Origin of the sequence: Methanothrix soehngenii GP6 (genome assembly GCF_000204415.1) — an archaeon.
Taxonomy (GTDB): domain Archaea; phylum Halobacteriota; class Methanosarcinia; order Methanotrichales; family Methanotrichaceae; genus Methanothrix; species Methanothrix soehngenii.
Genome location: NC_015416.1, coordinates 340,339 through 571,024, shown reverse-complemented (window position 1 = coordinate 571,024; position 230,686 = coordinate 340,339). Strand labels below are relative to the sequence as shown.

Annotated in this window: 215 protein-coding genes, 2 tRNA genes and 8 pseudogenes (2 of these 225 running past the window's edge); 107 read left to right on the top strand and 118 right to left on the bottom strand. The window is 51.2% G+C overall.

From position 1 onward, the window contains the following. The 3 genes from MCON_RS15955 to MCON_RS02795 all read left to right on the top strand — a co-directional run. On the top strand, positions 1 to 63 hold the final stretch of the coding sequence (locus MCON_RS15955) for a hypothetical protein (protein WP_013718532.1). 993 nt of this gene lie to the left of the window's left edge; 63 of the gene's 1,056 nt are visible here — the last part of the coding sequence; the start codon falls outside the window, past its left edge; its stop codon occupies positions 61 to 63. A 36-nt stretch (positions 64 to 99) separates the two neighbouring features. Further along, entirely contained in the window at positions 100 to 480 is a 381-nt protein-coding gene (locus MCON_RS15950; RefSeq protein WP_048131737.1) for a hypothetical protein, read from the top strand. 159 nt (positions 481 to 639) lie between these two features. Then, positions 640 to 1,557 (top strand): IS481 family transposase, encoded by a 918-nt coding sequence (locus MCON_RS02795; protein WP_013718530.1) that lies wholly within the window; start codon positions 640 to 642, stop codon positions 1,555 to 1,557. Between the two features lie 2 nt (positions 1,558 to 1,559). Here MCON_RS02795 and MCON_RS02790 read toward each other — a convergent pair whose 3' ends face one another. The 9 genes from MCON_RS02790 to MCON_RS02750 form a co-directional block, all read right to left on the bottom strand. Beyond that, complete coding sequence (locus tag MCON_RS02790; protein ID WP_013718529.1) at positions 1,560 to 2,312, bottom strand: IS21 family transposase; 753 nt, start codon at positions 2,310 to 2,312, stop codon at positions 1,560 to 1,562. 68 nt (positions 2,313 to 2,380) lie between these two features. Further along, complete coding sequence (locus MCON_RS02785; protein WP_013718528.1) at positions 2,381 to 2,689, bottom strand: sigma factor-like helix-turn-helix DNA-binding protein; 309 nt, start codon at positions 2,687 to 2,689, stop codon at positions 2,381 to 2,383. A 462-nt stretch (positions 2,690 to 3,151) separates the two neighbouring features. Beyond that, the gene (locus tag MCON_RS02780) at positions 3,152 to 3,736 is read right to left on the bottom strand and encodes a hypothetical protein (protein ID WP_013718527.1); all 585 of its coding nucleotides are present in this window, start codon (positions 3,734 to 3,736) and stop codon (positions 3,152 to 3,154) included. Between the two features lie 194 nt (positions 3,737 to 3,930). After that, positions 3,931 to 4,015 (bottom strand) — tRNA-Leu (locus MCON_RS02775). Positions 4,016 to 4,060: 45 nt separating this feature from the next. After that, positions 4,061 to 4,855 carry a DNA-directed RNA polymerase subunit D gene (locus MCON_RS02770; RefSeq protein ID WP_013718526.1) on the bottom strand — a complete coding sequence of 265 codons (795 nt, stop codon included), beginning with the start codon at positions 4,853 to 4,855 and terminating at the stop codon, positions 4,061 to 4,063. Positions 4,856 to 4,858: 3 nt separating this feature from the next. Further along, complete coding sequence (locus MCON_RS02765) at positions 4,859 to 5,248, bottom strand: 30S ribosomal protein S11 (RefSeq protein WP_013718525.1); 390 nt, start codon at positions 5,246 to 5,248, stop codon at positions 4,859 to 4,861. Further along, positions 5,249 to 5,785, bottom strand: coding sequence for a 30S ribosomal protein S4 (locus MCON_RS02760; protein ID WP_013718524.1), 537 nt, complete (start codon positions 5,783 to 5,785; stop codon positions 5,249 to 5,251). Positions 5,786 to 5,806: 21 nt separating this feature from the next. Beyond that, entirely contained in the window at positions 5,807 to 6,352 is a 546-nt protein-coding gene (locus MCON_RS02755; RefSeq protein WP_013718523.1) for a 30S ribosomal protein S13, read from the bottom strand. A 130-nt stretch (positions 6,353 to 6,482) separates the two neighbouring features. Then, on the bottom strand, positions 6,483 to 6,914 hold the full coding sequence (locus MCON_RS02750) for a UPF0158 family protein (RefSeq protein ID WP_013718522.1): 432 nt from the start codon (positions 6,912 to 6,914) through the stop codon (positions 6,483 to 6,485). A 312-nt stretch (positions 6,915 to 7,226) separates the two neighbouring features. Between MCON_RS02750 and MCON_RS02745 the strand changes: the two are divergent. Beyond that, positions 7,227 to 8,363 (top strand): annotated as a pseudogene (locus MCON_RS02745) (IS256 family transposase). A 295-nt stretch (positions 8,364 to 8,658) separates the two neighbouring features. On the opposite strand, the pseudogene MCON_RS15485 reads toward MCON_RS02745, so the two are convergent. Next, a pseudogene (locus MCON_RS15485) lies at positions 8,659 to 8,775 on the bottom strand (universal stress protein); the annotation flags it as partial. A gap of 65 nt (positions 8,776 to 8,840) precedes the next feature. Between MCON_RS15485 and MCON_RS02730 the strand changes: the two are divergent. Then, positions 8,841 to 9,877: pseudogene (locus MCON_RS02730) on the top strand (IS3 family transposase); the annotation flags it as partial. Positions 9,878 to 10,088: 211 nt separating this feature from the next. Here MCON_RS02730 and MCON_RS02725 read toward each other — a convergent pair. Next, positions 10,089 to 11,399 (bottom strand): transposase, encoded by a 1,311-nt coding sequence (locus tag MCON_RS02725; RefSeq protein WP_013718220.1) that lies wholly within the window; start codon positions 11,397 to 11,399, stop codon positions 10,089 to 10,091. 92 nt (positions 11,400 to 11,491) lie between these two features. On the opposite strand from MCON_RS02725, the pseudogene MCON_RS02720 reads away from it, so the two are divergent. Both MCON_RS02720 and MCON_RS02715 read left to right on the top strand, forming a co-directional pair. After that, positions 11,492 to 11,668, top strand: a pseudogene (locus MCON_RS02720) (IS3 family transposase); the annotation flags it as partial. Between the two features lie 272 nt (positions 11,669 to 11,940). After that, the gene (locus MCON_RS02715) at positions 11,941 to 12,366 is read left to right on the top strand and encodes an MFS transporter (protein WP_157863642.1); all 426 of its coding nucleotides are present in this window, start codon (positions 11,941 to 11,943) and stop codon (positions 12,364 to 12,366) included. 54 nt (positions 12,367 to 12,420) lie between these two features. Here MCON_RS02715 and MCON_RS02710 read toward each other — a convergent pair whose 3' ends face one another. From MCON_RS02710 to MCON_RS02685, 6 genes are all read right to left on the bottom strand, one after another. After that, positions 12,421 to 12,723: a hypothetical protein gene (locus MCON_RS02710; protein ID WP_013718514.1), complete on the bottom strand. Its 303-nt coding sequence runs from the start codon at positions 12,721 to 12,723 to the stop codon at positions 12,421 to 12,423. 314 nt (positions 12,724 to 13,037) lie between these two features. Further along, complete coding sequence (locus tag MCON_RS02705) at positions 13,038 to 13,376, bottom strand: P-II family nitrogen regulator (RefSeq protein WP_013718513.1); 339 nt, start codon at positions 13,374 to 13,376, stop codon at positions 13,038 to 13,040. Beyond that, positions 13,373 to 14,317 (bottom strand): ammonium transporter, encoded by a 945-nt coding sequence (locus tag MCON_RS02700; protein WP_269798861.1) that lies wholly within the window; start codon positions 14,315 to 14,317, stop codon positions 13,373 to 13,375. The genes MCON_RS02705 and MCON_RS02700 overlap by 4 nt, the downstream gene beginning before the upstream one ends. A gap of 144 nt (positions 14,318 to 14,461) precedes the next feature. Next, entirely contained in the window at positions 14,462 to 15,406 is a 945-nt protein-coding gene (locus tag MCON_RS02695; protein ID WP_013718511.1) for an IS5 family transposase, read from the bottom strand. A gap of 39 nt (positions 15,407 to 15,445) precedes the next feature. Next, positions 15,446 to 15,979 (bottom strand): ammonium transporter, encoded by a 534-nt coding sequence (locus MCON_RS02690; protein WP_013718510.1) that lies wholly within the window; start codon positions 15,977 to 15,979, stop codon positions 15,446 to 15,448. A 387-nt stretch (positions 15,980 to 16,366) separates the two neighbouring features. Beyond that, on the bottom strand, positions 16,367 to 17,491 hold the full coding sequence (locus tag MCON_RS02685) for an RNA-guided endonuclease InsQ/TnpB family protein (RefSeq protein ID WP_013718509.1): 1,125 nt from the start codon (positions 17,489 to 17,491) through the stop codon (positions 16,367 to 16,369). A gap of 672 nt (positions 17,492 to 18,163) precedes the next feature. Here MCON_RS02685 and hisF point away from each other — a divergent pair. Then, on the top strand, positions 18,164 to 18,982 hold the full coding sequence (hisF, locus tag MCON_RS02680) for an imidazole glycerol phosphate synthase subunit HisF (protein WP_013718508.1): 819 nt from the start codon (positions 18,164 to 18,166) through the stop codon (positions 18,980 to 18,982). Positions 18,983 to 19,068: 86 nt separating this feature from the next. Here the strand turns inward: hisF and MCON_RS02675 are convergent, their stop codons facing one another. From MCON_RS02675 to MCON_RS02615, 13 genes are all read right to left on the bottom strand, one after another. After that, a complete protein-coding gene (locus MCON_RS02675) occupies positions 19,069 to 20,940 on the bottom strand; it encodes an S-layer protein domain-containing protein (protein ID WP_269798860.1) in 1,872 nt (623 codons plus the stop codon). A gap of 212 nt (positions 20,941 to 21,152) precedes the next feature. Then, the gene (locus MCON_RS02670) at positions 21,153 to 21,812 is read right to left on the bottom strand and encodes an ABC transporter ATP-binding protein (RefSeq protein WP_202795820.1); all 660 of its coding nucleotides are present in this window, start codon (positions 21,810 to 21,812) and stop codon (positions 21,153 to 21,155) included. 40 nt (positions 21,813 to 21,852) lie between these two features. Continuing rightward, positions 21,853 to 22,746, bottom strand: a complete 894-nt coding sequence (locus MCON_RS02665; protein WP_013718505.1) for an ABC transporter permease — start codon at positions 22,744 to 22,746, stop codon at positions 21,853 to 21,855. Positions 22,747 to 22,820: 74 nt separating this feature from the next. Beyond that, a complete protein-coding gene (gene modA / locus MCON_RS02660; RefSeq protein WP_202795819.1) occupies positions 22,821 to 23,612 on the bottom strand; it encodes a molybdate ABC transporter substrate-binding protein in 792 nt (263 codons plus the stop codon). Between the two features lie 318 nt (positions 23,613 to 23,930). Then, positions 23,931 to 25,235 (bottom strand): nitrogenase component 1, encoded by a 1,305-nt coding sequence (locus MCON_RS02655; protein WP_013718503.1) that lies wholly within the window; start codon positions 25,233 to 25,235, stop codon positions 23,931 to 23,933. Then, positions 25,228 to 26,655, bottom strand: a complete 1,428-nt coding sequence (gene nifE / locus MCON_RS02650; RefSeq protein ID WP_013718502.1) for a nitrogenase iron-molybdenum cofactor biosynthesis protein NifE — start codon at positions 26,653 to 26,655, stop codon at positions 25,228 to 25,230. The genes MCON_RS02655 and nifE overlap by 8 nt, the downstream gene beginning before the upstream one ends. A gap of 12 nt (positions 26,656 to 26,667) precedes the next feature. Further along, on the bottom strand, positions 26,668 to 28,026 hold the full coding sequence (gene nifK / locus MCON_RS02645) for a nitrogenase molybdenum-iron protein subunit beta (RefSeq protein ID WP_013718501.1): 1,359 nt from the start codon (positions 28,024 to 28,026) through the stop codon (positions 26,668 to 26,670). Then, positions 28,019 to 29,629, bottom strand: a complete 1,611-nt coding sequence (nifD, locus tag MCON_RS02640; RefSeq protein ID WP_048131724.1) for a nitrogenase molybdenum-iron protein alpha chain — start codon at positions 29,627 to 29,629, stop codon at positions 28,019 to 28,021. The genes nifK and nifD overlap by 8 nt, the downstream gene beginning before the upstream one ends. Continuing rightward, complete coding sequence (locus MCON_RS02635) at positions 29,626 to 30,000, bottom strand: P-II family nitrogen regulator (protein WP_013718499.1); 375 nt, start codon at positions 29,998 to 30,000, stop codon at positions 29,626 to 29,628. Before MCON_RS02635 ends, nifD begins: the two co-directional genes overlap by 4 nt. Before the next feature lie 3 nt (positions 30,001 to 30,003). Beyond that, complete coding sequence (locus MCON_RS02630) at positions 30,004 to 30,321, bottom strand: P-II family nitrogen regulator (protein ID WP_013718498.1); 318 nt, start codon at positions 30,319 to 30,321, stop codon at positions 30,004 to 30,006. Further along, entirely contained in the window at positions 30,318 to 31,133 is an 816-nt protein-coding gene (gene cfbC, locus MCON_RS02625) for a Ni-sirohydrochlorin a,c-diamide reductive cyclase ATP-dependent reductase subunit (protein WP_013718497.1), read from the bottom strand. The genes MCON_RS02630 and cfbC (MCON_RS02625) overlap by 4 nt, the downstream gene beginning before the upstream one ends. Positions 31,134 to 31,689: 556 nt before the next feature. Further along, positions 31,690 to 32,142 (bottom strand): IS200/IS605-like element ISMco2 family transposase, encoded by a 453-nt coding sequence (gene tnpA, locus MCON_RS02620; RefSeq protein WP_013718496.1) that lies wholly within the window; start codon positions 32,140 to 32,142, stop codon positions 31,690 to 31,692. A gap of 411 nt (positions 32,143 to 32,553) precedes the next feature. Further along, positions 32,554 to 33,789, bottom strand: a complete 1,236-nt coding sequence (locus MCON_RS02615; protein ID WP_013718495.1) for an IS701-like element ISMco3 family transposase — start codon at positions 33,787 to 33,789, stop codon at positions 32,554 to 32,556. Positions 33,790 to 33,886: 97 nt separating this feature from the next. Between MCON_RS02615 and MCON_RS02610 the strand changes: the two genes are divergently transcribed. The 4 genes from MCON_RS02610 to MCON_RS02595 all read left to right on the top strand — a co-directional run bounded on the left by MCON_RS02610 (position 33,887) and on the right by MCON_RS02595 (position 40,121). Continuing rightward, a complete protein-coding gene (locus tag MCON_RS02610) occupies positions 33,887 to 35,197 on the top strand; it encodes a transposase (protein WP_013718220.1) in 1,311 nt (436 codons plus the stop codon). Between the two features lie 526 nt (positions 35,198 to 35,723). Then, a complete protein-coding gene (locus MCON_RS02605; protein WP_013718494.1) occupies positions 35,724 to 37,289 on the top strand; it encodes an IS1634 family transposase in 1,566 nt (521 codons plus the stop codon). Between the two features lie 152 nt (positions 37,290 to 37,441). Then, a complete protein-coding gene (locus MCON_RS02600) occupies positions 37,442 to 38,656 on the top strand; it encodes an ISAzo13-like element ISMco6 family transposase (RefSeq protein ID WP_013718493.1) in 1,215 nt (404 codons plus the stop codon). Positions 38,657 to 39,026: 370 nt separating this feature from the next. Then, a complete protein-coding gene (locus MCON_RS02595; RefSeq protein ID WP_013718492.1) occupies positions 39,027 to 40,121 on the top strand; it encodes an IS256-like element ISMco5 family transposase in 1,095 nt (364 codons plus the stop codon). An 82-nt stretch (positions 40,122 to 40,203) separates the two neighbouring features. Here the strand turns inward: MCON_RS02595 and MCON_RS02590 are convergent. Continuing rightward, positions 40,204 to 41,007 (bottom strand): annotated as a pseudogene (locus MCON_RS02590) (methyltransferase domain-containing protein). 265 nt (positions 41,008 to 41,272) lie between these two features. Here MCON_RS02590 and MCON_RS02585 point away from each other — a divergent pair. The 4 genes and pseudogenes from MCON_RS02585 to MCON_RS02575 form a co-directional block, all read left to right on the top strand. Continuing rightward, positions 41,273 to 42,679, top strand: coding sequence for an FAD-dependent oxidoreductase (locus tag MCON_RS02585; RefSeq protein WP_013718491.1), 1,407 nt, complete (start codon positions 41,273 to 41,275; stop codon positions 42,677 to 42,679). A 227-nt stretch (positions 42,680 to 42,906) separates the two neighbouring features. Continuing rightward, entirely contained in the window at positions 42,907 to 44,184 is a 1,278-nt protein-coding gene (locus MCON_RS02580) for an HlyC/CorC family transporter (RefSeq protein WP_013718490.1), read from the top strand. Positions 44,185 to 44,191: 7 nt separating this feature from the next. Next, positions 44,192 to 44,362 (top strand): annotated as a pseudogene (locus tag MCON_RS15480) (zinc ribbon domain-containing protein); the annotation flags it as partial. A gap of 116 nt (positions 44,363 to 44,478) precedes the next feature. Then, positions 44,479 to 44,787 (top strand): annotated as a pseudogene (locus tag MCON_RS02575) (transposase); the annotation flags it as partial. A gap of 161 nt (positions 44,788 to 44,948) precedes the next feature. Here MCON_RS02575 and MCON_RS02570 read toward each other — a convergent pair. Continuing rightward, complete coding sequence (locus MCON_RS02570) at positions 44,949 to 46,007, bottom strand: IS5 family transposase (RefSeq protein ID WP_013718487.1); 1,059 nt, start codon at positions 46,005 to 46,007, stop codon at positions 44,949 to 44,951. Positions 46,008 to 46,111: 104 nt separating this feature from the next. Between MCON_RS02570 and MCON_RS02565 the strand changes: the two genes are divergently transcribed. Together MCON_RS02565 and MCON_RS02560 are read left to right on the top strand one after the other, a co-directional pair. Further along, complete coding sequence (locus MCON_RS02565) at positions 46,112 to 46,939, top strand: RNA-guided endonuclease InsQ/TnpB family protein (protein WP_232844322.1); 828 nt, start codon at positions 46,112 to 46,114, stop codon at positions 46,937 to 46,939. 9 nt (positions 46,940 to 46,948) lie between these two features. Beyond that, a complete protein-coding gene (locus MCON_RS02560; RefSeq protein WP_013718485.1) occupies positions 46,949 to 47,173 on the top strand; it encodes a hypothetical protein in 225 nt (74 codons plus the stop codon). Between the two features lie 197 nt (positions 47,174 to 47,370). Here the strand turns inward: MCON_RS02560 and MCON_RS02555 are convergent, their stop codons facing one another. The 3 genes from MCON_RS02555 to MCON_RS02545 all read right to left on the bottom strand — a co-directional run bounded on the left by MCON_RS02555 (position 47,371) and on the right by MCON_RS02545 (position 49,540). Next, positions 47,371 to 47,655, bottom strand: coding sequence for a hypothetical protein (locus MCON_RS02555; RefSeq protein ID WP_048131722.1), 285 nt, complete (start codon positions 47,653 to 47,655; stop codon positions 47,371 to 47,373). Positions 47,656 to 47,775: 120 nt separating this feature from the next. Beyond that, on the bottom strand, positions 47,776 to 48,252 hold the full coding sequence (locus MCON_RS02550) for a hypothetical protein (RefSeq protein WP_013718483.1): 477 nt from the start codon (positions 48,250 to 48,252) through the stop codon (positions 47,776 to 47,778). A gap of 52 nt (positions 48,253 to 48,304) precedes the next feature. Next, positions 48,305 to 49,540, bottom strand: a complete 1,236-nt coding sequence (locus tag MCON_RS02545) for a proteasome-activating nucleotidase (protein WP_013718482.1) — start codon at positions 49,538 to 49,540, stop codon at positions 48,305 to 48,307. A gap of 45 nt (positions 49,541 to 49,585) precedes the next feature. Between MCON_RS02545 and MCON_RS02540 the strand changes: the two genes are divergently transcribed. The 6 genes from MCON_RS02540 to MCON_RS02515 are packed head-to-tail and all read left to right on the top strand — an operon-like array spanning position 49,586 to position 54,819. After that, positions 49,586 to 50,074, top strand: coding sequence for a multiprotein bridging factor aMBF1 (locus tag MCON_RS02540; protein WP_013718481.1), 489 nt, complete (start codon positions 49,586 to 49,588; stop codon positions 50,072 to 50,074). Positions 50,075 to 50,077: 3 nt separating this feature from the next. Beyond that, positions 50,078 to 50,650 carry an L-threonylcarbamoyladenylate synthase gene (locus tag MCON_RS02535; RefSeq protein ID WP_013718480.1) on the top strand — a complete coding sequence of 191 codons (573 nt, stop codon included), beginning with the start codon at positions 50,078 to 50,080 and terminating at the stop codon, positions 50,648 to 50,650. Then, positions 50,650 to 51,585, top strand: a complete 936-nt coding sequence (locus MCON_RS02530; RefSeq protein WP_013718479.1) for a nucleotidyltransferase domain-containing protein — start codon at positions 50,650 to 50,652, stop codon at positions 51,583 to 51,585. The genes MCON_RS02535 and MCON_RS02530 overlap by 1 nt, the downstream gene beginning before the upstream one ends. A gap of 2 nt (positions 51,586 to 51,587) precedes the next feature. Beyond that, on the top strand, positions 51,588 to 53,102 hold the full coding sequence (locus MCON_RS02525; RefSeq protein WP_013718478.1) for an AMP phosphorylase: 1,515 nt from the start codon (positions 51,588 to 51,590) through the stop codon (positions 53,100 to 53,102). Between the two features lie 17 nt (positions 53,103 to 53,119). Beyond that, positions 53,120 to 53,965, top strand: coding sequence for an arginase family protein (locus MCON_RS02520; RefSeq protein ID WP_013718477.1), 846 nt, complete (start codon positions 53,120 to 53,122; stop codon positions 53,963 to 53,965). After that, positions 53,953 to 54,819 carry a damage-control phosphatase ARMT1 family protein gene (locus tag MCON_RS02515; protein ID WP_232844321.1) on the top strand — a complete coding sequence of 289 codons (867 nt, stop codon included), beginning with the start codon at positions 53,953 to 53,955 and terminating at the stop codon, positions 54,817 to 54,819. Before MCON_RS02520 ends, MCON_RS02515 begins: the two co-directional genes overlap by 13 nt. Here MCON_RS02515 and MCON_RS02510 read toward each other — a convergent pair. From MCON_RS02510 to MCON_RS02500, 3 genes are all read right to left on the bottom strand, one after another. Continuing rightward, the gene (locus MCON_RS02510) at positions 54,816 to 55,478 is read right to left on the bottom strand and encodes a PAC2 family protein (protein WP_013718475.1); all 663 of its coding nucleotides are present in this window, start codon (positions 55,476 to 55,478) and stop codon (positions 54,816 to 54,818) included. The genes MCON_RS02515 and MCON_RS02510 overlap by 4 nt on opposite strands. 91 nt (positions 55,479 to 55,569) lie before the next feature. Continuing rightward, positions 55,570 to 56,139, bottom strand: a complete 570-nt coding sequence (locus MCON_RS02505) for a hypothetical protein (RefSeq protein WP_162144988.1) — start codon at positions 56,137 to 56,139, stop codon at positions 55,570 to 55,572. Positions 56,140 to 56,296: 157 nt separating this feature from the next. Continuing rightward, positions 56,297 to 56,908: a hypothetical protein gene (locus MCON_RS02500; protein WP_013718473.1), complete on the bottom strand. Its 612-nt coding sequence runs from the start codon at positions 56,906 to 56,908 to the stop codon at positions 56,297 to 56,299. 212 nt (positions 56,909 to 57,120) lie between these two features. Here MCON_RS02500 and MCON_RS02495 point away from each other — a divergent pair, with 212 nt between their 5' ends. After that, positions 57,121 to 57,474, top strand: coding sequence for a nascent polypeptide-associated complex protein (locus tag MCON_RS02495; RefSeq protein WP_269798832.1), 354 nt, complete (start codon positions 57,121 to 57,123; stop codon positions 57,472 to 57,474). After that, complete coding sequence (locus MCON_RS02490) at positions 57,471 to 59,294, top strand: HD domain-containing protein (RefSeq protein WP_013718471.1); 1,824 nt, start codon at positions 57,471 to 57,473, stop codon at positions 59,292 to 59,294. The genes MCON_RS02495 and MCON_RS02490 overlap by 4 nt, the downstream gene beginning before the upstream one ends. A gap of 277 nt (positions 59,295 to 59,571) precedes the next feature. Here MCON_RS02490 and MCON_RS02485 read toward each other — a convergent pair whose 3' ends face one another. Together MCON_RS02485 and MCON_RS02480 are read right to left on the bottom strand one after the other, a co-directional pair. Next, positions 59,572 to 59,997, bottom strand: a complete 426-nt coding sequence (locus MCON_RS02485) for a hypothetical protein (protein WP_157863639.1) — start codon at positions 59,995 to 59,997, stop codon at positions 59,572 to 59,574. Between the two features lie 106 nt (positions 59,998 to 60,103). Further along, positions 60,104 to 61,018 carry a glycerophosphodiester phosphodiesterase family protein gene (locus MCON_RS02480; RefSeq protein ID WP_013718469.1) on the bottom strand — a complete coding sequence of 305 codons (915 nt, stop codon included), beginning with the start codon at positions 61,016 to 61,018 and terminating at the stop codon, positions 60,104 to 60,106. Between the two features lie 85 nt (positions 61,019 to 61,103). Here MCON_RS02480 and pscS point away from each other — a divergent pair, with 85 nt between their 5' ends. Continuing rightward, positions 61,104 to 62,288 (top strand): O-phospho-L-seryl-tRNA:Cys-tRNA synthase, encoded by a 1,185-nt coding sequence (gene pscS, locus MCON_RS02475; RefSeq protein ID WP_269798831.1) that lies wholly within the window; start codon positions 61,104 to 61,106, stop codon positions 62,286 to 62,288. On the opposite strand, the gene MCON_RS02470 is transcribed toward pscS, so the two are convergent. After that, the gene (locus tag MCON_RS02470; RefSeq protein ID WP_157863638.1) at positions 62,285 to 63,103 is read right to left on the bottom strand and encodes a hypothetical protein; all 819 of its coding nucleotides are present in this window, start codon (positions 63,101 to 63,103) and stop codon (positions 62,285 to 62,287) included. The genes pscS and MCON_RS02470 overlap by 4 nt on opposite strands. 184 nt (positions 63,104 to 63,287) lie before the next feature. Then, a complete protein-coding gene (locus MCON_RS02460) occupies positions 63,288 to 64,040 on the bottom strand; it encodes a hypothetical protein (RefSeq protein ID WP_157863637.1) in 753 nt (250 codons plus the stop codon). A 457-nt stretch (positions 64,041 to 64,497) separates the two neighbouring features. Between MCON_RS02460 and cobT the strand changes: the two genes are divergently transcribed. The 11 genes from cobT (at position 64,498) to MCON_RS02405 (ending at position 83,248) form a co-directional block, all read left to right on the top strand. Continuing rightward, positions 64,498 to 65,538 carry a nicotinate mononucleotide-dependent phosphoribosyltransferase CobT gene (gene cobT, locus MCON_RS02455; RefSeq protein ID WP_013718465.1) on the top strand — a complete coding sequence of 347 codons (1,041 nt, stop codon included), beginning with the start codon at positions 64,498 to 64,500 and terminating at the stop codon, positions 65,536 to 65,538. 16 nt (positions 65,539 to 65,554) lie between these two features. Further along, a complete protein-coding gene (locus MCON_RS02450) occupies positions 65,555 to 66,658 on the top strand; it encodes an alcohol dehydrogenase catalytic domain-containing protein (protein ID WP_013718464.1) in 1,104 nt (367 codons plus the stop codon). A gap of 86 nt (positions 66,659 to 66,744) precedes the next feature. After that, on the top strand, positions 66,745 to 67,884 hold the full coding sequence (trpD, locus tag MCON_RS02445) for an anthranilate phosphoribosyltransferase (RefSeq protein WP_013718463.1): 1,140 nt from the start codon (positions 66,745 to 66,747) through the stop codon (positions 67,882 to 67,884). 769 nt (positions 67,885 to 68,653) lie between these two features. Beyond that, a complete protein-coding gene (locus MCON_RS02440) occupies positions 68,654 to 69,694 on the top strand; it encodes an AI-2E family transporter (protein ID WP_013718462.1) in 1,041 nt (346 codons plus the stop codon). Further along, a complete protein-coding gene (locus tag MCON_RS02435) occupies positions 69,691 to 71,004 on the top strand; it encodes a tRNA (N(6)-L-threonylcarbamoyladenosine(37)-C(2))-methylthiotransferase (protein WP_013718461.1) in 1,314 nt (437 codons plus the stop codon). Before MCON_RS02440 ends, MCON_RS02435 begins: the two co-directional genes overlap by 4 nt. 376 nt (positions 71,005 to 71,380) lie before the next feature. Next, entirely contained in the window at positions 71,381 to 73,399 is a 2,019-nt protein-coding gene (gene acs, locus MCON_RS02430) for an acetate--CoA ligase (RefSeq protein ID WP_013718460.1), read from the top strand. A 370-nt stretch (positions 73,400 to 73,769) separates the two neighbouring features. Beyond that, the gene (gene acs, locus MCON_RS02425; RefSeq protein ID WP_013718459.1) at positions 73,770 to 75,758 is read left to right on the top strand and encodes an acetate--CoA ligase; all 1,989 of its coding nucleotides are present in this window, start codon (positions 73,770 to 73,772) and stop codon (positions 75,756 to 75,758) included. A 350-nt stretch (positions 75,759 to 76,108) separates the two neighbouring features. Further along, the gene (gene acs / locus MCON_RS02420; RefSeq protein ID WP_048131716.1) at positions 76,109 to 78,100 is read left to right on the top strand and encodes an acetate--CoA ligase; all 1,992 of its coding nucleotides are present in this window, start codon (positions 76,109 to 76,111) and stop codon (positions 78,098 to 78,100) included. Between the two features lie 535 nt (positions 78,101 to 78,635). Further along, the gene (gene acs / locus MCON_RS02415) at positions 78,636 to 80,606 is read left to right on the top strand and encodes an acetate--CoA ligase (RefSeq protein ID WP_013718457.1); all 1,971 of its coding nucleotides are present in this window, start codon (positions 78,636 to 78,638) and stop codon (positions 80,604 to 80,606) included. Between the two features lie 419 nt (positions 80,607 to 81,025). Further along, positions 81,026 to 81,925: a tetrahydromethanopterin:alpha-L-glutamate ligase gene (mptN, locus tag MCON_RS02410; RefSeq protein WP_013718456.1), complete on the top strand. Its 900-nt coding sequence runs from the start codon at positions 81,026 to 81,028 to the stop codon at positions 81,923 to 81,925. Between the two features lie 45 nt (positions 81,926 to 81,970). Further along, entirely contained in the window at positions 81,971 to 83,248 is a 1,278-nt protein-coding gene (locus MCON_RS02405) for an adenylosuccinate synthase (protein WP_013718455.1), read from the top strand. 39 nt (positions 83,249 to 83,287) lie between these two features. Here MCON_RS02405 and polX read toward each other — a convergent pair whose 3' ends face one another. Together polX and MCON_RS02395 are read right to left on the bottom strand one after the other, a co-directional pair. Next, positions 83,288 to 85,021: a DNA polymerase/3'-5' exonuclease PolX gene (gene polX / locus MCON_RS02400; protein ID WP_013718454.1), complete on the bottom strand. Its 1,734-nt coding sequence runs from the start codon at positions 85,019 to 85,021 to the stop codon at positions 83,288 to 83,290. A 40-nt stretch (positions 85,022 to 85,061) separates the two neighbouring features. Then, positions 85,062 to 85,787, bottom strand: coding sequence for a DUF128 domain-containing protein (locus tag MCON_RS02395; RefSeq protein WP_157863636.1), 726 nt, complete (start codon positions 85,785 to 85,787; stop codon positions 85,062 to 85,064). A gap of 101 nt (positions 85,788 to 85,888) precedes the next feature. On the opposite strand from MCON_RS02395, the gene MCON_RS02390 reads away from it, so the two are divergent. Next, positions 85,889 to 86,602, top strand: coding sequence for an RNA ligase partner protein (locus MCON_RS02390; RefSeq protein WP_013718452.1), 714 nt, complete (start codon positions 85,889 to 85,891; stop codon positions 86,600 to 86,602). Between the two features lie 31 nt (positions 86,603 to 86,633). Here the strand turns inward: MCON_RS02390 and MCON_RS15040 are convergent, their stop codons facing one another. Next, complete coding sequence (locus MCON_RS15040; protein WP_013718451.1) at positions 86,634 to 89,945, bottom strand: hybrid sensor histidine kinase/response regulator; 3,312 nt, start codon at positions 89,943 to 89,945, stop codon at positions 86,634 to 86,636. Between the two features lie 512 nt (positions 89,946 to 90,457). Here MCON_RS15040 and MCON_RS02380 point away from each other — a divergent pair. After that, the gene (locus MCON_RS02380) at positions 90,458 to 90,802 is read left to right on the top strand and encodes a DUF555 domain-containing protein (RefSeq protein WP_013718450.1); all 345 of its coding nucleotides are present in this window, start codon (positions 90,458 to 90,460) and stop codon (positions 90,800 to 90,802) included. Between the two features lie 42 nt (positions 90,803 to 90,844). Here the strand turns inward: MCON_RS02380 and MCON_RS02375 are convergent, their stop codons facing one another. Further along, entirely contained in the window at positions 90,845 to 93,178 is a 2,334-nt protein-coding gene (locus tag MCON_RS02375; protein WP_013718449.1) for an ATP-dependent DNA helicase, read from the bottom strand. 146 nt (positions 93,179 to 93,324) lie between these two features. Between MCON_RS02375 and MCON_RS02370 the strand changes: the two genes are divergently transcribed. From MCON_RS02370 to MCON_RS02335, 8 genes are all read left to right on the top strand, one after another. Further along, positions 93,325 to 93,960 (top strand): hypothetical protein, encoded by a 636-nt coding sequence (locus MCON_RS02370; protein ID WP_013718448.1) that lies wholly within the window; start codon positions 93,325 to 93,327, stop codon positions 93,958 to 93,960. 16 nt (positions 93,961 to 93,976) lie between these two features. Then, on the top strand, positions 93,977 to 95,290 hold the full coding sequence (locus tag MCON_RS02365; protein ID WP_013718447.1) for a hypothetical protein: 1,314 nt from the start codon (positions 93,977 to 93,979) through the stop codon (positions 95,288 to 95,290). Positions 95,291 to 95,482: 192 nt separating this feature from the next. Further along, a complete protein-coding gene (locus MCON_RS02360; protein ID WP_013718446.1) occupies positions 95,483 to 96,211 on the top strand; it encodes a hypothetical protein in 729 nt (242 codons plus the stop codon). Continuing rightward, entirely contained in the window at positions 96,208 to 97,728 is a 1,521-nt protein-coding gene (locus tag MCON_RS02355; RefSeq protein WP_013718445.1) for a LysM peptidoglycan-binding domain-containing protein, read from the top strand. The genes MCON_RS02360 and MCON_RS02355 overlap by 4 nt, the downstream gene beginning before the upstream one ends. Positions 97,729 to 97,801: 73 nt before the next feature. Continuing rightward, a complete protein-coding gene (locus MCON_RS02350) occupies positions 97,802 to 98,518 on the top strand; it encodes a CRISPR-associated protein Cas4 (protein WP_013718444.1) in 717 nt (238 codons plus the stop codon). A 125-nt stretch (positions 98,519 to 98,643) separates the two neighbouring features. Further along, positions 98,644 to 99,747 (top strand): OBG GTPase family GTP-binding protein, encoded by a 1,104-nt coding sequence (locus MCON_RS02345; protein ID WP_048132806.1) that lies wholly within the window; start codon positions 98,644 to 98,646, stop codon positions 99,745 to 99,747. A 187-nt stretch (positions 99,748 to 99,934) separates the two neighbouring features. Next, positions 99,935 to 100,141 carry a CxxC-x17-CxxC domain-containing protein gene (locus MCON_RS17010; RefSeq protein ID WP_013718442.1) on the top strand — a complete coding sequence of 69 codons (207 nt, stop codon included), beginning with the start codon at positions 99,935 to 99,937 and terminating at the stop codon, positions 100,139 to 100,141. A 186-nt stretch (positions 100,142 to 100,327) separates the two neighbouring features. Continuing rightward, complete coding sequence (locus tag MCON_RS02335; RefSeq protein ID WP_157863634.1) at positions 100,328 to 100,633, top strand: hypothetical protein; 306 nt, start codon at positions 100,328 to 100,330, stop codon at positions 100,631 to 100,633. 60 nt (positions 100,634 to 100,693) lie between these two features. On the opposite strand, the gene MCON_RS02330 is transcribed toward MCON_RS02335, so the two are convergent. The 9 genes from MCON_RS02330 to mscL all read right to left on the bottom strand — a co-directional run bounded on the left by MCON_RS02330 (position 100,694) and on the right by mscL (position 109,622). Continuing rightward, positions 100,694 to 101,527, bottom strand: a complete 834-nt coding sequence (locus MCON_RS02330; protein ID WP_232844364.1) for a phosphate ABC transporter substrate-binding protein — start codon at positions 101,525 to 101,527, stop codon at positions 100,694 to 100,696. 41 nt (positions 101,528 to 101,568) lie between these two features. Continuing rightward, positions 101,569 to 103,272, bottom strand: coding sequence for a leucine-rich repeat domain-containing protein (locus MCON_RS02325; RefSeq protein WP_013718439.1), 1,704 nt, complete (start codon positions 103,270 to 103,272; stop codon positions 101,569 to 101,571). A gap of 234 nt (positions 103,273 to 103,506) precedes the next feature. Then, on the bottom strand, positions 103,507 to 104,478 hold the full coding sequence (locus MCON_RS02320; RefSeq protein WP_013718438.1) for a radical SAM protein: 972 nt from the start codon (positions 104,476 to 104,478) through the stop codon (positions 103,507 to 103,509). Next, the gene (locus MCON_RS02315) at positions 104,475 to 105,890 is read right to left on the bottom strand and encodes a dihydrolipoyl dehydrogenase (protein WP_013718437.1); all 1,416 of its coding nucleotides are present in this window, start codon (positions 105,888 to 105,890) and stop codon (positions 104,475 to 104,477) included. Before MCON_RS02315 ends, MCON_RS02320 begins: the two co-directional genes overlap by 4 nt. A 94-nt stretch (positions 105,891 to 105,984) precedes the next feature. Further along, a complete protein-coding gene (locus MCON_RS02310) occupies positions 105,985 to 106,485 on the bottom strand; it encodes a hypothetical protein (protein ID WP_013718436.1) in 501 nt (166 codons plus the stop codon). A gap of 87 nt (positions 106,486 to 106,572) precedes the next feature. After that, entirely contained in the window at positions 106,573 to 106,875 is a 303-nt protein-coding gene (locus MCON_RS02305) for a DUF357 domain-containing protein (protein ID WP_013718435.1), read from the bottom strand. Between the two features lie 56 nt (positions 106,876 to 106,931). Then, positions 106,932 to 107,594, bottom strand: a complete 663-nt coding sequence (gene queC, locus MCON_RS02300; RefSeq protein ID WP_013718434.1) for a 7-cyano-7-deazaguanine synthase QueC — start codon at positions 107,592 to 107,594, stop codon at positions 106,932 to 106,934. A 52-nt stretch (positions 107,595 to 107,646) separates the two neighbouring features. Then, positions 107,647 to 108,954, bottom strand: coding sequence for a hemolysin family protein (locus MCON_RS02295; protein ID WP_013718433.1), 1,308 nt, complete (start codon positions 108,952 to 108,954; stop codon positions 107,647 to 107,649). 230 nt (positions 108,955 to 109,184) lie between these two features. Next, entirely contained in the window at positions 109,185 to 109,622 is a 438-nt protein-coding gene (gene mscL, locus MCON_RS02290; RefSeq protein ID WP_013718432.1) for a large-conductance mechanosensitive channel protein MscL, read from the bottom strand. Positions 109,623 to 109,817: 195 nt separating this feature from the next. Between mscL and MCON_RS02285 the strand changes: the two genes are divergently transcribed. After that, positions 109,818 to 110,240: a (4Fe-4S)-binding protein gene (locus MCON_RS02285; RefSeq protein ID WP_013718431.1), complete on the top strand. Its 423-nt coding sequence runs from the start codon at positions 109,818 to 109,820 to the stop codon at positions 110,238 to 110,240. A gap of 61 nt (positions 110,241 to 110,301) precedes the next feature. Here MCON_RS02285 and MCON_RS02280 read toward each other — a convergent pair whose 3' ends face one another. The 4 genes from MCON_RS02280 to MCON_RS02265 all read right to left on the bottom strand — a co-directional run bounded on the left by MCON_RS02280 (position 110,302) and on the right by MCON_RS02265 (position 114,070). Continuing rightward, positions 110,302 to 110,805 carry a DUF6125 family protein gene (locus tag MCON_RS02280; protein ID WP_013718430.1) on the bottom strand — a complete coding sequence of 168 codons (504 nt, stop codon included), beginning with the start codon at positions 110,803 to 110,805 and terminating at the stop codon, positions 110,302 to 110,304. Between the two features lie 2 nt (positions 110,806 to 110,807). Beyond that, the gene (locus MCON_RS02275) at positions 110,808 to 112,745 is read right to left on the bottom strand and encodes a tetratricopeptide repeat protein (protein ID WP_013718429.1); all 1,938 of its coding nucleotides are present in this window, start codon (positions 112,743 to 112,745) and stop codon (positions 110,808 to 110,810) included. A gap of 656 nt (positions 112,746 to 113,401) precedes the next feature. Then, on the bottom strand, positions 113,402 to 113,662 hold the full coding sequence (locus MCON_RS02270) for a hypothetical protein (protein ID WP_048131708.1): 261 nt from the start codon (positions 113,660 to 113,662) through the stop codon (positions 113,402 to 113,404). Between the two features lie 177 nt (positions 113,663 to 113,839). Continuing rightward, positions 113,840 to 114,070, bottom strand: coding sequence for a DUF1328 family protein (locus MCON_RS02265; protein WP_013718427.1), 231 nt, complete (start codon positions 114,068 to 114,070; stop codon positions 113,840 to 113,842). A gap of 397 nt (positions 114,071 to 114,467) precedes the next feature. Between MCON_RS02265 and MCON_RS15945 the strand changes: the two genes are divergently transcribed. Beyond that, positions 114,468 to 114,623: a hypothetical protein gene (locus MCON_RS15945; protein ID WP_157863633.1), complete on the top strand. Its 156-nt coding sequence runs from the start codon at positions 114,468 to 114,470 to the stop codon at positions 114,621 to 114,623. Between the two features lie 339 nt (positions 114,624 to 114,962). On the opposite strand, the gene MCON_RS02260 is transcribed toward MCON_RS15945, so the two are convergent. The 4 genes from MCON_RS02260 to MCON_RS02245 are packed head-to-tail and all read right to left on the bottom strand — an operon-like array spanning position 114,963 to position 116,994. Beyond that, complete coding sequence (locus tag MCON_RS02260) at positions 114,963 to 115,946, bottom strand: bifunctional methionine sulfoxide reductase B/A protein (protein WP_013718426.1); 984 nt, start codon at positions 115,944 to 115,946, stop codon at positions 114,963 to 114,965. A gap of 6 nt (positions 115,947 to 115,952) precedes the next feature. Further along, entirely contained in the window at positions 115,953 to 116,195 is a 243-nt protein-coding gene (locus tag MCON_RS02255; RefSeq protein ID WP_013718425.1) for a hypothetical protein, read from the bottom strand. Beyond that, the gene (locus MCON_RS02250; RefSeq protein ID WP_013718424.1) at positions 116,195 to 116,713 is read right to left on the bottom strand and encodes a hypothetical protein; all 519 of its coding nucleotides are present in this window, start codon (positions 116,711 to 116,713) and stop codon (positions 116,195 to 116,197) included. The genes MCON_RS02255 and MCON_RS02250 overlap by 1 nt, the downstream gene beginning before the upstream one ends. 59 nt (positions 116,714 to 116,772) lie before the next feature. After that, on the bottom strand, positions 116,773 to 116,994 hold the full coding sequence (locus MCON_RS02245; protein ID WP_013718423.1) for a hypothetical protein: 222 nt from the start codon (positions 116,992 to 116,994) through the stop codon (positions 116,773 to 116,775). Between the two features lie 63 nt (positions 116,995 to 117,057). Here MCON_RS02245 and MCON_RS02240 point away from each other — a divergent pair, with 63 nt between their 5' ends. From MCON_RS02240 to MCON_RS02215, 6 genes are all read left to right on the top strand, one after another. Continuing rightward, positions 117,058 to 117,807, top strand: a complete 750-nt coding sequence (locus MCON_RS02240; RefSeq protein WP_013718422.1) for an SDR family NAD(P)-dependent oxidoreductase — start codon at positions 117,058 to 117,060, stop codon at positions 117,805 to 117,807. A gap of 419 nt (positions 117,808 to 118,226) precedes the next feature. Then, positions 118,227 to 119,429 carry a M28 family peptidase gene (locus MCON_RS02235; RefSeq protein WP_013718421.1) on the top strand — a complete coding sequence of 401 codons (1,203 nt, stop codon included), beginning with the start codon at positions 118,227 to 118,229 and terminating at the stop codon, positions 119,427 to 119,429. Between the two features lie 24 nt (positions 119,430 to 119,453). Then, positions 119,454 to 120,233: an alpha/beta fold hydrolase gene (locus MCON_RS02230; RefSeq protein ID WP_013718420.1), complete on the top strand. Its 780-nt coding sequence runs from the start codon at positions 119,454 to 119,456 to the stop codon at positions 120,231 to 120,233. A 160-nt stretch (positions 120,234 to 120,393) separates the two neighbouring features. Further along, positions 120,394 to 121,032 carry a class I SAM-dependent DNA methyltransferase gene (locus MCON_RS02225; RefSeq protein ID WP_013718419.1) on the top strand — a complete coding sequence of 213 codons (639 nt, stop codon included), beginning with the start codon at positions 120,394 to 120,396 and terminating at the stop codon, positions 121,030 to 121,032. 30 nt (positions 121,033 to 121,062) lie between these two features. Next, a complete protein-coding gene (locus MCON_RS02220) occupies positions 121,063 to 121,395 on the top strand; it encodes a DMT family transporter (RefSeq protein WP_013718418.1) in 333 nt (110 codons plus the stop codon). A 36-nt stretch (positions 121,396 to 121,431) separates the two neighbouring features. Continuing rightward, a complete protein-coding gene (locus tag MCON_RS02215; protein ID WP_013718417.1) occupies positions 121,432 to 121,815 on the top strand; it encodes a DJ-1/PfpI family protein in 384 nt (127 codons plus the stop codon). Between the two features lie 44 nt (positions 121,816 to 121,859). Here MCON_RS02215 and MCON_RS15940 read toward each other — a convergent pair whose 3' ends face one another. Further along, on the bottom strand, positions 121,860 to 122,210 hold the full coding sequence (locus tag MCON_RS15940) for a hypothetical protein (protein ID WP_157863632.1): 351 nt from the start codon (positions 122,208 to 122,210) through the stop codon (positions 121,860 to 121,862). A 52-nt stretch (positions 122,211 to 122,262) separates the two neighbouring features. Between MCON_RS15940 and MCON_RS15035 the strand changes: the two genes are divergently transcribed. From MCON_RS15035 to MCON_RS02195, 3 genes are read left to right on the top strand one after another with little or no spacing between them, the layout of a single operon-like run. Beyond that, positions 122,263 to 122,601 carry a methyltransferase family protein gene (locus MCON_RS15035; protein ID WP_157863631.1) on the top strand — a complete coding sequence of 113 codons (339 nt, stop codon included), beginning with the start codon at positions 122,263 to 122,265 and terminating at the stop codon, positions 122,599 to 122,601. Between the two features lie 49 nt (positions 122,602 to 122,650). Next, complete coding sequence (locus MCON_RS02200) at positions 122,651 to 123,262, top strand: GNAT family N-acetyltransferase (RefSeq protein ID WP_269798828.1); 612 nt, start codon at positions 122,651 to 122,653, stop codon at positions 123,260 to 123,262. Continuing rightward, entirely contained in the window at positions 123,250 to 123,762 is a 513-nt protein-coding gene (locus tag MCON_RS02195; RefSeq protein WP_013718414.1) for a GNAT family N-acetyltransferase, read from the top strand. Before MCON_RS02200 ends, MCON_RS02195 begins: the two co-directional genes overlap by 13 nt. Positions 123,763 to 123,791: 29 nt before the next feature. Here the strand turns inward: MCON_RS02195 and MCON_RS02190 are convergent, their stop codons facing one another. Beyond that, positions 123,792 to 124,343: a GNAT family N-acetyltransferase gene (locus tag MCON_RS02190; RefSeq protein ID WP_013718413.1), complete on the bottom strand. Its 552-nt coding sequence runs from the start codon at positions 124,341 to 124,343 to the stop codon at positions 123,792 to 123,794. A gap of 156 nt (positions 124,344 to 124,499) precedes the next feature. Here MCON_RS02190 and MCON_RS02185 point away from each other — a divergent pair, with 156 nt between their 5' ends. Beyond that, positions 124,500 to 125,027 carry an imidazoleglycerol-phosphate dehydratase gene (locus MCON_RS02185; protein ID WP_013718412.1) on the top strand — a complete coding sequence of 176 codons (528 nt, stop codon included), beginning with the start codon at positions 124,500 to 124,502 and terminating at the stop codon, positions 125,025 to 125,027. Between the two features lie 51 nt (positions 125,028 to 125,078). Here MCON_RS02185 and MCON_RS02180 read toward each other — a convergent pair whose 3' ends face one another. Continuing rightward, a complete protein-coding gene (locus MCON_RS02180; RefSeq protein WP_162144987.1) occupies positions 125,079 to 128,003 on the bottom strand; it encodes an S-layer protein domain-containing protein in 2,925 nt (974 codons plus the stop codon). Positions 128,004 to 128,069: 66 nt separating this feature from the next. On the opposite strand from MCON_RS02180, the gene cfbC (MCON_RS02175) reads away from it, so the two are divergent. The 3 genes from cfbC (MCON_RS02175) to MCON_RS02165 all read left to right on the top strand — a co-directional run bounded on the left by cfbC (MCON_RS02175) (position 128,070) and on the right by MCON_RS02165 (position 130,835). Continuing rightward, on the top strand, positions 128,070 to 128,885 hold the full coding sequence (gene cfbC, locus MCON_RS02175; RefSeq protein ID WP_013718410.1) for a Ni-sirohydrochlorin a,c-diamide reductive cyclase ATP-dependent reductase subunit: 816 nt from the start codon (positions 128,070 to 128,072) through the stop codon (positions 128,883 to 128,885). Positions 128,886 to 128,937: 52 nt separating this feature from the next. Continuing rightward, positions 128,938 to 130,338, top strand: a complete 1,401-nt coding sequence (cfbB, locus tag MCON_RS02170) for a Ni-sirohydrochlorin a,c-diamide synthase (protein WP_013718409.1) — start codon at positions 128,938 to 128,940, stop codon at positions 130,336 to 130,338. Positions 130,339 to 130,430: 92 nt separating this feature from the next. Continuing rightward, the gene (locus MCON_RS02165; RefSeq protein ID WP_048131704.1) at positions 130,431 to 130,835 is read left to right on the top strand and encodes a pyridoxamine 5'-phosphate oxidase family protein; all 405 of its coding nucleotides are present in this window, start codon (positions 130,431 to 130,433) and stop codon (positions 130,833 to 130,835) included. Positions 130,836 to 130,872: 37 nt separating this feature from the next. On the opposite strand, the gene MCON_RS02160 is transcribed toward MCON_RS02165, so the two are convergent. Further along, positions 130,873 to 131,754, bottom strand: a complete 882-nt coding sequence (locus MCON_RS02160; RefSeq protein ID WP_013718407.1) for an SDH family Clp fold serine proteinase — start codon at positions 131,752 to 131,754, stop codon at positions 130,873 to 130,875. A 9-nt stretch (positions 131,755 to 131,763) separates the two neighbouring features. Continuing rightward, positions 131,764 to 131,907 carry a hypothetical protein gene (locus MCON_RS15935; RefSeq protein WP_157863630.1) on the bottom strand — a complete coding sequence of 48 codons (144 nt, stop codon included), beginning with the start codon at positions 131,905 to 131,907 and terminating at the stop codon, positions 131,764 to 131,766. A 388-nt stretch (positions 131,908 to 132,295) separates the two neighbouring features. Between MCON_RS15935 and MCON_RS02155 the strand changes: the two genes are divergently transcribed. From MCON_RS02155 to MCON_RS02145, 3 genes are all read left to right on the top strand, one after another. Then, on the top strand, positions 132,296 to 132,631 hold the full coding sequence (locus MCON_RS02155) for a hypothetical protein (protein ID WP_048131702.1): 336 nt from the start codon (positions 132,296 to 132,298) through the stop codon (positions 132,629 to 132,631). Between the two features lie 122 nt (positions 132,632 to 132,753). Continuing rightward, the gene (locus MCON_RS02150; RefSeq protein WP_013718405.1) at positions 132,754 to 133,221 is read left to right on the top strand and encodes a hypothetical protein; all 468 of its coding nucleotides are present in this window, start codon (positions 132,754 to 132,756) and stop codon (positions 133,219 to 133,221) included. A gap of 204 nt (positions 133,222 to 133,425) precedes the next feature. Then, positions 133,426 to 133,764 carry a ferritin family protein gene (locus MCON_RS02145; protein ID WP_013718404.1) on the top strand — a complete coding sequence of 113 codons (339 nt, stop codon included), beginning with the start codon at positions 133,426 to 133,428 and terminating at the stop codon, positions 133,762 to 133,764. A 1-nt stretch (position 133,765) separates the two neighbouring features. Here the strand turns inward: MCON_RS02145 and MCON_RS02140 are convergent, their stop codons facing one another. The 7 genes from MCON_RS02140 to MCON_RS02110 form a co-directional block, all read right to left on the bottom strand. Continuing rightward, positions 133,766 to 134,938 carry an RNA-guided endonuclease InsQ/TnpB family protein gene (locus MCON_RS02140; RefSeq protein WP_013718403.1) on the bottom strand — a complete coding sequence of 391 codons (1,173 nt, stop codon included), beginning with the start codon at positions 134,936 to 134,938 and terminating at the stop codon, positions 133,766 to 133,768. A 95-nt stretch (positions 134,939 to 135,033) separates the two neighbouring features. Then, positions 135,034 to 135,261, bottom strand: a complete 228-nt coding sequence (locus tag MCON_RS02135; RefSeq protein ID WP_052297511.1) for an acylphosphatase — start codon at positions 135,259 to 135,261, stop codon at positions 135,034 to 135,036. 140 nt (positions 135,262 to 135,401) lie between these two features. After that, positions 135,402 to 136,307, bottom strand: a complete 906-nt coding sequence (locus MCON_RS02130; RefSeq protein ID WP_013718401.1) for an EamA family transporter — start codon at positions 136,305 to 136,307, stop codon at positions 135,402 to 135,404. Positions 136,308 to 136,363: 56 nt separating this feature from the next. Further along, positions 136,364 to 137,347: a ketopantoate reductase family protein gene (locus MCON_RS02125; RefSeq protein ID WP_013718400.1), complete on the bottom strand. Its 984-nt coding sequence runs from the start codon at positions 137,345 to 137,347 to the stop codon at positions 136,364 to 136,366. 44 nt (positions 137,348 to 137,391) lie between these two features. Beyond that, the gene (locus MCON_RS02120) at positions 137,392 to 137,925 is read right to left on the bottom strand and encodes an ABC transporter permease (protein WP_013718399.1); all 534 of its coding nucleotides are present in this window, start codon (positions 137,923 to 137,925) and stop codon (positions 137,392 to 137,394) included. A gap of 47 nt (positions 137,926 to 137,972) precedes the next feature. Further along, positions 137,973 to 138,626 (bottom strand): ABC transporter permease, encoded by a 654-nt coding sequence (locus MCON_RS16590; protein WP_013718398.1) that lies wholly within the window; start codon positions 138,624 to 138,626, stop codon positions 137,973 to 137,975. Positions 138,627 to 138,631: 5 nt separating this feature from the next. Continuing rightward, positions 138,632 to 139,615 (bottom strand): ABC transporter ATP-binding protein, encoded by a 984-nt coding sequence (locus MCON_RS02110; RefSeq protein ID WP_013718397.1) that lies wholly within the window; start codon positions 139,613 to 139,615, stop codon positions 138,632 to 138,634. A gap of 334 nt (positions 139,616 to 139,949) precedes the next feature. On the opposite strand from MCON_RS02110, the gene MCON_RS02105 reads away from it, so the two are divergent. The 6 genes from MCON_RS02105 (at position 139,950) to MCON_RS02075 (ending at position 147,230) form a co-directional block, all read left to right on the top strand. Continuing rightward, positions 139,950 to 141,017, top strand: coding sequence for an FmdE family protein (locus MCON_RS02105; RefSeq protein WP_013718396.1), 1,068 nt, complete (start codon positions 139,950 to 139,952; stop codon positions 141,015 to 141,017). Positions 141,018 to 141,218: 201 nt separating this feature from the next. Then, positions 141,219 to 143,159: a heavy metal translocating P-type ATPase gene (locus tag MCON_RS02100; protein WP_013718395.1), complete on the top strand. Its 1,941-nt coding sequence runs from the start codon at positions 141,219 to 141,221 to the stop codon at positions 143,157 to 143,159. Positions 143,160 to 143,577: 418 nt separating this feature from the next. Next, positions 143,578 to 144,123 carry a dTDP-4-dehydrorhamnose 3,5-epimerase family protein gene (locus tag MCON_RS02090; protein ID WP_013718394.1) on the top strand — a complete coding sequence of 182 codons (546 nt, stop codon included), beginning with the start codon at positions 143,578 to 143,580 and terminating at the stop codon, positions 144,121 to 144,123. 44 nt (positions 144,124 to 144,167) lie between these two features. Further along, positions 144,168 to 145,778: an ABC transporter substrate-binding protein gene (locus MCON_RS02085; RefSeq protein ID WP_013718393.1), complete on the top strand. Its 1,611-nt coding sequence runs from the start codon at positions 144,168 to 144,170 to the stop codon at positions 145,776 to 145,778. Between the two features lie 78 nt (positions 145,779 to 145,856). Further along, complete coding sequence (locus MCON_RS02080) at positions 145,857 to 146,606, top strand: ATP-binding protein (protein WP_013718392.1); 750 nt, start codon at positions 145,857 to 145,859, stop codon at positions 146,604 to 146,606. Positions 146,607 to 146,633: 27 nt separating this feature from the next. Beyond that, the gene (locus MCON_RS02075; RefSeq protein ID WP_013718391.1) at positions 146,634 to 147,230 is read left to right on the top strand and encodes a flavin reductase family protein; all 597 of its coding nucleotides are present in this window, start codon (positions 146,634 to 146,636) and stop codon (positions 147,228 to 147,230) included. Positions 147,231 to 147,281: 51 nt separating this feature from the next. Here MCON_RS02075 and MCON_RS02070 read toward each other — a convergent pair whose 3' ends face one another. The 5 genes from MCON_RS02070 to MCON_RS02050 are packed head-to-tail and all read right to left on the bottom strand — an operon-like array spanning position 147,282 to position 151,990. Further along, the gene (locus MCON_RS02070) at positions 147,282 to 148,070 is read right to left on the bottom strand and encodes an ABC transporter ATP-binding protein (RefSeq protein WP_013718390.1); all 789 of its coding nucleotides are present in this window, start codon (positions 148,068 to 148,070) and stop codon (positions 147,282 to 147,284) included. Next, complete coding sequence (locus MCON_RS02065) at positions 148,067 to 149,197, bottom strand: FecCD family ABC transporter permease (RefSeq protein ID WP_013718389.1); 1,131 nt, start codon at positions 149,195 to 149,197, stop codon at positions 148,067 to 148,069. The genes MCON_RS02070 and MCON_RS02065 overlap by 4 nt, the downstream gene beginning before the upstream one ends. Beyond that, positions 149,194 to 149,976, bottom strand: coding sequence for a slipin family protein (locus MCON_RS02060; RefSeq protein WP_013718388.1), 783 nt, complete (start codon positions 149,974 to 149,976; stop codon positions 149,194 to 149,196). Before MCON_RS02060 ends, MCON_RS02065 begins: the two co-directional genes overlap by 4 nt. Positions 149,977 to 149,996: 20 nt before the next feature. Then, on the bottom strand, positions 149,997 to 150,842 hold the full coding sequence (locus tag MCON_RS02055) for a class I SAM-dependent methyltransferase (RefSeq protein ID WP_013718387.1): 846 nt from the start codon (positions 150,840 to 150,842) through the stop codon (positions 149,997 to 149,999). Positions 150,843 to 150,850: 8 nt separating this feature from the next. Beyond that, positions 150,851 to 151,990 (bottom strand): ABC transporter substrate-binding protein, encoded by a 1,140-nt coding sequence (locus MCON_RS02050; protein ID WP_013718386.1) that lies wholly within the window; start codon positions 151,988 to 151,990, stop codon positions 150,851 to 150,853. A gap of 799 nt (positions 151,991 to 152,789) precedes the next feature. On the opposite strand from MCON_RS02050, the gene MCON_RS02045 reads away from it, so the two are divergent. From MCON_RS02045 to MCON_RS02030, 4 genes are all read left to right on the top strand, one after another. Further along, positions 152,790 to 153,431, top strand: coding sequence for a hypothetical protein (locus MCON_RS02045; protein ID WP_013718385.1), 642 nt, complete (start codon positions 152,790 to 152,792; stop codon positions 153,429 to 153,431). 16 nt (positions 153,432 to 153,447) lie between these two features. After that, positions 153,448 to 156,396: an excinuclease ABC subunit UvrA gene (uvrA, locus tag MCON_RS02040; RefSeq protein ID WP_013718384.1), complete on the top strand. Its 2,949-nt coding sequence runs from the start codon at positions 153,448 to 153,450 to the stop codon at positions 156,394 to 156,396. 368 nt (positions 156,397 to 156,764) lie between these two features. Continuing rightward, entirely contained in the window at positions 156,765 to 157,097 is a 333-nt protein-coding gene (locus tag MCON_RS02035; RefSeq protein WP_013718383.1) for a carboxymuconolactone decarboxylase family protein, read from the top strand. A gap of 80 nt (positions 157,098 to 157,177) precedes the next feature. Then, positions 157,178 to 158,269, top strand: coding sequence for a DUF1646 family protein (locus MCON_RS02030; protein WP_013718382.1), 1,092 nt, complete (start codon positions 157,178 to 157,180; stop codon positions 158,267 to 158,269). Positions 158,270 to 158,855: 586 nt separating this feature from the next. On the opposite strand, the gene MCON_RS02020 is transcribed toward MCON_RS02030, so the two are convergent. Then, positions 158,856 to 159,155, bottom strand: coding sequence for a hypothetical protein (locus tag MCON_RS02020; RefSeq protein WP_013718381.1), 300 nt, complete (start codon positions 159,153 to 159,155; stop codon positions 158,856 to 158,858). Positions 159,156 to 159,486: 331 nt separating this feature from the next. On the opposite strand from MCON_RS02020, the gene MCON_RS02015 reads away from it, so the two are divergent. Then, positions 159,487 to 160,275, top strand: coding sequence for a hypothetical protein (locus tag MCON_RS02015; RefSeq protein ID WP_013718380.1), 789 nt, complete (start codon positions 159,487 to 159,489; stop codon positions 160,273 to 160,275). 24 nt (positions 160,276 to 160,299) lie between these two features. Here the strand turns inward: MCON_RS02015 and MCON_RS02010 are convergent, their stop codons facing one another. Next, on the bottom strand, positions 160,300 to 161,475 hold the full coding sequence (locus MCON_RS02010) for an ABC transporter permease (RefSeq protein ID WP_232844318.1): 1,176 nt from the start codon (positions 161,473 to 161,475) through the stop codon (positions 160,300 to 160,302). A 7-nt stretch (positions 161,476 to 161,482) separates the two neighbouring features. After that, positions 161,483 to 162,667, bottom strand: coding sequence for an ABC transporter permease (locus MCON_RS02005; RefSeq protein WP_013718378.1), 1,185 nt, complete (start codon positions 162,665 to 162,667; stop codon positions 161,483 to 161,485). Between the two features lie 109 nt (positions 162,668 to 162,776). Between MCON_RS02005 and MCON_RS02000 the strand changes: the two genes are divergently transcribed. Continuing rightward, complete coding sequence (locus MCON_RS02000; RefSeq protein ID WP_013718377.1) at positions 162,777 to 163,442, top strand: HD domain-containing protein; 666 nt, start codon at positions 162,777 to 162,779, stop codon at positions 163,440 to 163,442. 38 nt (positions 163,443 to 163,480) lie between these two features. On the opposite strand, the gene MCON_RS01995 is transcribed toward MCON_RS02000, so the two are convergent. After that, positions 163,481 to 164,461: a radical SAM protein gene (locus MCON_RS01995; RefSeq protein WP_202795817.1), complete on the bottom strand. Its 981-nt coding sequence runs from the start codon at positions 164,459 to 164,461 to the stop codon at positions 163,481 to 163,483. Positions 164,462 to 164,484: 23 nt separating this feature from the next. Next, a complete protein-coding gene (locus MCON_RS01990; RefSeq protein ID WP_157863628.1) occupies positions 164,485 to 168,153 on the bottom strand; it encodes a S8 family serine peptidase in 3,669 nt (1,222 codons plus the stop codon). A 143-nt stretch (positions 168,154 to 168,296) separates the two neighbouring features. Between MCON_RS01990 and artA the strand changes: the two genes are divergently transcribed. Genes artA through MCON_RS01970 form a run of 4 tightly spaced genes read left to right on the top strand, consistent with a single transcriptional unit; the run spans position 168,297 to position 170,711 of the window. Next, entirely contained in the window at positions 168,297 to 169,076 is a 780-nt protein-coding gene (gene artA / locus MCON_RS01985) for an archaeosortase A (protein ID WP_232844317.1), read from the top strand. Further along, positions 169,073 to 169,738 (top strand): phosphatidylserine decarboxylase, encoded by a 666-nt coding sequence (locus tag MCON_RS01980; RefSeq protein WP_013718373.1) that lies wholly within the window; start codon positions 169,073 to 169,075, stop codon positions 169,736 to 169,738. Before artA ends, MCON_RS01980 begins: the two co-directional genes overlap by 4 nt. Further along, complete coding sequence (pssA, locus tag MCON_RS01975; RefSeq protein ID WP_013718372.1) at positions 169,735 to 170,406, top strand: CDP-diacylglycerol--serine O-phosphatidyltransferase; 672 nt, start codon at positions 169,735 to 169,737, stop codon at positions 170,404 to 170,406. Before MCON_RS01980 ends, pssA begins: the two co-directional genes overlap by 4 nt. Beyond that, complete coding sequence (locus MCON_RS01970) at positions 170,292 to 170,711, top strand: dihydroneopterin aldolase family protein (RefSeq protein WP_083804641.1); 420 nt, start codon at positions 170,292 to 170,294, stop codon at positions 170,709 to 170,711. Before pssA ends, MCON_RS01970 begins: the two co-directional genes overlap by 115 nt. A 19-nt stretch (positions 170,712 to 170,730) precedes the next feature. Here MCON_RS01970 and guaA read toward each other — a convergent pair whose 3' ends face one another. Continuing rightward, on the bottom strand, positions 170,731 to 171,639 hold the full coding sequence (gene guaA / locus MCON_RS01965) for a glutamine-hydrolyzing GMP synthase (RefSeq protein ID WP_013718370.1): 909 nt from the start codon (positions 171,637 to 171,639) through the stop codon (positions 170,731 to 170,733). 314 nt (positions 171,640 to 171,953) lie between these two features. On the opposite strand from guaA, the gene MCON_RS01960 reads away from it, so the two are divergent. Beyond that, a complete protein-coding gene (locus tag MCON_RS01960; RefSeq protein WP_013718369.1) occupies positions 171,954 to 173,219 on the top strand; it encodes a methanogenesis marker 16 metalloprotein in 1,266 nt (421 codons plus the stop codon). Between the two features lie 90 nt (positions 173,220 to 173,309). Here MCON_RS01960 and MCON_RS01955 read toward each other — a convergent pair whose 3' ends face one another. Together MCON_RS01955 and MCON_RS01950 are read right to left on the bottom strand one after the other, a co-directional pair. Next, positions 173,310 to 173,954, bottom strand: coding sequence for an acylphosphatase (locus MCON_RS01955; RefSeq protein ID WP_013718368.1), 645 nt, complete (start codon positions 173,952 to 173,954; stop codon positions 173,310 to 173,312). A 90-nt stretch (positions 173,955 to 174,044) separates the two neighbouring features. Further along, positions 174,045 to 174,323, bottom strand: a pseudogene (locus tag MCON_RS01950) (ABC transporter permease); the annotation flags it as partial. Between MCON_RS01950 and MCON_RS01945 the strand changes: the two are divergent. After that, positions 174,309 to 174,506, top strand: coding sequence for a hypothetical protein (locus MCON_RS01945; protein ID WP_048131688.1), 198 nt, complete (start codon positions 174,309 to 174,311; stop codon positions 174,504 to 174,506). The pseudogene MCON_RS01950 and the gene MCON_RS01945 overlap by 15 nt on opposite strands. Before the next feature lie 173 nt (positions 174,507 to 174,679). Beyond that, on the top strand, positions 174,680 to 175,192 hold the full coding sequence (locus MCON_RS01940) for a DNA polymerase ligase N-terminal domain-containing protein (protein ID WP_013718366.1): 513 nt from the start codon (positions 174,680 to 174,682) through the stop codon (positions 175,190 to 175,192). 62 nt (positions 175,193 to 175,254) lie between these two features. Here the strand turns inward: MCON_RS01940 and MCON_RS01935 are convergent, their stop codons facing one another. The 3 genes from MCON_RS01935 to MCON_RS01925 form a co-directional block, all read right to left on the bottom strand. After that, entirely contained in the window at positions 175,255 to 175,446 is a 192-nt protein-coding gene (locus tag MCON_RS01935) for a hypothetical protein (protein WP_013718365.1), read from the bottom strand. A 453-nt stretch (positions 175,447 to 175,899) separates the two neighbouring features. Further along, positions 175,900 to 177,099 carry a tRNA uracil 4-sulfurtransferase ThiI gene (gene thiI, locus MCON_RS01930; protein ID WP_013718364.1) on the bottom strand — a complete coding sequence of 400 codons (1,200 nt, stop codon included), beginning with the start codon at positions 177,097 to 177,099 and terminating at the stop codon, positions 175,900 to 175,902. Beyond that, positions 177,096 to 177,275: a DUF5350 domain-containing protein gene (locus MCON_RS01925; RefSeq protein ID WP_013718363.1), complete on the bottom strand. Its 180-nt coding sequence runs from the start codon at positions 177,273 to 177,275 to the stop codon at positions 177,096 to 177,098. The genes thiI and MCON_RS01925 overlap by 4 nt, the downstream gene beginning before the upstream one ends. 105 nt (positions 177,276 to 177,380) lie before the next feature. Between MCON_RS01925 and MCON_RS01920 the strand changes: the two genes are divergently transcribed. Both MCON_RS01920 and MCON_RS01915 read left to right on the top strand, forming a co-directional pair. Next, positions 177,381 to 178,454, top strand: coding sequence for a lysylphosphatidylglycerol synthase transmembrane domain-containing protein (locus MCON_RS01920; protein WP_013718362.1), 1,074 nt, complete (start codon positions 177,381 to 177,383; stop codon positions 178,452 to 178,454). A gap of 31 nt (positions 178,455 to 178,485) precedes the next feature. Then, positions 178,486 to 178,560, top strand: a tRNA-Pro gene (locus MCON_RS01915). A 5-nt stretch (positions 178,561 to 178,565) separates the two neighbouring features. On the opposite strand, the gene MCON_RS01910 is transcribed toward MCON_RS01915, so the two are convergent. After that, positions 178,566 to 179,564 carry a methyltransferase gene (locus MCON_RS01910; RefSeq protein ID WP_157863627.1) on the bottom strand — a complete coding sequence of 333 codons (999 nt, stop codon included), beginning with the start codon at positions 179,562 to 179,564 and terminating at the stop codon, positions 178,566 to 178,568. 111 nt (positions 179,565 to 179,675) lie between these two features. Between MCON_RS01910 and MCON_RS01905 the strand changes: the two genes are divergently transcribed. From MCON_RS01905 to MCON_RS01880, 6 genes are all read left to right on the top strand, one after another. Beyond that, positions 179,676 to 180,941: an ATP citrate lyase citrate-binding domain-containing protein gene (locus MCON_RS01905; RefSeq protein ID WP_048131686.1), complete on the top strand. Its 1,266-nt coding sequence runs from the start codon at positions 179,676 to 179,678 to the stop codon at positions 180,939 to 180,941. Then, complete coding sequence (locus MCON_RS01900) at positions 180,938 to 182,806, top strand: citrate/2-methylcitrate synthase (RefSeq protein ID WP_048131683.1); 1,869 nt, start codon at positions 180,938 to 180,940, stop codon at positions 182,804 to 182,806. Before MCON_RS01905 ends, MCON_RS01900 begins: the two co-directional genes overlap by 4 nt. A gap of 67 nt (positions 182,807 to 182,873) precedes the next feature. Next, a complete protein-coding gene (locus tag MCON_RS01895; RefSeq protein WP_013718360.1) occupies positions 182,874 to 184,121 on the top strand; it encodes a 3-isopropylmalate dehydratase large subunit in 1,248 nt (415 codons plus the stop codon). Then, positions 184,118 to 184,783: a PHP domain-containing protein gene (locus MCON_RS01890; protein ID WP_013718359.1), complete on the top strand. Its 666-nt coding sequence runs from the start codon at positions 184,118 to 184,120 to the stop codon at positions 184,781 to 184,783. Before MCON_RS01895 ends, MCON_RS01890 begins: the two co-directional genes overlap by 4 nt. Before the next feature lie 28 nt (positions 184,784 to 184,811). Further along, the gene (locus MCON_RS01885) at positions 184,812 to 185,174 is read left to right on the top strand and encodes a DUF120 domain-containing protein (protein ID WP_013718358.1); all 363 of its coding nucleotides are present in this window, start codon (positions 184,812 to 184,814) and stop codon (positions 185,172 to 185,174) included. A gap of 70 nt (positions 185,175 to 185,244) precedes the next feature. Then, entirely contained in the window at positions 185,245 to 187,353 is a 2,109-nt protein-coding gene (locus tag MCON_RS01880; RefSeq protein ID WP_162144986.1) for a tetratricopeptide repeat protein, read from the top strand. Between the two features lie 79 nt (positions 187,354 to 187,432). Here the strand turns inward: MCON_RS01880 and MCON_RS01875 are convergent, their stop codons facing one another. The 3 genes from MCON_RS01875 to MCON_RS01865 all read right to left on the bottom strand — a co-directional run bounded on the left by MCON_RS01875 (position 187,433) and on the right by MCON_RS01865 (position 190,226). Beyond that, positions 187,433 to 187,900 carry a hypothetical protein gene (locus MCON_RS01875; RefSeq protein WP_013718356.1) on the bottom strand — a complete coding sequence of 156 codons (468 nt, stop codon included), beginning with the start codon at positions 187,898 to 187,900 and terminating at the stop codon, positions 187,433 to 187,435. A 1,345-nt stretch (positions 187,901 to 189,245) separates the two neighbouring features. Then, positions 189,246 to 189,368, bottom strand: a complete 123-nt coding sequence (locus tag MCON_RS16815; RefSeq protein WP_269798825.1) for a hypothetical protein — start codon at positions 189,366 to 189,368, stop codon at positions 189,246 to 189,248. A 9-nt stretch (positions 189,369 to 189,377) separates the two neighbouring features. Further along, positions 189,378 to 190,226, bottom strand: a complete 849-nt coding sequence (locus tag MCON_RS01865; RefSeq protein ID WP_013718353.1) for an alkaline phosphatase family protein — start codon at positions 190,224 to 190,226, stop codon at positions 189,378 to 189,380. Between the two features lie 111 nt (positions 190,227 to 190,337). Here MCON_RS01865 and MCON_RS01860 point away from each other — a divergent pair, with 111 nt between their 5' ends. Continuing rightward, on the top strand, positions 190,338 to 190,763 hold the full coding sequence (locus MCON_RS01860) for a hypothetical protein (protein ID WP_048131680.1): 426 nt from the start codon (positions 190,338 to 190,340) through the stop codon (positions 190,761 to 190,763). A gap of 7 nt (positions 190,764 to 190,770) precedes the next feature. Next, entirely contained in the window at positions 190,771 to 192,216 is a 1,446-nt protein-coding gene (locus tag MCON_RS01855) for a DHHA1 domain-containing protein (RefSeq protein WP_013718351.1), read from the top strand. Positions 192,217 to 192,247: 31 nt separating this feature from the next. Here MCON_RS01855 and MCON_RS01850 read toward each other — a convergent pair whose 3' ends face one another. Both MCON_RS01850 and dapF read right to left on the bottom strand, forming a co-directional pair. Then, positions 192,248 to 192,688 carry a hypothetical protein gene (locus MCON_RS01850; RefSeq protein WP_013718350.1) on the bottom strand — a complete coding sequence of 147 codons (441 nt, stop codon included), beginning with the start codon at positions 192,686 to 192,688 and terminating at the stop codon, positions 192,248 to 192,250. Positions 192,689 to 192,716: 28 nt separating this feature from the next. Next, a complete protein-coding gene (gene dapF, locus MCON_RS01845; RefSeq protein WP_013718349.1) occupies positions 192,717 to 193,616 on the bottom strand; it encodes a diaminopimelate epimerase in 900 nt (299 codons plus the stop codon). A gap of 80 nt (positions 193,617 to 193,696) precedes the next feature. On the opposite strand from dapF, the gene MCON_RS01840 reads away from it, so the two are divergent. From MCON_RS01840 to MCON_RS01830, 3 genes are all read left to right on the top strand, one after another. After that, positions 193,697 to 194,956: an orotidine 5'-phosphate decarboxylase / HUMPS family protein gene (locus MCON_RS01840; RefSeq protein ID WP_013718348.1), complete on the top strand. Its 1,260-nt coding sequence runs from the start codon at positions 193,697 to 193,699 to the stop codon at positions 194,954 to 194,956. A gap of 149 nt (positions 194,957 to 195,105) precedes the next feature. Next, on the top strand, positions 195,106 to 195,999 hold the full coding sequence (locus MCON_RS01835; protein ID WP_013718347.1) for a protein translocase subunit SecF: 894 nt from the start codon (positions 195,106 to 195,108) through the stop codon (positions 195,997 to 195,999). Continuing rightward, positions 195,996 to 197,675 carry a preprotein translocase subunit SecD gene (locus MCON_RS01830; protein WP_013718346.1) on the top strand — a complete coding sequence of 560 codons (1,680 nt, stop codon included), beginning with the start codon at positions 195,996 to 195,998 and terminating at the stop codon, positions 197,673 to 197,675. Before MCON_RS01835 ends, MCON_RS01830 begins: the two co-directional genes overlap by 4 nt. 76 nt (positions 197,676 to 197,751) lie before the next feature. Here the strand turns inward: MCON_RS01830 and MCON_RS01825 are convergent, their stop codons facing one another. From MCON_RS01825 to MCON_RS01810, 4 genes are all read right to left on the bottom strand, one after another. Next, entirely contained in the window at positions 197,752 to 198,729 is a 978-nt protein-coding gene (locus MCON_RS01825; protein WP_013718345.1) for a lysylphosphatidylglycerol synthase transmembrane domain-containing protein, read from the bottom strand. 83 nt (positions 198,730 to 198,812) lie between these two features. Then, positions 198,813 to 199,865, bottom strand: coding sequence for a glycosyltransferase family 4 protein (locus MCON_RS01820; protein ID WP_013718344.1), 1,053 nt, complete (start codon positions 199,863 to 199,865; stop codon positions 198,813 to 198,815). A gap of 52 nt (positions 199,866 to 199,917) precedes the next feature. After that, positions 199,918 to 202,863, bottom strand: a complete 2,946-nt coding sequence (locus MCON_RS01815) for a DUF1616 domain-containing protein (protein ID WP_013718343.1) — start codon at positions 202,861 to 202,863, stop codon at positions 199,918 to 199,920. Between the two features lie 74 nt (positions 202,864 to 202,937). Continuing rightward, the gene (locus MCON_RS01810) at positions 202,938 to 203,711 is read right to left on the bottom strand and encodes an exodeoxyribonuclease III (RefSeq protein WP_013718342.1); all 774 of its coding nucleotides are present in this window, start codon (positions 203,709 to 203,711) and stop codon (positions 202,938 to 202,940) included. Positions 203,712 to 204,071: 360 nt separating this feature from the next. Here MCON_RS01810 and MCON_RS01805 point away from each other — a divergent pair, with 360 nt between their 5' ends. Both MCON_RS01805 and MCON_RS01800 read left to right on the top strand, forming a co-directional pair. After that, entirely contained in the window at positions 204,072 to 204,509 is a 438-nt protein-coding gene (locus MCON_RS01805) for an acylphosphatase (RefSeq protein WP_013718341.1), read from the top strand. Between the two features lie 84 nt (positions 204,510 to 204,593). Continuing rightward, positions 204,594 to 205,010 carry a response regulator gene (locus tag MCON_RS01800; protein WP_013718340.1) on the top strand — a complete coding sequence of 139 codons (417 nt, stop codon included), beginning with the start codon at positions 204,594 to 204,596 and terminating at the stop codon, positions 205,008 to 205,010. A gap of 16 nt (positions 205,011 to 205,026) precedes the next feature. Here MCON_RS01800 and MCON_RS01795 read toward each other — a convergent pair whose 3' ends face one another. Together MCON_RS01795 and MCON_RS01790 are read right to left on the bottom strand one after the other, a co-directional pair. Next, positions 205,027 to 207,048, bottom strand: coding sequence for a type B DNA-directed DNA polymerase (locus MCON_RS01795; RefSeq protein WP_013718339.1), 2,022 nt, complete (start codon positions 207,046 to 207,048; stop codon positions 205,027 to 205,029). A 63-nt stretch (positions 207,049 to 207,111) separates the two neighbouring features. Beyond that, a complete protein-coding gene (locus tag MCON_RS01790; RefSeq protein ID WP_013718338.1) occupies positions 207,112 to 207,531 on the bottom strand; it encodes a pyridoxamine 5'-phosphate oxidase family protein in 420 nt (139 codons plus the stop codon). A 223-nt stretch (positions 207,532 to 207,754) separates the two neighbouring features. Here MCON_RS01790 and MCON_RS15925 point away from each other — a divergent pair, with 223 nt between their 5' ends. Both MCON_RS15925 and MCON_RS01785 read left to right on the top strand, forming a co-directional pair. Then, positions 207,755 to 207,922 (top strand): hypothetical protein, encoded by a 168-nt coding sequence (locus tag MCON_RS15925; RefSeq protein ID WP_157863625.1) that lies wholly within the window; start codon positions 207,755 to 207,757, stop codon positions 207,920 to 207,922. Positions 207,923 to 208,157: 235 nt separating this feature from the next. Continuing rightward, positions 208,158 to 212,423, top strand: a complete 4,266-nt coding sequence (locus MCON_RS01785) for an NACHT domain-containing protein (RefSeq protein ID WP_013718337.1) — start codon at positions 208,158 to 208,160, stop codon at positions 212,421 to 212,423. Positions 212,424 to 212,525: 102 nt separating this feature from the next. Here MCON_RS01785 and MCON_RS01780 read toward each other — a convergent pair whose 3' ends face one another. Further along, on the bottom strand, positions 212,526 to 213,080 hold the full coding sequence (locus tag MCON_RS01780; protein ID WP_013718336.1) for a hypothetical protein: 555 nt from the start codon (positions 213,078 to 213,080) through the stop codon (positions 212,526 to 212,528). A 271-nt stretch (positions 213,081 to 213,351) separates the two neighbouring features. Between MCON_RS01780 and MCON_RS01775 the strand changes: the two genes are divergently transcribed. Together MCON_RS01775 and MCON_RS01770 are read left to right on the top strand one after the other, a co-directional pair. Beyond that, positions 213,352 to 214,236 (top strand): tetratricopeptide repeat protein, encoded by an 885-nt coding sequence (locus tag MCON_RS01775; protein ID WP_157863624.1) that lies wholly within the window; start codon positions 213,352 to 213,354, stop codon positions 214,234 to 214,236. A gap of 271 nt (positions 214,237 to 214,507) precedes the next feature. Beyond that, positions 214,508 to 214,882, top strand: coding sequence for a DUF1829 domain-containing protein (locus tag MCON_RS01770; protein WP_157863623.1), 375 nt, complete (start codon positions 214,508 to 214,510; stop codon positions 214,880 to 214,882). Positions 214,883 to 215,153: 271 nt separating this feature from the next. Here MCON_RS01770 and ilvC read toward each other — a convergent pair whose 3' ends face one another. From ilvC to MCON_RS01750, 4 genes are read right to left on the bottom strand one after another with little or no spacing between them, the layout of a single operon-like run. Then, positions 215,154 to 216,149 carry a ketol-acid reductoisomerase gene (gene ilvC, locus MCON_RS01765; protein WP_013718333.1) on the bottom strand — a complete coding sequence of 332 codons (996 nt, stop codon included), beginning with the start codon at positions 216,147 to 216,149 and terminating at the stop codon, positions 215,154 to 215,156. Positions 216,150 to 216,173: 24 nt separating this feature from the next. Beyond that, complete coding sequence (ilvN, locus tag MCON_RS01760; RefSeq protein WP_013718332.1) at positions 216,174 to 216,665, bottom strand: acetolactate synthase small subunit; 492 nt, start codon at positions 216,663 to 216,665, stop codon at positions 216,174 to 216,176. Beyond that, complete coding sequence (locus tag MCON_RS01755) at positions 216,666 to 218,465, bottom strand: acetolactate synthase large subunit (protein ID WP_013718331.1); 1,800 nt, start codon at positions 218,463 to 218,465, stop codon at positions 216,666 to 216,668. Further along, on the bottom strand, positions 218,450 to 219,973 hold the full coding sequence (locus tag MCON_RS01750; RefSeq protein WP_048131675.1) for a (R)-citramalate synthase: 1,524 nt from the start codon (positions 219,971 to 219,973) through the stop codon (positions 218,450 to 218,452). The genes MCON_RS01755 and MCON_RS01750 overlap by 16 nt, the downstream gene beginning before the upstream one ends. A gap of 185 nt (positions 219,974 to 220,158) precedes the next feature. Between MCON_RS01750 and MCON_RS01745 the strand changes: the two genes are divergently transcribed. From MCON_RS01745 to MCON_RS01735, 3 genes are all read left to right on the top strand, one after another. Beyond that, entirely contained in the window at positions 220,159 to 221,346 is a 1,188-nt protein-coding gene (locus tag MCON_RS01745; RefSeq protein WP_013718329.1) for a hypothetical protein, read from the top strand. Between the two features lie 74 nt (positions 221,347 to 221,420). Then, positions 221,421 to 222,056, top strand: a complete 636-nt coding sequence (locus MCON_RS01740) for a lipoprotein (RefSeq protein ID WP_013718328.1) — start codon at positions 221,421 to 221,423, stop codon at positions 222,054 to 222,056. A 77-nt stretch (positions 222,057 to 222,133) separates the two neighbouring features. Beyond that, positions 222,134 to 222,790: a hypothetical protein gene (locus MCON_RS01735; RefSeq protein WP_013718327.1), complete on the top strand. Its 657-nt coding sequence runs from the start codon at positions 222,134 to 222,136 to the stop codon at positions 222,788 to 222,790. A 48-nt stretch (positions 222,791 to 222,838) separates the two neighbouring features. Here MCON_RS01735 and MCON_RS01730 read toward each other — a convergent pair whose 3' ends face one another. The 10 genes from MCON_RS01730 to MCON_RS01685 all read right to left on the bottom strand — a co-directional run. Continuing rightward, complete coding sequence (locus MCON_RS01730; protein WP_013718326.1) at positions 222,839 to 223,318, bottom strand: 23S rRNA (pseudouridine(1915)-N(3))-methyltransferase RlmH; 480 nt, start codon at positions 223,316 to 223,318, stop codon at positions 222,839 to 222,841. Positions 223,319 to 223,327: 9 nt separating this feature from the next. Then, positions 223,328 to 224,455, bottom strand: coding sequence for a toxic anion resistance protein (locus MCON_RS01725; RefSeq protein ID WP_013718325.1), 1,128 nt, complete (start codon positions 224,453 to 224,455; stop codon positions 223,328 to 223,330). 23 nt (positions 224,456 to 224,478) lie between these two features. Further along, entirely contained in the window at positions 224,479 to 226,134 is a 1,656-nt protein-coding gene (locus tag MCON_RS01720; protein WP_013718324.1) for a vWA domain-containing protein, read from the bottom strand. Between the two features lie 23 nt (positions 226,135 to 226,157). Continuing rightward, positions 226,158 to 226,898 carry a hypothetical protein gene (locus tag MCON_RS01715; protein WP_013718323.1) on the bottom strand — a complete coding sequence of 247 codons (741 nt, stop codon included), beginning with the start codon at positions 226,896 to 226,898 and terminating at the stop codon, positions 226,158 to 226,160. A gap of 243 nt (positions 226,899 to 227,141) precedes the next feature. Then, entirely contained in the window at positions 227,142 to 227,462 is a 321-nt protein-coding gene (locus tag MCON_RS01710) for a winged helix-turn-helix domain-containing protein (protein ID WP_052297509.1), read from the bottom strand. Then, positions 227,459 to 227,680 carry a hypothetical protein gene (locus MCON_RS01705; RefSeq protein WP_157863622.1) on the bottom strand — a complete coding sequence of 74 codons (222 nt, stop codon included), beginning with the start codon at positions 227,678 to 227,680 and terminating at the stop codon, positions 227,459 to 227,461. Before MCON_RS01705 ends, MCON_RS01710 begins: the two co-directional genes overlap by 4 nt. Before the next feature lie 75 nt (positions 227,681 to 227,755). After that, positions 227,756 to 228,208 carry a carboxymuconolactone decarboxylase family protein gene (locus tag MCON_RS01700; RefSeq protein WP_048131671.1) on the bottom strand — a complete coding sequence of 151 codons (453 nt, stop codon included), beginning with the start codon at positions 228,206 to 228,208 and terminating at the stop codon, positions 227,756 to 227,758. 50 nt (positions 228,209 to 228,258) lie between these two features. Then, positions 228,259 to 229,182, bottom strand: a complete 924-nt coding sequence (locus MCON_RS01695; RefSeq protein ID WP_013718321.1) for a methanogenesis marker 7 protein — start codon at positions 229,180 to 229,182, stop codon at positions 228,259 to 228,261. Then, positions 229,175 to 229,747: a methanogenesis marker 17 protein gene (locus MCON_RS01690; RefSeq protein ID WP_013718320.1), complete on the bottom strand. Its 573-nt coding sequence runs from the start codon at positions 229,745 to 229,747 to the stop codon at positions 229,175 to 229,177. The genes MCON_RS01695 and MCON_RS01690 overlap by 8 nt, the downstream gene beginning before the upstream one ends. 1 nt (position 229,748) lies before the next feature. Further along, positions 229,749 to 230,686 carry the 3' portion of a methanogenesis marker 15 protein gene (locus tag MCON_RS01685; RefSeq protein WP_013718319.1) on the bottom strand. The gene runs 289 nt beyond the window's last position, so 938 of the gene's 1,227 nt are visible here — the last part of the coding sequence; its start codon lies off the right edge, out of view — the gene reads right to left on this strand; the stop codon is at positions 229,749 to 229,751.

Here is a 230,686-nt window from a genome sequence, read left to right as displayed (position 1 = left end):
AAAGATCCCGGGAATAATGCGGGTCAATATGTGGCCAAAGTGTGTTGGGGAGATGATCAATGAGATAGAATTCCAAAACTTTTTTTTACTTGTGGGATTGTGAAGGGCGGAGCGGGAAGTCCCCATCTTCATTATGATTATCGCTTTGGCATTCTCAACCATAGTAATGCTCTGAGCTTTGTGCCTGCCTGTCTTCACAATCACCTGCGGGCCATCTATCTTTCTGGCTTCGGCATAGATCTTCGAGGCATGAAGAGCATCGCCTATCTCATGACAGTCCAGCTCAAGATCACTTGCCGCCTCATCTGGACATGCTTCCCCTCTGCTCTTGTAGTAGCCCAAAATCTCTTTCTTAGCCATCTGAAAATCGACGTCCCTGCATTTGATGACCTTGATTTCAAACAGTCTGGGCCGATGGCGTCTCTGACAAGATCGGACTCGCCAAGGCACAACCCCGCCTCGATCAGCTCCCGGATCTGAGCTGCTTCAGCGGGGGCGATCTTAGCACCTATAGATGCCGATAAAGGTTGAAGCGTCCCTTTATTCGAAGCGCTCATATGTTTTACTATGGTAAACTATGGGTGTAGAGTCCCGAAATTATTTCGCCTATCATCTAAGCTTGGACGCATAGTCCAAGATATGAAATTGAACAAGACGAAGGTTCGTTATATCCTTCGTCAAAACCGCAAGGGGGTAGCCACAAAAGAGATTGCGCGGGACGTCAAGGTCTCACAAAGGAGAGTCCAACAGATCATTAAAGAATACAAGGAGACCGGGCAAGAACCTGTATTAGGCGAAAAAGTTGGTCGCCCCCGCAAACCCTTCACTGAGAAAGAGACAGAGGCCATCAGAGCAGCCCATGCTCGCTACCGCTTTGGAGCGCGCATGCTGGAGACTGTGATCCGGAAACAATTTAAGATCTGCATATCACATAATCGCATACACATGTACCTGAAGGCAGCAGGCCTGGCCCAGGAAGATCTAAAGAAACAGAAGCGCCGGAAGTGGGTTCGTTATGAACGAAAGCACAGCATGTCAGCGGGGCATATTGACTGGCATGAATGGGATGGGACTGATGTCAAGGTTTGCGTAATTCTGGATGATGCATCCAGGATGGTGCTGGCCGGAGGGGAGTTCACCGAGATCAATACAGAGAACAGCATGCTGATAATCGACCAATTAGTGGACAAATTCTGGTGGCTCTGTCCCTTGAGGGAGCTGATACTCGATCATGGCAGCGAGTTTGGAGCCCACAGAATCCATGACGACGGAAGCTGGAACAGCGAATTCAAAGATCACCTCAAAAAATATGGCATCAAGCCTATATTAGCCAGAGCGAAGCATCCTCAGACAAACGGAAAGCTGGAACGGTTTTTCGGAGAATACGTCAAGCACAGGCCTGCGTTTCATTCATTCGAAGAGTTTATCACTTGGTATAACGATAGACCTCATGGAAGCTTGAATTTCCAAAGCTTGGAGACTCCAGAAAGGGCTTTCAGGCGAAAAATGCCATTGGAAGCTTATTTCGCAATTGGCCATAGACTGTTTGGGTTGTGAAATTATATGAATAATTTAAACACTATAAAACTAGGTCGGACGCGAAATAATTTCAGGACTACACAATCAAGAAACTCGATTCTATCCATTAATATCTTCAGTGTAATATATCTAGGGCGGTATGTATCCGGAATTGAGTAGAAGTTCCCGTCAAATTTTACCAATGAATACCGCGAAATAGTTGCACGTTTCAGTTCGTAGTTTTCAAATTCAAGTGTTGGCAATGGATGCATCAAGGCTCGCTCTTGATCAAGTCCCTGGACCGGCACATTGGATCGACGATAGACAGGATGGCCATTTATCTCGACAAGGCGCATTTTTAGCCATTCCGTAGCCTCATTTATGGATGCAAACGAACTCATTTCGCCAAAGGTGGCACGCCGAACATAGCCTACACTTTCTTCGTCTGTCCCTTTCTCGTTAGGTGAAGCTGGATTGCAAACACAGGGCTGAAAACCGAAATGCATAGAAAATTCCAGAAATTTATCATTGAACTGCTGCTTTCGAGAATCGTATGCTGCAGCCATTCTGTCATAGAATATTGCATCGGGAACTGAGCCGATTTCGCGGAAGAATTCGATATGGGCCTGGATCACTTCCAGACGGGCTGATCTGTGGTAGAGGCGAGCAAATCGATAAAGTGAAAAGGGTAAAACAAAAACCGCAAGGTAGAATTTCTGCCATACTTCGGCGATGTTGAGCGTGACTTCGCCCCAGTCGAATTCAGCACGCTGACCAACACGCGGCTCCTGCAAGATAAACACCTCTCGGGGTCCATTAGTGCGTTTCTAGCGAACGACTTCGTCTTTGACGCTGGTATAACCTATTTTGTGACCATCCTGGATGAGAAGCTCCCAGATTCTTTTGGCCGTGAGTCGTTGTTTTTTGGGCGTCCTAAGTTTGACTCAAGATACTGGTGGATCTTCTGCCGGACAAGATCTGTGAGAACGCGAGAGGGCTGAACGATCTTTCGGTTTTTGGGAATGATCTCCTCCGCCAATCCTTCTTGCACATCTTTGACCTGATGAAGATACTTTTTCACAGTGTTCCGGGATATGTTCAGTTCGCTGGCTACTTTTTTGTAGGACTTATGGAGTTCGTACAGGTCTACGATTCTACGTACATCTGCCATCGTTTTCACCTTACCGCCCACCTCTCAGAATACTTGGAGAGGGAAGGCTTTCCTTCTTGGGGGGGTCAAAAACGAATTGGCGTTTCCTTAAATAGAGGGGTCAAAATTGAGTCGGCGAAAACACTCTTATGCCGCCCAGGTAGAATCAGGATACGGGGCCGCTGAGATTTTACAGAAAATTCGGCACACTTCTCCGTGTTGACCTAGATCCTTTAACCAATAGGCTCCTCATAGCTGAATCAATCAAAAGAGTAATTGAAGCCCAAAGTCCTTTTGACCAAATTGACTAGAAGAAGCCACTAGCTCTGAGGCCAAAGCCCTGGTAGTATAGTAGGGGCGGCAAGTAGTCCCGGCTGACGGCCAAAAAAGGGGCCTATCCGAGAATGAGGCCCCCTTGCAAAGGCCCGAAAAATGAAAACTGAAGATCTCGATTAGAGTTATTTTATATAGATTGGAGTCATTTTAAGTAAGCCTCTCTTTCTCTTCGTCCAATCTCTCATGAAGGTTTTTATATAATTTATCTACTGCTTCTGGATCAACCCAGTCACATCCCCAATCAAAATTCTTTCGCTTTAATGATACAGGATATTTGCTCATCCATATGACGCACTTTGAGAGTGCATCCAAAATATTCTCATAATCGGTAAATCCATAAATATTGTTACTATTTAATAACCAAATTGTATTATGTGTACCCATGCGCTCTTTAATTAATTCAGTGTTGTTCCTTAAATATTCTGGGTGTCTGATCATTATAATACCTTTAACTAGATTTTCGATAGACAAACCCATTAATAAATAATAAGTATATATTAAATGTACGTCACGTTCAAACCATTCCTCTTCGGGCACATCCATTCTTCCGCCCTCTTGAGAACTTAATTCTTTGATTGCGGGTTTATATCTCTCCAATATAACATCTGCTGCATATTTTAAGTATTTGGCATATCCTTCCCAACCCATAGGACCCATACCTTTGGCTCTTTCTATAAAATCATCGTCGATCATTTTTTCAAGTTCTTCAGGAGTCAGAGGCCATTCTGTCATGTTATCAATTAAGGGCTTTAGTAGAAGAATAAACCTGTTGAGGTGGCCCTACGATCTACATTGAGCTATAGCCATAAATAGAGGACATGGTTCTCCCCTTACCCTGGAAAAGTGTTTATCTGAAAAAGATTACAACAGGCTTGGAGACAAATCTAGGAGAAATCCAAGAAGCGATATCAAGAAAGAGAAATTAGTGCGGGGGACGGGATTCGAACCCGCGAACGCCTGCGCGACAGGGCCCTCAACCCTGCTCCTTTGACCCGGCTTGGAAACCCCCGCTCACAAATATGGGTAACAGATCGGCTCGCTTAGCCGATCCCAGCTCTAAGATAGCTCTGCCAGCTTTGAATCGAGGTCAAGAGCTCTCATCTTGATCTCATCCACTGCTCTTGCCACCAGATCCTTGGCGGCAACAGATCCGCTGCCCTCGATGGAAACCACAAAGGAATCATGGATGGGCTTAAGATCAATGGCTGCGGCCTCACAGGCACCAACGCAGAGCTTGCACAAGGAGCATTCCAGTATATTTGTAGCTTTCGCTCTGCCCTCCTCTATCACCAGGATATCACGAGGACAGGCCTCAACGCACTTTCCGCACCCATCGCATGCCTCGCTCACAGTGATGCTGGGCAGATTCTTGTAGCCGCACAGAGTTCCTGCCTGCCACTTGGAGTGCTCTTTGCCCACTCTCTTGGTGGCATAGCCCTCCATCACCAGCTTCTCTCCCTCACCCAAAATCACCAGTGGGATCTTATCGAAGGCCGGACGGACTCCGGGATCGGTGAACTGAATGTCCTCAGAGTAAACCATCCCAGGCCCCTCCTTGGAGAGCATGAAATCCACCCGGCATCCGGGACATCCCGTCCCGCCGCACTGGCAATCCTCAGGCTGGGAGAAGAGGTCCAGCTCGTCTGCCACCAGCGGGACTTCCCCTATCCTCAATCCTATCTGCTCGTCAAATAGAACCGAGGTATTGTCATAGAGGTTGATCTCATCTATGGCCAGTATCGGAACCTCGCTCATGCAGGCCCGGCGAATGCCATTGGCGAAAGCGGCGCTAACGCCGCTGAGGAGGTACCGGATGCGGTCCTCCCTCAGCTCAAGCAACTCGAAATTCAAGCTTTACACCCTTCGACCCCTCTTTCCTCCTCTGGGCTTGGTCCCATCGTGAGGTATGGGGGTCGCATCTTCTATCCTGCCGATCCGGAGGCCCGCCCGCGCCAGAGCCCTGATGGCCGCCTGTGCGCCCGGTCCTGGAGACCTCTGCTGATTCCCGCCAGGAGCACGTACCTTGACGTGAACTCCTACGATTCCCTTGTCCTTCACAGCGTCAGCGACCTGCATGGCCATCTGCATGGCTGTGTAGGGAGAACTCTCGTCCCTGGCTGCCTTGACCACCATTCCGCCCGAGATCTTGGCCAGAGTCTCTGCTCCGGTCTGGTCGGTGATGGTGATGATCGTGTTGTTAAAGGACGAGAATATATGGGCAATGCCCCACTTTCCTTCTGCCATTTATCCTTCCACCCTGGGTGTTCTGGATGCTCTCTCCGGATGACCCTCGCTGGCCATGGGAGAGCCCATGTAATAGTCAATGCTCATCTCCTCGCCCCTGGGCACGAGATAACCAGGAACATCCACTCTCCTCCCGGAGACCTGTATATGGCCGTGGACGATGAACTGTCTGGCCTGCTTCAGGGAGTTGGCCAGCCCTTGCCGGTAGACCTGGGTCTGCAGCCTTCTCTCCAGAACGTCGTTGACCTTCATGGATAAGATGGAATCCAGATCACCCTCCTCTTTGAGCATTCCCAGCTTCTTGAGGCGGTTGAGGATGGCCTGTGCCTGGGGAGGCTCCTCACCCAAAGATACCGCTGCCAAGAGCTTTCTGCTGGCCTGCCTGTACTTCTTTAAAACGGCCTGAGCCTTCCACAGCTCTCTCTTGTTTCGCAGTCCATAAGCCTTGACTACCTCCACCTCTCCCGCGATCCTCTCCGCCTGCCAGGGAGTACGTGGCCTGGCATACATCTTTCGACTCTTGCCTGGATATCCCATCTCTTACCACCTTCTCCTTTCCTATTCCTTGGCAGCCGATCCCGCGGCTGGTGCTCCTTCCCTCTTTCTGCTGACGCCTACGATTGCGCCCGTGCGTCCGGTTGACCTGGTCTTCTGGCCCCTAACCCTCAGACCCCGTTCATGCCTGAGCCCTTTATAGCTCCTCATCTTCTTCATGAGATCGAGGTCTTCGCGGAGGGTCATATTCAGGTCCATGCCCATGATGTGAATATCTTTGCCGGTCTCGATATCGCCTCGCCGGTTGACCATCCAAACGGGCAGTATATTGATGGCGTCCTCTTCCACGACCTTCTTCAGCTTATCGATCTCTGCATCAGGAAGCAGTCCGAGGGTGGCATTGGGATCCACTCCCGCTCTCTCGGTGAAGATCTTGGCGCATCTGCGGCCCACGCCCTTGATGCCTGTCAGGGCCATGTGGACCTGTCTCTTTCCGGCCAGATCGGTATTCAAAATGCGAACTATATGCCTGAGCTCTTCATCAGAGCCCTTCTTAGGCTTCTCTTCTGCCTTCTTAGGCTTCTCTTTTCCTGCAGTTGGTTTTGCCAAGTTAGTCCTCCAGGGAACTTTATTCCTCTGGATCAGCCCCGGGTCACAGCCCGACGCCGCCCGCTCAACACGTTGTGGGGCGAATTAATCCAATGAGCCAAAGTGAAGTTATGCTTCTCGTATAAAAGACTTATGAGGATTTGGCCGTTTGGGATTCCAGCTCGATCTCGTTATCCTGGACCCACTCTCCGAGCGCCTCTTTCTCCCGAATGTCTTCGTAATCATACCAGGTCTGCAGAAGGCCTCTCTCATCCAGGAGCTCCTTGAACCGCCGGTAGGCTCCACGACGGCTAAAAATCCTCTGGACGAGATCCAGATCGTCTTGCAGATGCACCTCTGCAAATTCAATCACAAGCGTCTGTCCCAGGTCAAGGTCGTTTTTATGTGGGATCTCTATAAAATGATCGCAGTCAAACTCGTCCTCATCTTCCTCTTTTGGATCGTCCCATTCGGATCGATAGATTATCTCGCCATTATCCAGGCACAGAAACGCTCTATTCATCCCGTAATCGTCAGAGCTCACATAGAAGAAGGCGTGGTGAATCTCTTCAAATGTGGTCATGTTTATCTCTGATCCTTTGAATTTACATGCACCGTATCTTACCATTATACTACGATAAAAGCCTTGGGCTAATATTATGACGGTAGTGTCCCGATTGTGATGTAAAATAGTAGTAATAATCCTGGCGATGTATTGGATGCTGCTTTGGTAGTAGCAGCATTTTTGATCATTTGCAAGAATTATAATAGGCCCTGTATCCATACTTGAGTTGTCTCACGAAATCAAGGAGGACACAAGGCCATGCAACCATTAGAGCCAGTAATAAATTATCTTGTCGATGTCCCGATTGAGATCGGGACTCTTTCCCCGTAGGTGAAAGATCCGAATAGCGGACTGAAGCAGGTCATAACCGAGTTCCTGAACGCGGTAATGCTGTTTGAGGCATATCTGCAGAGCGGTGCGCTTCCCTACGAGCGCAGCCCTCAGAGAAAGGCACACAGAAACGGCACCAGATCGAGAACCCTCAAGACCCGCGTTGGCGAATTAACCCTTAATAAGCCTCAGTTCAGAGAATTCCCATTTGAATCAAGCGTATTTGAAAGATACTGTCGTGTAGAACAAGCTCTGCTAATGACGATTGCAGAATCATATATCCAGGGCGTTTCAACCCGAAAAATGGAGGAATTGGTCAAAAACTTCGGTTTGAACAGGTTATCTGCGTCTGAGGTCTCTCGTTTATGCAAGATTCTCGACGAAAAAGTGGAGGAGTTCCTCAAGCGCCCAATTGAAGTCAAGATTCGCTATCTGCTGGTTGACGCTACCTACTTCAAGGTGAGATGCGGTGCCCAATACAAGAACAGGGCTTTGCTGGTTGTAGTGGGGGTTCGCGAGGATGGTCTCAGAGAGATCTTGGGCGCCAGCATAGCGGAATCAGAGGACAGTGGCTATTGGTGACACTATTCAGAAGCCTCAAGGATAGGGGATTAGAGGGCGTCGAGTTGGTGATATCAGATGCACACAAGGGCATTCAAAAAGCAGTGGAATTGTCTTTTGTGGGAGCCTCCTGGCAGATATCGCTGACTGAAGTCAGCGAGAGTTTCGACAAAGTCGAAACATTGCCGTTTTCACCATTCAAGAGCGGTCCTGGAGAGCATTCCCAACAAGGACAAACAAGAGATCGCCGATAAGCTAAAAGAAGCATCTGATGACGAGATAAAGATGCAAGAACTGGCGAAGGAGCTGAGAGATAGAGGGTACGATCCTGCTGCAGAGACAATCGACAGGTTCAGATTCGATCTATGGAATTATAAGGCGTATCCGAAGGCCCATTGGAAGAGGATACGAACCACAAACATCATTGAGCGCATCAATAAGGAATTGAAGCGCAGAAGCAGACCTGTAGGAGCATTCCCGAGTGATCAATCCCTGATGAGATTGGCAGGATGCATCATGATAAATATAAATGAAGAGTGGGTCACAGGTAAAAAGTATTTAACGATGGACGTATAGTAATGATAGTAGGATACAGGGCGGCTAAATTACAGCAATTTCGGGACACTACCCCAGGATATGCTTAATCTCGTTTTCCGCCAGGAATTGGCCGAAAGCACTTTCAAATTCTCCATTTTTATCCATCTTCTTGGGTGCCAATGGCTCTTTGTTTTTCATCCAGTATCCCCAAACACGATTTACAGTGCGGATACTAATCTTCATATCTGCGGCAATGATTCTGGAGCTGATGTAATTGAACAACAAATTGGCGCATATCAATTCTTATTTTGGAAGAAGGGTAGTTATATACTTTTCAGTCAATCAAGGGCACGACCAAGACAGGAATCTTGGAGTGGCGAACCACCTTCTCTGCCACGCTTCCCAAAAGGAATTTGTTCAGTCCCGTTCGACCTATGGCACCGATGACGATGATATGGAGTGAACCCCTCCGAGTGGACAAAAAGTTAAGCAATGCCGACTCATGGAGGGAAGTGCATGAAGAAGACCAGGCGGCGTTACGACCGGGACTTCAAGATATCAGTATTAGCCGAACTTGAGGCAGGCAAGCCACTTGCTCAGATCGCCCGCGAATATGGCATCCATCCGAGTCTTCCTTGCCGATGGAAGGCAGAGCTGGCTGAAAATCCCGAAAAAGCATTCATGGGTAACGGAAACAAGTACAAAGATCAGGCGAAGATTGCAGAATTGGAGAGACTTCTGGGCCAGGCTCATGCTGAAATTGACCTTTTAAAAAAAGCCTTCGCCATGACCCAGAAGAAGGTCCGCGAGGAGAGACGAAAGCCGATGTTGAGGGACGACATATGATCATTCAGGAAGCTCAATCAGATGGCCTTCTGTTGCCAATATCTCCCTCCTGCTTGGCGCTGGATGTGAGTCGCAGCGGTTACTACGAGTGGTTGAAGCGGTCCGAAAAGTTCACTGCGGAGAATAGCGAATCTTCGGATCTGGTTAACCAGATTCAAGAGATAGCTTTGGAGTTTCCTTATTACGGGTACAGGAGAATTACAGCAGAACTTCAAAATCGCGGCTATGCGGTCAACCATAAGCGCGTGCTGAGGCTCATGCGCCAGGAGAAGTTGCTTTGCTATAAGAAGAAGTTCAAGCCGGTAACAACCGATTCCACTCATGGTCTGCCGGTCTATCCTAACCTTCTAAAAGGCAGGGAAATCACGGGACTGAACCAGGCATGGGCTTCTGATATCACTTATGTCCAGCTGCAGCACGAGCATATCTTTCTCGCGGTTATCCTGGATCTCTACAGCAGAAAGTGCATCGGGTGGGAGCTGAGCAGGAGCATAAGAAGCGATCTGGCCATGAGTGCTCTGGCAAAGGCATTGAAGAACCGTTCCAAGGAATCCCTTGAGGGTCTTATTCATCATTCTGATCAAGGCGTTCAGTATGCGTCCAAGGATTATGTAGACTGTCTTAAGGCGCATGACATCCAGATCAGCATGTCGAGAAAAGGAAATCCTTATGACAATGCTTTTGCTGAGAGTTTTATAAAAACACTGGCACTATCTAGAAATCAAGTGAAATTTGTTTTTTACCAGCGATAGATTGTCTCATTTATGATATTATTGCTAATGTGGTTACACAAATCGGCCCATTTGGTTTGATTAAAGCAAATTTATCAGAATAATTTATAAAATAATTTTGTATTTTAAAAAAAATTACTAAGCTAACGCTATTGTTTTAGAATCTGGTTAGGCGATGCCGAATCTTTTAACCCGTATCTAGAAAAGGAATGAACATAAAGAATGCATTGAGTAGAGACTTTTGAGGCCTTCCAAAGACTCCTGCTCTCTTTAGCGCAGAGAGCTTTATCTGCTCTTTGATTCCTGGTTCCTCTAATTGTTTTTTTCTATGAGTCTTGAGACTTGTTGAATAGTAATTTTCTATGGGATTGTTTGTAGCCGGGGCATTATCGGTAAAGTAAAATGCTGTAAGGTTTGGCCAAAGCTCTTCGATTTTATCCAGCCTCTTTCTAACGGATATCATAAACGAGTCGGATTGCATCTTTAAAAATTTAAAATTATTTAAAGCTTCATGATAAGTTCTTTGCTCAAGGTTTTTGCTTTCTCTTCTACGTCTCAATTCCAGACGTCGAACAAAATCATAAAATAGGTGCTTGGCTTCTGCAATCCATGATTTGTATTCCTTGTTGCTTCTCTGTCTCATCATTTTCTCTTCTTCGATCAAGGTGGAAAGGAATTCAATCTCAAGTTCACGGTTAAAAAATATGTTAAGCATTTTGTATTTAAGCAATTCCTGTTCGATGCTTGTTTTTCGAGGAAAATCATTGACTATGAGCTTATTCAAGTGGAGCAAACAGAATTGATGGATTACCTTGTTGCCGAATACTCTTTTAAAAACATTGCTGTATCCTCTGTAAAGGTCTGTGACAATAAATATCTGCTTTTGAGTGTCGAGATTTCTTCGAAGGAAACCTTCGATAGTATCGGCATCTTTTGAATCGAAAAGCTCATCCGCGATTACTTGCCTTGTTACCGAATCAAGGAGTGTCAAACGATACTTTTGGTTTCGTCCTGCCTTGGGATGTTGCTCGTCATAATGCACGAACTGGATATTTTTGACCGAAGGGACATCTGTCTCCTCAATCGCGCACTGGACCATGTTCCGGATGGTATCTTTATCCCGAGGATACAGATAGCCCATTATCGATTCTATCACTTCATAAGATACGTGATTAAGCCTCAGACGTGTGCAGATTTCCGTGACAATCCCGAAGAAGTCTGTCTTTAGCTTGATCCAGAAGTCTCGATCTTCTTCGGTTGACTTCCCGCAAGCGCCACATAAATATTTCCCGACGTTTGCCCCTCCGAGATGTCTCTTCTGGCAGGTGTTAAAACCATTATGGCTCATTGGATGGCCACATTCGGGACATAATGGCGGCACTATTTTCCGAAAAATACCGCTCGCAGTAAATTCAAAGTCGTTTGAGTAATCCTGGAAGATATTTGAAAGCATTTCACGATACGGAAAATTTATCAAGCTTAATTGCATCTCAGTCATTGTAGGGTCACACAGGGTACATGATTATCATAATATTAATAACTTGTGATAGAATGTGCCCTGCCTACATCACTTATTTAGGAGATTGTGCCAAAACACTGAAGGTCGAGGAGGTATATCTCAATGAATATGAGACATTTGAAGATGCATTCAGGAACATATGCAACTTTATTGAAAATGTGTACAACCATAAGAGGCTGCATTCAGCTCTCAATTACAGATCTCCGGTTCAGTTCGAAGTGGAGGTTGCCTTAAATACCATTGCTTAACTATTTGTCCATTATCAGGGGTGCAGTCCACATTGCAGGAGACAATAACCAAACGCAACACGAGCTCGATGCTGCAGGCACTGTGCAGACTTTGCAGAGTTGCAGGGAATCCGGGCTTTTCGTCTCTGCTCATCTTGTTTTCTTTGCCGAGCATGTCCGCATTGGCGTTCATAGCCTCATCATCCTACATTTATATAAACGGTTTTGGGCTAAGTGCGCAGGTTTACAGCTATTATTATGCCATAAATGCCATTGCAATGATCTTTGGCCCGATGCTTTATATGCGAGTGTCCAGGAAATGCCACCGCAGGTCGATTATCATAGTCTGCTTTGCGGCGATATCAGCCAGCGGTCTGCTCATATCATTTGTTGGCGGGTTTCAGCCTTGGATACTGACCATTGTGCTCTTACCAGCAACCATCTGTGGTAACTGTGTGCGAACTCCCGGCGCAAATTTGATGCTGGAGCAGCAAAGAGAGGATACAGGATCTGCTGCGGCTCTGATGAGCTTCTCCAGTATTTTCATAGGAAGCATTGGCATGACCATAATATCCCTGAACTGGAGCAACACAATTTTAGTCCTGGGCATCATGAATATCCTGATCGGACTGGTGTGCGAGGCGCTATGGCTGCGCATCTCCCAAAAGCCGTATGTAATGCAGGTTCCTGAAAGATATATCGCTGCAGCAAGCAGGTAGATGAATCTTGAAAAAGTTTAACATGATCAGGGCATTAGCAAGTCATGGGAGCAGTCACTTGGGCGGCTCCCCTCGTTTCATTCTCTTCAGATACTTGTTCAAAGCGATGTCCACCAGCAGATTTATTCCCGTCAGGGCGACATGAACAACCGGGCCCGCCGTTATTCTCTCGCAGTAGAGACGGTGCAGCTCTTTCAGGTGCCGCAGGTTATATTCCAGACATAGTTCCATCAGCTCCCAGTGCTCGTGCAGGGCATCCTGCTTGGCAAATCTTCTGACTCCCACCAGTTTTGTGTCGGCGATGGTGGTGAAGAAGAACGGAAGCATAAGCCCGGTGTAGTCCTTGAGCGACTCCACCAGCTCTGTGGACTTGGTTAAAATTTGCCCTTTTCTTGTAGGTCAGTAAGCATGCTTACTGGAATTCAAAAATGACCAAATCTTAAATCTTGACAAAGATGAGTAGCGGTCAAAGCTGCAAGCGCATCTCGTTGCTCTGATACAGAGGCTGGAAGTCCTCAAGCTGATGAGTCCCGGATATGACTGCGATCGTCAGGCGCAGGAATCAGAGATCCCGCTTTACTAGGATTTATATAACAAAAAATATACACATAGTCTCAGGAATATGACAGGAGAAAGATGCCATAGCTGGCGGTAAAAAATATAAGAGACGGCTACAGCGCCTTGTCGTCCGTCTCGCCCGTCCTGATACGGATGGTCTTTTCCACTGGCAGGACGAAGATCTTGCCGTCACCGATATTTCCGGTGTAAGCTGCCTTTCTGATGATCTCCACCACCTCATCCTCTTTATCATCGGGGACGACCAGTTCCACCTTCACCTTGGGCAGCATGTCCACCTGGTATTCTTCGCCACGCCATATCTGGGTAATGCCCTTTTGCCGGCCTCTGCCTTTTATCTCAATAGAGGTAAGGCTGGTATAGCCTGCCTCATCAAGTGCATTTTTTACCTCTTCTACCTTGGATGGCCTGATTATCGCCTGTATCATCTTCATGTTCGTGCTCCTTCGGTTGAACATTCTAAATTATCAGATATCTGCCCTTCCCTTAAACCGTCCATTGGACCTGCAATAACGAATTCCGGATAAGCGGAATATCCGTGCTCGCCCAGATCTAATCCAGTCAACTCTTCTTCTGGAGATACCCTGAGACCCACGATCTTCTTGATTATGTAGAACAGGATGTAGCCCGTGCCGAAAGCCCAGACCACAACTACCACCATATCTATAATCTGAGCAATGATCTGGCTGGTATTGCCTACGATCAAACCGCTGACACCACCATAAGTTCCGTCTGCGAATATTCCAACGGTCAGCAACCCCCATAGGCCATTATAGCCGTGCACAGCTACAGCACCCACAGGATCGTCGACTTTGAGCACCCAATCGTTGAACTTTATGCCGTACATCACTATAAATCCTGAAACCACTCCGATTACTACTGCTGCCCAGGTCGGTACATAAGCGCAGGAAGCTGTAATGCCAACCAAGCCTGCCAGGGCTCCGTTGCAGGTGAGAGCTATGTCTACTTTTTTGGTCTTGAAGAAAGTGTAGTAACAGACCAGCGTCGCCCCTGCGGCTCCCGCCAGGAACGTATTGACCGCAATGACTGAGATCCTCAGATCTGTGGCGGCCAGAGTGCTGGCCGGATTGAATCCAAACCATCCGAAGAACAGAAAGAATGTACCCATAACGATCATTGGAACATCGTGACCAGGAATAGCATTAGGCACACCGTCCTTGTTGAATTTTCCAATCCTGGGACCAAGCAGGTATATGCCTGCCAAGGCCACCATACCGCCCACAGCGTGAACTACTCCGGAGCCGGCAAAATCCCTGACCCCGACGCCGTATGGCAGCGTTGCCAGCCAGCCGCCACCCCAAACCCAGTGGCCATAGATGGCATAGATAACCGCAGTGACTATTCCGCTGTAAATGAGAGGATTCCGATTAACGTGATGTCGATGGTCCCCATAATGGAATCCGTCAATATTTTGACGTTTTCACTCTAATTTTTCCAGCTCTTGCCTCCTGAATCCCTCATTTTCCTCTTATTTTCCATATTTTTTCGACAGCTAAAGCTAAACCACCATTTTGCTTTTGGCCGAGGCCAAATGATAGACATTGAAAACGATACCCGTAATCATCATCTTGACTCGAACTCTGGCAACTGTAGTAACAGCGACATGCCCTGCTTTGCAGACACACTTGATGAAAGCGTAGAACCTCTCTACAGGCGATCTTTTACTGGAGATCCGCTTGTTGCGCATTTCATCCTTGTAACTTAAAGGATGGCCTCGGGTGGCTTTTCTCATGGCTGCATCATATCCTTTTGTCTTCGCGCCAGAATATCCTTTATCCGCATAGCGAACTTCGCCTTCTTCTGCTAAATCTACTTGACTATCATGGACATTAGCAGCTGTAACCTCGATCCTTCTAATCAAACCAAATTTCTCGTCCATGGCATCATGCAGCTTGTAGCCGAAAAAGGATTTAGTTCCTTTTTTCGCCCATGCTCCATCTTTACTTCGCCTGGTCTTGGCTTCATCGCCACGAGGAGTATCTGCTTTGGCATGGCCAGGATCAGATGTTATGAACGTGGCATCCTGCATGATTCCCTTTTGCACCTTGAGTTTCATGGCATCAAGTTGCCTTTGCATCTCAGCCCATATTTTCTGGTCTGCACCGGTCTCAGCAAGGCGTTCTCTGAACTTCCATATCGTTGTGGAATCTGGAACAGTCTCCGTTGTGCCAAGAAACACTCTAAACGAGATGCGATCGGCAATTTCCCGTTCAAGCTGCTCATCGGATAGGCTGTATAGCTGTTGAATGAAAAGCGACTTGAGCATCACGATCACATCGAGATTCGGTCGGCCGCCGCATTCGGTATTGTTCCTGTACATAGCTTCAAGCGGCGGTCTGAAGCCTTCCCAATTTAGTCTACCCCCAATATCGACCAGCTTATCTCCAAGATCTTTGACCCGTTCGTATTCCAGACGAAGGGCAAAATCAGTGAGGTTCCTCATGTAACATTATATACTAACAATAGTATTTATAGTTATCGATTAAATGGGGTTTTTCGGAATTCTCATGAGATAGGCTTGCAGCTTCATTCTCTCAGCACACGCACCTGCCACAATTGTAGCTGCGGTAGCCGCGAAGACCACCTGGAACATCCAGAACATCATGGTCGAGACGTCATATGAGTTCCCGGAAAGGAAACATCCGCTCCAACCGATGATACTGTTTCCGTCCTCCAATCCTGCATAGAGCTTTGAGCCTCCGAACATGAGAGCAAAGCCAACGGCCCAATAGGCCAATGCACCTATGGAGAAGTCCATGTAGCTCTTGGCAAAGTAGTTCACTGTATTCTTTACCCTTAAAGCTCCTGCACCCAGAAAGGCGAAGCCTGCTTGCATGAAAAAGACCAGGAAGGCCCCTATCAGAGTCCATGCAAAGTTGACGGCAAGCTTCATCCCGGCAACATCATCCGTATAGGTATTGGAACCATTCGGATCGCCTGCCATTGCTATGGTTGTTAATAGCAGCAATAATACAAAAGCACTTGCTGCAATATTGGTATACTTTGTATTTCTCATGCTCTATCACCATCCTTTTGCTCAAACTAATTGGTGAAATCGGTCACAACGTCAGAAATTATGTATGGCCACTTGAATTAATCATATTAAGCGGCACATCACTGGCTATGGCTCCCAGCCAAATATCGTAGTCATCGTACGCGGCCAGCTCTTTTGGCTTTCCAGAATTTGCACATCGGTCACACTAGCGTTGGATACCTGCGCAAAAATGGCTTTTCCACTTATTAGCTCAATGTCTCTCATCATATTCCCTCAACTGCTTTTATGTTTATGCGATTTTTGAAAATGAGATAACTGTATAAAAAACAATTTGAGAATAAAAACGATAAACTAAGATTTTTTAAGAAAAAATATGTGGCATTATGCTTGCGTGACTACTCCCACCCCTTAAAAGGGGCAGGCTTCTACGGTTTTTATTCCGACAGATTGTAGTCCCAATCTGAGTATATTGATTGCCGCATTCCAATCTCGATCCAAGGATAGCCCGCACTGAGTGCAGTTATGGACGCGATTAGATAGCGTCTTTTCAACCAGAATGCCACACCTGGAGCACATCTTAGACGTATTTCTTGGATCTACCAGTACTACCATCGAACCGGCACTTGCAGCCTTGTACGAGGTCAGAGTCACAAGCATATTCCAAGCCACGTCTGAGATGGATTTTGCCAGGCAATGGTTTTTGAGCATATTTTGAATACTAAGATCTTCAAAAGCGATCAATCCGAACCTGTTAACCAGATATCGACTAACCTTATGGGCAAAATCGTATCGCTTGTTAGCGATCCTTTCATGGACCCGCTCAACCATCCGAAGAGCTTTCTTTCTTTCTGGAGTGCCTTTCGGTGCTTTTGAGATCTTCCTTTGGACTCTGGCGAGTTCCTTTTCCTCTTCTCGGAAGAATCGAGGATTAGCTATCGTCTCACCATTGGAAAGAGTCGCAAAGCTTTCCAGACCAACATCTACACCAACGAGAGAACCGTCTTTCCAGGGAGGCTTGAGTTGATCTTCGATCTCCACAGAAAAGCAGGCAAACCATTTACCTGTCGCAGCTCTCCTTACGGTCAGCCGTTTGATCTTGCCTTCTATGGATCTATGGAGCTTGATCTTGATATTACCAATCTTGGAAAGATAGAGCTTACCAGCATTGAGCTTGAACCCCTTCTGAGGATAGGTAAAAGAATCGTACCAACCTCTTCCCCGAAATCTTGGATATCCAGGATTCTCTCCGGCTTTGACTCTTCGGAAGAACGCCTTCAAGGCAAGATCCACCCTTTCCTGGGCATTCTGAAGGGTTTGGGAAAAGACATCGTTAAGTTCAGGCTTCTCTTCTTTCCAAGTTGGAAGAAGATTGTGCGTCTCGTACTTGGATACGGATTTGCCTTCTTTCTCCCAAGCATCTTTTCGGTATGCTAAGGTCTGATTGTATGTCCACCGGCATAGATCTAGGGTCCTCTCCATCTTCGTCCTTTGGGACTTTGTTGGATAGATCCTAAATTTATATGCCTTGAGCATAGATGCTTGTTATGTGGTTGATTGTGTTTATAGTTTTCTGCACAACGGCGGGGCACGATTCATCCCCTCCCCTGAAGGAGAGGGGTCTTCTCTGCCCCTACACCCCGACGTTATAATTCGCAATCTCAAAACACTCAATCCCACATCCAGAATGTCTTCGCCTGCTTGAACTTCAAGCCTGAAGCTCACAGGGCATTCAACACGTTGCCCAAGGAGTTCCCATCTTTCAGGGTGGGGAGGAATTGGGCTCTCCCGTAAGTTAATTATGCTCACAAATCCATCTCCTGATGTCCATTGCTAGAGTCAGACCATTTGATATGGTTGGGCACTTCCCCTCGTTTTGACGAGGAACAGACAACAGCTTAACTGACTCGTACAAGCAAATACAGGGACACGGTATCGGAGGCATATGAGATCGGGCAACCGATCTAGGTGATAGGATGACAAATGAACCTCTCCTCCCGTACCTGGGGTGCCAGCACGCGAATATGTGCCACAGTGTAGTCAGCAGGAAGAGTCAGCCACCCTTACGCCTCGCGACTTTTTGCGTAGAGGCAAGCCGCGCCCTTCAGGACGCGGTAGTTGACAAAGAGGCGCTATGACAGGAGAACATAGCCCAGTACTCTATTCAGGGGGCAACTATTTTACTCCAGGCCCTCCTTTCCCTCATCCATGAAGGATTATGCCAAGATAGTTCCTTGCCTGGATGTCAAGGTGGTTGACGGCCAGCCATCAGTGGTCAAAGGAGTCAAGTTCGTGGACCTGAAAAGGCAGGGCGATCCGGTCCAGTTCGCCCGGCGCTATCAGGATCAAGGCGCTGATGAGCTGGTATTTCTCGATATCACCGCCTCTCATGAGGGCAGAAAGACCATGGTTGATGTAGCCCGCAGGGTGGCAGATGCGGTCGACATTCCCTTTGCCGTTGGCGGAGGCATAGGAACCCTGGATGGTATCAAGCAGATCCTGGACGCCGGAGCGGACAAGGTGGGAATCAACACCGCTGCAGTCAAGAATCCCGATTTTGTGAAGGAGGCCTCAGAAGCCTTCGGATCAGACAGGATCACAGTGGCAGTGGACGCCCGCCGCAACACCAACATCGTGCCGGGGGTAAATGTCTATGAATTGGAGGACGGCGCAAAAGCCTGGTTCGAGCTGGTGATATACGGCGGCAGAGAGCCTGTAGGAGTCGATGCAATTGATTGGTGCCGGAAGATGGAGAGCTTTGGCGCGGGCGAGCTACTTCCCACCAGCATGGACCGGGACGGGACGAATATCGGCTACGATCTGCCCCTGACAAAAGCCATATGCGAGGCGGTTTCCATCCCGGTTACTGCCAGCGGCGGGGCCTCCACACCGCAGCATATCCTGGAGGCCTTTACAGTGGCAAAGGTGGAGAAGGCCCTGGCCGCAGGGATGTTCCACCGGGGAGAGTACACTGTGGGCCAGGTCAAGGATTATCTGGAGAGCAACGGTATCCGGGTAAGACGGTGATTTGAAAAGGCGATGAACCTAAGGGCGGTGGGAAAGAAGGATAAGAAGGGGATCAGCCTGATCTATGCTCCCCCCATCCATTAGATTCACTGCGAGATACTGTCTATTGTGACCAAGCTCTGTTCTGCGCCTCTGAAAGCGTTCTTGAAGTGAACTTTTATTTTTTGCGATGTTTCTGGCCTGGAGTAGATGAAAGTATCATCAACCTCGTTCTCTGGTGTGATCACCTGCGAATCAACCATCATCCCATCTTTACAGAGCTCCAGGTATAATTTATTTCCATCAATGTCTATGGACGGGATAATAAGCTCATATCCTTCCTCCAATTTTAAAGGTGTCCCTGAAGTTATTGTCTGGGATCTGGTGTCGTTAATCAATATTGGATTGGGATCGATCTCTGAAGTCTGCCAGAGGCTATCTACTGTAGCCATGCTTTGATCTGCACCTCTGAAAGCGTTCTTGAAGCGAACTCTTATTTCTTGCGATGTTCCCGGACAGGAGTAGATGAAAGTATCATCAACTTCGTTCGCCGGTATGATCACCTGGGAATCGATAACAATCTCATCTTTGTAGAGATCCAGGTTCACTTTATTTCCATCTATGTCTATGGAATTAATAGCTAGCTTGTATCCTTCCTCCAAAGCTAAAGTCGTCCCTGAAGTCATTGTACGGGATCGGGGGTCGTCAATCAATATAAGATCAGGATTGACCTCTGAAGTCTGCCAGAGGCCGTCTGCTGTAGCTAGGTTCTGATCTGCGCCCCTGAAAGCGTTCTTGAAGCGAACTCTTATTTCTTGTGGGGTTCCCGGACAGGAGTAGATGAAAGTATCATCCCCTTCGTTCGCTGGCATGATCACCTGAGAAGCAACTATTTCTCCGTCCTTGACAAGCACCACGTACACTCTATTACCATCGAGGTCCATGGACTGAATCTCCAACTCATATCCTTCTTCTAGCATCAAGCCAAACCTTGAACTCACCGTTCTCAATTGAGTGTCATTTATCAGTATACGATAGGGATCCATCCCTGAAGTCTGCCAAATCCCATCTATCATAGCCAATGAATGATCTGTGCCTCGGTAAGCGTTTTTGAAGTGAACCTTTATTTGGTTGGACGCTTCTGCCTGAGAGTAGACAAAGTTGTCGTCAACCTCATTTGCGGGTATGATCAGCTTAGAGTCAATTACTTCTCCGTCTCTGCTAAACTGAAGGTACGCTTTATTTCCCTCGATATCTGCGAACCGGATCGCCAGCTCATAACCTTCCTGTAGTTCCAGGGGCATTTGTGAGCTCAATGTCATTGATCTAGAGTCATTTATTAAAATGCGATCGGGATTGTCTTTCGAATTCTGCCAGATTCGGTCTATTGTGACCAGATCCTGATCCGGAGTTCTCAAAACGTTTTTAAAGTGGATCAATATCTCATGAGATGTTCCCGCTCGGGAATAGTGGAAGATGTCATCAACATCGTTAGGCGGTATGATCACCTCTTCATGAACCAATTTCCCATCTTTATCCAGCTCAAGACAAATTTTGTCTCCCTCGATGTCCATTGACTTGATGAATAACTCGTATCCCTCCTCCAATTTTATTGACTCTTTTGAAGACAATATTATTAATTGAGATTTGTTTATCAATATACGATCAGGATTGTCTTCTGAATTCTGCCATATTCCCACTATTGTAGCAAGATTCTGATAAGCGCTTCTGAAGGAATTTTTTAATTTTGCCCTTATTTCATTAGACGTTCCAGGTCGGGAATAGACGAATTCATCGTCAACCTGGTTTGCTGGCACGATAATCCTGGAATCAATCATCTCTTTGTCTTTGTATAGCTCCAAATAAACCCTATTGCCGTCAATATCAATTGACTTAACCACCAGCTCGTATCCGCCCTCAAGCTCCAATCTCTCTTCATTTGTTATATTGATAAGGACTTCCCGCTCCTGTTCCTCAATCAGCAGAGTTGAATGATCATTTTCATATCCTGCGGCTCCTTCGCTGATTATGCCTCCTAAAAAGGTGACTATCAGGATGATTATAAAAGTTGATCCGATTAAAATTCCTCCGACAAGGATTTACATTATCGTGTTAGGACTGGACTCCTAATGAATCTTTTGGATTATGGAATCTTTCTAAAATATTAAATGAATTATCCCATTCAATATCTTCATACCGGCTCTCCTTCTCTATCCTGCAGGCCCTCTCCCCAGCCCATAACCTCATCTGCGCCTCCAGTGAGAGCGATCCTTCCCCTCTCCAGGAGACAGGCCCGATCTCCAATAGAAGCCACATCCCTCAGATCATGAGTGACAATGATGCTCGGCACATGGCAGGCGTGAATCCTTTCCCGAAGCTCCTTTCTCATGGCAGCCTGCTTACGAACGTCCAATGCAGATAGTGGCTCGTCCAGCAATAGCAGATCGGGCTCGATGATCAATGCCCTCGCCAGTGCTACCCGCTGCCTCTGCCCTCCCGAGACCTCAACTGCCCTGGCCTTCCTGATATCCCAGAGTCCAGCAGCCTTCAGGTGCTCCATTACTCTGGACTCAATAGCCCTCCGGGAAAGCCTTCTGGTCCGCAGGCCGAAGGCCACATTATCATATACGCTCATATGAGGAAAGAGGGCGTAGCTTTGAAAGACATATCCTATATTCCTCCCTTCAGGGGCGACGCGGATCTTCAGACCGGAATCGAACAGCGGCCTTCCGTCCAGTGCTATCCTACCCTCGTCCGGGTCCTGTAGCCCTGCCACTAAATTCAGCAGGCTGGTCTTCCCACAGCCGTTATCCCCCACCAGCATCAGGATCTCGCCTTCTTTGATCATCATTTTAACCTCGAGATCGAAATCCCGAAGCCCCTTTTTAATGTCAATTTCCAGCATTCTTATACACCCGCCGGGTTAGAGTCTTTACCAGGAATATGACCACAAATGAAATGGCCACCAGTATTATGGCAATACACAGGGAGACGTCCAGATCGCCTTGCATGGCTGTATAGATGGCCAGAGGCATGGTCTGCGTCCTGCCCTGAAAGTTGCCGGCAAACATGATAGTAGCTCCAAACTCTCCCAGAGAGCGGGCGAAGGCCATTATGGCCCCGGAGACGAGGCCGTTGATGGCTATGGGCAGGATGACATGAAAGAAGGTGTAGATCCGTGAACCTCCCAGGGTTCGAGCCGCATTCTCGAGAGCAATGTCCACATCTTCGAAGCTCGTCCTCGCCTGGCGAATGTAAAAGGGGCTGGAGACGAATACCTGGGCTATGATCACCGCCAGAGTGGTGAAGGCGATGCTTATTCCAAAGGCGTCCAGGTAATGGCCAACGATTCCCATCCGGCCAAAGGCCATGAGTAGGGCAATTCCTGCCACCGCAGGAGGCATGATAACAGGCAGATCAATCAGAGAGTCGGCCAGCTCCTTGCCGAAATATCGAAATCGAGCGCTGACGTAGGCGATAGGCGTTCCCATTAATACCACAGTGATGGTGGTCAGGGTGGAGGTCATAAGACTGAGTCTGAGTGCATCCATTACCACTGGATCATGAAGAGATTGGAGAGTAGTGTCCAGAGGGCTTCTGAGGAAGAGCGCGACTACAGGCAGAGCTATGAAGGTTATGGCAATTATCAGTAAGAGGGCCAAACTCGCTTTTAGAGCCACCTCCCGTAACCTGGAAAGAATGCTGACGCTCTCTTGTCCCCGACCTGCCAGCTCAGCAAGATCTCTTTTGCCGAGACGATTGATGTCTATTTGATTGGAAGCCATTGGTCACTCGATCTCTTCATTAAATTCTCTCGGTTTTGTTTCTTTCCCTGGCCTAAAAAAAAGAGATCTTCCGGTTAAGCAGCAGCAGCTGACGCCGAAGAAGTCTCCTCATGCATCATAGGCTCGCGTTCGACGGGAGCGAAGCCGTACTTTTCCAGGACCGCTCTGCCCTCATCCGACATAACCAGATCCATGAACCTCTGGCTCTCGGCAGGATACTTTGATTCCAGAAGCATTCCCATGGGGTACTCGGCTATGATATTGTATTCGTCCGGGATAACTATCTTGTCTATCTTGCTTGTCATATCCTGGGTGATATCGGAGATATATGCAAATCCGGCATCTGCTTCTCCCAGGGCCACTTTGGTCACCACGTAGTTGACATTTGTCTCTTGAGAGATGACATTGGCCAGCACATCTCTCTCATAATCCGGACCATATGCAGAGTCGTTGCCAAGCCTGGCTATGATCTGCAGAGCATAGTCGCCCACCGGTACATCCTTTGTTCCCATGACGATCTTGACACCCGGCCGGGCGAGGTCTGAGAGGTTGGTGATCTTTGCAGGGTTATCCTTGGGAATGATGAGCGAGAGCTTATTTCTTGTGAAGATGGCGACGCTGCTGTTGTTCATTAGCCTGCTCTCTCTTACGGCATTCATCTGCTTCGTATTGGCTGAAGCGAAGAGATCGGCATAAGCACCGTTTTCGAGCTGGGTGCGCAGTGCCTGTGAGCCGTCGAAGTTGAATGCCACATGGATGCCGGTTTCGTTCTCGTATATCTCTCCTATTTCGCCAAAAGCTCCTGTCAGCGAAGCTGCTGTAAAGACTATGAGCTCATCCGGCGATTGGGCGAATCCTGCAGACATGGAAAGGACCAGGGCTGCAAAAAATGCGATAAATATACTTTTTTTCATCAAAGCTTTGCCCTCCTGAAATGCAACGATTATTATTTATATCTTGGTATGCTTCAATATGCTTCGATCTTTCAGCTAATTTCAATATACTCAGATATATTCTCAATAATCATATGCACTAACTTATCTCTAATTAGTGAGCTAATATGTAAACTTATTTAAGCCTTGCCGGATGGAACAAAATCACCTCAAAATCCTGAGCTCTCAGACCTGTGGCCCAGACCCTTATGGCAAGACCGCCTGTCCGGCTGCTTGATGATGCCCCATTGTTCAAAGGTTATTCTCATCCAGCAGAGCATTGGTTATGGCATCCGCAAGCCGGGTGGCACCCTCGTACCCAACCAGGAGCTGCCGCGTTGCTCCCACTCGATCGTGGTTGGGAAGCCCCACCCGCACCAGAGGTATTCCCTCTTTTTTTGATATCTGACGGCCATTGGAGGTGCCCAGCATCAGGTCGATTCTTGCATTCCTTATTTTGTCGTGGATCTGGCTGAAATCAGCCCCCAGGAGAATTAGGGCATCCTCAGACGCCGCCCTTATCTCCGCCTCAAAGCGGGTGCTTCTCAATCCGGTTGCCACAACGGCCGGAATTGCTCCCGCCTCACAGAGGAACCTTGTCAGTCCTAGAACAATATCGGAATCTCCATAAACTGCCACCCTCACCCCTGCCAGGTATTTGTGAACATCAGCCAGGGTATCAAGCAGCCTGCCCCTCTGGGCCTCATATCTCTCGGGGAGGGCAATTCCAGTCTGCTCCTCCAGCATGGATACGAAAAGGTCGGTATCTTTAAGGCCAATGGGCAGGGGCAGAGCCGTTTGCGGCACTCTGAACTCTCGTTCCAGAAATTCCCCAGCCGAACTGCTCTGGAAGCGCCCGCCGATAGTCAGTGTACAGCGTGAGTTGGCAGTGTCAACCATATCCTCTAGTGTTGTGCCACCCTCTGTGATCCTTGGCGGGTTTTCCACTCGCGGAGCATCAAGGGTCTCAGATATATCGGGAAACAGGATGAACTCGTCTGCAGATCCCCAATCAATAATCATATTTTTGAGGTAGCGCACATCCGCTGGAGAAACAAACGATCCGATGATCAGATTTATCCTGCCGCCGGGCTCTGTTCTCCTGGCCAGGCTCTGAACCAATGCCTGGAGCGCTCTGGCATATCCCTCCTCATGAGAGGCGGAGTAGCTGGGAGTGGACACTGGAATGATTGGGATATTGGATTTCTCCTCGGCACGGAATTCATTTATGATCTGGACGATGTCGTCTCCAATGGTCTCGGCAAGACAGGTCGTGGCTACGCCGATGGCCTTGGGGCTGTAACCGATGATGAGGTTATTCAGACCCATCTTCAGGTTGGCAGAGCCACCATAAACCGTCCCCTTCTCGCTCAGGGCCGAAGATGCGATGTCCACTGGCTCCCGGAAGTGGTGGGCGAGGTACAATCGCATGTAGGTGGCACAGCCCTGAGAGCCGTGAAACAGAGGCATGCACCCCTCGACTCCCCGGAAAGCCAGGACCGATCCCATGGGCATGCACATATTGCAGGGATTTATTGTGGAATAGCTCTCAGACATCGGCCTGTACACCTCCTTCTGCTGCTTTCTCGATACCTTTCTCGATTTCCAAACCTCTTGAACCTGCAATAGGACTTGGTCTATGCAGGGGCAGCCTCCAGACAGGGCTGTTCAGGCTGGCATCCAGCTCTCGGGCAAAGTTGATCAGGCCGTCATAGCCCTCAAAGCTGGTGGTTCGGTCGTGGTTGAAGTCGCAAAAAGCGATTCCAAGTTTATAAGCAAGAAACCTCTCTTTGACCCCTGCCACCAGCAGATCGGCCTTTTGGACTGCCAGCAGCTCCCTCAGCTCAAGAGGATTGGCATCGTCCACAATTACCGTCCCGTCCCTGACCATGCAGCTTATCTTCCGGTAGTCGTCCCGGTCACCGGTCTGCGTTCCTATGATCACCACCTCCATTCCCAGCTCCTCGAAAGCTCTGACCAGGGAGACTGCTTTGGCAGCGCCACCCATGTAGATGGCGGCCTTCTTTCCCTGGACCCGGGAACGGTAGTAGACGATCTTTGGCATGACCCGAGCCGTCTCCCGTTCGATTATCTCCTCTGCCTTTGCCAGCATGCTCTGGTCTGCAAAGAATCGAGCAGCGCAGCGCAGAGCTGATGCCAAATCCCCAAGGCCGAAGAAGCTGATGTGCTGGTAGGGAATGCCATACCTCTCTTCCATCTTCTTTGCGAGGTAGGTCATGGAGCCGCTGCACTGGACCAGATTCAGCCGGGCGGTATGAGATCTCTGGATCTCTGCTACCCTGCCGTCTCCAGTAAATGTGGCTACCACCTCGATCCCCATCTCCTCAAATAGGGGCTTGATGGCCCAGAGGTCTCCGGCAACGTTGTACTCCCCGAGGAGGTTTATGGCATAAGGGATGGCAGGCCTGTATTCCTTCGTGCCGACCAGCTCGAATAGAGCATTACAGGCAGCCTTGTAGCCCTCATTCTTGTTTCCGCGAAAGCCTTCCGACCGGACAGGAATGACGGGCAGGCCAAGCTCTGCGGTAGCGCTACGGCAGACTGCTTTCAGGTCATCTCCAATAATCCCCACGATGCAGGTGGAATAGACGAATATGGCCGGGGGATGAAACCTCTCCGCCAGATCACGAATGGCTCTTGCCAGCTTCTTCTCGCCGCCATAAACGACATCCAGCTCCGACATGTCTGTGGAAAAGCTGTTCTTATAGAGGTCCGGACCGGAGGAGGAACTCCCTCTGATATCCCAGGTATAGCTGGCACAGCCGATGGGGCCGTGCACCAGATGAAGGGCATCGGTGAGGGGATTGAGCACTACCCGGGCTCCGGAATAAACGCATGCCCTCTGGCTGACGGCACCAGCGAGGCTCTCGTTGCTGCAGGAGAGGGACACAGGATCATAGCCCGTTTTCTGGGATATGTGACCCTCTCTGCCTTCAAAGGTCTTGATCACGCTCATGGTAGTTGTTTCCTACAGGACCATCTCGAAATGAGTGTCGTCCGAGTCTCTGTCACGCCTCTCCAGAAAGGCGTTGCCTATCATCTCCACCAGGCGGGCAGCTCCGGCGTAGCCGATGATGGGGAAGTAATGCAGATTGGCCCGATCGGTTATGGGGAACCCCACCCGCACCAGCGGTATATCCTCTGCCCTGGCTATCAGCTTGCCATAGGTATTACTGACGAGCATATCCACCGGATTGTTCTTGATCTTCTGGTGCAGGAGGAATGTGTCTCCTATCATTGCTTCACAGTCAGGCGAGACACTATGAACCTCTTCTTCGAACTTCTTGTCTGGAGTGCCCGTGAGCGCATATGTGGGGTTCATGCCCATCTCCACTGCCAGGCTGACCAGTCCTGCGACGGTATCAGGGTCTCCAAAGATAGCCAAGCTCTTGCCATGGAAGTGGGGATGGGCATCGGTCATCATGTCCACCAGCCTGCCTCTTTCTTCCTCTATCCCCTGGGGAATGGGCACATCCATGAGGCTGGAGACGTTCATCACAAATGCATCGGAATTACGAATGCCAATGGGCATGGGGCCGATGACGGCGGGAATCTGGAACTTGCCCTTCAGGACCATGGCTCCGGAGGCGCCAGCAGTCCTTCCCAGAGCTATGGTAGCACGGGAATTGGCGGCGTCTTTCAAGTCCGGGATGGTTGTTCCACCCGGCGGAAAAAGTCCGCCTGATTGGGGTGACATCGGTGCGTCGAATACGTCCGTGGTATCAGGGAATATGATATGGCGAACGCCCATAATGCCAAGTATCCTCTTGATCTCACGAATGTCTCCTGGCTCCACGAAACCGGGAATGACATTCAGCTTGCCGTTGGGCGATCCCCTGCGAGCAAAGCTCTGGACGATGGCCTTTACCGCATTGTCATAGCCGGTGATGTGCGATCCAACGTAGCTGGGTGTGCTGGCAATGACGACGCGCACATTGGGGTCGAAGAACTCCTCTTCTTTGATCTCTTCCATGAAGGAGGAGACATCGTCGCCTATGGTCTCTGAGGAGCAGGTCGTATTGATGGCGAGAACATCGGGATGATAGATGTTCACCACGTTATCAACCGCCTCTTTGAGGTTGTTTCTGCCTCCGAATACCACCGAGTCCTCTGTAAATGAGGAGGTAGCAGCGAGCGTCGGCTCTCGGTAGTGGCGGGCCAACACCATGCGCAGGTATGAGCTGCACCCCTGCGAGCCGTGGGTGATGGGCATGCAGTTGTGGATGCCTTTATAGGCCAGGATGGCGCCGATGGGCTGGCAGATCTTGGCCGGGTTTATGACCAGGGTCTCTCTTTGCGCCATCTCTTTTGGTGTATAGTCAAGCATTACTCTTCTGCCTCCAGGGTGGGGTTATAAATTTCCAGGTGGGGCTATTCACAGACATGTCGATGTCCTTGGCGAACTGCACAAAGCCCGAAAAGCCGGTGTAAGGGCCGCTGTAGTCATAAGAGTGCATCTGGCGGGAGGGAATGTGCATCTTCTGGAAGACGTACTTGTCTTTTATCCCCGAGCAGAAGAGGTCCACCCCCAATTCCCTTACCAGCCGCTCGCACTCCTGATGGCTGTAGTCATCGATCATTATCTGGCCATCCTTCATGTGGGGGAGCAGGCCCTCGTAATCCATGAGCCTCGGAATCTTCTCCTTCTTCTTCTGGAGCGCTTCGTTGTCATACGGCGAGACGACGTTCGGGTCGCGTTCGTAGTGGATGTCCTCAAGGACTTTGGAGCGTCCGGTGTGGACGATGCTGGTGAGGATCTTTCTGCCTTCGTAGTCGTCCCGGTGGGCGAACTCGTATCCGGCCACGACTACCTCCATTCCCAGAGTCTCGAACATGTTCCTGAAGTGGTGCGCTCTTGAGCCACCGACCAGGATCATGACCCTCTTTCCAGCCAGCCTCTTTCTGTACATATCGATCGTCGGCTGGATCTTGGCCATCTCCTCGTCAATCACAGCTTCAGTTCTTCTGGTAAGGCCGGGATCGTCGAAGAACGCTGCCATATCCCGCAGCGTCTTGATGGTATCCTCCACTCCCAGGTAGTTGACCTTCAGCCAGGGAATGCCGTACTTCTCTTCCATCATGCGGTTGGTGTAGTTGATGGAGCGGTGGCAGAGCAGGATGTTCAGCTTTGCCCTATGAGCTTTGGCGATATCGTGGAACGAGGCGTCGCCAGTGAAGGGGCTCACTATGCGGTAGCCCACTCTCTCCAGAAGGTCCTTGACCACCCAGTAGTCTCCACCGATGTTGTACTCTCCGAAGACGTTGACGTCGAAGGGTCCGGGATTCTCCAGCTCCTCCGTGCCCACCAGATGCTCCATCAGAGCGTTGGAGGCGATGTGGTGCCCAGCGGATTGAGAAACGCCCCGGTAGCCTTCGCAGCGTACTGGGATAATCTTGATTTTGAGGTCCTCTTCTGCCTTGCGACAGACCGATTCTATATCGTCGCCTATGAGGCCGATGGGGCAGGTGCAAAAGACAGAGATGCACTCCGGCTTGAAGATGGCATAGGCCTCCCTGATAGCTGTAGCCAGCTTCTTCTCGGCGCCAAAGACTATGTCCGTCTCCTTGACGTCTGTACTCAGGCAGTAGCCCGAATAACACTCTCTGCCCTCATCCTGGCTCATCAGGTTGCGGCGCGTTCCCCAGGTGAAGTAGGCGCAGCCGATGGGGCCGTGGGTGATGTGCAGGATGTCTTTGATCGGCCCGAAAACCACCCCCTTGGAGCCGGCATAAGCGCAACCGCGGTTGGTCAGGATGCCCGGAACGCTGCGGTCGTTGGCTTCGATCCTCTGTTCGATCTCGCAGGAGTCCTTGACTACAACATGCTTTTTTCTGATGTCCTGCGTTTTTTGGGGAAGTCCTTTCACCATCGCTTCGACCGTCTGCCGGCTCCGGGCAATGGTTACTGGCTCTCTTTCGACTCCGCTCATGATATGGCCACGCTCCCTCTCTCTCCGGTTCTTATTCTGACTGATTCTTCCATCGGGCTGACGAAGATTCGGCCATCGCCATAGTTTCCAGTTCGGTTCACTTTGGTGATCACTGCCACTACCGCGGGAACGAATTCGTCTTCCACCATAACCGAGATCATCCTCTTGGGGATATATTTCATCCTCTTTTCATCCCTCTCATCTCTCTCATCCCTCTCATCCAGCGGCGTTGGATGAGGTATCTGCAGACCTTTCTGCTTTCCCCGTCCAGAAGCCTTGTAGGCGGTAAAGCTGCTAATTCCGATGACCTCCAGTGCGTCTTTGGTCGCCTCCATCTTGTTCAGCTGGATGATGGCTATTACTTCTTTCATTTTCTACAGCCCTCTCTGGCCGGTTCGGATGGTGTAGGCTTCGTCTACCGAGCTGATGAAGATCTTGCCGTCTCCAATATTCCCGGTCCTGGCGCTGTCCTCGATGATCTTGACCGACTTCTCAACGCTATCGTCATCGACAACCAGCATGATCATGGTCTTGGGAAGGTTGTCATACACAACGTTGCCAACCTTGATGCCCTTCTGCTTGCCTCTGCCGAAGACCTCGATTCGGGTTAAGGCAGTGAAGCCGCCTGTCTCCAGGGAGTCAGCGACCTTATCCACAGCCTCCGGTCTTATGACTGCCCGGATCATCTTCATTCCACAACACCCCATTCCATCATGACCTGTTCCAGCTCTTCATACTCCATCGGCTTTGGGATAACGAACATCTGGTTCTCGTCCACGGCCTTGGCCAGCGCCAAATAGGCTTTGGCCTGGTCTGAGTCTGGAGCATATTGGATCACTGTCTGCTTGTGGATCTCTGACTGGTGGACGATGTTGTCTCTGGGCACGAACTGGATCATCTGGCTGCCGATCTTCTCGGCAAAAGCGCTTACCAGCTCCCGTTCCCGGTCGACGTTTCTGGAGTTGCAGATGATGCCGCCCAGACGCGTTCCGCCGGACTCGGCGAACTTCTGGATGCCCTTGCAGATGTTGTTGGCGGCATAAAGAGCCATCATCTCTCCGGAGGCCACGATGTAGATCTCCTGGGCCTTTCCTTCCCGGATGGGCATAGCGAAGCCGCCGCAGACGACGTCTCCCAGGACGTCGTAGAAGACATAGTCGAGGTCTGGGGTGTAGGCTCCCAGGTTCTCAAGGAGGCCGATGGAGGTGATTATCCCGCGACCTGCACAGCCCACGCCCGGTTCCGGGCCTCCGGACTCGACGCAGCGAATGCCTCCAAAGCCGGTCTTCAGTACGTCATCCAATTCTCCTTCTCCTTCCTTTCGAAGGGTGTCAAGAACTGATGGCTGTCTCTTGCCGTTCATGAGCATCTTCACGGAGTCTGCTTTGGGGTCGCAGCCTATCTGCATGATCTTCTTGCCCATGGTCGAGAGGGCTGCTGTGAGATTTTGGGTGGTGGTCGACTTGCCGATTCCGCCTTTGCCGTAAATGGCTATCTGCCTCATATTACACCTGAATTCATTTAGGAACGATTCTGATTTTTTTAGGATTATGCCGGAGGGGTGGTTCGCCTCCGGATCTATGCCCGCTATAAAGTTGGGAGGAGGGCCCAACTTCGAAGGATATGCGCTTGAAATGAAATGCTCGTATTCTGTAGTCGTGTCTGGTCGCCTCACCTCCAGGATAGCAGTGGGAGGCGGGATATAAGGAACTATTTGAGAAAGATGGCAGAGGATATCGGAATTGTGCGGGGAAATTGTGAAAAGGTATGAGAAGAGCTTAACAAGGGACGAGCTAGATAAGGGAAGACTCGTAGAATTTTATTACATCGGGAGCGCGGAGGGTCACGAATACCCCGACCTTCAGGTTGGGATGAAGTGAACCCTCGCCCGGTTTTCATGTTTTCTTAGATTTGATTAACAAGGACTCTCTGGGAACCGAAAACAGAGTTACGATAATTTCTGACTAAGGGTATCTGGTCAACGAAAGCTTGACATTCCAGGATTCAGTCAAACAGCGCACCCCGCTGCAAGCAGCGGGGCATGTTCGCGCCGTTTGCCGTCATTCGAAATCTAACAAGTTCATTTGCTTATATGCTTCCTTTTCTTCAGGCGATCCTTGAGTTTCAACGTAATTCCGTATAGTGTCGGCCATAACACCATCACCTACTGTTCCAACATAACCTCCATCGCTCCAAAATTCGCCACCCCAAAGCTGTTTTTTCACTTCAGGATACTTCTTAAAAAACTCTCTTGCGGTTATACTTTTTACAATTTGCATAACCTTTGATGGCGAATATCTTGGCGCTGCTCCAACAAAGATATGAACATGATCGCCATCAGTACCAATTGCATCGAAATCGAAATAGTATCGTTCACCGATCTCACTGCATACGAATTTGATATAATTAATGCGATCGATATCCTGAAGCAATTTTCTTCTATATTTTATACTAAATACCATATGATATCGAATTTTGTAGGCACAATGGCTTGCTTTTTTAACCTCAATCATCTAACATAGAATATGCCCCTTTCCTTAAGTCGGTTTCCTGACCATCCCAACCGCAGCAAGCTGCGGGGTATTCATTTAAAAATAAAATACTAAAATGCTTAAATTTGTCCAAATATCTTGATCCAATTGCATCTATCTCTTGCGGATATGGGGTTTATCCCGGACGCACAATATCTTTAAGCTTAGGTGTGATCCTAGCTTTTGCATCTCTCTATTGGGCAAAATGTACATTTTGGCTAAGTTTAGGTGGCGATGGTCTTTTTGACCGTTCTCACTTGCCAGCGAATGTTACGGTAGTGCAGTTTAGCAATGGAGTTTTCCAGACCAATTATTATCCCAATAACCACATGACAGACGTACTGTACTTTCCAAGTTTCTCCCTTGTTTATAATTTTTAATTTATCATATTATTCATATCTTCATTCCAAGGCTCTTGAGTATATAAAGCAATCCTCCATCAGGTACAGGCAAATTAAAATATGTCATGACAAATTCAAATGTTTCTCCAACAGCTTGCATTTTTACTCTATCGACCATGTCGCCCATCGTTCTTGATTTTGAGCCATCTTTAGGTGGCGGATTATCTATTTCCCATAAGAGAATTGCAGTCCATACTGAAAAAACCATTTGAATAAATCTTTCAATTGAGTGTTTATCTCTTAATTGGTAATCTTTAAATCCTAATTTTTGATTTGCCTCTCTATGAGCTGTTTCTATATCCCATCTGTCCTCGTAAATTGAGAGTATTTCTTTCAATGAAAGCGATCCATTAGTGCTGATTATATATTTTGTCGTGCTATCTTTTTTTCTCTTGGAGATAACAAGCTTAACTTCGCCTACCTTGTCTATGATTACCTTCTTTTCAAATGCATAATAGGTCTTCTTTTTTCCACGAACGCTAACTGTTGTCTTAATAAAAAATTTATCTTCAATTTGATTCGCTAGATCTCTGACTTGGAAATACATATCCTTATTTATTCCGACTTTCTTATCAGACTTGATTTGGCATACGATATTATGCCCTAGCTTAAGGCACTTGCTAAATAGATCAGAAGAAAACCACCAGCTATCGAAAACGATATAAAGATCGATGCTTTTTGGTACAACTAATGGTTTGATGATCTCTTCAAAGGCAATCTCCATTTTTGTTTTAAAATTCTCATTTTCGTCATCATTCTTAATATACATCTTAGCTTTATGTGGAATAAATAGTCCTTTTGATTGGACAACAGAGGTAACGAAATTGTTACCCCAAATATAGGCTTCTTTACTATGATCGTAAAATTTGCCCACACCATCTGTTTGATTTCCTTCTTTCTCATTGTATGTATCATCAATTATTAATAATAGTTTATCGTTCTCTTTCAAACATAAACTATCGATGAAAAGATCCACCTTGCGTTGTGCAACTTCATTTTCATCCCAATTCGCATCGCTAAAGAACCAATTGTATGAAGAACGTGATTTTTTCCCTTTGCTACAATCTGCCATAGTATCACAAAGGTTAGAAACGGTCTTGGATTTATCACATACGCTCAACGCGCCACACAGATCTCGAAATGATCTGTAACTCGGTTTTGTGAAGAGATCCCTAAACTTATCTAAAAACGGCTCCAATTGCAACGGTACCTTTACTATTTTGATCATTCTACGGCACAATCTCCTAAATAAGTGATGTAGGCAGGGCACATTCTATCACAAGTTATTAATATTATGATAATCATGTACCCTGTGTGACCCTACAATGACTGAGATGCAATTAAGCTTGATAAATTTTCCGTATCGTGAAATGCTTTCAAATATCTTCCAGGATTACTCAAACGACTTTGAATTTACTGCGAGCGGTATTTTTCGGAAAATAGTGCCGCCATTATGTCCCGAATGTGGCCATCCAATGAGCCATAATGGTTTTAACACCTGCCAGAAGAGACATCTCGGAGGGGCAAACGTCGGGAAATATTTATGTGGCGCTTGCGGGAAGTCAACCGAAGAAGATCGAGACTTCTGGATCAAGCTAAAGACAGACTTCTTCGGGATTGTCACGGAAATCTGCACACGTCTGAGGCTTAATCACGTATCTTATGAAGTGATAGAATCGATAATGGGCTATCTGTATCCTCGGGATAAAGATACCATCCGGAACATGGTCCAGTGCGCGATTGAGGAGACAGATGTCCCTTCGGTCAAAAATATCCAGTTCGTGCATTATGACGAGCAACATCCCAAGGCAGGACGAAACCAAAAGTATCGTTTGACACTCCTTGATTCGGTAACAAGGCAAGTAATCGCGGATGAGCTTTTCGATTCAAAAGATGCCGATACTATCGAAGGTTTCCTTCGAAGAAATCTCGACACTCAAAAGCAGATATTTATTGTCACAGACCTTTACAGAGGATACAGCAATGTTTTTAAAAGAGTATTCGGCAACAAGGTAATCCATCAATTCTGTTTGCTCCACTTGAATAAGCTCATAGTCAATGATTTTCCTCGAAAAACAAGCATCGAACAGGAATTGCTTAAATACAAAATGCTTAACATATTTTTTAACCGTGAACTTGAGATTGAATTCCTTTCCACCTTGATCGAAGAAGAGAAAATGATGAGACAGAGAAGCAACAAGGAATACAAATCATGGATTGCAGAAGCCAAGCACCTATTTTATGATTTTGTTCGACGTCTGGAATTGAGACGTAGAAGAGAAAGCAAAAACCTTGAGCAAAGAACTTATCATGAAGCTTTAAATAATTTTAAATTTTTAAAGATGCAATCCGACTCGTTTATGATATCCGTTAGAAAGAGGCTGGATAAAATCGAAGAGCTTTGGCCAAACCTTACAGCATTTTACTTTACCGATAATGCCCCGGCTACAAACAATCCCATAGAAAATTACTATTCAACAAGTCTCAAGACTCATAGAAAAAAACAATTAGAGGAACCAGGAATCAAAGAGCAGATAAAGCTCTCTGCGCTAAAGAGAGCAGGAGTCTTTGGAAGGCCTCAAAAGTCTCTACTCAATGCATTCTTTATGTTCATTCCTTTTCTAGATACGGGTTAAAAGATTCGGCATCGCCTAACCAGATTCTAAAACAATAGCGTTAGCTTAGTAATTTTTTTTAAAATACAAAATTATTTTATAAATTATTCTGATAAATTTGCTTTAATCAAACCAAATGGGCCGATTTGTGTAACCACATTAGCAATAATATCATAAATGAGACAATCTATCGCTGGTAAAAAACAAATTTCACTTGATTTCTAGATAGTGCCCATTCTACTCCCGAAGAAGGGATTCGGATCCAAGTATAAAAGCTTTAATTTTCTATAGGAAATTTATGGTTTGAGTTAACAGGAGAATATTATAAATCTATTAAAAAGTTGGAAAGTACAGAGACGTATCATTATTGAATTCAATTTATGATATTCCAAATGCCGTATATCTCAGTGCAATGATTTTTATCTCGCAGGTACCGAGCAATTGGTCCTAAACTCCGCCTTGTGCAATAACCATTTTTCTCGCTGAATCCTTCTGCCCGCGGATTGACCGAAGGTTATTTATACTATTATGGTTATTACTCTTAGCTATGACATATCTGGTCAAGCAGAAGATCCGCGGGCGGACATATGCTTACGAAGCCGAAAATTATTGGGATCCAGAGAAGAAACAATCCCGGCAGAAACGGCGATATCTTGGCGTTTGGGATGAAGCAACAGGCCATATCATCCCGAAAACAGCAGAACGAGATGTCAAGACAACGAAATCGTTGGGCCCGGCATATCTTCTGGATTCGGTAAGTAGTGAGATTCAGCTCAGAAAGAAGCTTTCAGAATCGTTTGGCGAAGATGGCGATATAATTTTGGCCATGGCAATGAGCAAGCTGCTTCATCAAACCTCTCTTAAGAATTTAAACACCGTTCTTGATGACTCGTTTCTGCCAGAGATGTATTCACTGAAAGAATCCTTCAGTTCCCAATGGCTGTCTAATTTTCTGGAGCGATTGGCCACAAAAGAAAAGTCCATGAATTCGTTCTATAATTCTTTGATCGCCGGCGAGGATGAGACGCTGATATTCGATATTACATCGCTCTCATCGGCTTCCCGAAATATCGATTGGCTGGAGTGGGGATACAATCGCGATGGTCTTGACCTGCCCCAAGTTAACCTCGGCCTGGTTCTCTCATTGCATCGGCATCTGCCCCTCTATTTCAAACTGTTTCCAGGCAGCATCAGCGATGTTGTGACTCTGAAAAACCTTGTAGCTGAGGTCAAAGCGCTTGGAATATCGAAGAGTCTATTCATCTTGGATCGCGGATTCTACAGTGAGAATAATATAAAAGAAATGAACGACGCGAATATCGATTTCATCATTCCTCTTCCTTTTAGCGTCAATGTCGGCAAGGGCTTGATCAGTGAGACGAATAGGGAAATTGAGAGCCCAGCTAATGCTAAAAGATTTGGTGGCGACATCTTCTATGTCCTGGAAAGTGAGATTCAAATTGGTTCTGTCGATGCCTATGGATATGTCCTGTTTAACAAGAAGCGGGAAGGATTAGAGACAAATTCGTTCTACAATCGATTAATCGATATCGAATGCGCCATTGACGGAAAAGAGTTCCGAAACCCTATCGACCAATTCAAGCGGACAGCAGGAAATTTTGAAAGATATTTTGAGTACACTCTGGAAGGCAAGAAGATTCATCTTAGCAGACGAGTGAATGCAATATCGCAGGCTGTAAATCGATTTGGAAAGACAATTCTACTTTCTTCATCAAGACGAAACTGGGATGAGGTTCTTTCTCTCTATCGAGAGAGAGACGAGGTCGAGAAGAAGTTCGATGATCTGAAGAATGAACTTGAGGTTATGCCTCTGAGAGTGCAGAAGGTCGAAACATTGCAGGGCTTGCTGTTCATCTTCTTCATATCGCTGATACTGAGAGCGATTTTGCTCCGGAGGGCCAGGGAGGCAAAGCTGCTCGATAAGAGTTCTATCGAGGAGATTCTGATGGAATTGTCAAAGTTGCGAGCAGTTAAAGTCGGTGGAAAGTGGAGGCTTACAGAAGTCTCTAAAAAACAGAGGATGATTTTGGAAAAGATGGAAATTAGCGTGCCTGTTGAGGCAAATATGGTTATTAAAAAGGGCGGAGTTTAGGATTGGTATGTTAATGGTTATTGGAAATATGCGATCATGTTCGAGCGCATCGCGGGTTGGCTACTTATGGCGCTATTCATTGTTGTTTTAACTAAGTTGTTGACGCAAAATAAAATAGACAACTTTATATTGTAGAACATCGTTTATATATTATGGAAAGCGAAGTAGACTATGAACCATTCCTAAAAGCCTTGTCAGGTGCAGATCCGATCCAGGCAAGGCGTTTTGCGGCTGCGAAGGCTCTTGAACTTGGATGGGGCGGTGTCTCAAAAGTCTCTGCCATAACTGGATTTTCGCGTACTACTATCAATAAGGGCATTCAAGAGCTTGAGAGCAACGAAGATCTGAAGCCACCCGAAAGGCTTCGCAAGCCGGGTGGTGGTCGAAAACGAGTTGCAGATAGAGAGCCAAACCTATTGAACGACCTAGAAAAAATAATGGAAGAGAGTACAGCAGGCGACCCAATGAGTCTTCTCAAATGGACATATAAATCAACCTATGCCATCGCCGAAGAACTGCAATCGAGAGGTCATAAAGTAAGTCATGATACAGTGAGACGGCTATTGAAGGAAAGCGGCTACTCGCTTCAAGCCAATCGAAAAAACCTAGAAGGTAAGTCAGGTCCAGAGAGAGATACTCAATTCCGCTATGTCAGTAGTCAAGCCGCCAAATTCATTGATGCAGGTGATCCTGTAATTTCTGTAGATGCAAAGAAAAAGGAACTCGTCGGCAACTACAAGAATTCAGGCAGGACTTGGAGGCAAAAAGGACAACCAGAACTGGTTAATGTGTATGATTTCCCATCCAAAGCGATTGGAGCCGCTATCCCTTATGGGGTTTATGATCCTAAAAGAAACGAAGGGGTCGTTAATATCGGAAAGAGCCACAATACCGCAGAATTTGCCGTTGAGAGCATCAGACAATGGTGGAATTTAGTTGGAAAATATCGCTATGCAGGATGCAAAAATTTGCTCATTTGCGCGGATGGTGGTGGGAGCAACGGAAGCCGAAACAGGGGATGGAAGTTCTTTTTGCAGCAATTGGCTGATGAAATTGGAATAACCATTACGGTTAGTCATTTTCCACCTGGGACGAGCAAGTGGAATAAGATCGAGCATTGCATGTTCTCATTTATAAGCATGAATTGGCGAGGAAAGCCTTTATCCAGCTATGAAACCATTATCAAGCTAATCGGATCAACTAAGACAAAGAAGGGGCTAAGGATAGAGGCTCGATTAGATGACCGAGATTATGAAACGGGAATAAAGATATTGGACGAGGATATGGCGCGATTGAAAATTAGTGTACATGAATTATATCCCATGTGGAACTATTCAATAGAACCACGTCTAACTACATCAAAATAGCGAGAAATTGAATATATTATTTAGCGTCAAGCCCTAAGAAGCTAATCAGATAGTAGGAGTGGAGGAAGAGCTCCAAAAAAACCAGCCTGCAGAAACGTCCGCGTCTCATAGAGGCAAGCCCCCCCTGACACTACCCCCGACGGTAGTGTCCCGATTGTGATGTAAAATAGTAGTAATAATCCTGGCGATGTATTGGATGCTGCTTTGGTAGTAGCAGCATTTTTGATCATTTGCAAGAATTATAATAGGCCCTGTATCCATACTTGAGTTGTCTCGAAATCAAGGAGGACACAAGGCCATGCAACCATTAGAGCCAGTAATAAATTATCTTGTCGATGTCCCGATTGAGATCGGGACTCTTTCCCCGTAGGTGAAAGATCCGAATAGCGGACTGAAGCAGGTCATAACCGAGTTCCTGAACGCGGTAATGCTGTTTGAGGCATATCTGCAGAGCGGTGCGCTTCCCTACGAGCGCAGCCCTCAGAGAAAGGCACACAGAAACGGCACCAGATCGAGAACCCTCAAGACCCGCGTTGGCGAATTAACCCTTAATAAGCCTCAGTTCAGAGAATTCCCATTTGAATCAAGCGTATTTGAAAGATACTGTCGTGTAGAACAAGCTCTGCTAATGACGATTGCAGAATCATATATCCAGGGCGTTTCAACCCGAAAAATGGAGGAATTGGTCGAAAACTTCGGTTTGAACAGGTTATCTGCGTCTGAGGTCTCTCGTTTATGCAAGATTCTCGACGAAAAAGTGGAGGAGTTCCTCAAGCGCCCAATTGAAGTCAAGATTCGCTATCTGCTGGTTGACGCTACCTACTTCAAGGTGAGATGCGGTGCCCAATACAAGAACAGGGCTTTGCTGGTTGTAGTGGGGGTTCGCGAGGATGGTCTCAGAGAGATCTTGGGCGCCAGCATAGCGGAATCGGAGGACAGTGGCTATTGGATGACACTATTCAGAAGCCTCAAGGATAGGGGATTAGAGGGCGTCGAGTTGGTGATATCAGATGCACACAAGGGCATTCAAAAAGCAGTGGAATTGTCTTTTGTGGGAGCCTCCTGGCAGTATTGCCGTTTTCACCATTCAAGAGCGGTCCTGGAGAGCATTCCCAACAAGGACAAACAGGAGATCGCCGATAAGCTAAAAGAAGCATCTGATGACGAGATAAAGATGCAAGAACTGGCGAAGGAGCTGAGAGATAGAGGTTACGATCCTGCTGCAGAGACAATCGACAGGTTCAGATTCGATCTATGGAATTATAAGGCGTATCCGAAGGCCCATTGGAAGAGGATACGAACCACAAACATCATTGAGCGCATCAATAAGGAATTGAAGCGCAGAAGCAGACCTGTAGGAGCATTCCCGAGTGATCAATCCCTGATGAGATTGGCAGGATGCATCATGATAAATATAAATGAAGAGTGGGTCACAGGTAAAAAGTATTTAACGATGGACGTATAGTAATGATAGTAGGATACAGGGCGGCTAAATTACAGCAATTTCGGGACACTACCATTATGACTATAATCCCGAGCCAGCCTCATCATTTTATTCCAGTTGCCTTGAAGAATGTATAGCAAAACACCCCGTCCTCTTCAGTCGTCCGGTATAGATCCCTTATACCCTCATCAAATGCCTCTGGCTTTATCATCCCCAACTTTATGGCCTGTTCCCGAACGCCCTCAATCATGGCAGTGAACGTGTTCCTGGTGAAGCCCTCCACCATCTCCGGCCGGCTGGAGTCGGCATAGACCATGCGGGGAGAGACTCAAACCGAGATGTAACCTGCTTTAGAGAGCAGGGGATATAGCTCCCTTCCGATCATTGCATTGCCTCCTGCAAATCTTTGCAGTTCCACCTGGGCTAAGATCGCCCTTTGGGCAGCAATGCTATCCGGATAAAAGTATGCTGAACCGTGGTCTCCCTCAATCACCGTGATTGTGCCACCGGGGCGGATGAAGTCCTTCAGAGCGATTAGGGCCTCCATCGGTCTGGGCAGGTGCTCGAGGACGAAGCAGAGGAAGAGGTGATCGAATGATTGGGGATCAAAGGGAAGACGGAATATGTCCGCCTGCAAAAAATCAATATTCTCAATGCCTGCTTCCTCAACCTTTCCCCTGGCCTGGAGGACGGAGGCCCGGGATATGTCCATTGAGATGATCGATGCCTCTGGATTGTTTCGAGATAGGGTCAAAGTCTGCGCTCCCACCCCGCAGCCGGCCTCCAGGACCCGGCTGCCTGCAGGATAGGAGGTATCGGAGTGAAGCAGCTGAACAAGGGTGGTGGCCTGATCCTGTAAGCGCCTGCTCTCCCTTGGATCGTAGCCGTGAACGTATGCTTTGTTCATGCTGGCCTCTTTTATTTGGGATCGGTAATAATCTTAGCTGTCGGCTTATCTATAGGCCCATCCCTTATCTTATCTATGTTCTATGCGATCAAGCGCAGAGATTATATCTAATATCGCGATGGAGATATATTCTCGATCGCCCAGTATTTAAACAGCGCAATGATCAGCGGAATTTCCCGCCATTTTGAGCAGTAGAGCAAAGAAGCTATAAGTATCTCGTTTTTTAATGTACATTCAAGTCCATTTACCAGAAGAGGTGCGCAAAATGACCAAGACGGCAGTAATCATAGGCGGGGGAATTTCCGGGATATTTGTGATGAAGGACCTCCAGGAAAAGAGCATAGCAACGAAAGAGGACATCAAGATAGTCCTTTTAAAGCGCGAGGACACCGGCTGGGTCTCTGTCTGCGGATTGCCTTATGCTCTCCGCGGATGGTATGAAATAGACAAGGTTGTTATCAACAAGCCGGAGTTCTTCTCAGAGCAAGGGGTGGATTTCAGAACCAAGACCGAGGTTGAAAGGATAAACACTGACGATAAAACCTTGAAGCTGAAGACGGGAGAGACTCTGAAATACGATTATCTGGTCATCGCCACAGGGAGAAAGCCGGCTCTTCCCGAGATGATCGAAAAGTCAACTATGAAGAACATATTCACCCTCAGCACCATGGAAGATGCCTACAGTATCGAGGCTGCCTTTAAATCAGGAGAAGTGAAGAATGCGCTGGTTCGAGGGCGGGGCATTATTGCATTACAGGCCGCTGCCGCTGCTGCTGCCAATCGTATCAAGACCACTGTCCTTGCCGGTCCCCCCTCATTGCTCCCCGGAGGCCTGGATCCGGATATGGGCGATATGCTCAAAGAGTGGATGCAAAAGCAGGGAATAGAGTTCATCCTGGAAAACCAGCCGATTTCCGGCCTGAAAGAAGATGGCGGCCGGGTCAGGTCTGTCCTCATTGGCCCAAGAGGTGAGAAGGAGATTCCTGCGGAGATGGTAGTGGTCGCCATGGGCATGAGGCCGAATGTCAGGCTAGCAGAAGAGGCGGGAATTGAGATAGGAGACACTGGCGGAATTATCACAGACAACTCATTGCACGCTAAAACCAAAAAGAGCTACCTAAAAGAGGTCTTTGCTCTGGGCGACTGCATTGAGGTCATTGATGGCATCACCCTCCGTCCGAAGTTGAACCAGCTGGCTTCTACATCCGTTGTCCAGGCAAATGTAATCTCAGATAACATAATCAGTGATATCAAAGGCAATCCCTGCTTGTATTCATCTTACGACCCATGCATGGGCCCGGTAGTTGCCGAGATCGCCGGCCTGAACTTTGGATCGGTGGGGGTGACAACGGAGGCGGCAGGGAGAGCGGGCATTAAGACGATATCCGGCAAAGCAACCAAGCTGACCAAGGCTCGATACTTCCCAGGGGCAAAGCCGCTTACGATGAAGCTGATCTTCGACGCCTTCTCCATGAAACTTTTAGGGGCTCAGATGATCTCCGAGGTCCCGGTCTCAGACAGAGTAAATGAGATGGCAGTGGCCATAAGAGCCTGTGTTAACGCGGAGGACCTCAGAAACACAGAAAGATGCTTCGATCCATCCTTATCTCTTCTCGTGGACGTAACCGTGGATGCAGCCGAGGACGCTCTGAAAAGTAAATCCGTCTGTTAGTTCTAGGGAGCAAAAGAGTTTAGAGGAGCTCTTACAGTCCACAATGGCAACTGGCTGGGAGTGCAGGGCTTCGCCCCTTTTCGCCTCCTTTTTATAGACTCATATTTATCATGATCATGCATTCACGCAGGGAAAGATTTATTTGCTCAATTGCTAAAAGTAATTAGATAAATGAATATGCGTACTGGATTCTCCGAGGTTTTCGGGCCAGCAATGAGGAATTGGCTTTGGATTTAAGTACAACTGCGCTTTTAGCATTTCTTGGATTTCTGCTCTTCGCGTCGGCTTTCTTCTCTGCATCTGAGACCGCATTGATGTCACTGAGCAAGATCAGGCTTATCCATTTGGTTGAGGAGAAGATAAGAGGTGCCAGCGTGGTAGAAAAGCTGAGGAAAGACCCCAGCCGACTGCTGGGCACTATCCTTGTGGGCAACAATTTAGTAAACATCAGCGCATCGTCCATTGCCACAGTCCTGGCGATAAAATATTTCGGCGATAGCGGAGTTGGCATCGCTACCGGGGTGATGACCATGCTGGTGCTCATATTCGGAGAGATCACTCCCAAATCACTGGCTGCTCAAAAGTCTGAACAAGTAGCTCTCTTGGTGGCAAGGCCTATCTCAGTTTTAGCATACATTCTGAGTCCCGTCGTAGCGGTCTTCTCCCGTGTAGCCAGCATATTCTTGCGGCTCTTTGGCTGCAGAAGCAATGCCAAACTGCCCTCGATTACCGAAGAGGAGCTCAAGTCCATGGTGAATTTGGGCGAGGAGGAGGGTGTCATCGAGGATCATGAAAAGACGATGATCTGCAATGTATTCGACTTCGGGGACCAGCTGGTTAAAGATATTATGGTTCCGCGGATGGACATCATTGCCATAAACATCAATGCCACCTATGAGGATGTCATAAAGATAATAAGAGCTGAGCAGTTCTCCCGCTATCCAGTTTACAGCAACAGGATCGATAACATAGTAGGCATTCTCAATGTCAAGGACCTGGTCTACCTGGATTCCAAGAGGGACTTTGACATGAAAGGGTTTGTGAAAAAGCCCTACTACACATTCGAGTTCATGAATACCTCAGAGCTCTTCAGCGAGATGAAAAAGCGCAGGACACATATGGCCATAGTCCTGGATGAGTATGGGGGCACGGCCGGTATCGTCACCATGGAGGATCTGGTTGAGGAGATCGTGGGAGAGATATCAGACGAGTACGACATGCAAACCAATGAGATCGAGACGATCCGGGAAGGAGAGTACATCGTCGATGGAAGCACCAGGATCGAGGAGCTGAACGAGCTGATCGGGACGGATATCGAATCAGAGCATTACGAATCAATAGGCGGTTTTATGATCCAGCTATTGGGCAGACTGCCCAGGCAAGGCGAATCCGTCGAATACATGAACACCAGGTTCGTAATCGAGAATGTGGAAAAAAACCGCATCAAAAAGATCAGGGTGCTGATGTCAGAAGCCCTGCCTGATGAAGAGAGCATTGTATTGTGAGGGCTTCAAGATGTGTTCTAGATGTGGCATTCTGATTGAAAAGGCGCTTTCTGATAGCGTCCATAACTGCCCTCATTGCGGGCTTTCGGTGAGTCGAGATTGGAATGCGGCAATCAATATGCTTGGATTGGGACTACAATCTGTCGGAATTAAAAACGTAGAAGCCCTACCCCTTTAGGGGTGGGGAGTGGTCACATAAACACAGGCTGGAAGCCCCGCTCTTCAGGGCGGGGAGGAAAGCCGTAAGTAGCCCACCAAAACCTTTATATCACTTAGTGACTATAATGCCTACTGATGACTGAGCAGGTGTTAACCGTCCGATGCAAGTTAAGTCCAACAGACTCCCAGGCCGAAGAGATGGATGATACTCTGAAAGCCTTTGCGGATGCCTGCAATTGGATAAACCAGAATACGCCTGCTAAGCTCAGAAATAAGGTCCGTATTCAGGGCATTGTATACCAAGATGTTCGAGCTAAGTTTGGTCTTTCTGCCAATCTGGCAATCAGGGCTATCAATCGCGTTGCATCTAACCGTAAGACTGCCATGAAGGATCATTCATCAGTTAAGAACTTTGAACCAACCAGTATAGATTATGATACTAGGGAGGGTTTCGATTTAGCACCAATTAGAAGAGCTTTAAATTCCTGCGTTAATATTTTCAATCTTTATGGTTGTTTTTAGGTCAATTCATCCATTATGTAGCCTCTTTTTCTGCATTTTGCCTTGCTTTTTCTCTATTCTCTCGTGCACTTTCATAGCCTCCGCTATGTTGAAGGAACACGCCCTAAATATTTCAACTGCTCTATGTTGTAAACGATTGAATTCATCATGAATTTTATCCCTGCTCTGGCGATAGTCGTTACAGAAACATGACCTGCATTATGGGCTCGTTTCATAACCGCAAAACATCTTTCGATTTGCGATCGCTTTCTACTGATCCTTTTATTTCTCAGAATGTCTTTGATTCCCAGCTTATGACCTCTTGCAGCTTTTTTCATCGCAGCATCGTATCCTTGTGTCTTGGCACCGCTATATCCTTTATCGGCGTAACGTGGTAATCCATTGATTCCAAGGTCCACCTGACTATCATGAAGAGATGCTGTTGTTGTCTCGATTTTTCGGATAAGATGGTACTCGGTATCGATTAGAATATGGCCCTTATAACCGAAAAATGATTTGCTGCCCTTTTTTGCCCAAGTCCCCTCATTTATTGGACCATCATCGAGTCTCTTTGGTTTGGCATTGCTGCTAACGATATTATTAGAAATATTGAGCAAGTCTTTATCAAAATCAGGAGTCGGTCTCGCCTTGATGGCTTCTAAATTGGGATCCTTTTTATCTTGGTCTTTCTGATCTTTTTTATTCCTCTTTTGCCCTGGATCAGATGTTATGAAAGTAGCATCCTGAATTGTGCCCTTCTTTACGGCAAATCCTTTCTCATCAAGCTGATTCTGGAGCTCTTTCCAAAGATCCTCGTATCTGCCACATTCGATCAGTCGCTCGCGAAATAGCCAAACTGTGCTGAAATCTGGAATCACTTCTGTGGTGCCAAGAAAAATTCGAAATGAGATTCTGTCCGTAACTTGGCGTTCCAGTTCTGGGTCTGATAAACCAAACCAACTCTGAAGTACAAGTGCCTTCACCATAATTACAATATCAATGTTTGGACGACCTCCACGGCTAGTTTTATTCTTATAGATCAATGGTTCTAAAAATCTGAATCGATCCCAATTGATTAAAGAGTTAATATCGGAGAGATCATCGCCGAGAGCTTTAACCCGAGAATATTCTTCTCGCATGGCAAAATCTATGAGCGTCCTCATACATCAAATATTATGATATTAATAGTATATAAACATTTCGATTGATTAGTTTTTCGAAACCCTCTAGGATCTTTGCTTTCAGAGAGAAAGACGAAGAAGTCAGCGTGACTCTTCTTAGATCGAGACAACGAATCAAGTTGGTTCTAGGCGACTATCAGCGAACCAGACTCAAGGATTCTAAACCGACAAGCGCAACGCTTTGTAAGAAAGGATCTGAATACTATATCAACATCCAGGTTAAAAGCGAAGCACCGGAGCAGATACATGTTGATACGGTCCTTGGTGTCGATCTTGGTATAACTGATATAGCTGTGACCTCCGAAGGCCAGAAGTTTGGCGGAAAGACTATCAAGCTAATCAAGAATCATTATGCGTCTATGCGTGCTGTTCTTCAACAGAAAGCCGTGAAAGGTACAAGGAGTTCAAGGCGAAGATGCCGAGAGCTTCAGCAACGACTATCAGGCAAAGAAGCGCGTTACCAACGGCAGATCAACCACGAAATCAGCAAAGCCATTGTGACCAGAGCCCAGGAGATTCCTGCAAAGATAGCTCTGGAAGATCTAACCGGAATTAGAGAAGGCGTCAACCAGAAAGCAGGAAAAAACCATAGACGAAAAGTCAATGGTTGGGCCTTCTACCAGCTTAAGGAGTTCCTTAGCTATAAGGCTCTCGCGGCTGGCGTTCCTCTGGTTCTGGTGGACCCCGCATACACCAGCCAGACGTGCCATCAGTGCGGTGAGCATGGAATCAGGAATGGCAAGAGCTTCAAGTGTCCTGTGTGTGGTTGGTCTGGCGATGCTGATTTCAATGGTGCTAAGAATATAGCTTTCTTGGGCCGCTATGTAGACCGGCCTGGAGGCTCGGAAGGACTTCCAAGTATCAAGGCTGTCCTTTCAGGGCTACTGAAAGCTCCGGTCTTTAGGCCGGAGTAGTTTACTGAAGTGACCTCTGAGCCCTACGAAGGCGAGGTTGGTCGAACCAGCGAGGTTGCCATGCTCTGCTCATTTGTTCAGCTGGATAAGGCCATACCGCTGCTCCTCGACATGAGAGATGATCTGAAGGCAGTGCGGAAAACTTCTGACGCAACCCTCGATGAGGTCAGAGCAGTGCGGAAAACAACTGATGCGACCCTTGAGGAGATCAAGGGCATGAGGGAAGACATCTAGCCTGGATACGCCTCGAACTTCCGGCAGATGCAATCCGATATCAGGGCGATAAAGGAACGCCTGGGGATGCCTTGATCATAAAGCAATTAAATGAAAAATTCGCCAGGCGGGCCCAGGTGAAAGTTTGAACTTTTTTTAAGAGGTTCGGAATATAACGATTTCGCGAATCGAGTGCTGTTATCAAGGCTAAGACTGATCTACACAGACTGTTTTTTTTGCGCACGCTGCGAGTCGCCCCTTCGGGCCGCGGCCAAAGGGGCCCCCTCAGCGATCCATCCCATTACAAAAGCAGCAGCTGCATTGGATGCGTAAGCCTTCCAGGCATCCCGCTCTTTTCTGCCTTTATTCACCCCTTTAGCACGGGGCAGATCCGAGATCCCCCGGATCATCATGAATCTTGTGGGAATTCCCTGGCTTCCTGCCTGATCTATGGCTGCAGCCGCCCCAGCACCTTCCATCTCCACTTGCTCATACTTTCTCATAATATTTTGGCTATTCGCTAAATGGTGTTGGTAAGGTACAGGAATCCCAATTTCATCCGAGAGACAGAGGCACAAAAACGGAAAGGAATAGTGGCATCGAAAACTGCTAAGAATCCAATATCATTTCCCGATCTCCCTCTCTATCATCTCCGCCGAGACCGCTGTCCCCCGGCAGGTGTGCATGTTTATGGAGAGCAGCAGCCCTACAACCCTCTCATCCTGCACCAGGGCTGAGCCGCTATCCCCCGGTCCCGGCAGGTCCCCAGGAGGAAGGATGACATATACGATCGACCAGGAAGAATCGGATATCCGGCAGGCGATGGAATGGCGGGCGTTCACGAGTTCTGCATCGCCCGGATGAGGCTTGCCCAGAGCCGTCAACTGGCAGGGAGCGGGAATGGGAAAAAAGGCCAGATCGGCATCATCCGGAATATAGGAAACCCGGCAGGTGATCCCACCCAATCTCAGCTCTCTTGTCCCCACCTGTTGAAAAATATGGGCGGGAGCCACGCCCGCAAAGCCGCCGCGCCAGGGAATGATCGCCCCGATCACTCCGCCGGAGCGGCCGGCTATGAATTGGTCGCCTGATCTGATCACGGTATTGGGATTAATTTTGGGATCTGATATCCGCCCGGAACTCTCGAATACCTCAAATGTACTGCTGGATGAGCCCCTCAGGCTCAGCCATGTGGTTCCTCTCTTTGAGCAGGATCTTGGCTGCCGCCCTCTCGAAGTCGCTCTGGTAGACGGTAGTCCTCTCCTCCCGGATAGCATACATGCCCGCCTCTGTGGAGAGCGCCTTCAGATCAGCTCCGCTTGAGCCCTCGGAAAGCTCGGCTATCAGCCGCAGGTTCACGTCCCGGTCCAGGTTCATGCCCTTGGTGTGGATCTTGAGAATCGACTCTCTCGCCTCCTTGCTGGGCAGGGGGATCTCGATCACTCTATCGAAGCGGCCTGGCCGAAGGAGAGCTGGGTCTAGCATATCCAGACGGTTGGTGGCGGCGATCAGCTTGACCTCACCGCGGGCGTCAAAGCCATCCATCTCCGCCAGGATCTGCATTAAAGTCCTCTGAACCTCGCGATCTCCGCTGGTCGCTCCATCCATGCGGCGGGCGCCGATGGCATCCAGCTCATCGATGAGTATTATCGCTGGGGACTTGCTCTTGGCCAGCTCGAACAGCTCGCGGACCAGGCGTGCCCCTTCTCCGATGTACTTCTGCACGAACTCCGAACCCACCACCCGCATGAATGTGGCCTCTGTGCTCTGAGCAACAGCTTTCGCCAGGATGGTCTTGCCCGTACCTGGTGGGCCGTGCAGCAGGACGCCCTTGGGCGGCTCGATTCCAACCGAGGTGAAAAGGTCCGGCCGCTTTAGGGGAAGCTCCACGATCTCCCTGATCTCAGAGATCTGGGTGTCCAGACCGCCAATCTGAGAGAACTGTACATCTGGAGCCTCCTCGATCTCCATGCCGAATACCGCCGGGTCGCGGGGAGAGGGCAGAACGCACATCACCGCAAATGACTGCTGGTTTAGGCCTACCTGAGCCCCGACCTTTATCTCCTCCTCTATGAATTGGGATAAACTAACAACGAATCTGGGGCCGGTACTGCTCTTGACGATAACCCGGTTTTCATCCAGAACATCGACAATGGTTCCCACGATCATCGGACCGACGCGCAGGCGCTCCAGCTCGCTTCTGAGCTTCCGGGCCTCACGCTCGAACTTGAGCTTCTGGTTCTCTATAAGCCTCTTCTCGCCTTCTACGCGGTCCTTCTGCTCACGCAGCGCCAGGTTACGCTCCTCCAACTGGCGCATCCGGTCCAGGATGTAGCGCGAGAAATCCGCGCCAGCTCCTGACTCATTCATGCCTTCTCCACTATCCATAATTACAAAGGTTATTAAACTTTGACCCGTATAAAGGTTTCCGAAATGACCGAGAAGCAATGCGAGATTTGCGGCGCCGAAATCTCAGGTTCACCCCAAAAGATCGTTATTGACCGATCAACTATGGAAGTTTGCAAGAGCTGTGCGCGCTTCGGAAAACCAGAGGACAAATGGACACCAGTTCCACGGAAGATGGTTCCTGTGGAGAGGGCCTTCACCGTCATGAGGCCTAAACCACGCGACCAGTTCAAGGATTTGGTGGAGTTGGTTCCGGATTTCGGGCGCAAGATCAGAGAGGCGCGGGAGGGCCTGGGACTCACGCCAGAGCAGCTGGGAGCGAGGATCAAGGAGAAGGCCACGCTCCTGAAGAAGATCGAGAGAGAGGATATCTCACCTGAGGATGATGTCAGAAAGAAGCTGGAGAGGGAGCTTAAGATCAAGCTCACCGATCAGGCCAGCGAGGCTCAGGTCAAGTCCGGGGGCTCCGGCAGGGGACTCACTTTAGGGGACATAGCCAACATCAAGCGGAAATAATCCATGATACCCAGTGCAGCTCGATTTATCATTGGAGGGGGTGTGGTAGTCTATCCAACTGAGACCGTTTACGGCCTGGGGGCTAATGCTCTGGACGAGCAGGCAGTTATGAGGGTCTTTTTGATCAAGAAAAGGCCTCTTTCCATGCCCATCTCTCTGGCGGTCTCGAGCCTGGAGATGCTCAGAGAGGTGGCCGAGGTTCGCGATGATGACATGGATATTTTGGAGGATCTTCTGCCGGGACCAGTATCCATCCTGCTGCGAAAAAAGAGCATAGTTCCGGACATCCTCACTGCCGGCTCATCCCTGGTAGGCATAAGGTTCCCGGACCACGAGTCTGCCCTCAGGATAATCGATAAGGCCGGACCGATCACCTCCACAAGCGCCAATCGCACCGGCCAGCCAGCGCCGGTGAGCGCTAAGGAGGTCTCAAAAGAGATAGAGGATCGAGTAGAGCTGGTGGTGGACGGTGGCAGATGCAAATACTGCCAGCCCTCAACCCTTCTGGACCTGGAGAATAGAAAGATCATCCGGCCGGGCGCTGGCCTGGACAAAGCGCTGAAGGCGATAAAGTGATGGCCCGGATCAGAGACTTTTTCGAAACCAATGAGGGCTGGATCTTTGCTGTCTCAGACTACAACCACCCTCACGGCCTCCGCTCCCTGCTCCGCTACATTCCCGATCCGTCAGGGGAGCGTGCTGCCAGAGGCATGCGCTACCGAAAGATGGACTTCGACCAGGCATTCGAGTTCTTGCGCCAGAATAGGCCGGATTATATTCAGGACCTTCATGTGGTCCCTGAATCCGATGTCCTCCGGCTCTACGATCCCTCCCAGGGCTTGAGAGCTGTGGCAGAGAAGGATCCCAAGACGGAGAAGATCGCCCTCATCCTCAATCAAGCGGGTGTGCCCTGGGAGGAGATGGGAATCACTGGCTCCAGGCTTATCGGCTTGCAGGCACCTGCTTCGGATATCGATTTCGTGGTCTATGGTCCCATGTGGTGGAAGGCAAGGAATATAGTGGACCGGGCAAAGAGAGAGGGTGTCATACAGGACCTGGATGAAGAGACCTGGAAAAAAATCTACGCCAAGAGAAAACCCGAGATCAGCCAGGAGGAGTTCATGCTCCATGAGAAGAGAAAAGGAAACCGGGGCATGATCGATGGCACCTACTTTGATCTGCTATTCACCCGTGATTGGAACCAGATCCAGCCGCTGGATGAGGGCCGTCCTGTCGGCCAGGGGCTGGTCGAGGCTCAAGTTACAGATTGCGAGTTCGCCTTTGACAGCCCCGCCATCTTCCGGCTGGATCATCCGGAGGTTAAGGAGATTCTCTGCTTCACTCATACCTACGCCGGCCAGGCACTCCCTGGAGAGAGGATAGAAGCCAAGGGCGTACTGGAGGAGACTGCCAATGGTCTTCGGCTTGTGGTGGGAACCACCCGCGAAGCGCGGGGAGAATGGATAAGATCGCTTTCGCTGCTTGAAAAAGCTACTCAAAAGAGGTTATAAAAATGCTGCTAGTTCGACCCTTTGACATAGAGATAGGTCAGCATAAAGTCATGCTCAATATCGTTGATGCCCGGGAGAGGGGCTTGAATCCTGGAGACCGGGTCCGGGTGAGGGCCAAGGGGGCTGCAACCACCGCCCTGCTTGATACCACCACCCAGATGGTCAAGCCTGGGGAGATCGGTATCTTCACTGAGGCTCTTAAGGATCTCAATAATCCGGTGGATGTGGATATCCTGCCTGCACCGAGGCCTGCTTCCATCTGTCATATCAAAAGCTTGATGGATAACGAGAAGCTGAGCGAGGATCAGATCCGAACCATTGTGCAGGATATCGTAGACAACAACCTCAGCGACATTGAGCTTGCTGCTTATGTCACCGCTTCCTACATTCATAACATGCCCTCTGAGGAGGTGGTCTGGCTGACCAAAGCGATGATCGAGACTGGTGAGCGGATTCACTTCGACACCCATCCGGTCATGGACAAGCACAGCATTGGCGGCGTTCCCGGGAACAAAGTATCCCTTCTCATTGTGCCCATAGTGGCAGCCGCAGGCCTTCTCATTCCCAAGACCAGCTCTCGGGCCATAACCGGGGCGGGCGGTACAGCCGACCTGATGGAGGTCTTGGCCCCGGTGGAGTTCAGTGCGGCAGAGATCAAGGAGATAACAGAGAAGGTGGGCGGAGTCATAGTCTGGGGCGGAGCCACCAATATCGCCCCTGCAGATGATAAGCTGATTAAAGCGGAGTATGCATTATCCATAGACCCCTACAGCCAGATGCTGGCCTCCATCATGGCCAAGAAAGGGGCTGTAGGCGCTGACGCAGTGGTAGTGGATATGCCTGTAGGGCCGGGCACAAAGCTGCCCACGGCAGACGACGGCAGGACCCTGGCCAAGGACCTGATAGACCTGGGTGATAAGCTGGGAATTCGGGTGGAATGCGCCATGACCTTTGGAGGCTCTCCCGTGGGCAGAACCATAGGACCGGCTCTGGAGGTGCGTGAGGCGCTTACCCTTCTGGAGAATAAGCCGGGTCCAAATAGCCTGAGGGAGAAGAGCCTCTCGTTAGCTGGCATACTGCTGGAGATGGGCGGAGTGGCAGGACGAGGAGAAGGCTACGCTGCTGCAGAAGAGATCCTCAGCAGTGGAAAGGCTCATGCCAAGCTGATGGAAATCATCGCTGCCCAGGGAGGCAATCCCAATGTGAAGAGCGAGGATATCGTCATCGGCGAGAACTGCGAGGAAATTTTGGCTCCGGCAGGAGGATATGTGGTGGCCTTCTACAATAAACGCCTTGTAGAGCTGGCTCGCATGGCTGGTGCTCCCTCGGACCAGAAAGCTGGAGTCATAATCCACAAGAAGATGGGTGAGAGGGTGAAGAAAGGCGAGCCTCTGATCACCATCTGCTCCTCATCGGACTGGGAGCTGGATAGCGCAGTCAGGGATGCCAAGAGGTCTATGCCAATAGTGGTAGAAGGAATGCTGCTGGAGAGATATCCCCGCATAACCGAGCTTTAGAATTTGAGGGTCGCCCTATGAAGGTTGCAATTACATATCATGAGGATTTCGGCAGGCATGGCTTTAGCGTTCTGAAGGAGAGGATTCAGCCATCCTTCGAGAAGCTGATGGAGTCCGGGCTGGTGGACGGGATTGAGGTGCAGGTGTTTCGGGCCAAACCCGCTCCAATGGAGCTGGTGGCGAAGGCTCATACTGAAGGGCACATGGCCAACATGGAGACGGATCAATACCGGGATGTGGCCATTTTGTCCGCAGGGAGCGTGATGATGGCCGCAGAGATGGTGGCTGCTGGTCAGGCAGAGTCTGCCTTCGCCTTCACCGGAACCGCCGGGCACCATGCTTCAAGAGGAAGCTGTTGGGGATTCTGCTACTTCAACGACGTAGCGATCACCATACTGCGCCTTAAGGAGATGGGCTTCGAGCGCTTTCTCATAGTGGACGTGGACCCCCATTTCGGCGATGGTACGCGCGACTTTTTCAGGGAAGATCCAGATGTATTTCATATCAACCTGCACAGCGGCACCGGCGAGGAGCATGATCCACAGAGGAACAATTACGATATCGGCCTCTCTTTCGGAGCAGATAATGAGAGATTCCTCTCTGCCCTTAAGAGCGGTCTGGTGCTGGCAAGAGACTTCGACTTTCAGATAGCTTTTGTCATCTTTGGGCACGACTCCCATCAGGACGACTATGGTGGGTTCAACCTAACCTTCGAGGCCTATCCCCGGATGGCTCAGATAGTAAAGGAAGCTGTGGGCGATAAGGGTTTGGTCTTCGTTCTCAGCGGCGGATCCTGTGTGCACGTAGGTGAGAGGGTCATTCCCGATATCGTTCGGGTGCTGTCGGGAAGGTGGCCGTATTGAGGGTGGCCTCCAACTGTTATCCCTGCCTTCTGGACCGGGCGAAGTTCGAGTGCGATATGGTCTTCACCCGGGAGGAGGATAAGAAAGCGGCAGTAGAGGAGCTGCTGGACTTCATGGCCTGCCATAAGGGCGGTGTTCCGGCTCTTATGGGCACAGAAAGAGAGCTCATCATTAAAAGGCGAAGCGGAAGCTCAGATCCATATCGGGAACTGAAGGAGGAGAGCAATCAGGTGGCAAGGGACCTCTTGCCACGGGCAGTGGAGTTCTATGAACAGTCTCCGGACAAGATCGAGGCCCTGATCAGAATTGCCTCGGCTGCCAACTCCATGGAGTTCGGGGTCAAGGGCCACGATTTTGATAACCTGACATTCGGCAGGGTCTTTGCTGACACCCTTCAAGAGAACCTGCATGCGGATATGGCTGAATTGAAAAGACGGCTTCAGTCTTTTGGCAAGATACTTTATCTGACAGACAATTGCGGCGAGGTCATATTCGATCTATTTGTAATCGAGAAGCTAAAGGAGATGGGCAAGACCGTGGTGGTGGGATCGAAGTCCGAGCCCATCATCAATGATGTCACCGCCGATGAATTGAAGAGCTTCTCGGATGTGGATGTGATACCAACCGGCAATGTGGTGGGAACGGCACTTGAGCACCTGAGCCCAGAGGCCTCGGTACTCCTATTCGATCCGGAATGGCTGATACTGTCCAAGGGCATGGGCAACTTCGAGACCATGTCCGAGTTCGATCAGAGGTTGAAGGGCAGGCTGATCTATATCCTGCGTGCCAAGTGCGAGCCTGTGGCGGCTAAAATGGCAGTTCCAAGGGGATCGCTGGTAGCGAGGCCGATTTAGCAATAGTTCATGTCCACTTCTTCCGGGGCGGGCTCATCCGGCTCATCGATGATCGACTCCATCAGGGAGAAATCAAGATCGAGCTTGAACAGATCTCTGATGGCATAAAGAAGGTTTGTGGCCGCCGGAATATCTATCAGATCGGCTCCGGAGCTTGTTCCCAGCAGGCAAAAGCCTCTCATATTATAGAGAGGCGCCAGCCCTGCCAAAAGGCCGTTCATCCCGCCGATAGCTCCGCTGCGGAGCAGGGTAATCCCAGAATCATGGAGAACAGCTGCAGATTCAGGATCTGTGGCCGAGCCGAGTATCTTCGCAGTCGCATCTCCCACAAATGCGGCCAGGGTTATCACATCCGTTACCCCTTCAGATTCTATTGCCTGCAAAATCTCTCCTGCCAGCTGATACATCCCCTGCACATCCAGAGGCTGGGTATCCCCGGAGAGCACGAATATGTTCTCCTTATCCTGGGAACGTAATAGCTCTGCGTGCATGAGCTCCGCCAGGCCATCAGAAACCATTACCTGGGACGGGAAGCTGTGGGAATAGAACGGTTTAATGCCACTGCATTTCAGAGCATTGCTTAGGTAATCGGCAGCCACTTTTCCCACGCTTCCAATTCCTGGAAGGCCGCAGATGCAGGCAACTCGAGACTCAAACATCGACTAAGTTTTGAGATGTGCAGCTATAATTCATTTTCGCCGGATTATCGCCAGAGGATCACTGATGGATCCTTCTGGCATAATCAGAATATCACTTGCCTACAGCCTCTATCATCCAGTTGATTCCGATCGTCTCATTGGCCTCAGTGGTCCATTCTGCCGGCGTGAGAATTCCATTGCCGTAAAGGAAGGAGTTGCCAGTTCCGTTGTTATATTCCATGCCAACCACCATTCCTCCGCGATCATAGAATAACACATAAAAGTCTTCGGTGACTGCCAACGGTGGGATCTCTATGACTCCCCAGATTGGGCCTTGATCGGTGAGGAAGTAACCATTCTGAGCATCCGCAAATCTGTACAGGAGATGAAGGTCCTTATCTCTGATCTCCAGGAGGAAGTTCCTATCCATGTTGTAGCTGTAATCGGTGCTGTTATAGTCGCTCCAGCCCAGGACCTTCACACCATAAAGCTTCCAGTCTGAACTGGGAGCCTTGAACTTGACGGCTTCTGCTACATCCAGACCTTCGATATCAAACTCATCGGTTATGGTGAACAGGCTGATATTCATATCGGAGGCATTCTTGCCGCTATCCTGCGCAAGAGTGGTATAGCCGGATTCCGATGACGTATCTGCAGCCATGGCTCCGAAGCACGATGCCACAAAGCATAGCCCGTATATCAAAAATATCATCTTATTCAAATGATCACCCCGTATATTCTGATGAATCCGGCCCATATAAGGATTTTGAAGAGTCTTATTGCAGTCTGGCAGATCATCTACCAGACCGCAATTCGTCTGCAGGACTCAGCCTGCTCTTTCACTCGCCAACTGCTCTGATCAGCCAATTTATGCTGGTTGTGGTATTGCTCTGGTCTGTGAATTCGACTGGAAGCAGCTCCGAATACACGCTATCATAGAAGTAAGAGCTGCCGGTAGAATTTTCCAGTTCCATACCTATGAACATCGAGCCCCGGTCATAGAAGATCACATAGAATTCATCCGTCACGGGAACTGAAGGCAAGTCTATGGCTCGGAGAATTATAGCAGGAAATGTGAAGTAAGCATTTTGGGTATCTGCCATCCTGTAGAGGAGATTCATTTTTTCGTCTCTGACCTCGATGAGGAAGTTTTCAGATTCAGGAATTGATGTCGCATTTCCATCGAAGCCATTCCAGCCTGCTACCCTCACCTGCTTCAATTTCCAGCCGGGATTTGGCGCAGTGAACTTCACGGCCTCGCCCACAGAGAATGCGTCCATGTCCATAGCGACGCTATACAGAGTCATATTCATTTGGGAGAGATTTGTGCCGCTATCCTGTTTAAGGACGGTCATGGTTGCAGCATTGTCAACTTCATCATTTTGAGATAGAGTAACTCCCACTAAGGATCCAAAGCATAGAGCCAGAATCAATAAGATCATCTTTTTCATGCGATCACCCTGAATAAAAGGTTTATATTTTCTCTTTATAAAGATGATGCTGTATTCCGATGCAGGAAACCACTGACAAGCTCGATTCCATTATATCCAATCCCCTTTGCACACAATAGTGACAGATATCTTTACCTACGATAATATCGACTCCTTAGATTAGAGTGATTGACATGTTTCCTGGTTTAGGAGGTTTAGGAGGAAGGGGCGGCATGAGCCCCAAGAAGATGAAAGGCATGCTCAAGAGCATGGGAATAGACATCGATGAGCTAGAAGGAGTCATTGAGGTTGTCATCCGCATGCCTGATAAGGAGATCGTTATACAAAACGCCTCTGTCGCGATAATGGATGCCCATGGGCAGCGCAGCTATCAAATATCCGGCGATGCCACTGAGCGCCCTCTCTCCGGAACGGAGGCAAACGAGGGACCGGAGCTTGAGATCCCCGAGTCAGATGTGGACCTGGTTGTCGCCCAGACGGGTGCAAATCATGAAGATGCAAGAGCGGCCCTCCTGGAGGCAAAAGGCGATCTAGCGGCAGCAATTTTGCTGCTCGCACCGAAGTGAATGATCAAAAAAACCGCCGAACTATCAGCGATAATAAGGCGATCTTCGTGAGCGAGGCAAGAGAGGTCATTCGCGATCCAGTCCATGGGTCCATCTCGACAGATCCGCTGGAGTGGCAGATCATCCGATCCCGTCCAGTACAAAGGCTTAAGGGGATAAAGCAGCTGGGCCTGGTGGAAGCAGTCTATCCCGGGGCCAACCACACCCGATTCGAGCATTCCCTGGGAACCATGCATATGGCCGGGCGAATGGCCGAGCACCTGGGTCTCTCCTCTGAGGAGGTGAGAAAGGTTCGGTTAGCCGGGCTGCTCCACGACCTGGGTCATTCCGCTCTCTCTCATGCTGTTGAGGGGGTCTTAGGCCGCAACCCCGAGGTTCAGCCCCTGTTGAAGGGCAAAAGAGCTTCCGGGCACGAGGAGTTCACCCAGGATATAATCTCCTGCCATCCTTTCGGCCAAGAGGCCATAAGGATTGCAGAAAGGGATTTCGGCGATGCGGACAAGCTCTTTGCAGAGGTCGCAGACATAGCCCGGGGAAGGATTCCGCCCCTGGGGCAGATCATAGTCGGCGACCTGGATGCAGACAGAGTGGACTTTTTGCTCAGAGACTCCCATCATTCTGGCGTATCCCTGGGCCTGGTGGATACAGACCAGATCCTGCAGTCCCTCACCATCTGCAAGGGCAGGATAGTCCTCGTCGGCCAGGGTGACTATCGGGCAGAGATGTCCCAGACGGCAGCGGAATCAATGCTCATCGCCCGGGCGCATCATTATAATGCCCTTATCTATCATCCTTCTGTCCAATCCATAAGGGCCATGCTTCTCACGGCGCTGGAGAACGCTCTGTCCAGGATGAATGAGGATGATGCCAAAAGGAGGATAGAACTATTCTTCCGGGAGTACACCGATCCGGACCTTCTGCGGTTCATCTGGGAGACGGGAGATGATGTCTCACGGGATCTACTGCAGCGTATAAAATTCGGCCAGGAGATACCGCTGGCTGCCAGGTTCGACCACCGGTCCCTCGCGCCGGATATCAGAATGGCTCTGTCCACCATCTCCCGCCATGGGAGGATGAGAAAGCTCTTCGAGGATACCCTCTGCAAAAAATATGGGGCCCTGGTGAGCATCACCGCGGGCAGCGGAGTGCCCAGGTCCGTGAGAACCCAGGCGGATAGCTTTCTCTATGACGAATCCGCCCTGGCCGCGGGCCTGGTAAAGTCGCTGACCCGCCAGATCGCCATATCCTTCTTCTCCGACGATCGACCGGAGATCTCCCTTGATGAAGTTATGGAGCAAGCGGCAAAGCTGCTGTCCTTTATCCGCTCCGAGAGCTATCTTCCAATCGATGGGCTATTGCTGCTCTTTTATGCTTTGCATAATATGCTCTCCGAGAGATACGGTGAGAAGATCCTGGTTCCCCGGATCAGAAACATAACCTGGCTCTACAGGACTGTTGCCAGGCTCAGGGACCTGGGCTCTGGTGGGCTTTCAGGACTATTTGATTACTCCTTTCATTCTGAATATGGATTCCCCTATAGCGAGAGGCTTTTCGAGGATATTCAGATCCTCGTTGCCAATGGCATGATCTATCAGGACCAAAGGCACTATGAGATCAATGGCCAGTGGCTGCAGAGGTATGAGTATATGCTCACTGCTGAGGGAATACGCTACGCTAAAGAGGTTGCTCTATCCTATAGCAAAGAGCACGAGATGCTGCAGATCCTTCTTAAACAGGATAAACACACCATCCCCTTTGATGTGGTGAGCCTCAATCTGAAGAGATACTCTGGTGCAAAAGCGTCAACTACCCCGGCCTAAAGTCCGTGGCTTGTATCTAGGAGGTTCAGATGTGTCCTGATACGTTTGGCTGGTTGACCTTTGGGTAGATCCAAGAGTGCCCTACCTTCCGAGGAAGGCGTGAATCTGTACCCTAGATTGGCTAGGGAACTAGATATGAGGTGATCATGAAAGAATATATAGCAGATCTAAGTGGCGCGAAAGTAATCAGCGAGGGGCTCTACATCCCCGGCCTGAAGACCGGGGTCTTTCGCCCCTCTGCACCCCCTATAGAGATAAAAGTTTAGCGGATGAGAACCTAGCTCATCTTGCCCTTGGTGTAGGGGGTGCCCTTGACGACCTCAACCGGCGTCGAGGGATTCCAGTCATCTTTCAGGAACTGATAGATGTTTCCCCCTTCAACCATGTAGGTGGCCAGGCTGGTATTGGTTGCATTGTTGGTGTCGTTTTGCAGGAAATCCAAGATGGCATATGTGGTGTTGGTGGTGTTATTGTTGAAAGATTTCTTGGCATATAGAGGGGCGCTGGCAAGAGGTGCCACGAATGGGGTTGGCGCCCAGCTATCATTCAGGAAAGCAGCAATGGATGGAGTAGTCAGCAGAGATTCATCCCCCGCTTCATTGATCTCTCCATTATCGAACGGCGCAGGATCCTTGCTCATGCCGCCTGGCATAAGCCCAACCAGAGCAATCAGAGCAATCAGTACAAGGATAATGTGTCTCATGAGTCCTGCATTATCCATCAGGTATCCATAAAGCTTTCCGTCGGTAAAACTATATTCTCGATCAAGATCGGTTATCCTGAATGCATTATGGTGAGATGAGAGTCGATCAGTCCGCCAGGGCTTTAAGCTCTTCTGTAGTCGATTCTGGGTGCTCTGCCAGATATTTCGCCACAATTGGCCGGTGAACGAGCTTGCAGTCGATGCAGCTCCAGAACCTCTTACCCCTCTTTGTTCTCACGAACCTGCCCAGCTCTTCATCCCTGCAGGGATAAAGGGGGCAGAAGCAATGGGTGCAGTCCTGACCTTCGAAATGGTGGCAGGGATAGTATTCGCAGTTGGACTGGCCCGTGGCCTTGACCGGCTGGTCCAGCGCCTCCCTTATCAGACAGGGATCGTCTGTTACTAGACCGTCCGCCCCCAGCCGGAGAAGCCAAGCCGCCTGAGCTACCGTATTGACCACCCCCGGGTAGACTTCAAGGCCCTTCTGATGCGCCTCCTTGAAAAGACGGGGATTTACCTTTTCTGGAAATATGGCATCCGCATCAGCCCAAAGGGCCAGTTCTACCGGCTTTATGGGCAGTGAGGTGATAATAATGCCGGTTTTGAGATCGGAGATCTCCTTGATCTCGCGCAGGCTGGCGTGATAGGAGGAGGTGATGATGCTCTTTTTCTTCGGCACTACATCAGCCACCAGGGCTTCCAGGCCCTCTTCTTTCATCTCCACCACCACCCCCAACTCCAGCTCTTCTGCCAGGGATAGAGCCTCTGCCAGAGTGGGAACTGGCTCATTTCCGGCACGGATCGCCTTAAGCTCAATGCAGTTGAGATCCTGGACCATTCCCTTGCCGTCTGTGGTTCTGTCCACGCTATCATCATGCATCAGCACGAGCTTTCCGTCCCTAGAGAGCCTCACATCCACATGGACATAATCCGCAAGGCAGCGCTTCGCGGCTCTTATCCCTTCCAGGCTGTTTTCTGCGGCAAGCGCGCGGGCTGTGCGGTGACCTATCACCAGAGCCATTGAAATGAATTCGCCTGGAAAATATATCACCTTTTGCCTGATTCTGGCAAAGTATTATACTGCAAGAGGGACAATCGATATGCAAATGCTTGAAAATCTTGAGAAGTTCACCAGGCTTAAGAGGGATGTTGCCCAGATAAATGTGGATCCCCTGCAGAGAGGTGGAATATTGACTCCCGAGGCAAGGGCCGCTCTGGTGGAGTGGGGCGATGGCTACTCCATCTGCGATTTTTGCGCCGGGATGCTGGATCACATAAGGAATCCTCCAGTGGAGGAGTTTGTGCACAGCATACTCCCGGAGTTCCTGGACATAGATGAGGTTAGAGTCACCCATGGTGCGCGGGAGGGGAAGTTCGCTGCCATGCATAGCCTATGCCAGAAGGGGGATTTCGTGGTGATGGATGGCAACGCTCATTACACCTCAGTTCTGGCAGCGGAGCGAGCGGGACTGAATGTGGAGTATGTGCCCTCCAGCAAGGAGCCGGATTATGCCATAAGCTCTGAGGGATATGCTCTAGCTATAGAGAGAGCCTATGAGAAGAAGGGAAACGTAACCCTGGCCCTTCTGACCTACCCCGATGGCAACTACGGTAATCTGGCTGATGCGCGAGCGATCGCTGATGTCTGCCACGATTACGGTGTGCCGCTCCTTCTCAATGGCGCCTACTCGGTTGGCAGGATGCCGGTGAAGGCTCGGGAGTTGGGGGCAGACATAATCGTAGGCAGTGGCCACAAGTCCATGGCCGCCTGCGGGCCGGTGGGCGTCCTGGGAGCCTCGGAGGAGTACGCCCGGATCATATTCAAACCATCCGCCACAAAAAAGAACAAAGAGGTGGAGCTATTGGGCTGCACGGTGCGAGGAGCGCCCCTCATAACCCTGATGGCCTCATTCCCAACAGTGGTAGAAAGGGTGGGCCGCTGGCCCGAGGAGCTGGAGAATGCCCGCTGGTTTTCCAGCGAGATGGAGAAGATGGATCTGGTCCAGGTGGGAGATCGGCCGCATAACCACGATCTGATGTTCTTTTTGACCGAGAGGCTCTATGATATATCTCAGACTGCAAAAGGAGGTCGCTACTTCCTCTACCGGGAGATGAAGGATAGAGGAGTGTGCGGCATCAAGCCTGGCCTCACCCGCCAGTTCAAGCTGAGCACATATGGCTTGGGCCGTCCGGAGTTGGAGGTGGTCTTGAATGCACTCTCTGAGATCATCGAGTCCCATGAAAAGGACGAAAAGGGAGATAAAAACGAAAAGGGAGCAAATGGGTCTTAAGACAGACCGCTTCCTCCCATTCCAATGGGTATCTGGCTGAGATCTCCAACGCCGGTCAGGATACTCACAGCATCCTGCCGGACATCGTGGTAGTAATCTTCTGAGCGGGTGCCCGATTTTACTGCAACCGTCTCGTTCATGGCGGCCACTGAGCTGCTCGGTTCGATCTGGACTCCTGAGGTTTCAGCCTTTTGGGGCATGACCGCGGGTGTGTAGCTGGCTGTATCGGGATTGATCCATATGGCCTCGAAGGTGCCCCGCTCGGAGATCTCGCCATCTTTCACCTTCAAGAGATCGCCTCTTATCGACTGGTTCGAGGGGTCATATGTCCCGTTCAGGCGGGTGGAGGTCTCTGAGCCATCATCAAGGTAGGTCATGACCAGATCTACATTGTCCTCTTTTACTGATCCAATGACCACTGCATTCCAGGCCCCCTGGCCGTCCGGCTCGTATTTTGCCTGGCCGTAGAGGATCTCATCCTCCTGATTGAGAGCCATTATCACATTATCGATCTCGATTCCTGAAACCGACCAGATATAGCTCAGGTCCAGGATAGACTGACTGGAAATCGGAACGGATTGGCTAACGTTGGAAGATTCATTGTCCATGATGGATGAATTCTCCGGGATCGATGCATTCTCCGAAATGGATTCATCGGTCGATGGCAGTGCCAAGAGCGATGCTGTCGGATCGAGCGCCGCCGTCTCTGCATCTGAGCTGCCCGCCTCCTGGGCGAGCGAGGGACCGGCAGCACAGATGAGAAATATCATTAGAGGAAGGATATGCCATCCCCTCATCAAGCAATTTACTTTCATTCAGAACCACCACATTCTACCTGAGATATCGAGCTATAGTTATTTTACTATAAATATTCTTGGTTTTCTCATATTAAGCCTTGCAGACCGTATAATCACGTAGAAAATGTGCCTTATGCAATTGATCGGAAAAAGATTTGCTGCGCCAGCTTTCTGGCGCATCATTTCTCATCTGAAGTGCAGTTCAGCCCATGCCTGGTGGGATGCCGCTGAGGTCGCCGCCCGGACCGATCTTATCTTTGTACTCATGAACGTCGACGAATCTCTTCTCCGTCTTATTAGCAGCAGTGGTATTCACTGCGGCAGCGGCGGGCTGTGCGGCACTGGTGACCTCTGCGGGAGCAGGAGTTGCCACCGCTGGTGCCTCAACCGTGGCAGGAGTGTAGCTGGAGGTATCCGGATTGATCCACATGGCATTGAAGGTGCCGTTGTTGATGATTTTGCCCTCGCTCGCCTGGGTGAAGTTGCCGCTGATGTCCTCATTGGCCAAGATGCCTGAAAACCTGGTAATGATCAGCACATTATCCTTCAGGGCGCTCATGGTCAGGTCAACCTTTTCTCCTGCCACTGAGCCTATGACATCCGCATTCCAGGCTTTTCCGCCCTCTGGCTCGTACTTTGCCCGGCCCAAAAGATCGTTGCCATTCTGCTCCAGGACCATGGTTATGGGGCTCGTCTCAATTCCAGAGAACTGCCAGATGTAGTTCAGATTCGGTCCCGAGATCGCTGGAGTCAGATTGACTGCGACTGCGGTCGTATTCTCTGTCTCATTCATTGGAGCGCTCTCGTTTGCGGGCAGGGTGGCATTAATATCCAAAGCTGCCTCTATGCTGGAATTGTCATCCACAATGCTTGCGTTATCGGTGGTCTGCCCCAGGGACAGGCCTGTGGTGAGTAATGCAAGCAACAGGGGAATAATCATGTATCTTAAGCTCAATTATAAACCTCCAGTATCCCACTATTCGGCGATAGACTTTTCGTCATTTGCCTACAACAAACCCCAGTCTCATCTTCTCCTTTATAAGCCTTTGTCGAGCAATGCCCGGCGAAGACCTCAGGGGATTTTTCAATATCGATTGGAATAGAGAAAAAAGAAGATGAGAGTCTCTTCAATAGCGATCGGTTGCATCTGCGCGAGAGTTCAAAATTAGGGCTCTTCGCTGAATTATGTGGGTGAGGTCCGGCAGGGAGTATAGCCTCTGTTCCTCTGTGCCTCTGTGGTTAGGTCAGAGCATAGCGGTTCACCACAGAGGCTCAGAGACACAGAGAATTTCCGATTCAAGTTCACCCATGCCAAATAGCGAGGAGCCAAAATTAGTTTAGCGCCATTCAAATAAACTTGAATTAAATAATGTAGCGTTGATTTAATATACCGGATCGCTGGATTATATCTCATGCCAGAATGGATCTACCCCGATTTCGGGCCGCGCCCTAAGCGGCCACTATTCCTCTGCATCATATCCAATACGGACACCGGAAAGATACCTGGCCTCTCGGCGGCAGGAACCTCACCCGAGCTGACAGATTACACCCCAGGCGCAGACGCCGAGCTGGTGGAGACTAACAGAATTATCACCATGCCCGAGCTGCCTGAGGCTCCCGGAGGCTCGCCCACCCCGGCGGTGGTCACCAAAGCGGCCCTGAACCTGACGGGCATCAATTCTCTCTTCGTAGCCTCGGGCCTGCGAAAGAAGCCGGCCGTCCCTTATGTCGAGCTGGGAGGCCAGCCGGGAGGCGACATCCGAAAAAAGAGCGCTGTCATAGATCCCCAGGGGACATTTGAGAGGGCCAGGCGGCTGGGAAGCAAGCTTGCCGGGCTCTCAGATTGCATATTCATTGGGGAGTCAATAGCAGGCGGCACAACCACAGCTCTTGCCGTTCTCAGGGCACTCGGCTACAGAGAAAAGGTCAGCAGCAGCTTCGTCTCCAATCCAACAGGGCTCAAGGAGCAGGTGGCAGCAGAGGCAATGGCCAGGGCAGGAGTGGCTCCGGGCAGCCTGAAGGGTGACCCAATGGAGGCGATACGGGAATTGGGCGACCCCATGATGCCCTGCGCCCTGGGATTGATCAGCGGCTTATCCGGGAGCAGAGTGGTGCTGGCAGGGGGAACGCAGATGGCTACGGTGCTGGCATTGGCGAAAGCCCTGGACCTGAAAGGCGACATCTCCATTGCCACCACGAAGTACATCATGGAGGACACGACCGCCAACTTCCGGCAAATAGTGGAGGCTACGGGCAGGCCATACTTCTATGCCGATCCGGGGCTGGAGAGCTCAAAGATTCCCGGGCTGCAGGTCTATGCCCAGGGTTATGTCAAAGAGGGGGTGGGCATGGGCGGAGCCAGCCTTCTGGCCGGGCTTTATGGATTCTCTCAGCAGCAGCTGGTCAGTGAGACCGACCGGGTACTGATGACAGTCGAGCTTCCCAAGAAGTAGGATCCAGGATCGAACTATGAAGGCGGCTGTGCTGAAGAGGCCAAAGAATCTGGCGCTGATGGATTTGCCAAGGCCTCGGTGCCCTCCAGGAGGGGCGCTGATCAGGGTCGAGGCTTGCGCTGTCTGCGGCACGGACATAAAGATGCTCGATCAGGGGCACAGGGACCTCTGCTATCCGCGCATCCTGGGGCATGAGGTTGTGGGCCGGATAGAAGAGATAGACCGCAAAGTGCAGGCTGATGGCCGTCAATTAAGGGCAGGCGAGCTGGTCCAGGTCTGGCCGGGCATCGCCTGTGGACACTGTCATGCCTGCTTTCGGGGTGCAGACAACCGCTGTCGGGACATGAAGATAATCGGCTTCAACATTGACGGGGGGTTTGCCGAGTACCTGGCCCTGCCCCTGCCAGCTCAGAGCTTTTCTGAGCATTTTGGCATCAGCACCGCTCTAAATCGCTTGCCCGAGGAAGTGGACCCGGCCCTCTTCACCCTGGCCGAGCCTCTGGCCTGCTGCATTAACGGCCAGGAGCAGGCCAGGGTCGGAGAGGGTGACACCGTCCTGATCTGGGGCGGAGGACCGATTGGCGCTCTTCATGCCCTTCTGGCGGAGATGCGGGGGGCAGGAGAGATCCTGCTGGCAGAGAGGCTGCCCGGACGGATCAGGGAGATCAAGAGGCATACCTCTGCCCGGGTGATCGGCTGGTTTAGCGGCAACCGGGAGGAGGGGCAGGACCCGTTCGAGGAAGCGGAAAGGACAATCTTGAGCGAGACCGATGGCAGGGGAGTTGACGTTATCCTCACTGCCACCCCTGAGGTGAAGATCGACCAAAGGCAGATGAGGCTGCTTGCCCCTGGTGGGAGGATATGCATATTCTCTGGGCCCCAGCCGGGCGATTATGAGGGGATGATCGACCTGCGATCGATGCATTACCTCGAGCAGACCATAACAGGAGCATATGGCTGCAGCAGCCGGCAGAACAGAATGGCTGCCAGCCTCCTGGAATCAGGCGGGATCAGGGCGAACTGGATCATCACCAAAAGAGCCGATCTAGCCCGAATCTCGGATGCATTTGAGCACTCCTCCAGGCGAGCAGGATTGAAGTCTGTTGTCTGTGCGGTTTAGAGCAGATACAGCAATAGCAGCTTGAATCTATTTGTTGCGAAATTATAGTCAGTTTATAGTTTTTTAAGGGACGAAGCGAGGGGAAGATGGCGAAAGATTTGCTGAAAATAGTGTCGGAAGAGAGCCTGAAGCATTTTGGGGGAAAGGTGGACGAACTGATCAAAGGTCGGAACCTGACCCGAGGCGAAGCCTCAGATCTATTCCGTCAGATCCTGAATGACGAGCAGCCGGATCTGCAGCAGGGGGCGTTCCTGGCTGCCATCACCGCCAAGGGGGCGACAGCTGAGGAGATCGCCGGCATCTGGGAGGCGATATATGAGGTGGACACATTGAAGGTCCGCCCATGCGTCCAGGGGCCGCTGGCTGATAACTGCGGGACGGGCATGGACTCGATCAAGACCTTCAACATCAGCACCGCGGCCTCGATTGTGGCGGCGGCGGACAAGATCAACATGGCCAAGCACGGTTCTCGGGCCATAACCTCCAGCTGCGGCACAGTGGATATGCTCGAGCAGCTCGGGATAGACGTTGACTGCGATGTGGACCTGGTGAAAAGGAGCATCGAAGTGGCAGGGATCGGCATATTCAACGGCATGAGCGGCAAGGTCCATCCCTCTGCCCTCTCCAGGATCCTCTCTCAGATCAGGTTCGGCACCGTTCTGAACATCGCTGGCTCTCTGGCCAATCCCGCTCTGCCCGCTTACGGTGTTCGCGGGGTCTACAGCCGAGAGATGGTTCTGCCAATAGCCAGGGCTATGAAGGAGATCGGCTACAAGAGGGCCTTTGTTATCCACGGCCGGAGCGGTGACGATCTGCGGGGGATGGATGAACTCTCGACTCTTGGAAGGACGGATGTAGCAGAGCTGGATGAGGATGGCAGGATCAGGGAATATGCCCTAAATGCCTGCGACCTGGGCCTGGAGAAGGGGGATGAGTCTGCTCTTCTCAACCGTGGGAATATCGAAGAGGAGGCAGTAAGGCTCCTTCGAGTTCTGTCGGGTTTTGACCGCGGGGATAGAAGGGATATTGTATGCCTGAATGCTGCGCCATTGCTCTGCATCACCGGCCGCTCAGAAGACCTGCTAGAGGGAGTGGAGAAGGCGGGAGATATCATCGACAGCGGACTGGCGGTAAAGAAGCTGCTCCATTGGGTACGAGAGCAGAACCGGGATCCAGGGGAGAGGCTGGAGCGGCTGGAGGGAATGCTGGAGCTGGCACGTGCCTGAGGGGGGATGAGCTTTCGAAGGAGTGCCGTCTTTTCCTTTCTGAGACCTTTGTGCGCTTTGTGTTCTTTGTGGTGAAATAATTAGCTGTGAAATAAAATGGCTCTTCGCTGTATCGAGTGGGTAGCGGATAATTAACCCTGGTGGTTACGGAATAAAACCGCAGAGGCGCAGAGCGCACGGAGGACGAACGAACGGAGACGACTATTTGCTCAGAAATATGCTTTTTTTTTGGCTCTTCGTTGAATTATGTGGGTGAGTTAAGTCAGAGAATATGGCCTCGTTTCCTCTGCGTCTCTGTGGTTGGGTCAATGCATAGCGGTTCACCACTGAGGCACCGAGACACAGAGAACCAGCGATTCAAGTTCGCCCATACAAAATAGCGAGGAGCCTTTTTTTTCAAGTGCTGGTAATAAGGTAAATTTCCACGTCTCTGCGAACTCTGCGTCTCTGCGGTTAATATTCGTAGCTGAATATTCAAACACATGGTAGTTACGGAATAAAACCTCAGAGTCACAAAGCTCACAGAGACGCACAGAAACGATTAAGGTTAGAAAAAAGACGAACAATAGTAGCAGGCGAAGTCACAAGAAGCATCTATTTCCTGGCCCTGGAGAATGCTCGATCCTCAGTCATCATCTCCTTATGCAACTCTGGCGCATCTCTCCCACTCAATCTTCATTCCCTTGAAACATTAATAAAGCGTCACCCATATCTATCAAGCGAATGAATTCCGCGGCAAGACAAGATGCTTCATTCTTTGGTGTGAACCATGGACTACGACCCTGATCGCTGGTGCTCAGAGCATAAGGGCATTTTAATCCTAGCCTTGGCCGCGGTCCTCATGACCGCATGCTTTGCCTTTCCATTCTTAGACGGCATAATCCTGGGCAGCGTTTTTGCCTATGTGGGCCGGCCCATAAGGGATCGGTTCGGCAAGAGAAAAAAGCTCGGGTCGCTTGTTGCTGCCATCTGCGTCGTGGTCCCCATATTCCTGATGCTGGGCCTGGGAAGCCTTGAGGTGGCCACTCAGATAATAGCCCTGGCAAAGAACCAGGAGGCGCTCAGGTACTGGCTTGGATATCTCATGCAGCAGACGGCGACAGACCTTCCTTCCTGGGCCAGGGAGAGCCTGCTCTCCGGTCTGGAGAACGCCTTCGGCCTGATCGCCTCTCTGGCAGCATCTATTCCCATCCTCCAAATCGGCAGGATGGCCTCTTTGGGGATAATCAACTTTCTCATCTCCTTTCCCATCTGCTACTTCATCCTCCTGGATGGAGAGGGCTTTGTGGGATCGCTGATATCCCTCCTGCCAGACGGAGAGATGAGGGTTCTTGAGCGGTACATCGATAGAATCGACCGAATTCTGAGCGGCATATTCATCGGCACCGTCTATACATCAATCGTGGGAAGCTTGATCGCAGCGGTGATATTCTTCCTCTTCGACATCCCCCGGCCCATAGCTTTGGCGAGCATCGTCTTTATCGCAGGCATGGTCCCGGTCCTCACCTCCTGGGCGGTCCTGGTCCCCCTGGCCGTCTACCGCTACTTCACCGTGGGCCTGGAGGGTGCTTTATTCTTCCTGGTCATCAGCTCCGCTCTCATCTATCTCCCCTCAGAGCTTTTCATAAGGCCCTATATCATCTCCACCAGATCCTCATTGCACCCATTGCTGGTAATGCTCTCCTTTTTTGGAGGGGCTCTGGTGGCAGGGATCGGCGGCTTTTTCCTCGCCCCGGCGGTCATAGGGGCGATCAGTGGGATCTATCAGGTGAGAAGGGAGGAGACGGCCTCAAGTGAGGCTTTGGAATGAGGTTTTATATCGAGACCTTCGGCTGCACATCGAACTTCGGGAATTCTCAGGATCTGGCAGAGGCCCTGAGGGAGATGGGCCATATCCCTTCCGGCCTGAAGGAGGCGGACATGGTGATAGTGAACACCTGTGCGGTCACCGAAAGGACGGAGAGAAAGATCCTCCGCCGGCTGCGGCAGCTGGAGGGCGAGAGGCTGGTCGTCGCCGGCTGCCTGGCGGCGGCAATACCCCAGTCGATTCAAACGCTCTGCTGCCGGGGGCGATTGGGACCTTTGAGTCAAGGAGATGCCGCCAGGATCGCTGGACTCTTTGATGGTTGGCTCATGCCTTCGCAGCATATGCAATCCGGGCAATTACAATCTCAGAATTTTCAATCTGAAGAAATGCTGCGCGAGAGGCATATTGCTGTTCATCTTCGCGAATCATCTCCCGGAGGAGAGAGCTGCGGCATTGTCAATGTGGCGGACGGCTGCAACGGCTCATGCAGCTATTGTATAGTCTCAAAAGCCAGGGGCAGGCTGAAGAGCCGCCCGGTTGAGGATGTGGTCCTTGCCGTGGAAAGGCTGGCACAGCTTGGCACAGCCGAGATCCAGATATCTGCTCAGGACACTGCCGCATTTGGATCTGATATTGGATCTGATCTGGCCGGGCTGCTGGAGACGCTGACTGAGATTCCAGGGGATTTTATGCTCAGGGTTGGAATGATGAATCCCGATAGCGCTCGGCTCATCCAGAATAGGCTTATTGAGGCATTTCAGAGCCCAAAGATCTACCGTTTCCTGCATATCCCCGTTCAGTCCGGCTCAGATGAAATCTTGCAGAGGATGGGACGCGTATACACCTCAGATGAGTTCTTCGAGCTTGTGAGCGCCTTTCGATTTGCCTATCCAGACATCTCCATAATAACTGATATTATCGTTGGCTTTCCCGGCGAGACGGATAAGGATTTTGAGGAGAGCATGAGCCTGATTGAGAGATTGCAGCCGGATAAGGTGAATATCACCAGATTCTCTCCTCGGCCTGGAACATCAGCCGCCAGTCTCTACGACATGCCGGACAGGATTAAGAAAGACCGCTCGAGGGAGATGACCCGATTATGGCTGGAGATCGCTGAGAGGAGGAATCGCCGTTATTTGGGGAAGGTATTGCATGCTCTTGTGACTGAGTGTGGGAGAGACAAGACCATGAAGGCCCGATCTGCCAATTATGCTGGCATTGTGATCCCCGGCGCGCTTGATCTGGGAAGATGGTGCCAGATAAAGATCATGGAAACCACTCCATATTATTTAAGTGGAATTCTCCAATTATGATTCATAGTCAACTATTTATTTAGGTTTTGCTGCGGAAAAGAGCCATGGTTGTTGCTCGCGATGCTATTTTTGCATTAATTTCCTCAGATCTGTGAGCCTGAATGAGCTGTCATTAACAGTATTCTTCCAGCGGCCGGGCACGGCTGCTTTTAGGCTCTTCGAGATTCGACCATCTCTTCAAGCCATAGGATCTATAATCGTTATTATTTATAATTATTAACAAGCAAAAACCTTATTTATCTGAAAGACAAATCGGAAATGTGCAAAACTGCTGTTCTCTATGACGAATTAGAGTGGACAGCGGGCAGGTTCTTCGCGTCAAGTTTTCCCTGGGATAGGAGAAAAGTGCGCGAAATATTAGGCTTTGATTTAGGAGGTGTTGAAATTGGCTGGCAAAGAAGACAAGAAGTTGAAGACGACAGTATTTCAGGACGAGACCAGAATCTTTAATCCGCCAAAAGAGTTGGTAGAAAAGTCAATCGTGATGCAGTGGATGAAGAAGAAAGGGTTCAAGACTGAGAAGGAGATGCGTGCTTGGTGCTCCTCTGATGAGCATTACCTCGAGTTCTGGGACGAGATGGCAAAGACGTACGTTGACTGGCACAAGACCTATACTAAGGTGATGGACGACTCGGAGATGCCCTACTTCCACTGGTTCACTGGAGGTGAAATCAACATCACATACAACGCCGTGGACAGGCACGCCAAGGGCGCAAAGAAGGACAAAGTTGCATACATATGGATACCAGAGCCGACAGACCAGCCAGTCCAGAAGATCACCTACGGCGACCTCTATAAGGAGGTCAATAAGTTCGCAAACGGCCTCAAGAGCCTCGGCTTGAAGAAGGGGGATCGGGTCAGCATCTACATGCCCATGATACCCCAGCTTCCCATCGCCATGCTCGCCTGCGCCAAGCTCGGCGTCATCCACAGCGTGGTTTTCTCCGGATTCAGCTCCAAAGGCCTGATGGACAGGGCTGCTGACTGCGGTTCCAGAGCCATCATCACCGTGGATGGATTCTACAGGCGCGGAAAGCCGGTGCCTCTGAAGCCGAACGCCGACGAGGCAGCTGGCGGCGCTCCGTCAGTTGAGAAGATTATCGTCTACAAGCGTGCGGGCGTTGACGTTTCCATGAAAGAGGGCAGGGACGTCTGGTGGCATGATCTGGTCAAGGGCCAGTCCGAAGAGTGTGAGCCGGTATGGGTTGACCCGGAGCACAGGCTGTATATCCTCTACACCTCCGGCACAACCGGCAAGCCCAAGGGTATCGAGCACGCAACGGGCGGAAACGCCGTCGGACCGGCTCAGACGCTTCACTGGGTCTTCGACTTGAAGGACGACGATGTCTGGTGGTGTACCGCCGATATTGGATGGGTCACCGGTCACTCCTACATCGTCTACGCTCCGCTCATTCTGGGCATGACCAGCCTCATGTACGAGGGCGCTGCAGACTATCCAGACTTCGGTAGGTGGTGGAAGAACATCCAGGACCACAAGGTCACCGTCCTTTACACTGCCCCCACGGCGGTAAGGATGTTCATGAAGCAGGGCGCAGAATGGCCTGATAAGTACGACCTCTCAAGCCTGAGGCTACTGGGATCCGTCGGCGAGCCGATCAATCCGGAGGCCTGGATGTGGTATCGTGAGCACATTGGACGAGGCGAGCTCCAGATCATGGACACCTGGTGGCAGACCGAGACCGGAACCTTCCTCAACTCTCCGCTGCCCATCACGCCACTGAAGCCCGGATCGTGCACATTCCCGCTCCCCGGATATGACATATCCATCCTGGATGAGGAAGGGAATGAGGTTCCTCTGGGATCCGGAGGCAACATAGTGGCATTGAAGCCCTATCCTTCGATGCTCAGGGCGTTCTGGGGCGACAAAGAGAGGTTCATGAAGGAGTACTGGCAGTTCTACTGGGATGTTCCCGGCCGCCGCGGCGTCTATCTCGCTGGAGACAAGGCGCAGAGGGACAAGGACGGCTACTTCTTCATCCAGGGCAGAATCGATGATGTTCTCAGCGTCGCAGGCCACAGGATAGCCAACGCCGAGGTCGAGTCTGCCCTGGTGGCTCACCCCAAGATAGCCGAGGCGGCAGTAGTTGGAAAGCCCGACGAGGTTAAGGGCGAGTCGATCGTCGCCTTCGTCATTCTGAGGGTCGGAAATGAACCGTCCCCTGAGCTGGCAAAGGATGCGATCGCTTTCGTCAGGAAGACCCTTGGGCCGGTGGCTGCGCCCACGGAGGTCCACTTCGTCAACGACCTCCCGAAGACGAGGAGCGGCAAGATAATGCGCCGTGTCGTCAAGGCGAGGGCCCTTGGAAACCCGGTTGGGGACATATCGACCCTGATGAATCCAGAAGCAGTGGATGGGATCCCCAAGATCGTCTGATGGGGATCCTATTTTTTTTATCAGATTAGCGGAGCTAAAGTCTTCTTTTTCCATCAAGTCTTGATTGATTGCTTTAACGTTCTCATCCATACAATATGGCAATTTCTAAAAGCCTAGTGTTTTGTTAATCACGTTAAATAATGATAATTATCAATCATAACGTTAAGTCACCTCGATAGATTTATAAATGAAAAAACAGGTTAATTATCGATCGCTACAATATTCCCAATGGCTCCTGCTGGCTGGGATTTTGGCCCTATTGCGATAATAAAAGGAATGCCAGATGGCTGCGTTGGGCTGGCTGCCTGGCATCAGGATAGATCAGGCGGAGAGTTGGGAAGACGTGGGGATTATAAAGGAGGCTGTAAATTTGGCTGAGGAAAAAGCAACTGCAAAGACATCAGTTTTACTGGAAGAGACAAGGATATTCGAGGCACCCAAGGATCTGGCAGAGAACTCCAACGTAATGAAGTGGATGAAAGAGAAAGGCTTCAAGACAGAGCGCGAGATGCGCCTCTGGTGCTCTGCCAACTACATCCAGTTCTGGGGAGAGATGGCCAAGACCTACGCAGATTGGTTTGAGCCCTGGTCCTCAACCCTAGAATGGAAGCCACCATATGCCAAATGGTTCGTGGGCGGCAAGTGCAATGTGACCCACAACTGCGTGGATAGGCATGCCCAGGGGGCCAAGAAAGATAAGGTGGCCTATATATTCGTGCCTGAGCCCACCGATCAGCCCACTCAAAAGATCACTTATGCACAGCTGGAAAAGGAGGTCAATAAGTTCGCCAACGGCCTGAAGAGCCTGGGCGTGGTAAAGGGAGACAGAGTCATGTTATACATGCCCATGATCCCTCAACTGCCCATCGCCATGCTGGCCATAGCCAAGATTGGCGCCATTCATTGCATTGTATTCTCTGGATTTTCCTCTGGCGGCCTGAACAGCAGAATCATGGACGCCGAGGCCAAAGTGGTTATTACTGTGGATGGTTTCTACCGGCGCGGCAAGCCGCTGCCCCTCAAGCCAAATGTCGACGAAGCTACAGCTAATACCCCATCGGTGAAGAATGTAGTGGTGTGCAAGAGGACGGGCGTTGCCGTCCCCATGAAAGAGGGCAAAGATATTTGGTGGGACGACCTTGTGGCCGGAAAGTCCGACGCATGCGAGTGCGAGAAGATGGATTCAGAGGATCGCCTGTTCATCCTGTACACCTCTGGAACTACCGGTAAACCTAAGGGTATTGAGCATGTCCATGGCGGATACCAGGTGGGACCCGCTCAGACTCTGCACTGGGTCTTTGATGTTAAGGACAATGATGTATGGTGGTGCACAGCCGATATCGGATGGATTACCGGCCACAGCTACATTGTGTACGGGCCGCTCGTTCTTGGTGCAACCAGCATAATGTATGAGGGTTCTCCTGACTTCCCAGACCTGGGAAGGTGGTACAAGATAATTCAGGACAACAAGGTATCAGTCTTCTACACTGCTCCAACAGCAGTCAGGATGTTGATGAAGGCCGGAGATTCCTGGGCCAAGAAGTACGATGTTTCCAGCCTGAGGCTGCTCGGATCTGTGGGCGAGCCCATAAATCCCGAGGCCTGGATGTGGTATAGAAACACCTTTGGCGCTGGCAAGTTGCCGATTATGGACACCTGGTGGCAGACTGAGACCGGCACATTCCTGGTATCTCCCCTGCCTATAACTCCATTGAAGCCCGGCTCTGCGACATTCCCGCTCCCAGGATTCAATATCGATGTCCTGGACGAGGAAGCAAACCCGGTTCCTCTCGGCTCTGGAGGCAATATCGTCAGCAACACACCCTGGCCATCCATGCTCAGGGCCTTCTACAGAGATCCCGAGAGGTACCAGAAGGAGTACTGGTCCACCTACTGGGATATCAGGCCCGGCACATACCTGGCTGGCGACAAGGCAATGAAAGACAAGGACGGATACTTCTTCATCCAGGGCAGGATCGACGATGTGTTGAAGATTGCAGGACACAGGATCTCCAACGCCGAGGTGGAGTCGGCACTGGTATCTCACCCCAAGGTGGCGGAGGCTGCAGTTATCGGTAAGCCTGATGAGGTCAAGGGTGAGGTCATAGTTGCCTTCGTCATCCTAAGGACTGGACAGGAGGAGACTGAGGAGCTGAAGAAGGAACTGGCCAAGCATGTCCGCACAGTTTTGGGCCCAGTTGCTTATCCGGAGACGGTCTTATTCGTCAAGGATGTGCCCAAGACCAGATCCGGCAAGATCATGCGCCGCGTCATCAAGGCCAAGGCATTAGGAAAGCCCACCGGAGATCTGTCCGCTCTGGCCAACCCCGATGCAGTTGATGCCATCCCGCTCATCTGAGCGGGCATACTTTTTTATATCCTTTTTTTGTCATATTATTGTGCTGCTTACATCTAAGCATTTATTTTGGCATTCCTTTAGAAAAATATTTAAATTAATGCAAGGCAACTCAGTATTCTTGTGATAAATAATTACCATTAATTTAAGTGATGATTAATATCGCGATAACTTTATAAATGAGCAAGAAGTCTTCGATTCGAAGTTCATCGAGCTCCCTGCGACGCGCAAGATGTGCAATTAAGAGGAAAGTCGACCAGAAGAGACATTCTGAAGGTCTATAGAGTTCTCTTCAAAAACCAAGTCTGACAAAATCGGGAGCCGGGAACGCCAGATCGAGATTTGAAGGAGGTATGAAATTGGCTGAAACAGCAAAGACTGCTTCTCTGCAGGAAGAGACAAGGATTTTCAACACCCCTCAGGACATAATTGAGTATTCCAATGCATATCAGTGGATGAAGAAGAAGGGCTTCAAGACTGAGATGGAGATGCGCAAGTGGTGTTCTGATAATTATATTGAGTTTTGGGACGAGATGGCCAAGACCTATGCTGACTGGTCTGTGCCCTACACCAAGGTCCTGGATGACTCCGGCAAGCCCTACTACAAGTGGTTCACCGGCGGCAAGATCAATGTGGCCTACAATGCCGTGGACAGGCATGCCAAGGGGGCCAAGAAGGACAAGGTCGCCTACCACTTTATCGGCGAGCCCGTTGGAGATGCCAGGGATATCACCTACGGCCAGCTCTATATCGAGGTCAACAAGATGGCCAATGCCCTCAAGGGCGCTGGTGTAGTCAAGGGTGACAGAGTCGTCGCTTACCTCCCCATGATCCCAGAGCTGCCCATCACCATGCTGGCATGCGCCAAGATCGGAGCCATTCACACCATCGTCTTCTCTGGATTCTCCTCCGGCGGCCTGAACAGCAGGGTCAACGATGCTGAGGCCAAGGTTGTCGTCACCGCTGACGGCTTCTACAGGCGCGGCAAGCCACTGCCTCTCAAGCCCAATGTGGATGAGGCAATGAAGACTGCACCCTCCGTTCAGAAGGTAGTCGTCGTCAAGAGAACCGGGGTAGCAGTACCCATGACCGAGGGACGCGATGTCTATTATGATGATTTCGTGAAGGGCCAGTCCGAAGAGTGCGAGACCGTCATGCTCGATCCAGAAGACAGGCTGTTCATCCTCTACACCTCCGGCACAACCGGCAAGCCCAAGGGTATTGAGCACGCTCACGGCGGATATGCCGTCACACCCGCTCAGACAACCTCCTGGGTAATGGACGTCCACGATGATGACGTCTTCTGGTGCACTGCAGACTGCGGATGGATCACCGGCCACAGCTACGTGGTATACGGTCCCCTGTGCCTCGGCGCCTCAACCATTCTCTACGAAGGCTCTCCCGACTTCCCCGATCTGGGCCGCTGGTGGTCTATCATTGAGAAGTACGGTGTCACTGTATTCTACACCGCACCCACTGCCATCAGGATGTTCATGAAGACCGGCGAGGAATTCGTGAAGAAGTACAACCTGTCCAAGGTAAGGATCCTGGCCTCTGTGGGCGAGCCATTGAACCCAGAAGCCTACATGTGGTTCAGAAAGAACATCGGCTCTGACAGGGCACCAATCATCGACACCTGGTGGCAGACTGAGACCGGATGCCATGTCATCGCTCCTCTGGTCATGACACCCGAGAAGCCCGGCTCCGTGTGCTTCCCATTGCCCGGATTCAACACCGATATCTTTGACGAGGATGCCAACTCCGTGCCACTCGGTTACGGCGGCAACATCGTTCAGAAGACTCCCTGGCCAAGCATGCTCCGTGCCTTCTTCAGAGATGAAGTCAGGTACAAGAAGGAGTACTGGGATATGTACTGGCAGGTTAAGCCCGGCACATATCTGGCTGGAGACAAGGCCACCCGCGACAAGGATGGCTACTGGTGGATCCAGGGCAGAATCGATGATGTGCTGAAGGTTGCAGGACACAGAATCTCCAATGCTGAGGTCGAGTCCGCCGCCGTTTCTCACCCCAAGGTCGCTGAGGCAGCCGTCGTCGGCCAGCCTGATGAGGTCAAGGGCGAGAAGATCGTGGCCTTCGTCATACTCAGAGATGGCGTTGCTGAATCTCCCGAGCTCGCGAAAGAGATCTCCGTCCACGTCCGCAAGGTACTGGGCCCGGTCGCTTACCCGGACAAGGTCTACTTCGTGAAGGATGTCCCCAAGACCAGGTCCGGCAAGATCATGCGCCGTGTCATCAAGGCCAAGGCCCTGGGCAAGGAGACCGGAGACCTTTCTGCTCTGGCTAATCCCGAGTCAGTGGACAACATCCCGCGCATTGACCTGTAAGCGGGATATCACCCTCTTTTTTTTATTAATTCCAAGGATCATGCCAAATAGACGCAAAAATGAATGATTACAATTATGCTGCTGATTTGAAAGCCCAAAATTAAGGAATCGTGATAAACGGCTATATTTCCCGCCAGAGGCATTATCTGGGCAATACCATCGGCACTCCTGGACCATATGATTCCGATTTCTCCCAGCTTGCTGCGACAACAATGCTCATCCAACCATGACCTCCGAATAAACCAGGGATTCGACGCAATTGCAGATAGCCAATAGATTCGCTTTTCTCAATCAACAAGAATTTATTATGGGAAAAAACACCATAAATCTAGCTTAAAAGACCATTAAAGATAAAATAAGTCAAAAGAGAATATATCATCATAAATAGGATTCAACAAACTTATATCCTTGTAATGAAACTTAAATTAATTGTCTAAAAGGCATTACAGTGTCACAAACAATTAATCATAGGTGAATAAATCACATAAAGACAAATAATGCCTTTTAAAGCTCTAATATAGTAAGGCGATTTAAAATGGTTGATAATAAAACAGAAAATTCTGCTCAGAACCCTAATGGCGGCCTGTTCTATCCGCCTGAGGACCTTGTGGAGAGCTCCAATGTCATGGCCTGGATGAAGGAGAAGGGCATGAAGTCGGAGAAAGAGCTGAGAGCCTGGTGCTCTGAGAACTATGTCCAGTTCTGGGATGAGATGGCCAGGACCTATGCCGACTGGTTCGAGCCCTACAAGGATGTTGTGCAGTGGAAAGCCCCCTTTGCAAAATGGTTCACTGGCGGCAAGATCAATATCGCCCATAATGCCCTGGACAGGCACGCCAAATCATGGCGGCGGAACAAACTGGCCTACATCTTTGTGGGCGAGCCCGTGGGTGACGTGCGCAAGATAACCTACTACGAGCTTTACAGAGATGTCAATAGATTCGCCAATGCCCTCCAAAAGATGGGGGTCAAGAAGGGCGATCGGGTGGGAATATACCTGCCCATGATTCCCGAGCTGCCGGTGGCCATGCTCGCCTGCGCAAAGCTGGGCGCCATCCATGTGGTGGTCTTCTCAGGATTCTCCGCCGTAGCCGTCCGCGACCGCCTGGAGGATTGCCAGCCAAAGGTCCTGATCACCTGCGATGGCTCTTATCGCCGGGGGAAGCCCATCGCCACCAAGCCCCAGGCAGATGAGGCCATCGCCGGCCTTGAGTACATCGAGAAGGTGGTAGTGGTAAAGAGGAACGGCCAGGAGACCGCCATGCAGGAGGGAAGGGATGTCTGGTGGGACGATTTTGTGGCCGGCCAGCCGGCAACATTCGACACGCTGCCCATGGACTCCGCAGATCCTCTCTTCATCCTCTACACCGCCGGCGCCGGAGGCAAACCCAGAGGGATAGTTCATACCCATGCCGGAGCGAGCGTTGGCCCCGCTTTTACCTCCTCCTGGGTCTTCGATATCAAGGATACCGACGTCTACTGGTGCACAGCAGACATCGGATGGATCACCGGTCACAGCTACATCGCCTATGGACCGCTCTCTTTGGGAGCGACGAGCGTCATGTACGAGGGCTCACCCGACTACCCCGACTTTGGCCGCTGGTTCTCCATCATCGAGGAGTACGGGGTCAGTGTGATCTATACTGCCCCCACCGCCATCAGGATGTTCATGAATGAGGGGCCGAATTGGCCGCAGAAGTACGACCTCTCCACCGTCCGGCTGATGGGATCGGTGGGCGAAGCCATGAATCCCGACGCCTTCATCTGGTGGAGGAAGTATGTGGGCGGCGGGGCTGCTCCCATTATGGACACCTGGTTCCAGAGCGAGACCTGCTCTCAGGTAATAGCCCCCCTGCCCATAACCCCGCTCAAGCCCGGCTCACCCTCATTCCCCCTGCCCGGATATAATGTCCGGGTAGTGGATGAGAACGGCCAGCCATCAGCTGCTGGAGCCACAGGCGATATCATCATCACCGAGCCCTGGCCGTCCATGCTCAGGGAGATCTATCGGGATCCAGCCCAGTATAATGAGACCTACTGGTCCACTTTCCCGGGCAAATATTTCTCCGGAGATAAAGCCCGGGTGGATGAGGATGGCTACATCTGGGCCCTGGGACGGGGAGACGATGTCCTCAAGGTGGCGGGCCACCGCATCTCCAATGCAGAGGTGGAAGCCTCAGCCGAAAAGCACCCCGCAGTGAAAGCCGCTGCTGTGGTGGGCAAGCCAGACAAGGTTAAGGGCGAGAGCATTGTGGTCTATGCCGTCCTCAACCCCGGGATAGAGGGTGACGCCAACCTGCAGAAGGATATCAAGACCTTTGTACGCAAGACCCTGGGTCCGATTGCCATACCCTCGGATGTGGTATTTGTCGAGGATATCCCCAGGAACAAGGCAGGTAAGCCTGTGCGCCCCTTGATCAAAGCTCGGGCCCTTGGAGAGAAGATTGCCGACACGTCCTCTGTCGTCAATCCCAAGTCACTCGATATGATTCCGCTTCTCGGCTGAGCGGAATAACTTTTTCTTTTTGGCTCCTCGCTATTTAGTGTGGGTTCGTGCGCTAGTCACAAGAATTCGACATTTTTTCATGATCCCCTGTGCGCTCTGTGACTCTGAGGTTTTATTCAGTAACTACCATGTGTTTGAATATTCAGCTACGAATATTAACCGCAGAGACGCAGAGTTCGCAGAGACGTGGAAATTTACCTTATTACCAGCACTTGAAAAAAATAGCATATTTATGAGCAAATAGTCGTCTCCGTTCGTTCGTACTCCGTGCGCTCTGCGCCTCTGCGGTTTTATTCCGTATTCCGTAAACCACCAGGGTTAATTATCCCGCTACCCACTCGATACCTGCCCTGGCCCCCTCAACGCCGGGGAGGCTTGGATACAATCAAGATATTATATCTGATCGCCAAATCTCGCCCATGAAAGTTGGAATCGTGGTCTCCGACCGGGACGACTGGACGGCTCAGGCTTTAATGGCCTCATTTTCCCGGCGGCAGATGGATGCGACATTCCTTGATTTCTCAGAGCTTAAAAGCGGAATCGGTAAAAGGCTGGATTTTAGTTGCGGCGACGTTAACCTCCTGGACCTGGACGCCCTGGTGGTCCGCGACCTGGGGAGGCGGGGGGCGGTCGATGTCTCCTTTCGCTTCGAGGCCCTGACTGCCCTCGTGGAGTTGGGAATTTCAGTCATCAATCCCCCCGAAGCCATCTCCAGTGCGGCAAACAAGTATGCTACATCCAGGAGGCTGCATGGCGCTTCGGTGCCCACACCGAGGACTGTGGCCACCACCAGCCCAAAGATTGCCGAGGAGGCCCTTTATTCCTTTAAAACGGCGGTATCCAAGCCGCTTTTCGGCTATAAAGGAAAGGATATCATCCTCTTAAAGAGCAGCAAGCAGGCAGACATCGAGAGTCTGAGGGAGATAGTGGAGAGGAGGGGGATGGTCTACCTGCAGGAGTTTATCAATGTCACCTCCGGCTCAGCGCGCGATATCCGGGCTTTCGTGGTGGACGGCAGATTGCAGGGAGCCATCTATCGCAATGCTCCACCGGGAGAATGGATCAGCAATCTGGCGCGAGGTGGCCGGCCCACCCCCTGTCCGAAAACCCGTGAGCTGGAGGACCTGGCGGTGAGATCTGCCCGCGCCGTTGGTGCCATATATTGCGGCGTCGACCTCCTGGAGAGCAAGGATGGCCTGACGACAATAGAGGTGAACGGGACCCCCTCAGGCAAAGGGATCTATGATGCCCTGGGAATAGATGTCACAGAAGCGATAGCAGAGCATGTCTGCTCCAATCTGGATCACAGAAAGGGATGATTTCCATCAAAATAGTTATCTACGTGACCGGCCATCTCACGGAGTATGTTTACAATACTCACCGGTGCGCAGTTTGGTGATGAGGGAAAAGGCAAGGTTATAGATCTACTGGCAGAGAACTACGATGTCATTGTTCGTTTCCAGGGAGGCGACAATGCAGGTCATACGGTGGTTGTGGGAGGAAAGACATACAAGCTCCATCTGGTTCCCAGCGGCGCGATCTTCGGCCGCAGGCTTCTGATCGGGCCGGGTGTGGTGCTTAACCCCCGGGTTTTATGGAATGAAATTCAGTCCCTGGAGTCTGAAGGCATCAAGGTCGACTTGGGAATTGATCCCAAGACGACGATCATCATGCCCTATCACATCGAGCTGGACAGCCTGCGTGAGAAGGCGAGGACGGAAAAGATCGGGACCACAAACCGTGGCATTGGATTTGCCTATGTGGACAAGGTCGCTCGCGAGGAGGTCCAGATGGGTGACCTCACCGATCCTGCCTTACTGGAAGCCAAGCTGAAGGAGATCGCGCCTGGCAAGGAGAAAGCAATCCTTGATATGGGCGGCGACCCGACTGTAGTCAGATATGCGCCTTACATCGATGAGTATCTGGAGATCGGAAAGAAACTGAAGAGCAGGATCGCCGATGTCTCGCGAGAGATCAACATCGCTATCCTTGAGGAGAAGAGCGTCCTGGCTGAAGGGGCTCAAGGGGCATTTCTGGATGTCATTCACGGCACCCAGAAGTTTGTAACCTCCAGCTTCACCATCGCAGGAAGCGCCTGCGCAAATCTGGGCGTGGGCCCGGTGATGGTCGACAACGTGGTGGGAGTGATCAAGGCCTACATCACCCGGGTGGGCGAGGGGCCCATGCCCACGGAGCTAGTCGATTCCCTGGGCGAGCAGATGAGAGAGAAGGGTGGAGAATACGGCACCACCACGGGAAGGGCGCGCAGATGCGGCTGGTTTGATGCCGTCTTAGGCCTGAAGTCCGTATATCTCAACAGCTACACTGAGATGGCCCTCACCAAGCTTGATGTGCTCACGGGCATCAATCCCATAAAGATCTGCGTGGGCTACGATCTGGACGGCGATACCCTTGGCTATCCGCCGGAGAGCACCACAGACCTTGCCCGCTGCAAGCCCATCTATGAAGAAGTGCCCGGCTGGACGGAGGATATAACCGAGGTCAAAGACTATGACGATCTGCCCGAGAATGCCCGCGATTATGTAGAAAAGCTCGAGGACCTGCTGGGTGTGGAAATATCTGCGGTATCGGTTGGACCGGGAAGAGAGCAGACCATATTCCGGGATATGGAGGAAGAATGAAATCTGCATCTCTTCCTTTTATCTAGAGCTAAAAGACTCCTAATGCTTCTTTTTAAGAAACTGGATGAGATCCTTCAAATCCATGGCATTGATCAGGTCCTTTTTTTCCAGCCAAGCTCGCCTGGCGACGTTAATCCCGTATTTCATGTTTAGAAGTTGCCCGGCGTCATGGGCATCGGAGTTGATGCTCATCTGAACTCCCATCTCCTTTGCCGCCCGGGCATTGACATCATTCAGGTCCAGGCGGCTGGGATGAGCATTGATCTCCAGGGCGGTACCGGTTTTTGCCGCTGCCTCTAAAACCGCATGAAAATCCATATCCGATGGCTCTCGCTGGTTGATGATCCTTCCCGTTGGGTGGCCAATGATATCTACGTTCTGGTTTTCTATGGCCGAGATCAGCCTTCCGGTTATCGTCCTCTCCTTCTGCTGCTGGGCCATATGGACCGAGGCAACAACGACATCCATCCTTTCCAGAAGATCATCGGGATAGTCCAGACTGCCGTCTGCCTTTATGTCCACCTCCGCACCCATCAGGACGGTGATCCCTTCCAGGCTATCATTTGCCTCTGCCACCGCCTCGATCTTCTCCTCCATCTTCTCTCGTCCGATCCCTCCGGCGATGCCTACCGATGGGGAATGGTCGGATAATGCGATATACTCATAGCCCAGAGACCGGGCGGCTTGGGCCAGCTCGATGATGGAGGCTCTGCCGTCCGACCAGATGCTATGGACATGCAGATCTCCCCGAATATCCTTCGCCTCGACGAGCCTGGGCAGCCTCCCTCCCAGCGCCGCCTCGATCTCTCCCCGGTCCTCTCGCAGCTCAGGCGGTATGTACTGCAGGCCCAGGGCCTGGTAAACCTCTTCCTCCTGATCGAAGAACAGATCCTGGCCATTGGCCAAGCGGGTGAGGGAGTACTCGCTCAATGAGTAGCCGCGATCGAGAGCAAGCTGGCGCATGCTGACATTATGCTCCTTGGAGCCGGTGAAGTACTGAAGCACGGTGCCATAGGACCGGTGCTCGACTATCCTCAGGTCCACCTGGATGGTATCATTCATAATGACGCTCGCTTTGGTGGGACCCTTGGCCAGGACCTCCTCTACTAAAGGCATCTTCACAAAAGCCGCCACGATCTCCTCCGGCCTTGCAGCAGTGGCCAGAATATCGATGTCTCCAACGGTTTCCTTTCGTCGGCGGTAGCTTCCTGCGGCAGTGGCATGCTCCAGGCCCTCTATGCCTCCCAGATATGTCAGGATCTCATCAACAATGCTCTCAGCAGTGCTGTAGAGAATGCGATTGCTGCGCTTCCTGTACCTTTCGATGGATTTCAGTATATTCTTCTCGCGCACCACGCCCATTCTGGGAAGCCGGCGAATACGGTGCTCCCTCGCAGCTTTCTCCAGCTCATCCAGGTTGGTTATATCCAGCTTCTCATGGAGCATAAAGACCGTCTTTGGGCCTAAACCTGAGATCTGGAGAAGCTCGGCCAGGCCCTGCGGTGTATCCGCCAGGAGGTCTTGATGAGACTGAATCCTGCCGGTGCGCAGGTACTCTTTGATCTTCTCAGCGATCGCTTTCCCAACGCCAGGAATGCCCTCCAGCCTTCCATCCCTGCAGACCTGCTCGATATCCTCTGTTAGGGATTCGATTGCCCTTGCAGCTCTGCTGTAGGCTATTATCTTGAAGCGATTCTCTGCATGCAGCTCCAGGAGCTCTGCCATTTGGTAGAGAATGCCAGCAATCTCGCGGTTCTTGACGGAATCGATCACAAAAACGGATTGATCACTTGTGGTATAAGAATAATGCTTTCTAAAGAAGCTCTTCTATATGCTTCAATTCAGAAATATCTGTCAGGTCGCTGATCGACTCATGCATCACATCTATCTGGCATTCCTTTGCTGCAGCCATAAGATTGGTCCCTCCGACCAGTGCCAATCCCACATGATCCCTCTCCACTGAGACCCCCAGGACATTCATATTCGGCTGGCCCAGCTCCAGCACCCCGGCGAATCCCGCCTGGGCCAGAGCTTCAAGCACATCCTCGATCTTGTCCCGGGCGAGCATAGGTGCCTCGTGAAGGTTACCTAAGATCCGGCCATTCCCGGTGCGCATCATCCCTGTGATATTCATCAGCCCTTGAGCGGTCAGGACATCAATGGGATCGACGGTCGTAGCCCAATACATGAGCATATCTGTGAACCTGGTCGGCTCTCTCTCAACCACCTCCACCAGACCTCCTCCTTTGGGATGAACCGGTATGCCATGCTTGAGCATTACGGCGCAAAGGGTCAGGCTGCAGGCGGTCTTGATTTTGATCCTCCCCTTTCCTTCTATGACCTTGATCATCGGCGACACCGCCAGGCCGCTGTTGATGGTATCATAAAAGACTGCCAGGGTCTCATCCAGAGCCTCCTTTCTTACCGTGGTGGTATTGGTAATGATCTTGCCCTTCATACCCGCCGGATCGAAGCTCACCTGATGCATCAGGTTCTCAATTCTGGCCAGGGTGAAGACCAGAGGTTGCACTGGGGTCACATCCTCCAATCAGCGATAGGGCTTTATTAGCTTTTTTGGGGGCACTTTCTTTTGGCCTTTCTGGAAGCTATCTTATATCACTTGATCCAATACATTCAGCAATGTTGCGCCAAAGATTTGTTCTGGATACAACTGCACTTACAGACTCCATGGCCTGGGAGAGCGAGGGCGCCACTGACATCTGCGAAGGAATGAACGCCATCCTGGATCGCATTTCAGAGGGCAGGCTTCACCTGGGAATCAGCTGCTATATACCATATCCCTCCGTCTACAATGAGATCAAGGATTTTGCCAGGCATAATAGCTGCGATTCTCGCATCCTGGGAAAGGTCGATACCTGGCTGGTCAAGAAGACTCCGGACAGATACAAGGTCAAGGTGCCTTCAAAGATCTTTTATGAATATGTGGATTACATGAGGAGCCGCATTAATAAGGGTATGAACATATCTGAGGAAGCTGTATGGGAGTCGGTCTCCAGATGCATCGCTTTGTCAGAAAGCAAGGGCGATCTGAGAGAGATGAGGGATGAGATAGAAAGGGAGGTCGTGGGGAGCATAATAAGGAAGTTTCGGGAGAAGTACAGAGCTGCCCTTCGCTATGGCATTCTGGATAGCGCTCCCGACATCGATGTTCTGCTGCTGGCCAAGGAGCTGGATGCTGCAGTCGTCTCCCAAGATTTGGGGATACAGCGCTGGGCAGAGCAGTTGGGTCTGCGCTTCATGGAATCCAGATCTTTTCCCATAATGATAAAAGAGTACATGAATGCATTGCCGGAGCTTTTTATAGAGGAGAGAGAAGAGGATAGAATGATCTGATCAACATTAATCATCTTTTCTATAATCTCATCTAATCTATTGGCTTCACACTTTCCAAGGCCGATTTCAGCTCTCCTAACTGGATCGGTTCGCTCAGATAGCCGTTCATGCCGGCCTTCAAGAACTCCTCTCGATCACCCTCCAGAGCGTAAGCGGTCATAGCTATGATATGGGGTTGCGAGACTGATCCATCCATCTCCCTAATATGCCGGGTGGCCTCAAGGCCATCCATATCCGGCATCTGTATATCCATGAGAATGACGTCGTAATGCTTTCTCTTCACACTGGTCAGGACCTCAGGACCGCTGCTGGCTACATCGGCCTTATAGCCGAGATGTCTCAGCATTATGAGCGCCACCTTCTGGTTTATGGGATTATCCTCCGCCAGAAGGATAGACAGATCGCGGGCTATATCTTTGGATGAAACGGACTGAGCTTCAAAATCTTGGAGCTCTCTTTTAGGCGGAGATATTAGATCGATAAGAAGCCTCTTTAGCAGACGCGGTTTCACTGGCTTGGTCAGCCATCCGGAGAGCGAATCATCCTTCACTACCTCCTCTCCCATATGGCTTATCATCACCACAAAGGAGGCAACGCTCAAATCCTTGATCCTCCGGGCAAGAAGCAGGCCTTCCATGTCCGGCAGAACGGTGTCCAGAATTACACAATCAAATGAATTGCTCTTTAATTGCCCGGTCCCGGATATCGCTGTCCCTCTGGTCATGAGCTCTATGGCCTCTTCAGCTCTAGCTAGAGCTACAGCCTCCATTCCCCAGGAGCCGGCCATCCTGAAGAGCATATCTCTGACCGACCTATGGCCTTCTACTATCAGCACCCTCTTGCCGGAGAGGATCGAATCTCCAGGCTCTGAGCGGCTATTATCATGATGCAATTGGCAGCGAATGGTGAAATGGAAGGTGCTTCCCACTCCCTTTTCGCTCTCTACCCAGATCCTTCCCTCCATCATCTCCACCAGCCTGCGGCTTATGGCCAGGCCCAGACCTGTGCCGCCATAATGCCTTGTGGTTGAGGAATCAACCTGGGTGAAGAATTGAAAGAGACGGCTTAGATTCTCCTGAGAGATGCCGATTCCAGTATCCATAACTCTAAAATGCAGCTCGATTCTTCCATCATCCAGTGGGGTTGTGCTCAGGGATAAGACGATCTCTCCCTTCTCAGTGAACTTGGTGGCATTTCCCAGAAGATTGACCAGGATCTGACGCAGACGGATCTGGTCTCCCAATATAAACCTGGGCACATCATCGTCCTGGAAATACGCAATCTCAAGGCCTTTTTCCGCTGCATTCGCCGCCACCATATCCATCGACTCCTCTATGCAGCCCAGGAGATCAAATGGTAAGATCTCCAACTCCATCTTCTCTCCTTCGATCTTGGAGTAATCCAGGATATTGTTGATAATGGCGAGAAGGGTGTTTCCGCCGGTTCGAATGGTCTCCAAGTATTCGCGCTGTTCAGGCTTCAAATCGGTCTCCAGGAGCAGGCCGGTCATGCCAACGACGGCATTCATTGGCGTTCTGATCTCATGGCTCATATTGGCCAGGAAATTGGATTTCGACCTTGTGGCTAATTCGGCTCTCTCTTTGGAGTTCTTGAGGTCCTCCTCCACCATCTTCTGGTCAGTGATATCGCGAATGGACTCGATTGCTCCATAGATATTACCCTCTGAATCGTACAGAACCGCTGCACTACCCTGCAGATAGGTCAACTTTCCATTGAGGTTTGAGATGAAGCTAACGCCAGCCAGGCTGCCATCCTCATGCCACTTGAGCTCTTCATAGCAGCCCTTTACATCAAGATCCTGATTTGTGACCAGGTCAATCAGAATTGGCCTTCGCTTTTTATAAAAGGGCAGAGAGTACTCATATTCGCCCTTTCCCAAAATATCCTCTGCCTTGACTTGGGTCATCATTTCTATGGCCCGGTTCCAGGCAATTACCACTCCTTCTTTATTGATGACGAAGGTAGCATCCGGGAGGAAGTTTATGATATCCGCCATCCTGCGCTCCGAGTCCCTCATGGCTGCTTCCGCTTGTATTCTCTCTTGCACTTCACAATTCAGATCTCTATTGGTATCCTCCAGCTGCTTGGTTCGCCGGGCCACCCTTTCTTCAAGCTCTTCGTTGAGGCGGATGACCTCGGCCCTGGCCAGCTCTTTCTCCTGAATATCCTTCTGAGCTTTTTTATAAAGGCTGACATTTTCGTTCAGAACAAGTATCTGTCGCAGTATGACCAGGCCGATTATCATCCCCACTGCCCAGGATAAGCTGGCGAAGGAAAGGCCAATCGGATTTTCATAGCTCCAGACCAGCAGAGCAAATGCTCCCGCTGCGAATAAATATGGAAGGTAGAGTGGCCAGGTCAGCCCTCCTGAGCGGAATTCCCCGAATTCAGGTATCTTGAAGGAATTCTTCTTTGATACAACATCCGCCTGAGACATGCCCGCAAGACCTACCAGTGCATAGGATAATGGCCAGCCCAGATCGAGAAGACCTCCTGCTGCATAGGAATCAGACCATGACAAATGTAGAAATATGGAATCGGTTATAATCAGACCGATCATTCCGGCAGCAAGAAGGAGCAATGAGGTCTGTTCATTGCCCCGAATCTTCCTGAAGAGAAGCTCCAGGACAGAGAAGAGCAAGATCAGATCCCCTAGAGGATAAATGATATAGATTAGCAATGTGAAAAGGTCGTAGTTTGCTGATTCCTGAACAACTGGACTGATTATGTAGTTCCAGAATATGATTATCCCGGCAAACATTACTATTCCGAAATCCAGGGCCATCTTGAATCTCTCTTTTAAGGATAATTCCAAAGAGGGGAGGACGAAGATCCCCCATAGAAATAGAGGATAGTATGCCAGAAAGAAGACGTTTGAGATGGAAAAAAATGGGTCGACCTTGAGAATGGTCTCTTCATAAGCCCAAATAACATCCCCCATGGTGAAGCTAAATGTCGCTAAAGAGAGGATCAGCCAGGTCAGATATACTTTTTTTCTCTGCTGATAAGAAGAAGCAGCCGCATAAAGCAGGGCTAATGCAGCCATGCCGTTTATTGGGATGAGCGCCAGGTCTGTGAAAGCAACTGTCGCCTCTGGATCATCCCTCAAGATGAACATCACCAGGGCATAACAAATGACAATTGTGCTTGCGATGGCCAATGAATAGCGAAATGGAAAGACCCGCCTGGATGCGCGCCGCTCGGATGAATCTGGCGGCTCGCCCGCATGGCTCTCCGAATTGTCAGTAGCGACAATTACCGTCTCGGCTGCGTTATTCATCTTCGTCTTCCATTGAATGATGGCATCATCAATGTGGAGCAATCAATATCATCATCATCCAGAGTGCAATTCGCCCGTCTGTATAGCTGAACGGGGGATGGCAAGGAATCCGGCTTGGATCAGATTTAAGATGATATATCAGGCTCCTCGTTATTTTGTATGGGTGAACTTGAATCGCTGGTTCTCTGTGTCTCGGTGCCTCTGTGGTGAATCGCGATGCTCTGACCCAACCACAGAGACACAGAGGAACAGAAGCCATATTCTCTGCCTGAACTCACCCAAATAATTCAGCGAAGAGCCATTTATCAGATATCAACCTCTATAATGAACAAGACCTTGACCAACCATCCCAACTCCACTCAGGTTCTATATTTCAGCTTTCTAATATAACAACATATCCGTCCGTAATGATAATGTATTCGCAAAATATATAGCATTACGATTTTTTATAAGCGGTATATTATTGAGAATGGTAACATGATTTTATAAGTAGTATAGAAAGAAAATTTCTGGCGGAAAAAGTAGATATCATACATCCTCCTAGCATTTGAGCAATGCCGAATTTCAATGTCTTGCTGGAGGGTGCCTGGCTGGTCAGAGATGTCAAGACCGAGGATGATGCTATCGGTGTGGCCATCTCTGAAGCGGGAAAGAGATTGAACCAGAGAAAGATGGACTTTGTTGAGGTAGAGGTGGGCCAATGGGATTGCCCGGAATGCAATGAGCCCTTAGACGGCGTCTTCCTCGTCGCCAGCATGGCACTGGTGGCGCTATTATTTGAGATCAAGATCTTCAATGCAGAGAGCGAGGAGCATGCAGGAAGGATCGCAAAATCAACGGTTGGAAAGGCCCTGGGCACCATTCCCCTGCGGGTGCTGGAGACAGAAAAGATCGGCTAGATTCTCCGATTCATCCCTCCACATGGGCTGGGTCTCTTGGTATCAGCTTCTCTTGGAACCGGGATCCCCCAGGCCTAGAGATCTTGCCAACTCCCTCAGATCCCTCTTGCCTCCCCTTCGCGGCCTTGCCCTCTTGGCCGAAGAGGATTCATCTCCCTTCCTGCCGCTCTCCTGAGCTCTTCTCTTCTGGGCAGCGCCCTTCAAATCGCCTGCAGGGAGGATTTCAGAGTCTCTTTCTGGATTGCCTCCGGAATAATTATCCATCTGCCATTTCGCGATCTTCTCTTGGATCAATTCCCCTCCTTCTCTGGCATCCACCAAAATCAACTCCTCCCTCACCCAGCCTGGAAGGAACTGATTAACTCCCCCGAGATCGTCATATCCAAACCGGCGGTCGCAGAACAGCAGGACGCCCCTTTCGGATTCCGCCCGGATAACCCTTCCTGCAGCTTGCAGCCCCCGGTTTATCGCAGGCAAAGTGTAGGCGATGAGCATACCTTTGATCTTGCCATATTTCATGGTATAGTAGCTGTTGATCTCCTTTTGGATCTCGTCGTATGCCGACAAAGGCAGCCCTACCACTGCCACTCCTTTCAGGGCCTCGCCTTTATAGTCGATCCCCTCTGCCAGCTTTCCACCGCACACCCCGGTCAGAACCCCCCCGCCCCTGGCCCCTAAAGAGAAGAACAGATCCAGAAGCTCAGGGACCTGGTCTGCGCTGCGGGGCTCAACACAGAGCTTCTTTCCAACCTTCCTTGAGGATGAGAGACAGACGTCCCGGTAATTGTTCATCATGGGATAAGAGGTGAAAAACACCGCCACATTTCCCGGGACGCACTCGATCAGTGATCTTATGTGCCCCGATATCTCCTCCCTATTGTCCATATCCTCCCTCTGCTCCAGCTGGGTCGTGGCCTTTTTAGCCACCAGGAGGAGGCGGTTTTCCTTGGGGAAGGGGTTGGGCAGGCTGAGCTTCTCTGCTCTGCCCTCCTCTCCCAGACAGTAGAGCTCATAAGCCTCCAGGGGGGAGAAGGTGCCGGAGAGCATGATAGTGGCATTGACGTTGTCTGTAATCCGCCGGATGTTGGCCGCCGGATCGATGTTATTGACCTCCAGCCGGACGAGCTTCCTTTTTCCCACACCGGTGACCACGATCTTCCTCTGAAGAGCGATATCGGTCTCCGCCGTCTCCATGTCTCTGAGAAAGAGCAGCACCAGGGCGAGGCTGGGCTGAATATCCCCCTGCAGGTTCTCCCTATCTCCTTCCGCCAGGTTCAGATCGGCGACTGCCACTGCAACATCTGAGAAATATGATAACGCGTCTTCGATGTCATCGATCCCATCGTAGAGGAAGGCGCGAAACAGATCGGCATCCATCAGGGCCTCGCCCTCAGGCATTCTATCCAGCCGGCTCTGAAGGAACCTCCGGAGCCTGGGAAGGAGCTGTCGTATGATCCTGATTCCCTCTCTCCTCCAGGAGGCTTCCTCTCTCGTCTCCTCCAGCCTGGCCTGCCCCAAGGTGCCCTCGAACTTCTCCACCTCGGTCTCGGCAAGATCTATCATCCTTTGGGTGAGGTGGCGTGAGTTCATTGCTCTTACCGCATCTCCCAGGTTATGGGCCTCATCTATGATCAGGGTGACCTTCTCCGAGTCCATCTCCAGCCACTGGAAGATGATGTCCTGGAAGTCAGGACTGAAGAGGTGAGAGTAGTTCATGATCACTATATCGCTGTTCTTGGCGTAAAGGCTCATGATCTCATAGGGGCAGATGCCCTGGCAGGAGTCCATAAGCCCCGAGGGTGCGGTTACCCTCTTTTTCAAGCCCTCTACCACATCCAGGGCCCTGGCGGATCGGCGGAAATGGACAGATCCATTTATCTCAAAGCCTTCTCTGCTTCGCAGGTAGTACGGGCAGAACGTCCTATAGCCAGGCTCCTCCTCGGGAATGCTATCTGCATGAGGATCGTAGATGGCTGCATTGCCCTTGCCGATCTTCGAGGAGACATAGTTTTTCGTCCACTCTCTAAGCCTCAAGCAGCCGGCATAGACGCTCTCTGCTCGGAACTCGCCCTCCAGAGGGCAGATCCTCTGCTTTCCCACCATATAGGCGATCTCCGGCTTGTGGCGGGTCTTGGACCAAATTCGATTGATCTCATCGATGTAGATATCGATCTGAGAGACGGTTCTCACCGCTACCACGATCTTTCCCGGAGCGGCGGCCAGAGCAGCGCTGATGCAGCTCGTCTTTCCAGTGCCGGTGGGAGCATCTATCATCAGAATGCCCTGATTTCCTCTGCTCACCACATCATAGACTGCGTCCAGCATCCTGTCCTGGTGAGGCCGGAGAGACTCATAGGGCAAATAATCCAGGTACACAGAGGCATGATTCCACTGGGAACAGATAAATGCTATCCATAGCACGGAAGAAATAGGGGAGAAACCATTGCAAAAGACTCTCTTGTATAGAAAAGTTGAAATTGTATTGATGACATCCTTATTCTGTAGCATTGATGGTGAGGGTAATGAAAGCGGAAATTGCAGTCTTGATCATGATAATATTGACAATTGTCTTTCCTGTATTGTCTTCTCCTTCCCAGAACGAAGATGGCCAAGACGGCCTTGCTGGATATGAGACCTCCAGATTGTCGATCATGAGTTTAGACACGAAGAGGCTGGAGGAGAGGATGGCCGGAGCCCTAGTTGATATGATGTCCAAGAGCCAATGGGCCGCAGAGGGAGAGGGTGGCAATGGCGATTCTATCAGCTCTGGTTTGAAGGGATCAAATCCACTCAATCCGGAATTGCCTGGCACGAATCATTCTGTAGCTGGCACATCGGTCCTCAACTCTTCAATTGCTAACATATCAGCACTAAACTTCACAGCCACTAATGCATCAATCAGCTCATCAGCTACCAATGGATCTGCCACTGAAGCATTCGCTGGCAATCAATCTAGGCTGAACTCATCGATCCCGGTCCCGGGTGGTTCAACTGGAAATCAAGGCATAGGTTCCAGCAGCAATGCTAAGTTCGATGGCTACTATGGAATCAAGTCCTCCCAGCACCAGATGGGCAAGAACAACATCGACTCCAGCACCTTCCTTAGCGGGAGCTTCTCTATGGAAAAGGCAGTAAAATTCCAGGATATAGGAATCTAGAGGCGGCCAAGACACCATGAAAAAGACCAATATCCGCCTGGGGACTGCATCTCGACGCTTTCGGTCAATTCTACTGGTGTTGCCACCCCTGGCATCGCTTCTCTTCGTCTTCCTCATCTCTTTTTATCATATCTCTCCCGCCGCAGCCTCTCTTTATGGTGAGGGACTGACAGAGGAATGGAACAGGACCTACGGAGGAAGGTATGGCGATGGTGCCTGGTCAGTCCAGGAGACCAATGACGGCGGTTATGTCCTTGTGGGCCATACGGCAACCAGGGGAGAGGGAAGCGACCTATGGCTGGTAAGAGTCGATCCAGATGGAAATCCCTTATGGAGCAGGATTATGGGTGGATCGGGCGAGGACGTAGGCTATTTTGTCAGGGAGACCGCAGATAGCGGCTACATCGTCGCCGGAAGCACCAACTCCTTTGGCTTGGGCGAGGAGCGGCTGTGGCTCATCAGGATGGACGGGAATGGAAGTCTGCTCTGGGATAAGACCTTTGGCGGCTTTGTGCATTCTTCAGGCGATGGTGGCTGGTCTGTGGATGAAACCGATGATGGCGGATATATCGCAACCGGCTATACCCAATCAAAGAGCATTGGTAGAAAGGACCTCTGGCTCATCCGTACCGACAGCAACGGGAATCTGCTATGGGATAGAAGCTATGGAGGGGCAGATGAGGATGTGGGATTGTCTGTACTGCAAAGCCAGGATGGCGGCTTTATTGTGGCCGGCAGGACGGCATCCCTGGGGAAAAGGGGGGACGATATCTGGCTCTTGAAGACCGATGACCAGGGCGTCATGAGCTGGAATGTAAGCTATGGCGGAGATAAGGATGATGTCGCCTTCCAGGTAGCGGAGCTGGCCAATGGTTACGCCCTGGTGGGCAGGTCGGAGTCAGGCCTGGAGGAGGAGAAGATCATTCTTATCCGGCTGGATCAGCTAGGCCGGAAGATCTGGGAGAGATCATACCTGGGAAGCTCGGGAACATCCCTGCAGCAGACGATGGATGGCGGCTTTGTCATCGGTGGAAGGATCGATAATGCTGATTCGGGAAGGGATGCTCTGATCATAAAGACCAACTCTGCCGGACTGGAGGAGTGGAGAAGGACTCTCGGCGGTAAAGGGGATGATCTCGGAAGCTATGCCATTCAGAATCGGCAGGGAGACTACATCCTGGCGGGAATAACCTCATCCTTTGGATCGGGATCTGAAGATGTCTGGCTTGTCAAGATGGTCTTAGAGGATCAGGCAGAGATCAACTCCTCCAGGATGGAGAACCTGACCCAATACCTTCAATCCAGAGTTAAGCCGTCAAGAAATCAATAGCAACTTTTGGTTATGAAATGGGAAGCCCTATCCCTCAGGTGGGGCAGTTTGCCAGCGTCTAAAACGAAAAATCGCTATAAATCCGCTGCGTAAAGCGCATCATCAAAAGATCAATCGAAAAAGCTATTCGAATTAAAGCCTAAACCCATTAAACCGTAAACCGCACAAATTGCACTACTGGAGGAAGAGCAGATGACAGAAGAGAAGCAGGCCCATAATCGGGATAAAAAGGACGCAGTGAGGAAGTTACTCATAGAATATGCAAGGGCTCTCGCCCCATCGCTTAATATTTATCAGTGGCCAGTTGAGACCGCACGCTGGCACGAGTTGGTCTTCTGCCTGCTATTCCGAATAGGCCAGCCTCAGATCCAGGCGGATAGAGCAAGGGCCATGACGCAGATGCTGGCCGACCTCAACCTGCTGGAGATAAGCTCTCTGGCCGGGGCAATGGCAGAGAAAGGGAATAACCTGGAGCATCCCGATATGATCCTGATGCATACCCTGTTGGAAAGGATGGGCATGACTCCGGATCAGTCTCAGGATGCAACTCTGACCATAGCTCAGGCCGCCCGGGTCCTGGCTGAGAGGCACAATGGAAAGGTCCAGCGCTGCCTGCGCCAATACGGTCAGCAGATTCTGAACCATCTCAGCGAGCAGTTCTCTTTTGACCGAATCCCATCCGACCAGGCCAGGCTGGCTCTGGCCCATTGGCTGCAGAATACCACCAACATGCCCATAGAGCTTGCTGAGCCCGATGTTATTGAATTCTGCCAGAGGGCGGGAATCACTCTGGAGGAGATGACGGAGGTGGCCGACGAGATCGACCTTAACCTGGCTCTGCTAGACGATATTATTGTCAACTCGCTTGTCAGCTTTGGATTTGAAGAGCCAAAGGATGAATGGAGGAGGAAGGGGATGTGAGCGAAAAAGCAATCCCCAAGTACATCTACTTCGTAAGCGGCTACCTCACCAGCCCGGAGCAGGATATATCCCGAATCTATTTCGAGAAGCTGAAGAGCATCTTCAAAGCCGAGGCTCCTGGATATATATTAGGATTTAGAAATCCGCTTTCGGATAGGCCTTTTGAGCTAATTGAGAAGAAGAAATGCTCCAAAGAAGAATTCCTCAAGATATGGAAGGATGAACGAACTGCAGGAATCATTTGGTCCTCACATGGAGATCCCAACACAGGGTACCCATGGGCGGCACCTGCCGAGCCGTGGCAGAAACCCACTATCATGAATATCTTTACACTCCCCAAGTCTGGCAGGAATCTCCGTTCCCTGGCAGTGCTATCCTGTGGAAGCCATACAGCAGAGAGTCTCTGGCGAGAAAAGATGAGCTACAAGGATCCTGTTATTTACAGCATTAGCGGCCTGCTGCGAGACGGCACGCTCGATTTAAGCGACCAAACCTATTCCTGGATAAAAGAGAGCAGACTGGAATCTCCGGATAAACCTTTAGCTGGTGCTCGTTATATGATGCAATATGCCATGGGCACGTTCAATCCTGGCAGTCTCGCAGGATGCAGCGGATGCGACTGCAATATATCCGGTCGTAACCAGGCCCAGTACCGCCGCAAACAAGATTTAGTCGAGCAAATGATTTGGAGGGACTTCTCCGAGCCTGAGCACGTATTCGTGCCTTACCAGCGCATACCCAATGTAGAGACTGATGCCTCTCATTACACCGCTCATAAAATCAGGCCCGGAGATAGAGTTTGGTATTTAGCGGAGGATTACGGTTACAGCGATAGAAAGCGATTCACGGAAGATGTAAAGAAGCTCAACCCCGCCATCAACTTCAAGACTCTGCGACCTGGACAGACCATCAACGTGCCTACCAAAATTGGGGTTCCAGAGAGTCTCCGTCCTCCCTATGCCTTCGATATCAACCAGCCGAAAAGGGGAGATACCTTTTCCCAGCCCTCGCAGCTTCGTATCTTGGACCAGCACCTAACCAAGATTTTCTCACCACCTCCGGCAGCGCATCTCTCTCAGCTCCACCTCCTGAATCAGCAGCTTATGAGGACACCCAATCCACCCACCATGATGCCAACATTTGACGCCATAGACGCTCTAAAGAAGTTGGAGCAAGAGGCTCAAGAAAGGCAGGATACCAGGAGATGGCTGCAGCGCACTTCTGATCAATTGAACAGGCGCCCCCTGGCAGTCGCTGCTGCAACTCCACCTTCCACGCTCCGCATTCTGGACGATCATCTGAGGCAGACCTATACCCCTGATATCAGGACGCAGGCGTTCGATGCCATGGATGCATTGAGATGGCTGGAGAGAGATGCTCAACAGAGAAGGGACACTCATAGATGGCTATCCGGCATCGAGCAGAATCTGGACAGAAGACCGGCTGCATTCTACCAATTAGAGACGACGAGACCTTCTACTTTGAGCCTCCTGGGACGCCATCTGAGAAAATTTTAAGAGCAGAGGGCTCCTGAAACCCTGCAAGTACAAATACAAAATTTTTTAAAGACTGAGAACAGATGCTAGATTGATGCACCAGACCGTACGGATCTCAGACATCAGCCTTTACCTGCGCTGCCCCAGGCTCGTCTACTTCGATTCCCTGGGCAAGCTGCCGAGATTCAGCAGTGCGAAGCAAATCCTGATGCGCAGCCTCGCTCTCTCATTGCTGCAGAAGGACGATCTGGAAGGCCAGCTAAGAGAGGCTCTCGGAAGGCTGGAGGTGGAACTGCCCCTGATCTACGATCTGGAGCCAGGCGAGCTTCAGGCCGCCTTGAATGAGGCGGATGAGGAGATTGGATCGATGGTCAACGGTCTTAAAGGCTGGATGGACCAGCTCATCCCCTTTGAGGCAGAGGTAGAGCTCTATTCGGAGAAGCTGGGTCTCTCCGGCAGGCTGGATAGGCTGGCTCCAGGAGATACGCCCTCGATCATCCGCACCGGCCGGCCGCCAGAGAACGGAATCTGGAAGAGAGATCGTCTCATGCTGGCCGGCTATTCACTCCTTTTAGGAGAGAAGGAGAATATAAAGGTGGATTGGGGACAGGTGGAGTATCCAAGCCTGGGCATGGTGCGAAGGGTGCCCGTCCGCAGCACAGACAAAGCCCGGGTGCTGCGCATTCGTGATCGAGTTCGCCTTATCAAAAACGGCCAGCTTCCCGACAGGCCGGAAGGCTCCCCCTGCCAGTCATGCCATGCACAGACGATGTGCGAGATGAGGCACTCTTTGGCCTCAAAGTTCTTCTAATTGCCACCCATCCCATAGCTTTTAAAGGAGGAGCCCTATTGCTCTTGGGAAAGTGGCGCATCACACTTCTATTTGATGGCTGGAAGGCTCATTTGGCTGTCCTGCCCACCAAGAGGAAATACAAAATGGCAACCATCGAGGAGCAGATCAAGGCGCTGGAAGAGGAGATCTTCAACACTCAGAAGAACAAGGCCACCGAGCATCATCTGGGCAAGATTAAGGCCAAAATAGCGAAGCTGAGGGCCCAGCAGGAGCTTCAGAAGATCAAGGGCGGCGGAGGGGGCAGAAGATACTATATCAAAAAATCAGGCGATGCCACGGTGGCCCTGGTGGGGTTCCCGTCCGTAGGCAAATCCAGCCTGCTCAATTATCTGACCGGATCCAAGTCCGAGGTGGCAGCCTATCAGTTCACCACCCTCGAGGTCATTCCTGGGGTGATGAAGCACAAAGGCGCCGAGATCCAGATCCTGGATATGCCAGGGATCATCAAGGGAGCGGCGCGGGGAAAGGGCAGGGGCAGAGAGGTGATCACTGCCGCCCGGGCCGCGGATATGATCCTCTTATTGGGGGACGTATTCAATTACAATCTGAAGGTCCTGGAGCGGGAGCTCTATGAGGCCGGCATAAGGCTGGACAAGCAGCCGCCAAACATCCACATCACCCAGGAAAGGAAGGGGGGCATCATAGTGCGCAGCACTGTTCCCCTGACTCGGATGACGGAGTTCGAGATCGCAGAGATCATCCGCGCCTACGGCATTGTGAACGCCAATGTAACCGTTCGAGAGGATATAGACACTGACACCCTGGTCGACTTCCTGGCTGGGAACAGGGTCTATATTCCCTCTCTGGTGGCTATAAACAAGTTCGACCTGCGCTACGGTGGGATCGAGGACAAGATCGAGGAAGACCTGGGCAGGGACTATCTGCCCATATCCTGCGCCACCACTGAAGGCCTCGAGGAGCTAAAAGACCATATATATGAGACGCTGGGATTCATTCGCATCTATCTCAAGCCCAAGGGAGGCAAAGCAGATCTTGAGGAGCCTCTGGTGCTCCTGGATGGAAGCACAGTGAAATCGGTATGCGAGCATCTTCATAGGGACTTCGTAAACCTATTTCGATATGCACTGGTCTGGGGAAAGAGCGCCAAGTTCCCTGGCCAGTCCATAGGGCTGGATCATGAGCTCCAGGATTGCGATGTGCTCTCGATAATCACCAAGAGGAGATGATCGGCCGGAGATGGCCGGGCATTTTGGCAGCGAAAAGGCGCCTGCTATCATAATTTTTTACCAACAAGTATATATGCTCAGCCATCCTCCTTATACTGCTGCATTTCGTCTATCAAAGTAATTTGTTGAGATGTTTTCTGTAGCAGTCTCGATTCTTTTGAGTCGATTCAAAAGGTAAGTGAATTAAATGTTTGAGAGAAAATATGAAAACAGAGGTAGCTCCGGCGGCAGCAGAGGCAGCTACAATAGTGGTCCGAGAGAAATGACTGACGTAACCTGCTCAGAATGCGGCAAGCAGACCCAGGTTCCATTTAAGCCGGATGGGTCCAGACCGGTTTACTGCAGCGAGTGCTATCAGAAGCACAGACCTGCCAAAACATCCAGAAGATATTAAGCTGATTTAGCATCACATAATAGTCGATCCGTTTTGATTTGAAGGCAGGTGCTTTCGGGCAAATAGACGAGCGGCAAAAGGATACTCATGCCGCTCAATAGCCTTCAGTCGACAGGTTCGGCTCTTTCGATGCGGAATTGTAAGAAATGGGGTGCGTTTAAAATGAAACCATCTGAATCAGCGGATTTGGTTAAATTTGAGGGCATAATCTCAGAGCTCAAGAGAAGAGGATTAGTAGTACTGACGCACCGCCCGACTCGATGGGGCTATGTGGTGGATGCAGTCATACCTTCAGCAAAGATCGTCATCCTTAAGGTGCCAGATATCACAAAACAGATTAAAGTGGCCATGAGCCAGTTCAGGGATCTGATTAACCGTCTGGAAGACGATGGATATCAGGTCGAAGTGATTCCAAGAAATAGAATGAGCCCAGAAGAGATCAGAGCCTTCTGTGACCGGATCGCGACTGAGCCGTCACTTGCTTCTGCTTGAAAGTCCAATTGATAACCATGCTAGCCAAAAAAATGGCACCGTATATCCATAAGTCCCATCTCAGGCCGGTATGAATCCGTTCTCAATCGCAATCTTCTGGCCTTCTGGACTCAAGACATAATCGGTAAATGCCTTTGCCCCAGGACTTGGTCTGCCCAGGGTGATGAAGTAAAGCTCTCGGGCAAGGGGATATGTTCCATTTTTTATGTTTTCTATCGTCGGCGGGATACCATCAAGGGATATCACTTTGCTGTCTCCTCTCATTATATAGCTATATCCGACATAGCCTATGGCATTGTCGCTTCCCCGGATAGCCGTCTTGACCTCGGAGCTTTCAGCCGCCTCATAGCTGACTCCGGGAGTCTCATACTCTCGACTTCCCATTATGATCTCATCGAAGGAGTCCCTAGTTCCAGAGCCTGGCCTCCTTCCTATGGCGAAGATCTCCTCGTCTGGCCCCCCGAGCTCTTTCCAGTTGCTAATGCTGCCAGAATAGATCCTCCTCACCTCCTCAGCGGACAGGTCTGTGACACCAAAATCGTAAACTTCTGGGCTGACCATCAGGCATATGGCATCGTATCCCACGGTGATCACATTAAACTTCTCTGTTGGCGTCTCGTATCTCTGTCGCTCCACCAGGTGAAGCTCCCGAGAGGTCATGGCGATCGCCGATCTGCCCTCGACCACGTTCACAATCCCCACCCCCGAGCCTCCTGCGGTCACAGTCACATGGTAGTTATCCTGGAGCATATTGAACTCCTCCGCTGAAATCTCTGCCAGGGGCATTACGGTGCTGGACCCAGATATTGCCACCTTTTGCTCTCTTGCTTCGACCGATACATAAACGAAGAAAGATACCAGCAACAAGACCAGTAGTATGCTCTTGACCTTCATCACTATCAAAGAACGGGCCTGATATTATGTAAGGTTAATGTTCAGCTGAGTGTGATGTCAACCCATCGTGACCACTCCCGCCCCTTTACTATAGTCAGGAACCTGATTGTTGGATAAATATAATTATTCGAGGCCTGTGAAATCCGGAGCGTTGAGGCATCGGGGATCTGCTTGCTGCGCAGGTCCATCCATATCAGGTTAGTTAGATTGGATAATGGAGATACATCGGTAATCTGATTGCTGCTCAGGTCCAGCCCTGTCAGGTTAGCGAGGCCCGATAATGGAGATACATCGGTAATCTGGTTGCTGCTTAGGTTTAGCCATCCCAGGTTATAGAGTCCCGATAATGGAGATACATCGGTAATCTGATTGCTGCTCAGGTCAAGCCATCTCAGGTTAACGAGGCTCGATAGCGATGAAGCATCGGTGGCATGATTACTGCAAAGTCTCAGCCATTTCAAGCTAGTGAGAGCTGATAACGATGAGACATCAATGATCTGGTTGTTGTCAAGATCCAGACATCTCAGGCTAGCGAGGCTCGATAAAGATGAGATATTAGTGATCTCGTTGCTGCTCAGTTCCAGATCTGTCAGATTAGTGAGCCCGGATAGCGAAGATATATCGTTGATCTGATTGTTGCTCAGGTCTAGATCCTTCAGGTTAGTGAGCCCGGATAGCGAAGATACATCGTTGATCTGATTGTTGCTCAGTTCCAGATCTGTCAGGTTGGTGAGGTCTGATAGCGATACATCGTTGATCCGGTTGTTATCAAGATCCAGATATGTCAGATTAGTGAGCCCGGATAACGGTGATGCATCGGTGATCTGATTGGTGCTTAGGTCCAGGTCCGTCAGATTGGTGAGCCCAGATAATGAAGATACATCGGTGATCTGATTGCAGCCTAAGTACAGCTTCGTCAGGTTAGTTAATCCTGATAACGAAGATACATCGGCTATCTGATTTCTACTCACGTCCAGCCATGTCAGGTTAGTAAGCCCAGATAGCGTTACATCGGTAATCTGATTACCCCATAGGTCCAGCCATACCACGTTAGTAAGCCCGGATAGCGATACATTGGTGATCCGATTGCTGCTTAGGTCTAGATTCATCAGGTTAATGAGGCCCGACAAAGATGAGACATCGGTGATCTGGTTGTTGTCAAGGTCCAGATCTGTCAGGTTAGTGAGCCCGGATAACGGTGATGCATCGGTGATCTGATTGGTGCTTAGGTCCAGGTCCGTCAGATTGGTGAGTCCCGATAAAGATGATACATTTATGATTTTATTCCCCCATAGCAACAGCGTATCCAGGTTAGTGAGCCCCGATAATGATACATTGGTGATATGGTTATCCCATAGGGACAACGTTTCCAGGTTAGCGAGCCCCGATAGCGATACATCGGTAATCTGGTTGCTGCTCAGTTCCAGCCGTTTCAGGCCAGTGAGTCCCGATAACGATGATGCATCGCTGATCTCGTTTTCTCTCAGGGAAAGATTTTCTAGATTGATGCAGCGCTCAAGTCCAGTGATATCTTTTATGCTGCTCATGTCGGCATTTAGCAGTTTTATTCCATACAGGTCAGATGCATATATATCACCCTCTGGTTTATCGATCGCTTCTCTTATCACCATCTCAAGATTCGGATCAGGGAATGCGATGACAGATTGCTCCATCTGGCATTGACCAAAGAGTATAATGCTTGATAACGTGATGATAACCAGAAACATCAGTGCTTTTCCGTCCACTCTGCATCATCTCATTGTACTCCGATAGGGCATTTTACCATAAATATCTATGTATAACTGACTTTAGAAAGTCTAGAGCTTCTGCCGCAACAAATCGATCAAAAGATAGACTAGCTCCTATGGCTAATAGGCGACTGCAGAGTAAGACTGGAGCTTGTGGGAACTGGCTGGAGGATGAACCTCACTCTCTTATCATCCTGTCCCACCCACCGCCACCGGGCCCTATCCATGAGTCTACATCCACTCATAATGCCTCAAAACCTCGGGGACGAACTCGTAAAGGAGGCTGTTTTCCGCATATCCGAAGAACAGGCAGCCAGGGCAGGACTGGACTGCTTCCTGCCGGCCAATCCTTGAGGCCTGCCAGGCCTCTGCCAGCCCATCCTTCACATTGGCCAGGGATTGAGTGTGGACCCGGCAGTTCTCGATGCTTCCGTCCGCTGCCACATGGAGGATGATGTCGCTGGCATGGCATTTGAATCCGGGCTTAAGTGATGATATCATCTCCAGATAGGTCAGGGAGTTGATGATCGGCGCACCGCTTCTCTTCAGATCCATCAGCCTGTGCACTGCCTTCTCATATTCAGATCTGTCCCGTATTCCCAGGTCCTTCCAGACCGAGTCCGAAATTCCTCGGGACTCATGCAGAGGCTCAAATGATATCCAGGTGCCCAGCTCTTCGGCCAGATGGACCAGATCCTCCAGCTCGCCCGTGTTTTTGCTGCTTATCACGCAGTTGATCAGAATCTCATGGCCAGCCTTCTTTGCCGCCCTGATTCCAGCCAGGATATTCTCCAGGTCTACTCCCCGCAGCTCCCGATAGCTCTTGATCCCGTCCACGGAGACTGAGAGATAATCAAGGTCACCAAGCTCATCCGCCCTCTTGGCGAGCAGAAGGCCGTTGGTGACCAGACTGGTGATGAGGCCCTGGGATTTGGCGTGCCTCAGAATCTGGGGCAGATCCTCCCTGAGCAGGGGCTCGACGGTCCAGGCATTATAGACCCCGATGCCAAAGGAGCTGGCCTCATCCAGCATCCTGAAGATCTCCTTTTTGGTCATCTCTCCACCGGGCTCTCTCCAGTACTGGCAGAAGGAGCATCTGAGGTTGCAGCGGGCGTTAACCCCATGGGAGAGGACATAAGGCCTCTTTCGAATCCGCATCTGCCAGAGGGCTCTGGCCGCCAGCCGGGGGGAGAAGGATCTCATTTGGGCTGCTCCCGGTTTCTAGAGCGCTCGAGCCCGGAGAATGCCCTCCCCAGCACCTCATTGATGGTGGGATGGATGACTTGAGACCTCATCGCAGTGGAAAGGTCCTGGCGGTCGGTGTTCATCAGGTAGACAACCTGCTGAATGAGCTCTGGCGCCTCTGGGCCGATGATGCTCGCCCCCAGGATCCGACCGGTCTCCTCCTCTAAAACTACCTTCACCAGGCCGTACTCCTCAGCCATAGCCACCCCCTTGGCCGAATCTGTGTATCTCGCCCTTCCCACCAGCACCTTCAGGCCTCGGGCCTTTGCCTCGCTCTCTTTCATGCCCACTCCCGCCACCGTCGGATGAGAGAATACGGCATAAGGAACGGCATGATAGTCAGCCGCTTTCCGCTCTGCCTCTCCCTGAACCAGGAGAATATTGTGGGCTACGATGCGGGCTTCATAGTTGGCGGTGTGGCGGAACATGTGCTTTCCGATAGCGTCTCCCAAAGCCCAGATCCCCTTTTTGCTGGTCTGGAGATATTCGTCCACCCTGATCCAGCCTTGCCTGTCGATTTCCACTCCTGTCCTCTCCGGGCGGAGAAGGTCGGAATTAGAGCGCCGGCCTGCGGCAAGGAGGACCTCCTCTCCCTCGAACTGCCGGATTTTGCCGTCCTTTGTCCCTCTGGCAGAGACGACCTTTTTTTCGCCATTCCTTTCCACCGATAAGACCTCGTAGCCCGTGACCACCCGGCAGTAGCGGGAGAAGCTCTCATGCAGTCGCTGTGAGATCTCAGGATCCTCGCCACACAGAAGTCGTGGGCTGCGTCCCAGGATGGTGACCTCCGTTCCCATAGCGGAGAAGAAGTGACCATACTCGCAGCCGATATAGCCTCCGCCGATTATGATCAGGCTCCGGGGAGGCTCTCTCAGATTGAGAAGTGATACGTTATCGATATATCCCGATTCCTCCAGGCCTGAGATGGGAGGAACGCGAGACCGAGAGCCGCTGGCGATGACGAATTGGGTGGCGGTGAGGGTTCTTGATCCCGCCTTCAGGACATACTCGTCGATGAACTCCGCTCTTTTTTGATAGTGGGTCAGATTCTCCCTTGATCTGATGGTCGCTTCCATTTGGGCGCGCCCCTCATCCACCACCTTATGCACGCGGTTCATGATCCGAGGAAAATCGATCTTCTCTATTCGGGCATGGACGCCCACCGCCCCGGCCTCCTGGATGCTCCGGATCATGTCTGCCGGATGGATGAGCATCTTCGAGGGGATGCAGCCATTGTTAAGGCAGGTTCCGCCCATGGGGCCCTGGTCCACCAATGCGGTATTTCTTCCCGCGCGAGCGGCTTGAGCGGCCACCAGTGCCCCTGCGCCCGAGCCGATGACGATGAGATCGAATCTGTCCATGCTGTTCATGATATCGGATATCAGAAGGCTCTGATTGCTTAAATATATGCGGGAATATAGGAGTCGTCGGGCAATGGGCTGGAATAGGGACTCAGGACGATCTTCAAGCGATATAAGAGACGCTGGACCGGTCGAATCCCTCTACCAGCTCGATTCCCTCATCATCCGCCTTCCATGATACATGGGGATAGGCGAGATGTTTGATGAATCCGGATGCTCTGGCGGCGAATTGCGTTGCCAGGTGCTCCTCGCCCAGGGCTTCTCTGGTGATCTGGTGGACCTTTTCTTGCACCTCTGTCTCATCCAGGTAGCCCAGGGAGTGTATGTACTCATGCAGAAGAACATGGAATGCGTAGGGCTTGTATAGCTCAGGGCGGGTCTCCATGATCCTATTCAATGGTATCTTATTCAGGACAATGACATTGGAGCCTGTGGTGAAAAAGCCTCCCAGGAAGCCATGGGGATCGTTTCCCAGGTTCGCCATGCCCAGCATCAGGCCGCCCCTTCGTTTGTTCATGCTCTCTTCAACCAAGGTCTTTACCACCTCAAATATGTCCGCCAGGGAAACTGCCTCATCCAGGCGGGTCCTGTAATCAATCCTCATTTCAAGCCCATGTAGCTACGTCTAAGTATATAATAGTAACCTGAAGTTAGTTTAAGCTCGAACTGGCGTATTCCATGAGAGGTCCTTCTATTTGCCTATCAGAGGATCTTGATCAGAGATCTCTTCCCCTGGGCCCCTGTGCAGGAGACTCTTTTCCAGGCCGATCTCCATCCAGGCCCAGGCCCAGATGACCGCCTCAAAGGCTCTGATCAGATCATTCTGTTTTAGAAAATGGTGAGAGTCGGATAGATAAGAGGAAATGTTCTCCAGCATTCTCTCATCCCCGGATAGCTGGCCGAAGAGCGATTCTGCCTTCTCCTGCCACTTCACAGTCTCATTTGAGAGATCCTCTTTCAGGCTTCTCTCATCCCCTTTTAGGCCTTCCATCATCTTATTCAATCACCGGCCAACGCAATCCGGCAAGATAAAGGTATTGATCGCAAGAATTAATGACTGTCCATTCCTATCAGCGGATCCCTGCAACCGCATAGGGCAAATGCCTCCTCCCTCTCTATGCAGGTGGGACAGGTGCGGCAGGGCATAGCTTTTCCCTTGTAGCACGACCAGGTGAGCTCATAGGGAACCTGCAGCTTGAGGCCCATTCTCACGATATCCGCCTTGGTCATATGCACAAAGGGCGCTTGCAGCTCGACGGGATTCCAGGCTGTTCCCAGCCTTATTGCCGGCTTGAGAGCCTCTACGAACTCCGGCCGGCAGTCGGGGTAGATCGTCTGGTCGTTCTTGTGGGCGGCGTAAAACAACTCTGTAATCTCATGGGCCTCGGCGTATCCTGCAGCCACGGAGAGCATGATCATATTCCTGTTTGGTACCACCGTCTGCCTGGCTGCCTCCTCGGTATAGTGGCAGCTGGGCACCTCCTTTTTGCCCAGAAGTGCGCTCTCCCCCAGGAATGCCGCCAGAGTGGAGAGGTCGATGATCTGATGTGGGACATCGAGCCTGGAGGTGATGGCTATTGCGCAGTCTATCTCTTTTTTATGCTTCTGACCATAGTTGAAGGTGAGGGCATCTACCAGATAACCATCGGCCAGCAATTTGTAGAGCAATGTGGTCGAGTCCAGACCGCCGGAGAGTATCAAAACCGCCTTCATTTGCCTCCCAATTTTACTGGCATTCAACATAAGACTGCCCCACCTGAGATCCTTAGCTCGTCACATCCTCGGCCAGAGGGGTCACCAGCAGCTTGTCCACCCGGCGTTCATCCATATCCATGACCTCAAAGCGATAGCCACCCCATTCGAATTTATCTCCCGAGGTGGGAACCTTCTCCAGATGGGTCATCATGAAACCGCCCATGGTTTGGTAGGTCCCATCATCCTCATCAGGAAGCTTGTCGATGTCTAGCGTCTCTTTGAAGTCATCCGCGGGCATCGTCCCATCCACCAGCCATGAACCATCGCTCCTGCGCAGGATCTGGGGCTCCCCCAGCTCATCGATATGGGGAATGTCTCCCACCAGCCCCTCCAGGAGGTCTACCAGTGCCACAATCCCCTGCACTGTGCCATACTCATCCAGGACGATGGCCAGATGGATTCCCGTCTGCTTGAACTTCTCCAGCACCTTCAAAGCCCTCATGCTCTCCGGTACAAATAGAGGTGGCAGCAGCAAAGACCTCAGATCAATCTCCTTTTTATTAAGGTCGCAGTTCAGGATATCCTTGGACTGAATCACTCCCAGGACGTTATCCAGCTTCTTGCTGCAGACCGGAAACATGGTGTACGGCCCGCTGACGGTCTTCCTTTGGATCTCGGCGAGGGTGTCATGGATATCAAGCCAGACTATCTTTCCCCGAGGGGTCATGATGGAGTTGACCTTTCTTTCACCCAAAGAGAAGACTCTTTCCATGATGTCCTGCTCCTCCTCTTCGATCACCCCGGCCATCGTTCCCTGGTCTATCATAATTCTTATCTCTTCTTCAGTGACCTCCGGCTCAGCGTTAGAATTGACCCCCAGGGCTTGGAGGACGAACTCCGTGGATTTGCTCAAGAGAAGAATCAAGGGGTATACAATCTTGGAAAAAGCGTTTAAGGGAGATGCAGACCAGGATGCAATCCGCTCCGGATTGGAGAGGGCTATCCTCTTTGGCACCAGCTCGCCTATAACTAGGCTGACGAAGGTTATCGACAGGACTACCAGGGCTAGAGCAATTCCATGGCTGAATTGAGCTAAAGCGGGATAAAGGCCAAGCAAGTAGCCCGCCAGCTCATCGGATAAGGTCGCGCCGCCGAAAGCCCCGATAAGTGTGGCCATTAAGGTTACCCCAGTCTGAACAGCGGAAAGAAACTGATTGGAGTTGCTGATCAGCTCTAAAGCGACGGCAGCACCCTTATCTCCACTATCTGCCATCTGACGGAGCCTGGCCTTGCGCGAGGAGACAACTGCCATCTCCGCCATGGAAAAGGCGCCGTTGACTAATATGAGAATTAGTATGATCAGAATCTCAATCAACATGAACTACTACCCTTGCAGGATGGTGCGCCCGGTCTGTCTCCAAATTCATGCATTTCCCCGAGATTATGGGCCGTTTTCTCATTTTCATAAGACAGGATAATAAAGGTTATTTATAGCTTCCCTGAACGGAGAACAGAGGGCACTGAAGGTAGTCACGTTATTTGAATATTGAGGATCGATATAATAATTAAAAAAGAAATATAAAAAGAAAAGAAAAACGAACTATAGATTTACTTTAAATCAGCGGTGCAGTGCTTGCACTTGATGGCTCCTATCGCAATGGTCTCTTTGCAGTATGGGCATTCCTTGGTGGTTGGATCAAGAGGTGCAGGCTGCCTTTTGAGGGCATTTATCTGCCGGACCAGCATGAACACCGCAAATGCCACGATGATGAAAGAAATAACCGCATTTATGAATAATCCGTAATTGATGGTCGGCGCTGATACCGCCTGTGCCTCTGCCAGGCTAGCATAGGCCTCACCGTCCAAAGCTATGAACATATCGGCAAAGTTTATGCCACCCGTCAGCATGCCAATTGGAGGCATGATAATATCATTCACAAGCGAATTGACTATGCTGCCAAATGCAGCGCCTATAATGATGCCTACCGCCATATCCACGGCGTTGCCCTTCACTGCAAATTCCTTGAACTCGCTTATAATTCCCATAAAGATCACTCCAACAGATGAAACATTTGACCATTTCTGCGGTCTAAGATATAAATCCTTTTGGAAAGAGCAAATTCGGACCCTCATAAGAGAATAAAAAACGTTCGATCAGTAGAATGAAATACATATTAAAAATTTGTAAGAAATAGTTCCATATCGGAAGATCCAAGTAGAAAGAGGCTCCAGCTATAGGCAATGAAGGAGTACTCCTGCGATGGGCTGATTGTGCGGTGGAATCCGGAAAAATGCATACATGCGAAGGAATGCGTGAACGGACTGCCCCAGGTCTTCAACCACAACAGCAGGCCCTGGATAAATATGCAGGGCGCAAGTCCTGCGCAGATAATGAAGGTCATAGATCGCTGCCCTTCCGGCGCTCTGAGCTATCAAGAAAAGGCACCTGAATCATCTGAAAAAAATGCATCAAATGAGCGATACGCCTCTATCAAGGTGGTGAAGAACGGTCCCCTGCTGGTTGAAGGAGACTGCCGTCTATTCAATTCAGATGGCAATGAGATGGCAGAAGGGGCTTTTGCCCTCTGCAGATGCGGAGCCTCCCGGAAAAAGCCTTTCTGCGATGGAAGCCATATCAAGATAACCTTCGACGATACAAAATGATTGGCGCTGACCTCCAGGCAAAATCGGCAATCGAGAGTGGACAAGAATGTCTTTGCTCATTCTACCGGCCAAACCATAACCTGCATCTGTTGCTTCCCTGGCAAAGCCTCTCTTGCCTCTCGAACCTTATCTCCATACCTTCCCCCTCGACGCCCTTGCAACTGAACTCCTGCGCCCAGACAGAGTTCTCCGCCTGGCAGATGACCTCGCTCACCTTCTCTGAGAGCGATTCTCTGCCTGACCGGACCATTATATCATGCCAGGGACAGCGCCGGATCTCAACTACAAATCCGCTCTCCTCTTCTTTCAGCTCGTAGTCGAACTCCTCCAGGGCCAGACGAGCAGCAATCGCCTCCTTCAGCCCATCAAGGCCATAGTCCAGCATCAGCATTGACTTGATTGCCCGGGCCTGGATCTTGGGCAGAACCTGCCAGACAGCCTCGTCCAGCTCCAGCGCTTCATCAAATCCCCGTTTCTTCTCGATCATCATGAACCAAAGACCGTCCACTGACCGATAGGAGCGGCGGAAGTACTCCATCTTATCGCTCTCTGCTAATTCTTTCATGCCTACCTGCTTTCCAATATCTGATCCTCTGATCTCCTCTTCCTGCTGGCCTTGAGTATGCCCTTGCATGATTGCATGGAGCGGCGGCATCTCTGGACATCGTTGCGCATTTCTGCAGCTTCCGGGTCTCTTTCTGCCTCAAGCTCCTGGGCAAGCCCCTCGAATATCCTGGTGGCCTTCTTATAAGCCCGCAGAGCCCTTTTGACCCATTCCTCTCTGTCCTCCACCTCAGATATGGTGACATAAGCGAAGGCCAGGTCTCTTAAGATCTCAGCATGCTCTCTTGGTGCCTCATCTTTTTGGTAATGCTCCAGGGAAGCAGAGCATGCTTCGATTGCTCTCCTGCAGTTTTCCGCCTTATCTGTTACCTCCGCCAGGGTGATAAAGCTGTAGCCCAGGCTCTTCAGAGCATCTGCATGCTCTGTCGGATGGGATGCTTCATAGATCCGAACGGCGGCCTGGCAGGCATCAATAGCCTTGCGGCAGTTCTCCTCCTTTTCCTCGACCTCAGCCAGGGCAGAGTATGCCGCCCATAGGAGGAGCTGTGCCTCAGCATGCTCAATTGGATGCTCAGATTCATTGTAGATACTAAGCGCCTCTAATGCCGCTTCTGCTCCTTTCCTGCAATCCTCTGCTTTGGCCTCGACAGAGACCTCCGTGTCGGCAAGAATGCTGTAGGTGATGGCCAGGTCTTTCTGGCAGGAGGCATATTGCAGAGATTTGTCCTGGGAAAAGGCTGCCAGCCTCTCCTGGCAGGCCTCCAGAGCTAAAAGACAGTTTTCAGCCCGGTATTCTATATCCGCCAGGGTGAGGTAGCCAAGCCAGAGTATCCCCTGCGATTCTGCATACTCTTCAGGGTTGCTATCTCTATTGAATATCTCCAGGGCCTTGCGAGCAGCACCAATGGCCTTAAGGAAGTTCTCGGCGGGATTCTGAATCTGGGCCAGTGCCAAGTGAGCGTTTCCAATGCAATTTTGAGTGGCAGCATACAGCTTTGGATGCTGCTCCCGAGGGTAAAGATCCAAGGCGTTCCTGAATGCCTCCAGGGCGAGCTGGCAGTTCTCCAGGCTCTCCTCCTCCTCGGCTAGGGCGAGGAAGGCATTTCCCAGATTGTTCTGGGATGCTGCGTATGCCAGCGGCTGTGTTTCCCGTTTTCGGATGAGAAGAGCGTCGCGGCATGACTGAATAGACTGCCTGCAGCACTCTATCTTATCCCTTTCATCCCCTGCCCCAGCCAGGGACAGATAGGCTATGGCCAGGTTGTTTTTGACCAGGGCGAACTCATCCGGAAAACGGCCCGGATCATAGACCTGCAGGGCGTCCTGGTAGGAGGCAATAGCTTGCTTGCAGCTATCCATTCTATCCTCAGGCTCATCCGCGAACTGGGCCAGGGTCAGATAGGCGCTGCCCAGGTTCGTTTTTCCCCTCGCGAACTCCTGGGGATGATCTTTGAGGCTGTAGATCGAGAGAGCATTCTTGGCAGCATCGATTGCCATCTTGCTGTTATTGACTCCATCCCCCAGCTCAGCCAGCTTCCGATAGGCGACGCTCAGCTCATCCTGAAGAATGGCGTAATCCCCAGGATAGCTTAATCTGGAATAGACGGCCAATGATTCCTCCCAAAAATTGATGGCCTGCTTGAGGCTTTCCCCTTGATCAAAAATATCGGAACGGGCGGCATAGGCATATCCCAGGCTTTTCATTACCCTGGCGCGATGATGGGGATAGTTTTCTTGGGTATAGACGGCAAGCGACCTTTGATAAGCCTGGACGGCATGCTCACAGCTCTGCAGATCGTTGTTCTTTTTGAATATCTCAAGGTAGATATCGCCGATCTTCCTGAAGATATTGCTCTCCTGGGCAATATCCATCTCGAAGGTCAGCATCCTTTCGCATGTCTTTAGAGCCTTTTCGTACTCTTCAATGCCATCCTCTTTCATATCATCACCTTCTGGTAAAAGGCATCTTCAGATATCAAAGGAGGTTATGCCTTGAGGAGTTATACCTTTAGGGATTAATTGACCTATAGCTCTTCTAATATCACTTAACCTCCTCGAATTTCCTGCTATATCAATCTGAAATGATGCTACATCTACCCTTCGCTTTTGACAATTGAATTTGAGCTTCGCTTCAATCTATAAATATACTTTAATACAACGGTGTCCCACATTACGGCGAGACAAAAGTCCAAAGTTTTGGGATGTGCTTATAAAACCTGCCGGCTCCTCGCTATTTTGTATGGGTGAACTTAAATCGCTAATTCTCTGTGTCTCGGTGCCTCTGTGGTGAACCGCTATGCTATGACCTAACCACAGAGACACAGAGGAACAGAGGCCATATTCTCTGACTTAACTCACCCACATTATTCAGCGAAGAGCCAACCTGCCCAAGAAGTGAGTTTCAGGTCCTGGATTTTTCTCAATGAATAGCGGGTGCTATCTGAAGACTACACCGCCTAAAAGGAGCAAAATAGCCCCTAAAAAGCCTGTGATGGTGATTATAGTCTCGGTACTTATATCTCTGTGCACGAGCGCCCCCTTGGGCTGATTCAGGATAATAGCTTTTCGCCCGGTTTAGCCCCGCTTTTTGGGCGGTATCAAAAGCGCTTGGCTGCCACTGCAAAAGGCAGAATATCCAGCACGGTCACCATCGCAACTAGTCCTATCCAGTAGAGGGGCTTATTGAAGTACCAGGTTCTCTTTCCCCGTGCATAGACATAAGCGAGGTACGGGAAAAGGGGCAAAATAGAGACCAAAGGATGAGGCTCCACAAATAGGACGTAGGTGAAGATATATCCCTGCAAGAGCAGGCAGACGACAGTTGCCAGACCAACTTTGGCTTGATTGTTGAGTCTCATATCTCTTGCCACTCGCTCTTGGTTGATAAGCTTTTCAGATACTCGCAGGACTATGCGAGTCGATTGCTGTAAAAATTATGCAGAATGATGAGGGGCTGATGAAGTTTTCTTTGCCTGGCGGAGAGGATGTAAGGCCATACCCCTCCGGACAGGCATAGATTCGATGAACCAGAGAGTCTAGGCTGCGAGAAGCAATGTCGCCAGGTTGATTGAGCCCCCAAATACAAGCGATAATATTGCCAGAATGATGAATGCGATCACAAGCCATTTAGCGATATCCATAGATATTCCTGCGCCTCGCCAGCCGAGCACTCCCAGGATCAGTGCTATTGCAAAGAATACCACTGCCAAATATAATAAATCCACCATTTTGTCCACTCCCATTAGTATCTTTATCTGCCTTGTCATCGATGATGAAGAACCCTGACCGGCGCAAAATATATCCGGATGAAGGCTTAATCAATCAAGACGATGGCAGCTTATTAATGCCTATGACTCTCTTTAAATTTAAGACTTTTGGAGCCAATATTTACATAATATAAAATATAATTTATTATAAATATAATTCTGCTCTTGATGGGATGTGGACAATGAGATCAATCTGTCTTAATTGCTCATACCATCATGGCTATTTTGACCTTGAGCAAAATCCCTGAATTGGAGTGAAGCAAAATCCCTGAATCGGATCAATTCTCTGGGATGATAGATGACATCTGCCTCAGGCAGACCTTTGCATCTCATATAATGAGCTATAAATCAATATACCATAAAGTATATATGTGCAAGAACCGGTTTAAAAAACATTATGCCAAAGACTACTCTGACATTATCAGAACCAATAGCAAAAGCCTTGAAGATCTATACAGTTCAAGCCAAAAGCAGCATGCGCGCTCAAAGCCAGGTAATAGAAGAGGCGCTAAGAGAGTTCTTCGAGAACCATGGAATTAAAATCGAGGAGTAGCAACTTTTTGCATCTCCTTCTCTGCACTCAACGCTGTTCTATAATGCATCCGGTTCCGTCAGGCTGACGCATGTACCAGACCCGCTGATAAACAGCATTTATAAAATTGGATCACAAGGCGGGCGGATGGTGAAGGTAGTGATATTTTTGCCCTGATGTGTGATATATGAAAACACGGCACATATAGACACAATGATGGGCAACATAAATATCAAAATCGAAGACATGGCCGCATGACGATAGGATAAATCAACGGCCATTTAGGCATGAAGATAAGATGATTTTCACTCAAAACGCAAAAACAGAGGGATCGGGGAATTGCAGGCTACCCTCTCGGCCTTATTTTCTTCTGAATACATGGCAGGGTACTGACCCCTGCTTTGCGAAATAATCCTGATGATACTCCTCCGCCTCAAAAAATTCTGATGCAGGAACGATCTGGGTGACTGCTTTTCTTGCAATGGCTCCAGATCGATCATACTCTTCCCGGGATTCCTCTGCTGCTATTCTTTGCTCCTCATTATGGTAGAATATTGCAGAGCGGTATTGAGTGCCGATATCAGGACCCTGACGGTTGGGCGTGGTGGGATCATGCATCCGCCAGAATATGGAGAGCAACTCCCTGTAGGATACGACCTTCGGATCGTACTTTATCTGCACGGCCTCAGCGTGGCCAGTAGTTCCTGTGCAAACCTGTGCGTAGGACGGATCGGGAGCAGTCCCTCCGGTATATCCCACTTTTGTTTCCAGCACCCCGCGAACCTGCTGAAAGCGAGCTTCCACCCCCCAGAAGCAGCCTGCGGCAAATGTGGCCAGCTCATAGTCTGGATCGTCCTTCCCGGGACTCTCCATATGCCCAGATCGAGCCTCATCCTCCCGGAAGAGGCTGAGATACTCTCCGTAGCCCTCCCGTTCCAGATCCTCAGCCGGTATAAAGCGGAGGGATGCGGAGTTGATGCAATAACGCAATCCTGTCGGCCCAGGACCATCATCGAACACATGGCCCAGATGGGAATCTGCGTCTTTGCTGCGAACCTCAACCCGCCTCATATTATAGCTGGTGTCGACGTTCTCAATGATGCGATCCTCCTTCAGGGGCTTTGTGAAGCTCGGCCAGCCGGTACCGGAGTCGAACTTATCTTTCGAACTGAACAGGGGTTCTCCTGAGAGCACATCTACGTAGATGCCGGGTCGTTTATTATTCCAGAATTCATTTTGAAAGGGAGGTTCGGTGCCGCACTGCTGGGTGACATGAAACTGCAGCGGCGTCAGTTTCTTTTTGGAATTCGTTTGGGAATCTTTCAGGGAATCCTCTCTTCTCATAAGCACTTATTTTACGGGATCCTGCTTATAGATTTCTCTATCTTTCAGCAGCTCGATCAGCACTGAGAATACCGCCGCCTCCAGAGGATCGTCCAGAGCGTAGAATGCCTCGCTTGAGTGCTTTTTTGCCATGTCGGCAAGCTCTTTTGCATAGGACTGATCCTCCTTCTTTAAAGCTCGACCGGCCTTGGACCAGCGAAGAGATAGGTCGTTTACCCCCATTCTTACGCTCTCAAAGCTTCGGCCCATCAGAAGCTCTCCAGGGTGGTCTGGCCAGTGGAACTGGCTTGCGTTTTTCGATTATTCTTTGCAGAAAGCCGTGGCGCAGCACAAGGCCCCTCGGCGAAGCAGAATACTCTGTCGGCATAAGTCATCATCTTCTCTAAATAAGGATCGGAGGTGGGGGAATAGAGAAGCAAAATGCTGCCCTTCGCTGCCTCTCTCATGGCCATAGATGCATACTCCACCATCTCTCCAGCCCCCTCGTAAAGCAGGGGATCATGCTCCAGGATCATCAAGGTGTGGTGGCTCTCCTCCAGGACGGTTAGCAGCTGGAAGACGGTAAATGCCCTTCTTACCTCCAGATCTCTAAACCTGCGATCCAGTCTGCTCAGGACGCGAGAGTAGTTTCCGCAGATGTAGAGGACCTGATACCTGTCGATGCCCAGATGATCGTTGAGGGACTCGATCAGCATCTGCAATGGAGCCACTAGTATTGCAAAGGCTCTGCTCTCGATGATGATCGCAGGATGCAGTTCGAATTCCATGCGATACATCTCTCGTTTCAGAGGAGATAAGCACAAGGAATGCGCGGAGCGAATGTAAACTACTCCGGCCTAAAGATCGGAGCTTTCAGTAGCCCTGAAAGGACTGCCTTGATACTTGGAAGTCCTTCCGAGCCTCCAGGCCGGTCTACATAGCGGCCCAAGAAAGCTATATTCTTAGCACCATTGAAATCAGCATCGCCAGACCACCGGCATCCAGCGTCCAGCTGCAGGAGCTGTTCCTCGGGAGACCATCTCTTCTTTTCCGGTCTTGGGCAGTACATAGCATTAAATGCTGCTATGCTATTTTGGAACTGATACACTAGAATTTGGTTTAAGGTGGAACGATGGAGTTCGACGGCAAAGTAGCAATAGTGACCGGTGGGTCAACCGGCTTGGGGGAGACTATAGCCGAGGAGTTATTTAAACGAGGTGCCAGGGTAGTGATTGCCGCCCGTCATGAAGAGCAGGCACGAGTGGTGAGTGACGGACTTGACCCTACCGGCAAGCGCGTCTATGTATGTAAGACAGATGTTAGAGATCCCCGCTCTGTCAAGAACCTGATCGACACTACTCTGGAACGCTTCGGTGCATTGCACCTCGCCGTCAATAATGCAGGTATTACAGGACCTGGAGGCATCACAATCCCCGATTATGACATTTGTGATTGGCACGATGTAATAGAGACGGATCTTACAGGGGTGTTCTTTTGTCTCAAATACGAGATTCCGGCAATTCTCAGCAGCGGTGGAGGGGCCATTGTGAACATGTCTTCCGGGAATGGCGTTGTTGGTCTGGCCGGGCTCGCTCCCTACACGGCTGCCAAGCACGGCGTCATTGGCCTGACCCGCTCGGCCGCGCTCGAGTTCGCAGACAAGGGCCTGAGGATAAATGCTGTTGGGCCCGGTTATGTTGACACTCCAAAAATGCGTGAAACGCCCAAAGAAATCCTCACTCAATTCGCTGCATCGCACCCAATGGGCCGGCTAGCAGAGCGGAGAGAAGTGGCCTATTTGGTAGCATTCCTGCTCTCTGACCAAAGCACATTCTCGACCGGGGGATTCTATCCCGTGGACGGCGGCTATACGGCGCAATGAAGTGGCTTTGATTGGGCTGTCTCTCATGAGCATATGGTATCAAGAGGTACCTTCAAGCAGAGGGTGAATTATCCCCCCCTGTATGATTACCTGTATGATTATCTTCGCAGTGCTCAGATCGACTTGAAATAGCCTTAAGCCAGTCTCATCTCAGTTCTCCGGAGTGTTCAAGAAACGCTCTTTCGCCATCCTCGAAGGGTAGGGCACTCTGCGATCTATGTAGCTAAGCGGTGAATAAAAAAAACAAGCGTTTCGCAGGGCGTGTGTCTGGCAACGGATATAGATGTTGGGAATCTGCGTTCCCTATGAGGCGTTAACCTCTCCTTGCGAAACCGTCGTTTCCATTTAAGCGTCCATTAGACCATTGAAGTCGTTTGAGACGGCAATAGAAGGAACGGATTGATCTGGGAGAAAATAAAATGAACAAGGATAATTATACTGCAAAAGCTCGGTTCTACCTCGATTTCTTATGCAATGTGAAACCGAATAGGCGGACGGGATCATTGGGAAATCGTGACGCAACGGATTTCTTTGCAAATACCGTCCGTGCCTATGGATATGAAGTTGATGCCACTCCTTTTGAGTGCCTGGACCATATATGTAATGGCGCAATATTGTCCCAGGAAGAAGCTTACGAGGTCTATGCAAGTCCCTATACAATGGGCTGCGATGCCCTGGCGGAACTGATCGCCGTCTCAACGATAGAAGAGCTGGAAAACATCGACTGCGAGGGAAAAATTCTGCTGATTAAGGGCGCAATATGCAAAGAGCAGTTGATGCCGAAGAATTTCGTCTTCTACAATCCAGAGCATCACCAAAAGATAATTGCCCTTTTGGAGAGCCGCAAGCCAGCGGGAATAATCACCGCTACCGAGAAAAAACCGGAACAGGCTGGGGCGTTATACCCATTTCCGCTAATCGTCGACGGAGATTTCGATATCCCAAGCGTTTACTGTAAGGATATCGTGGGAGACATCCTGGCGATAACGCATGGTCTATTTCGGCTTAAGATCGATGCCATCCGGATTTCATCGAGGGCTACAAACATAATTGCCCGGCTAAACTCCAATGCACCGAGAAAGGTTGTTATCACTGCACACATCGATGCATACGAAGGCTCCCCCGGTGCTTCAGACAACGCATCTGGCATAATCGTATTGCTCCTTTGTGCGCAGATGCTATCTGACTATCGTGGAGAGAACTGCATTGAAATCGTCGCTTTAAATGGCGAAGACCACTATAGTGCGGGCGGCCAGATGGATTATCTGAAGCGATACGGAACTGAAATGCCCAAAATCATGCTTGCCATTAACATCGATGATGTTGGCTATAAAATTGGGAGAACAGCATACTCATTCTACGAATGCCCTCTTTCGCTTGAGAAGAAGGCTGAAGATGTCTTTTTGCGATTCAATAGCCTAGCGTCTGGCGAGCAATGGTTTAATGGAGATCATATGATTTTCGCGCAGAATCAGGTTCCATCCATGGCCTTCACGTCTGAGCGTATGGCCGACCTGATGAAGACTGTGACCCACACCTCCCTGGATACGCCTGATCTCATTGACTGCTATAAGCTGGTTGAGGTTGCAGAGTCACTGAACGCATTAGTGAGATCGATTTAAGAAGGGATTGGAAAGGAATCAGAAATGAAATGCTTTAATCACTTGAATGGACAGCATTTGCAGATTGAAGATGCCCGTATCTACTTTGAGACTGCAGGAAATCCAAATGGCCAGCCTCTTTTGCTGCTTCATGGTGGCCTTGGTTCTATAATTGACTTCAATGGCATTCTCGAAAGACTTCCATCGCAATTTAGCTTTATCGGTATCGACCTTCGTGGACACGGAAGGTCCACAACAGGATCGGCGAGATTGAGCTACGCACGATATCAGTCGGATGTCGAAGCTGTATTGACTTACCTGAACATCTCTTCTGTTTCAATCATCGGATTTAGTGATGGCGGCATCGTCGGCTATCGGATGGCCGCGGAGGAGAACTCGAAGGTACAAAAGCTCGTTACATTAGGCGCCCAGTGGCGCCTCAAAGAAGATGATCCCTCATTCTCTATGCTGGCTGGTCTGACCGCTGATATGTGGATGGAGATGTTTCCCGATTCCGTGAGGTACTATGAAAAAGTAAATCCCAATCCTGATTTCAATGCCCTGGTGAAAAAGGTTGTGGGACTATGGACGGACTTAGGGCCAACCGGCTATCCAGGAGAAGCGGTTCAGATTATCAAATGCCCTCTGCTGATTGTTCGTGGTGATGACGACGAGCTGCTCTCTTTGAGAGAGGCGGGCGAACTGCGCAGCCTTGTCAAAGGCTCGGGACTGCTCAATATTCCGTTTGCAGGCCATGAGGTTCACAAGGATTCGCCCGATATCTTCGCCATTGCGGCAGATGATTTCCTCACACAGCCTCGTTAAAGGCAAAGCGAAACCCAATCAAGCGCTTGAGCCTACATGATCTGCCTCTTGCAGTATTTCATAAGAGCAAAGAAAGACGGATATGACCAAAGTACTGCGAGATGCCATGCGTTCACATGCCGCAATGCCTAAATTGTCGGCATGCGAGGAAGAGAACACAATGAGCGCTGAAAAGCGGGACTTCGATAAAGAGGCAGCCAAATGGGACGAAAATCCAGCAAGGTCCAAGCTGGCGGATGACATCGTCCGTGCGATATCAGAACAGATCGACCTGACGGATGACATGGATGTCATGGACTTCGGCTGCGGCACTGGGCTGCTGGCTCTCCGGCTGCAACCAATTGTCCGTTCAGTCACAGGGGTCGACAGCTCGAAGGGGATGCTCGACATATTCAATGAGAAGATCGCCAAACAAAAGGTGGATAACGTCAGCACCGTGCTTGTCGATCTGGATAAGGGCGATCCTTTGAGGGGCAATTACGATCTCGTTGTGAGCAATATGACCCTTCACCATATAAAGGAGATAGGGCCCCTTCTGGCTCAGCTTTATGAGGTCATAGCCCCAGGCAGCTATCTGTGCATTTCCGATCTGGACCTGGATGGCGGCCAATTTCATGAGGATAACACGGGCGTGTTTCATTTCGGATTTGATCGGGCGGCTCTGCAAGAGGATTTCTTGAAAGTGGGATTTGATGATGTTCATAGTATTAATGCAGCAGAAATGGCAAAGCCGAGCATTACTGGAGAGATGAGGCGGTTCTCCATATTTCTCATGATCGGCCGGAAGAGATCCGATTGAATACCAAGATAGGCGGGAGGATATCACAGGATGCAGTGGCTATTCTTGTTCCTGGCAATAATCGGGGAAGTTATCGGGACATCTGCGTTAAAAGCATCAGACGGGTTTACAAAAATCGTTCCATCGATAATAGTCGTTGCAGGCTATGCAGTAGCCTTTTTCTTTCTTTCCTTAACCCTAAAGGATAACATAAATATTGGCGTCGTGTATGCAATATGGTCCGGTGTAGGTGTCTCATTAATTTCGGTTATAGGCTATTTATATTATAAGCAATCATTGGATATCCCAGCTCTTCTTGGAATTGCATTGATAATTATAGGTGTCATGATAATAAACCTGTACTCAAAAAGTGTGATGCACTAAAGCAGAACCTTCAGAGGCTTGAAATGGGGATCATAAATGAGACCGCAAGAAGTACATCTCTTCGTATTCGACAATCTATCTGATTGGGAAGCAAGCTATGCGATAGCGGGGATAAACAATCCTCAGTTTCAGAAAAAATCGGGAATCTACCGGATCCGGAGCGTGGCGATAACAAGAGCGCCGGTGGTGAGCACGGGTGGGATTCGCATTCAGCCCGACCTGGCTCTTGATGAGCTTTCGCAAAGGGACAGCGCCATGCTAATACTGCCTGGCGGCATCGCCTGGGATGAGGGCAAGAACCGTGAGGCAATCGAAGTTGCCCGCGTGTTCCTCGACTCCAGAGTGCCTGTGGCAGCGATTTGCGGCGCCACCGCGGGCCTTGCTCATGGGGGCTTGCTCGATTGCCGCCGCCATTTGTAAAGGCGGCAAATGAATCGCAGAACAATCCCGCCGACTCGATGTAGTCACTGCTGAATGGATGTTGTGAGTGCGAAGACCGCCGGAAGTGCAGTCTCCTCGATCGGCTGCGCCATGTCCATCCGAATCTGGACCATCACCTCGACCTTATCGCTGAAATGGGGCCTGAGCAGTGTTTCAAGAAGGGGGGAGAGCATATATGTGTGGCGGATCAAAGGAGATATCGAGCCAGTCGCTTCAGGGGACGCAGAAGCACTCTGCTGACTCGCGATCAAGGTCGCTAATAGCATCTTCGAGGAGACACCAAATATGGAAAAGAAGCCCACGAACTTCAGTAAGATTTTCGGCATTGGTCCAGTTGGATTGTTGATTAGCCTTGTACTTCTTTTCATTGCCATTTGGGTCAACAGGCAAATTGATCTTCCTCCCCTATCGAATAATCAGTCTCTTTTGAATTCAGCATTCTTCATCTCCTGTCTCATGACACTGGCCATCATCGTCTGGAGCTTTAAATCGTTACCCGCGGCTGACAGAGGCAATAAGCTCTGCACAACAGGAGCATTCAAGTATGTCCGCCACCCCCTCTACGCCGCATCCTTATCAGTATTCGACTTTGGATTGGCCATCTATCTAAATAGTCACATTTTTATTTTTTGGGCTGTGCTCCTGCATCCCATATGGCAATACCTTGTGGAGAATGAGGAGAATATGATGATTGATATTTTCGGAGAGGAGTACATTGAGTATCAGAAGAAGACAGGGCGATTCTTGCCAAAACTAATGGGATAGGGGATAATAGATCTTGTCTCTTCGTCAATGGAGGCTTCCAAGGAAATTCTTGAAAAGCAGGCACAGTCCATTGAGCTATCAAGACGAGGCGATGAGCAATTGTGATGCAAGCCATTCGCTCCACCGGGTGCGCACTGCCTGCCAGACGCATGGCGGGGGCTGGGAGAAATGCATGGTCATATTCATAGATAGAGCAAGCCCTGGCGATGCCAACGAAGTTTTGGCGTTGCAGAAGCTGGCATATCAGAGCGAAGCAGAATTGAATGGCGACTGGACAATCCCTCCTCTCACCCAAACTCTTTCTGAGATCCAGTCGGAGTATGAGACCAAGGTCTTTCTGAAGGCGGTTTGTGTGGACAAAATCATCGGTTCAGTGAGAGCATCCCAGAATTCTGGCACCTGCCAGGTTGGCAGGCTCATCGTTCACCCCGATTATCAGGGAAGAGGGATCGGCACTCTGCTCATGAAACGGATAGAGGAGGCCTTTTCCTGTGCAGAGAGATTCGAGCTTTTTACGAGCACGAAGAGCACCAGCAATATCCGGCTCTACCGAAGAATGGGATATCAGGAGTTATACGAAGAGGATTTGTCGCCCAACGTCAGGCTCGTGTTCATGGAGAAACGCCGATGTTATGAGGAGACAAGAGTATGGAACACCTGATAAACATCATGAAACCGGAAGACTGGGAGCAAGTCCGTTCGATCTACCTGGAAGGCATCATCACCGGCAATTCCACCTTTGAGGCAGATGCTCTCGATTGGGATAAATGGAACTGCGCCCACTTGCGGGAGCACCGATTAGTGGTCAGATATGGCGATAGTGTTATTGCATGGGCAGCACTCAGTCCCGTCTCCACCCGCTGTATCTACTCCGGTGTTGCGGAGCTAAGCATTTACGTGGCGGCCAAGCATAGAGGTAAAGGCATAGGTTCAACCCTGCTGAAGGCAATCATAAGCTCAACCGAAGAGGCTGGGCTATGGACTCTGCAAGGGGGCATTTTCCCCGAGAATACGCAAAGCCTAAGCCTCTTGAAAAAGCACGGCTTCAAGGAGGTTGGAAGGCGTGAAAGGATTGGAAAGACGACCTACGGCGATTTTGCTGGAAACTGGCGAGATGTGATATTGGTGGAACGGCGGAGCGCCGTGGCAGGTATAGAATGATAAGACCTCAAGACTCTGCCATCAATCGCTCATTTCGAGAAATACTTCCAGTCTCTTCTCAGCAGGGCAAAAACCACCTGGTCATGGAAGCTTCCCTGAGTAAATTCATATTCTCTTAAAAGCCCCTCTGGCCTAAAGCCCAGTCTCTTGAGGGTATTAAGAGACCTGTTGTTTCCCACTGTTACAAAGGCCTCGATTCGGTTGAATCCTCGCTCTTCAAAACAATGGTTAATAACAGCTTTCATCACTTCCTGTATGGCACCCTGTCCCCAATATCGCCTGCCCAATTCATAGCCAATTTCAGCGCGCCGGTGCTCTGCTTTAACGTTATGGTAACCACAGCTGCCCTGAACAACTCCACTTTTTTTATCAACAATGGCCCAACGCCTACCTTCACCCCTCTCCGGCAGGCTATTTAGCAAATCAACCATCTGTTTGGTCTCTTCGATATTTTTGAAAGATACGTTCATATATTTTGTTACCACATCGTCTGACCAATAGCTGTGCAGCGTTTCTAAATCGGCTGCGCCTATCTCGCGAAGGGCAAAGCGTGTGGTTTCCAGTTCGTTAGATCTGTTCATATTTTCGCCTCTACTCTGGCAAGAGGAAGAGCTAAGATGATATCGATTAAAAACCTATTCTTGAATCTCTTTCTCAAACGAACTCCTTTTGCACGACTTTTGGGTCTTCATCCTCCGGATCGACGAGCTTAAGTTTTAAGGGGAGAGAGGAGTGTCATGCTGCAGTTGAGTAGGAGAGAGACGAAAGAGACATGCATCGATGTAGTCCTGGAGACGGAAGGCTCAGGCAGGATAGATGTCGAAACGGAAATTGAGCTTTTGGACATGATCTTGACCTCTTTGGGGAAAGGAGCTAATTTCGATCTGAGGATCAAGGCCAGGGGAGATTCTGTTACCGGCGACCACCACACCATTGAGGACACGGGAATCACCCTGGGAAAGGCGATTGCTCAGGCAAAAAAAAGCGGCATTGGCAGCTCAACTGTGCCTTCGAGCACTGCCCTGGCAGTGGCCGCAGTTCGTTTCGGCGAGACCGGATACCGGGGCGAGTTCAGCTTTAAGAGCGAGAGCGCAGGAGGCATGACTCTGGAGAACTTCGGACACTTCCTACGCGCTCTGGCTTACAATGGAGGTTTCACCCTGGTCATCAGCGCTGAAGGTGGGGATGATATGAGCAAGATCGAGGCCATGAGCACCGCGTTAGGCAGAGCGATCAGAAGGGCCTGGAAAGACTCTGAAAAATAATATCGAATTGCAGAAAAAGAATAACCAGGGAGGCCTGCCCTGGTATCTTGCCTAGCTCTTGCTCCTCAGATAGAAAGCAAGGGCAATAGCCAGAAGAAATGTGGCATAACCAGGACCATTGCTCTTCTTGGCTTTATCCGCAGCACCTTCTCCAGCAAGAACGGTTATGGTGCCGTTGGTGATATCCTCCGGCTCAAAACCGCTCCATCCAGTTACATTGATATCGATTATCTCATTCGGCTCAATCGCTTTAAAGCTCAATTCCGCCTTGCTGCAGTTGGCAGGGAAGGTGATTCTCATCAAATCCTTGGCTTCCTCAAGCTGCCAGGAGGGGCTGCAATTGCCCGAGATGCCCAGAGCCTGAGCATTGTTTGAATCGTATGTCAAATTGATCCATCTTTCCACAGAGGATGAAGGAATCTCGACTGGAATGGAGGCAGTCTCACCCGCAGAAATTTCTGCTGAGCCCAGGGATATGCCGCGCATGGGGGCGCGAGAGACATTGAAGAAATCGCCCATTGTCTGAATAGCATTGACAGCATTCTCTATCCTCACCCTCAGCTCATACCGGCCGGGTTCTGCTCCTGCCACTCTCACATGAGGCTCAAGAGAGTCAATCGTACCATGCAAGGTATGATTTTTGGCGCTGGGGTCCAGTCTGCCGTTAACAATATCCTGGAACCTCAGAGTGCTCAGATCGAGCTCGATCTTGATAAAATTCCTCCTGATGGTCTCATTGGCCAGCATTGAATCGTAATCTGAGGTGACGTTCAGCTTCTCATACTCGCTTCTGGACACATAGTAGATTGAATCGCTTTTCAGTATCCTGCCGATCCTCCCAGCGGAATTGAAGTATACCCCCACCTGCTCTTCTGGAGAGGACTGATTCAAGCGCAGCAATGCTGGCACCAGATTTTCCCCCACGTCCATAATCCGGCCATTATCGTCGCTGAGCTGAAGGGTTGTAGCATTCCAAACCCAGTTATACATCCAGAACTCGCCCGATCCCTGGCCGAAGTTTGTGATATCTCTGGAAAAGACCGTCCGGTTTGAGGAGTCTACAATCTCCACAGTGACCTCTCTTATCTCTGCCGCCTGCTCAATCATGGTGAAGCTAGCCGGGGTCTTTGAGGTCACATTGTCTGGCACAATTATGGTTGGAGGGCTTGGAGATGGCACGATATATTCTTGAGTATAAAGATAGTACCGCAGGGTATCGTTGTCTGCCACCCGGATATTCATCATTGGAGCCAAGGAGACGGTCGAGTCGCGGTTCAAATTGATATAGTCATCGTTGACCATCCATATGCCACGTGGATCGACGTTCACAATCTGCATCTCTCCAATGCCATTGCCCTCCTCCACATGAATGATAAATTGATCAGATATCTGGAAGATGGCATCGATGGTGGCAAAACCCTTGGATATGTTGTTGAAAACATTGTCTACGTGTACCATTATGATCGGCAGGTCGTCGACATCGCCCAGATCTTTCTCATAGATATAGGTGGAGTTGGATCTTACCACAGAGCCTTCAATCGATGCTCCATCCTTCAGAAGCTCCAGGAAAATGCTATCGTTTTCCAGGTCGCGAATACGGATTTCATAGCCTTCCTGCAGAGAATAGTTGCCAACAAATGCGACACCCTGGTACTCTTCATCGATGAGCACTCTGCCCAGATACTCCTTCTCCAGCAAGCTCTTTGAGGCTTTTGTGCCCGCCAGGCTGCTGTCGTATCCTGCAAACCATTGCATCCCCAGGAAATTTATAACTAAATAGTATCCCCAGGGCTTGAACTCAAATTCCTTGGGCTCAAGGAGCGTGGTATACTGGAAGCCCTTCTGAAATGCAGTATTATTCTCTTCATACACAACAGGATTGGATGGCGGAGATACCCTCCTGTCCTGGACGGAATAGAGAACCAGGGTCTCATCCCCCAGCATATCCTCTGGATCAAAATAAAATCCGCTGTAATTCAATGATTTCCATCTGGCGGTGACAGAAGAATCATAATCTCCCAGCTTCACTGGGATTTGAGTGCTGGCACTGAATGCTGGTCCTCTTATCTCTTGGATCCCGTATTCGAAGATTATGCCCACAGGATAATATATAAGCGTAGGCTGATCGAGGACGACCAAAAGCAGATACTGGGTTAAAAATACCGATGAGTCTCTCTTAAGGTTTATATCAACGGCATTTCGAAATTCCAGACCCTCCTCGGATAGATCTTCAAGCTTCATATTTCCCAGGATTCCTCCCTCGACGAGCTTGGCGATGGGACTGTCACTGGTCTGGAAGATGCCGTTCACCTCGGCAAATCCACCGTCTTCGCTGCCCATGGCATTGGCCAGATGGACCAGGATGACAGGTACATCACCCATTTTATAGACGAAGTCCTCGCCAATGCTCACCACTGAGTCGTAGACGCGCTTTTCATTTTTATAGAGAGCGAAATTCACAACGTCGTTCTTCTCAGAGATCCCGCCCAAGGTCAGGGAATAGCCCTGAGCGAGAGGAAGAGTCGTATTATAGGTCAGAGTATATTCGGTATCCTCGTCTCTTAATATCTCCCTAAGCTCTCCTTTGGCCAGGGAGCTGACCTCATCGGTAAAAGAACTATCAGGATAGCTGGCCAGATAGAGCTTGCCAAATAGCGCTAAAACCTCATAGGACCCCCAGGGAGCATAATCAAAATGCTTCGACCATGGCCTGGAGAGATAGGTGATATCGCCTTTTTTCGCTGTTCTTCCAACCACATCTTTTACCTGGAGCTCTTCTCCACCTGCGTCCTCATCCAGATCATAATAGAACCAGCCGAAGTCGTTCGCTCGCCAAGTTCCATCGCCGTAGCTGAGATTGCCTCGAACGGTAGCAAACTCTGCTGCGTCCTGTGCCCATGCACCGCAAAAAAGGCTGATACTTATTGCTGCAGCCAGAAGCGCAACTATGAAACAGATCTTTTTTATTTCATTCACCTCTCTGTGAACCTGTCCTGGATAAGCTGTATATCCTATGGCAAACCACAAACCAACCGGAGTAAGATGTCATCTATTAAACACGTTGCGATATATGGCAAAGGCGGTATCGGCAAGTCGTGCACTGCCTCGAACATCGCTGCTGCCTGTGCCGAGGAAGGCCACAAGGTTTTAATGGTGGGCTGCGATCCGAAGAGCGACTCAAGCATCACCCTCATAGGAAGGAGAATTCCCACGATGATGGACCTCATCCTCAAGGGAGGAGAGTTCAAAGAGGAGGATGTGGTCCATCAGGGCTTCAGAGGAGTCAGGTGCATTGAGGTGGGCGGGCCCGAGCCAGGCGTGGGATGCGCGGGACGGGGCATAATCGTTGCCATTGATTTTTTGCGGAAGGTATCAAAAGCGATGGAGGAGGTGGATCTGGTGCTCTATGATGTGCCAGGGGACATCGTCTGCGGGGGATTCTCCGCTCCCATCAGGAAAGGGCTGGTGAGCCAGGCCTACATCATAACCTCAGGGGAGTACATGCCCCTTTATGCGGCGAACAATATCAGCAAAGGCCTCCTGCGATTGAATACCCCTCTTGCAGGGGTGATATGCAACTCTCGCGAGGCAGCTGGAGAAAGAGAGCGCGAGATAGTCAACCAGTTTGCCCAGGAGCTGAACAGCCGGATGGTGGCCTTCATTCCCAAGGAGCCGATAGTCCAGCAGTGCGAGAGGAGGACGGTGACTGTGATCGAGGGCGCGCCCGATTCGAAGATCGCCGCTGTCTACCGGGCCCTGGCAAGGGAGATCATGTCCGGCGGAGAGGCCAGGATCCCTGAACCTCTTAGCGATGAGAGGCTGAGAGAGCTCTCCCGCGATCTGGGCTCTGAGGAGTGAAAAGAAGAAGCAAAAGAAAGCGAGAAGCAAAAGCAAGGGAGAGTGGCTTGAGATGGGCATAAAAATGAGGGCAGACTGTCCCCGTATCCTCTTAGCAGGGGACAGAAGCTCCAGCGGCAAGACGACCATAGTAGCGGGCTTGCTCTCCGCCTTGCGGGGCCGGAATCTGAAGGTTCAACCCTTCAAGGTGGCCATGGACTATATCGATCCCAGCTATCATACCTGGATCACAGGCCGAAGCTGCCGCAATCTGGATGGCTATCTGATGAACGAAGCTGCCGTCCGCGAGATCTATGCCCATGCTGCGCAGGGGGCGGATGTGGCGGTGATCGAGGGGGTGCGTGGCCTTTACGAGGGATATGAGGGCGATCTCGGCTCGACCGCTCAGATTGCCAAGATGCTCCGAGTGCCGGTCATCTTCGTGGTGGACGCGCGCAGCATCACCCGCAGCTGTGCTGCCCTGGTCAAGGGGTATATGGACTACGATCCTGCCGTTCAGTTCCGGGGGGTGATACTGAACAAAGTAGGCTCTGCAAGGCATGCGGACAAGGCGACTAGGGAGATCGAACGCTATGCAAAGGTGGAGGTGGTGGGCACTATCCGGCGCAATGAGGATATGCACCTGGCCATGCGCCATCTGGGCCTGGTGCCGGTTATGGAGGGGAAGACCCGCCACGAGGGCTTCAAGGAGAGGGTGGACCGCATCCGGCAGATCGTGGAGGAAGGCCTGGATCTGGATAGAATCAGGGAGATAGCCCGCGAAGCCGAGCCCTTGCCCGAGGTAGAACCAGACCTTTATCTGAAAAACGATTCCGGCAAGGATCTCTCCATAGGCGTCGCTCAGGACGAGGCCTTCAACTTCTATTACCGCGACAACCTGGAGCTGATGGAGCTGGCTGGAGCGAGGATAGTCCCCTTCAGCCCGGTGCATGACGCTTCTCTGCCAGAGGTAGACGGGATCTACATAGGCGGGGGGTATCCAGAGATTTATGCTCGCGAGCTGTCCGAAAACCAGAGTTTCAAGAGCTCGATCCAAAAGGCGCACGAAAAGGATATCCCCATTTTTGGGGAGTGCGGCGGGCTGATGTACCTGGGCAGGGAGATCGAGTGGGATGGAGAACGCAGGGAGATGGCGGGCCTTATTCCAGGAAAAGCCAGAAGGGGGGCCAGGCGTACAGTTAGCTATGTGCACGGTCATCTGGCCCAAGCCTCGCCTCTGGGAAGGGCGGGCGAGTACATCATGGGCCATGAGTTCCATCATTCGGAGATGCTGATCGATCCGAAGGCAAGGGTGGAGTATGCCATTCGGCTGGAGCGTGGCACGGGAATTGCAGATGGTTTGGATGGCATTCATATAGGAAACCTGGTGGCCAGCTATTCGCATATTCACAGCGCATCCTTTCGAGGATTTCCGGCCAGCTTCCTCTCTGCCTGCCGGGATAAGCGGCAATGATGGAGAATGAATTAAAAAATTAAATGAGATATAATATTGAAGCTCAGGTATTTATTGAATGCGGACTTCTATTAGCACAAAGGTGAATTATCATGGTTAAAATGCCAGCCGATGTGAAAGAAACCCTGGAGAAGCAAAAGCCGGTTCCTATTGCCACTGCGAGCAAATCGGGAGTCCCGAATGTGGTATTTGTGGGACTGCTCAAGATCATAGATGATGAGACGCTGATGATTGCGGACAACTTCTTCTACAAGACCGCTCAGAACCTGGAGGAGAATCCCAAGATATCAGTCCTGTGCTATAATGGCGAGACCAAGAAGTCCTTCCAGATCAAGGGCACTGTCACAGTCTCCAAGGAGGGAGTGGACTATGAGGCCATGAAATCCTGGGTGCACGGAGTCAACAACAAGCTCCCAGCCAAGGCCTGCGCCATGGTCAAGGTCACTGAGATCTACAACGCTATGTGGGGACCGGCTGCAGGAAAGCAGATAGCTTGAAAATGATGGACTATCCCCCGTCCATCATTGTACTTTTTTACTTCCGATCTCTCACCAGTGGCACGTACTCCACCCCTGGCCGGCTTCTGCCCATTTCCATGCGGTAAAGCTCCATTAGGGAGTATACTTCCTCTGGCACATCGGTCTGCACGCAATCCCCCAGCAAGGCTTTTGCGTCCTCGGCCATGAAGGGATGGTCGTGGGTATATTTTCCGGATACGAACTCATTTATGATCACATCCAGCTTAGAGGAATCACTGCATTTGCCCTCCAGGATCTTCTGCAAGAGCTCTCTCATCTGGGCCAGAGCCTTTCTGGCCTCCTCCACATACACCAGAGTCTTATCATCCATCTCATCGATCTTCTTCTTCTCAGCCACCGCCAGGAGGGATGTGGCGGGGTAAGCACCCTGGGCATCGCCCAATTGCGGATCGACCGGCCCGAGGGCGGCATGTTGGTCCATGATGATCTGATCGGCGGCAAAGGCGATCAGCGTTCCGCCGCTCATGGCATAATGGGGCACAATTACCGTTTTTTTGGCAGGATGGGATTTCAGAGCCATCGCAATCTGGGTGGCGGCCAGAGCCAGTCCTCCCGGAGTATGAAGGATGATGTCTATGGGTATATCCTTCTGCGCCCGGCGGATAGCCCTTAAGACCTTCTCGCTGTCCTCGATATCTATGTACCGGGCGAGAGGAATGCCAAGGAAGCTGATCGTCTCCTGGCGGTGGATGAGGGTTATGACCTGGCTGCCTCTGGCTTTGCCCAACCTGGCCAAGACGCGCTTTCTTTCCGCCTGAAGATAGTTCCTCTGGAGCATCGGCACCAGAAAAAGGAGAATGAATATTATTATCCAGGCGTTACTGAGCAGGCTGCTAAAAGCATCCGTGCCAGTCTGAGCTAAAGTCGGATCCATCATTATCAAGGATCAATTGGACTGGATCGTATTTAACTTGTAGGATTGCGAAGGACGAAGCGGGAAGTCCCCATCCTTCAGGGTGGTCTCCCGGACGGTGAGTCCGGGGGAGTTGCGACCCAGTCGCAACAGGATGAATGCGGAGTCTTTTGCCATGATCACTTTCACGCCGCCTTCAAATGATATAAATATTAGGTATGCATATATGTATTCGTTTGATGATCAGCTACAAGTACCCCATATTCCCGAGCAAGATCACTCAGCTAAAGTTAGCAGAGAATCTTGATGCTTGTAGATGGCTCTATAATAGGGGCTCCTCGCTATTTTGTATGGGTAAACTTGAATCGCTGGTTCTCTGTGTCTCGGTGCCTCTGTGGTGAACCGCTATGCATTGACCCAACCACAGAGAAGCAGAGGAACAGAGGCCATATTCTCTGACTTAACTCACCCACATAGTTCAGCGAAGAGCCATAATAGGCTTCTCCAAGACCTGAACGAAGCAAAAGAAAGAGGCATTAAGTTCAAAACCTATGATACTCAGAACATGATCCCATCCCCGAAGCTTGAGAATCCTAAACCAAACCAGGTCTATTCTAAAGTTCTTCAGATGGTGAATTACACTATCTGGTCTAACATCAAAGGCCTCTATGCATCAAAGAATAACGGTCGGAAGATAGGTCATATTCGCTTCAAAGGATATGGATGGTATAACACCCTGAATTACAGCCAATCCGGCTTCAAAATCGATCAAGATCATGGCATATTGCATCTATCCAAAATCGGAGACATGCAGATCAAGATCTATCGAAAGATCGAAGGTTGCATCAAAGCAGTTCTCTGCAATAACCCACAGGCATCTATTTCTTCGATCTCTCACTAATTATACGGCCGCTCCTGGTTGCTCAAAGCCCCTCACGGTAAGATTGATATAGCGCTGCTGGTGAGCATCAATCCCAATGGCTCAAATATATCCGGATTTGTGTATCGGCCACAGGTGGCAGAATGATATTCAATAGAAAATCAAAAGATGGCAGGGTCAAGGCAGAGGTATACATTAACTATGGCGATGAAAATGAAAGTGTCAATGGCCAAAAGAGGATAAAAAAGGCAGAGGTATTGATCAATCCCGGCATGAGCGTTCTGGAAATTCTCAAAATGGTTTCAAATATCGAGTATACTCCGGATGAAAGCGCTACCGGCCACATGGGGTCTATGATAACAGCCATTGACGGCTTTAAAAATGACCTCACTCACTTCTGGCTGTATTATTTGAGAGAGGAGGATGATGGTGGATGGAGGCTGCCCATGGAGACACCTGATTCGGTTTTGATAAAAAAGAACATCATGATTGCCTGGCGGTATCATGATCTGCAAGAAAAGGGGCCTGGCGCGGCCGGCAATCAGGTATTTGGCCCTTTCTACTCCAAGGAATGCATTGCCAGGGTTAAGAGATGCAACCGGCAGTTCTGATGTAATTCTGGAAGAACCTGAGGATCCTCAGGCAAGTTGGTGGCTCTTGCAGGGATGCTATTCCTTTGACCAAAAGGGATTAATTTGGTCAAGCGGTCAACCCAAAAGCTTATTTGCTTTAAAAGAAAATTAAACTGACAGAGATAGATTCATACCCTGGTTGATATAATATCATCTGGACAGTACAAAAAGGAGGAGTTCTAAATGACTGAGTTTGTCAATCCATTCAGCGGAAAGGTGCCTGACCGAAAATTGACTTCAGAGGAATTGATCCGAGCTTTGCGCCTTGATCTGGCTGCAGAGCATGAGGCAGTGCATCTTTACATGGCTCATGCCGAGGCTACAGATAATCCTCTGGTCAAGGAGGTGCTGATAGATATCGCCAATGAGGAGAGGGTTCATGCAGGAGAGTTCTCTCGTCTGCTCCAGATCCTCACCGGGGACGAGGATGAGCTGCTAGCACAGGGGGCAGAAGAGGTAGATGAGATGGCAGGAAAAAAGCCATCCGAAGAGAAGAAAAAGCCTGCTAAGAAAGGCAAGTAAACTACTCCGGCCTAAAGACCGGAGCTTTCAGTAGCCCTGAAAGGACAGCCTTGATACTTGGAAGTCCTTCCGAGCCTCCAGGCCGGTCTACATAGCGGCCCAAGAAAGCTATATTCTTAGCACCATTGAAATCAGCATCGCCAGACCAACCACACACAGGACACTTGAAGCTCTTGCCATTCCTGATTCCATGCTCACCGCACTGATGGCACGTCTGGCTGGTGCATGCGGGGTCCACCAGAACCAGAGGAACACCCGCCGCGAGAGCCTTATAGCTAAGGAACTCCTTAAGCTGGTAGAAGGCCCAACCATTGACTCTTCGTCTATGGTTTTTTCCTGCTTTCTGGTTGACGCCTTCTCTAATTCCGGTTAGATCTTCCAGAGCTATCTTTGCAGGAATCTCCTGGGCTCTGGTCACAATGGCTTTGCTGATTTCGTGGTTGATCTGCCGTTGGTAGCGTGCTTCTTTGCCTGATAGTCGTTGCTGAAGCTCTCGGCATCTTCGCCTTGAACTCCTTGTACCTTTCACGGCTTTCTGTTGAAGAACAGCACGCATAGACGCATAATGATTCTTGATTAGCTTGATAGTCTTTCCGCCAAACTTCTGGCCTTCGGAGGTCACAGCTATATCAGTTATACCAAGATCGACACCTAGAACTGTATCAACATGTATCTGCTCCGGTGCTTCGCTTTTAACCTGGATGTTGATATAGTATTCAGATCCTTTCTTACAAAGCGTTGCGCTTGTCGGTTTAGAATCCTTGAGTCTGGTTCGCTGATAGTCGCCTAGAACCAACTTGATTCGTTGTCTCGATCTAAGAAGAGTCACGCTGATTTCTTCGTCTTTCTCTCTGAAAGCAAAGATCCTAGTATCATAATCTATACTGGTTGGTTCAAAGTTCTTAACTGATGAATGATCCTTCATGGCAGTCTTACGGTTAGATGCAACGCGATTGATAGCCCTGATTGCCAGATTGGCAGAAAGACCAAACTTAGCTCGAACATCTTGGTATACAATGCCCTGAATACGGACCTTATTTCTGAGCTTAGCAGGCGTATTCTGGTTTATCCAATTGCAGGCATCCGCAAAGGCTTTCAGAGTATCCTCCATCTCTTCGGCCTGGGAGTCTGTTGGACTTAACTTGCATTGGACGGTTAACACCTGCTCAGTCATCAGTAGGCAGTATATTCACTAAGTGATATAAAGGTTTTGGTGGGCTACTTACGGCTTTCCTCCCCGCCCTGAAGAGCGGGGCTTCCAGCCTGTGTTTATGTGACTTGAGCAAGCTCTAGCCTATCCATCTCAATCTTTTTGAGGAATGCTTTGATTCGAACCTCATCCCCTTCTACCAGGGCAATTACCTGTTGCCTGCCGTCTGCTTCCCAGTTGTAGGTAGAAAGCCCTGGCAGGGCGGTGTTCATTGCGTTCTTGAGCAAGAACACTCGGTAGCCGACATCATGCACCTTTGGACCGGCGAGAGTGATCTTGAGCTTCATTTTCAATCCTTATGTCCTCACCGGTATGAAAGGATTCGGGTGTAATCTTCTGGCTCCTGCTGCAAAAAGTACTTGTGATTTTTCGGAACGGCTGACTAAGCCTGAGTTCCTCCTCATTCAATACCACGAGCCCATGCCAGTCAAGACACCAGGTACACCCCGGCAACGATCAGTACCGTCGCCCCGATCTTCAGCGCAATCGTCCTGCCGTCTGAGTCCTCAACCAGCATCCCGGGCAAGAAGAAGCCCAGAATCAGCACATAGATCAGGGTGATAAAGGGCTGCAGAGCGGAGACGCTCGATACCAGGGCCACTGACCCCAGGGCATAGGCAAATATGAGCGATCCCCTCCCCAGGAAGTCGAACAGCTCATTCAAGAAAAGAATCGAGATCAGCCTCGGACCGGATCGGAAATAGCCCCCCACCTCGCTTCGAACCTCTCCTCTGGCCAGGAAGGCTAAGACTGCTACCAGGCTGCCGAGCGACGACCAGACGATCAGATGCCACTCGGTCATGTAGTCGAGCAGGTACTTGGAGGCCAAAGAGTATGCGGCAGTGAAGACCCAGAAGACTGCCATGTACTTCAGAGCAGGTGAGATCCTGCCTCCTCCGGCGATTCTTCCAGGATGGGAGGCCGGGCGGTAGGAGATGAGCAGAGCGGCCAAGACCAGCAGGGCACCGCCCGCATAGTCAGAGGGCTGGAGGGTCTCGCCTAAAAGGAAGAACTCCCCCAGGAAGACGAATACCGGAAATACGTAGACCTGGCCGGCAATCCTGCTCGTCTCCTCCACCTTGAGGGCGCGCAGGTACGCCGCCCAGAGGATCACCTGCACCACCCCGATGGACAGGGCATAGAGGCTCTGAGGATAGACGAACTCCAGGCCGGCATAGGCAAAGACGGGCAGGAGGAATACCTGCTGAATCACCACCAGGACGAATAGATATGCCAGGGTATTGCGGACATACCTTCCCAGGTAGAACTTGTCTATGATCCCCGTGACCGCCAGGCAGGCGGCTCCAGCAATAGAGAATGCAAACCAGTCCACGAGGATCTCTCCTGCCTGAGGAAGGGTTATGGATTTCCCATATCTAGATTCAAATCTTACGAGCCCCTGGCAGTTGCTTTAATCAGGCTGTATAATGCCCCGTTCACGGGAACTGCGATAGAATGCTCCTCGGCCAGGCGGACGATATAGCCGTTTATGGAATCGATCTCCGTGGTCTTGTTTTTCAGGACATCCTGGAGCATGCTGCAGCTGTTCTCCCCCGTCTTCTCGGCCACGGAAAGGACCAGCTCGAGGACAGCATCGGGATCGAAGTCCATTCCCAACTCTTGGGCCACTGCCACCCCTTCTCTGACCACTCGCTCCACTGTGCCGCCCAGCACCTCGGATAAGATGATGCCGTTTTTTTGCCGGGCCAGGGCAGCGATGGGGTTTATCACTGAGTTGATAAAGAGCTTATTCCATTGCTGCCTCGTGAAATCTCCTGAGAACTCGATTTGAAATTCCCGGTCTTCGAACCGGGCTTTCATGAACCGCTCCAACTCCAGAGGGAGATTCTTTTCGATAACCGTCGTACCTTTGCCCTTCAGCTCAATTTTGCCCTCCCTGGCGAGCTTGACCCCATTGGATGTGATCCCCTCAATAATCCTTCCAGATGCTTGGGGGACCTGAGACTCGAAAAGCTCCCTGTTTCCCATGCCGTTCATCAGCAGGAGGAAAAGGGCGTTTTTCAGCTTACCATCGAGGAGGCCCGATTGGACGAGCTCCTGGCAGAGCTTCTCCAGCGAATAGGTCTTGACGCATATCACCACCAAATCCGGATGAAAGTCCGATCTGCCAAGCTCTTCAAGGTCGGTGAACAGGTGACCGAAATAGACCAGCGTCTTGCCATCGGGAGCCTCCACCTCCAGGCCCTCGGAGCTGATCCTCTCCATATGCCCCATTCTTCCCAGCAGAGCCATATTCTCCACCCCGCCACCATCTGAAGAATGCGCATCGGAGAGCAGATAACCCATGAGGGAGCCTATCGCTCCTGCTCCGTATATCAGGATATTTTTAGGTTCAATTTTATTATCGATCATTGAGCTCACCCCTCTCACTCTATCACCTCCTACTCTGTCATCCCTCATTCTAGAATCTTCCTGAAGCTCAACGATGCAAGGGCGAAGACCACCATATCGAAGACCAGTATGGCCAGCACATCTACCAGAATGTTGCCCAGCTCCCCGCTGATCATCAGGCCCCTTATCGCATCCACTGCATAGGTGAGGGGATTAAGCACGGCGAACAGCTGCAGAGCAGAGGGCATCATATCTATGGGGTAGAGGGCATTGCTGGCAAAGAAAAGAGGCATGATCAGGGCCTGGCCCAGCCCCATGAACCTCTCCCTGGTCTTCATGATGGAGGCAACCAGGATGGAGATGGCAGCAAATCCTCCCGAGACCAGAAATAGGATCAGAAATGCTGCTGCTATGTAAAATGGATTGGCTATGAATTTAACTCGTGGGATTGCGAAGGACGAAGCGGGAAGTCCCCATCCTTCAGGGTGGATCTCCCGGACTGCGAGTCCTGGGGAGTTGCGACGAAGTCGCAACAGGATGAAAGCGGAGTCCTTTGCCCCAATTACTTTTGTCCCGCGCAGAACAACTATATATCTCATCGTTCCCTCCACTTAACCAAGACATGATTCCATGCAGGCTTCAAGTGCTACTTGGATGATCGATCACTTCTCCCTCGGGGAGATTTTGGATTCGCCAGACGATTCCACAGAGTAGGGAGGGAACACCCCGAACCTGTCCGATGAGATCTGAACCTCTGCATCGCGAATCTGATGTAAGTTTGGGCCAATGAAACGGAAACCGAAAATTCCCGCGAAACGCGCCCCGATGCCAGAGGGCTATGACGGCGTAAAAGCGAAGAAGCAGCAGGGAAGCCCCGGCCTTTAGGCCGTGGGAGGAGTTCACCCCCCAGCAGCATGGCCACGGGGAATATTATCAAAGCCTGGACTACCGCTCGCACCCCGGAGGCGGCCGATCGGCCGACGACCGTGGCATAAATGGAGGTGGGAGCCACAAGAAGCCTCTTTAAAATTCCAGTCTCCCTCTCCCAGACGATGGTCAGGCCATAGAATACAGAGACGAATATGGTGGACTGGAGCAGCACACCTGGCGTGATGTAATCGATATAGGGCAGCCCGCCGGTGGGTATGGCATTGACCCGGCCCATGATCGTTCCGAAGACGCCCAGCCACAGTATGGGCTGCACTGCCCGGGTGTAGATCTCGGTGCGGTCATGCCTGAGCCTTCTGATCTCCAGCTCAATCATGGCAAACATCTCCCTGATCGAATCATCTAGAGCCATATTAATCATGCCTGCAGTGCTTTTTCGGCCGAGTCCTCTCCCTTGCCTTTGAAACGGATTGCACCGGCGTATTTGAGGAATACGTCATCCAATGTAGGCTTGGCAGTGCAGATTCTCTTCAGGGATACGCCCTCGTTCCTCAAGACATCCAGGATCAAAGGCAGTTTGGTCTCCGAGTCCTCGACCACTATCTCCAGGTGGGAGTTATTATTGATTGCACCCCGGACAAATGCCAAATCCCTGATGCTCTTCAGAACCTGCCCATCGATCCTGCCATCTGGATAAACCTGAATGATCTCGCTCCTTAAAGATTGCTTGAGCTCGCTTGCCGTTCCGGATTTCACAATGCTGCCCTTATTTATTATGGCTATCTCATCGGAGTAGAGGTCTGCCTCATCCATATAATGGGTATTGAAGAAGACTGTGGTCCCATACTCCTTCTTGAATGAGATCAGGTTCTCCCAGACTGCCTTTCTTGCCGACGGGTCCAGGCCTATCGTCGGCTCATCCAGAAATAGAATCTTGGGCCCTACCAGAAGGGCGCAGGCGATCTCCAGCCGCCGCACCATCCCTCCGGAGTAGCTCTTGACCATCCTGTCCGCCATCTCCTCGATGCCCATGCTCTGCAGTGCATCCTGTATCCTCTTCTGCCTCATTCCAGCTGGAACGCCATAGATCTTGGAATAGACCAGCAGATTCTCGTATCCGCTGATATCCAGCCAGACGCTGGTCTCCTGAGGCACATAGCCGATGATCCTTCTGATTTCTTGACCATTCCGAATCGCATCCAAGCCGAAGATGGATGCTTGGCCCGAGGTCGGCCTGATCTGGGTGGTCAGTATTCTCATCAAGGTGGTCTTGCCAGAGCCATTTGGACCGAGAAAGGCGAAGACTCTGGCTGCCTCTACCCTCAGATCGACCCCGTCCAAGGCTCTGATCTTGCCGTTATAAAGCTTGGAAAGCCCTCTTACATCAATTCCAGCTGTCACTTCATCTTCATCTCTCTCTTCTTTTCAACCTCTTTTGAACATTCCATTTTTTTACAATTTATTACAATTATTTGCTATCGTAATTGCTTCACTACAATAGATCAGGGATTAGATTTAATCTTTATTAACTTTTCTGAAGAAAATAGATTTAAATATGGAAATGATATCAAATACGTATCAACAAATAATCGTAGGTTATGTGATTTGTTTAGCCAAGACTTGCACGAGCTCCATGAAGGATAGACAATACATAGTATTACGCTATTTATGCTACAAATTTGAAGAAAAATCTTAAATAGACTGATGTCAATTGCATAAGATCAGAGGAATTCGTATGAAAATGAAGTATCAAACCATAACCATGGTCCTTCTCCTGGCTCTGGTTCCGGGATTGGCCATGGCGGACAATGCATTAATGGAAGCGCTGGGAGGCAAAGCCGCCCAGAAGGCGATGCAGGATCTGGGATTCGAGAAGGGAGATGCTAATGTCCTGGCTTTAACCGATGCCGGGCATGCCATCGTCGATGGCCAGACATCTCAGGCTGCGATCAAGGGAATCACAAATGAAAGCGGAAACAGCATCGGCGATGGAAACCTTTTCAGGCCTCTGCGCGCTCACTGGAAGCCCCTCTGGTTCTACTTCTTCGATAAATCCACCGGCGAAGCAGTGTATCTGGAGGCAAACTCCGAGGCCTTGAGCAAGAGTCTCGATGAGTTTCTTGACTTGCCGGACGATCAGGTATTCAGCAAGATATCAAAAGCCAACGTGGATATAGAATATCTGCAGAACCATACAGATGAAGGCAATGTCACCTTCAACGATAAAGCCTTCAACGGCAATGAGTTCGGACTTGTGGCAATGTCCAATGTCTGGGCAAGGGGAGCATCCTATGACTTCCTCCAGGCTACTGCATTCCATGACCATCTCTGCCCTGGGGTCACCAGTGGCCTTCATATCGCTGAGTTTGTCGAGGAGAAGCTGCCGATAACCAATAGCAGCGAGAGCTATAAGGTAATAGCCTGTCCCCAGTGGTGCAAAGACGACCTGTTCCAGATGCGCTGGGATGCCACTCCCGGAAAGAGCGGAATGTTTGTGATGGCCCTGACGGATGCCGAGAAGAAGGCGGTGCCCAACGTCGCCGGCATCTACATCCGCTGGAATGATACTGCCAAAGAGGGCGATGCACTGGTGCTGGCTTACAACTTCAGCGCTGTAGATCTGCCAAAGTGGAACGGGCCTTCCTGGGGATCGATGATATACTGGGACATCGCCCTCATGCCCTATGAAGATAATCCAGAGGTGTTCATAACCGTCCTCAAGGAATTCAAGGTGGATGCTGCCACCCTCGCCCAGATGCAAAACGCCGGAATGCATCCGCTGAAGGTTGCGGGCGTAATGTAATTTGCATAATGAAAGAAGGCTGCTGGATCAAGTAGACAATTCTTTCACTCTAATGAGCAATGAGCAGCTTATCTATTAACTTTTTTTTCCATATATCTCGATAACTATTTATCTAGCCTTCTCCTGTTTGATTGTTACTGCAGTCAATATATGTAACATAAAAGCTTACTGAAATCAGAGGAATTAGGAGCCTTAGATAAGATGCCTGACAATAATAACAATGATACGGTCACCGGAGCCGCTGCCTGCAAGAGCAGTCACTGGCTGCATCGCTACAGGAGCTTTCTTGTCGATCCCGGCACTCTCATCACCTTATCCTGCGGCATTCTCCTGATTCTGGCTGTCATCAGCGATCCGGGCGGCCTGTATCATGGTGAGGTGCATGAAGGAGGAAGCATCCTCTATCTGGCCGCGGCCCTTCTCGGCTCCTCTTATATTTGGTGGTCTGCTTTGCAGGACATAAGGGAACGGGACTTCACAGCCGATATTCCCGTATCCATTGCCACAATGGCGGCGATCACCATTGGCGAGTATGCAGCAGCTGCGGTGGTGGCCGTCCTTCTCCTCTTAGGAGGCCTCCTCGAGGAATTCGTCGCCGCTAGGGCTAATCAATCGCTTGAGTCCCTATCCTGTCTCCTGCCCGATAGCGTTACCGTGCGCAGAGAGGGCCGAGATCTGACAGTGTGCCTGGAGGAGGTTCGAGCAGGGGATATGCTTCTTGTCCGGTCCGGAGAGAGGATTGCTGTGGATGGCGAGGTTGTCTCTGGCGTTGCCTCTGTCAGCCAGGCAGCCATAACCGGGGAGAGCCTGGCGGTTGAGAAGAAGGCAGGGGATAAGGTCTTTGCCGGAACCCTTCTGGAGGTGGGTGCCATTGAGGTGCTCGTCACCGGCATAGGGAGCGAGACCACTCTTGGCCAGATCCGCACTCTGATCGAGGAGGCTCAAGCCCATAAGCCGCCCATAGAGAGGCTACTAAACCGCTACGCTAAGATCTATATGCCCACAGCCCTCATCGCAGGAGCGCTTTTGTGGTGGTGGAGCGGAGATATCATGAGGGCTATCACCATGCTCATCGTCTTCTGCCCCTGCGTGATTGTGCTGGCCACGCCGACGGCTCTCGTTGCCGCCATTGGAAATGCCGCCATGAGAGGAAGCCTCATCAAGAAAGGGGCAACCATCGAGGCTCTATCAAATGTGGATACAGTGATATTCGACAAGACGGGAACGCTGACGGCAGGAAAGCCGAAGCTTCTCCAGATCGAGGCTCTGGGAGATAATTCCCAGGATGAACTTCTGGAGAAGGCTGCCAGGGGGGAGAAGTTCAGCGAGCACCCTCTGGGCAGAGCGATGGTCGATGAGGCCAAAAGCAGGGATCTGGATCTTGTCGACCCCCAGTTCTTTGAACCTCTGCCGGGATTAGGAATAAGGGCCAATGTAGACGGTCAGGAGATATTCCTGGGAAGGACAAGCAGCCTGGAACGAGAAGGGATTTTTGTCGGCCAGGATATTAAAGAGAGGGCTGAATCTCTGGAGGCTACTGGCTGCAGCGTTATACTCTTGGCTGCAGGCGGTCGGACAGAGGGGCTATTCGTATTCGAGGACGAACTGAGGCCAGAGTCGCATAATGTCGTGCAGAAGCTGGACGAGTTGGGTCTGGATGTGGTGATCGTCACCGGCGACAATCGAGCGTCTACAGAGCGGGTGGCCAGCAGAATTGGAGTCAGGGAGCTATTTTTCGAGAAGATGCCGCAGGAGAAGGTCCAGATAGTAAAGGAGCTGCAATCCAAGGGACGCAAAGTGGCATTTGTTGGCGAGGGGGTGAACGATGGCCCGGCTCTGGCCCAGGCGGATGTAGGCATAGCCATGGGCATTGCGGGAACTGATGTAGCCATGGAGACGGCGGATATAGGCCTTCTCTCTGATGACCTCTCCAAGATGCCTCATCTAATCAAAGTCTCACGCAAGGCGATCAAGACTATAAAGCACAACCTGGCCTTCTCCCTTGGGGTGCTGGCGGTAGCAGTTGCACTGACTGTGCCGGGGATACTGACACCCGTCTCCGGAGCACTACTCCATGAGCTGTCATCCATCCCGGTGATATTGAATTCCATGAGGCTCATTGCATACGGGCCGAAGGTCTGAAGCTATAGACCTCTGATATAAAAAATGGATATTTCAGACAGATGCTATAGCAGAATTGATGACAGATCAAATTTACCGTAAATCTTAAATATAAAGTATTACTACGTAATAATTATGAAGTCAATCGTCTGTTTACTATCTGTATCATGTCTATCTTATTTATGGCCGCGCCCGTATGTGCCGCGTCCGATAAGATAGACATCGTATCGACAACGAGCGTTCTATGGGACCCTATACAGTATATAGGCGGCGATAAGGTCAACGCGATAGATATCTCCACATTAATGATGAATGGATCAGACATAGGAATGCATTCCTGCACTATCAAAGACATTGGTAAAATACGAACCTTATGGGATTATGTTCGAGGATGGCAAAAATCCATTATCATGGATTTATGAAAAAAGGAGGCATAAAAATGCAAGTAAAAAGCATGGAAGACTTCGATAAACTTGAAAAGCCACGAGTTCAAAGTATACCTGGTTTTTATGGTGAAGAACTCATTGAAGGTGTTGTTATAAAGGATATGAAACTGTTCAGTGACGAGAGAGGATTTTTGACAGAGCTCATTCGCTTAGATGACGAGGAGATGAAAGCATCGAATATCAAGCAGATAATCGCTTCATATTCTTATCCTGGCATGATCAAAGGATGGCACCTTCATTCAAAACAGGAAGATCACCTCATATGTGTTACCGGAATTGTAAAAGTTGCCTTATATGATTATAGGGAAGATTCACCTACCTACAAATTTCTTAATGAAATATTCATGGGCGAAAAATGTCCTCGTGCAGTTTACATTCCACCAGGAGTCTTTCATGGCACAAAAAATATAGGAAATGATATATCTGTAGTGATAGGTATGCCTTCATTGTTCTATGATCCTGAAAATGTAGATGAAAGACGAGTTAATCCTATAGATAATGATATAGTTCCTTATGATTGGGACTGCAAAATGGAGTAAAAAACTCACAATCATGAAGCTGAACGTTAGGAGATATGTTAAATATGCCTAAGTTGATTGCTAAGAAAAAATGGCGTAACTATCGAAAGGATGCTTTGCCTGTGAAATGCCTTCTTGCACTTGGATTTGCATCTGCTGGCTTGCTGCTCCTACTATTATGCAGCACGTCGATAGCAGCAGATGAAACGATAGATGTGCTCACCATCGCCGATACCACAGGTGACTGGGGATTTCCTTCGCCCTACGGTCACTACTCTCGCGGTCCCGGCTACATCAGAATGAGCCTCATCTTCGACACTTTGGTATGGAAGGACCAAGACGGCTACGTGCCTGCCCTAGCTGAGAGCTGGCAGATGGAAGGAAACGACGCCTACGTCTTCAGCTTGAGAAAAAACGTCACGTGGAATGATGGCGAGAAGTTCACCGCCAATGACGTGGTCTTTACTATTGACTACATCAAGCAGCACCCTTATCCGTGGGTCAACTCCGAGCCAGTTAAGAAGGCTGAAGCTCTGGATGACAATACCGTGAAGATCTACCTGAACCATTCTTATGCTCCTTTTCTGGATATGGTAGTCGGCACGCTCCCCATTCTTCCAGAGCATATCTACAAAAGTGTCAGCAATCCGGCCGAGTTCCAGGATGATAAGGCCCTCATCGGCACAGGTCCTTACAAGCTCGTGAATTACGACAAGACTCAAGGGACGTATCTTTACGAAGCCTATGACGGCTACTATCTGGGCGCTCCAAAAGTAAAGCAGCTCAAGTTCGTGAAGATAAGCAATGAGATGGCTGCAGCCGCTCTTGAGAAAGGAGATGTTGATGCAGTCGTTGTGCCTGCAGAGACGGTAGAGAAACTCAGGAAGGAGAACTTTGTGGTTTTAGATGGACCACGCGATGGAATCACCAAGATAATGATCAACCATAATAAGGAGCCTCTTTCTGACACCAAGCTCAGGCAAGCGCTATACTACGCCATAGATCGTCAGGCTCTAGTGGACGTTGCACTGCGTGGCTATGGCATCATCGCAAGCTCTGGACTTTTTGCCCCGGATAGTGAGTGGTACAATCCTGATGTGGAGCCATACAAATATGATCCGATCAAGACAGCGGAGCTGATGTCTGAGCTGGGCTACGCCAAAGACGGGCAGTATTTCTCCAAAGGTGGTGAGCCCCTGGTGTTGGAGTTGCTGGTCACTGCAGCAACCGAGCGCGTGGGAGAGATGATACGGCAGCAACTGGAAAAGGCTGGTTTTAAGGTAAACTTGCGCAGTGTGGATGCAAAGACTCTGGACAGCCTTGTAGGACAGTGGAACTTCGATCTGGCCCTGAACAGCCATGGTGGCATGGGCGGCGACCCTGAGATTCTGAACCGCATCATCGGCGAGGGCTATTTCTTCAACAGTGCTCGCTACACTGCTGATCAGAAGCTCAATGATCTCCTGGACCAGGAGGTCTCAGAGACTGATGCTTCCAAGCGCAAGGAACTGGTAGACGAGGTCCAGGAGGTCTATGCCCAAGATTTGCCGGCGCTGCCTCTCTACTATTCGGACTCCTACTGGGCTCATAATGGCCTGGTGGATGCCTATTACACCAAGCAGGGAGTTGCCAATGGCATACCCATCGCCATCAATAAGCAATCTTTCGTTAGATGAGATTTTTAGCAAGTATTTTTGAGCAAATATAGGCGAGCAGATTCTTCGCTTGCCTTTCTTTTAAATGGAGAAATGGAAATGAAGATAGTGATTTGCGGAAAAGGCGGAAGCGGAAAGAGCACCATATCTGCGCTTCTGGCCAGAGAAATTGCAGAGAAAGGGAATGAGGTTCTGGTTGTGGATACAGATGAGTCCAACTTCGGCCTCTACAAGCAACTGGGCTTCGAGCAGCCCAAGGATTTCATGGAATCCTTAGGCGGCAAGAAAGCTCTCTCCGAGAAATTGATGAAATTCATCCGGTCGGAGCAAAGAGAACGGCTGCAGATCTTGGAGGAGTTTACGGTAAAGGATATTCCAGAAGAGCTGGTGGTAGGCGAGGACAAAATCAAGCTCATAGCCATCGGCAAGATTCATAGTTTCGGTGAGGGCTGTGCCTGTCCCATGGGTGCTCTGGCTAGGGAATTTCTGGAGAAGTTAAAGACCAACGGAGAGCACGTAGTGGTGGACACGGATGCAGGCATCGAGCACTTCGGCAGGGGCGTTGAAGCCGGTTGCGACAAGATCGTGGTTGTGATAGACCCGTCATTTGAATCCGTCCAGCTGTCCGGCAAGATCGCCGAGATGAGCGAGAAGATCGGAAAGCCGATGTTCTTTATTCTCAACCGGATGGATGAGAACTCAAAGGAGTTGGCGGATCTAGTGGACAAGAATAAGGTGATCGGCACCATGCCCTTTGACAAAGATGTCTTCAAGGCCTGTTTGAAGGGCGAGAAAGTTCCACCAATCATGGAAATGGAGCAGATAGCAGAAAAGCTGCTGGAATCTTGAGTTTTGAGATAATTCCGAGGGAAATTGATGATCCTAAAACCGAATCAAAGGGAGCAGATCCTGCCTCTTCCGGTAGTCCTCATCACCACCGTTTCCTCGCAGGGGATCAGGAATGCTGCTCCCTGGTCAAATTTCACGCCCATTTTGCGCCCTCTGGAGGAGGTCATCCTCGCTTCCTGGATCAAGCGCGACACCCTGGAGAACATCCGCCGGACGGGAGAGTTTGTGGTGAATATCCCGCAGATGGGCATGGAGGATGCGATTATGATCTGCGCCAGAAGCTATCCTCCCGGGGTGGATGAGTTCTTAGAAGCGGGACTTGAGCCCCACCCGTCCACAAAAGTCAAGGCTCCTGGAATCGAGGGCTGCCTGGCCTGGGCGGAGTGCGTTTTAGAAGAGGAGCTGGTCAGGGAGAAGTTCGTTCTCATCATCGGCAAGGTGGTGCACCTGGAGGTTGATGAACGGTTCTTTGATGCTGATGGAAGCATGGACTTTCAAAGGGCAAGGCCCCTGTCAGTAATGCTGGGCAAAGACGGCATGAGCTTCACTTATCCGGCTTTTTCCGGCAGGTATGCGGAGTATAGGGAGATGTTTCAAGCATCTGCTGCCCGGCGAAAAGGTTGATAGCCGGGCGCTGCTCCTAAAAAAGAGACGACGAGCAAGTTCTATTTTCTGCTACGCCCTTGCTCCCCGGATCTGCCGCAAGGGCATTATTACCGGTCGGTCGGAGAGGCTCCTCACCGCCGCCTCCACCCGATAGACCTTTGCTATGTTCTCCTCGGTGATCACCGATTGGGGATCGCCAGCGGCTATTATCTTGCCTCTATTCATCATGATGATCCGGTCGGAGTAGTAGGAGGCGAGGTTCAGATCATGCAGGGCCATGATGGCAGTGATCTCCTTTTTCTTGACCACATCCCGAATGATGTTCATCACATCCAGCTGATGCCAGATATCCAGGTTGCTGGTGGGCTCATCCAGGAGCATCACCTCTGCCTCCTGGACCAACGCTCGGGCGATAAGGACCTTCTGCTGCTGGCCGCCGGAGAGCTCACTGAAGTTGCTCATGGCCAGCCTCTCGATATCAAGAAGCCTCAGGACCTCCCAGACCTTATCCTCGTCCCTCTCGCTGCCCAACCAGCCGATATGGGGCCTCCTGCCCATCAGAATGGTGTCAAAGACGTTGGTTGGAAAGATCCTCACAGAGCTCTGGGGAACATAGGAGAGATATTTGGCCATATCCATCCGGGTCATTCTGGTCACATCCTTCCGGTCGATGAGGATGCTTCCCCCCTGAGGGGCAAGAATCCGGTCTATGCACTTGATCAATGTTGACTTGCCGGAGCCGTTCGGCCCAACGATGGTGACCAGCTTTGAAGGGGCGATCTCGAAGTTCACATTTTGAAGTATCTTGCTGCTGTTATAGCCAAAATCCATATCCTTGGCCTGAAGCTTGATCATCATGTCCAAAACTCCTTTCTCTTTCCTTTCATCATCAGATACATGAAGAACGGGACTCCAACAATCGATGTCATGATTCCTGTGGGTATGATGGTGGGGGCGATCAGATTCATTCCCGCGGCATCGGCAGACATTAAAACCAGTGCTCCCAGCACTCCCGAGGCGGGGATGAGGAAACGGTGGTCTCCGCCGATGACCATCCGGGCCATGTGAGGGGCGACCAGCCCCACAAAGGCGATGGTCCCCATGAATGAGACAATGGTCGCGACCAGCAGGCTGCTGACCACCATTATGAAGATGCGCGTCCTCTCAGCATTGACCCCGATGCTCTTGGCGGTCTCGTCTCCTGCCGTCATGATGTTCAGGTCCCAGCATTTGGTCATGAGCAGAGGAATGCAGATGACGAATATGGCCAAAAGTATCCTGGAGTTGGTCCAGGAGAAGGCAGCGAGATCCCCCATTCCCCAGTTTGTCATGAGGCGAAGCTGCTCGTCGGTGGCGAAGTACTTGAGCAGCTGGCTGATCGCAGTGAAGAAGTAGTTGACGGCGATTCCTGCCAGGACCAGGTTCTCAGAGGTTGCTCCTTTGATGGCGGCCAGGCCGATGATGAACAGAGAGCAGAAGAGGGCGCAGAGGAAGGCATTACCGATTATGAAATAGGGACCGGCAAGAAATGAAAAGCCGATGACTGCGGCCAGGGATATGCCAAACTGGGCACCGGCAGTGATTCCCAGGGTGAAGGGGCTGGCGAGAGGGTTCTTTAGGACCGCCTGCATCACGCAGCCGCATATTCCCAGCCCAAAGCCGGCCATGATTCCTCCCATGATTCTGGGAAAGCGGATGTTCCAGACCACCCGGCTGGTGAGCTCGTCCACATAGAAGTGCTCCGGCCAGAAGCGGGCCAGGAGGGCAGAATAAGAATCGAGCACGGATATATCCAGGGGGCCGAGGGTGATTATGAGCCCGGTGAGAAGGACCAGAAGGCCGGCGATGCCCAGCACGAATAAGATTCTGATGAACTTGAATCTCTCATGGGCCAGCTCGTGGTTGCTCTTCTTGCCCGACCTCTTCGCCCGAGAGTAGCCAGCGTCGGGCTTGCCCCGGAAGAAGAGTGCCCGAAAGCTGGTCATTTATTGCTCACAGCCGCCCTGGCCAGCCCCATGAAAAGGGGAAGGTCCGAATTCCTGTGACCATCATCTGATCCGGTGGAGACCACTATCAGGTTCTTCTCTTTAGCAATCTCGGTCAGGGTCTGGTACTCCCTCAGCTTCAGAGCGCTCGGCTTGTCCTCGTACATATCCGCTGCCTGGTTCATCATCTTTGAGGCCTGATACTCTCCTTCTGCCAGGATGATCCGGGCTCTCTTCTCTCTCTCCGCCTCTGCCTGGCGGGCGATGGCGCGCAGCATGTTCTCCGGCAATGATACGTCCCTCATGGTGACCATCACCACGTGCATGCCCCAGGGGCCAGTGGTCGAGTCCAGGATCTCCTTGATCCTCTTATTGAGATCGTCCCGATCGGAGAGGATGGTGTCCAGTTCATTCTGTCCCAGGATATCTCTCAGGGTGGTTTGAGCCAGAAGAAGGGTGGCGGCCTCGAAGTCCTCTACCTCGATGATCGCCCGAGAGGCATCCATCACCTTGTAGTAGATGACCGCATCCACCTCTAGAGTGACATTGTCCTTGCTGATCACCGTCTGTTTGGGCACATCAAGCTCTCGCACCCTCATGTCCACCCGGACCATCTTATCCGCCAGAGGAATGAGAGCAAAGAGGCCTGGACCTCTCTCCTTCTTGATCTTGCCCAGGCGGAATATAACCGCTCGCTCGTATTGCCTCACCACCCGGATGCTCGAGGCCAGTATTACTATCAACAGAGCCGATCCGGCCAGAATGGGAATGGAGACCATTGTATTGTCCTCCCCTGCATTTAATGCTCAGACGCAGGCTGGTCCTTCTGCCAGGAGATCATGGCCTGCTTGTGGTGGCGATGCATGCACAGCCCTTGATCACTTTCAGTCAGCTTCCCGGATAGAAACTCTCGCAGCTCGGGCTCTCTTTCCGCTGGTATTTCGTGCATCTCCTTCCACTCAGCTACCGCCTCATCAAGACTTGAGTAGTGCTCGGAGGACTGCCAGTTCATGATCTTGATGTCGGCGAAAATTCCCATATCCGCCAGGAGGTTGTATATCACCAGGTAGTCAGCTGGGCCGCCGAAATGATGGCGGGCCCTTTTGCCTCCCCTCAGGAAGTCTGCAAAGCCGTCGTCTCTCCTCCGATCGGCGAATGTGAAGATATAGACCGCCCTTTTGGCCATAGAGTCCATCTTGGCCAGGGACTCTCTTAGGTTCAACACCCCCAAAGAGTTGGAGGATAAGACCACGTCGTGCAGCTCGATCTCACCCTCGGCCAGCTCCTCCCAGCTCTTCTGGATGGTACGGATGTTCTCTATGCCCTCTTTAGCCATGTTCTCCTCGAGGCAGGCCAGCATTCCCTTGGATTGATCAAGAGCTGTTACGCTCCTGGCTATTCGAGCCATGGGAATCGCCAGCCTTCCTGTGCCGGCGCCCACATCCAGTACTGTCTCATGAGAAAGGAGGCCGAGGGTGGCCACCTGATTTGTTGCCCTTGCGGGATTCTTCATCACCCTCTTGTTGAACCCTCGGGCCTTACTATCCCAATGGGATGCCAGATCCTGGCCGTCCCGGCCATGGTGGTGAAACCCGCCTGCATGGGTGGCCTTCCACAGCTCGTCCCAGTTAATGATTCCCGGCATGAGAGCACCTATTTCAGGCTGTCCAGGTACTCTCTTGGCCAGACCAGGTAGTCGGCATACTCGGTGAAGACGCCGTCCACTCCCAAGAAGGCCTTGAATATCTCATTGCCCTCTTTCTCCAGGTCGAGATCCTCAAACTCCTCCGGGTACATCACCTTGGCCATGTACATCATGTTAAACAGGTTTCTGTCAGGCGGAGTGCCCCGGCAGTGGGGATAGAAGCAGTTGAAGACGTTGCCTTCCTTTATGGCGTTGATGGAGGCCAGCTCAGGGCTGTTCTTGATGAAATCAAGGCCTGTATTGTTTCCCGCATTGCTGTTGGATATGAATATGAAGTCAGGGTTCCAGGCTATGATCTGCTCCAGGGCCACATTAACTGTAGAGCCGTTGATCTCCGAGGCGATGTTGTTGCCGCCGGCGATGGTCAGAGGATCGTATTTGGGTTCGGTTCTGGTGAAGTCCCTTCCCTCTTTGGGATCATAAAAGGCATTGCTTGCACCTCGGGAGGCGAAGTAGACCTTTGGCCGATCATCAGGATCTATCTCTTTTGTCACCGATTCGATCATTTCCACCTTGCCCTTGGCAAAGGCGATGAGCTCATCTGCCTGATCCCGAGCATCCAGGGCCTCGCCGGCCACGCGGATGCTATCGAAGTAGCCCTCATCGCCGAAGTTCCAGCCCTGTCCTCCAAGAACTACCACCGGGCAGCCAATCTTGTCCTCAAAGGCCTCTGCATCCTTCAGGTTTCCGCAAAATATAAGGTCGGGCTCCAGCCTGGCGATCTCCTCGAAATAGATGTCGTACCTGGTGCTGATCTCGGGAAGGTCGGGCATCCGGCCGTCAATGATGTTCTCATAGCACTCCAGGCAACCTTCGGTGGTGTTGCTAAAGGTCATTGGGCAGAGGCAGGATTTGGTAGCCTGCTCACCGGCGACTAGCTTGTCTCCGTAGCCCAGGGCGATCACGATTCTGGCCTCGTCCGGGGCTCTGGTGATTATCCTCTGCGGGGATTCATCAAGAGTGATCTCCCGGCCCTGGGTGTCGGTAAAGGTCTTGGGGTATGATGCCAGGGCAGTAGAGCTCAGGAAAATTATAGAGCATATAAATAATATTATTATCGATCTATTCCAAAGGTTTCTTTTACTCACTTCTATTCCTCCATTTATTTGCAATCAGATCGCGGGACCACATCATTGTCCTAAATCTGCATCGATATCTTATTCGTGTTAAATTCTAGCTTATACTTAAGACTTTTCGTTATTACAAATTATAATTAGCTTATAAAATTTGAAATTAAATGGGAGATTAGCTGAAAGGCGAGATCGGGTGAAGAGGCGGTGAGATCTTTCTGTTAAAGCTCAGGCCAATTGTGCTGCCCAGGTTTATGGGCGGCTTATATCGTGAGATGGGCTCAAGAGCCGTATTGCGACCATTATTGATATGCAGCAGGCTGCTTTTTACAAATTACTGCAGCTAGATGCAGTAATGCTTTTTGCTGTTTTTGGATCTGAGGGATCCGCCTGCCCTCCTCTAAGCCGGGAAGCCCAAATAACCGTATGAATCGATTTATGGACTAATTATCTGGAGTTTTCTCATTGGATAGTTGATCTCTTGAAACCAAGCAGGATCAAGGTCAAGATTAATTCTAGCAAGCTGCTTTTCAGTGGACGCCGCGCGCGGGTTTTACGCGCGGTAGTGCTCTGGCCCCCTCAACGCCGGGGAGGCTTGGATACAATCTTGCCCAGAAAATCAAGATGCTTCGCCCCATTTATCCGCAAGCAGGGTCACATCCACCACCCGTCTCCTCTCCCCTTTACAGTCCTCCCTGCCCCTCCAGATGGACGCGAGCCGCCTTCTGCTACCCATCCACCTCCGGATGTCATCCTCATTATTCGACGGTTATCTTTAAGTTAATTGACGAACGCCATTGACCGCAGTGAGTTAGATATGATAAGGATACTCGGCATTCTGGCCCTTCTGTCATTATTGGCCCTGCCTTCCGCTGCTCAGGATTATCTGGAGGGCGGCTATGTGGGAAGCTATAGCGGCGACGCTGGCAAGTACTTTACCGACCCCATATTCACGATGAAGGTCGGCGCCGGCGCAACATCTGCACCCAGCAGCGTTCAGACATCTAAACCAGTCTCTCTTCTGGGCTCGAGCGTCGGCAAGACCACAATGGGAAGATATAGCGCATCCAACACCCCGGTGGCAAAGACCTTCTCCAGCACCCCTGTGACTCAGACCCCAGCCCAAGCCACTACCCCTGCTGCCAGCTTAACTGGCATATCAGGAAAATGGGCCTTGCAGCTCTCCGAAGGATACACCATCTCTCTGGACCTGCATCAATCCGGAAACAGGCTCTTTGGCCGGGGGAGCATCGCCTCCGGCAGCACCACCCAGATGGCCCTGGCCAGCGGAACCGCATCAGGCAACAGCATTACCCTGGACATCCTGCCAGAGAGCGGTGCTGAGCTATATGCCATATCGCTTGACACCATCCGGTTGAATGTTCCAGCCAAGTACACCGCATATCGCTATGGGGCTCTTGCCGGATATGGAACTGCTATCGCCAGCAAGATTGGCTAAAATAGATGAAATAAATATGAAATCAATTGTAATAAAAGGCGCCCGCGAGCACAACCTGAAAAACATCGACGTCCTGCTTCCCCGTGACAGCCTGATCGTCATCACCGGCGTCTCCGGCTCGGGCAAATCCACCCTGGCCTTCGATACCATCTACGCAGAGGGCCAGCGCCGCTATGTGGAATCGCTCTCCGCCTACGCCCGCCAGTTCTTAGGCCAGATGGACAAGCCCGAAGTGGACTCCATCGACGGCCTCTCCCCCGCCATCTCCATCGAACAGAAGACTACCTCCAAAAACCCACGCAGCACTGTGGGAACGGTGACCGAGATCTACGACTACCTCCGCCTGCTCTTTGCCAGAATAGGCATCCCCCACTGCCCGGAGCACGGAACCCGCATCGAGTCTCAGTCGCCGGAGAGGATCGCCGTCAGCATCCTGGAGGAGATCAAAGGCAAGGAGCCTGAGGGAACTGAGGGGACTAAAGAGATGAAAGGGGAGGACGGAGGAATGATCACCATCCTCGCCCCAGTCATCCGCCAGAAGAAAGGAACCTATGGCCAGCTTCTCAAGGACCTGAACGCCGAGGGCTATGCCCGGGTGAGGCTGAACGGCCAGATCCAGAGGACGGACGAGGAGATAGAGCTCGACCGCTACAAGAAGCATGATATCGATGTGGTCATCGACCGGCTGGACCCAAGAGAAGACAAGTCCCGGCTGGTGGAGGCGATAGAAAAAGCCCTGAAAAAGACGGAAGGCCTGGTCTATGTCCTGCATGAGAACGGAGAGGAGCGGGTCTACTCCGCCAGGATGGCCTGTCCCGTCTGCGGCCTGGTCTTCGAGGAGCTTCAGCCGCGGATGTTCTCCTTCAACAGCCCCTTTGGAGCCTGCGAGTCCTGCAACGGCCTGGGTTTCAGAATGGAGTTCGATCCCGAGCTGATCATACCGGACAGGGATCGATGCATCGCCGATGGAGCGGTAGCCCTCTACCGTAATATCATCGATGGCTGGCGGGGCCAGCACCTGGCGGCAGTGGCCAAGCATTTCAGCTTTGACATCTTCACCCCCATCAAGGATCTCACCCCTGAGCAGTACGATGCCCTGATGTACGGCTCGAAGGAGAAGATCCGGATGAATATGAGCATGAAAAATGGGGACGTTTACTGGTCGCATAACTCCCAGTGGGAGGGGCTGATACCGCAGAGCATCCGCCTCTACAGCCAGACCGCCTCCGAGTACCGCCGGGAAGAGCTGGAGAAGTTTATGCGGGTCCTTCCCTGCCCGGCCTGCGAGGGAAAAAGGCTGAAAGAGAAGGTCTTAGCGGTCCGGATCCAGGACTTATCTATTGTTGATGTGGCCAACCTCTCGGTGAGCGAATGCAATGAGTTCTTCATGAATTTAGAGGAGAAGCTCTCGGTCAAGGAGGGAGAGATCGCCCGCCAGGTTCTGAAGGAGATCCGCTCCCGCCTGGGATTTTTAGAGCACGTGGGCCTGGGATACCTGACCCTCTCCAGAAACGCAGGCAGCCTCTCCGGTGGGGAGGCGCAACGCATTCGTCTGGCCACCCAGATAGGCTCGAACCTGACCGGCGTCCTCTACGTCCTGGACGAGCCCTCCATAGGCCTGCACCAGAGGGACAATGCCCGGCTGATAGAGACCCTGAAAAAGCTGAGAGACCTGGGAAACACCCTGATTGTAGTCGAGCATGACGAGGATACCATCCGCAGTGCCGATCATGTGCTGGACATCGGCCCAGGAGCAGGAATTCACGGCGGCTATGTGGTGGCCGAGGGCACTCCTGAAGAGATCGAGGCCAACCCAAAATCGCTGACCGGCCAGTACCTCTCCGGTAAAAAGAGGATCGAGGTTCCGGCAAAGAGGAGGAAGAGCAACAAGTTCATCCATCTCATGGGCTGCCGGGAGAACAACCTCAAGGAGATCGATGTTGACATTCCCCTGGGGATTCTGACAGTGGTCACCGGCGTCTCGGGATCGGGCAAGTCCACCCTGATCTACGATACCCTCTACCGGGCGCTGATGAAGAGGATCTACCACTCAAGCGAGACTCCGGGAGAGCATGATGGGATTCGCTTCGACACTGAGGTGGACAAGGTGATCGTCATCGACCAGAGCCCCATCGGCAGGACGCCCCGATCCAATCCCGCCACCTACACCAAGGTCTTCGATCCCATTCGCCAGGCATATGCCCAGACCAAGGAGGCGAGGATTCGGGGCTACAAGAGCGGTCGCTTCTCATTCAATGTACAGGGCGGCAGGTGCGAGAGCTGCCATGGTGATGGCCTGATCAAGATCGAGATGAACTTCCTGCCCGATGTCTATATCGAGTGCGAAGAATGTAAAGGGAGACGCTACAACCAGGAGACCCTGGAGGTCAAGTACAAGGGAAAGTCCATTGCTGAGGCCCTGGATATGACGGTGGAGGAAGCAAGGGAGCACTTCGAGAACATTCCGGCCATAAGAAGCAAGCTGGACACCCTTCTGGGAGTGGGGCTGGGCTACATCAAGCTGGGCCAGAGCTCGACCACCCTCTCCGGCGGCGAGGCTCAGAGGATAAAGCTCACGCGGGAGCTGGCCAAAAAGGGGACGGGCAGGACGATTTACCTTTTAGATGAGCCTACCACCGGACTGCACTTCGATGATGTGAAGAAATTAATCCATGTCCTGGACGACCTGGTATCCAAGGGGAACACGGTAGTGGTGATAGAGCACAACCTGGATGTGATCAAATCCGCAGACTACCTCATAGATATGGGGCCGGAAGGAGGGAACGCTGGCGGCCGGGTTGTGGCCACCGGCACTCCGGAACAGGTGGCTGAAGTGATGGAGAGCCATACCGGCCGATTCCTGAGAGCAAGGCTCAATCTAGAGATAGAGCCTGTCCCTGTGGCCAGTCGGGCCGGCCTCAACGGGCGGAGGAAGAAGGCAGTTTGTGCGGCTGTGAAGATATAACTTCCTTTTTTTAAGCTCTTCGCTGAATTATGTGGGTGAGTTCAGGCAGAGAATAATATTAAGGTCCTTGGCAGAGATTATCGCCTCTGCCTAGGATTTGCGATTCAAGCCTAAAATTACCTTTTTTGGAAAAATGCCAATAATGGAATTTGTTCATTTAACGTTAAATTGAATAATTCATTTTCCTAAATTTAGCTTAAATTGAAAATTAATCTGTTATAGACCGCAATATTAATAATCTAGTAATCAATCTTGGGCTTTCAAAATGCAAATCAGTTCTAGGCTTGCAGGATACAAAAACGTCGACGGAGATCGCTTTAGAATCTTGAGCGTGCGATCTTCCCGTCTGATTTGCGGAGAGAATGATCATGAGCTATGAAGCTGATCTGGATGCCATCCTAAGGGAAGGCAAGGAGAAGACCGCTCAGGATATGCTGGATGAAAGGACAATTGAGCTCATTTCAATAGCGGTCTCGGCGGCCATCAGATGCAGCCACTGTATGAGGCTGCATATCCGGACAGCATCCAAGCTTGGCGTTCCGGATGATCAGATCGCTGCAGCTGTATTTATGGCAGGAAACCTCTGCACAGCCAGCGTGCTATCCTCAGCCTCCAGCCATCTGGATGAGGAACCAGAAATCTGCCCCATTTGCCAGTTGGCAAGCAAGAGCAGTGAGCTTCAGGGTGAGATCAAGAACTGAGTTGAGGCAGACCACAGATACCGGTGCTCAGATAAATAATATATAATCCATAAAAATTAAATTGTATAGGAGATAATTGAATGTTTACAGTTGCAGGTGAGACGGTCACATTAATTGATATAGGCTTGTTCGCAATTTTTTTGCTTGTTCTGACCTTGCCTTTCAAGATAAAAGTAGTCGAGAAGAACCTGGAGGCATTCCTGTTCATCATGGGGGCGACAGCTGTTACCATTACCAGTAAATGGGGAATTGATCTAATAACTCTGGCTGCAGGAGAGCCGGTTGAAAAAGGCATAGTCCCGGCAGTGCTCTTTGCCGGGCTGATATTCTTCTATGGAAAGGCCACAATAAACAGAGCGATCAGAGGCCTGACCAATTCCGTTCCATTGCCGGTTTTTGTGGCTGTGGTCATATTCGTCTTGGGAATGGCCTCAAGCTTAATCACTGCTATAATTGCATCCTTGTTTTTGGTGGAGATCGCAAATCTCATGCCGATGGAACGAAGCGATAAGATCAAGATGGTAATCATTGCCTGTTTTGCCATCGGACTGGGCGCAGTTCTCACTCCACTGGGCGAGCCGCTATCGACCATTGCCGTCACCAAGCTGCAGGGCCCTCCCTATAATGCCTCCTTCTGGTACCTGGCTGATCAGCTGGGCATACTTATCGTCCTGGGGGTTTTAGGGTGCGCTCTCTTCGGTGCGTTCTATGTGGGAAGAAAAGCTGCAAGGGTTGAGGTACAGGAGATAGCGGATGAGGGTGGCTTGAAGGAGGTATTCATCAGAGCAGCTAAGGTCTGGCTTTTTGTATCTGCTCTCTTCCTGCTGGGAGCAGGTATGGAGGTGCTCATATTCAAGTACTTCACCAAGATTCCAGATTATGTCCTCTTCTGGGTGAACATGGTCTCTGCCATCCTGGATAATGCAACCCTTACTGCAGCGGAGATCTCTCCGGCGATGAGCCAGAGCCAGATTAATGCCGCTTTGTATGGCCTGCTCATATCCGGCGGCATGTTGATTCCAGGAAACATCCCCAATATCATCTCTGCAGGAAAGCTGGGAATCACCAGCAGCGAATGGGCCAAGCTGGGAATTCCCATGGGACTGGTATTGAATGCGATATACTTCATCCTGGTGTTTGTGCTGGGCATCAATCCCACTCTGGGGCTATAGGCTGTGCATGTGCATAGCTCCAGCCTCATTTTTTTTGTTGAATTCTCTAGTTTTCCTGGATTTGGAATTGCGACATCGATAAAACCTTAAGGAAGATAGCATTCAGTAAGATAGCGCCAGTGCGATTCTTGGCAATATACCAGGCGAGGCCATGATACTTCTTTATATTTTTTTGGCTCTTCGCTGAATTATGTGGGTCAGGCTCGGCAGCGATTCTAGTCTCTGCTCCTCTGCGCCTCTGTGGTTTGATTGGATTACAGATAACGGATTTTAACCACAAAGAGCACAAAGATCACAAAGGCCTCGCAAAGGTTAATCCGGTTCTTGATAGCACAATAATCCTTTGGCGCGGTCTTTGTGTCCTTCGTGAGCTTTGTGGTTAATTGTTCTTCGCTGAATTATGTGAGTCAGGCACGGCAGAGATTATAGCCTCTGCTCCTCTGCGCCTCTGTGGTTGAGTCAGAGCATAGCGTTTCACCACAGAGTCACGGAGACACAGAGATTTCCGATTCAAGTTCAACCACACCACATAGCCAGGAGCCATTCTTTTCCTTTTGGCATGGCCGCATGAGATTCTTAATTGGACTTAATCTGAGAATCTATGCCTTTCGATCTCCTTTGCCACTCTAATCTCCTCCTCGGTGAGCTCCGGTTCCACCATTGAATCCGCTGCCTTCCGGATCACCACCCCGACCATAATTCCCTTCAAGAATGCCTCCCGATCCCCCTCTTTGATGTTCTGAAGTATCCTGTTCAGGTACCTTTTCACAGTTGTCCCGGGAATCGACCGATAGGAGTCCAGCTCATATGTGACCGCAAAGAGCTCATCCTCTGTGAATCCAAAATCCATGAGAAAGGAAGACAGATCCTCATCATTATTGCTCATAAATATTTGTTTTTCGCTTCAACTAGATCCATTTTTCCCTTATTGCATCGGATGGATGGGGTTGTGAATATCCGACCAATAGGCTTGGCACGAAGCGATTCTATGCTTTTTCTTCTCTGGCATTCAATTGATGAACCAAGGCTTTCTGTTGCTCACTAATGACTTGGATGCGACGCGCATGAAAATGCCTCTGAGAGCGTGATGGCTGCGAAGCTTGATTTGAGCATTTCAGCTTTTATTCGGATACAATACAGATAGCTTTATCTAGATTAGATAATTAAAGGTTTAATAGTTATAATTATGGCTTAGCCTGACTGTCGGGAGATGCATCATGCAGACAGTAATAATCGACTCTCATAATGAGATCCTTCTCTATTGGATCAGAGAATACTGCAGGCATAAGATGCCCTTAGTTGTGGTCCGGATTGACAGGCACCATGACATGTTCTCTGACTGCCCGCGGCTGCCGGCGAAGGAAGGAAGGAACATATTCGACTATTTTGATAGGATGATGCCAGAGATATATGAATACGCTAAGAGAAGGCTGAACGAGGGGAACTTCACCTGCCCCGCCTTTCACTATGGAATCTTAGGATCTCTATACCATTTTGACCCGAGAAAGGAGAAAATAGACGCCTACGGAAGGGTTTTTGGGGGGGAGTTCTTGGATGCGCCAAGAACAAGAATAAGATCCTCTTCTGCCGGTAAAAAGAGAATCGACCTTATAGAATGGGATGGCGCAAGTACGAAATTGAGAAAGCAGAATGGAAAGCTGGTCCCTGCCCCTCAGAGCATTGGAGTTCATGCATTGGAAGTCGATCTGGAGGAAAACAGCCTTCCGGTGGTTATAGGCTTTGACCTGGATGGACTATGTACAACCGATGAGAGGGATTTGGCAAAAGGAGCTATCGAGAAGAGGCTTGATAGGGTAAAAAGCCTGCTGGAATGCATCTCTTCGCCAGTGCTCGCCTGCATCGCTCGTTCCCAGACACCGAAAGCATACGTCCCTGCTGATATGGTGGACGAGCTGCAGGAAGCTGCGCTTTGCCTTATGGAAAGGAAGTGCCAGGCTCATTACTATCAAGTATTCTCAAGAGGATCTAAATTTCATCTATTATAGCCTTCATACCATCTCCGATGATCTCTATGCGCTGCCGATCGCTACCACTGGATCCATACGGGAGGCCTTCCAGGCGGGATAGAGCCCGGCCACGAAGTTGACCGTAAGAGCAATGCCAACCGCCCAGACGAAGAACTCCGGCTTCATGGAGATGGTCATTTTAGATATCATGTAGATCTCTGAGGGGAGCTCGATCTCATAGGACATTATAAGCTGAGCTGAGAGATAAGCGAGAATCCCGCCCATCAGAGCAGAAGGTGGGGCCAGGATCAGGCTCTCCAGGATAAATACCTTGAGGATGGACCGGCGAGTGGCGCCCATAGCCATGAGAATGCCTATCTCCCGCGTCCTGCGGGAGACTATCATGATCATGGTATTGGCTATTCCAAAACCGGCTATGGCGAAGATCAGAAGATAAAATATCCAGGCGAATACTCTCTGGGTCTCAATGAGATTAAGGATATCGGCATTCATGTCCTGCCAGGATTTTGAATCGTATGCAAATCGCCGGTTGAGGTCGGTAGTGATGAGTGAGACCTGATAGATGTCAGCCACCTTGGCGTCGACCTCTGAGACCACGTCCCCCATTTCTATCAGATCCTGAGCCAGCATCAGAGGAATATATATCAGGGAATCGTCTGCTGCAGTGCCTGTCTCAAAAAGGCCTGCAACCTTTATTCGGAGGGATATGTTTCCTCTCGTCAGGGTGAAGTCATCCTCTTGACCTATCTTCAGCTTCTCTGCCAGGCCGGTTCCAATGAAGGCAGCATACTTCCGGCGCTCCAAATCCTGAAAGTCTCCGGAGATAATGTCGCTTCTGACATCCATCATCCGGTCCTCGTCCTCTGGATTGACCCCCAGGAAGCTGATTGCTCGAACCTCGTCTTTGTATTTGGCGGCTCCTTTTCCTGCCAGCCTCGCCGAGACCGCCTCTACTCCGGGATATGCCCATAGAATATTAGAGACGGTTCTGTAGAGATAGATATAGTTCTCATCCTCCTTTGGCTGGATGTAGATGTGAGGATTGTTCTCCACCGTCGTGGTAATGATCTCCTCTTGAAAGCCGCTCATAATTCCCATGAAAAGAACGATGATCGCCACCGCCAGAGTCACCGCAGCAACTGTGAACAGGGCCATCCTGGGATTTCTCAGGATATGTCTTTGGGCGATGGAAAACTCGTACATCATTTTTTCCTTCAATATCTCTTCATGCGTTTATGGCCTGGGTGGGATCAAGCCTCGATGCTTTGTAAGCGGGATAGGAGCCTGCGATGATGCTCAATGCAATTGCAGCGATTATTATCACCAGGAAGCTTTCCAGGCTGATCACAACCGGCAAGGTGATCTTCTGACCGCCGGGGGCTTCCATTGAGAACTCCAGATTACCGAGATAAAGGGAAAGGGCGAGGCCCAGGACTGCACCCACCGCTCCGCCCATCAGCCCCAAGAGGCCGCTCTCGATCAGGAATATATTCATTATGCTCTGCCTTTTCGCGCCCATGGCCATCAGCATGCCGATCTCGCTGGTCTTCTCGTTTACCAGCAGGTACATGACGCTTCCCACTCCAAAGGAGGCGATGATCAGGATCAATAGCATTATCAGATTGTTCTCGAAGGTCTCTATAGCCAGGGTCTCCAGGATCTCCGGGTAGAGCTTCTGCCAGCTATCCGCCTTGTATCCGTAATCCTGCAGAGATCTGGCAGCGGCATCTGCCTGGTAGATATCCCCAAGCCTTATATCAACATTAGATGCCACATCCCCTTCATTCAGAAAGCTCCTGGCGGTTTCCAGGGAGACGATGGCCAGGTCTTCTGGCCAGCCGACGGGCGGATCGAAGATGCCTGAAACCATCAGGCTGGTGCCCCTGGCATCGGGAAAGCTGGCATAGATGGTCTGGCCCATCTTGACCTTCAGCCGTTCAGAGAGCTTTTTGCCCAAGATCACCTTTTTGCCGCTCTGGACGGAGATAAGGTCCCCTTTGATCATATATTCCTCAAGATGGTATATGCTTTCAAAGTCCTCCGGATCAACCCCTGACATGGCTACATTCTCCACATTTTCCTTATATGTGAATGTAGCACTGGTGCCCAGGCTGGCGGATACAGCCACCACCCCTGGGATGTCCCAAATGCGATCAGAGAGGCTGTGATAGAGGTAGATGTAATCGTCGCCTTCTTTGGGGGTGACGGTGACATGAGGAAGGTCCTCGATGATCACATCGAAGAGCATATCCCTAAAGCCGTCCATCATGAATATAGAGACGAGAGAGATGGATACTGCCAGGGCTATGGCTGCTACAGAGAGGAGGGTTCCTCTCTTTCGATAGATGATATGCCTCATGGCGACGGTCAGCTCGAAGGCGGAAACGATATTGCTGGGCAGGTCGGGCACCTCTTTTTCCCCACTATGATGTTTTCTCTTATCAAGTTGCTGGGCTGAGCTTCTATTCGATGAAGATCCATCGATAGATTATTTAAGGCTGGAAAGCAGCCCGAGATCGATGTGCTTTGAGGAAGAAATCTTCACCCAATCACTGCGGGAAGATGTCGAGAGGCTGTATAAGGATGCGGACCCTGCGCACGACTTTTCTCATATCTTAAGGGTTTATCATAATGCCAAAGTGATCGGCCTGGCCGAGGGGGCGGACATGCCTGTTCTTCTCCTGGCAGCTCTACTGCATGATGCTTTAGAGGGATCTAAGCATTCTCTTGGCTCATTAGATGCAAAGCAGGATCAAGATGTCAGGCGACGGGAGGCAGTGTGCCAGTTTCTGGAGAAAATCGATCTGCCTGAAGAGAAAAAAGCGAAGGTGTTCTATGCGATCGAGGTGCACCGCTTCTCCCAGGGAATCGAGCCTGAAACCCTGGAGGGAAAAATACTTCAGGATGCCGACCGGCTGGATGCCATGGGCGCTGTCGGCATAGCCCGAGCCTTTATGACCGGCGGGTCTATAAACCGGGCATTCTACAGCCCTCAGGATCCTTTCTGCAAGAGACGTGAGCCGGATGACGGCAAATGGAATCTGGATCATTTTTACAGAAAGCTCCTCAGGCTGGAATCCCGAATGCATACCAGGAGAGGAAAAGAGATGGCCAGCAGGAGAAATGAGGTGCTGAGAAGATATCTGAAAGATCTGGAGGAGGAGATCGAGGAGCATTCGCCTTAAAGCAATTTTGCGTGCAGCAAAGCTGATAATGCCCATCTTCAAGCTGGAACAGCCACATAGATATTGTGCTTATTGGATACTATCTTCACCCGCACGCTCCCCTCTTTTTTCGGGCAGTCCACCACCGATACCACCCGATTTTTTGCAACTCCAAGCTGCTCTCCCTCTACCCAGCCGGGAGCTCTTATCTCCACTTTTGTCTTCTCATTTCTCTTGAAGACCGTGGGGATCATGGGCCGCTTCTCAATTTCGAAATCCTGCGCCTTGAGCCTCAGGGGCAGAGAGAACTCCTTCTCCCACTGCGGCATGCTGCGGTTATAAAAGTGCCACCAGTTCTCCGCACGAACGCCCCGCGGCGATCGGCCCAGCCGGTAGTGCTCGAACTTCTGAATCCCCAGGGGCGGCCACCTCTTTCCCGCTCCTGATCTAATGGCAAAATCGATCAATTTTGGAATCTCTTGGTCGTTTATTCCCGGAATGTACACCGGCGCGATCAATAGGTCGATTCTGCTTTTGGCAATATTTTCTGCTGTCTCTATAAGCCCCTGGACATCAAATCCCGGCCTTCCCGCCAGATACGCCGCCAGCTCCGGATCTAAAGCGTGCATGGAGAGGTTGATCCTGTCCAGCCCCGCCTCCTCTAAAGATCTGATCATCTCCTCATCCAGACGAGTGCCATTGCTCTGCATGGAGACGACACTGACCTCTCCTATCCCCTTCAGCCTCCCTACCAGCTCTACGATATCCGGATAGAGCATAGGCTCCCCAGGGGAGTCGATATGGCACTCCACCCCGGGTTCCTTGAAGGGAGCTATCTCCCGAACCGCCTCCATCAGATAGTCCAGGTCCACCTGATAGTCTGTCACCCTTGACCTCGAGCTGGGACCGGCATCAACCGAGCAGAAGGGGCAGCTTAAGTTGCAGCCGCAGCTCGGCCTTATCTGCAGGAGATTGCTCCCTCGATCCACCACTCCGAAGTACAGACATCCCACCAGCGGTATGTCCGACTCTCTTGTCACATGAAAAAGAGACATTTAAGGTATCAGGATATGACCACCGTACCATTTTCCCGTCTCAATACCGCTCCCTCTGCTGCCGGAAAGGGAAGATTAGAGTCAGAGCCTGCTGGGACCACCGACTCCTGAGATGCCATGGCCTCCCCAGACCCAGGCACCGCTCTAAATGCTAGGGGGTCCATCTCCTCTGAGGTCCAGGCCAGGTCTCTATTCTCCAGCTCCTCCCCGTCAGAGGTCAGAACCAGATCAACCAGCCGAACCCGGGAGACCTCCTCCAGGATAATAAAATCTGAGGGACTGAACTCGAGGCTGAGGGTGTGGTTGCCCGGATTAAGGCGTTCTTCAACCTTCTCGTATCCGATCTCCTTCCCGGAATCATCCAGGATGAACCCATCGATCCGATAGGTTCCCGGCTTTGTCACCGATAGGTTGACCCCAACGGCTATGACCTCCATAGTGGTCTGATTGACAAATCCGCTGATGTAGGCAGGAGGCGCCTGGAACTCTTTGGGATCACGATCTATGCGGATATCCTCTTCATAGCGATCAAGGTAGTTGCCAGTATTATCGTAGAGGACCAGGTTCTCGATTCTGATGGGGCCGCACTTGGCCGCTCTCCAGATATCGGTGCCGCTGACGTTGACATGGATAACTCCATCCTCATCCAGCCTCTGGCTCTGATCTATCACATCGATCCTATTCCCAAGGCAATCGTTCACCACCCCATTCAGCCTGAAATTTCCTGGAATGGTGACATTCACCCCGAATCCCAAAACCAGCTGGTCATGCTTGCCATCTTCATCCTCGTCCAGCACCTTTTCCGAGCTCAGGCCGACAAGCCCTGATCCGGCCAGCGAGATGCTCACCGGGATCTGGATGCTGCTATTGTTAGCCCAGATCTTTAAGTATCCCTGCAGCTGGTGTTGGGCAGGATTCTGGGGCAAGGCAAGGCTGGCCCTTAGGGTTTGGTTGCTGCCTGCCTCCAGCCGGTCAGGGCCGCTGATGCTGATCCAGCTCCAGGGCTCCTCTTTGTATTGTTTGACAGTGAGCCTGAAGGGCTGGCCGGTTTCGGGGACATTATACCCATAGACGTTGATCGCCCACCTGCCAGCTTGGGGATTGGAGACCTCCACCGGACCGAGATATCCCGACCCCAAATCCGCATGCTCCTCGCTTGCCATTCCATCGGGATCCTCAAAGACCAGGGCCACCTCGCTGTATCTGCTGCCCTCAATGGTGGCAAGCTCTGCAGAGAGCCTTATGGTCTCATCGGTTACATTCACCGTCTGGTTCCAGATCTGCTTCAATCCCACTCTGCCCTCATACTCCACCAGGCTTTCGTTCTCGATAACTGCCGCATAGCTCAGATTCTCCATCGCCAGACCTCTATTCTCCAGCAGGATTTCGATGCTGGCATTCGTTCCCGGATTGGCGGAGTCTATGTGCCACCGCTTGGGAGTGGGCTCTATCATCTCCTGCTCCACCTGGAGGGTATAGCTGGCATTAACGGATGCATTCTCGCTATACACGGCCACGAGCCACCTTCCCGAAGGCGGGCTCTCGATTGCTACCCTCTTGGAGCTGCCCTCCGGCCCTCCGGCATAGTACTCGCTGGTGGGGGATATTAGGAACAGGTCCAGGCTGGAGCCAAGGTCCGTGGAGCTGGCGTTGGTGGAGCTAAAAGCCGTTGAGTTGGAATCAGTTCGATCAGCATCAATGGAATCCGATTCGGAGTTCCAGTCCAGCCTGACCTCAATCCCCCTCGATCCCACCGGCAAATCCAGATAATAGTAATCCCACTGGTTCCCGGTCAGGCTTCCGGAATTCCCTCCTTTTCCCAGGGAGATGGATAGGGGCTCTGCCACCGTCAGGCTGACCGGTATCTCAAGGACCGTCTCTCCGGAGTCGGTGATATCAAGCGACCCGGAATAATCTCCAGGATCCGCATCTTCCGGCACCTGGATGGATGCGGCAAAGACATGCTGACTGTTGGATGATATATGCTCAGGAAGGGCCTGCAGGCTGACCCAATCTGCTATCTCCCCCTGAGCGGAGAGGGAAATCCCATCTCTCTCCCGGTTGCTGAAGAACACGAACCTGGTATTCCAGTCGCGGTCTCCAGGGGCAAGGGCATAGATCTTCTTCTGCGGCCGGTCTGCTCCTGTATCCAGGCCCACATAGACTCCTTCTCCTGAGGGCAGATATGCCCACCGACCCGGCTTCCACAGATCAGGCACAACGCCGCTCATCCCATCTCCCAGCTCCTCCAGGAGCTGATAGGAATGTAGAGCATCCAACAGGCCAGTTCCCTGATAGTATGCCTCGTAAGCCACCCCATGGGTGTTATTGAGCTTGGCCGCTCCCCTGGTCATCGCCCCCTTGATCCCTGCGGGAGTTAGGTTGCTCCACTCCTGCAAGAGAAGGGCAGCGAGACCTGCGGCAATGGGCGTGGAGAGGCTTGTCCCCGATTCCCGGGCATAATAAGTATCAACATACTCCGGCCCCTCAAGGCCAGCGGGCACTGTGGAGATGATATCCATTCCCGGAGCGACGACATCCGGCTTGATCCTGTCGTCCCTGGTCGGCCCGGAACCGGAGAAGCTGGCCATATGCCCCGCGGCATCGGTTGAACCCAGGGTGATGACATTCACCCCGTCGCCTGGCGAGTCTATCAGCCCCGGAGGCAGGGCGAAGACGATGGGCACAAACAGGAAATAGACGTCCTTGCCGCTGCTCTCTTCCGTCTGGGAGAGCTCGACAGGAGAGCCTCGAAGCTGGCTGGACGATGCTCCCGACAGCTGATTCTCGTTCTCAGTGCTGTTGCGGTTTCCCGCAGCCACACATACCACCACACCCTGATCCGCGGCATTATCTGCGGCCATGGTTATGGGGGGATTGGTCTCGCCCAGGTTTATCCCTCCCAGGCTGAGGCTCAGAACATCAGCGCCATTGTAGATGGCCCACTCAATGCCGGCGATGATATCCGATACCCTGCCATCGCCATTCTGGTCGATCACCTTGACATTGATCAGGCTCGCCCCGGGGGCAATTCCCACATATCTTCCGCCCGAGCTGGCACCTGAGCCGGCGATGATCCCGGCGATCATTGTGCCATGGCCCAAAAGATCGTCTGCTGTGATCTCATTGGCCAGGAAGTTCTTCTCAGCGATCACCTTGCCGATCAGATCGGGATGATTCTTGTCGATGCCTGAATCGATCACCGCAACGTTTATCCCCCGGCCATCGATCCCCATCTCCCAGAGCTTATCCGCTTTGATGATCCGGGCGGGAGAGATGTAACCATCTGATGGGCCATCAGAATCGTTATCCTGCCCATCGACGGAAGAGTTATCATAAACCAGAGCATTATCCGGTGCAGATGCGATATCCTCGACTGGTGCCGATATCTTCGCAGGATCATCGAAATAGATAGCGGATACTCTATCGCTCTCTGCCATCTCTCGGATGGTAGTGCTGCTTGCCTCTCCAGCCAGGCCGGGGATGAGCTGATAGCTGTACTTGACATCGAAGCCGTCAATATCCAGAGCCTCGGTGCCCTTCAGCATCACAATCACAGGTATCCTCTCCTCTCCCGCACCACCGAGCATCTCTGCCAGATCAGCATCTATCTTTCCGACGGCATCAGATGACCCTGCTTCGGCTATCTGCGCTCCGGCCACGGCCAGGAGAAGCACGCTCGCTGCAGAAAATAAAATAAAAGCATTTCGATCCATGATCAACCAAACCCATAAATGGTGTGAATCCAGCCCCCACCAAGTTCATATCATCGCGATGTAAGTAGATAATGCTAAATAAACCTGTGGTACTTCTTAGGTGAATGATGTTGGACTGGCTGGCTTCTTATCTGCTCTGGATCAGCTTGCTTCTGCTGCTTGTATCATCCCTGACCAAAAAGAGCCTCATCGCCCTGTCCGGATGGCTCCTATTTGGCGTATTCTGGCTGGCTCAGCCCGGGCACTATCTGGCCATCAATGACTACTTCAATGCCATCCTCTTCACTGCTGCCGGTCTCATGTGCTTTTATATGGCCTGGATAATGACTAGAAGGAGCGGCCCCTCCAAAGCCCAGCTCTGGGCAAGCTATGCCGCTGCAGTATGCGGAATGGTCTATTTTCCATTCGCCGAGATCGAGCCCCTGAGAGAGGCACTGATAGGGTTTACCACCCTCATGACTGTGCAAGCCCTTCAGGCTCTATCTGTTCCGGTGGTCATGCCCGGCTGGAATATCATGACTCTGAACGGTAGGTCGGTGGAGATCATCCTCGCCTGCACCGCCATTGAGAGCATCGCCCTCTTTTCAGGACTCATCATATCCGTCCGAGCACCAATCGGCCGGAGGGCGGCAGCTCTTGTGGTCTCTATCATCTCCATCTATATCCTGAACCTAGTGAGAAATGGATTCGTGATCATGGCCTACGGCTGGAGCTGGTTTGGAAGCGCAAGCTTTGAGGTTGCCCATAATCTGATCGCCAAGATAGGATCTGTTGCTGCTCTCTTGCTGATATCCTATATGATATTCCTGCTCCTCCCCGAACTCCTCTCGATCATAGATGAGCTGGCAGCGGACATAAGACACCCCAGAGGAGATGCCGCTTGAAGCTGGCAAAAGACTCCCGCGGATGGATATCGGTGCCCATTATCCTGACCGCTGCCCTGGCCGCTGCCGGGAACTGGTACATATCGGCTGCCGCTTTTATGGGTTTGCTGTTCATGATATTCTTTCACCGGGACCCAGACCGTCTGCCGCAAAGCGAGGGTATGCTCTCTCCAGCAGACGGAAGGATCATTCAGGCCACCCCTGAGAAGGTCACCGTATTCATGGGCTTCGGCGATGTGCACGTTAACCGGTCGCCTTTAGATGGGACGATAATCAGTGTGGAGCAAAGGAAAGGCACTCACCTCCCAGCCTTTCTAAACCGCTCGTGCCAAAACCAGCAAAACAGAATTAGAATCGATACCGAGGACGGAGAGATTCAGCTGTGCCAGATCACCGGGACCTTTGTAAGAGAGATCATCTGTTATGTCAAACCCGGAGATCACGTCCTCCGGGGGGAGAGGATAGGCATGATCCGCTTTGGCTCGCGGGTGGAGACCACCATTCCCAGGGGATACAAGCTGCAAGTGGCCATTGGAGATAGCGTCCGGGCGGGGAAGACGGTTCTTGCCATCAAGTGCAACTCGGAGCTGCCAGGAGTTCCAGTGGCATCAGGTTCATCAGGAGTTCTAGTCTCTTCTGGGTCACCAGGAGTCACTTCATGAATATCCTGCGCGCACTCCGGCCGCCAGACCTGTTCACCATGTTGAACATCGCTCTGGGATTTGCTGCCATCCTCGTCATCTGCGAATCACAATCTTTGGATATCTTAAAGGTAGCAGTCGTTCTCATAATATTAGCAGCGATAGCAGATGGACTGGACGGATTTGTAGCCAGAAAGAGGGGATCCGGTCCCCTGGGAGCTAACCTGGACTCCCTGGCAGACCTGGTGTCCTTTGGTGTAGCGCCGGCCTTTCTTGTTGTTCAGGCATTCAGCCTCCCCTTCCTGATCTGGCCGGCAGCGATCTTCTTTGTCATCTGTGGAGCCCTCCGCCTGGCCAGGTTCAATATCTCAAACAAGAGCGATCAGCTCTTCGAGGGCCTGCCCATTCCTGCTGCAGGCATGGCTCTATCAGCCAGCGTCCTATTGGGGCGGCCTGGGCTTGCCGTTACACTCATGCTCATTTTGGCTTTGCTCATGATAAGCAGCATACCATATCCCAAGATAAGGGACAAGAGAGTCCTGTCTATATTGGGCTTCTTCACCATTGCTGCCGCCTGGGCGGTCTTTTTTCAGAGCAATACCATTTATACCGCGATCCTGTTGGGCGCTCTGATAATCATGTATTTGTTAAGTCCGGTGGTGATTTCACGCCTACAAAAAGGGAAATAGCAGCCTTTGAGGCAGGAATAAAGCTGGGAGCACTCTATCACCAGTTCGTGGGCTCGCCAGTGGGAATGAGGACAGCATCCAGCCTTGAGAAGGCCATCGAAGAGAGTATCTCCCTTCAGCCTTATGTGCGGAGGGTCGAGGTGAGGATAGACCGGGATATGCTCTCTGAAAATGTCTTCGGCTACGGCGAGCTGGAAGGGAGGATGATCTGGGCCCTGGTGGAGATAGAATATGAAGGGGAGGTGATCTCCGCCCGGCTGGAGTACGACCGGGAGAGGTGCTATCCCCTTATGAGCCTGAAATAGAGCGTTCCTTAAGGCTCGATTACTCAAACTCTATAGTGCCCGGCGGTTTTGGGGTCAGGTCGTAGACCACCCTGGAGACTGTCGGGATCTCCCCGGTGATCCGGCCAGAGATGCGTCTGAGGACCTGCCAGGGAAGCTCCATCGCCTCTGCGGTCATGGCATCGCGGCTGGTGACTGCCCGGACGGCGACCACATATCCATAGACCCGGTTGTCTCCCTTGACCCCGGTCGCCATTCCCAGGATGGCGGCAAATGCCTGCCAGGGAGAAAACTCTTCCACCTCCTCCTCAACAATGGCGTTCGCCTTTCTGACCACATCCAGCTTGTCCCGAGTGACCTCTCCTACGATCCTGACCGACAGCCCAGGACCGGGAAAAGGCATCCTTTCGCTGATCTCAGGGGAGAGGCTCAGAGCCCTTGCCACCTGGCGAACCTCGTCCTTGTACAGGTCGCGCAGAGGCTCAACTATGTTCTTGAACTCGATCCGGCTGGGGAGGCCTCCTACATTGTGGTGGGCTTTGATGCCTCCGTCCGATTCGATTCTGTCTGGATAGATGGTGCCCTGAATGAGGCAATCGCCGCCGATCCTGCGCGCCTCTTCCTCGAAGACCCGGATGAATGTCTCTCCCACCACCATCCTCTTCTCTTCAGGATCAACAACCCCTTTAAGAGCCTCTAGAAATCGGTCCTGGGCATTGACCCGCACCAGGCCCAGATCCTTGAATAGCTCCTCAATTCGATCGGACTCAGACTGCCTCATCAGCCCGGAGTCCACATAGACAGGAACCAGCCGGTCACCCAATGCCCGATGAGCAAGCATAGCGCATACCGAGCTGTCTACACCCCCAGATAAACCGATAATAGCGCGACCCTTAATATCGCGCTTGATCTCTGCAATGGCGTTCTCAATGAAACGCTCCGCATTCATGGCCATGATTAGCATGCCCGAGTCCCAAGATTTGAGGTTTACGGTGACGACATCTCCTCTGACCGTCACCCAGACTATGGCAGAATGCGGGCGGGAAATTCTTTCAGGTGATCTCAATATGAGAACTACATGAAAAATAGGGCTTTAAATTATCAGGAGAAGGATATTGTTGGTATAGGAGAGTGGGATCACTATGCCCTTGGGGAGGGCTCATCCCTCCGGCCCTCCCCGCGAAAAATATCACGATTAGCAAGGCGTCTTTTTTTCCAGATAGATCGCAGCTGCTTTATGCTGATGGGCTGAATGCGATAGCCATGAGCCGAACTGTGGAGGACATAAAAAGGAGTATTAAGAGCGGAAAGGCAACAGTTCTCACCCAGCAGGAGATCTCTGAGATGGTAGAAGAGAAAGGAGAGATCGGCCTGAAGGATGTGGACGTTGTCACCACCGCCACCCGGGCGATAATGAGCGGCACCTATGCTGTGCTCTCCTTTCCCCTGGCAGCCCCTGGCTCATTCATCCGCGCCAGCAGCGCCAGGATCAACGGCGTTCCTGCCTATCCAGGGCCGTGTCCCAATGAGCGACTGGGTATCATCGATCTGATGGTCTACGGCACCGCGCACAGCATACGCCAGCCGGATTACGGGGGAGGACACCTTTTAAGGGAGCTGGTGGAAGGAAAGGATGTCCTGGTGGAGGTTCTGGCAGAAAATGGAGACCTCCTGGAAAAGGACATCTGCCTGGATGAGATCCCCTATGCCCGCATATTCTCCACTCGCAATGCCTTCAAGAACTATGTGGCCTTCGTCAATCCCAAAGGCCTCCCCCTGAAGACCATCTTCAGCAGGCTGGAGTTTCCGCCTCATTTTGCCGCAGCCACGGTCTCTGGATGCGGCCAGATCAATCCCATCAAGAATGATCCCCACCTGGAAACTATTGGCATTGGAACCCGCATTCTCATCAATGGAGCGCAGGGATTTGTGATGGGGACGGGGACCCGCTCCATGCCCACCAGGCCTAACCTCCTCGGGATGGCGGACATGCGCCATATGGACCCGGAGTACATGGGCGGATTTGCGACCTCAGCCGGCCCGGAGTGCATAGGTTCCTGGGCGGTGCCAATCCCTGTGCTGAATGAATACATCTTAAGGAGCATACTGCTTCAGGATAGGGATATCCCTCTCACCATAATGGATGTGAATGTACGCCAGAAGATCGGCAAGTCGACTTACGGGGATGTCTGGGATTCTGTCGACCTGGAGGTACAGTTCGATCCGGAAAGGTGCAAAGGCTGCACCAGGTGCACTGCAGCGCCAGCCTGTCCCATGAATGCGATAAGCATCGAGGATGGCCGGGTTTTGCGCGATAAAACAAAGTGCTTCAACTGCGGCCTGTGCGTCTCCCAGTGCAGCGGCGGGGCATTCCAGGGGAGGCTGGGGGCCATCCGCCTGGGGGAGAGGACAATTCCCATTCAGCTCCGCCAATCGGATAGAGCAAGGGCGATGGGGTTAGCAAAAAGGCTGAAAGAGGAGATTCTGAATGGATCCTTTAGAATTACCGAGATGGTGGAACGATTGTGAGGGCGAGCAGATGCCCGGGTTCACTTCATCCCCAACCTGAAGAAGGGGTATTCGTGACCCCTCCGCGCTCCCTATGTATTAAATTCTAGTTTACTGCATGCCCAGGCGTTCCTTTATCGCCCGGACATCGGCCTGTACCTGCCTGAAGTTGTTCGCATATCCAGGCTGGATGTCATCCCTCAAGCCCTTGATCTCACCCAAGACATGAGGAATAGCGTCTGTATTTGCCTTTATCTGAGGTATGGCATCCGTATTTGCCTTTATTTGAGGTATGGCATCTGTGTTTGCCTTTATCTGAGGAATAGCATCTGTGTTTGCCTTTATCTGAGGTATGGCATCTGTATTTTCCTTTATCTGAGGTATCAAGTCGGTGTTCTTTCGCACTGCTCTCAAGTCATCTCTCATATCAAGCAGCACAGGGATGGCTTTATTCAACTGGATCGTAGCGCAGAACTGAGCATACTCTCCTATCCTCATGACCTCTCCCTGAAAGTCATCAAAGACAATATTTGACACCTCGGAACGGGCGGGACGCTCTGTTTCAATCTGAGCGCAGAAGGCTTTAATCGCCTCCTCATCGCCATCAGCAAAGGCTAGGACTGCCTGGCCCTCGCTGCTTCTCATATTGTGAGCCTCAAACATCCTGATCCTATTGGACATGGCAATGCCTAACAGGAAGTAACGGTAGCCAACGTCATTAACCTTCGGACCAGTGATTGTGATCTTGAGCTTCATCTAAGTCTAAAATAGGTTCGCCTGAGAGAAAAGGATTTGGGTTGAATTCGGCAGTATTGCATTACCCTCGCATCTCGTCGCCATTCCTCCAGACTTGGAGTCAATGGCGTCCCTCAGTCCGTCGCCAAGAAGGTTGAAGGCCAGCACTGTGATCATAATAGCTATGCCGGGGATGAATATCAGGTAGGGCGCAGAAAATATCAGCCCCTGGGAATCGCTGAGCATCGAGCCCCACTCTGCAGTGGGCGGCTGGGCTCCCAGACTCAGGAATCCCAGGCCGGCTAGGGAGAGGATCGCTCCGGCCATGTTCAGGGTCGCCAGCAACACAATCGGCGAGACTACATTGGGCAGGATGTGTTTTATAAGGATATATCAATCCGAGGCGCCCTGGCCAAGGAGCACTGCCGGGCCCTGGAGATCCTGGAAAGCAACATCGTCGAAGAGGAGATCCCCGATGCTGGCATAAATAAGGGGGATCTATTCCTCAAGATGAGGGCCCCCTCCGGGCACGGCCTGAATGTGGGTGATGAGCTGGCGCTGGATAAACAATAATCGCATGAAGCATTGAGCCACTGAAAGCGCACAAGGATCATAGAGGACTCCAATCAAAAGCCCCCTCGGATAGTGAGTAGATAGAATTTATACATCTGCAAAGCATGCATCTGAAAGGGTTGATGCTGGTGCTCCTCTGCTGGCACTGCTCAAACTATAATGGAAGGATTCCTATGAACCCCGATGCGCTTAAAAGCTATCAAGAGAAGAGGAACTTCGCTGTTACCTCTGAGCCCAATCCTCCAAAGATCGCCGATAAGAGAGCGAATTCGGGCAGCCAGATCTTTGTGGTGCAAGAGCACCATTCCCGCCAGTTGCACTACGACTTTCGGCTGGAGGTAGATGGGGTTTTGAAATCCTGGGCCGTTCCCAAGGGCCCCTCCATGAATCCAAAGGACAAACGCCTGGCAGTCCAGACCGAGGACCATCCGATTGAATACGCCTCGTTTGAGGGCACTATTCCCGAGGGCGAGTACGGTGCAGGAACAGTGGCCATCTGGGATCGGGGCATATACCAGAACCTTTCAAATAAGGATGGCCAGGAAATCTCCCTCTCCCAGGCCCTGAAAGGCGGCCATGCCTCATTCTGGCTAAAGGGCAAAAGGCTGCAGGGCGGCTTCGCCCTCACCAGGACCCCACGCGGCTGGCTCCTGGTCAAGATGCGGGATGAGAAGGCGGAATCATAGGAAGATCTCCTCCACAAAAAGCCCGAAAGAGCACTCCACAGAAAGATAAAAAAGACATTAATTTATCCAGAACGGCCCAGGGCCTTCTTTCCCTCTTCAATCAGCTCCTTTACCTTCTGGCCGCCCATATGGCCGATCTTTTCATAAAACTCCCTGCCATGGGTCTCGGCAGTCTTCATACCCCCTTTTCTCCCCGCCTCCTGCACTGTCATCCTGCCCTTTCCTTTCTTTTCCCTTCTCTCTTTCTCTTCCAACAGAACATACCTCCGCTCATTTGACTGCAGGACGGGATCTTCCTTCCTGCTCTGGGCGCTTTTCTCTATCTTTGCGACAATTCACTCATCATGAACTTCTTTAAATATTTATGTTTTGGTCGAAAGTCATGCACATGAGGCAATAAATCAAACTGGCTCCTCGCTATGTAGCATGGGGGAACTTGAATCGCGAATTCTCTGTATTCTTTTGCCCCTGTGGTGAACCGCTATGCTCTGACCCAACCACAGAGGAACAGAGTTATAACCGCTGCCGTACCTCACCCAAATAATTCAGCGAAGAGCCATAAACCACAAAGCGCACAAAGGACACAAAGACCGCACCAAAGGATTATTGGGCTATCAAGAACTGGATTACCTTTGCGAGGCCTTTGTGATCTTTGTGCTCTTTGTGGTTAAAATCCGTTATCTGTAATCCAATCAAACACAGAGCCTTCACTGATCGATCCTAACAACAGAACCCAGTTCATACCCTATTCTCGTCACCGTCATCTCGGAGGCTAAAGCCCGAGCCATGCTCACCAGATCCAGATACTCCTCCGCCTGAAGGATCTCCTCTTTCTTGGCCCTGGTCATGGGCTTATTGGGAACGGCAGTGCAGGACTTCGTCACCATGGTTACTTCATAGGTGCCAATCTTCCGGGCCAGATCGATTATCTCCGACTTGTCCATGGCAATGAGTGGATGATATATCGGGACCCCGATAGCTGCCTGCTCTGCCAGGATGTTCTCCGCTGTCTGGCTGGCCACCTGGCCCATGGAGTAGCCGGTGACCACTCCGAGCGCCCCCTCCTTCTCCATTACCTGGGCCGCTATCCGGTACATCAGGCGCCGGCAGAGGATGCAGGTGGCGCGGGGATAATGCATCTGGATCTTCTCAATCCCCTTTTTTATGGGAACGGTGATGAAGTTGATCTTCCGGCCGCAGGTCCACTCCGCCAGAACCTGGACGCATCTTTTGGACTGATCTATGGAATCGGCATAAGGCCGGGAGTCGAAATGCAGCAGTGAGACCGTACAGCCCCTTCTCATCATCATCCAGGCAGCCACAGGCGAATCGATCCCCCCGGAGATCATCGCCAGCATCCTCCCCTGAGAGCCTATGGGCAGGCCACCCAGGCCCGGCGTGACCTCGGTGAAGATGTATGTCCCCTCTCTTCTCGCCTCGACGAATATCTCCATCTGAGGGTCCCTGAGGTTGACAGATGCGCCAGTGGCCAGTCGAACCGCTTCGCCCACCTTCTGTCCAATCTCTACGCTGGAGAACGGGACCCCAAACCTCCGGGGCCGGATGGCAAATGTCTGGATGGCTGCGCCTGACTGCATTGCCCTCTCCATCGTCTTCGCCGCCACCTCCACTGCCGCCCGGCTTATATCCTCCAGGTTGGAGGGCACACTTTGGGCAGGACTCGCGGAGACAACTCCAAAAACCTGGGAGGCAATCGCGGCCGCCCTCACATCTGGGGTATGGACGAAGATCCGGCCTTCGCTCCCGGAGATCCTGTGATCCACACCGGCTTTATTCAAACAAAAGGCTATATTGCTCTTTAAGATACGCTCCCAGCTCTGCCTGGTCCAGCTATCCTTGAGAGCGATTTCCCCGTAGCGTACCAGCACTACGTCCTGGGAAATCATGTTCTGATCTGAGTGGCCTTTATTGATCTCCTTATCTTCTTTACTCTGGAACCAGAGGCGGTATATTTCTGCATCGGACCGGGCTTCTTATAAGTGGTCTCGGCCTTGGTTACCTGCCTGACCTGGCCCTTTCTGCCCTTGATCTTGACCCATTCTACGCTTCCTGTCTTTCCCATGGGATCACCCTATCAGATCAGGATTTAAAAAGGTTGTGATTAGATCGATTGGGCCCCAGTAGTCCAAACGGAATATTTTTAACCATCCCTCCCGTTAGCCTGCAGGTGAAGAGCGATATAGAGCTTCCTACAATCCATCCAAAAAAATCAATAGCTCTAATCGCTGTAGGCCTTTTCATCTACTCTCTTTATCTCTACTATGCCGGCTACCAGGATGCAATCGATACTCTGAGGAGCGCGGCTATCAGCCTTTTTGCTCTGGCGGTAGTTCTCGCCCTGCTGGGGGTATTATGCGATGCACTGGCCTGGAGGGCCATTGCCCTCAAGTTCAACTATAAAGTGCCCGTCAAAGACATCTTCCTGATTTACCTGTCCTGCGGCTTCATGAACAATCTCATCCCCTCGGGCAGCTTCTCCGGGGAGACGACCCGGGTCTACTTCCTGGAAAAGCTTGATGGCGGATGCCGTATCGACCAGTCCTCTGCCACTGTAGCCACGACCAGGATCATCACCGCCATCCCCTTCTTCCTGGGAACTGCCATTGGCCTCGCATATCTGGACCTGGTCACAAATGCCCCTCCCTGGGCCCTGGCCACATGCTATGCCATTGCCCTGGTCCTGCTCCTCCTGAATGCCACATTCTTTGGCATCTGCTTTGCCGACAACTGGCTGGAGATAATTGCATTCAGCATCATCAAGCACGCCGAGCGCATATTGCATGTGCATATAGACCAGAATCAATGCAGCCGCATACTGGGCAGGTTTCATCATTCCATGATGCTGCTGGCGGAGCATAAAAGGACCCTTTTCATCAGCACCTTCTGGGCACTGGCAGGCTGGCTGTGCATGACCACGGTTGCAGTTGTGGTCTTCCGGTCGATGGGCGTCATCGTCTCATTCTGGGCAGTTCTGGCAGTATATTCGGTCATGATATTCCTGCAGATGCTGCCCATATTCCTCCCCGGCGGTGTGGGGCTTGTCGATATTGTAATGAGCACTCTTTTCACTGCCATTGGAATCCCCGTGCATACTGCAGTTGCGGCAACCATCCTCATCCGGCTCGTTCAGCTCTGGATGCTCACCGCCATTGGCGGGCTGGCCACCGCCTACCTGGTCAAGAAGATCAACCGAAAAAATCTTGTCACCAGGGCAGAAGAAAGGTTAGCAAAAGGCTTTTAAAGACAACATACCACTAGGAGCACTCGCTATTGGGACAGTGGGGTAGCCTGGTCTATCCTCGAGGGTTTGGGACTCTTGGACCGCGGTTCGAATCCGCGCTGTCCCATTTAATCAGATCAACACTACTTTTTTGCAGCATATGCAGGCCTTCTCAAGCTCTCTGGTATCCATTCCCGGAAAATGATCGATCAGGCAGAGGTCAGCGGGCGAGGCCCTCTCAAAGAGCCTGGCAAGATCGCCATGATAAACCTGTATATCGCAGGCACCGCTGGCATGGCCTACCAGCACCGGTTCCGTTCCGACCTCTTGTGAGGAGACCTGAGGATACTCTATTCTCTCTATCCCCAGAAGATCTCGATTGGCTTTTAGGTTGAGGAGAACGTTTTGCACCGCGGGCAGCCAGACATCGTTCAGTACTACCTCCTTGGCGCCGGCCAGGGCGCACATCAGCCCCAGCGTTCCCGGACCGCACAGCCCATCCACCACCCGAGATGCCTTTCCCTGCAGCATGAGTTGCTCTATGATCCTCATCTTGGGGGCGCTCTGCCTGGAGAACTCGATATGAATCTTCGACTGGCTCTTGTAGATGACAAGCTCGCCAAAGAGGCTCTGGCAGACGTCAGCCCTCAGATCGGATCCGGCTAATAGTGCATTCTCCAGGGGCGCCGTGCCTTTTTTATGCATTCCAGGAACGCCCTGGAAGAGGATAACCCCTCTGATCTCCGGTATCCGTTGCACCATTGCCTGGGCAGCCTCACGGGATATGTTCTCTCCCTGGATGATCAGGCTGTCCGGCCCCAGACGGGGGGAGTAGGCCAGGGGATAGCCCACAACCACCAGCGGCGATCCGACGCTTCTCAGCGTTTCCCGCTCGTCGCGCAGACCGAAATCATGCAAGACATGAAGGGCATCCAGCATCACCGCATCCAGCGTCGCTCTTCCGCAGGAGGAGCACCTTTTTACCCTTCCGGGCAGGTCCCTGCACCCCCGGGTTTTGTCCAGATTCGGCTCCGGCGGGCAGTCGGGGCAGGCTAAATACCTCTCATCAATACTAGCTAAGACCGCTGCCGCGGGTTCAGCAAATGCTTTTTCGGAATCAGGATACTTCATGTTCGGCCAGTCCCCTGGAAGTATCTCAATATTTTCCCGAAACAAATATCTTATCCCGGAGAAAAGTTTGTAAATAAGAAAAGCATTAGGGCGGCGAAGGTGGTTTTTGACATGGCACAAAGAGGCATCAGGGAATATGACGCAAAGAATCTGCTAGCTAGATACCTTCCCGAGTACCTCGATGATTTCTCATATAAAGGGAACCTGGCATTAGTTGGTCCTGAGACGGATATAGAAGGGCTTGAGGCAGAAAATCCGTGGCTGAAGACGACCAGGCTTGTGGTCAAGCCTGACCAGCTCTTTGGAAAGAGAGGGAAGCTGGGCCTTGTTCTTCTGGATGCGGACTGGGAGGAAGCAAAGGAATACCTCAATGAGAAAATGGGCCTAGAGGTTACCATAGGAGGAATAACCGGGAGGCTGTCCTATTTCCTGATAGAGCCTTTCACACCCCACAAAGAGGAGTACTATGTGGCTATCAGCTCGGATTATGAAGGGGACAACATCTTCTTCTCAATGGATGGCGGCGTCGGGGTGGAGGAGAACTGGGAGAAGGTAATATCTATCCATGTGGACTCCTTGGAAGGAATCGATGCTCTGGACGTAGGCTCCAAGCTGCCGGCAGAGCTGGGAGATAAGAGAGCGCTGGTGGAGGAATTCATCACCGCCTTATGGCGGTTTTATAGCGATACCGGCTTTGCCTACGTGGAGATCAATCCCTTCACATTCTCAGGCCGCGGAATCGTCCCGCTGGATATGGTGGCGAAGCTGGATGACGCAGAAGAGTACTGGCAAAAGAAGAGATGGTCGGAACTGGCATTCCCTGAACCATTCGGCAGGACTCCTTCCAAGGAGGAGCTCTTCATCAAGGAGATCGACTCCAAGACCGGAGCCTCTCTGAAGCTCACCATCCTCAACCCGGAGGGAAGGGTCTGGACGATGGTCGCCGGCGGCGGAGCGAGCGTGATCTATGCCGATACCATCTGCGATTTGGGTCACGCCGATGAGATGGCCAATTATGGTGAGTACAGCGGTGATCCCAATACCGAGGAGACCTACCACTACACCTGTACCATCCTGGACCTGATGACCCGGAGCAAAAATCCCAACGGGAAGGTGCTCCTCATCGGCGGGGCCATTGCCAACTTCACCGATGTGGCCAAGACCTTCAAGGGAGTGGTCATGGCCCTGGAGGAGTACCAGCAGAAGCTGCAGGAGGCCGATATTGAGATCTATGTGCGCCGGGGAGGGCCGAATTACGAGCAGGGCTTGAAGCTCATGCGGGATCTGGGCAAAAGGCTTGGCGTTCCCATCCAGGTTCACGGACCGGAGACCCACATGACGAGAATCGTCCCCCTGGCACTGGAGGAGAATCAATGAGCAGGAAAGATTACGTTCTCTTTGACATAAATACAAAAGCATTCGTCTATGGCTACCAGACCAATGCCATCCAGCGCATGCTGGACTTCGATTATGTCTGCAAGCGCTCGTCGCCCAGCATCTCGGCTATCATTAATCCAAGCAGAGCCGGGATCCATAAGGCATTTTGGGGAACCAAAGAGATAATCCTGCCCATGTACAAGACCATCCCCCTGGCAGCTCTTGCCTATCCAGAGGCAGATGTGATGGTCAACTTTGCCAGCCACCGATCAGCTTTTGAGACCACCATGGAAGCGCTGAAGGAGGATACCATTCGCATCGTCGCCGTCATCGCCGAAGGCGTGCCTGAGAGGCAATCCAGGGTGATGGCCGCCACAGCTAGGAAACTGGACAAGATCGTCATCGGTCCGGCGACGGTGGGGGGGATGACTGCAGGTGCCTTCCGCATAGGGAACACCGCCGGTACCATCGAGAACATCATCGCCTCCAAGCTATATCGACCGGGATGCGTGGGCTTCGTCTCCAAATCGGGTGGCATGCTCAATGAGGCATTCAATATAATCTCCAGAAACTCCGATGGCATCTATGAAGGAGTGGCCATCGGAGGAGACCGTTATCCCGGATCGAACATGCTCGACCACATCCTCCGCTATGAGAGAAATCCAGCCATCAAGATGATCGCCTGCCTGGGCGAGCTGGGCGGTGAGGACGAGTACATGATCATCCAGGCCCTCAAAGAGAAGAAGATCACCAAACCTCTGGTGGCCTGGGTCACAGGCACCTGCTCGCCCTACCTTCCGGCCAGCGTCCAGTTTGGCCATGCCGGTGCCAAGGCCAACACCGAAAAGGAGACTGCTCAGGCTAAAAACGATGCCTTCCGCCAGGCAGGAGCATATGTGCCCAGGTCTTTCGATGACTATGGAGAAATGGTGCGCCAGGTCTACGATATGCTCCTCACTCGGGGTATAGTGCAGAAGTTCGATGAGCCTGAGGTTCCCCGCATCCCCACGGACTACAGCAAAGCTCTGGCCACTGGCGATATCCGCAAGCCCACCACATTCATCTGCACGATATCCGATGACAGCGGCGAGGAGCTGCTGTATGCAGGAAAGAAGCTATCCGATGTCCTGGACCGGAAGATGGGAATAGGTGGGGTCATCGGCCTGTTATGGTTCAAGAAAGAGCTCCCAGAATATGCCGCCCACTTCATTGAGCTGGTCATCCAGATCGTGGCGGACCACGGCCCGGCGGTCTCGGGAGCACATAATGCCATAGTTGCCTCCTGTGCGGGAAAGGATCTGATCTCATCGTTATGCAGCGGGCTTTTAACCATCGGCCCCAGGTTTGGGGGGGCAATCGACGATGCCGCCCGGGAGTTCAAGCGGGCACAAGAGACCGGCCTCGCCCCGGAGCAGTTTGTGGGCGAGATGAAAAAGAAGGGTATTAACATCCCTGGCATAGGCCACAAGATCAAGAGCGTAAAGAACCCGGACAAGAGAGTCCAGCTGCTCATCAGCTATGCCCGGGCCAACTTCCCCTCGACCGAGCTTCTGAACTATGCCCTGCAGGTAGAGGAGCTCACCACCGCCAAGAAAGGTAACCTGATACTGAATGTCGACGGGTGCATCGGTATTCTGTTCATAGACCTGATGAGTTCCTGCGGCGCCTTCAGCAAAGAGGAGATCGATGAGGTGGTGCGCCTGGGATATCTGAACGGCCTCTTTGCTCTGGGCCGCAGCATCGGCCTGATAGGTCATATCCTGGATCAGAAGCGACTCGGCTCCCGGCTCTACCGCCACCCGGCAGAGGATATCGCCTATATGATGCCCTCGGAGGAAGAGATTCAGTGCAAAAGAGATCGATAACAGATGCCTGAGATAATGGAGGATCGCCATTGAATGAGAGCATAAGCAGCACTGTGGAGAAAGGGACTTGGCGACTATAAGCCAGAAGATACTCTCCCGCGCCTCCGGCTATGACGGGATGGCAGAGCCTGGGGAGATCGTGGAGGCGGAGATAGATTATGCCATGTCTCATGACGGGACATCGGTGCTGGCCATCAGATCCTTCCGGGAGATGGGGTCAGAAAAGGTTTGGGACCCGGATAGAGTGGTTGTGCCATACGATCACATCGTCCCGGCCAACAATGAGACCGCTGCCGATCTGCAAAGAGAGGTGAGAAACTGGGCCCGCGAGCAGAATATCTCCCACTTCTTCGACTGCGGCACAGGGGTCTGCCATCAGGTCTTCCCAGAGCAGGGCTTCGCCCTTCCCGGCACACTGCTGGTGGGAGCGGACTCACATTCCTGTACCTATGGCGCTTTTGGAGCCTTCGGCACAGGCGTTGGGGCAACTGACATGGCCGAGATCTACTCCGCTGGCCGGTTATGGTTCAGGGTGCCCGAGACCATAGGAATAAAGGTGGAGGGAAGACTCGCTCCATTCGTCTCTGCCAAGGACATTGCTCTCCAGGTGATAGGAGATCTGGGTGCAGATGGCGCTACCTACAAGGCGGTCGAGTATATCGGTCCCGCCATTGAAGGTCTGAGCATATCAGGAAGGATGACCCTCTGCAACCTGGGGGTGGAGATGGGGGCTAAGGCGGCCATCGTCCCGCCGGATGAGAAGACAGATGAGTGGCTCCGTGGCCGGGCGCGCCAGCCGTACACTCAGGTTTTCTCTGATCCGGATTCATACCAGCAGCAATATGATTACGATATAGCTGAGCTTGAACCCCAGGTGGCGGCCCCCTTCCGGGTGGACAACGTCCGGCCGGTCTCTGAATTGGCGGGGCTAAAGATAGATCAGGCCTTCATAGGCACCTGCACCAATGGCAGACTGGAAGACCTGGAGGCGGCTGCCGGGATACTGAAGGGGAAGAAGGTTCGAGCCAGAACCCTGGTAATACCCGCTTCAAGAGAGGTTCTGCTCGATGCGCTTAAGAGGGGAATCATCCAGACTCTGGTGGAAGCGGGTGCCATGATCGGTCCTCCGGGATGCGGTCCCTGCCTGGGAGCCCATATGGGGGTCCTGGCAGAAGGAGAGGTGTGCGTCTCCACCTCCAACCGGAACTTCCCAGGAAGAATGGGAAAAGGAGGATTGGTCTATCTGGCCAGCCCTGCTACTGTTGCCGCTTCCGCTCTCCAGGGCCGTCTGGCCGTGCCCGGGGTTTCTAAATGAGGTTTGATCTGCACGTCCATTCCAACTGCTCAGATGGACGGGACGATGTCAGGACTATTCTGAGGGCTGCCGCTCGCCGGGACCTCGACGGCCTGTCGATTACCGATCACGATACATTGAGAGGATCCCAGCAGGCGATGAAGATCATCCAAGAGGATAAGCTGGATCTGATACTCATCCCCGGAGCAGAGGTCACAACCTCAGAAGGCCATCTGCTGGTCCTGGGCATTGAGGATCTGCCTCCCAGAGGGCTCAGCCCGGAGGAGACCACAGACCTGGCCCGCGAGCAGGGAGGGATCGCTATAGTCCCCCATCCATATCACCCCTTCCGCCATGCCATCGGGCGCATACCGGAGTGCGATGCTGTGGAGGTCTACAACTCCAAGCACCTCTTCGGCATAGCCAATGCCCGGGCGCTGATCGGAGCAAAGAGGCGCCACCTTCCTGCAGTCGCAGGGAGCGACTCGCATTTTGCCGCCACTGTGGGCCTCGGAGTCACGGAGATAGAGGCAGCAGATGCATTCGAGGCGATAGAGGCCATCCAGGCGGGAAGGACAAGGATCATAGGCAAGAGAACACCTCCCAAGTTCTTCATCGGGAATACGTTCAAGTCGATATACCTGATCCTGACCACGGGAGGAGGACGAAGGAGAAAGGCCTAAATTCTTTGCGGGGGAGAGAACCACGGTGATGCGGGGAAGAGTGGTGGGCGGACTGGGCCAGGGGCAGTACTATATCTCGCGAAAGGGCTATCGCCATCAGTTCATCCAGAAGCTGGGATTTGTGCCCTTTCCCGGCACGCTTAACATAAAGCTCGATGAGCCCTTCAATCCCGGTCCTCATCAGATCCTCATAGAGGGATTTCGAGAGGAGGAGAGGTCTTTTGGGGAATGCAGGTGCTATAAGATAAAATTAAATGGCCTGGAGGGGGCAATCATCCGGCCAGACAGGAGCTCTTATCCTCCGGATCTGGTGGAGATCATATCTCCCCTGCGGCTGCGGGATGAGCTGAGGCTCGATGATGGCGATATAGTGGAACTGATACTGCAATGATACTCATGGCGGGGAAAAACTCCTCTTTTGAAGGTTAATTTTATCCCATAAGCGATGACAAATGATCCTGATGCCAATGGATAAACGCTCCTTCTGGACAGGGGTCCTGTCAATCTGCCTTCTCTTGACCTGTGCTTTGATCCTCTTCGAATCCGCTCCTACCTCAGCCACCACCGGCGGTACCTCCATCCCTAACTCTGACTTTTATTTGAGAGAGGCTATGAATTACAGCCAGAATGGCTCATATCCCCTGGCCTTGGAGAGAATCAACCTATCGCTGGAGATCGATGACGAGTTGGCCGAAGCATGGCTGCTCAAAGGACGGATCCTCTTCGGGCTGGGGTATCTTCAAGAAGCAATTCGCTCCCTCGACCAGGTTCTGAGGATAGATCAGTCCCTCGATGAGGCCTGGAGCCTGAAAGGAGAGATAATGATGGAGACAGGAAGGTACAGAATGGCCCAGCTATGCTTCGACAGCGCCCTGCGCCTCGATCCCGGGAACATGACCCTCTATAACCGCCTTGCTCAGTCCCAGTTGATGCTCGAGGACTACGATCACGCCCTGAGAAGCTATAAGAAGGCGCTGAGCCTGGAGGCCAACAACACAGAGATCCTGTTCAACCAGGGAGATCTGTTCCTCACCCTGGCTCGCTATCCTGAGGCCCTGAATAGCTTCAACCTCCTGCTGGAACAGAATAAGAGCGACATTCTCGCCCTGAAGGGCAGAGCAGAATGCTACCGCCAGCTCGGCCAGGTCGATAGGGCAGAAGAGGACTATTATACGGTACTGGAGAAAAACCCGGAGGACTTCGAATCATGGCGGGGACTGGGCATGGTCCGCTATGCCACTGAGGATTACAGCTCCTCGCTCCAGGCCTTCGATCAGGCCCTGAAGATCAATCCCCATGATATCCAGACGATTCTTGGCAAAGGCGATCTTCTCCTGGCCAGGGGGAACTTTTCGTCAGCTCTAGAGAGCTATTCCGCTGCCCTCCTGCTAAAGAAAGATAACGTCTCTGCCCTTTACGGAAAAGGGCTGGCTCTTAGCAGTCTGGGCAGAGAAAAGGAGGCAAATAAGTGCTATCGCCGGATCCTGGAGCTGGAGCCCGACAACATCATTGCCCTGCAGAAGATTGCAGACGACCTTCTGGAGAGGAATGAATCAATTCAAGCAGCAGAGCATTATGGCCTAATTCTGGGACAGGACCCGAAGAACGCAAGAGCGCTGCTGGGAATGGCAAAAGCGCAGTTGGATCTCGGGGACCTCGACCAGGCCCTGCAGTCTTATGAGGAGCTTCTTGGACACGATTCTAATAGCTCCGCCGCCTGGATAGGAAGAGGAGAGATTCTCCTATTGCAGACGAATATAGATCCGGCTATAGAGAGCTTCAATAGAGCATTGGATATCGAGCCGCAAAATCCGGACGCTCTCATGGGATTAGCAGAAGCTCTCCATCAAAAGGGAAGACTTGAAGAAGCCCGCAGCTACTATGAGGCCGCTATAGCAGAAGAGCCCAGCGTCCGGGGCTACAGAGGACTGGGGAACATCCTCTGCGCCCAGGGGGAGTACGGCCAATCCATTCCCCTCTTTGAAAGTGCTCTCAGCCAAGAGCCAAGTGACACCGAGAGCCTGATGGGAAAAGGGCTGGCTCTGGCAGCCACAGGCAATAGCTCTGGAGCCCTGCAGTGCTTTAATGAGATCGTCTCCCTCAATCCGGAGGACTCCGCCGCCTGGTCTAATCGGGGGAGCATTTTTGCTGCCTTGGGAAGATACGATGAGGCAAGAGAAAGCCTGCAAAAAGCAGCTGGGATCAGTTCATCCTCAGCGGACATCTGGTACAACCTGGGCCAGGTGTACAGATTGATGGACAGACATAACCAATCCAGGCAAGCCTTCGAGAATGCAACCAGGCTATCTCCTGATGATCCCGTTCTGTGGCTGGAGCTGGGCCTGGCCCAGGAGAGGACTGGAGAAGCTAAGCTGGCTCTAAAGAGCCTCCAGAGGGCCGTCGTCCTCGATCCAAAGAATGAATTCGCTCAATACTCCCTGGCCCTGGCACTTGCTGGGCAGGGCCGTTTCCAGGAAGCACTCCAGGCCTTCGAGAGAGTGCTGGAGATAAACCCAAAGAACGATCTGGCTAAATACAGCATCAATGTGACCAGTAGCCAGCTTTATTGATTCAGAGCAGAAAGGCCGGAATTACAGTGGAAACCCGGAGGCGGTGGAAAAGGGTTGATGCTCTTCCGGCCAATATTTTTTATCTACCCTCTGCTCCTCTTTTCTCATAGCTGTTTTGGCGCTGATAATTATGACTTGGTATCAATTCAGGCTCGATCATCTCAATCAGTCTATACTGCCTGTTGTTTCTGTTTCCCCTTTTTTCCAGCAGACCATCGCGGTTCATTCGCGATAGATAAGTAGAGACTGTGCTGAGCTTGATATCGTCCGCTACGGTCTCATACCGCTCCCTCAGCTCCTGAGATGTAAACCAGGTATTGGAGAATTCGAATTTGATGAAGTGCTCTAGGCGGTCCATGAGAGTGCCGCTGCTGCGGTAATCACGTGCAGTCGCTATTGCTCCCCTTTCATCTTTGCTATCGAAGATACCGGAAGCTGAGAGAAAGCCTATGATCTTATCCCTTAAGGCCTCCTTATCTATGCTTTGCGACTCAAATTCGTGAGATGATTTGAATCCGCCATCTTCTATCTCAATCCGGATCCTCATGCTCTCCTCCGCTTATCCTTCCAGTAGTATTGCCATCAGGATATCAATTCGAAAGCTGGGAGGGTTGATTCTTCCCCAGAGGAGCAATACCGCTTGAGATTGATGCCCTTGCTGTCTCTAATCCTGGAGAGCCTCGATTGATCAGATTTCTCCAGGTTCATATGCAATGTAAATAGCTTGATCTGTCCTCTCAATTGTATCCCCCTCCGCAAATCCATCTCGCTTCGTTCCGCTCTCTGTCACTTGACCGGATCAGCAAGATTGCTCACCTTCCTGATCCGATCCACAGCTTCTCGTGCCATCCCTTCATCCGACAGATAGGCTGAGCAAGACCATTTGCCTGGTCTCCCTTTAAACAAGGCCAAACTTCCCTTGCTCGCATACCTTGCCTTGCTGCACCTCGATCCCAGCTCTGCCAACAGCTGCTCATTGCCGTCCCTTTCCAGCCACGAGCATCTTGATCTATCCAGGCAGTGGATCATCCCATCGCCCGTTCACAAGCCGTCCCTTCCCAGCTGTGAACAGTCATTCAGAAAGATGATCAACCAGGATCCTTATGCACTCCTTCTTGCTACCCCTTGTGCCATTTGTATATGAGAAGCGGACTAATTGTGAAGCAATTATACAACCATCGAAAGACCATTTTGAGATCATCGATATCCCCTTCATTGCTACTCCCGATGCCATCCCTATTGGTAGACGTTCCAGTCGGATTGTGGTGAGCTTGCCATCAAGAACTTTTAGCCCTACCACAATTGTTGTGATGGAGCAAATCGCTCCGATGCCCCAGATATGCTCACTCGACACTGCTTCTACTTCTCAGATATACTGCAAAGGTTCATCCATCCCCTCAGACGAATAAGCCCTCCATCCGCCCTGTCAATATGTATTGAGACAGGTTGTCTGGCCATTTTGGCACAATGTAAACCTGGTTTTAGTGGTATATAAAACTTTCCAATAGTCGATAGTTGTAGTAAGTTGCTTAAAACATCTATTAAAGCTTATTTTCGAGAATAAATCCAAAATAGTAGTCAGAATAGTATTTCACACAATGGCCACATGACCGAGAAATCTTGTTAAAACTGGTTGTGAAAAGTGTGTTCAGGCGATTACTACTATCATAACAGATATCAGTAGGCATCGTCTTTTTGCGCGGAGGTTTTTATTCTCTGTGAAACCATTTCACAATGGCAGCCAATATCGAAAATTTTAGAAGAAGACACATGAGACGATTGGTTTGCTAAAAAAATTTTTAGAAGTTATGCGCGCGGGACGCGCGGCATAGAGGCGATAATGTGATAGGAGATGATTGATGAGATTTATGATGTGAAATATTGTGAATTGTCTAAGACGCCTGGTGGAGCTCGAAGTACTCATCTATCAACCAGTCTCCGACCTCTTTAAGATATCTGCGTCTTCGCTCATCTTCAGCAATTAATTGAAAAACTTCAGAGAGATCCTCGTCCATCAGATCATGTTATTCGCTTGCGACATTTAAACCTATCGAATCTATGTTCTGCTCTTTATTATCCTTGGATCTTCCCCTCCCCAGGATCAGAGCAACGTAATAGGGCTCAGAGCTCCTCTTCAATGGCCCGGCATGAATAGGATGGTCTCCGCAAATAATCAGCAGTGTCTTTTCATCTGCCTCTTCTGTGATATCGCCAATGCAGCGATCGATATGCAAAACAGCGCTACGAATGCCGCTCCATTCCCGACCCATGTGCACGCTTTTGTCGATTCCAATAAAATAAGAGACGAGAAGCCTGGGGCCCTCTCGCAGGGATTGCAGGGTCATGCTGCAGGCCTCTCGATCAAACTCCTCCGGAGGAATGCGGTCCGATATTCCATGGATGATCTCGATCAGACCCTCGTAGACCTCAGCTCCGTTTGTCTCCATTATCACCGCAGATCGCAGACCTGCAGCGCTGGCGATCTCAGGCAGGCTGAGGATGCTTGAGGCCTTTGCCCCTGCCTTATCAAAGATCTTATGATGCTCGGGCACAAGGCCGCTCAGAATGCTGGCGATGGCAGGAGTGGTGTGATTGGAGACTGCTTTGGCTCTGAGAAGAATTCCATCATCTATTAGACGAGATGTATTCTTCAGACAGGGCAAGAGATGCATCAGCAGGTCATATCCCAGGCTGTCTACTATTATGATTGCGGCATTCCTGCAGCCCCAGCCCTCCACCAGATCGATTGCCCTGCCATCATTGAGAGGCAACTGGATTCCCAGCAATCGAGCGACAGTGGGCGCTATATCGAGCTGGCTGAATGTTCGCTCTGATTCGGTAGTCGGCTCTGATTCGGTGGTGGTCATGAACATCAATGCCTCCTACTATCTCAACTCATATAATATCCCATCCAGTCTGCATGGTCAATAGCAGACAGCTCCTCGCCGGTCTTAAATAAGAAAAGAGAAAACGCAAAGGAGACCATGATGATAAAGAAAGCCTCCCAGATCATCGTTGCAGCGTTGTTGATCCTGGTTATGGGAGATGCTATAGCATCGAATTTGAACATCGACTACAGTCATAACGTTGCCGGAACCGGCACCGTCATGACCAATTTCGAGATGGGCTCTCCGGAGAACACCAAAGCCATTGGAGAGGTTCATGGAACAGGCGAGATATTGAACAAGTACATATTCTCCACCAACAGCTCTGAGAACATCACCATTCTGGATCAATTCCTGTTCACAAAAGCACAACCATCCAATGTTACCACCATTAAAAGCTATCCCGTGATGGAGAGAATGCCGGGCAGCTTCAGGCTTCTGGGAACGAGCTGGTCGGGACAAATCAATGCGGAGAAGATCATCTTCGCCCCGAGCCAAAGACTTATAAATTATTCATCAAATTGAAAGTGATATGGCAAAAGGGGCAGATGCCATGGACATATCCCTGAAGCTCGATAAGCTGAAGGAGCTATGCAAAGACTGCACTGATTCTATCTGCAGGCAAAAGGAGATTTTGGTTGTCTCCCATGTGGATGCAGATGGGCTCACCGCTGCTGCCATAATATGCGCCGCCCTGGATAGGCATAACATCGACTACAAGCCCCTCTTCTTCCGGCAGCTTGATGAGAACGCTCTGGAGGAGGTTGCCGACCAGGGTGCGGATCTGGTCATATTCACCGATCTGGGCAGCGGGATGATCCAGGAGATCCTGGAGAGGAACCTGCAGGCCATCGTAGCCGATCATCATAAGCCCAAAGCCTGCCCAGCACAACCCCTGGCCCACATCAACCCTCATCTGGTGGGAGCAGATGGAGCAAACCAGCTTAGCGGCAGCGGTAGCGCTTTTCTCCTGGCCAGAGCCCTGGCATCCAGCCCTGGCGCTAACGACGATCTGGCAGCTTTAGCGGTGGTGGGGGCGGTGGGAGACCTGCAGGATATGGCCAGCGGTCAGCTTATCGGTCTGAACCGCTACATCCTGGACATAGGCTCAAGAGCAGGAGCAGTCCATTTCTCCAGAGACATCAAGCTCTTTGGCAAACAGACCCGCCCGGTCTACAAGATGCTGGAGTACTCCCAGGATCCATACCTTCCCGGCCTCTCAGGAAAAGAGGACGCCTGCATTGCATTTCTTAAGGAGGTGGGAATAAGCCTGGGTGGAGAGAAGTGGAGGCGCTGGATAGATCTCAGCCAGGAGGAGAAGGCCTCATTGGTCACAGCCATCGTTCAGAAAGGGCTGCGCAATGGCATTTCCAATATCAGGCTGGAAAGGCTGATCGGAGAGGTCTATATCCTGCTGAAGGAGAGGGAGGGAACCGAGCTCAGAGACGCCTCTGAGTACTCCACCCTGCTGAACGCCACCGCCCGTTATGGTCATGCCGGGGTGGGGCTGGAGGTCTGCCTGGGAGATAGGGATAAGGCCTTCAATGAAGCCCATACCCTCCTGGGCCAGCACCGCCAGAACCTGGTGGCTGGCTTGAAGCTGGTTTCAAAGAGGGGAATCACCCCATTGAACAGCATCCAGTACTTCGACGCCGGAGATGCGATTTTGGATACGATAATAGGAATCGTGGCCGGCATGAGCTTCCAGATGGCAGACCGCAGCCGGCCTATCCTCGCTTTTGCTCAGAATGTGGAAGGGGATCTCAAGGTATCTGCCCGGGGTACCCAGGATCTGGTCCGCTCCGGCCTGGACCTGGCACATGCCCTATCCCTCTCCGCCCAGGCGGTTGGAGGGGTGGGCGGAGGCCATAACGTCGCCGCCGGAGCGACCATTCCTCTGCAGGCAAAACAGGAATTCCTGGAAAAGATGGACCGCATCGTGGCCGAGCAGCTTTCCTGCAAAAATAATATAAAATAAAATATATAGGACGAATTCTTTCAGTTAACACTCATGCGCAGGGAAGAGAGCCATAACCACACTCATTCATATGGTCTTTGGCCACTATTATCTGCTCCTCGATGCTGAAGTTGCCTATGAAGAGGTGGTTGATCCGCGATTGCTCATGCTTCAAATCCCCCTTCTCTGGATCCAGAACTAGATAGCCTAAGCGTCCAATGCCAATGAAATCCGCATCGATAGCTATCTCGGTGAGATTGGCCTCTGTTCGCAATTCCATCTTTGTCGAGAGGCGGGTGGCATCGGTAAACTCCTTGGTCGCCGTCATTTGCAGGGGATAATTTTTAACTGTTGTGCTCTCGCGAAACTTCTGGTCATAGGAGAAGAGGTGGGCATTGGGATTGCTCTTGCTGCCTATTTCCATCAAATAATGATCTGCATTGATCGGAACCAGGAGGACAAGCAGAATCATCAACCCGGAGAGTCCCGCCACGATCCGGCCTCTTGTCGCTATGATATTATCACATCTCCCTAAATAGGCTCCACCAGTACTCTTCATCCATCTCTGCAGAATAGACAGTCACTGCCGGCCCTTCCATGAAGGCCTTATCCTTCTCAAAGTTAATGATCAGCGGCCCACCTTTCGTCTCCACCAGCACCTCATCCCCGACCAGCCCCATTCTGCGGGCAACGCTGGCAGAGGCCACCGCCCCGGTTCCACAGGAGAATGTCTCGCCCTCTACCCCTCGCTCGAATGTTCTGATCTGCAGTGATGAGCCCAGCTTGACGAAATCGACGTTTGCTCCCTCCGGAAAAACGCTGCAATGCCTTATTGGTGGTGCCGCCTCGTAGATATCTATGTCCAGGTCATCCACAAAGATAACAGCATGAGGAACACCAGTATTCACTGCACAGACCCTGAATTCCCCCATCTGCTCGTCCATGAGATCACCAGAACCGCAGGCGGGAATGGATGGACGATTGAACCTGGGAACGCCCATATCCACCCTGGCCCAGAAGCTGCCATCCCTCTCCCGGACCTGAATCGGTATGATGCCCGCTAAGGTCTCCACATCAAAGGATTGACCCACATACCCCGACTCCCAGGCGTACTTGGCAAGACAGCGTATGCCATTGCCGCACATCTCCGCCTCTGAGCCGTCCGGCTGAAATAACCTCATGCCCAGGTCCGAACGCTGGCTGCTTGCCAGAAACAGGACACCATCTGCTCCTATGCCGAAGCTACGACGGCAGCAAGCGATTGCAAATCTACTCTTCGCACTCTCAGCCACGAGCTCCCTTGAGATCTCATCCACCAGAATGAAGTCATTGCCGTTCCCATGCAGCTTGGCAAAGCCAAGGCTGTGTGGTAGAAAGGGATCGTCTTTGAGCTCTACCTCAGAAATCTCTGCCAGCTTCATTTTATATACCATGCATCCTTTTTCTCTAGCTTGTTATGTTGTGGTGGTGATTTGGTATTAAACCCATTCTACAGGTGGCAATGGATCTTCTGGAGCTAGACAGATCGATTCAAATAGCCAAAGAGGCCGTCCTTGGTGGAGCGGACTGGATCGAGGCCGGAACACCCCTCATCAAGAGCGAGGGCATGGACTCTGTGCGCGAGATGAAGAAAGCCCTTCCCGGGACGAAGATCGTAGCGGATATGAAAACCGTCGACACCGGTGCCATGGAGGTGGAGATGGCGGCCAAGGCCGGGGCAGATATAGTGGCCTTGCTCGCAGCATCCGACAACTCCACCGTCGAGGATGCACTTCGGGCGGCGCGCAAGTATGGCGTGCAGATAATGATGGATCTGCTCACGGTTCCCGATCCGGTTGGCCGTTCCCGTGAGCTGGAAGAACTGGGAGTGGACTACATCTGCGTTCATGTGGGAATAGACCAGCAGATGACCGGCAAGGACACCATAGATTTTCTCAAGCAGATCGTCAAAGAGGTAAAGACCCCGGTGGCTGCTGCAGGGGGAATGGACGCGGCTTCCGCTGCTGACGCCGTGGCCAGCGGTGCCGCCATTGTCATTGTCGGCGGAAGCATAGTGCGCAGCGCGAATGTTACCGAGTCAGCCCGGAAGATTCGCGAATCTATCGACGTTGCCCAGGCCAGCACCGCCCCCAAGATGAGCCTGGAAGAGGAGATCGTCTCCCTGCTGCGCAGCGTCTCTTCATCCAATATCTCCGATGCCATGCACCGCAAAGGGGCCATGCGCGGAATTCATCCCCTGATTCCGGGAAAGAAGATCGTGGGAAAGGCGATAACCGTGCAGACCTTCGCCGGTGACTGGGCAAAGCCCGTCGAGGCCATAGACCTGGCCGGTCCCGGTGATGTGCTGGTGATCTACAACGGAAGCAACAGCATCGCCCCCTGGGGAGGACTGGCCACCCTGAGCTGCAAGATCCGTGGGATTGAGGGCGTGGTCGTCGATGGTGCAGTGCGAGACCTGCAGGAGATAAGGCCGATGGACTACCCGCTCTTCTCGTCGGATGTAGTTCCCAATGCAGGGGACCCAAAAGGTATGGGAGAGATCAACTCTGAGATAGTCTGTGGCGGCCAGACGGTCCGGCCTGGCGACTATATCGTTGGCGATGACAGCGGAGTGGTGGTAATTCCCAAAGAGAGGGCATATGAGATCGCAAGAAGAGCAAAAGAGGTCGAGAAGACGGAAAACAGGCTCTTTGAGGAGATCAGCCGGGGAAAGACGCTATCTCAGGTGGTAAGCCTGCAGAAATGGGAAAAAATCGGATAGCATGCTGTAAATAGATTTAAATATTCTGAAAAAGGGCCAGAAGATGCTAATCATGAGTCATTTGATGCCGGCTAATAGGCCAGCAGACACCAACCAGAGCCACAGAAACCAAGCGGTGGGTTGATCAGATCGATTTCGAGGAGAATTATATGGAACTGGACGATATCATTTCCAAGTATCCGCCCAAGCAGATGATGCTGATTCCCATAATCGTCATCATCTTAGCATTGATCAGCTTGGGTGTAACCTATCTCAACACGGGATCGCCCGTGAATCTGGGGATAGAGTTCACGGGAGGCACATTAGCAACAGTGCCGGCTACTGAATCTAAAGATGCCGTGGTCGTAGAGTATGATAAATACCCTCTGGCAGATGTGAGAGACGTGGGCAGCCGATACATGATTCAGTTCGGCCCCATGAGCGATGAGGAGTATACAGAACTTGCTCAGCAGATCGTTACCAAGTACGGCGATAATGCTGAGATCAGACATATGGGACCCATATACAGCCAGGAGCTTCAGGCCCAGGTAATAAGGTACCTCCCACTCTCGTTCATCCTCATGGCCTTGGTGGTATTCATCGTATTCAGGCAGGCCTTTGTCTCATTGCTGGTGGTGCTCTGCGCCCTGGCTGACATATTGACGGCAGCGGCATCCATGAATCTGACTGGAGTCCAGCTCTCCCTGGGGACTGTGGCTGCGCTTCTCATGCTCATCGGCTACTCTGTTGATACCGATATTCTGCTCACCATGAGGGTCTTGAAGCGCAAAGGGGATACAGACGATAAGATAAAGGGGGCAATGGGCACAGGCCTAACCATGGCGGGAACCTCAGCTGCCGCTGTGATATCGCTCATTTTGGTCTCCAACCTCCTTCACCTCGTACTGCCCTCATTCAGCAGAATGGATGTGATAGCCGATATGTCGACAGTGCTCATCTTCGGCCTGGCAGCGGATCTCTTTAACACCTGGGTCACCAATGCTCAGGGGCTGAGATGGTACCTTAGCCGGCCACGAAAGGCAGCAAGGGGGCAGAAGAGATGAGCTTGATAGAAGACCTGTCTAAAGACAAGAGGGTACTATTATTCGCCTTATTCCTAGCGGCGGCGTTGATCTGTTTGGGGGCCTTCGGCCTTAAGTACGGCCTGGACCTTCAGGGCGGATCGTACCTTCAGCTCAAGCTGCAGGGGGCTATGGTCCAGGTGGATGCAGATCCTGAGAGCATTCTCGAGTATCAGTTTTCCACCAACACTGTCGAGAGGCATGGCGACAGCTATATTGTGACTGTGCCGGGCAAGATCGATCCGACTCTACCCGATGACCTGGGATATTTGGGCGCAGAGACAGCATCGCTTGCCAACGCCACTAAGATCACCATACCTGCTGCTCCCGAGACGATAATCATCACTTACCTGCAAAAGAACCTTGATGCTGACGTCAAGATAGTGCAGTTTGCCCCCGTCCTGTATGAGATCAGGACTAATGTTACCAGGGAATCCCTTGACGCCCTCCTCGCACCGGTGGGTGGAAAAGTGCCCGCTGGCGAGGATACCTTCATCGAGGGCCTGACCCAGGACACTGTGGAAGAGACAAAAAGGGTTCTTGACTCCAAGCTCAACCGCCTGGGGCTGCAGGACATCAGAGTGAGGATGGTGGATAATAAGTACATCCTCATCGACCTTGCGGGAATGGATGTGGCCTCAGCTCAGGATATTGTGGGCAAGCCTGGCAAGTTCGAGATCAGGATCCAGACTGAGGACAACCAGACCATGCATGTCATCTATGGAGATGCAGTTGAGTCTGTGGATATCCCCAGAGGAGATCAGCAGGGCAATTGGGGAGTGCCCTTCACCCTCTCCGAGGAGGGGGCGGCAGCCTTCCAGAAAGCAGCCATAGATACGGGCGCGGTCAAGAATCCCGAAGCTCACCCCATAACCATGTACCTGGATAAGGATCCAGTCTTCAGCGCACCCTTATCCCCAGAGCTGGCGAGCAGTCTGCAGAAGGTTCCCTCTCGCGGGTTGGAGGCGCGCGTGGGCGCCGGAGATGAGGGCTCCCAGGATGCAAAACAGCTTCAAATTCACCTGCAAGAGGGCGCTCTGCCGGTCAATGTGGAGATCGTGGGATCAGGCCAGGTATCTGCCGCTCTGGGCAAGCAGTTCAAGATCCAGATGGTCATAGCCGGTCTGATAGCTCTGCTCGCAGTTGCGGGCATGATATACTACCGCTACCGTGAGAGGAGAATAGTTCTGCCCATGCTCTTTACCTCCCTGAGCGAGGTGGCGATAATGCTGGGCGTCTGGTCCCTGGCCAAATGGCAGCTCGATCTGGCCAGCCTGGCCGGCATCATCATGGTGATAGGGACGGGCGTCGATCAGCTGGTCATCATCACCGATGAGGTGATCCGAGGAGGTGAAGCAGCGCCAGCTGCATCCGACCGGAGCATAAAGGAGAGAGCGGCGGAGGCCGCGGATAAGGCGGGCGTGGGCAAAGTGGCCGCCACCACCAGCAAGATCTATTTGAGCCGTCTGTCCCGGGCCTTTGCCATAATCCTGGGCGCAGCAGCGACGACGATCGTGGCCATGCTGCCGCTTCTCTATATGGGATTCGGTGCCTTGACCGGATTCGCCCTGATCATCATCATTGGAGTGGTCCTAGGAACGCTGGTGGCCAGGCCTGCCTATGGCAGAATCATAGGCTACATCCTTGGCACACACTAGACGGAAAAAGAAGTGGAATCAGGAGAGGTTATCGGCTGCAGGCCGGAAGATGGTCTGCATGCCAATTATTTTTGCTCTATTTTTTAATCATTCCATTGATGGCCGCTCCGGCGAAAGCTGCACCTACGACGATGTTAAAGAAATAGGTGATCAAACGCCACAGGACGATCAGAGGCAGCAGCAAGGCGGGAGAGACAAAGGTGGAATAAAGGTAGCTCATTCCCAGCTCGGCTATGCCGCTGGCCCCAGGGGTCAACGGCAAGAGGCTCACTATCGCCAGGATGTTCTGGGCGGTGACTGAGAGAAGAATGCTGGGATCCTGAGCCATACCCGCCAATAAGGCAGAGGGAACCAGAAAATCGCTAAACCAGATTAATGCCGTCATCACCACCAGTACCGGCAAACAACGCATTGTCTCTTTAGCAAGCTGAATTCCTGCGTCCCTGAATAGCCATATCTCCCGCTCTATGGTGAGGACGATGGCTCGGTTGCCGGTCTTCTTCTTGATCCACTCCATCAGACGGGCAACCCTCTTCGGCCGGATGATGAGCTGCCTGAGAAATGCCAGGAAAGCCAGGAGAAAGAGCAGGAATATCGCTCCAACCTTCAGGCCGAAGCCGGCGAAAAAGCCGGAGACCATGAGGAAAAAGGCCAGTGAGGTCAAGAAGAATATGCTATCAAGGAGCCTCTCGCTTATCACCACCGCCGTCGCAGCACCATAGCTCATGCCGTCATCTGCCAGGACCTTGATTCGCAGGGGCTCTCCTCCAGCAGAGGATGGAGTGATAGCGGCAAGGAAGTTCGAGGCCAGGGTGCATCTGAAGGAGAGAGGGAAGGTTATTTGGTGACCGGCCATGGATGCAAGCAGCTTGAGCCTGAGAGAGTAAAGTATCCAGGAGAGCACATGAAGGGCTACCGCCAGAAGAAGGAACCACCCGTTGACCCGGGAGATCAACTCCCAACTTATATCAGCATCGGTATAATAGAGAATGAAGATAATGGAGGCCAGGCTCATCAGAGCTGCGAACAATGTGGCCTTCAATCTCTCATTCATCAATTGGAAGGTAGATCTATTCTGTAAATACTTATTGACTCGAAGATCTCTCCCAGGACACCATCTCTCTCAGGACACCGCTCTCAGGCCACTTCTCTGTAGACCGACTCCATCATATCCAGGGCTCGCGGCCAGGAGTACTTCTCTTCCACCGCCATTCTGCCCTTCCGGCCGAGGTTCATCCTCAGGTTCGGGCTCTCATGCAGCTCGAGTATCATCTCGCCCAGCTCCCCGGGGCTGGAATAGATCATTCCCCCCTCTCCTGCCACCTCAGCCACCCCAGGAGTTTTGAAAGCCAGGACGGGAGTCTCGCAGGCCATGGCCTCGAGAAGGACGATGCCAAATGCCTCCAGGCGGTTCTGGGTGGGGAGGACCAGAACCTCGGCATGAGAGAGGGTATCGATGAACCGGGACCGATCCAGCCTGCCGGTGAACCTGGCCCTGACATCAAGCCTTCTGGCCATCTCCTCCAGGCGGCTTCGGTCGTAGCCATCCCCTACAAGGACCAGCTCGAGGTCGGCCTTCTTCTGCACCTCGCTCATGGCCTGGATTAGGGACTCGATTCCTTTGTAGTGCAGCAGCCTGCCAGCATAGAGAACATAGCCCTTCTTCTCTCTCTTCCGGGGATAAAGGGATACGTCCACTGCATTGGGCACTATCTTCGTCTTATGAATGTAGTCCTTCAAGATGGGAGAGGTTTCTGCATAGCTTTTTGTGGTTGAAATCACGATTTTTGCCCGGTCCAGGATGGGCCGGATGATCTTCCTGTTCACCCCCTCAACCGCTGCCCCAACGGGTCGAGGGAGATAGTGTCCATTCAGGTTCCCCGGGATCACCACATCGTTATGGTAGGTGACCACATGAGGAGACGAATCTCTGAGCACGAAGGCAAACAGGGGGCTGGGCACATGGCTATGATATATGTCCGCCTCAAGGTTGGGCCGCTTGATGGGAATAGGAACATAAAAAAGGTCGATGCTGGGAATGCGGACGAATCCGTTATTCCATCTTCCGCATGATGAGGCTACAGTTACCTGGTGGCCCCTCTTCGCCAGGCCGTCGGCCAGCTCCTTCACATGATACTCAACCCCGCCCAGATGAGGGGGAAAATAGGGAGATACCTGAATGATCTTCATGGATTGGAGCGGATATTGGGAGTACAACGAACTTAAAGCTAATGCAATTCAGCTATGTATCAGCCACCTTTAGCATGATGTCAGAGGAGCTATATTCAGTATCTCCTGAGGCATTAAAGCCCCTCTGGCTCATCAGCAGGTCTATCTGTTGATCTATGGAGGTCTTGAGGCGGAAGCTTTTCGCCAGAGAGTTATCGAATGAATACTCGGATGCGTGGCGGCCATCCCTGACCAGGACGGTGATCTGGTAGTCGCCCGCGGAGAGGCCCCGGGTCGACCAGCTCCAGCTATTCGACTCTGACCATCTAATCATATCCTTTCCTCCAAGCTGGAACTTGTAAAGGATGGGATCGTTGTCCGGGTCCATGGCCTCCGCCTTCCAGACGATGGTCTCCCCCAGAACCCGAGGGCTGGAGAGATCCGGCACAAGGCTTGAGAGGACGGGAGGCAGATTTTTGTCCATTAATGTGAATTCAGCATCTATTGAGCCATCGAAAGAGTCCGTAGGAGCGTGCTTGCCGTCCCTGGCCAGGACAGTGATCCTATGCGTGCCGGGGGGAGCATCAGATGTGTCCCAGGTCCAGGAAGAGGAAGAGGACCAGCCGGTCATATCCTGGCCATCGAGGAGGAACTTGTAGGATAGCTCGTCTCCATCAGGATCTGCAGCTCTGGCAGTCCAATTTATGATAGCGTCTGTTTCGAGTGGACTGATTGCATCCGGCTTCAGCTCTGCGAACATCGGGATCTGATTGAGGGATGCAGTGGAGGATGCGCCCGCGGGAACATCTGCTGGCTTTGATGGATCTTCAGGAGAGCTTACAAGAAGAGGAGTTGAGGATTCTGCAGACGATTCGATCGGAGAGCCTATTGTCGATTCCTTCAGGGCGTAAGGCCGATTCATCTCGCAGTCAAAGGAGTTCTGGCTGGCATGAGAGCCGTCCATTATCTGAACGGTGATCTTATGATCTCCTGCCATCACTCCAGAGCTATTCCATACCCAGGAATTCGATGGCATCCAGCCGGTCATATCCTGGCCATCGAGGAGGAAGCGGTATGATATCTCATCCAGGTCTGGATCTGCTGCGCTGGCGGTCCAGGTGATCAGGGATCCCTGTGGGCTGGGGCTCTTCCGGTCAGACTCCAGCTCCCTCAGAATGGGTGGCTGGTTTTGTTCCAGGATGACCATGGTGGCATTCAAAGAGCTATCAAATGAGTCCGACGGTGAATGAAGGCCATCCATAGCCTGGACGGTGATGACATATTCGCCCGCGGGCAGATAATGCGTGAGAAAGCTCCAGCTGCCGGATCTGGACCAATTTTTCATCTCTTCACCATTGAGGAGGAAGCGATAGAGGATCCTGTCACCGTCCGGATCTATAGCCTCTGCTCTCCAGATGATCGCTGTGCCCTTTGTCTGAGGGCTGGGCATGCTCGATTGGAGGCTCTGCAGAACCGGCGGATGGTTGATAATGGAATCTCCTTCTGCGGGCTGACCGGGGATGGTGCCGTACCTTGCTGGATTCTTGACCGTGTTGACATCTTCTGGCACGGGATTTATCTGTTCATCTGACGCTGCAGATGAGGACAGATTAGCAGAGGAAGATGTGGATAGATTTGTAGATAGGAAGATGGATGAGGACACATTCTCAGGGCCAGATGCATTATCAGGGAGGACTGAAATCTTAGATGCCGCCTGATTCGTGGAATTTGAGCTGGAGAGGGATTCAGCCTCCTCGGGATAAGGGCTTTCCTCAGAGGTTATGCTGCTGGCCTTGGGCTGGGCTTTTATCTCGCCGCTGCTCGCATCAGTCGGCTCAGTGACTGCACCGGTCTCGACAGCAGCCTTTGCTGGCGGCGGATATTCTGTCGTCTCCGTGGCATTCTTTTTTTCCGTTTCAGTTGCAGCGGATTGTGGCTTTGATTTGGCAGAAGAGGAGCTGGAGGCTGCAGATCCGCTAACCTGGGCGACAGAGCTGCCACCGCCTCCGGCACTCAGGACTGTGACCTTTGTCTTCTCTTCAAATGAGACTGGCAAGCCGTCAGAGCTCGCCATTGATTCGTTTGTGCTGTTTTCCATTTCTTCCTGATCCTCGGACTGATCATCAACCAGATCGACCAGAAGATGCTCAGATTTGCAGGGGGCAGTGCTGTCCCCTTCTTTGAATAGGAGGAGATCAAGCCTCTGCTGTCCTGGCTGTCCCTCAAGCACAAAGCCCAGCATGCTCTCCCAGGTCTCATTATCAGCCAGACGCAGGCCTTTGACGAAGATGGTGGAATTGTCAAAGGCCAGCCGGAGGGAGTAATTGACCGGAATACCTTCATGGTTGTCGATCCTCGCCCGCGCTTCCAGGTCGCGGCCAGCGGCAAGAGTCGTGTATTGCCCTTCGGATGAATCGCCAAGCTCGCTCTTCGGCCAGGTGACCTCCAGATCGGTATGGCCCTTGGGAGAGGATAAGAAATTCATGCCAGGTTGATAATGATAAAAGGCCAGGGCCAGACCAGCCAGAACGAGGACTGCGGCCAGGGCGATCAGAAGAGGGCCCCGGGAGGAGACGAAGCCTGATGAGATGCGGCCAGATGTCCTGCGACTGCGATAGCTCCTCTTCGCTCCGATCACAAACCTCCTGTTGCGAGGTATAGCCGACCAGCGGAGATAGGATAGGGCGGCAAGAAATAGCACAAGAAAAGAGAGAATAGTGGCCAGGGATGCCGCCTGGAGCCCCCTGGGGGTAAGATACAGAATCAGACTGATGAGCCCTGCCAATAACAGAGAGGCCCCCAGAGAGAGAAGAAAGCGTCTATTCAAATCCAGGTCGCCGGCGGCTGGAAAGAGGGAGAGGACTGCGAGGTAGCCGGGTATCAGTATCACCAGAGCTAAAGCAAGATATGAGCCGGCCTCTTTCAGCGGTGGAGCAAAAAGATTAGCCAGAGCAATCGCTGATAAAGAGATCAGAATGGATGCGATAAGGTACCAGGGAATCTGCCTGGCAGTCCTCAAATCATTATCCCTCCTTTAATAAAGCCTGGAAGTCCATTTGGCAACAAGCAATAAAACCTTTTTCCTTGAATTCTTCATAACTCGATCTCGATTCCCACCGGGCAGTGGTCGGAGCCATAGACATCATCGAGGATAAAAGCCGATTTCACCCGATCCCGCATGCCTAAAGAGACGAAGAAGTAGTCGATCCTCCAGCCAACATTGCGCTCGCGAGCCCTGGTTTTCATATCCCAGAAGGAGTATTTTTCCCCTTCAGGATGAAAGAGGCGGAAGGTGTCCAGGAAGCCGTGCTCTATCAATCGGTCGATCCAGGCCCTCTCCTCCGGAAGGAATCCTGATATCTTCTCATTCGGCTTGGGCCGGGCGAGATCGATCTCCTTATGGGCGGTGTTAACATCGCCGCAGATCACAATATCTCTGCCCTCGGCCACAAGCCGGTCCATGAGATCGAGGAACAGATCATAGAACCTCATCTTATAGCTCAACCTCTCCTTTGAGGCCTTGCCGTTGGGGAAGTAGACATCGAATAGCAGAAAATCCCCATAGTCGGCAACAATCGCCCTCTGCTCATCATCAAAGCCAGGCAGGCCCAATGAGTACTCCAGGCTCAGGGTTTTGATCTTAGTGAAAAGGGCCACTCCATCCCGCCCCTTTCTGGCGCCCGGACTGAAAAACGATATGTATCCGGGGAGGCCTTTGAGCTCTTTTGGAATCTGATCCTCTGTCGCCTTGATCTCCTGGAGGCAGAGCACATCGGGACGGTCTTTAAGAAGCCAGTCCACAAAACCCTTCTTATAGATGGCTCTCAAGCCGTTCACATTCCAGGACAGAATTCTCATGGATGGCATTCTTTCCCCTCAAAAGGGAACTACTGCCATCTGATTAATTCCTTGCGATTGTATTTCGATTGTGAGGAAGATATGTCCACACGAAGAATCATGTGATAGTGCATCAAAAGATATAAAAATTTCTAAAGCTTCATGGCGATGGGACTCCTGCAGAAAATATCGCCTTGGAACTGAAGATGAGCAAATCCTTGGTACACGAGTTCATCTAAAATAATCAAGGATCTGGCTGAGACGAGAAAAGGAGAGAAAGAATGATAATCAAGAAAATCGATAACATGAGAGATATAGGGGCCATTTGCTGCTATTTGCCTATGTATATATAGGGTAATCATTATCTTTGTACGATGAGAAGTGGGATGGATGAAAAGGAAAATTGAGATCATCGGCCCTAAGGTGCATGGAGTTGGCTACAGGTACTTTCTGATGAACCAGGCCATGTTTATGGGAGTAAATGGTTTTGCTGCCCAAAACCAGCTAGGCAAGAATGGCCAGCAAGAGGTGTGGGTGATCATAGAAGGATCTAAGGGTCCACTCGATGCTTTCAGTACCTTTGCACAGACAAAGCGTCCTGATGACGCAGAAGTATCGGATGTAATTATCAAGGATTTCGAAGGGTTTGTTCCTCGAATGGTTGACTTTGCCTTAATTCTTACCGCAGGACAGATTGTAAAAGCAATCCCGATAATACAGGAGATAAAAGGCCACACTGCAGAGACGGCAGAGAGTCTGCGAGAAGATAGGCTCGTCAGAATGGAGAGGGATATTCAGGCAATAAAAGCAAGACTAGGGATGCCATAGAGGGTGCTTCTACGACCCGCGACAGTGAACATCAAATTTCTATAAAAGAAATTCTTATAGGAACAGGGTCATCTTCCCGGCAGAATGACAATCAGATCCACCCTGAACATCCTCATCGCCGAGGATAATCCAGTGAACCAGAAGGTAGCTCAACTCATGCTGCAGAGACTTGGCCACCGGACGGACCTGGCGGCAAATGGTCAGGAGGTCTTGCGGGCCCTGGAAAATCAGTCTTGCGATCTGGTGCTCATGGATATCCAGATGCCAAAGATGGATGGTATCGAGGCCACCAAACACATCCGCAGCCGCTGGCAACAGGGTCCCAAGATAATAGCCATCACCTCCTTCGATCCAGAGTTCTGCCGCGAGCAATGCTTTAGCGCCGGGGTGGACGACTTCATCAACAAGCCGATCAGAATGAATGAGCTTGACGCTGCCATCGATCGCAATATGAGCCTTAGCAGCAGCAAGAGCGGACCCCTCCTTTTCCAGCCTATCTGAGGTTCAGGCAATATGTCTACGGTCTGAAGACAAAGGCTACCTCCTCCCAGGCCTTCTCCAGAAGCTTGCCGTAGTATTCTGCATCATACTCCGATGCCTCCTCCTCCAAATCGACCTCCCAGCGTCCGGCATCCGCCACCACATATCCGACCACCATCCCGGGAGCAGGATGACGTCCGGCGATCTTGAGGGCCTGAACAGCAGAGGCCTCAGCACAGCGGCGGCTGTAATTTGTCCTGCTCAGCCGGCGACGTACGGCCAGCTCCCGGACCGCGACCCTGGCATCCATGAGATCCCGTTCGTACCTTCTGCGGACCTCCTCTGCCCGGGGCTTGCAGAGACGGAGCTCCTCCCTGTTCGCTGCCCCTGCCAGAAGCTCGAACAGATCCATCTGCATTCTTTGCAAATAGCGTGGGGTGTCTCCTCTCCGAGCAGCCACTCCCCGAACCTTCATCCTGCCCTTATCCAGCCGGCCGAAGTAGCGGGTATACGACCCTGAGCCGTCGGCCATGGGCAGGAAGGCTATCCAGTCAAAGCTGTCCACCTCGGTGAGAATGCCGGTCATCTGCTCCACCGCCTCCTTGTAAATCGAAATAGGCCCGCCCCGGACCCAGAGGCAGTCCACAATGCCGTGCAGGACCTCGAAATCCATATCCTCAGCCAGCTCCTTGATATCCATGAGCAGCTCCCGGGAGATGGCGGTGATCCTCTCGTGCACCTGGATCTGGCCGAACTTGGCATTTCGATATCCGGTATAGCCAAAGCAGGTCACCAGCATCCACTTCAGCACCGAGTCGATTCCTCTGTACTCGGGGTTGGTCTTCTTCCGCCTCTTGGTCTCAATTCGAAGGTTGAGCAACGAAGTGATCACTGTTGCGAGAAAGCCCTTCACCTCCGGATGATCCAGGCTCTCCGGGGAGAGATTGTACTTCACGATGATGGACGGATATAGTGAGGTAAAATCGATCTGGTGGACCTGTTCATAAACCCCGGGATCGGGCTGAAACATCATACCACCCCGGTCACAGGCCTTCAGATCGGTGATCTTCCTTGCGCTCTCCACATCGCTCTTCCGGAAGGGGACGACCATCCCCCGGCGCAGGGCCTCAAAGACCTCATAGCTGGAGATCAGAGTGCCGGGGGTGAAGCGAGAGGTGAGGTTCGGAGAGAGGCCGGAGAGCCTGGAGGCCATCAGCACTCCCTTCAGCCCACCTTCCCGATAGACGAAGCTTTTGGCGGTGTCTATGAGCACCCGCCCCTCAGGAATGAGTGCGCCCTCTTTGTGGTTGGCCCGGCCATAGCTCCAGTAGGATTTGGAGGCCATCGATTTGAACCAGCCGCTGCGGCTGAAGGCCGGCTCAAGCCCGTACCTTTCCGCCTTGCGGACCATTGCCGGAACCCAGCTGTCGGCATAGGGAAAGAGGATCAGGTCCGGGTTGTAGGAGCTGATCAGCTCCATCAGGTCGGCAATGACCGTCCTCTCCGGTCCGTTCAGACTTCTCGTTCTATCCCTGCAGATCTGGATGGAGGAGATCTCCGTCCCGGGCCGGAGGGAGGCGCCCCCTGCGCCCACTGCCTTTACCTCCACCTCCAGACGGGTCAGGGGGACTGCGAAATCCGGAGAGAAACGGGATTCTTCACTCTCCCCGCAGGGGAAGAGGTCGTGCTCGGCAAGGTAGCACTGATCATTCCTTATGTCCACATTGTAAAGCTGGGCAGAGTAGCGGGTCTGGATCTCGATCTTCTCCGCCACTTTGCGGCCGGCGAAGATCCTGTAGCCCTCCAGAGGGCCGAAGATGGTCTTGAAATCACACTCCTCCACCCGGTAGAGGCCTTCCAATGCGGCGAGCATCTCCCTGTAGGCGGGAGGATCTCTCAGGTGCATATAAAATGAATTGGGAAAAGGAAGGCTGACCTTTATCGGGCCGTTTTCTCTGCCCCATAGCTCCACTGTGCCCTTATAATACGAGTCGAAGATCCACATCCAGCGCTTCCTTCCGGAAAGATGGTCGGGCCTGCCCGGCATCTTTCGGATCATCTGGATCTTACACTGCAGGGAGATATGGGTGTGGAGTGCGGGGGGCGAATGTGTCTGAATAGATCAGATGGACTTCTCCCAGCCCTGGCCGGCGTCTATCAGAGGCCGGACCTCCGTCAGATCGAATGTGACCATCACATGGACCATCTCCGCCGCCTGCTCGCCAACGACCTTGGCCACCTGGCTCTTGTAGCTCTCCAGCTGCGGCCCGGACGTGACATACTCTCTCATCCGCAGATAGACCCGAATCCCTTTCCAATCAAGGATCTCCGAGCCCTGATTCATTATCATATAGACCGCATTTGGGTTCTCCTGCAGGTTGGCAAATGTGCGACCCCGAGCAAACGCCGCGGTGATCGTCTTCTCATCGATCATCTGAAGCGAGCCCATAACTGCCACATCCACTATTCCATCCTTGCTCGCAGTGCCAAGAATGCCAAGCCTCGGCTGCCGGTTGAAGTACTCCATCAATTTTGCTGACATTTTCAAAACCTCATCTCAATACTTATCTCTCGTATTCCATCTAATTTAGGTTTTGTTCGGTTTGCATTTTGCATATGTAGAGTCCCTAAAAGCTTGGTATTTAAATACTCATGCCAAGGTTAAGTACATAATTCGAGCAAAAAACAATAACATTGGATCTAAAATCATTGCTGCAGAGACTAAAGTGAGCATCCAAACGGTAAATCGTGTCTGGAGTCGCTGAATGAAAAACAAAGAGCCATGGGCGCCAAAGAAATTTGGGCACCCAAAAAGAACTCTAAGCGAGTCAGATATAAGCCTTACTGTAGAAATCTACGAAGAGCAAAAATCTGGGGCCAGGCGCCTGGAAAAAAATAATTGGGCACAAATATGGAAGGCATATACCACATGATTCCATACTCAAGTCTGCCTTGATGAAGGCTCGGCTAATGAAAATAAGAAAAAGAAGAAGCGTCGAAAGCCCTGAATAAGATGGTCAAGGTATTCGTGGCACTATACTCTCCCTATAAGGAATCATATCAAGAAAACTTGGGAGATAAAAGCAATTATAATATGACAATCAAACAACTGGCCCAAAAACTTTTTCATTATATGCGTAGATTAAGTGGTTTGGAGGAGATCAACTGGTGGCTGCCATGGAGGGCCTTAGTGCTTATGGAAGGAGGGATCTAGTCTACAACTGGGAACGATTTTTTTGTCCTAGAGAAGGCAACATTAGTTTATCTGACGGCGGATACTTATACGATCCTGAGTCTGAGTGGGGGAAGGTGTATAATCCCGAAGTAGTACATTTTGAAGCACTGGCCGACTTTCCCTGCGTAATTATATTAGGCGAACCTGGAATTGGCAAAACACATGCCATGAAGGGAGCAAAGAAAGTCATCGAAGGCAAATCCGATGAGGGGGATCGAACTCTTTGGCTAGATCTTGGAAGATCTGGAAGCGAAGATAAGTTGATTCGCGACCTATTTGAAAATGAGACTTTTGCATCCTGGCAGAAGGGCGATAATAAGCTTCATATATTTTTGGATAATTTAGATGAAGGTATATTACGAGTTGATACGATTACTTCGCTGTTGATTGATGAATTAAAAAAGCGTCCAACTCAACGACTTAAGCTCTATATCGCTTGTCGCACCGGCATGTGGCCTATTAGCTTTGAAAAGGAGCTAAGACAACTATGGAATGATAGACCTATAGGAATCTATGAATTGGTGCCATTGCGTAAAAAGGATGTTATTGAAGCAGCAAGAGCAAATGAATTTAACGTGAATGAATTTTTAGAGGAAATTAATCAGAAGAATGTTGTTGCACTTGCTATTAAACCAGTCACACTTAATCTGTTGATAAATATTTATCTAGCTACTCATTCTTTGCCACAAAACCAAGTTGAGCTTTATATCAAAGGATGCAACCTGCTTTGTGAAGAGACAGATAGGAAGCGTCGTGAAACAGGGCTCACAGGCTACTTTACCGCCTCTCAACGAATGGCTGCAGCCGCTCGAATAGCTGCTGTTACAACATTTACTAAGCGATATACCATTTGGACCGATGTTGATCAAGGCAATGTTCCAAGTGAATATGTGACAATACAAGATCTATGTGGTGGATGCGAGAATGTTAATGGAGATAATTTTCAAATCAATGACGATGTAATAAAAGAAACGATTAGAGCGACAGGGCTATTTTCTTCTCGTGGACCTGATCGAATGGGTTGGGCCCATCAAACTTTTGCTGAGTTCCTTGCTGCTAGATATCTTATTCAAAACAAGATGAAGACAGATCAAATAATGAGCTTATTAGTCCATCCCTTTGATTCCCGAGGCAGGTTAACACCTCAGTTCCATGGAGTCGCAGTATGGATATCAAACAGTGCACCCGAGGTTTTTAAGAGAATTATGGATGTTGATCCAGAGATATTGCTCCGAAGTGAATTAGAGATAATGAAGGAATCCGATCGGGCTTCTTTGGTTAATTCATTGCTCAGAAAATATGAAGAAGAGACTTTGTTAGATTTAGATTGGGATATTCGAAGAATGTATGGAAAGCTATCCCACTCCAATCTTGAGGAACAGCTTAAACCCTATATCAGCAATAAAACCAAGGGGGAAATCGTTAGACGAGTTGCCATCTCTATAGCAGAAGCCTGCAGGTTACAACCGCTTCAAGACGCATTAGCAAATATAGCCCTTGATCAGACACAATTGATGCATATCAGAGCAATAGCCGCTCATGCATTATGCGTTGTTGGAGATAATGAGACAAAAGCTAAACTAAGGCCATTAGCCACAGGAGACGCCGGGGACGATACCGAAGACGAATTGAAGGGTATTGGTCTTCGAGGATTGTGGCCTGACAACATTAGTGCAGAAGAATTATTTTCGCTTCTTACGCCTCTTAAAAAACCATCTTGGCTGGGAAATTATTGGATTTTTATCAAGTATGAGCTTGCAAAAAATCTCAAACAATCAGATTTACCTACCGCATTAAATTGGATTAAGAGCCGGAAAAAGAAATTTGGTCACATAGATTGTTTTACCGATCTAGTAGATAATATAATGTTGAAAGCATGGGATTGCTTGGATGACCCAGTAATACTTAGCGATTTCGCGATAATCCTACTTTCCCGGCTAAATGAAGAAAATGGATTCTATCTAAGCTATAAAAGAAACTCAGAGTTCGAAGATGCTATTAGCAAAGATGACGAAAAACGTAGACATCTTTTTGAGATGATGCTGCCTTTATTTTCTGATGTTGATTCTATTGGCGATATGGCTTGTTCAAATCCACCACTAATTTTAGATAAAGATTTTGATTGGGCCATTAATCACATTACACCATCTGAGTGCCCTGAAATGAAAAAACGCTGGGCAAGGGCAGTCAGATATATATTTAATATAAATGATGCCATGCAGATAGAATCTATTCTTTTAGCCCAAGAGTCCGGTATCGAGTTATCTGAGGAATTTAAAGAGTATACAAGACCAATTGGTTTAAAATCTGCCGAAGCAGATAAATTAAGAGAAATATATCAAAGACAACAAAAATATCAAGCTAAAAAAGATGAAAAACATTTATTAGAACCCCCTCCCATTAAACGTATTGCAACACTTTTGGATAAATTTGAATCTGGCGATCACAATGCTTGGTGGGACCTAAATCTACAACTTTCCCTTGAACCAGATAGTGTTTGTTATGGAGACTTCCACGAACCAGATTTAACCATTCTTCCGGGATGGAAGTCAGCCGATGCTAAAACTAAAGCCAGAATAATAAATGCGGCAAAGAAGTATATATTAGAGCATAATGCAGAAACCTCTAAGTGGCTAGGTCAGGACGTTTATCATCATCCAGCACTTGCAGGATATAGGGCCTTACAGTTATTATACCAGGAAGCACCCTATGAAATCTCAAGTATCCCACATGGGATATGGAAGAATTGGGCGCCAATTATCATAGCTTTTCCACTACCTGTAGGCTTCAGTGGAAACGAGAAAAACGAAATTATTCAGCAGAAATTAGTCAAGACTGCATATCAACATGCTAAAAAAGAGATCATCCAAACGTTAATGTCCCTTATTGATGATGAAAACCAAAAATTTGGAAATATTTTTATAACTTCTCGAATTGAAGATTGCTGGGATGATCAACTTTCAGCTAGCATGTTAAAAAAGGCAATGGAAGAAGAATTGAAGCCTGCATTCATGGGCAAATTGCTTGCCGAACTTCTTGATCATAACGTTAAAGAGGCTAAGGATTTTGCCGAATCTCTTATCTCCTCATACGATTCGCTGAAAGGAGATTGGCGACACAAAGCAGTTATTGCTGCCAGTGTTCTAATCAACCATGCAGAAGATGCTGGTTGGAGCTCAGTGTGGCCTGCTATTCAACATGATTCAGAGTTCGGCAAAGAAGTTATCGTTTCAGCATCGCATAATTATTATGGTATACAAAAAACCATGAAGTTAAGCCTAAGGGAAGATCAGTTAGCAGATTTATTTATATGGCTCGCATGTAGTTATCCTCATAAGGAAGATATAACTCATGATATGGTTTTTACTCCTGGACCAAGGGATGATATCGCAAGTTTTAGAGATTCAATATTAAATCGATTGAAACAGAAAGGCACTCAAGAAGCATGCGATGCTATCAAACGGATTGCCAAGGAATTACCTGAACTGGATTGGTTAAAATGGACTTTATATGAGGCACAGATCATATTTCGGCAAAAAACATGGAGGGAGTTGAATCCATCTGACATTATTGCTTTGGGGCATAGCCAACAAGCGCATTTAGTTCAAAACGGAGACCAGCTTCTAGATGTATTAATAGAATCACTTGGGCGTTTAGAATCGAAACTTCAAGGACATACATCACGTGCAATTGATTTATGGGACTATTCATGGGAATCTAAGACATATAGGCCAAGGGATGAAAATAGGCTGTCTGATTACGTAAAAAGTCACTTTGAAATAGATCTTAATCAAAGAAGTATTATAGTTAATCGTGAAGTCGAAATCCGCCGAGGTGTAGGCTCAACACCAGGGGAGCGAACTGATATTCATGTAGATGCTATAATTCCCGGACAGGGTCGCGAGAAGTATGATGCAATCAAAGCTGTTATTGAAGTAAAAGGTTGCTGGAATCCAGAGCTGGATATGGCTATGGATACTCAACTTGCTGATAGATACTTAAAAGATAGCGATTGTAACAATGGTCTTTATCTCGTGGGTTGGTTCAATTGCGATCAATGGGATAACAAAGATTATAGGAAGAAAGCTTCAAAGTTAAATATTGATGAATTGATGAAACTGCTTAATGCACAAGCGGCCAAGTTATCTCAAAATGATATTAATATGAAAATATTTGTTATAAATACATCCCTAAGGTAGCTACATGATATAGGAAAACATTGTTTATTTCTGCTATCTCTTATAATATGCCTTACGGCATTAGCCTCCATGATAGCAAAATCATCCTCTGTTTTCCGCTCCCTATCTTCTCGCCATCCGGCTGATTCTGTCCCAGCCCGTGCCTCCCGATCGGAGGGGATGGTCGAGCACCATATCGATGAATCCAAAGATGACAGGAGCATAAACCGCATAGAAGTCGCGAGCAAAGGACATAGCCTCATCCACATTCTGAAAATGGCGGGTCTCCATCGACTCGCCCGTGCCGGCTATCTCCGTGCTCCTGATCGTGCTGTCCGCCACGAAGCTGGAGAATCCGCATGAGGCCTTGGGAGGCTGGACAGCATCTATGTTCACCGGCACTCCACCATAAGACTCGTAGGCATAGAGTATCTGCTCCTCTTTCGCCTCCAGGCCCTCGGCCCTCGCCTCCTCCAATATCTCCCCGTCCAGGCACTCCAGCTGGGGCAGCAGGCTGGCATCGATGACGATTGAAAAGCCGTTATCATCCTCTTCATCAAGGTCTACAGCCTCCAGTACCAGGCCAAGCTTGACGGGCCTTCCATGGCCGAAGCTGCACTGCCAGCGCTCGCTCTCTACGTAGATCTGGCTCTCAGATAGCTGCAGAATGTTGAGCATAGGATGAAATATAATAAACCAAACATTTATAGACTTTTCTATTGGACTGCATTCTGTGCTGCTGTATTTTGCCGTGTTCGGCTACGGGATGCTCTCTTTTCCTAGATGACGAACCCCTGGCCAGCGCAAAGTTAATGAGATACACCGACTACGTCAAATAGCGTTAACGAATACGACAAAGGTGGCGGTGACAGGGAAGCCATTCCCGATTGTATCATCCGCCCTTCGCCAAATTCGATCTGATATAATCCCAATGCATGAGGATGAGGAAATGAGACTTACGAGGTCTAAGCAATTGGAGGATGAGCACAGAGTGCGCAGTTGCACTGGTATTATCCTTCTCCTGGCAGCATTTGCCTGTCTGTGCATATCTGCATCGGCCAGTACTATGGAAGAAGATGCAGATCATTGGATCAAAGAGGGATACAAGCAGATGTGGAAGGGCTCATTCTCTCAGGCCAACGAGAGCTTTGAGAAGGCCCTCCAGATCTACGACCAGGCGATAGCCACAAGGCCTGGCGACATTAATGCCACTTTAAATGCCACAAATAAGAAGATCCTCCTTCTTGTTAAGCTGGGGAGGTTTGATGAGGCCATAAGCACTCTGGACAGTACTATAAAGAGCTACCCAGAGAATCTCAAGGCCTGGAAGATCAAGGGCTTCTCCCTTATCAACATAGCAGAGAAAAGCATAGCAGAAAGCAGTGAAGCAGAAAACGGCACCGTAGGGAGCAATACTACTGAATTGGATGGCATATACGATCAGTCGCTGCAGGCGTTCCAGAGGGCTCTGGATCTGGATCCGGATGATGCCGAGGCCTGGCGGGGAAGAGCTCTCGCATATTCTGGTCTAAAAGATCATGATGAAGCCCTGAAGGCCTCAGATAAAGCAGTTGAGATAGATCCTGGCTACGGGCAGGCCTGGCTGGACAGGGGCATCCTCCTGCTGGAAATGGGACGGACAGAGGAGGCGCTTTTTGCTCTGGACCGGGCGCTTTCAATACAGCCCGATAACCTCGATGCACTGAGCATAAAGGCTGAGGCGCTAACCGTTTTAGGCAGATATCAGGAGGCGGAAGCGGCATTCTACCAGGCTATGGATATGGATTCTGAACGGTATGAGACAGGAGATTCTGAAGTCGATTGGCTTTTATAGCAGCCAATCCCAATTTAAGATAAACCAACTGCAGTCAGGCCGTCCCCTGACCTGCGCATTTCCTTTTGAATCGAGATTTATCATCCTGATTCAAATGATCTTTCAACTTCACGGCCGTACTCCTCATAGATCAATTTAGTGGTTATAACCGTTATCGCAGTAGCCTGATCTTTAACTGGTCAGAGCATCCAAAGACGACTTCCCTCTGCGCAAGCATAACCTTGTTCAAGCCATGCTGGCGGTAAATGATCTATTTTATCTGGCTTCGCCAATGGTATCGAGCCTATTTCTAGAGGATGTCGTTGCCTGGCTGGATGAAAATGGGATCCGTTATACTCCAAATGTGAAATTTACGGGCAAAAGCGGCTACGACCACCTATTCGACTTTGTGATCCCCAAGTCAAAGAAGCGACCGGAAAGGATTCTCCAGGCGATAAACCGCCCGAGCAGGGATGAGGCAGGGGCGACGGCTTTTGCCTGGATCGATACCAGAGAGGTGCGGGCCTCTGACTCCAGAGCTTATGCCCTGCCCAATGATTCGGAAAGGCTGGTCTCCTCTTCGGTCATGGACGCTCTCAACAGCTACGAGGTCTATCCGATTTTATGGAGCAAAAGGCAGGAAGCGGTGGAGGAACTGGTTGTATGATGTATAGGCAATGCAGCCCATCCAGAGGCAATCCCATTTGAATTTATGAAATTGCTGCTGAAATGAATAAAATACAGCTTCCGAAACGCGGCCAGGTGGCCGCGCTTCTGAAACTGCTCCTCCCTCCTGTGATGTAGTTCTTTTGGCTTTTTTGATAATCGTTTATCTCGAGGCCATAGATCATGGCGCTGCGTCCGAGCACGGGGCACCCGCGCCCGTCCGCAACATGCTACAACCTGCCATGATATAAAGCTTACTTCTGCTCTTGCACCTATTTCTTCTCCAGCCAGGGCATCATGGCCCGCAGCTGGGCACCAACCTCTTCGATGGGGTGCTCGGACTCCATCTTTTCCAGGGACTTTTTCACCGGAAGGCCGGCCTGGCTCTCCAGGATCCACTCTCGGGCGAACTCGCCTGACTGGATCTCCGCCAAGATGTCCAGCATCTCCTCACGAGACTGCTCATTGATTATCCTGTGGCCCCGGGTCATGCCCCCGTATTCAGCGGTGTTGGATACATTGTTCCACATGCGCATGAATCCGCCCTCGTAGATCAGATCCACAATCAGCTTCAGCTCGTGACAGGCCTCGAAATAGGCGATCTCAGGCTGGTATCCTGCATCCACCAGGGTCTCGAAGGCCGCCTTGATCATCTCCGTCACCCCGCCGCACAGGTCCACCTGCTCCCCGAAGAGATCGGTCTCCGTCTCCTCAGTGAAGGTGGTCTCGATTACCCCAGCCCGGGTGCCGCCAATGCCCTTGGCATAGGCTAGAGCCTTCCTTTTGGCCTCGCCGGAGTGGTCCTGCTCCACTGCCACCAGGCACGGAACCCCCTTGCCCTCCTGGTAGGTCCGGCGCACCAGGTCGCCAGGACCCTTGGGAGCTACCATGACCACATCAACGTTCTCAGGCGGAACGATCTGGAAGTAGCGGATATTAAAGCCGTGGCTGAATCCAAGGACGTTGCCCTCCTCAAGGTTTGGAGCGATCTCGTCCCGGTAGATCTTGCCCTGATACTCATCCGGCAGGAGGATCTGAATGTAGTCAGCCGCTCGTGCCGCATCGGCAACGCTCATGGCCTTCACTCCGTCCGCCTCCGCCCTCTTCCAGGCCCGGGATCCGGGAATATCGGCCGCTATCACGTTCAGGCCGGAGTCCTTCAGGTTCTCTCCCTGGGCGTGCCCCTGATTTCCCCATCCCACTATGGCGATGGTCTTGTCCGACAATGCCTTCAAGTCTGCATCCTGATCATGGTATATCTTCACCAAATTTTATTCCTCCTAAATTAAAAATTAAACCTTGATGACCCTCGTGCCTCTAACCATCGAGACCTTTCCGGTGCGGGCCAGCTCCTTTATGCCGAACTGGCGCAGAAGCTGAATTATGGCCTCGACCTTCTCCTCGTCTCCCGTGACCTCGATGATCATCGACCTCTGGGAGACATCGATGATCTTGGCCCGGAAGATGTTCACGATCTGCATGACCTCGCTTCTGCTCTCCCGGTCCACGCTCACCTTGATGATGGCCAGCTCCCTTTCCAGGGATTCGACCGGGTCCAGCTCGCTCACCCGGATGACATTGATCAGCTTGGACAGCTGCTTTATCACCTGCTCCAGGACATCCCTGTCCCCCTGAACGGAGATGGTCATGCGGGAATAATCCGGATTGTCGGTAGCCCCTACAGAGAGGCTATCGATATTAAAAGACCGGCGGCTGAAGAGGCCGGCGATGCGGGTGAGCACCCCGGACTTGTTCTCCACAATGACGGCGATGATATGCTTCATCTAGTAGCCCTCCTCGCCCAGAACTCCTTTCCTCTCCTCGGCATAAATCCTCTCCAGGTGACCGCACTGAGCCTCGTCGCACCACTCCAGCTCCAGTATCTCGCTCAAAGTAGCTCCCGCCGGGACCATAGGCGAGACCTTCTCTGCCGGATTGACGATGAAATCCATCACGCAGGGCCGATCTGTTGCCAGAGCGCTGCGAATCACATCCTCGACCTCAGAGGGCTTTGTGGCCCTCAACCCCACCGCTCCATAGGCCTCGGCAAGCTTAACGAAATCCGGACTGGTCCGGCCAAGAATAGTGGCCGAGTACCTCTTCTCAAAGAACAGCTCCTGCCACTGCCGCACCATTCCCAGACAGCCGTTGTTCAGCACCGCCACTTTGACCGGGATGTCGTTGACCACTGCCGTTGCCAGCTCCTGGCTGTTCATCAGGAAGCTGCCGTCCCCGGCGACATCGATGACCGTGCACTCAGGCCGGCCCATCTTGGCGCCGATGGCCGCCGGGAATCCGTACCCCATCGTCCCCAGGCCGCCGGAGGATATGAACCTCTGCGGATCCTTATGCACAAAGAATTGCGCTGCCCACATCTGGTTCTGTCCGACCTCTGTGGTGATGATGGCATCGGGGGCCAGCTCGCAGAGCTTCTCGATCACATACTGAGGCTTGATCAGGTTCATGTCCGGAATATAGCGCATGGGATGATCCTTCTTCCAGCCATCGATCTTTTCCAGCCAGGGGCCTTTAGGTTTGGGCGAGACCTCTTTAAGCAGCCCCTGCAGGGCATTGCGCGCATCCCCCACCACCGGTATGTCCACTCGCACGTTCTTTCCCACCTCTGCCGGATCGACATCGATATGAACGATCCTGGCATGGGGAGCGAAGCTGGAGATCTTACCCGTCACCCGATCATCAAACCTGGCTCCTATGGCCATTAGCAGATCCGACTCCTGGATGGCATAGTTGGCATATTTAGTACCGTGCATTCCCAGCATTCCCAAAGAGAGCGGATGGTCCTCGGGGAAGCAGCCCACGCCCATGAGGGTGGTGGTCACCGGAGCATTGACCTTTCTCGCCAGCTCAAAGAGCTCCTTATGAGCAGAGGCGTACCTCACACCGCCACCGGCATAGATGACCGGCCTTTCAGCCTCCATTAAAGCCTTCGCCGCCTTCTTGATCTGCATCTCATGAGCCTTGAAGGAGGGATGATATCCCGGCAGGTCCACATCCGGCCAGGTGAAGACCAGCTCATCCACAGTCACATCCCTGGGGAGATCGATCAGAACTGGACCAGGCCGACCGGTGCGGGCGATGTAGAAGGCCTCCCTGAATACCCCAGGAATCTCCTTTGCGCTGCGGATCAGATAATTATGCTTGGTAATGGGCAGAGTGATGCCGGTAATATCCGCCTCCTGGAAGGCGTCCTTTCCTATCAGCCAGGTGTTCACCTGACCGGTAATGGCCACCATGGGCACCGAGTCCATGTAGGCGTTCGCGATGCCGGTAACCAGGTTCGTGGCTCCCGGCCCGGAGGTGGCGATGCATACTCCCACCTTGCCCGTAGCCCTGGCATAGCCGTCTGCCATATGGGCTGCACCCTGCTCATGGCGCACCAGAATATGGCGGATGTCTGATTTGTATATGGCATCGTAAAGAGGTAAGAGTACCCCACCAGGAAGCCCGAATACTACATCCACTCCTTCTCTTTTCAGGCTTTCCAGCACCGCCTGGGCGCCGGTCATCTTATGGGGCGTATCTCGATTTTTATCTGTGCCCGTTCGGGCTATGCCTTTCGACATCTAGCTATCTCCTCCTCTTCCAGCCGCATCAGACGGTTGATGCCATTAATCACCGCTTCCACTGATGCCATGATAATATCTGCGCCAGCTCCTCGAGCTGTAATCTTCCGATCTGCCATTGCCATTGTCACCCACACTTCTACTAGGGCATTGGTCCCGCCAGTTACAGCATCCACATGATACTCATCGAGGCGAACATCAGCCACGCCTGATATAGCCCTTCTTATGGCATTGATGGCCGCATCCACAGGGCCTACGCCCACTCCCGCTTCCAGCCTCTCATTTCCGGCGAGAAGGATCTTAACCGACGCTGTGGGGGTTACGGTATTGCCGGCAACCACAGTCAGCTCTTCCAGCTTCACCTTCGGCTCCATCTGGATGGAGAGCACGGTATCCGCTATGCTCTGCAAATCCACGTCCGAGACGCGTTTGCCCTTGTCGCCCAGCTCCTTTACCCTTGTCACTATCTGGTTCAATTGCTGGGATGTGACAGACAGGCCAAACTCGCGCATAGCCAGCTCAACTGAGGCCCGACCGGCATGCTTGCCCAACACTATCCGCCTCTTTCTACCCACATTCTCCGGCTGCATGGGCTCATAGGTCTTGGTGTCAGCCAGAAGACCGTGCACATGGATTCCTGCCTCATGGGTAAAGGCGTTCTCGCCCACTATAGCCTTATTTGGGGCCACCAGAAGGCCGGTCATCTGCGAGACCGTCCTTGAGAGCTGGTAGATGTCCTTGCATCTGATCCCAGTATCGATCTGATATAGGGACTCCAGGGCCATCACCACCTCTTCCAGGCTCGCGTTTCCCGCCCGTTCTCCTATTCCATTTACGGTCACATGGGCCTGAGAGGCTCCGGCGCGAAGGGCAGCAACTGTATTGGCGGTGGCCATGCCAAAGTCGTTATGGCAGTGTATGCTGATGGGCGCCTCCAGCCGGGAGAGGCGGGAGAATATGTCCGCTGCCACCTCCGGAACCAACACGCCCACAGTATCGCAAAAGGCCAGCCTGTCCGCGCCCGCTTCGATTCCGGCTGTGTAAAGGCCTGCCAGAAAATCCTGGTCCGCGCGACTGGCATCCTCGCCGCTCAGCTCCACGATCAAGCCGTGATCCTTGGCATACTCCGTCACATCCACGGCCATGCGCACCACCGACTCCCGGTCGGCCTTCAGCTTGATCTGGATGTGAAGGTCAGACACCGGAACGACCAGATGGACTGAGTCCACATCACAGGCAAGAGCGGTATCGATGTCCGCGGTTAAAGCCCTAACATAGCTGCATATCTCGGCTTTGAAGCCCGAATCTGCAATCTTCTTTATTGCCAGGCGTTCTCCTTCAGAGGTCATTGCCGACCCGGCTTCAATGACATCCACCCCCAGAGAATCAAGCCCTTGAGCGATGGCAAGCTTCTCGTCCATGCCCAAGGATACGCCTGGAGTCTGTTCACCGTCACGTAAGGTAGTATCTAGAAATCGTATTCTACCCGATAAATCGATCCCACACATTCATGCTCAATCACCCAACGGCGCACAAGCCGTCTCCGGCCATAAGAACTTTAATGATTGATAAAGCTATCGAGGGACCAAGATGCCCAATATCAGAAGGATCGCCTTCGTCGAATGACGTCTGAGGGGAAACTTTAAAACGTTGAAACCCGAAGCATGCTGAGAATGGCGGAGGATAGGAAAAAATGTTGTTCAAGATACTGTTTATCTCTGTAGCTATGCTCTTGTGCATAACAGCGCAGATTTTTTCCCTGACGAATACTGCGTCTGCAGATGGATGCGGAGTAAATCCCCTGGGAGACACATCAGGAGATACTGACTTTTATGTGAGCAAGAACCAGAATTTGCCGACCTCGGGAGGAGTGTCTCCCGCCTCAACTATATCCAGTGAGGCAGGAGCAGCTATGCCCTTAGGCTCCTCAGTTGAGCAGACAAAAGGGAATTTGACCTTACAGAGCTTGAATCCCGATAAGATCAGCCCGCAGGTGGCAGGATCGGTAATCGTCTGGACGGCAAACACGACAAATCCGAATGATGAAGATTTGGTCTATGATTTCTTCCTGAAGGGACCTGCAACCAACGGCGAAATTTTTGAGAAGACCGGATGGATTGCCGAGAATAGCTGGACCTGGAATACCTCAGAAGAGGATATAGGAGAAAATCAGGTCCAGGTATGGGTCAAGCGCCTGGGTGCAGGGGAGGCTGAGAACATAAAAACACAGAATTATACCATTTACGCCCCCACCTCTGAGGAGCAGGTGGCAGATGCCGCAGCCAGCACGGAAAAATCAACATCATCCGGATTGAATCCACATCCCGGGGGGAAGACCGCGGATAATGAAGTAGGAGAAGCCTCTACCAGCAAGTCGAGCGCAGCCTCAAGCGATTTGAATCCCTATCCAGGGGGCAAGACCGCTAATATCGATATAAGCAAGCCAAAGCTCGCCCCGGATGAGAGTGGGAGCGCTGATGGCGCAGGCAGCCTGTCGGATGGGGCCATCATGAGCATGCAAGATACTTCCGCGGCAGCATCAGATGCCATGGATGTTGGCGGAAAATGGACTGTTGACCTAATTGGCTCGGGGTGCACTCTGGACGCTAATCTCATTCAGACTGGGGAAAGCATCGTGGGAATGGGAAGCTTGATCGAGAGGAATACCAAGATCCCTCAGACCTTTAAGGGCACAGTCACCTCAAGCTCTATGAGACTTCAGTCAAACGCGGTGATTGACGAATTTGGAAATGATATCGACAAGAGCGTAAGCCTGTATCTGGAGAAGGCGGACAGGATCATTTCAGGCAGCTATGAGATATATTCTGGCGACGAACTGATGGCAACGGGGAATGCCACTGCCAGCAGATTCTCCAGCTGAGGGGCTGATCCTGCACCGTTCTCAACTGCTGAAGAACCAATAGATAAGCATCAGGAACTAAGGAGCACGAGATATTGAAGATTCATTCAGTTCTATGCCTGGCCCTGGTCATTGCCCTCTTGGCTAGCCCGGCCTGGGCGGGCTGCGGCAGATGGGTGATCAGGGATGATACTGATTATCTCTCCGACCCGGACTTCGATCAGGCGGTAGCATCCTCTACGGGCGCTGCTGCTACCCTCAATCCTGACGGCACAATCAAAGAATCAAGCGAGAAAGATGCGGCAAATGAAAAGGCGCAAAACGAAAAACCAGATGAGAGGGCAATCCAGAAAGAGGCCGAAATAAAGGAGAATGCCGCTTCAAAAGAGGAAAACATTGCAGACCTGGGAGGAGAATGGAGAGTATTGCTCGAGATGAAGATAGACGGGCAGGATAAGCAAAATGCTCTGGATTTGATCCTCATCCAGACGGTTGATCGGCTGCAGGGCTATGGCACCATTCTCGATGAGGGAGCAGATCTACCGGCAACGGCTACCGGCTCCATATCCGATGATTCCGTCAGCCTGATCGTGTCACTGGTCGAGCAAAAGAAGGAATATCAGCTGGACCTGGCCTTCATCGAAGGCGGTTTAAAAGGCATCTGTGAGCTATATGAGAGCGAGAAGCTGGTAGGGAGAGGAAATGCCACCGCCAGCAGACTCTCCAGCTGAGAGGCTGATTTTGACCTCATCACTCTTCCGCTCAAGAATCATCAAGGCAAAATCAAGACCAAAAGGAGTTCGAGATATTGAAGATCCATCCAATAATATGTCTGGTGCTGATCGCAGCTCTCTTGACCAGCCCGGCCTGGGCAAGCTGCGGAACATGGATAATCAGGGGCAACACCGAGTATCATTACGACGCAGAGTACGAAAATGCTGTGAGGTCCTCAACTGGCCATGCTACAGCGCTGAATCCCGATAGCAAATCCAAAGAAGATGCTAATGATCAAGCCGATGTGAACGCAAGCCAAATGGATGCGGCATCAAATGAAACAGCCAAAGCACCAAAAGAAGATGCCGTGCCAACTGAGCCGGTCATAAATGAGCCAGAAATAAAGGAGCCGGTTGTAGATCTGAAGGGAGATTGGAAGGTAATTCTCAATACAGTGATCGATGGGCAGAATACACAGGAAGCACTGGATCTGATCCTGATTCAGACCAACGACAGGCTGCAGGGCTATGGCAATGTTCTCAAGAAAGGCACAGATATCCCGGTGACTGCCACCGGTCACATCGCTTCCAATGATTCTATCAGTCTGAACGTGAAGCAGGTGGAGCAGGACAGGGATTACAGGCTGGAACTGGCCATCATCGAGGAGAGAATGGAGGGCAGCTACAAAATCTATCAAGACGGGAGCCTGGCAGGAAGCGGAAATATCACTGCCAGCAAATCAGGCATCTAAAAGCAGGACGACAAAATTGCATCATCAGATAATCGTATCATCATATGATTACTTGTGATAAGGCTCATGATGCATTATTCTGAAGCTGCGATATATCTGCTCCAGGAGGATCACCCGCATCAGCTGATGAGGAAAGGTCATCGGAGAGAAGGATAAAAGCAGATCCGCCCGGTCTAATACCGCTGGCGACAGACCCAGGGGGCCGCCTATGATGAAGGCCACCTCCGATCTTCCTTCCAGGATCAAATCCTGCAGCCTTTCCGCCAGCTGCTGCGAGTTAAGGGCATCTCCTGTCCTGTCCAGGACTATCACCGGACCCGAATGGCGCTTGAGCTTATCGAGAATCGCGGCTCCTTCCGCCTCCATAGCCCTGATCTCTGCCCCAGGAGTTGCAGCCTCCTTCGAGCTGATGGCCACCTCCACCATATCCAGACGGGCGTAAGGACGGAGGCGGCGGATGTAGTCTGCGGCAGCATCCTGCCAGTAGCTCTCCCGCAAGCGCCCGACTGCTATTATTCTGAGGATCATCGGCCTGGCCTAAAGATCCAGCTTATGGCCCTTCTCCAGCTGCTGAATCTGCTCCTCGCCTTTGGCGGCCAGCTCCCGGAACTGCTCGATCGTCTCCCTCATTTTGGGCAGAGCTTCCTGCTTGTAGCTGTTGATCGAATCCAGCGCCTCCATGACATCGGCAAAAGCGGTCTTCAGGTCCTCAGCAGATACATTGGTCTGCATCGACTGTTTCTGAATGTCCGCCCCCTGGTTTTTCAGCATACGCGAGGTGCTGGTGATCAGATCATTGGTGGTCTCGTTGAGCATCTGAATCTTCTTCAAGACGATCTTCTGGTTATACAGAGCGCTGGCAACCATCACTGAGGTCCGCAAAGCGGATATCGTCACCGTCTTGGCCCGTTCTACCCCCCTCATAAGCTCCCGATTGTTTCTGATCACAACCTCTGTCGCCATTACCCCCTGCTGATTGACCACGATCATCTGCTGCAGATCCATGATCCTCTGCCGGAGGGGAAAGAGGACCTCTTCGCTGACGAATTTGACCTTTTCCGGGTCCTCATCCCTGGCCCGGGCCTCTTCGATCTGCCTCTCGATCGATTCGTCCATCAGAGCGCCCAGCTGGACCTCTTTCATCAGCTTTCTGGTTAAATCGCGCAGTGACTGCTGCTCGATCTCCAGGGTGGTATTGTCGTTTTTCAGAATTGTCCTGCCTTTGTCCAAGGAGACAATGATATCCGCTATTGCCGAGTCTGCCCTCTGGTATCGGGCAAAATAATTCCGGACGGGATCGAACAGCTTGCCCAGAATGCCGGTTTTAGTGAAATCGATCAGGCTGGGGTCAAGGTCTTCGAGCTCTCGGGTCAGTTCCATTAGGCCCTTTGCCACCACCCCGCCATCATCCCCGTTTTTAGACAGGTCTCCCACAGTCGCCTGAAGTATAGAATTTTTAGCAGCCGAGCGTTTCATAGACTCGGCCCCAAAAGACTCTACTGATTTGAGAATGTACCTCTTTTTGGCTAACTCATCGATATCCAGGGTCAGAATTTCGGCCACATTGCTTTCCGCTACCTTCTGAAGCTGAGCGACCTCTTCGGGCACCGGTTTGACCTGCTCTATCACCTCGTCCTTGATCGCCCCTTCATCGGGAACTTCCATGGTGAAAGCCGTCTTAACACCTCCTATGCTAGCTCCGCATTGAACAGATTAGCCAGCTTATACACAACATCCTCAGTATCGGCGTTAATGCTGGCAGCCTCATTGACAAGGGATATCTCCTCCAGAGCTTTGATATCTGCATTGTAGCCTATTGTGTATATGGGTATTCCCGATTCTTCCACTAATTTCCTGATATCATTTAATGAATGACCTCTGTTGGTCTCGCCATCGCTGAGAACAAAGATCTTGGGCTTCAGCTTAGGATCAAGCGCCAGCTGTTCTTCGAGCATCTTCATGGCCACTGCAATCCCATCGAAGGTTGCCGTGGCTCCTCCGGCTTGCAATCCCCCAACCGCACCCACAAAATAAGACCTGTTGTTCAAATCAAACCGGGAGATTGGCAGATTTATATAAACATCGTCAGAGTATGATACCAGGCCGATAAGATTGTCCTTGCCAATGTATTTTTGGCCTTCGAGCAAAGATTTCTTCAAATTATTCAGCGGCTCGCCGTCCATGCTGCCCGATACATCGGCCACGAAGACTGCACAGATATTGGCATTTTTCTTTTCTTTCCAGAGCTTTTGGGCCTGGATGAGAACATCGCCACTGGCAGGAACAAATTCTGACCGATATTCATCAAGTCCGTTAAAACCATATTTAGTAGCCAGGTTCTGATAATTCTCCTGCTGAGAGAATTTGATGAATTCATCCAGGATTTTTGTCTTCTCAGGAGAAAGCTTGCCGATCGCATAAATCGGGCTGTCATGTCTGACCCCAAAGGGAATGAATTCATAGGACCTGATATCAGGCGTATTGACATAAGTCTGATATTCCAGGACAAAAGCATCCAGGACCCCTGATTTAGCCGCTTCTCTCATTTGCAGAGTGGTATAAGCGACCACGGGAATATTCTCCTGGAAGCGATCAAATCCCGCTATTGCTTTATTGCTCAACGGGTTACTGGCATCAATGGCCTGCAGTGTGGAGATCAAGAAGTTCAGCCCGGTTGAACTGGCGAAGGGATTGGTGTAACCCATCTGCAGCTCGTTGTTTGCCACGGAATCGATTACTGTTGTGACATTGACCGCCCCATATTTGGCTTCCAGCTCAGCTTTCTTAGATTTAGTGATCAGAATTCCGGCCGCATTTCCTGCCAGTCTTTTTTGCACCAACCTGGCATCTACTCCCCGGGAGATGAGCATCTCTCCCCAGAGTTCATTGGATGGAGTATAGGCATCCGGCAAATACTTCCCGGAGGTGATATAATCGGCACCCTGGCCGGAAGCGATTCCTCTGAGCCTGACAGACGTCTGTTTGCCGTCGATCATTATCTTCGCATTATTGAAGTCTCTGGCCACCTCTGTCAGCCAGCCATCAGTACCGCCGCCCGCCTTTTCCGTTGATGAGAATATCTCGATATAGCTGGATGTGCTGCTATTAACCTGCGGTGGGTATTTGGAGATATCGGGCAATGTGGCAGCGATGTCTATGCCTGAGATATCGACCAGGCCTTTGGTTGGCGGCATTTCAGTCACATCGATCTCTTTGACTATCCCGTCCAGTGTTTTTTCTCCGCCACCACCCATAAAAATTGTTCCAATATAAACCAAGAGAAATACCGCAACTGCTAATCCCACTATCTTTAAAAGCACATTCTTGTTTTTCTTGTCCAGCATGCTATGCTCCCTCCCATGAATTATTAATCTTTATAATATTTTGCCTGTTTGATCAGATTATCGATCTCGATCATGCCGGCCATCTGCTCCAGCTCGCCACTCTCGATGCAGTTTAAGCCTGAGATCTCCAGCAACAGCTTATCCAGCTTAAGCAGGATCTGTTCATTATCCTCAGTCGCTTCCTTCACAAATCTTATATATTCATTATAAACATTAAATTTTTCCTCCATAATCTCCTCAGAAAAGGCTCCTGAATTGCGTTGTTTTTTGATAAAATTGTAGTCATCCTCATCGAATGCATTCAATTTGTTAATGATGCTGCGGATATTCTTGAAAAATATATTCTCTACCTCTGCAATAACCGCATCAAACTTCTGGTAGCTGATCTCAGAAGCGTTAAAGATCTGCAGAAGAATATCCCGAATGGTCTTATTCTTTTTCTGCAGCCGTTCAATCTGATCGAGCAGGAGGTCGATGTTTCTCTCGAATGTCTCAAGCCCCCGATGTTCATTCAGCGCCTCTACATAATCTTCTTTTGTGCTTTTAGCGCCGATTGGTATGGCCTTCTCCGGCTCAGAAAGGAGCTTGTAGTTGCCATAGACTAGCCCCGAGCCACTTAATACGAGAAATGCGCTGCCAAAGGCTTTTTCCAGAGCAGACCCAAAGAGATCCACAGCAAGCAATCCAGAGGAGAAGACAGCTATGTTGGCAGCGGCAATGCCCAGGTTCAAAGCCAATAGTCTAATCAGCATATCCTTATTCATGTCTTCTCGACCTCAGGATCCTTTCTATGCAGATATCCTCTCAACATATATCATAATACTATCGATGATAACTATTAATCCACCATTAATCCACCCAAGGTCTCCATATGAGGATCATAGATAGTAATAATAGAATATGTTAATAATATAATAAGCTCAAAAAAAAACGTTGATCCACCGCGGTGGATGGGTGCGTCCCGCTATGCCTTAGCAATCCCGCAAAATCAGTATCCCTAAATAAGATCAGCGCCTGGCTTCAACATTTTCCAGGTAGAGGATGCCGGTGGGAGTGATATCCAGAATCTCTCCGCACCTTTCGATCACCAGAGCCGTCTCCAGCATAGAGAGGTGATAGTCTGCCTTCTCCGGGCTGAGGTCAAACCTTTGGCATATCTGCTCTGAGCTTTTCGGTCCGCTGGAGATGAACTTGAGAATATCCCTCCTCAGCCGGAGCTGCAGGACAATCAGAGCATTGCGATGTTCTTCTGCTGTCCACCACCAGGCTGGCTCTGGCGCGTCACCGGAAGATCGGCCATCAGGACTATTGGAGACGTCATAGGTCATGATATCACATCGATTGAGGTCATATCGATTGAGGTCATATCGATTGAGGTCATATCGATTGAGGTCATATCGATTGAGGTCATATCGATTGAGGTCATATCGATTGAGGTCATATCGATTGAGGTCATATCGATTGAGGTCATATCGATTGAGGTCATATCGATTGAGGTCACATCGATTGAGGTCATATCGATTGAGGTCATATCGATTGAGGTCATATCGATTGAGGTCATATCGAGAAGAGATAAAAAGTCAATGGGATTATCCCGGATGAAGCTCAAGGAAGGAGAGGCTCAATCCTCTCCCCTTCCATTGATCTCGCAGGTCTCGCTTGCTATCTCGCAGGACCGGCAGATCTCCCGCTCCTCATCCAGATTACGCGCCGCGGTCGCAAGCACGCTGGCGTTCACCAGGTTCCCGGCGAGAAATATGGCCGCAGCAACCTGATCATCCGGCACCCCCAGGCTTCCGGCCAGCCGGATGTGCAGCCTCAGACAGTGGCTGCACCGCAATGCTGCAGACACGGCCACCGAGATCAGCTCCACCGTCTTTGCATCCAGATTAGAACTCCTCAAGATGGCATTATTGTGCAACACCTTGGTGATGAGCAGCTCTGAGTCATCCTCCATGAACTGAAAGATATAGGGCACCTCGCCATAGGTACTCTCCACCGCCTTTAAAATGTCCTTGGCTGCTTTGTCCTTTCCCTTGACCAAAATGGCATCCAGCTCATCTTCAAAGCTCATGATATCAGACCCCTGTAGCCTCTTCGCCCTGGCTCCGCAATAGCCTGGAATCAGAAGACGAATCCAGTCTCCGAACTGGGCAGTATCCTCACCAGTATATAATCCTTCATCCTAGAGGGCCTGATGGTGGCCACCTCGCCCAGCTTCACACCCTCATCGAAGGTCACTGCTGCCACCTTATCCCGATAGCCCGCATAAGGAAGCTTCACCCGCACCCCGGTTAGATTGAGGGCAATTGGCAGAGGAGAATAGGAGAACTCGACCTCCGGAACCTGCTCTCGTACCGCATCCATCACCCTGGGCGGAGAGGTGGTCAGAGGATCCTTGGCGATTGCTTCCCGGGTTTTGTCCAGCGCCCGTCCTACCATCTCGACGATATTGTCCAGGGATCCAATCTCCGTGGCCTTGCGGGTCCTGTGGGCCATCCGGCCGATGGACGGCACATAGCCAAAGGCATAGGGCAGCTCTTCTGGATCTATCTTCGGCCCACCGGTAATTATGACAGGCACGCCGATATTCCGGTAGAGGTCCTCTTTCTTCTTGATGCAGTCTTCGAAGTTGCCGAAGATGAAGACTGCGGCATCATGCTCGTTTATCAGAGCGGTCTCATACTCATTTATCTGGGCGATCTCCCTGCCCACACCCCGAGCCATGCCAATCATATTGGTCTTGGAGCCATGCCTGCGCAGATACTCGGCAATATCGCAGGCCACATGGGGCAGATGATGAATGGCCAGGGTGGGTGTGACCACCGCCACCTCTGTTCCCGCCAGCGGCGCCCTTACCAGCTCTCCTCTGAGATCTCGGCTCAGGATCTCCAGTGCATTCATGTCCTCTGAAGGAACCAGCAATAAAAGTATGATCTCCGTCTGAGTAACATTCTTCTGCAGGATGTAGCCGCCCAGGTCTTCCACCAGCTCCAATACCAGGTCGTGCTTGTACAACCCTCCGGTGAACATCACAGGCTCAAGCATTCTCCATCTCCCGGATCTTCTCTTCGATCTCTGATATCAGCTCCGGCTTGATCGACTCCTCAGCAGCGACGAAGAAGAAGCTGTCTTTGGTCATGATGTTTCGACGGTTGCGAAATCCTTCTGGCACTACTCTGACCAGGGCATCGGTCAGATCCTGCAGAAACTCCGCCTCCATATCCGTAACCATCAGATCGGCAGGCGAGGAATCTGAGGCAATGATCACAATGTCCCTTGCCGGTTGTTCCACCCTCTCCCGCCCGTATCGCTTCCACAAAGCCTTAAGGAGGTCTGCCATATGCTCTTCATCATTGATCTTGATCTGGTAGCCGCCTCCGACCTTCATCACATCTCCCACATCCTTGATCGTAAGGGGCGGTATGCCGGAACGGAGGAGGCCGTAGACTGCGAAGACTGGAACTGAAATGTCGACATAGACATAAAGCCTGCCAATGGACCTGATCAGACCCAGGTCCTGCAGAATGTCCATTATTATCTCTCGGTACTTCTTGGCTCCGTACTCCTCCCCGCCGGTCACCTCTATCTTGAAGACCTCCATTGGGTCCATCTCAGCCCTCCAGCAGCCCCGATACCAGGAGAGCTGCGCCTACAGCCCCGATATATTGGGCATAAGGGGGAACGGTCACCTTGACCTGCAATAGCTCCTCCATCGCTTTGGGCAGGCCTTCGATGAGCGAGGTTCCGCCTACCATGATCACCGGCTCTTTAACCTCTACCTCCTGCAGCTGCTGCTCATATACCTGCTCAGCAACGGAGTGGCAGGCAGCCATAGCCACATCCTCGGGCTTATTTCCCATGGAAAGGCTGTTGACCAGGCTCTGAGTGCCGAAGACTATGCAGTAGCTGTTCATGGCCACTTTCCTGTAGTCTCCCTTCAGGGCCAGTTTGCCCAATTCGGTGATGTCGACTCCCAGGCGGCGGGCGGCGAGCTCCAGGAACCGGCCGGATGCACCAGCGCATATTCCGCCCATGGTAAAGCCCCCGGGAATTCCGTCCTGGACCGATATGGCCTTGTTGTCCATGCCGCCGATATCGATAACTGTTGCCGGCCCCCTCTGAGCATCTGCCAGGAAGACTGCTCCCTTGGAGTTAACGGTGATCTCCTCCTGGATGAGCTTGGCATTGATATGCTTGCCCACCAGAAATCGACCGTACCCAGTAACGCCCACTGCTTGAATATCCTCTTTATTGACCCCTGCGGCCTTGAGAGCCTCCTGAAAAGCATCCTCTGCGCTCTTCAAGACCTCTGTGGTGGGAACCCAGCCAGTGCCTATCACCTTATTGTCTCTCATCACCACTGACTTGGTGGTGGTGGATCCAGAGTCGATTCCCGCGGTGAGGCCCTTCTGCTTCTCCCGGGCCAGGAGGCCTCTGTACTTGACCGTGGTAACCAGAGCTTCCATACGGGTAAGCAGCGTCTCTGCTGTGGTCCTCTCGGTGAATGAGTAGCTCAAGACGGGAATCTTGGAGTTTTCGTGGATGTACT

Excerpts from the sequence above, each read along its gene's own strand:
- MCON_RS02020 (WP_013718381.1), bottom strand. The coding sequence starts at position 159,155 with ATGAGCAATAATGATGAGGATCTGTCTTCCTTTCTCATGGATTTTGGA.
- thiI (WP_013718364.1), bottom strand. The coding sequence starts at position 177,099 with ATGATTTCCCAGGACGTAGTGCTGGTACGCTACGGGGAAATCGCTCTC.
- MCON_RS15940 (WP_157863632.1), bottom strand. The coding sequence starts at position 122,210 with ATGGCAATGAAAAGAAGTACAAGGCTAATCAACAATCCAACTGGACCA.
- MCON_RS02570 (WP_013718487.1), bottom strand. The coding sequence starts at position 46,007 with ATGAGGACGCTCATAGATTTTGCCATGCGAGAAGAATATTCTCGGGTT.
- MCON_RS02495 (WP_269798832.1), top strand. The coding sequence starts at position 57,121 with ATGAGCCCCAAGAAGATGAAAGGCATGCTCAAGAGCATGGGAATAGAC.
- MCON_RS02220 (WP_013718418.1), top strand. The coding sequence starts at position 121,063 with ATGCAGTGGCTATTCTTGTTCCTGGCAATAATCGGGGAAGTTATCGGG.
- MCON_RS16815 (WP_269798825.1), bottom strand. The coding sequence starts at position 189,368 with ATGGACGAGGATCTCTCTGAAGTTTTTCAATTAATTGCTGAAGATGAG.
- MCON_RS02240 (WP_013718422.1), top strand. The coding sequence starts at position 117,058 with ATGGAGTTCGACGGCAAAGTAGCAATAGTGACCGGTGGGTCAACCGGC.
- MCON_RS01750 (WP_048131675.1), bottom strand. The coding sequence starts at position 219,973 with ATGTGTGGGATCGATTTATCGGGTAGAATACGATTTCTAGATACTACC.
- MCON_RS02555 (WP_048131722.1), bottom strand. The coding sequence starts at position 47,655 with ATGAGAAAGTATGAGCAAGTGGAGATGGAAGGTGCTGGGGCGGCTGCA.
- MCON_RS02140 (WP_013718403.1), bottom strand. The coding sequence starts at position 134,938 with ATGACTGAGCAGGTGTTAACCGTCCAATGCAAGTTAAGTCCAACAGAC.
- MCON_RS01825 (WP_013718345.1), bottom strand. The coding sequence starts at position 198,729 with ATGAATGAGAGATTGAAGGCCACATTGTTCGCAGCTCTGATGAGCCTG.
- MCON_RS02250 (WP_013718424.1), bottom strand. The coding sequence starts at position 116,713 with ATGGAATTCGAACTGCATCCTGCGATCATCATCGAGAGCAGAGCCTTT.
- MCON_RS02065 (WP_013718389.1), bottom strand. The coding sequence starts at position 149,197 with ATGACCAGCTTTCGGGCACTCTTCTTCCGGGGCAAGCCCGACGCTGGC.
- modA (WP_202795819.1), bottom strand. The coding sequence starts at position 23,612 with ATGTCTGCAGGATTCGCCCAATCGCCGGATGAGCTCATAGTCTTTACA.
- MCON_RS02265 (WP_013718427.1), bottom strand. The coding sequence starts at position 114,070 with ATGACAAGGCAGATAAAGATACTAATGGGAGTGGACAAAATGGTGGAT.
- MCON_RS15935 (WP_157863630.1), bottom strand. The coding sequence starts at position 131,907 with ATGGCAAAAGACTCCGCATTCATCCTGTTGCGACTGGGTCGCAACTCC.
- pssA (WP_013718372.1), top strand. The coding sequence starts at position 169,735 with ATGAATATCCTGCGCGCACTCCGGCCGCCAGACCTGTTCACCATGTTG.
- MCON_RS02535 (WP_013718480.1), top strand. The coding sequence starts at position 50,078 with ATGATACCCAGTGCAGCTCGATTTATCATTGGAGGGGGTGTGGTAGTC.
- MCON_RS02120 (WP_013718399.1), bottom strand. The coding sequence starts at position 137,925 with ATGAGATATATAGTTGTTCTGCGCGGGACAAAAGTAATTGGGGCAAAG.
- MCON_RS02145 (WP_013718404.1), top strand. The coding sequence starts at position 133,426 with ATGACTGAGTTTGTCAATCCATTCAGCGGAAAGGTGCCTGACCGAAAA.
- MCON_RS01710 (WP_052297509.1), bottom strand. The coding sequence starts at position 227,462 with ATGACCTATGACGTCTCCAATAGTCCTGATGGCCGATCTTCCGGTGAC.
- nifE (WP_013718502.1), bottom strand. The coding sequence starts at position 26,655 with ATGAGCGTGATCAAGACCTTTGAAGGCAGAGAGGGTCACATATCCCAG.
- MCON_RS02585 (WP_013718491.1), top strand. The coding sequence starts at position 41,273 with ATGACCAAGACGGCAGTAATCATAGGCGGGGGAATTTCCGGGATATTT.
- MCON_RS01840 (WP_013718348.1), top strand. The coding sequence starts at position 193,697 with ATGGATCTTCTGGAGCTAGACAGATCGATTCAAATAGCCAAAGAGGCC.
- MCON_RS02320 (WP_013718438.1), bottom strand. The coding sequence starts at position 104,478 with ATGAGATCCTTCTCCCCCCGGCTGGCGGCCAGAGCCCTCTGGCAGATG.
- MCON_RS02055 (WP_013718387.1), bottom strand. The coding sequence starts at position 150,842 with ATGCCGGGAATCATTAACTGGGACGAGCTGTGGAAGGCCACCCATGCA.
- MCON_RS02615 (WP_013718495.1), bottom strand. The coding sequence starts at position 33,789 with ATGATCAAAATAGTAAAGGTACCGTTGCAATTGGAGCCGTTTTTAGAT.
- MCON_RS02525 (WP_013718478.1), top strand. The coding sequence starts at position 51,588 with ATGCTGCTAGTTCGACCCTTTGACATAGAGATAGGTCAGCATAAAGTC.
- MCON_RS01695 (WP_013718321.1), bottom strand. The coding sequence starts at position 229,182 with ATGCTTGAGCCTGTGATGTTCACCGGAGGGTTGTACAAGCACGACCTG.
- MCON_RS02500 (WP_013718473.1), bottom strand. The coding sequence starts at position 56,908 with ATGAAAAAGATGATCTTATTGATTCTGGCTCTATGCTTTGGATCCTTA.
- MCON_RS02485 (WP_157863639.1), bottom strand. The coding sequence starts at position 59,997 with ATGAGACACATTATCCTTGTACTGATTGCTCTGATTGCTCTGGTTGGG.
- artA (WP_232844317.1), top strand. The coding sequence starts at position 168,297 with ATGATGTTGGACTGGCTGGCTTCTTATCTGCTCTGGATCAGCTTGCTT.
- MCON_RS01830 (WP_013718346.1), top strand. The coding sequence starts at position 195,996 with ATGAGCTTGATAGAAGACCTGTCTAAAGACAAGAGGGTACTATTATTC.
- MCON_RS02765 (WP_013718525.1), bottom strand. The coding sequence starts at position 5,248 with ATGGCAGAAGGAAAGTGGGGCATTGCCCATATATTCTCGTCCTTTAAC.
- MCON_RS02285 (WP_013718431.1), top strand. The coding sequence starts at position 109,818 with ATGAAGGAGTACTCCTGCGATGGGCTGATTGTGCGGTGGAATCCGGAA.
- MCON_RS02215 (WP_013718417.1), top strand. The coding sequence starts at position 121,432 with ATGAGACCGCAAGAAGTACATCTCTTCGTATTCGACAATCTATCTGAT.
- MCON_RS01865 (WP_013718353.1), bottom strand. The coding sequence starts at position 190,226 with ATGTTCATGACCACCACCGAATCAGAGCCGACTACCGAATCAGAGCGA.
- acs (WP_013718457.1), top strand. The coding sequence starts at position 78,636 with ATGGTTGATAATAAAACAGAAAATTCTGCTCAGAACCCTAATGGCGGC.
- MCON_RS02690 (WP_013718510.1), bottom strand. The coding sequence starts at position 15,979 with ATGAGAAATACAAAGTATACCAATATTGCAGCAAGTGCTTTTGTATTA.
- pscS (WP_269798831.1), top strand. The coding sequence starts at position 61,104 with ATGCTTGAAAATCTTGAGAAGTTCACCAGGCTTAAGAGGGATGTTGCC.
- MCON_RS01880 (WP_162144986.1), top strand. The coding sequence starts at position 185,245 with ATGCCAATGGATAAACGCTCCTTCTGGACAGGGGTCCTGTCAATCTGC.
- MCON_RS02435 (WP_013718461.1), top strand. The coding sequence starts at position 69,691 with ATGAGGTTTTATATCGAGACCTTCGGCTGCACATCGAACTTCGGGAAT.
- MCON_RS02185 (WP_013718412.1), top strand. The coding sequence starts at position 124,500 with ATGCTGCAGTTGAGTAGGAGAGAGACGAAAGAGACATGCATCGATGTA.
- MCON_RS02365 (WP_013718447.1), top strand. The coding sequence starts at position 93,977 with ATGAAAAAGACCAATATCCGCCTGGGGACTGCATCTCGACGCTTTCGG.
- MCON_RS02350 (WP_013718444.1), top strand. The coding sequence starts at position 97,802 with ATGCACCAGACCGTACGGATCTCAGACATCAGCCTTTACCTGCGCTGC.
- guaA (WP_013718370.1), bottom strand. The coding sequence starts at position 171,639 with ATGAATGCGGAGCGTTTCATTGAGAACGCCATTGCAGAGATCAAGCGC.
- MCON_RS01835 (WP_013718347.1), top strand. The coding sequence starts at position 195,106 with ATGGAACTGGACGATATCATTTCCAAGTATCCGCCCAAGCAGATGATG.
- MCON_RS02080 (WP_013718392.1), top strand. The coding sequence starts at position 145,857 with ATGAAGATAGTGATTTGCGGAAAAGGCGGAAGCGGAAAGAGCACCATA.
- MCON_RS01795 (WP_013718339.1), bottom strand. The coding sequence starts at position 207,048 with ATGATCCGAAAGATGCCGGGCAGGCCCGACCATCTTTCCGGAAGGAAG.
- MCON_RS01925 (WP_013718363.1), bottom strand. The coding sequence starts at position 177,275 with ATGGGAAAGACAGGAAGCGTAGAATGGGTCAAGATCAAGGGCAGAAAG.
- MCON_RS02360 (WP_013718446.1), top strand. The coding sequence starts at position 95,483 with ATGACAGAAGAGAAGCAGGCCCATAATCGGGATAAAAAGGACGCAGTG.
- MCON_RS01800 (WP_013718340.1), top strand. The coding sequence starts at position 204,594 with ATGACAATCAGATCCACCCTGAACATCCTCATCGCCGAGGATAATCCA.
- MCON_RS01775 (WP_157863624.1), top strand. The coding sequence starts at position 213,352 with ATGAGACTTACGAGGTCTAAGCAATTGGAGGATGAGCACAGAGTGCGC.
- MCON_RS02390 (WP_013718452.1), top strand. The coding sequence starts at position 85,889 with ATGTTGCGCCAAAGATTTGTTCTGGATACAACTGCACTTACAGACTCC.
- MCON_RS02315 (WP_013718437.1), bottom strand. The coding sequence starts at position 105,890 with ATGAACAGCATGGACAGATTCGATCTCATCGTCATCGGCTCGGGCGCA.
- MCON_RS02380 (WP_013718450.1), top strand. The coding sequence starts at position 90,458 with ATGCCGAATTTCAATGTCTTGCTGGAGGGTGCCTGGCTGGTCAGAGAT.
- MCON_RS02655 (WP_013718503.1), bottom strand. The coding sequence starts at position 25,235 with ATGTCTGAGAGCTATTCCACAATAAATCCCTGCAATATGTGCATGCCC.
- nifK (WP_013718501.1), bottom strand. The coding sequence starts at position 28,026 with ATGCTTGACTATACACCAAAAGAGATGGCGCAAAGAGAGACCCTGGTC.
- MCON_RS01905 (WP_048131686.1), top strand. The coding sequence starts at position 179,676 with ATGGCACAAAGAGGCATCAGGGAATATGACGCAAAGAATCTGCTAGCT.
- MCON_RS01770 (WP_157863623.1), top strand. The coding sequence starts at position 214,508 with ATGGTATCGAGCCTATTTCTAGAGGATGTCGTTGCCTGGCTGGATGAA.
- MCON_RS02520 (WP_013718477.1), top strand. The coding sequence starts at position 53,120 with ATGAAGGTTGCAATTACATATCATGAGGATTTCGGCAGGCATGGCTTT.
- MCON_RS01730 (WP_013718326.1), bottom strand. The coding sequence starts at position 223,318 with ATGATCCTCAGAATAATAGCAGTCGGGCGCTTGCGGGAGAGCTACTGG.
- MCON_RS02600 (WP_013718493.1), top strand. The coding sequence starts at position 37,442 with ATGGAAAGCGAAGTAGACTATGAACCATTCCTAAAAGCCTTGTCAGGT.
- cfbB (WP_013718409.1), top strand. The coding sequence starts at position 128,938 with ATGGGCATAAAAATGAGGGCAGACTGTCCCCGTATCCTCTTAGCAGGG.
- MCON_RS02450 (WP_013718464.1), top strand. The coding sequence starts at position 65,555 with ATGAAGGCGGCTGTGCTGAAGAGGCCAAAGAATCTGGCGCTGATGGAT.
- MCON_RS02605 (WP_013718494.1), top strand. The coding sequence starts at position 35,724 with ATGACATATCTGGTCAAGCAGAAGATCCGCGGGCGGACATATGCTTAC.
- MCON_RS02510 (WP_013718475.1), bottom strand. The coding sequence starts at position 55,478 with ATGTTTGAGTCTCGAGTTGCCTGCATCTGCGGCCTTCCAGGAATTGGA.
- MCON_RS02270 (WP_048131708.1), bottom strand. The coding sequence starts at position 113,662 with ATGAGACTCAACAATCAAGCCAAAGTTGGTCTGGCAACTGTCGTCTGC.
- MCON_RS02085 (WP_013718393.1), top strand. The coding sequence starts at position 144,168 with ATGCCTAAGTTGATTGCTAAGAAAAAATGGCGTAACTATCGAAAGGAT.
- MCON_RS02705 (WP_013718513.1), bottom strand. The coding sequence starts at position 13,376 with ATGAAGATGATACAGGCGATAATCAGGCCATCCAAGGTAGAAGAGGTA.
- MCON_RS02470 (WP_157863638.1), bottom strand. The coding sequence starts at position 63,103 with ATGAAAGTAAATTGCTTGATGAGGGGATGGCATATCCTTCCTCTAATG.
- MCON_RS01875 (WP_013718356.1), bottom strand. The coding sequence starts at position 187,900 with ATGAGGATCCGGATTGAGATAGAAGATGGCGGATTCAAATCATCTCAC.
- ilvN (WP_013718332.1), bottom strand. The coding sequence starts at position 216,665 with ATGAAGCATATCATCGCCGTCATTGTGGAGAACAAGTCCGGGGTGCTC.
- MCON_RS02695 (WP_013718511.1), bottom strand. The coding sequence starts at position 15,406 with ATGAGGAACCTCACTGATTTTGCCCTTCGTCTGGAATACGAACGGGTC.
- MCON_RS01890 (WP_013718359.1), top strand. The coding sequence starts at position 184,118 with ATGAGGTTTGATCTGCACGTCCATTCCAACTGCTCAGATGGACGGGAC.
- MCON_RS02530 (WP_013718479.1), top strand. The coding sequence starts at position 50,650 with ATGGCCCGGATCAGAGACTTTTTCGAAACCAATGAGGGCTGGATCTTT.
- MCON_RS02245 (WP_013718423.1), bottom strand. The coding sequence starts at position 116,994 with ATGTACTGCCCAAGACCGGAAAAGAAGAGATGGTCTCCCGAGGAACAG.
- MCON_RS15945 (WP_157863633.1), top strand. The coding sequence starts at position 114,468 with ATGCCAAAGACTACTCTGACATTATCAGAACCAATAGCAAAAGCCTTG.
- MCON_RS02105 (WP_013718396.1), top strand. The coding sequence starts at position 139,950 with ATGAAAATGAAGTATCAAACCATAACCATGGTCCTTCTCCTGGCTCTG.
- MCON_RS02280 (WP_013718430.1), bottom strand. The coding sequence starts at position 110,805 with ATGAAAGAATTAGCAGAGAGCGATAAGATGGAGTACTTCCGCCGCTCC.
- MCON_RS02795 (WP_013718530.1), top strand. The coding sequence starts at position 640 with ATGAAATTGAACAAGACGAAGGTTCGTTATATCCTTCGTCAAAACCGC.
- MCON_RS02370 (WP_013718448.1), top strand. The coding sequence starts at position 93,325 with ATGAAAGCGGAAATTGCAGTCTTGATCATGATAATATTGACAATTGTC.
- queC (WP_013718434.1), bottom strand. The coding sequence starts at position 107,594 with ATGAAGGCGGTTTTGATACTCTCCGGCGGTCTGGACTCGACCACATTG.
- MCON_RS01955 (WP_013718368.1), bottom strand. The coding sequence starts at position 173,954 with ATGAAGCTCAAGATCACAATCACTGGTCCGAAGGTTAATGACGTTGGC.
- MCON_RS01810 (WP_013718342.1), bottom strand. The coding sequence starts at position 203,711 with ATGCCATCCATGAGAATTCTGTCCTGGAATGTGAACGGCTTGAGAGCC.
- MCON_RS01860 (WP_048131680.1), top strand. The coding sequence starts at position 190,338 with ATGATGATAAAGAAAGCCTCCCAGATCATCGTTGCAGCGTTGTTGATC.
- MCON_RS01940 (WP_013718366.1), top strand. The coding sequence starts at position 174,680 with ATGAACCCCGATGCGCTTAAAAGCTATCAAGAGAAGAGGAACTTCGCT.
- trpD (WP_013718463.1), top strand. The coding sequence starts at position 66,745 with ATGGCGAAAGATTTGCTGAAAATAGTGTCGGAAGAGAGCCTGAAGCAT.
- uvrA (WP_013718384.1), top strand. The coding sequence starts at position 153,448 with ATGAAATCAATTGTAATAAAAGGCGCCCGCGAGCACAACCTGAAAAAC.
- MCON_RS02075 (WP_013718391.1), top strand. The coding sequence starts at position 146,634 with ATGATCCTAAAACCGAATCAAAGGGAGCAGATCCTGCCTCTTCCGGTA.
- MCON_RS17010 (WP_013718442.1), top strand. The coding sequence starts at position 99,935 with ATGTTTGAGAGAAAATATGAAAACAGAGGTAGCTCCGGCGGCAGCAGA.
- MCON_RS02310 (WP_013718436.1), bottom strand. The coding sequence starts at position 106,485 with ATGAGGATTGATTACAGGACCCGCCTGGATGAGGCAGTTTCCCTGGCG.
- MCON_RS01715 (WP_013718323.1), bottom strand. The coding sequence starts at position 226,898 with ATGAATAAGGATATGCTGATTAGACTATTGGCTTTGAACCTGGGCATT.
- MCON_RS01690 (WP_013718320.1), bottom strand. The coding sequence starts at position 229,747 with ATGGACCCAATGGAGGTCTTCAAGATAGAGGTGACCGGCGGGGAGGAG.
- MCON_RS02630 (WP_013718498.1), bottom strand. The coding sequence starts at position 30,321 with ATGAAGATGATCCGGGCAGTCATAAGACCGGAGGCTGTGGATAAGGTC.
- MCON_RS02015 (WP_013718380.1), top strand. The coding sequence starts at position 159,487 with ATGCAGACAGTAATAATCGACTCTCATAATGAGATCCTTCTCTATTGG.
- MCON_RS01900 (WP_048131683.1), top strand. The coding sequence starts at position 180,938 with ATGAGCAGGAAAGATTACGTTCTCTTTGACATAAATACAAAAGCATTC.
- MCON_RS02135 (WP_052297511.1), bottom strand. The coding sequence starts at position 135,261 with ATGAAGCTCAAGATCACTCTCGCCGGTCCAAAGGTGCATGATGTCGGC.
- MCON_RS01755 (WP_013718331.1), bottom strand. The coding sequence starts at position 218,465 with ATGTCGAAAGGCATAGCCCGAACGGGCACAGATAAAAATCGAGATACG.
- MCON_RS02440 (WP_013718462.1), top strand. The coding sequence starts at position 68,654 with ATGGACTACGACCCTGATCGCTGGTGCTCAGAGCATAAGGGCATTTTA.
- MCON_RS02305 (WP_013718435.1), bottom strand. The coding sequence starts at position 106,875 with ATGATGGAAGGCCTAAAAGGGGATGAGAGAAGCCTGAAAGAGGATCTC.
- MCON_RS02405 (WP_013718455.1), top strand. The coding sequence starts at position 81,971 with ATGTTTACAATACTCACCGGTGCGCAGTTTGGTGATGAGGGAAAAGGC.
- MCON_RS01705 (WP_157863622.1), bottom strand. The coding sequence starts at position 227,680 with ATGACCTCAATCGATATGACCTCAATCGATATGACCTCAATCGATGTG.
- mptN (WP_013718456.1), top strand. The coding sequence starts at position 81,026 with ATGAAAGTTGGAATCGTGGTCTCCGACCGGGACGACTGGACGGCTCAG.
- MCON_RS02780 (WP_013718527.1), bottom strand. The coding sequence starts at position 3,736 with ATGACAGAATGGCCTCTGACTCCTGAAGAACTTGAAAAAATGATCGAC.
- MCON_RS01910 (WP_157863627.1), bottom strand. The coding sequence starts at position 179,564 with ATGAAGTATCCTGATTCCGAAAAAGCATTTGCTGAACCCGCGGCAGCG.
- MCON_RS02480 (WP_013718469.1), bottom strand. The coding sequence starts at position 61,018 with ATGGCTCTGGTGATAGGTCACCGCACAGCCCGCGCGCTTGCCGCAGAA.
- MCON_RS01805 (WP_013718341.1), top strand. The coding sequence starts at position 204,072 with ATGAAAAGGAAAATTGAGATCATCGGCCCTAAGGTGCATGGAGTTGGC.
- MCON_RS02540 (WP_013718481.1), top strand. The coding sequence starts at position 49,586 with ATGACCGAGAAGCAATGCGAGATTTGCGGCGCCGAAATCTCAGGTTCA.
- MCON_RS02155 (WP_048131702.1), top strand. The coding sequence starts at position 132,296 with ATGATCCCATCCCCGAAGCTTGAGAATCCTAAACCAAACCAGGTCTAT.
- MCON_RS02160 (WP_013718407.1), bottom strand. The coding sequence starts at position 131,754 with ATGATGGATCCGACTTTAGCTCAGACTGGCACGGATGCTTTTAGCAGC.
- MCON_RS02000 (WP_013718377.1), top strand. The coding sequence starts at position 162,777 with ATGTGCTTTGAGGAAGAAATCTTCACCCAATCACTGCGGGAAGATGTC.
- nifD (WP_048131724.1), bottom strand. The coding sequence starts at position 29,629 with ATGAGCGGAGTCGAAAGAGAGCCAGTAACCATTGCCCGGAGCCGGCAG.
- MCON_RS02345 (WP_048132806.1), top strand. The coding sequence starts at position 98,644 with ATGGCAACCATCGAGGAGCAGATCAAGGCGCTGGAAGAGGAGATCTTC.
- MCON_RS02685 (WP_013718509.1), bottom strand. The coding sequence starts at position 17,491 with ATGCTCAAGGCATATAAATTTAGGATCTATCCAACAAAGTCCCAAAGG.
- MCON_RS15925 (WP_157863625.1), top strand. The coding sequence starts at position 207,755 with ATGAAAAACAAAGAGCCATGGGCGCCAAAGAAATTTGGGCACCCAAAA.
- MCON_RS02035 (WP_013718383.1), top strand. The coding sequence starts at position 156,765 with ATGAGCTATGAAGCTGATCTGGATGCCATCCTAAGGGAAGGCAAGGAG.
- MCON_RS01820 (WP_013718344.1), bottom strand. The coding sequence starts at position 199,865 with ATGAAGATCATTCAGGTATCTCCCTATTTTCCCCCTCATCTGGGCGGG.
- MCON_RS02255 (WP_013718425.1), bottom strand. The coding sequence starts at position 116,195 with ATGGGCCGAAGCTTTGAGAGCGTAAGAATGGGGGTAAACGACCTATCT.
- tnpA (WP_013718496.1), bottom strand. The coding sequence starts at position 32,142 with ATGATTGAGGTTAAAAAAGCAAGCCATTGTGCCTACAAAATTCGATAT.
- MCON_RS01780 (WP_013718336.1), bottom strand. The coding sequence starts at position 213,080 with ATGCTCAACATTCTGCAGCTATCTGAGAGCCAGATCTACGTAGAGAGC.
- MCON_RS01960 (WP_013718369.1), top strand. The coding sequence starts at position 171,954 with ATGAGCCGAACTGTGGAGGACATAAAAAGGAGTATTAAGAGCGGAAAG.
- MCON_RS02785 (WP_013718528.1), bottom strand. The coding sequence starts at position 2,689 with ATGGCAGATGTACGTAGAATCGTAGACCTGTACGAACTCCATAAGTCC.
- MCON_RS02090 (WP_013718394.1), top strand. The coding sequence starts at position 143,578 with ATGCAAGTAAAAAGCATGGAAGACTTCGATAAACTTGAAAAGCCACGA.
- cobT (WP_013718465.1), top strand. The coding sequence starts at position 64,498 with ATGCCAGAATGGATCTACCCCGATTTCGGGCCGCGCCCTAAGCGGCCA.
- MCON_RS02060 (WP_013718388.1), bottom strand. The coding sequence starts at position 149,976 with ATGGTCTCCATTCCCATTCTGGCCGGATCGGCTCTGTTGATAGTAATA.
- MCON_RS02750 (WP_013718522.1), bottom strand. The coding sequence starts at position 6,914 with ATGACCACATTTGAAGAGATTCACCACGCCTTCTTCTATGTGAGCTCT.
- MCON_RS02045 (WP_013718385.1), top strand. The coding sequence starts at position 152,790 with ATGATAAGGATACTCGGCATTCTGGCCCTTCTGTCATTATTGGCCCTG.
- MCON_RS02195 (WP_013718414.1), top strand. The coding sequence starts at position 123,250 with ATGGAACACCTGATAAACATCATGAAACCGGAAGACTGGGAGCAAGTC.
- MCON_RS01725 (WP_013718325.1), bottom strand. The coding sequence starts at position 224,455 with ATGGAAGTTCCCGATGAAGGGGCGATCAAGGACGAGGTGATAGAGCAG.
- dapF (WP_013718349.1), bottom strand. The coding sequence starts at position 193,616 with ATGAAGCTGGCAGAGATTTCTGAGGTAGAGCTCAAAGACGATCCCTTT.
- MCON_RS01885 (WP_013718358.1), top strand. The coding sequence starts at position 184,812 with ATGCGGGGAAGAGTGGTGGGCGGACTGGGCCAGGGGCAGTACTATATC.
- MCON_RS02230 (WP_013718420.1), top strand. The coding sequence starts at position 119,454 with ATGAAATGCTTTAATCACTTGAATGGACAGCATTTGCAGATTGAAGAT.
- MCON_RS02260 (WP_013718426.1), bottom strand. The coding sequence starts at position 115,946 with ATGAGAAGAGAGGATTCCCTGAAAGATTCCCAAACGAATTCCAAAAAG.
- MCON_RS02295 (WP_013718433.1), bottom strand. The coding sequence starts at position 108,954 with ATGTTGATTGAGATTCTGATCATACTAATTCTCATATTAGTCAACGGC.
- MCON_RS02235 (WP_013718421.1), top strand. The coding sequence starts at position 118,227 with ATGAACAAGGATAATTATACTGCAAAAGCTCGGTTCTACCTCGATTTC.
- MCON_RS02715 (WP_157863642.1), top strand. The coding sequence starts at position 11,941 with ATGCTTTATATGCGAGTGTCCAGGAAATGCCACCGCAGGTCGATTATC.
- MCON_RS02330 (WP_232844364.1), bottom strand. The coding sequence starts at position 101,527 with ATGAAGGTCAAGAGCATACTACTGGTCTTGTTGCTGGTATCTTTCTTC.
- MCON_RS02610 (WP_013718220.1), top strand. The coding sequence starts at position 33,887 with ATGACTGAGATGCAATTAAGCTTGATAAATTTTCCGTATCGTGAAATG.
- MCON_RS02150 (WP_013718405.1), top strand. The coding sequence starts at position 132,754 with ATGATATTCAATAGAAAATCAAAAGATGGCAGGGTCAAGGCAGAGGTA.
- MCON_RS02190 (WP_013718413.1), bottom strand. The coding sequence starts at position 124,343 with ATGAACAGATCTAACGAACTGGAAACCACACGCTTTGCCCTTCGCGAG.
- MCON_RS02725 (WP_013718220.1), bottom strand. The coding sequence starts at position 11,399 with ATGACTGAGATGCAATTAAGCTTGATAAATTTTCCGTATCGTGAAATG.
- MCON_RS16590 (WP_013718398.1), bottom strand. The coding sequence starts at position 138,626 with ATGGCTCTAGATGATTCGATCAGGGAGATGTTTGCCATGATTGAGCTG.
- MCON_RS02635 (WP_013718499.1), bottom strand. The coding sequence starts at position 30,000 with ATGAAAGAAGTAATAGCCATCATCCAGCTGAACAAGATGGAGGCGACC.
- MCON_RS02165 (WP_048131704.1), top strand. The coding sequence starts at position 130,431 with ATGGTTAAAATGCCAGCCGATGTGAAAGAAACCCTGGAGAAGCAAAAG.
- MCON_RS01855 (WP_013718351.1), top strand. The coding sequence starts at position 190,771 with ATGGCAAAAGGGGCAGATGCCATGGACATATCCCTGAAGCTCGATAAG.
- cfbC (WP_013718497.1), bottom strand. The coding sequence starts at position 31,133 with ATGAGGCAGATAGCCATTTACGGCAAAGGCGGAATCGGCAAGTCGACC.
- hisF (WP_013718508.1), top strand. The coding sequence starts at position 18,164 with ATGAAGGATTATGCCAAGATAGTTCCTTGCCTGGATGTCAAGGTGGTT.
- MCON_RS02070 (WP_013718390.1), bottom strand. The coding sequence starts at position 148,070 with ATGATGATCAAGCTTCAGGCCAAGGATATGGATTTTGGCTATAACAGC.
- MCON_RS02100 (WP_013718395.1), top strand. The coding sequence starts at position 141,219 with ATGCCTGACAATAATAACAATGATACGGTCACCGGAGCCGCTGCCTGC.
- MCON_RS02760 (WP_013718524.1), bottom strand. The coding sequence starts at position 5,785 with ATGGGATATCCAGGCAAGAGTCGAAAGATGTATGCCAGGCCACGTACT.
- MCON_RS01700 (WP_048131671.1), bottom strand. The coding sequence starts at position 228,208 with ATGAGCTTTGAAGATGAGCTGGATGCCATTTTGGTCAAGGGAAAGGAC.
- MCON_RS02225 (WP_013718419.1), top strand. The coding sequence starts at position 120,394 with ATGAGCGCTGAAAAGCGGGACTTCGATAAAGAGGCAGCCAAATGGGAC.
- MCON_RS02670 (WP_202795820.1), bottom strand. The coding sequence starts at position 21,812 with ATGATGATCAAAGAAGGCGAGATCCTGATGCTGGTGGGGGATAACGGC.
- MCON_RS02125 (WP_013718400.1), bottom strand. The coding sequence starts at position 137,347 with ATGATCGATAATAAAATTGAACCTAAAAATATCCTGATATACGGAGCA.
- acs (WP_048131716.1), top strand. The coding sequence starts at position 76,109 with ATGAAATTGGCTGAAACAGCAAAGACTGCTTCTCTGCAGGAAGAGACA.
- MCON_RS02545 (WP_013718482.1), bottom strand. The coding sequence starts at position 49,540 with ATGGATAGTGGAGAAGGCATGAATGAGTCAGGAGCTGGCGCGGATTTC.
- mscL (WP_013718432.1), bottom strand. The coding sequence starts at position 109,622 with ATGGGAATTATAAGCGAGTTCAAGGAATTTGCAGTGAAGGGCAACGCC.
- cfbC (WP_013718410.1), top strand. The coding sequence starts at position 128,070 with ATGTCATCTATTAAACACGTTGCGATATATGGCAAAGGCGGTATCGGC.
- MCON_RS01790 (WP_013718338.1), bottom strand. The coding sequence starts at position 207,531 with ATGTCAGCAAAATTGATGGAGTACTTCAACCGGCAGCCGAGGCTTGGC.
- MCON_RS02030 (WP_013718382.1), top strand. The coding sequence starts at position 157,178 with ATGTTTACAGTTGCAGGTGAGACGGTCACATTAATTGATATAGGCTTG.
- MCON_RS02665 (WP_013718505.1), bottom strand. The coding sequence starts at position 22,746 with ATGGCTTCCAATCAAATAGACATCAATCGTCTCGGCAAAAGAGATCTT.
- MCON_RS01720 (WP_013718324.1), bottom strand. The coding sequence starts at position 226,134 with ATGCTGGACAAGAAAAACAAGAATGTGCTTTTAAAGATAGTGGGATTA.
- MCON_RS01745 (WP_013718329.1), top strand. The coding sequence starts at position 220,159 with ATGTTGTTCAAGATACTGTTTATCTCTGTAGCTATGCTCTTGTGCATA.
- MCON_RS02275 (WP_013718429.1), bottom strand. The coding sequence starts at position 112,745 with ATGAAAGAGGATGGCATTGAAGAGTACGAAAAGGCTCTAAAGACATGC.